The organism is Mesorhizobium sp. WSM4842 (genome assembly GCF_055901575.1).
In genome coordinates this window covers 3025917-3253567 of sequence record NZ_CM148372.1, presented here as the reverse complement: position 1 = coordinate 3253567, position 227651 = coordinate 3025917, and the positions used below count along the sequence as shown (strand labels likewise).

Annotated in this window: 208 protein-coding genes and 4 pseudogenes (2 of these 212 cut by a window edge); 111 read left to right on the top strand and 101 right to left on the bottom strand. The window is 62.3% G+C overall.

All coding sequences use genetic code 11. The annotated features are described in order from the left end of the window. Positions 1-200, bottom strand: partial view of a hypothetical protein gene (locus AC0NIE_RS15665; RefSeq protein ID WP_095496525.1) — the 5' portion only. Its footprint begins 106 nt before the window's first position; only the first 200 of its 306 coding nucleotides appear in the window; its start codon is at positions 198-200; its stop codon lies beyond the left edge, outside the window. Between the two features lie 138 nt (positions 201-338). Next, entirely contained in the window at positions 339-1142 is an 804-nt protein-coding gene (locus AC0NIE_RS15660; RefSeq protein WP_473613688.1) for a class I SAM-dependent methyltransferase, read from the bottom strand. Positions 1143-1364: 222 nt separating this feature from the next. Between AC0NIE_RS15660 and AC0NIE_RS15655 the strand changes: the two genes are divergently transcribed. Next, positions 1365-2285, top strand: coding sequence for a VOC family protein (locus tag AC0NIE_RS15655; protein ID WP_473487540.1), 921 nt, complete (start codon positions 1365-1367; stop codon positions 2283-2285). A 92-nt stretch (positions 2286-2377) separates the two neighbouring features. On the opposite strand, the gene AC0NIE_RS15650 is transcribed toward AC0NIE_RS15655, so the two are convergent. Further along, the gene (locus AC0NIE_RS15650; protein ID WP_473487539.1) at positions 2378-3430 is read right to left on the bottom strand and encodes an acyltransferase family protein; all 1053 of its coding nucleotides are present in this window, start codon (positions 3428-3430) and stop codon (positions 2378-2380) included. 359 nt (positions 3431-3789) lie between these two features. Between AC0NIE_RS15650 and AC0NIE_RS15645 the strand changes: the two genes are divergently transcribed. Continuing rightward, entirely contained in the window at positions 3790-3969 is a 180-nt protein-coding gene (locus tag AC0NIE_RS15645) for a hypothetical protein (protein WP_095496522.1), read from the top strand. After that, positions 3966-4367 (top strand): DCC1-like thiol-disulfide oxidoreductase family protein, encoded by a 402-nt coding sequence (locus AC0NIE_RS15640; protein ID WP_473487538.1) that lies wholly within the window; start codon positions 3966-3968, stop codon positions 4365-4367. The genes AC0NIE_RS15645 and AC0NIE_RS15640 overlap by 4 nt, the downstream gene beginning before the upstream one ends. A 190-nt stretch (positions 4368-4557) precedes the next feature. Here the strand turns inward: AC0NIE_RS15640 and AC0NIE_RS15635 are convergent, their stop codons facing one another. The 4 genes from AC0NIE_RS15635 to AC0NIE_RS15620 form a co-directional block, all read right to left on the bottom strand. Then, entirely contained in the window at positions 4558-6057 is a 1500-nt protein-coding gene (locus AC0NIE_RS15635; RefSeq protein ID WP_473613687.1) for a thiol-disulfide oxidoreductase, read from the bottom strand. A gap of 322 nt (positions 6058-6379) precedes the next feature. Continuing rightward, on the bottom strand, positions 6380-6622 hold the full coding sequence (locus tag AC0NIE_RS15630) for a hypothetical protein (RefSeq protein ID WP_473487536.1): 243 nt from the start codon (positions 6620-6622) through the stop codon (positions 6380-6382). A gap of 271 nt (positions 6623-6893) precedes the next feature. Continuing rightward, on the bottom strand, positions 6894-8144 hold the full coding sequence (locus tag AC0NIE_RS15625; protein WP_473487535.1) for an NAD(P)/FAD-dependent oxidoreductase: 1251 nt from the start codon (positions 8142-8144) through the stop codon (positions 6894-6896). Between the two features lies 1 nt (position 8145). After that, the gene (locus AC0NIE_RS15620; protein WP_473487534.1) at positions 8146-9534 is read right to left on the bottom strand and encodes an aminotransferase-like domain-containing protein; all 1389 of its coding nucleotides are present in this window, start codon (positions 9532-9534) and stop codon (positions 8146-8148) included. A gap of 311 nt (positions 9535-9845) precedes the next feature. Here AC0NIE_RS15620 and AC0NIE_RS15615 point away from each other — a divergent pair, with 311 nt between their 5' ends. The 4 genes from AC0NIE_RS15615 to AC0NIE_RS15600 are packed head-to-tail and all read left to right on the top strand — an operon-like array spanning position 9846 to position 14178. Beyond that, a complete protein-coding gene (locus tag AC0NIE_RS15615) occupies positions 9846-11009 on the top strand; it encodes an ABC transporter ATP-binding protein (protein ID WP_473487533.1) in 1164 nt (387 codons plus the stop codon). Between the two features lie 5 nt (positions 11010-11014). Continuing rightward, entirely contained in the window at positions 11015-12064 is a 1050-nt protein-coding gene (locus AC0NIE_RS15610; protein ID WP_473487532.1) for an ABC transporter substrate-binding protein, read from the top strand. A 6-nt stretch (positions 12065-12070) separates the two neighbouring features. Continuing rightward, entirely contained in the window at positions 12071-13351 is a 1281-nt protein-coding gene (locus AC0NIE_RS15605) for an ABC transporter permease (protein WP_473487531.1), read from the top strand. A gap of 2 nt (positions 13352-13353) precedes the next feature. Further along, entirely contained in the window at positions 13354-14178 is an 825-nt protein-coding gene (locus AC0NIE_RS15600) for an ABC transporter permease (RefSeq protein ID WP_473487530.1), read from the top strand. A gap of 46 nt (positions 14179-14224) precedes the next feature. On the opposite strand, the gene AC0NIE_RS15595 is transcribed toward AC0NIE_RS15600, so the two are convergent. Next, the gene (locus AC0NIE_RS15595) at positions 14225-14563 is read right to left on the bottom strand and encodes a winged helix-turn-helix transcriptional regulator (RefSeq protein WP_258123107.1); all 339 of its coding nucleotides are present in this window, start codon (positions 14561-14563) and stop codon (positions 14225-14227) included. A 15-nt stretch (positions 14564-14578) separates the two neighbouring features. On the opposite strand from AC0NIE_RS15595, the gene AC0NIE_RS15590 reads away from it, so the two are divergent. From AC0NIE_RS15590 to AC0NIE_RS15575, 4 genes are all read left to right on the top strand, one after another. Next, entirely contained in the window at positions 14579-15622 is a 1044-nt protein-coding gene (locus AC0NIE_RS15590) for an NAD(P)-dependent oxidoreductase (protein ID WP_473487529.1), read from the top strand. Then, positions 15549-16028, top strand: a complete 480-nt coding sequence (locus AC0NIE_RS15585) for a GFA family protein (RefSeq protein ID WP_473487528.1) — start codon at positions 15549-15551, stop codon at positions 16026-16028. Before AC0NIE_RS15590 ends, AC0NIE_RS15585 begins: the two co-directional genes overlap by 74 nt. Positions 16029-16367: 339 nt before the next feature. Further along, a complete protein-coding gene (ftsH, locus tag AC0NIE_RS15580) occupies positions 16368-18287 on the top strand; it encodes an ATP-dependent zinc metalloprotease FtsH (protein ID WP_473487527.1) in 1920 nt (639 codons plus the stop codon). A gap of 445 nt (positions 18288-18732) precedes the next feature. Beyond that, the gene (locus AC0NIE_RS15575; protein ID WP_473487526.1) at positions 18733-19725 is read left to right on the top strand and encodes a glycosyltransferase family 2 protein; all 993 of its coding nucleotides are present in this window, start codon (positions 18733-18735) and stop codon (positions 19723-19725) included. A 79-nt stretch (positions 19726-19804) separates the two neighbouring features. Here the strand turns inward: AC0NIE_RS15575 and AC0NIE_RS15570 are convergent, their stop codons facing one another. Next, positions 19805-21031 carry a glycosyltransferase family 2 protein gene (locus tag AC0NIE_RS15570; RefSeq protein ID WP_473487525.1) on the bottom strand — a complete coding sequence of 409 codons (1227 nt, stop codon included), beginning with the start codon at positions 21029-21031 and terminating at the stop codon, positions 19805-19807. Between the two features lie 279 nt (positions 21032-21310). On the opposite strand from AC0NIE_RS15570, the gene AC0NIE_RS15565 reads away from it, so the two are divergent. The 5 genes from AC0NIE_RS15565 to AC0NIE_RS15545 all read left to right on the top strand — a co-directional run bounded on the left by AC0NIE_RS15565 (position 21311) and on the right by AC0NIE_RS15545 (position 27272). Beyond that, positions 21311-22282 (top strand): polysaccharide deacetylase family protein, encoded by a 972-nt coding sequence (locus AC0NIE_RS15565; RefSeq protein WP_473487524.1) that lies wholly within the window; start codon positions 21311-21313, stop codon positions 22280-22282. Then, positions 22282-23127 (top strand): ABC transporter permease, encoded by an 846-nt coding sequence (locus AC0NIE_RS15560; protein ID WP_473487523.1) that lies wholly within the window; start codon positions 22282-22284, stop codon positions 23125-23127. The genes AC0NIE_RS15565 and AC0NIE_RS15560 overlap by 1 nt, the downstream gene beginning before the upstream one ends. A gap of 88 nt (positions 23128-23215) precedes the next feature. After that, positions 23216-24166, top strand: a complete 951-nt coding sequence (locus AC0NIE_RS15555) for a glycosyltransferase family 2 protein (RefSeq protein WP_473487522.1) — start codon at positions 23216-23218, stop codon at positions 24164-24166. A 236-nt stretch (positions 24167-24402) separates the two neighbouring features. Next, positions 24403-26031 carry a glycosyltransferase family 2 protein gene (locus AC0NIE_RS15550; RefSeq protein ID WP_473487521.1) on the top strand — a complete coding sequence of 543 codons (1629 nt, stop codon included), beginning with the start codon at positions 24403-24405 and terminating at the stop codon, positions 26029-26031. Between the two features lie 5 nt (positions 26032-26036). Further along, positions 26037-27272 carry an ABC transporter ATP-binding protein gene (locus AC0NIE_RS15545; protein WP_473487520.1) on the top strand — a complete coding sequence of 412 codons (1236 nt, stop codon included), beginning with the start codon at positions 26037-26039 and terminating at the stop codon, positions 27270-27272. A 228-nt stretch (positions 27273-27500) separates the two neighbouring features. Here AC0NIE_RS15545 and galE read toward each other — a convergent pair whose 3' ends face one another. From galE to AC0NIE_RS15530, 3 genes are all read right to left on the bottom strand, one after another. Then, entirely contained in the window at positions 27501-28475 is a 975-nt protein-coding gene (gene galE / locus AC0NIE_RS15540) for a UDP-glucose 4-epimerase GalE (protein WP_473487519.1), read from the bottom strand. Next, on the bottom strand, positions 28472-29446 hold the full coding sequence (locus AC0NIE_RS15535; RefSeq protein WP_473487518.1) for a UDP-glucuronic acid decarboxylase family protein: 975 nt from the start codon (positions 29444-29446) through the stop codon (positions 28472-28474). The genes galE and AC0NIE_RS15535 overlap by 4 nt, the downstream gene beginning before the upstream one ends. Positions 29447-29820: 374 nt before the next feature. After that, positions 29821-31023, bottom strand: a complete 1203-nt coding sequence (locus tag AC0NIE_RS15530) for an MFS transporter (protein ID WP_473487517.1) — start codon at positions 31021-31023, stop codon at positions 29821-29823. Positions 31024-31235: 212 nt separating this feature from the next. Here AC0NIE_RS15530 and AC0NIE_RS15525 point away from each other — a divergent pair, with 212 nt between their 5' ends. Then, complete coding sequence (locus AC0NIE_RS15525) at positions 31236-31658, top strand: VOC family protein (protein WP_473487516.1); 423 nt, start codon at positions 31236-31238, stop codon at positions 31656-31658. 43 nt (positions 31659-31701) lie between these two features. Here AC0NIE_RS15525 and AC0NIE_RS15520 read toward each other — a convergent pair whose 3' ends face one another. After that, a complete protein-coding gene (locus tag AC0NIE_RS15520) occupies positions 31702-32595 on the bottom strand; it encodes a LysR family transcriptional regulator (RefSeq protein WP_473487515.1) in 894 nt (297 codons plus the stop codon). A 97-nt stretch (positions 32596-32692) separates the two neighbouring features. Between AC0NIE_RS15520 and AC0NIE_RS15515 the strand changes: the two genes are divergently transcribed. Both AC0NIE_RS15515 and AC0NIE_RS15510 read left to right on the top strand, forming a co-directional pair. Beyond that, entirely contained in the window at positions 32693-33442 is a 750-nt protein-coding gene (locus AC0NIE_RS15515; protein WP_473487514.1) for an SDR family NAD(P)-dependent oxidoreductase, read from the top strand. A gap of 160 nt (positions 33443-33602) precedes the next feature. Continuing rightward, positions 33603-33986 carry a YybH family protein gene (locus AC0NIE_RS15510; protein ID WP_473487513.1) on the top strand — a complete coding sequence of 128 codons (384 nt, stop codon included), beginning with the start codon at positions 33603-33605 and terminating at the stop codon, positions 33984-33986. A gap of 106 nt (positions 33987-34092) precedes the next feature. Here AC0NIE_RS15510 and AC0NIE_RS15505 read toward each other — a convergent pair whose 3' ends face one another. After that, positions 34093-34554 carry an Lrp/AsnC family transcriptional regulator gene (locus tag AC0NIE_RS15505; protein WP_095496501.1) on the bottom strand — a complete coding sequence of 154 codons (462 nt, stop codon included), beginning with the start codon at positions 34552-34554 and terminating at the stop codon, positions 34093-34095. 159 nt (positions 34555-34713) lie between these two features. Here AC0NIE_RS15505 and AC0NIE_RS15500 point away from each other — a divergent pair, with 159 nt between their 5' ends. Beyond that, positions 34714-35721, top strand: a complete 1008-nt coding sequence (locus AC0NIE_RS15500) for an ornithine cyclodeaminase family protein (protein ID WP_473487512.1) — start codon at positions 34714-34716, stop codon at positions 35719-35721. 74 nt (positions 35722-35795) lie between these two features. On the opposite strand, the gene AC0NIE_RS15495 is transcribed toward AC0NIE_RS15500, so the two are convergent. Continuing rightward, entirely contained in the window at positions 35796-36728 is a 933-nt protein-coding gene (locus tag AC0NIE_RS15495; protein ID WP_473487511.1) for a dimethylarginine dimethylaminohydrolase family protein, read from the bottom strand. A gap of 22 nt (positions 36729-36750) precedes the next feature. Then, entirely contained in the window at positions 36751-38343 is a 1593-nt protein-coding gene (locus AC0NIE_RS15490; RefSeq protein ID WP_473487591.1) for a zinc-binding metallopeptidase family protein, read from the bottom strand. Positions 38344-38418: 75 nt separating this feature from the next. On the opposite strand from AC0NIE_RS15490, the gene AC0NIE_RS15485 reads away from it, so the two are divergent. From AC0NIE_RS15485 to AC0NIE_RS15460, 6 genes are all read left to right on the top strand, one after another. Beyond that, entirely contained in the window at positions 38419-39306 is an 888-nt protein-coding gene (locus AC0NIE_RS15485) for a LysR substrate-binding domain-containing protein (protein WP_473487510.1), read from the top strand. Between the two features lie 266 nt (positions 39307-39572). Then, entirely contained in the window at positions 39573-40667 is a 1095-nt protein-coding gene (locus tag AC0NIE_RS15480; RefSeq protein ID WP_123148115.1) for an ABC transporter ATP-binding protein, read from the top strand. Positions 40668-40758: 91 nt separating this feature from the next. Further along, positions 40759-41871: an ABC transporter substrate-binding protein gene (locus AC0NIE_RS15475; protein WP_473487590.1), complete on the top strand. Its 1113-nt coding sequence runs from the start codon at positions 40759-40761 to the stop codon at positions 41869-41871. Between the two features lie 24 nt (positions 41872-41895). Continuing rightward, positions 41896-42729, top strand: coding sequence for an ABC transporter permease (locus tag AC0NIE_RS15470; protein ID WP_473487509.1), 834 nt, complete (start codon positions 41896-41898; stop codon positions 42727-42729). After that, positions 42729-43535: an ABC transporter permease gene (locus AC0NIE_RS15465; protein WP_473487508.1), complete on the top strand. Its 807-nt coding sequence runs from the start codon at positions 42729-42731 to the stop codon at positions 43533-43535. The genes AC0NIE_RS15470 and AC0NIE_RS15465 overlap by 1 nt, the downstream gene beginning before the upstream one ends. Positions 43536-43744: 209 nt before the next feature. Further along, complete coding sequence (locus AC0NIE_RS15460) at positions 43745-43990, top strand: DUF982 domain-containing protein (protein ID WP_123148112.1); 246 nt, start codon at positions 43745-43747, stop codon at positions 43988-43990. A gap of 45 nt (positions 43991-44035) precedes the next feature. Here the strand turns inward: AC0NIE_RS15460 and AC0NIE_RS15455 are convergent, their stop codons facing one another. From AC0NIE_RS15455 to AC0NIE_RS15445, 3 genes are all read right to left on the bottom strand, one after another. Then, a complete protein-coding gene (locus AC0NIE_RS15455) occupies positions 44036-45100 on the bottom strand; it encodes a glycosyltransferase family 2 protein (protein WP_473487507.1) in 1065 nt (354 codons plus the stop codon). Between the two features lie 43 nt (positions 45101-45143). Further along, positions 45144-45440 carry a hypothetical protein gene (locus tag AC0NIE_RS15450; protein ID WP_473487506.1) on the bottom strand — a complete coding sequence of 99 codons (297 nt, stop codon included), beginning with the start codon at positions 45438-45440 and terminating at the stop codon, positions 45144-45146. A gap of 153 nt (positions 45441-45593) precedes the next feature. Continuing rightward, a complete protein-coding gene (locus AC0NIE_RS15445; protein ID WP_473487505.1) occupies positions 45594-46925 on the bottom strand; it encodes a dicarboxylate/amino acid:cation symporter in 1332 nt (443 codons plus the stop codon). Positions 46926-47162: 237 nt separating this feature from the next. On the opposite strand from AC0NIE_RS15445, the gene AC0NIE_RS15440 reads away from it, so the two are divergent. From AC0NIE_RS15440 to AC0NIE_RS15425, 4 genes are all read left to right on the top strand, one after another. Then, positions 47163-49022 (top strand): sensor histidine kinase, encoded by a 1860-nt coding sequence (locus AC0NIE_RS15440; RefSeq protein ID WP_473487504.1) that lies wholly within the window; start codon positions 47163-47165, stop codon positions 49020-49022. A gap of 14 nt (positions 49023-49036) precedes the next feature. Next, positions 49037-50392: a sigma-54-dependent transcriptional regulator gene (locus AC0NIE_RS15435; RefSeq protein WP_473487503.1), complete on the top strand. Its 1356-nt coding sequence runs from the start codon at positions 49037-49039 to the stop codon at positions 50390-50392. A gap of 179 nt (positions 50393-50571) precedes the next feature. Beyond that, a complete protein-coding gene (locus tag AC0NIE_RS15430) occupies positions 50572-51807 on the top strand; it encodes a tetratricopeptide repeat protein (protein ID WP_473487502.1) in 1236 nt (411 codons plus the stop codon). A gap of 222 nt (positions 51808-52029) precedes the next feature. Continuing rightward, positions 52030-52755 (top strand): 3-keto-5-aminohexanoate cleavage protein, encoded by a 726-nt coding sequence (locus AC0NIE_RS15425; RefSeq protein ID WP_473487501.1) that lies wholly within the window; start codon positions 52030-52032, stop codon positions 52753-52755. 55 nt (positions 52756-52810) lie between these two features. Here the strand turns inward: AC0NIE_RS15425 and AC0NIE_RS15420 are convergent, their stop codons facing one another. After that, the gene (locus AC0NIE_RS15420) at positions 52811-53641 is read right to left on the bottom strand and encodes an NAD(P)H-dependent oxidoreductase (RefSeq protein WP_473487500.1); all 831 of its coding nucleotides are present in this window, start codon (positions 53639-53641) and stop codon (positions 52811-52813) included. 90 nt (positions 53642-53731) lie between these two features. Here AC0NIE_RS15420 and AC0NIE_RS15415 point away from each other — a divergent pair, with 90 nt between their 5' ends. After that, a complete protein-coding gene (locus tag AC0NIE_RS15415) occupies positions 53732-54655 on the top strand; it encodes a LysR family transcriptional regulator (RefSeq protein WP_473487499.1) in 924 nt (307 codons plus the stop codon). 166 nt (positions 54656-54821) lie between these two features. On the opposite strand, the gene AC0NIE_RS15410 is transcribed toward AC0NIE_RS15415, so the two are convergent. Next, positions 54822-55823, bottom strand: coding sequence for an NADP-dependent oxidoreductase (locus AC0NIE_RS15410; protein ID WP_473487498.1), 1002 nt, complete (start codon positions 55821-55823; stop codon positions 54822-54824). 126 nt (positions 55824-55949) lie between these two features. Here AC0NIE_RS15410 and AC0NIE_RS15405 point away from each other — a divergent pair, with 126 nt between their 5' ends. Both AC0NIE_RS15405 and AC0NIE_RS15400 read left to right on the top strand, forming a co-directional pair. Then, positions 55950-56552 carry a TetR/AcrR family transcriptional regulator gene (locus AC0NIE_RS15405; protein WP_473487497.1) on the top strand — a complete coding sequence of 201 codons (603 nt, stop codon included), beginning with the start codon at positions 55950-55952 and terminating at the stop codon, positions 56550-56552. A 2-nt stretch (positions 56553-56554) separates the two neighbouring features. After that, entirely contained in the window at positions 56555-57415 is an 861-nt protein-coding gene (locus tag AC0NIE_RS15400; RefSeq protein WP_473487496.1) for an alpha/beta fold hydrolase, read from the top strand. A gap of 132 nt (positions 57416-57547) precedes the next feature. Here the strand turns inward: AC0NIE_RS15400 and AC0NIE_RS15395 are convergent, their stop codons facing one another. The 4 genes from AC0NIE_RS15395 to AC0NIE_RS15380 form a co-directional block, all read right to left on the bottom strand. After that, positions 57548-58606 (bottom strand): Gfo/Idh/MocA family protein, encoded by a 1059-nt coding sequence (locus AC0NIE_RS15395; RefSeq protein WP_473487495.1) that lies wholly within the window; start codon positions 58604-58606, stop codon positions 57548-57550. Between the two features lie 77 nt (positions 58607-58683). Continuing rightward, the gene (locus AC0NIE_RS15390; RefSeq protein ID WP_473487494.1) at positions 58684-59469 is read right to left on the bottom strand and encodes a ThuA domain-containing protein; all 786 of its coding nucleotides are present in this window, start codon (positions 59467-59469) and stop codon (positions 58684-58686) included. A gap of 492 nt (positions 59470-59961) precedes the next feature. After that, complete coding sequence (locus AC0NIE_RS15385) at positions 59962-61116, bottom strand: IS4 family transposase (protein ID WP_474047177.1); 1155 nt, start codon at positions 61114-61116, stop codon at positions 59962-59964. Between the two features lie 134 nt (positions 61117-61250). Further along, positions 61251-62768 carry a DUF2778 domain-containing protein gene (locus tag AC0NIE_RS15380; RefSeq protein WP_473485609.1) on the bottom strand — a complete coding sequence of 506 codons (1518 nt, stop codon included), beginning with the start codon at positions 62766-62768 and terminating at the stop codon, positions 61251-61253. A gap of 503 nt (positions 62769-63271) precedes the next feature. Here AC0NIE_RS15380 and AC0NIE_RS15375 point away from each other — a divergent pair. Beyond that, positions 63272-63700 carry a hypothetical protein gene (locus tag AC0NIE_RS15375; RefSeq protein WP_473485608.1) on the top strand — a complete coding sequence of 143 codons (429 nt, stop codon included), beginning with the start codon at positions 63272-63274 and terminating at the stop codon, positions 63698-63700. A gap of 62 nt (positions 63701-63762) precedes the next feature. On the opposite strand, the gene AC0NIE_RS15370 is transcribed toward AC0NIE_RS15375, so the two are convergent. After that, complete coding sequence (locus AC0NIE_RS15370) at positions 63763-65202, bottom strand: FAD-binding oxidoreductase (protein ID WP_473485607.1); 1440 nt, start codon at positions 65200-65202, stop codon at positions 63763-63765. Positions 65203-65489: 287 nt separating this feature from the next. On the opposite strand from AC0NIE_RS15370, the gene AC0NIE_RS15365 reads away from it, so the two are divergent. Further along, positions 65490-65753 (top strand): hypothetical protein, encoded by a 264-nt coding sequence (locus AC0NIE_RS15365; protein ID WP_077374179.1) that lies wholly within the window; start codon positions 65490-65492, stop codon positions 65751-65753. A 135-nt stretch (positions 65754-65888) separates the two neighbouring features. Here the strand turns inward: AC0NIE_RS15365 and AC0NIE_RS15360 are convergent, their stop codons facing one another. Genes AC0NIE_RS15360 through AC0NIE_RS15350 form a run of 3 tightly spaced genes read right to left on the bottom strand, consistent with a single transcriptional unit; the run spans position 65889 to position 68880 of the window. Beyond that, positions 65889-67106, bottom strand: a complete 1218-nt coding sequence (locus tag AC0NIE_RS15360) for an NAD(P)/FAD-dependent oxidoreductase (RefSeq protein ID WP_473485606.1) — start codon at positions 67104-67106, stop codon at positions 65889-65891. Next, positions 67103-67816: a methyltransferase domain-containing protein gene (locus AC0NIE_RS15355; protein WP_473485605.1), complete on the bottom strand. Its 714-nt coding sequence runs from the start codon at positions 67814-67816 to the stop codon at positions 67103-67105. The genes AC0NIE_RS15360 and AC0NIE_RS15355 overlap by 4 nt, the downstream gene beginning before the upstream one ends. Then, positions 67813-68880: a type III polyketide synthase gene (locus tag AC0NIE_RS15350; RefSeq protein WP_473485604.1), complete on the bottom strand. Its 1068-nt coding sequence runs from the start codon at positions 68878-68880 to the stop codon at positions 67813-67815. The genes AC0NIE_RS15355 and AC0NIE_RS15350 overlap by 4 nt, the downstream gene beginning before the upstream one ends. Before the next feature lie 936 nt (positions 68881-69816). Here AC0NIE_RS15350 and cueR point away from each other — a divergent pair. Both cueR and AC0NIE_RS15340 read left to right on the top strand, forming a co-directional pair. Further along, positions 69817-70215 (top strand): Cu(I)-responsive transcriptional regulator, encoded by a 399-nt coding sequence (gene cueR, locus AC0NIE_RS15345; protein ID WP_473485603.1) that lies wholly within the window; start codon positions 69817-69819, stop codon positions 70213-70215. Then, positions 70212-70760 carry a cytochrome c gene (locus AC0NIE_RS15340; RefSeq protein ID WP_473485602.1) on the top strand — a complete coding sequence of 183 codons (549 nt, stop codon included), beginning with the start codon at positions 70212-70214 and terminating at the stop codon, positions 70758-70760. The genes cueR and AC0NIE_RS15340 overlap by 4 nt, the downstream gene beginning before the upstream one ends. A gap of 219 nt (positions 70761-70979) precedes the next feature. Here the strand turns inward: AC0NIE_RS15340 and doeB are convergent, their stop codons facing one another. The 10 genes from doeB to ehuR all read right to left on the bottom strand — a co-directional run bounded on the left by doeB (position 70980) and on the right by ehuR (position 80798). Next, complete coding sequence (doeB, locus tag AC0NIE_RS15335) at positions 70980-71981, bottom strand: N(2)-acetyl-L-2,4-diaminobutanoate deacetylase DoeB (protein WP_473485601.1); 1002 nt, start codon at positions 71979-71981, stop codon at positions 70980-70982. 5 nt (positions 71982-71986) lie between these two features. After that, entirely contained in the window at positions 71987-73177 is a 1191-nt protein-coding gene (doeA, locus tag AC0NIE_RS15330; protein WP_473485600.1) for an ectoine hydrolase DoeA, read from the bottom strand. A gap of 38 nt (positions 73178-73215) precedes the next feature. Next, a complete protein-coding gene (eutC, locus tag AC0NIE_RS15325; protein WP_473485599.1) occupies positions 73216-74208 on the bottom strand; it encodes an ectoine utilization protein EutC in 993 nt (330 codons plus the stop codon). Further along, a complete protein-coding gene (gene eutB, locus AC0NIE_RS15320) occupies positions 74196-75203 on the bottom strand; it encodes a hydroxyectoine utilization dehydratase EutB (protein ID WP_473485622.1) in 1008 nt (335 codons plus the stop codon). The genes eutC and eutB overlap by 13 nt, the downstream gene beginning before the upstream one ends. Next, entirely contained in the window at positions 75203-75979 is a 777-nt protein-coding gene (gene eutA / locus AC0NIE_RS15315; RefSeq protein WP_473485598.1) for an ectoine utilization protein EutA, read from the bottom strand. The genes eutB and eutA overlap by 1 nt, the downstream gene beginning before the upstream one ends. Before the next feature lie 6 nt (positions 75980-75985). After that, entirely contained in the window at positions 75986-76645 is a 660-nt protein-coding gene (gene ehuD / locus AC0NIE_RS15310; protein WP_473485597.1) for an ectoine/hydroxyectoine ABC transporter permease subunit EhuD, read from the bottom strand. 16 nt (positions 76646-76661) lie between these two features. Further along, positions 76662-77321, bottom strand: a complete 660-nt coding sequence (gene ehuC, locus AC0NIE_RS15305) for an ectoine/hydroxyectoine ABC transporter permease subunit EhuC (RefSeq protein ID WP_473485596.1) — start codon at positions 77319-77321, stop codon at positions 76662-76664. Between the two features lie 238 nt (positions 77322-77559). Further along, a complete protein-coding gene (gene ehuB / locus AC0NIE_RS15300) occupies positions 77560-78411 on the bottom strand; it encodes an ectoine/hydroxyectoine ABC transporter substrate-binding protein EhuB (RefSeq protein WP_023797848.1) in 852 nt (283 codons plus the stop codon). A 92-nt stretch (positions 78412-78503) separates the two neighbouring features. Continuing rightward, entirely contained in the window at positions 78504-79289 is a 786-nt protein-coding gene (gene ehuA / locus AC0NIE_RS15295; RefSeq protein WP_095489141.1) for an ectoine/hydroxyectoine ABC transporter ATP-binding protein EhuA, read from the bottom strand. 123 nt (positions 79290-79412) lie between these two features. Next, entirely contained in the window at positions 79413-80798 is a 1386-nt protein-coding gene (ehuR, locus tag AC0NIE_RS15290) for a MocR-like ectoine utilization transcription factor EhuR (RefSeq protein ID WP_473485595.1), read from the bottom strand. Positions 80799-80881: 83 nt separating this feature from the next. On the opposite strand from ehuR, the gene AC0NIE_RS15285 reads away from it, so the two are divergent. The 4 genes from AC0NIE_RS15285 to AC0NIE_RS15270 all read left to right on the top strand — a co-directional run bounded on the left by AC0NIE_RS15285 (position 80882) and on the right by AC0NIE_RS15270 (position 85880). Continuing rightward, positions 80882-81373 carry an Lrp/AsnC family transcriptional regulator gene (locus tag AC0NIE_RS15285; protein ID WP_473485594.1) on the top strand — a complete coding sequence of 164 codons (492 nt, stop codon included), beginning with the start codon at positions 80882-80884 and terminating at the stop codon, positions 81371-81373. 331 nt (positions 81374-81704) lie between these two features. Then, positions 81705-83198: an NAD-dependent succinate-semialdehyde dehydrogenase gene (locus AC0NIE_RS15280; RefSeq protein WP_473485593.1), complete on the top strand. Its 1494-nt coding sequence runs from the start codon at positions 81705-81707 to the stop codon at positions 83196-83198. A gap of 183 nt (positions 83199-83381) precedes the next feature. Beyond that, positions 83382-84761, top strand: coding sequence for an aminotransferase (locus AC0NIE_RS15275; protein ID WP_473485592.1), 1380 nt, complete (start codon positions 83382-83384; stop codon positions 84759-84761). Positions 84762-84770: 9 nt separating this feature from the next. Continuing rightward, positions 84771-85880 (top strand): alcohol dehydrogenase family protein, encoded by a 1110-nt coding sequence (locus AC0NIE_RS15270; protein WP_473485591.1) that lies wholly within the window; start codon positions 84771-84773, stop codon positions 85878-85880. Positions 85881-85994: 114 nt separating this feature from the next. Here the strand turns inward: AC0NIE_RS15270 and AC0NIE_RS15265 are convergent, their stop codons facing one another. After that, the gene (locus AC0NIE_RS15265) at positions 85995-86258 is read right to left on the bottom strand and encodes a hypothetical protein (protein WP_473485590.1); all 264 of its coding nucleotides are present in this window, start codon (positions 86256-86258) and stop codon (positions 85995-85997) included. A 61-nt stretch (positions 86259-86319) separates the two neighbouring features. Beyond that, a complete protein-coding gene (locus AC0NIE_RS15260; protein WP_473485589.1) occupies positions 86320-86967 on the bottom strand; it encodes an MBL fold metallo-hydrolase in 648 nt (215 codons plus the stop codon). 111 nt (positions 86968-87078) lie between these two features. Between AC0NIE_RS15260 and AC0NIE_RS15255 the strand changes: the two are divergent. Then, positions 87079-87374, top strand: a pseudogene (locus AC0NIE_RS15255) (zinc-binding dehydrogenase); the annotation flags it as partial. 9 nt (positions 87375-87383) lie between these two features. Here AC0NIE_RS15255 and AC0NIE_RS15250 read toward each other — a convergent pair. Beyond that, a complete protein-coding gene (locus AC0NIE_RS15250; protein WP_473485588.1) occupies positions 87384-87992 on the bottom strand; it encodes a YkoF family thiamine/hydroxymethylpyrimidine-binding protein in 609 nt (202 codons plus the stop codon). Positions 87993-88196: 204 nt separating this feature from the next. Here AC0NIE_RS15250 and AC0NIE_RS15245 point away from each other — a divergent pair, with 204 nt between their 5' ends. Further along, the gene (locus tag AC0NIE_RS15245) at positions 88197-88439 is read left to right on the top strand and encodes a hypothetical protein (protein ID WP_473485587.1); all 243 of its coding nucleotides are present in this window, start codon (positions 88197-88199) and stop codon (positions 88437-88439) included. On the opposite strand, the gene AC0NIE_RS15240 is transcribed toward AC0NIE_RS15245, so the two are convergent. Continuing rightward, positions 88408-89790, bottom strand: a complete 1383-nt coding sequence (locus AC0NIE_RS15240) for an aspartate aminotransferase family protein (RefSeq protein WP_473485586.1) — start codon at positions 89788-89790, stop codon at positions 88408-88410. The two genes, AC0NIE_RS15245 and AC0NIE_RS15240, sit on opposite strands and share 32 nt — an antisense overlap. 144 nt (positions 89791-89934) lie before the next feature. Here AC0NIE_RS15240 and AC0NIE_RS15235 point away from each other — a divergent pair, with 144 nt between their 5' ends. The 4 genes from AC0NIE_RS15235 to AC0NIE_RS15220 all read left to right on the top strand — a co-directional run bounded on the left by AC0NIE_RS15235 (position 89935) and on the right by AC0NIE_RS15220 (position 92000). Then, positions 89935-90060, top strand: coding sequence for a hypothetical protein (locus tag AC0NIE_RS15235; protein ID WP_473485585.1), 126 nt, complete (start codon positions 89935-89937; stop codon positions 90058-90060). A gap of 2 nt (positions 90061-90062) precedes the next feature. Further along, positions 90063-91184, top strand: a complete 1122-nt coding sequence (locus tag AC0NIE_RS15230; RefSeq protein WP_473485584.1) for an NAD(P)/FAD-dependent oxidoreductase — start codon at positions 90063-90065, stop codon at positions 91182-91184. A gap of 116 nt (positions 91185-91300) precedes the next feature. Continuing rightward, complete coding sequence (locus AC0NIE_RS15225) at positions 91301-91525, top strand: hypothetical protein (RefSeq protein WP_473485583.1); 225 nt, start codon at positions 91301-91303, stop codon at positions 91523-91525. Between the two features lie 115 nt (positions 91526-91640). After that, positions 91641-92000: a YybH family protein gene (locus AC0NIE_RS15220; protein WP_473485582.1), complete on the top strand. Its 360-nt coding sequence runs from the start codon at positions 91641-91643 to the stop codon at positions 91998-92000. Between the two features lie 194 nt (positions 92001-92194). Here the strand turns inward: AC0NIE_RS15220 and AC0NIE_RS15215 are convergent, their stop codons facing one another. After that, the gene (locus AC0NIE_RS15215; RefSeq protein WP_473485581.1) at positions 92195-92632 is read right to left on the bottom strand and encodes a CBS domain-containing protein; all 438 of its coding nucleotides are present in this window, start codon (positions 92630-92632) and stop codon (positions 92195-92197) included. A 235-nt stretch (positions 92633-92867) separates the two neighbouring features. On the opposite strand from AC0NIE_RS15215, the gene AC0NIE_RS15210 reads away from it, so the two are divergent. Together AC0NIE_RS15210 and AC0NIE_RS15205 are read left to right on the top strand one after the other, a co-directional pair. Continuing rightward, on the top strand, positions 92868-93305 hold the full coding sequence (locus AC0NIE_RS15210; protein ID WP_473485580.1) for a hypothetical protein: 438 nt from the start codon (positions 92868-92870) through the stop codon (positions 93303-93305). Positions 93306-93392: 87 nt separating this feature from the next. Beyond that, the gene (locus AC0NIE_RS15205) at positions 93393-94583 is read left to right on the top strand and encodes an NADH-quinone oxidoreductase subunit D (protein ID WP_473485579.1); all 1191 of its coding nucleotides are present in this window, start codon (positions 93393-93395) and stop codon (positions 94581-94583) included. Between the two features lie 119 nt (positions 94584-94702). On the opposite strand, the gene AC0NIE_RS15200 is transcribed toward AC0NIE_RS15205, so the two are convergent. Next, positions 94703-95455 carry a metallophosphoesterase family protein gene (locus AC0NIE_RS15200; protein WP_473485578.1) on the bottom strand — a complete coding sequence of 251 codons (753 nt, stop codon included), beginning with the start codon at positions 95453-95455 and terminating at the stop codon, positions 94703-94705. Beyond that, complete coding sequence (locus AC0NIE_RS15195) at positions 95448-96260, bottom strand: nucleotidyltransferase family protein (protein WP_473485577.1); 813 nt, start codon at positions 96258-96260, stop codon at positions 95448-95450. Before AC0NIE_RS15195 ends, AC0NIE_RS15200 begins: the two co-directional genes overlap by 8 nt. A 205-nt stretch (positions 96261-96465) precedes the next feature. On the opposite strand from AC0NIE_RS15195, the gene AC0NIE_RS15190 reads away from it, so the two are divergent. Continuing rightward, positions 96466-96750, top strand: a complete 285-nt coding sequence (locus AC0NIE_RS15190; RefSeq protein ID WP_473485576.1) for an acylphosphatase — start codon at positions 96466-96468, stop codon at positions 96748-96750. Between the two features lie 236 nt (positions 96751-96986). Next, the gene (locus AC0NIE_RS15185; RefSeq protein WP_473485575.1) at positions 96987-98693 is read left to right on the top strand and encodes an HAD-IIB family hydrolase; all 1707 of its coding nucleotides are present in this window, start codon (positions 96987-96989) and stop codon (positions 98691-98693) included. A 197-nt stretch (positions 98694-98890) separates the two neighbouring features. Here AC0NIE_RS15185 and AC0NIE_RS15180 read toward each other — a convergent pair whose 3' ends face one another. Next, positions 98891-99325, bottom strand: a complete 435-nt coding sequence (locus AC0NIE_RS15180; protein WP_082982175.1) for a hypothetical protein — start codon at positions 99323-99325, stop codon at positions 98891-98893. 300 nt (positions 99326-99625) lie between these two features. Here AC0NIE_RS15180 and AC0NIE_RS15175 point away from each other — a divergent pair, with 300 nt between their 5' ends. Next, a complete protein-coding gene (locus tag AC0NIE_RS15175) occupies positions 99626-99811 on the top strand; it encodes a hypothetical protein (protein WP_473485574.1) in 186 nt (61 codons plus the stop codon). Between the two features lie 153 nt (positions 99812-99964). Here the strand turns inward: AC0NIE_RS15175 and AC0NIE_RS15170 are convergent, their stop codons facing one another. The 4 genes from AC0NIE_RS15170 to AC0NIE_RS15155 all read right to left on the bottom strand — a co-directional run bounded on the left by AC0NIE_RS15170 (position 99965) and on the right by AC0NIE_RS15155 (position 105108). Continuing rightward, positions 99965-100255, bottom strand: coding sequence for an FCD domain-containing protein (locus tag AC0NIE_RS15170; protein WP_473485573.1), 291 nt, complete (start codon positions 100253-100255; stop codon positions 99965-99967). Positions 100256-101409: 1154 nt separating this feature from the next. Then, complete coding sequence (locus AC0NIE_RS15165) at positions 101410-102441, bottom strand: hypothetical protein (protein ID WP_473485572.1); 1032 nt, start codon at positions 102439-102441, stop codon at positions 101410-101412. 1760 nt (positions 102442-104201) lie between these two features. Beyond that, the gene (locus tag AC0NIE_RS15160; protein ID WP_473485571.1) at positions 104202-104636 is read right to left on the bottom strand and encodes a hypothetical protein; all 435 of its coding nucleotides are present in this window, start codon (positions 104634-104636) and stop codon (positions 104202-104204) included. After that, the gene (locus AC0NIE_RS15155; RefSeq protein ID WP_473485570.1) at positions 104629-105108 is read right to left on the bottom strand and encodes an ABC transporter substrate-binding protein; all 480 of its coding nucleotides are present in this window, start codon (positions 105106-105108) and stop codon (positions 104629-104631) included. Before AC0NIE_RS15155 ends, AC0NIE_RS15160 begins: the two co-directional genes overlap by 8 nt. 354 nt (positions 105109-105462) lie before the next feature. Here AC0NIE_RS15155 and AC0NIE_RS15150 point away from each other — a divergent pair, with 354 nt between their 5' ends. The 3 genes from AC0NIE_RS15150 to AC0NIE_RS15140 all read left to right on the top strand — a co-directional run bounded on the left by AC0NIE_RS15150 (position 105463) and on the right by AC0NIE_RS15140 (position 107563). Continuing rightward, entirely contained in the window at positions 105463-105795 is a 333-nt protein-coding gene (locus tag AC0NIE_RS15150) for a hypothetical protein (protein WP_473485569.1), read from the top strand. Between the two features lie 184 nt (positions 105796-105979). Next, on the top strand, positions 105980-106897 hold the full coding sequence (locus AC0NIE_RS15145) for an aldo/keto reductase (protein ID WP_473485568.1): 918 nt from the start codon (positions 105980-105982) through the stop codon (positions 106895-106897). Further along, positions 106898-107563, top strand: coding sequence for a DUF6064 family protein (locus tag AC0NIE_RS15140; RefSeq protein WP_473485567.1), 666 nt, complete (start codon positions 106898-106900; stop codon positions 107561-107563). Between the two features lie 37 nt (positions 107564-107600). Here the strand turns inward: AC0NIE_RS15140 and AC0NIE_RS15135 are convergent, their stop codons facing one another. The 4 genes from AC0NIE_RS15135 to AC0NIE_RS15120 form a co-directional block, all read right to left on the bottom strand. Next, positions 107601-108242, bottom strand: a complete 642-nt coding sequence (locus tag AC0NIE_RS15135) for a ThuA domain-containing protein (protein WP_473485566.1) — start codon at positions 108240-108242, stop codon at positions 107601-107603. Positions 108243-108310: 68 nt separating this feature from the next. Next, the gene (locus AC0NIE_RS15130; RefSeq protein ID WP_473485565.1) at positions 108311-108952 is read right to left on the bottom strand and encodes a LysE family translocator; all 642 of its coding nucleotides are present in this window, start codon (positions 108950-108952) and stop codon (positions 108311-108313) included. A 24-nt stretch (positions 108953-108976) separates the two neighbouring features. Further along, on the bottom strand, positions 108977-109906 hold the full coding sequence (locus AC0NIE_RS15125; RefSeq protein ID WP_473485564.1) for a dihydrodipicolinate synthase family protein: 930 nt from the start codon (positions 109904-109906) through the stop codon (positions 108977-108979). Between the two features lie 11 nt (positions 109907-109917). Beyond that, a complete protein-coding gene (locus tag AC0NIE_RS15120; protein WP_473485563.1) occupies positions 109918-110550 on the bottom strand; it encodes a LysE family translocator in 633 nt (210 codons plus the stop codon). A 170-nt stretch (positions 110551-110720) separates the two neighbouring features. Between AC0NIE_RS15120 and pdxR the strand changes: the two genes are divergently transcribed. Continuing rightward, on the top strand, positions 110721-112214 hold the full coding sequence (gene pdxR, locus AC0NIE_RS15115; RefSeq protein WP_473485562.1) for a MocR-like pyridoxine biosynthesis transcription factor PdxR: 1494 nt from the start codon (positions 110721-110723) through the stop codon (positions 112212-112214). On the opposite strand, the pseudogene AC0NIE_RS15110 reads toward pdxR, so the two are convergent. Next, positions 112166-112336 (bottom strand): annotated as a pseudogene (locus AC0NIE_RS15110) (transposase domain-containing protein); the annotation flags it as partial. The gene pdxR and the pseudogene AC0NIE_RS15110 sit on opposite strands and share 49 nt — an antisense overlap. Between AC0NIE_RS15110 and AC0NIE_RS15105 the strand changes: the two are divergent. Both AC0NIE_RS15105 and AC0NIE_RS15100 read left to right on the top strand, forming a co-directional pair. Further along, positions 112337-112514, top strand: a pseudogene (locus AC0NIE_RS15105) (sugar-binding domain-containing protein); the annotation flags it as partial. Positions 112515-112893: 379 nt separating this feature from the next. Next, a complete protein-coding gene (locus AC0NIE_RS15100; protein ID WP_474047152.1) occupies positions 112894-114612 on the top strand; it encodes an adenylate/guanylate cyclase domain-containing protein in 1719 nt (572 codons plus the stop codon). A 316-nt stretch (positions 114613-114928) separates the two neighbouring features. On the opposite strand, the gene AC0NIE_RS15095 is transcribed toward AC0NIE_RS15100, so the two are convergent. Then, a complete protein-coding gene (locus AC0NIE_RS15095; protein WP_473485560.1) occupies positions 114929-116683 on the bottom strand; it encodes an adenylate/guanylate cyclase domain-containing protein in 1755 nt (584 codons plus the stop codon). Positions 116684-116972: 289 nt separating this feature from the next. After that, positions 116973-118208 carry an IS110 family transposase gene (locus AC0NIE_RS15090; RefSeq protein ID WP_473485621.1) on the bottom strand — a complete coding sequence of 412 codons (1236 nt, stop codon included), beginning with the start codon at positions 118206-118208 and terminating at the stop codon, positions 116973-116975. A 779-nt stretch (positions 118209-118987) separates the two neighbouring features. Between AC0NIE_RS15090 and AC0NIE_RS15085 the strand changes: the two genes are divergently transcribed. Continuing rightward, positions 118988-121150: an adenylate/guanylate cyclase domain-containing protein gene (locus AC0NIE_RS15085; RefSeq protein ID WP_473485559.1), complete on the top strand. Its 2163-nt coding sequence runs from the start codon at positions 118988-118990 to the stop codon at positions 121148-121150. A gap of 39 nt (positions 121151-121189) precedes the next feature. On the opposite strand, the gene AC0NIE_RS15080 is transcribed toward AC0NIE_RS15085, so the two are convergent. The 5 genes from AC0NIE_RS15080 to AC0NIE_RS15060 all read right to left on the bottom strand — a co-directional run bounded on the left by AC0NIE_RS15080 (position 121190) and on the right by AC0NIE_RS15060 (position 126738). Continuing rightward, positions 121190-121702 (bottom strand): YHS domain-containing (seleno)protein, encoded by a 513-nt coding sequence (locus AC0NIE_RS15080; RefSeq protein ID WP_473485558.1) that lies wholly within the window; start codon positions 121700-121702, stop codon positions 121190-121192. Between the two features lie 14 nt (positions 121703-121716). Next, positions 121717-122304: an ankyrin repeat domain-containing protein gene (locus tag AC0NIE_RS15075; RefSeq protein ID WP_473485557.1), complete on the bottom strand. Its 588-nt coding sequence runs from the start codon at positions 122302-122304 to the stop codon at positions 121717-121719. 406 nt (positions 122305-122710) lie between these two features. Continuing rightward, positions 122711-123046 (bottom strand): hypothetical protein, encoded by a 336-nt coding sequence (locus AC0NIE_RS15070; RefSeq protein WP_258123016.1) that lies wholly within the window; start codon positions 123044-123046, stop codon positions 122711-122713. 108 nt (positions 123047-123154) lie between these two features. Further along, entirely contained in the window at positions 123155-124327 is a 1173-nt protein-coding gene (locus AC0NIE_RS15065; RefSeq protein WP_473485556.1) for an acetate/propionate family kinase, read from the bottom strand. Beyond that, complete coding sequence (locus AC0NIE_RS15060) at positions 124327-126738, bottom strand: phosphoketolase family protein (protein WP_473485555.1); 2412 nt, start codon at positions 126736-126738, stop codon at positions 124327-124329. The genes AC0NIE_RS15065 and AC0NIE_RS15060 overlap by 1 nt, the downstream gene beginning before the upstream one ends. A 286-nt stretch (positions 126739-127024) precedes the next feature. Here AC0NIE_RS15060 and AC0NIE_RS15055 point away from each other — a divergent pair, with 286 nt between their 5' ends. Both AC0NIE_RS15055 and AC0NIE_RS15050 read left to right on the top strand, forming a co-directional pair. Next, entirely contained in the window at positions 127025-129016 is a 1992-nt protein-coding gene (locus AC0NIE_RS15055; protein WP_473485554.1) for a protein-L-isoaspartate(D-aspartate) O-methyltransferase, read from the top strand. A gap of 200 nt (positions 129017-129216) precedes the next feature. Continuing rightward, positions 129217-129423 (top strand): hypothetical protein, encoded by a 207-nt coding sequence (locus tag AC0NIE_RS15050; protein WP_027151394.1) that lies wholly within the window; start codon positions 129217-129219, stop codon positions 129421-129423. 21 nt (positions 129424-129444) lie between these two features. On the opposite strand, the gene AC0NIE_RS15045 is transcribed toward AC0NIE_RS15050, so the two are convergent. From AC0NIE_RS15045 to AC0NIE_RS15030, 4 genes are all read right to left on the bottom strand, one after another. Next, positions 129445-129942 (bottom strand): DUF1772 domain-containing protein, encoded by a 498-nt coding sequence (locus tag AC0NIE_RS15045; protein ID WP_473485553.1) that lies wholly within the window; start codon positions 129940-129942, stop codon positions 129445-129447. A 593-nt stretch (positions 129943-130535) separates the two neighbouring features. Then, a complete protein-coding gene (locus tag AC0NIE_RS15040; protein WP_473485552.1) occupies positions 130536-132104 on the bottom strand; it encodes a SpoVR family protein in 1569 nt (522 codons plus the stop codon). A 10-nt stretch (positions 132105-132114) separates the two neighbouring features. Then, positions 132115-133422, bottom strand: a complete 1308-nt coding sequence (locus tag AC0NIE_RS15035; protein ID WP_473485551.1) for a YeaH/YhbH family protein — start codon at positions 133420-133422, stop codon at positions 132115-132117. 19 nt (positions 133423-133441) lie between these two features. After that, entirely contained in the window at positions 133442-135391 is a 1950-nt protein-coding gene (locus AC0NIE_RS15030; RefSeq protein ID WP_473485620.1) for a PrkA family serine protein kinase, read from the bottom strand. A gap of 393 nt (positions 135392-135784) precedes the next feature. On the opposite strand from AC0NIE_RS15030, the gene AC0NIE_RS15025 reads away from it, so the two are divergent. Then, on the top strand, positions 135785-135964 hold the full coding sequence (locus AC0NIE_RS15025; RefSeq protein WP_473485550.1) for a hypothetical protein: 180 nt from the start codon (positions 135785-135787) through the stop codon (positions 135962-135964). A gap of 137 nt (positions 135965-136101) precedes the next feature. Here the strand turns inward: AC0NIE_RS15025 and AC0NIE_RS15020 are convergent, their stop codons facing one another. Next, entirely contained in the window at positions 136102-136539 is a 438-nt protein-coding gene (locus tag AC0NIE_RS15020; protein WP_473485549.1) for a DUF2267 domain-containing protein, read from the bottom strand. Between the two features lie 210 nt (positions 136540-136749). Between AC0NIE_RS15020 and coxB the strand changes: the two genes are divergently transcribed. From coxB to AC0NIE_RS14990, 6 genes and pseudogenes are all read left to right on the top strand, one after another. Further along, positions 136750-137727, top strand: coding sequence for a cytochrome c oxidase subunit II (gene coxB, locus AC0NIE_RS15015; RefSeq protein ID WP_473485548.1), 978 nt, complete (start codon positions 136750-136752; stop codon positions 137725-137727). Then, positions 137724-140240, top strand: a complete 2517-nt coding sequence (gene ctaD, locus AC0NIE_RS15010) for a cytochrome c oxidase subunit I (protein ID WP_473485547.1) — start codon at positions 137724-137726, stop codon at positions 140238-140240. Before coxB ends, ctaD begins: the two co-directional genes overlap by 4 nt. A gap of 7 nt (positions 140241-140247) precedes the next feature. Then, positions 140248-140628, top strand: a complete 381-nt coding sequence (locus AC0NIE_RS15005; RefSeq protein WP_192362765.1) for a hypothetical protein — start codon at positions 140248-140250, stop codon at positions 140626-140628. Continuing rightward, positions 140625-141248 (top strand): cytochrome c oxidase assembly protein, encoded by a 624-nt coding sequence (locus AC0NIE_RS15000; RefSeq protein ID WP_473485546.1) that lies wholly within the window; start codon positions 140625-140627, stop codon positions 141246-141248. Before AC0NIE_RS15005 ends, AC0NIE_RS15000 begins: the two co-directional genes overlap by 4 nt. Continuing rightward, positions 141248-142333: a c-type cytochrome gene (locus tag AC0NIE_RS14995; RefSeq protein ID WP_473485545.1), complete on the top strand. Its 1086-nt coding sequence runs from the start codon at positions 141248-141250 to the stop codon at positions 142331-142333. The genes AC0NIE_RS15000 and AC0NIE_RS14995 overlap by 1 nt, the downstream gene beginning before the upstream one ends. 35 nt (positions 142334-142368) lie before the next feature. Next, a pseudogene (locus tag AC0NIE_RS14990) lies at positions 142369-143714 on the top strand (PQQ-dependent sugar dehydrogenase). Positions 143715-143810: 96 nt separating this feature from the next. Here AC0NIE_RS14990 and AC0NIE_RS14985 read toward each other — a convergent pair. From AC0NIE_RS14985 to AC0NIE_RS14975, 3 genes are all read right to left on the bottom strand, one after another. After that, positions 143811-144941, bottom strand: a complete 1131-nt coding sequence (locus tag AC0NIE_RS14985; protein ID WP_473485544.1) for a GNAT family N-acetyltransferase — start codon at positions 144939-144941, stop codon at positions 143811-143813. Then, a complete protein-coding gene (locus tag AC0NIE_RS14980; protein ID WP_473485619.1) occupies positions 144938-145933 on the bottom strand; it encodes a sterol desaturase family protein in 996 nt (331 codons plus the stop codon). Before AC0NIE_RS14980 ends, AC0NIE_RS14985 begins: the two co-directional genes overlap by 4 nt. Positions 145934-146134: 201 nt before the next feature. After that, the gene (locus tag AC0NIE_RS14975) at positions 146135-148045 is read right to left on the bottom strand and encodes a heparinase II/III family protein (RefSeq protein WP_473485543.1); all 1911 of its coding nucleotides are present in this window, start codon (positions 148043-148045) and stop codon (positions 146135-146137) included. A gap of 126 nt (positions 148046-148171) precedes the next feature. On the opposite strand from AC0NIE_RS14975, the gene AC0NIE_RS14970 reads away from it, so the two are divergent. Together AC0NIE_RS14970 and asnB are read left to right on the top strand one after the other, a co-directional pair. Then, on the top strand, positions 148172-149404 hold the full coding sequence (locus AC0NIE_RS14970) for a glycoside hydrolase family 5 protein (RefSeq protein WP_473485542.1): 1233 nt from the start codon (positions 148172-148174) through the stop codon (positions 149402-149404). A 238-nt stretch (positions 149405-149642) separates the two neighbouring features. Next, a complete protein-coding gene (gene asnB / locus AC0NIE_RS14965; protein WP_473485541.1) occupies positions 149643-151532 on the top strand; it encodes an asparagine synthase (glutamine-hydrolyzing) in 1890 nt (629 codons plus the stop codon). A gap of 76 nt (positions 151533-151608) precedes the next feature. Here asnB and AC0NIE_RS14960 read toward each other — a convergent pair whose 3' ends face one another. Further along, positions 151609-152727 carry a glycosyltransferase family 4 protein gene (locus AC0NIE_RS14960; RefSeq protein ID WP_473485539.1) on the bottom strand — a complete coding sequence of 373 codons (1119 nt, stop codon included), beginning with the start codon at positions 152725-152727 and terminating at the stop codon, positions 151609-151611. A gap of 152 nt (positions 152728-152879) precedes the next feature. Here AC0NIE_RS14960 and AC0NIE_RS14955 point away from each other — a divergent pair, with 152 nt between their 5' ends. Beyond that, complete coding sequence (locus AC0NIE_RS14955) at positions 152880-154319, top strand: lipopolysaccharide biosynthesis protein (RefSeq protein WP_473485538.1); 1440 nt, start codon at positions 152880-152882, stop codon at positions 154317-154319. An 83-nt stretch (positions 154320-154402) separates the two neighbouring features. On the opposite strand, the gene AC0NIE_RS14950 is transcribed toward AC0NIE_RS14955, so the two are convergent. From AC0NIE_RS14950 to wecB, 3 genes are read right to left on the bottom strand one after another with little or no spacing between them, the layout of a single operon-like run. After that, a complete protein-coding gene (locus tag AC0NIE_RS14950) occupies positions 154403-155206 on the bottom strand; it encodes a WecB/TagA/CpsF family glycosyltransferase (protein WP_473485537.1) in 804 nt (267 codons plus the stop codon). Beyond that, the gene (gene wecC, locus AC0NIE_RS14945) at positions 155203-156540 is read right to left on the bottom strand and encodes a UDP-N-acetyl-D-mannosamine dehydrogenase (protein ID WP_473485536.1); all 1338 of its coding nucleotides are present in this window, start codon (positions 156538-156540) and stop codon (positions 155203-155205) included. The genes AC0NIE_RS14950 and wecC overlap by 4 nt, the downstream gene beginning before the upstream one ends. Continuing rightward, positions 156533-157687, bottom strand: a complete 1155-nt coding sequence (gene wecB, locus AC0NIE_RS14940; RefSeq protein WP_473485535.1) for a non-hydrolyzing UDP-N-acetylglucosamine 2-epimerase — start codon at positions 157685-157687, stop codon at positions 156533-156535. Before wecB ends, wecC begins: the two co-directional genes overlap by 8 nt. A gap of 263 nt (positions 157688-157950) precedes the next feature. On the opposite strand from wecB, the gene AC0NIE_RS14935 reads away from it, so the two are divergent. Then, positions 157951-159330, top strand: a complete 1380-nt coding sequence (locus AC0NIE_RS14935) for a glucosamine inositolphosphorylceramide transferase family protein (protein WP_473485534.1) — start codon at positions 157951-157953, stop codon at positions 159328-159330. An 18-nt stretch (positions 159331-159348) separates the two neighbouring features. Here the strand turns inward: AC0NIE_RS14935 and AC0NIE_RS14930 are convergent, their stop codons facing one another. Then, positions 159349-160662 (bottom strand): VpsF family polysaccharide biosynthesis protein, encoded by a 1314-nt coding sequence (locus AC0NIE_RS14930; RefSeq protein ID WP_473485533.1) that lies wholly within the window; start codon positions 160660-160662, stop codon positions 159349-159351. Between the two features lie 171 nt (positions 160663-160833). Between AC0NIE_RS14930 and AC0NIE_RS14925 the strand changes: the two genes are divergently transcribed. The 6 genes from AC0NIE_RS14925 (at position 160834) to AC0NIE_RS14900 (ending at position 168165) form a co-directional block, all read left to right on the top strand. Beyond that, the gene (locus AC0NIE_RS14925) at positions 160834-162399 is read left to right on the top strand and encodes a GumC family protein (protein WP_473485532.1); all 1566 of its coding nucleotides are present in this window, start codon (positions 160834-160836) and stop codon (positions 162397-162399) included. Positions 162400-162407: 8 nt separating this feature from the next. Continuing rightward, positions 162408-163514, top strand: coding sequence for a glycosyltransferase (locus tag AC0NIE_RS14920; RefSeq protein WP_473485531.1), 1107 nt, complete (start codon positions 162408-162410; stop codon positions 163512-163514). Between the two features lie 216 nt (positions 163515-163730). Continuing rightward, positions 163731-164939, top strand: coding sequence for a mannonate dehydratase (gene uxuA, locus AC0NIE_RS14915; protein ID WP_473485530.1), 1209 nt, complete (start codon positions 163731-163733; stop codon positions 164937-164939). Between the two features lie 181 nt (positions 164940-165120). Beyond that, complete coding sequence (locus AC0NIE_RS14910; protein WP_473485529.1) at positions 165121-166092, top strand: tripartite tricarboxylate transporter substrate-binding protein; 972 nt, start codon at positions 165121-165123, stop codon at positions 166090-166092. Between the two features lie 92 nt (positions 166093-166184). Continuing rightward, the gene (locus tag AC0NIE_RS14905; RefSeq protein WP_473485528.1) at positions 166185-166646 is read left to right on the top strand and encodes a tripartite tricarboxylate transporter TctB family protein; all 462 of its coding nucleotides are present in this window, start codon (positions 166185-166187) and stop codon (positions 166644-166646) included. A 10-nt stretch (positions 166647-166656) separates the two neighbouring features. Continuing rightward, positions 166657-168165, top strand: coding sequence for a tripartite tricarboxylate transporter permease (locus tag AC0NIE_RS14900; protein ID WP_473485527.1), 1509 nt, complete (start codon positions 166657-166659; stop codon positions 168163-168165). Between the two features lie 11 nt (positions 168166-168176). Here AC0NIE_RS14900 and AC0NIE_RS14895 read toward each other — a convergent pair whose 3' ends face one another. From AC0NIE_RS14895 to AC0NIE_RS14860, 8 genes are all read right to left on the bottom strand, one after another. Further along, positions 168177-169253, bottom strand: coding sequence for an ABC transporter ATP-binding protein (locus tag AC0NIE_RS14895; protein ID WP_473485526.1), 1077 nt, complete (start codon positions 169251-169253; stop codon positions 168177-168179). A 5-nt stretch (positions 169254-169258) separates the two neighbouring features. Beyond that, complete coding sequence (locus tag AC0NIE_RS14890) at positions 169259-170305, bottom strand: carbohydrate ABC transporter permease (RefSeq protein ID WP_473485525.1); 1047 nt, start codon at positions 170303-170305, stop codon at positions 169259-169261. After that, entirely contained in the window at positions 170302-171420 is a 1119-nt protein-coding gene (locus AC0NIE_RS14885; RefSeq protein WP_473485524.1) for a carbohydrate ABC transporter permease, read from the bottom strand. Before AC0NIE_RS14885 ends, AC0NIE_RS14890 begins: the two co-directional genes overlap by 4 nt. Positions 171421-171511: 91 nt before the next feature. Next, positions 171512-172984: an ABC transporter substrate-binding protein gene (locus AC0NIE_RS14880; RefSeq protein WP_473485523.1), complete on the bottom strand. Its 1473-nt coding sequence runs from the start codon at positions 172982-172984 to the stop codon at positions 171512-171514. 521 nt (positions 172985-173505) lie between these two features. Further along, a complete protein-coding gene (locus AC0NIE_RS14875) occupies positions 173506-174012 on the bottom strand; it encodes an SIS domain-containing protein (protein ID WP_473485522.1) in 507 nt (168 codons plus the stop codon). Beyond that, complete coding sequence (locus tag AC0NIE_RS14870) at positions 173997-174656, bottom strand: orotidine 5'-phosphate decarboxylase / HUMPS family protein (RefSeq protein WP_473485521.1); 660 nt, start codon at positions 174654-174656, stop codon at positions 173997-173999. The genes AC0NIE_RS14875 and AC0NIE_RS14870 overlap by 16 nt, the downstream gene beginning before the upstream one ends. Before the next feature lie 502 nt (positions 174657-175158). Then, complete coding sequence (locus AC0NIE_RS14865; protein ID WP_473485520.1) at positions 175159-175497, bottom strand: DUF3592 domain-containing protein; 339 nt, start codon at positions 175495-175497, stop codon at positions 175159-175161. Positions 175498-176179: 682 nt separating this feature from the next. Continuing rightward, entirely contained in the window at positions 176180-176584 is a 405-nt protein-coding gene (locus tag AC0NIE_RS14860) for a hypothetical protein (protein ID WP_473485623.1), read from the bottom strand. Between AC0NIE_RS14860 and AC0NIE_RS14855 the strand changes: the two genes are divergently transcribed. The 3 genes from AC0NIE_RS14855 to AC0NIE_RS14845 all read left to right on the top strand — a co-directional run bounded on the left by AC0NIE_RS14855 (position 176562) and on the right by AC0NIE_RS14845 (position 179836). Next, the gene (locus AC0NIE_RS14855; protein WP_473485519.1) at positions 176562-177203 is read left to right on the top strand and encodes a glucose-6-phosphate isomerase; all 642 of its coding nucleotides are present in this window, start codon (positions 176562-176564) and stop codon (positions 177201-177203) included. The genes AC0NIE_RS14860 and AC0NIE_RS14855 overlap by 23 nt on opposite strands. A 73-nt stretch (positions 177204-177276) precedes the next feature. Further along, positions 177277-178230, top strand: a complete 954-nt coding sequence (locus AC0NIE_RS14850) for a shikimate dehydrogenase family protein (RefSeq protein WP_473485518.1) — start codon at positions 177277-177279, stop codon at positions 178228-178230. Positions 178231-178312: 82 nt separating this feature from the next. Further along, the gene (locus AC0NIE_RS14845; protein WP_473485517.1) at positions 178313-179836 is read left to right on the top strand and encodes a xylulokinase; all 1524 of its coding nucleotides are present in this window, start codon (positions 178313-178315) and stop codon (positions 179834-179836) included. A gap of 87 nt (positions 179837-179923) precedes the next feature. Here AC0NIE_RS14845 and AC0NIE_RS14840 read toward each other — a convergent pair whose 3' ends face one another. Next, positions 179924-180517, bottom strand: a complete 594-nt coding sequence (locus AC0NIE_RS14840) for a DJ-1/PfpI family protein (protein ID WP_473485516.1) — start codon at positions 180515-180517, stop codon at positions 179924-179926. Positions 180518-180697: 180 nt separating this feature from the next. Beyond that, entirely contained in the window at positions 180698-181399 is a 702-nt protein-coding gene (locus AC0NIE_RS14835; protein ID WP_473485515.1) for a GntR family transcriptional regulator, read from the bottom strand. Between the two features lie 143 nt (positions 181400-181542). On the opposite strand from AC0NIE_RS14835, the gene AC0NIE_RS14830 reads away from it, so the two are divergent. The 3 genes from AC0NIE_RS14830 to AC0NIE_RS14820 are packed head-to-tail and all read left to right on the top strand — an operon-like array spanning position 181543 to position 185114. Continuing rightward, positions 181543-182769 carry an iron-containing alcohol dehydrogenase gene (locus AC0NIE_RS14830; protein ID WP_473485514.1) on the top strand — a complete coding sequence of 409 codons (1227 nt, stop codon included), beginning with the start codon at positions 181543-181545 and terminating at the stop codon, positions 182767-182769. A gap of 24 nt (positions 182770-182793) precedes the next feature. After that, a complete protein-coding gene (locus AC0NIE_RS14825) occupies positions 182794-184275 on the top strand; it encodes an NAD-dependent succinate-semialdehyde dehydrogenase (RefSeq protein ID WP_473485618.1) in 1482 nt (493 codons plus the stop codon). A 14-nt stretch (positions 184276-184289) separates the two neighbouring features. Further along, a complete protein-coding gene (locus AC0NIE_RS14820) occupies positions 184290-185114 on the top strand; it encodes an alpha/beta hydrolase (protein WP_473485513.1) in 825 nt (274 codons plus the stop codon). Positions 185115-185173: 59 nt separating this feature from the next. Here AC0NIE_RS14820 and AC0NIE_RS14815 read toward each other — a convergent pair whose 3' ends face one another. The 5 genes from AC0NIE_RS14815 to AC0NIE_RS14795 form a co-directional block, all read right to left on the bottom strand. After that, positions 185174-185983, bottom strand: a complete 810-nt coding sequence (locus AC0NIE_RS14815) for a formylmethanofuran dehydrogenase subunit C (protein WP_473485512.1) — start codon at positions 185981-185983, stop codon at positions 185174-185176. Continuing rightward, positions 185980-186888 carry a formylmethanofuran--tetrahydromethanopterin N-formyltransferase gene (gene fhcD, locus AC0NIE_RS14810; protein ID WP_473485511.1) on the bottom strand — a complete coding sequence of 303 codons (909 nt, stop codon included), beginning with the start codon at positions 186886-186888 and terminating at the stop codon, positions 185980-185982. The genes AC0NIE_RS14815 and fhcD overlap by 4 nt, the downstream gene beginning before the upstream one ends. Then, the gene (locus AC0NIE_RS14805; protein WP_473485510.1) at positions 186876-188507 is read right to left on the bottom strand and encodes a formylmethanofuran dehydrogenase subunit A; all 1632 of its coding nucleotides are present in this window, start codon (positions 188505-188507) and stop codon (positions 186876-186878) included. The genes fhcD and AC0NIE_RS14805 overlap by 13 nt, the downstream gene beginning before the upstream one ends. Then, entirely contained in the window at positions 188501-189607 is a 1107-nt protein-coding gene (locus AC0NIE_RS14800; protein WP_473485509.1) for a tungsten formylmethanofuran dehydrogenase, read from the bottom strand. Before AC0NIE_RS14800 ends, AC0NIE_RS14805 begins: the two co-directional genes overlap by 7 nt. A gap of 118 nt (positions 189608-189725) precedes the next feature. Then, entirely contained in the window at positions 189726-190106 is a 381-nt protein-coding gene (locus tag AC0NIE_RS14795) for a 4a-hydroxytetrahydrobiopterin dehydratase (RefSeq protein ID WP_123148513.1), read from the bottom strand. Positions 190107-190265: 159 nt separating this feature from the next. Here AC0NIE_RS14795 and AC0NIE_RS14790 point away from each other — a divergent pair, with 159 nt between their 5' ends. From AC0NIE_RS14790 to fae, 7 genes are all read left to right on the top strand, one after another. Next, positions 190266-191234, top strand: a complete 969-nt coding sequence (locus AC0NIE_RS14790; RefSeq protein WP_473485508.1) for a beta-ribofuranosylaminobenzene 5'-phosphate synthase family protein — start codon at positions 190266-190268, stop codon at positions 191232-191234. Between the two features lie 41 nt (positions 191235-191275). Then, a complete protein-coding gene (locus tag AC0NIE_RS14785) occupies positions 191276-192169 on the top strand; it encodes an NAD(P)-dependent methylenetetrahydromethanopterin dehydrogenase (protein WP_095496346.1) in 894 nt (297 codons plus the stop codon). A 13-nt stretch (positions 192170-192182) separates the two neighbouring features. Next, positions 192183-193277: an ATP-grasp domain-containing protein gene (locus AC0NIE_RS14780; protein WP_473485507.1), complete on the top strand. Its 1095-nt coding sequence runs from the start codon at positions 192183-192185 to the stop codon at positions 193275-193277. Further along, positions 193274-194230: a methenyltetrahydromethanopterin cyclohydrolase gene (gene mch, locus AC0NIE_RS14775; RefSeq protein ID WP_473485506.1), complete on the top strand. Its 957-nt coding sequence runs from the start codon at positions 193274-193276 to the stop codon at positions 194228-194230. The genes AC0NIE_RS14780 and mch overlap by 4 nt, the downstream gene beginning before the upstream one ends. An 86-nt stretch (positions 194231-194316) precedes the next feature. After that, complete coding sequence (locus tag AC0NIE_RS14770) at positions 194317-195273, top strand: ATP-grasp domain-containing protein (protein ID WP_473485505.1); 957 nt, start codon at positions 194317-194319, stop codon at positions 195271-195273. Further along, positions 195270-196154, top strand: coding sequence for a triphosphoribosyl-dephospho-CoA synthase (locus AC0NIE_RS14765; protein WP_473485504.1), 885 nt, complete (start codon positions 195270-195272; stop codon positions 196152-196154). The genes AC0NIE_RS14770 and AC0NIE_RS14765 overlap by 4 nt, the downstream gene beginning before the upstream one ends. 167 nt (positions 196155-196321) lie before the next feature. Further along, complete coding sequence (gene fae / locus AC0NIE_RS14760; RefSeq protein ID WP_123148516.1) at positions 196322-196828, top strand: formaldehyde-activating enzyme; 507 nt, start codon at positions 196322-196324, stop codon at positions 196826-196828. 252 nt (positions 196829-197080) lie between these two features. On the opposite strand, the gene AC0NIE_RS14755 is transcribed toward fae, so the two are convergent. Beyond that, positions 197081-197779, bottom strand: a complete 699-nt coding sequence (locus AC0NIE_RS14755) for a HisA/HisF-related TIM barrel protein (RefSeq protein ID WP_473485503.1) — start codon at positions 197777-197779, stop codon at positions 197081-197083. Positions 197780-197835: 56 nt separating this feature from the next. On the opposite strand from AC0NIE_RS14755, the gene AC0NIE_RS14750 reads away from it, so the two are divergent. Continuing rightward, positions 197836-198870: a hydantoinase/oxoprolinase family protein gene (locus AC0NIE_RS14750; RefSeq protein WP_473485502.1), complete on the top strand. Its 1035-nt coding sequence runs from the start codon at positions 197836-197838 to the stop codon at positions 198868-198870. A 14-nt stretch (positions 198871-198884) separates the two neighbouring features. Here AC0NIE_RS14750 and AC0NIE_RS14745 read toward each other — a convergent pair whose 3' ends face one another. Genes AC0NIE_RS14745 through AC0NIE_RS14730 form a run of 4 tightly spaced genes read right to left on the bottom strand, consistent with a single transcriptional unit; the run spans position 198885 to position 203262 of the window. Beyond that, a complete protein-coding gene (locus tag AC0NIE_RS14745) occupies positions 198885-199475 on the bottom strand; it encodes a DUF447 domain-containing protein (protein WP_473485501.1) in 591 nt (196 codons plus the stop codon). 3 nt (positions 199476-199478) lie between these two features. After that, positions 199479-200873 carry a DUF6513 domain-containing protein gene (locus tag AC0NIE_RS14740; protein WP_473485500.1) on the bottom strand — a complete coding sequence of 465 codons (1395 nt, stop codon included), beginning with the start codon at positions 200871-200873 and terminating at the stop codon, positions 199479-199481. After that, positions 200866-201417, bottom strand: coding sequence for a flavoprotein (locus AC0NIE_RS14735; protein WP_473485499.1), 552 nt, complete (start codon positions 201415-201417; stop codon positions 200866-200868). Before AC0NIE_RS14735 ends, AC0NIE_RS14740 begins: the two co-directional genes overlap by 8 nt. 3 nt (positions 201418-201420) lie before the next feature. Further along, complete coding sequence (locus tag AC0NIE_RS14730; RefSeq protein WP_473485498.1) at positions 201421-203262, bottom strand: (5-formylfuran-3-yl)methyl phosphate synthase; 1842 nt, start codon at positions 203260-203262, stop codon at positions 201421-201423. Between the two features lie 222 nt (positions 203263-203484). On the opposite strand from AC0NIE_RS14730, the gene AC0NIE_RS14725 reads away from it, so the two are divergent. The 6 genes from AC0NIE_RS14725 (at position 203485) to AC0NIE_RS14700 (ending at position 208669) form a co-directional block, all read left to right on the top strand. Next, the gene (locus tag AC0NIE_RS14725; RefSeq protein WP_473485497.1) at positions 203485-204735 is read left to right on the top strand and encodes an ABC transporter substrate-binding protein; all 1251 of its coding nucleotides are present in this window, start codon (positions 203485-203487) and stop codon (positions 204733-204735) included. Positions 204736-204801: 66 nt separating this feature from the next. Further along, positions 204802-205728 carry a YVTN family beta-propeller repeat protein gene (locus tag AC0NIE_RS14720; protein ID WP_473485617.1) on the top strand — a complete coding sequence of 309 codons (927 nt, stop codon included), beginning with the start codon at positions 204802-204804 and terminating at the stop codon, positions 205726-205728. A gap of 95 nt (positions 205729-205823) precedes the next feature. Then, positions 205824-206279: a cupredoxin domain-containing protein gene (locus tag AC0NIE_RS14715; RefSeq protein ID WP_473485496.1), complete on the top strand. Its 456-nt coding sequence runs from the start codon at positions 205824-205826 to the stop codon at positions 206277-206279. Between the two features lie 100 nt (positions 206280-206379). Then, complete coding sequence (locus AC0NIE_RS14710) at positions 206380-207168, top strand: ATP-binding cassette domain-containing protein (RefSeq protein WP_473485495.1); 789 nt, start codon at positions 206380-206382, stop codon at positions 207166-207168. Between the two features lie 41 nt (positions 207169-207209). After that, a complete protein-coding gene (locus AC0NIE_RS14705; RefSeq protein ID WP_292185303.1) occupies positions 207210-208040 on the top strand; it encodes an ABC transporter permease in 831 nt (276 codons plus the stop codon). Next, a complete protein-coding gene (locus AC0NIE_RS14700; protein ID WP_473485494.1) occupies positions 208040-208669 on the top strand; it encodes a hypothetical protein in 630 nt (209 codons plus the stop codon). Before AC0NIE_RS14705 ends, AC0NIE_RS14700 begins: the two co-directional genes overlap by 1 nt. A 27-nt stretch (positions 208670-208696) precedes the next feature. Here the strand turns inward: AC0NIE_RS14700 and AC0NIE_RS14695 are convergent, their stop codons facing one another. The 4 genes from AC0NIE_RS14695 to AC0NIE_RS14680 all read right to left on the bottom strand — a co-directional run bounded on the left by AC0NIE_RS14695 (position 208697) and on the right by AC0NIE_RS14680 (position 211979). Continuing rightward, entirely contained in the window at positions 208697-208897 is a 201-nt protein-coding gene (locus AC0NIE_RS14695; protein ID WP_095518885.1) for a hypothetical protein, read from the bottom strand. Positions 208898-209166: 269 nt separating this feature from the next. Continuing rightward, the gene (locus AC0NIE_RS14690) at positions 209167-209979 is read right to left on the bottom strand and encodes an oxidoreductase (protein WP_473485493.1); all 813 of its coding nucleotides are present in this window, start codon (positions 209977-209979) and stop codon (positions 209167-209169) included. A 69-nt stretch (positions 209980-210048) separates the two neighbouring features. After that, positions 210049-211353, bottom strand: a complete 1305-nt coding sequence (gene fabF / locus AC0NIE_RS14685; RefSeq protein ID WP_473485492.1) for a beta-ketoacyl-ACP synthase II — start codon at positions 211351-211353, stop codon at positions 210049-210051. A 47-nt stretch (positions 211354-211400) separates the two neighbouring features. Next, entirely contained in the window at positions 211401-211979 is a 579-nt protein-coding gene (locus AC0NIE_RS14680) for a TetR/AcrR family transcriptional regulator (protein ID WP_473485491.1), read from the bottom strand. Between the two features lie 124 nt (positions 211980-212103). Here AC0NIE_RS14680 and AC0NIE_RS14675 point away from each other — a divergent pair, with 124 nt between their 5' ends. The 5 genes from AC0NIE_RS14675 (at position 212104) to AC0NIE_RS14655 (ending at position 218441) form a co-directional block, all read left to right on the top strand. After that, positions 212104-212562, top strand: coding sequence for a nuclear transport factor 2 family protein (locus tag AC0NIE_RS14675; protein ID WP_473485490.1), 459 nt, complete (start codon positions 212104-212106; stop codon positions 212560-212562). A 445-nt stretch (positions 212563-213007) separates the two neighbouring features. Further along, positions 213008-213427 carry a hypothetical protein gene (locus AC0NIE_RS14670; protein WP_473485489.1) on the top strand — a complete coding sequence of 140 codons (420 nt, stop codon included), beginning with the start codon at positions 213008-213010 and terminating at the stop codon, positions 213425-213427. 79 nt (positions 213428-213506) lie between these two features. Continuing rightward, a complete protein-coding gene (locus AC0NIE_RS14665; RefSeq protein WP_473485616.1) occupies positions 213507-214571 on the top strand; it encodes an efflux RND transporter periplasmic adaptor subunit in 1065 nt (354 codons plus the stop codon). A 2-nt stretch (positions 214572-214573) separates the two neighbouring features. Further along, on the top strand, positions 214574-217684 hold the full coding sequence (locus tag AC0NIE_RS14660) for an efflux RND transporter permease subunit (protein ID WP_473485615.1): 3111 nt from the start codon (positions 214574-214576) through the stop codon (positions 217682-217684). A 142-nt stretch (positions 217685-217826) separates the two neighbouring features. Then, positions 217827-218441, top strand: coding sequence for a TetR/AcrR family transcriptional regulator (locus AC0NIE_RS14655; RefSeq protein WP_473485488.1), 615 nt, complete (start codon positions 217827-217829; stop codon positions 218439-218441). A 41-nt stretch (positions 218442-218482) separates the two neighbouring features. On the opposite strand, the gene AC0NIE_RS14650 is transcribed toward AC0NIE_RS14655, so the two are convergent. Beyond that, positions 218483-219439: a LysR family transcriptional regulator gene (locus tag AC0NIE_RS14650; RefSeq protein WP_473485487.1), complete on the bottom strand. Its 957-nt coding sequence runs from the start codon at positions 219437-219439 to the stop codon at positions 218483-218485. Between the two features lie 122 nt (positions 219440-219561). On the opposite strand from AC0NIE_RS14650, the gene AC0NIE_RS14645 reads away from it, so the two are divergent. From AC0NIE_RS14645 to rpe, 8 genes are all read left to right on the top strand, one after another. Then, entirely contained in the window at positions 219562-220608 is a 1047-nt protein-coding gene (locus AC0NIE_RS14645; protein WP_258122936.1) for a class 1 fructose-bisphosphatase, read from the top strand. Positions 220609-220613: 5 nt separating this feature from the next. Continuing rightward, complete coding sequence (locus AC0NIE_RS14640; RefSeq protein WP_473485486.1) at positions 220614-221486, top strand: phosphoribulokinase; 873 nt, start codon at positions 220614-220616, stop codon at positions 221484-221486. 10 nt (positions 221487-221496) lie between these two features. After that, complete coding sequence (gene tkt, locus AC0NIE_RS14635; protein ID WP_473485485.1) at positions 221497-223503, top strand: transketolase; 2007 nt, start codon at positions 221497-221499, stop codon at positions 223501-223503. A 14-nt stretch (positions 223504-223517) separates the two neighbouring features. Then, positions 223518-224597, top strand: a complete 1080-nt coding sequence (gene fba / locus AC0NIE_RS14630) for a class II fructose-bisphosphate aldolase (protein WP_287076246.1) — start codon at positions 223518-223520, stop codon at positions 224595-224597. A gap of 21 nt (positions 224598-224618) precedes the next feature. After that, a complete protein-coding gene (locus AC0NIE_RS14625) occupies positions 224619-226112 on the top strand; it encodes a ribulose-bisphosphate carboxylase large subunit (protein ID WP_095496323.1) in 1494 nt (497 codons plus the stop codon). Between the two features lie 18 nt (positions 226113-226130). Further along, complete coding sequence (locus AC0NIE_RS14620; protein WP_473485484.1) at positions 226131-226565, top strand: ribulose bisphosphate carboxylase small subunit; 435 nt, start codon at positions 226131-226133, stop codon at positions 226563-226565. 8 nt (positions 226566-226573) lie between these two features. After that, the gene (cbbX, locus tag AC0NIE_RS14615) at positions 226574-227512 is read left to right on the top strand and encodes a CbbX protein (RefSeq protein ID WP_473485483.1); all 939 of its coding nucleotides are present in this window, start codon (positions 226574-226576) and stop codon (positions 227510-227512) included. A gap of 62 nt (positions 227513-227574) precedes the next feature. Further along, positions 227575-227651, top strand: the 5' portion of a protein-coding gene (gene rpe / locus AC0NIE_RS14610; protein ID WP_473485482.1) for a ribulose-phosphate 3-epimerase. Its footprint extends 610 nt past the window's final position; the window shows 77 of its 687 coding nt (coding positions 1-77); its start codon is at positions 227575-227577; its stop codon lies off the right edge, out of view.

Sequence of the window (227651 nt, the reverse complement as noted above, 5' to 3'; positions counted from 1 at the left end):
TCGGGTTCGGCGTATTCAACCACGCGCCCTGGAGATGAGTCGGAAGCGCGCCAGCCCTCGCTGCCGAACTGGTCGGCTCGAGACCAGTAAGCAAGGTCGACTTCGGCCGGCCCCTGTTCGGAGGGCCGAACCGTGACAAGGATTCGACTGCCATCCCTTGGCGCGCTCGACATGTGACGCCACCGATCGGGCTCGTCCATCGTATCTCCTCCTGACGCCGGCATGACGACCTCGGCTGGACGAATAGTCGCTTCGTGTACAAGGCCGGTCAACCCGAACTTTACGCAGGACAGTCTATAATTGGCGACCTGTCCGTCTGGCGCGACGTGGGCTCGCGGTCAAACCTTGGCCTTGACTGCCCAGGCTCTCGTTTTCAGGGGAATGGACCCGTCCTCGCCGCGCGGCAGACTCTCGCGGAGCCTCTCCATCAATCTCTGGCGAGCTTCGGGTTCGAGACTCATGCAATAGCCGGGCGCCGGCCCCGCCCCCAGGGTGAAGGGGTGCCAGTAGTCTTCGAAGTCCTTGAACACAGCGGGCATCTCAATCCTGGTGGACTCGATGGAAACGAGGCCGGCCTTCTCCGCGAGATCGGTCAGTCCATCTCGTGTGCAAAATGGAAAACGCCTGTCTTCGGTGAGGTCGATGGCACCGGGGTCAAGCGCCGTCGCATCGGTCCAGAAGGCCCGCATGAATTCCACTCCGCCGCCAGGATAATCCCACACATAGAATCCAATCGTCGCTCCAGGGCGGGCCACTCGCCGCATCTCGGCGAGCGCCTTTTGCTTGTCGGGGACGAAGTTGAGAACAAGCGCCGACACGACCATGTCCTTGCTGCCCGATTCGACAGCCAAGGCCTGCGCATCGCCTGCGAGAAACTCGACACGCTTGTCCGGCACGTTTGCCCGCGCCTTGGCGAGAAAACCCTCCGACGGGTCTATGGACACCAGGCTCCTGGGATTGCAACGGGCCAGGATGGCTGCCGACAGCGCCCCGGTTCCGCAACCCACCTCCAGCCAGTCCAGACCCTCCGCCGGATCGAGCCAAGCCAGGAACGGTGGAGCGATCTGACGGCTCCATCGCCCCATATAGAGGTCGTAGCTATCCCCGGCCTGCCAGGCGTCGTGACGCGTTGCCTCAGCCATCGCAATCTCCTCCCGAGATAAATTCAGATCATTGGGTCGCCGCAAGAATACGCTCGCCTCTCGCGCAGGAACAGGGGCCTAGGAACGTGTAACCCGGGTCGTACGCACTCGGATGCCTCGACCAGTTCTCCGCCCACCAGAAGCGGATCAACCCGAACTTTGCGCAAGACAGCTTTATCGTTCGCGGTTAATCTTCTCAGGCTGCAATCCGGACGGTGTTCGATGAAAAGCGAAGATTTGCTCGCCAACGCCACCCGTCTCGGCCCGGTTCATCTGCGCGTCATCGATATTCCAGCTGCCTTGCCGCTCTGGCGTGACGTGGTCGGTCTCGCTGTCCTCGCCAATGATGGCGGGACGGCCGATCTCGGCGTCGACGGCAAATCTCTGATTGTGCTGCACACCGGAGCGACGACCGCCCTGCCGCCAAAGTCGCGCGGTCTTTTTCATGTTGCGGTACACGTGACGACGCGCAAGGAATTGGCCCGCGTCGCCGTCCGGCTTCGGGCGTCTGGCGTCAGGCACGGCGCCCAAGATCACCTGGTATCAGAATCCCTGTACGTCTCCGATCTTTCCGGCAACGGCATCGAGGTCTGTTTCGATACGCCCGACCGCTTCGCATCCAGCGCGGTGACGGCGGACGGCAGCGTCGCGCTTGTTGCCAGGGACGGCACCACGCATTCCGGCCTCGAGCCGCTGGACCTCGACCGGTTGCTGCTCGAGCTCGACAGTGCGGATGGTGTCGAAGCCCCGCTGGCGGCGGATGCCTTCATCGGCCACATCCATATGCGCGCACGCTCGCCCGAAACGCTGATGGCGTTCTATCTGGGCGTGCTTGGCTTCAAGCCGCACATCCAGTCCAGATCGTTCGGATTGTTTGACTGCGGGACCGACGAGCGCCGACACATGGTCGCATTCAACATCTGGGCCGGCACCGAACTGAAGGAACCTCCGCCCGGCTCGGCGGGCCTCGGGCATTTCACAGTCATACTTTCTTCCCAGCAGGATATGGCAGCGGTCGCGCAGCGGCTACGCCATGCCAACATCCCCGCTAGGCAGGCGGAGCGGGCGCTGGACGTCTTCGATCCGGAAGGAAATCGCCTGCGAATGGTGGCCGCAGGGACTGATTGGTCATCGGTCCGCTAAGCGGCTTCCAGCAACCCGAGCTTGCCGTCCGACAAGGATCTCCAATCCAGAAGGAAATCGCCTGCTGCTGACGTCACCGGACGTGTTCGTGCTCAGCCTGCCAGGAACGCGAGGCTCCGCCTCATCAGTTGGATGCTGAGCGACAGGTCTCCGCTTCCGATGAACCAGGGAGATAGTATCCGGGACGATCTCAGTCCGCGATAGAGCAGATAGGGAAATCCGAGCGACAGGGCGATCAGCGCCAACTCGGAAGACATTCCGAAGTCACGCAGCGTGAAATGAACGAACTGATGGACGAACATGATCACCAGCGAGGCCGCCCCGATTTCCGCCAACGGAGCGATGCGCAAGCTCGGCATCGCCATGAAGCGGATGAGGGCGAGGACAAAGGTCGAGATCGCCAGTGCAACGAGCAGGCCGAGAAGTGGCGGGCCGAAGATGGCGTTCTTCATGCTGAAGGTAAAGTCGGAACCCATCCGCGCCGCCGCGAGCGCGGCCCCGGCAACCGCCACCACAAACACCGCCGACCACAGCGCGCTCATGCCGCGTTCGCGCAGGAAATGTCCGAACCAGAATGCGCCGATGGCGAGCGGCACGTTCGTCAGAGCCAGCGGCGCGCGCACCTCCTGCCAATAGGCCTGGATTGAATAGGCGAGGCCGACGGATGCGCCGACGAAGATCAGCATGCCGGGATCGGTCGGTCCGCTAGTCCTGATCGCGACCTCGTTGTAGACAAGTTGCGTGGCGACGAGGCAGGTGACGAACCAGAACACGCCGAGTTCGCGCGTGAGGTGCCGTCCGCCCAGCAGTGCGTCGGTGATGAGTTCCCTGATCTGCCAGGGCGCCGGGGTGTCGCCGCGCAACAGGTCCACAACGAGCACGCTCGCCATGATCGCGCCGAGAAACGTCACATAGGGGATGAGCAGGCCCTGGGCGCGCTTCCGGAAAAGCGCCTTCCTGTCCGTGACGGCAAAAAGGTAGCCGGATATGATGAAGAAGAACGGCATGAAGAAGAGCGATGCCGCAAAGTAAACCGGGTGCGCCCATCGCCAGGTGCTGTGGTCGAGGACGTGGGCCATGACGACGAGGGTGATTCCCAAGCCCTTGGCGGTGTCCAGCCAGGTCTCGCGTATGGGCAGGTTCAACTTCAGCGTTTCCTGGATTCGGCCTACCGGCCGGCTCGGTCCTTCGGTTTCGATGGCGATTGTGCGTCGCATCATACCTTGTGGCAAGTGCGAATTGGCTCGGATGCTCCGGATTGCCGATAGTCCCATTCGGTCGGCGAGATTCAGCATTCCGCTTGATTTTCCGCCGATCCTCACGCATTGTTGCGCTGCACAATATCGGGGTAGTTCCGATGTGTCAGTTCAAGGCCTTTCGATAGGAAACGTTGACCGGCACCAGTTACCGTTTTTGCAAAAGGCAGCGGGCTGCTGAAATCGATCGCGCTTTGACGTCGGATCGGCCAGGTCCGATTTGAGGCAGCAAGGGATCACATACCAAGATGCTTCGCGACTTGTCCGCCTACAAGAAAATGATGATGCTCGGCATTATCGGGCTGCTGTTCGTCGCTGTCCTCGATGCCTTCAGCAACCTGCCGGTCGTTTCCGGCTGTGCGTTCTACGGCAATTGCGCGATCGCCGAAGCACCGATCGAGCTCAGTCTGGACCCGACAGAGCAATGAAGCCACCTGAGAAGACCGCGCTTATCGTCTATGACGGCGACTGCATCTTCTGCCAGAGCTATGTCCGCTTTGCCCGGCTGCGCGACGCGGTCGGTCCTGTCGAGTTGCTCGACGCGCGCTCCGGCGACCCGCGTGTTGTCGGGTTTCAGCGCCAGGGCTTCGACCTGAACGAGGGCATGCTCTTCGTTTTCGAGGACCGCGTCTATCACGGCGAGGAAGCCATCAATCTCCTGGCGATCCTCAGTTCCTCTTCTACGCTTTTCGGCTGGCTCAACCGCAGAATTCTCTCAAACAGGACGGCCGCGCGGCTGATCTATCCGGCGCTCAAGCTCGGACGACGGGCCACCCTGAGGCTTCGTGGCCGCTCGCTCATCCCTGCCGATCTTGACCGGCGCTAATTCATGTCGCGCAAAAGTGCGCAGCGGTTTTGCGATAACGACATGAACTTAAAGCGCGACGCGTGAGTCCTTACAAACGCGATGCGCTTTAGACATTTCCCGGCGAAATGGATGGCTGAAGCCGACTGCCCGGCGACATCTACCAGTTTCGTTCGTGAACATTCGAACAGCTCTCCTCCCAGCGCGGCGCTCAGTGGGTGCAGACCTTCGGCCGCGAGAAATCCACCAACTTGAAAGTAAGGAACTTTCGTTCGAGGAGATTGGGCATTTCGGCCGCGAAAGTCGACGCGTTGGCGCGCGCAATCGTCTCGTCATCCTTCACGTAAGTCACCCAAGCCTCGGGCTTCCGGCGCAGTTGTTTCTTCAGATCGAGGAGGACGTGGTAATTGCCTGCCCGCGACTGCCGGACGAGATGAGGCTCCGAGGAATCAATGATCTTCACCACCTCGTTCTGATAGTCGAACAGGTATGGTGGTTTGGGAAAGAGCAGATGGTTGGTCTGGCCGGCTTCCGTGTGCAGATTGCTGAACATGTTGATGGAACTCTCCGTCTTGAGCCCGACATAGGGTGACAGGCAGGAGAGGAAGAACAAGCCCGGCACCAAATAGATCCAGAGCGGCTGGCGTGGCGAGGAAACGATCCGGCAAGGCAGGTTCTGCAGAGCCACATAGGCTAGCACGACCATCGCCACGCCGCCCACTACCGCCCAAATGAGGATCCAGACAGAGTGTACCATCATGTCGAAGGACCGCCCGGGGAAAGTATAGGTGAGCAGAATGACGAGAGTGACCGCGAACAGCATCACGGCCGCGCCCGGCAGCAAGATGCCGATCCGGCCGAACGTTTCGCGCAGCGGATTGGTAAACTCCAGCGAGGTGCGATAGAGCGCCTCGCTAGCGGGCGTGGGGATGCTCAGCACATACAGCGCGAACACCAGGCTGGAAAAGTCCATGTACCAGGAATAAGCCGAGATCGGGATCACGTAATGGAAGACGAGTGCGAGGATGAACCCCACGGCGAAATAGCGCTTCCAGTAGAGAGACACGATCGCGATCGCCTCAATGACGAAGGTGGCGAAGATCGCAAGATACCGGCCAAAGAGATTGTCCTCGAGGCCGAACGGACGAGCCAGCGGAGCGTATAAGCCCACCGCGCAACTCACGGAAGGATCGAGGAAGTCGGTGTTGATCTTGTGGAAGATGCCGTAGAAATACATGATGGCGAGCAGCGACCGGGCGACGATCCGGATCTGTTGATAAAGGTCCATCCGGGCCAGGGCGGCGCCACGGCCGGCGGCCCGCAGATAGAGCACCCCTGCGCTGAGCAGGATAGCCCCGTTCATCACCGCCGTGATCGTCTTGTTATTCGAAGCGACCGGCATGCGCAGCGCGTATAGCACAAGCGATACCATCACGAGCCCGATCAAAAATTCGGTCCGCCGTGGGTACAGCAGGAGTAGCAAGCTGAACAGGACGACCGACCAGCTCAGAGCGGCAAAAAGCGGCCCCTTGTAGCCAAGCATCGAGTAGATATCACCGGCGATACTGAAGATCGCCGCCATTGCCCAGAAAGGGGTAAATGCGGTCAACCCGTCAAATGTGTCGTCCCGACCGCTGACGTTCGCGATTTTGCCGCGACCAATGTTCCATAACGGTATGGCGCCTGAGAACTGCTGCTGCCCTATAGACACTAGTTAGACCCCCTCAAAGATCCTTTTGGCGGTTCTTTCGACGTCCAACTGGGGACGGCTTGCCGCCTTCGGAACCGTTGCTCTATGTTGCACTGCAACATCAGCACGGGTTTAGATAAGAGTCAATTCGGTGTCGTCGGTAGCTCCTCCTACTGGGCATCAGCCATTGAGAAACTGCTAGCAGGCACGGTGTAGAGCGGGATGCGTTCAAATTGAACTGGCCATCCCGCTCTATCTATTGTTTAGCTGTATTTCTGCGACGCCAAAACTTAAAGCCACGCACGGAGCCCTTCGGATGCGACGCGCTTTAAGAGTTCGCCGACTATCGCTGTCTTGCCGTTTTGGGAAATTCCACTACGTCCGCCGGCGGGCGCTTGTACTGGGCTGCGGCAATTGCATCGATCAGAATATCCAGAGCCGCGCGAGCAGCACTGCTCGTCTCGTCATCGCCGCGCAAATAGTGGCAGGCTCGTTCAAGATGGAGGTGGGCGGCGGCAAAGTCGCTAGTCATGGATTCTCCTTTTGCCCGCCGTCCGACAAGGATGACCCATTTCGATTTACCCAAAGGCGAATATCCACAGCTGGATTTGAATCAACTTTGGCCGGTTAACCAGATCTTCAGCATCGCGAGGCGACCTTGCTGCTGCGGACATGTGTTGAGTTCCGCCTCAGGCAACAGACCCGCTCCGGAGACCGGGGCGGGTTTTTGCTTGAATGGTGCTTCGGGTCGAAGCCGGCATCCGCAATTTGGCGCAGGCAGGCGTCGGTTGGGGAACAGAAGAGGATGCCGAACGCCTATCCAATGCTTACGCTGCGCTGCTGCGGCCGACGTACCTTCATGCACCGAAGCGGTCCACTGCAAAGGGTGCGAGGCGGTCAGGATCGCCGCGTCCGGCAATCAGGTCGGCAACCAAGCGGGCCGTGATCGGCGCCAGCGTGAGGCCGAGATGACCGTGACCGAAGGCATGGATCACCCTGGGGCTGCCACGCGACAGACCGATGACCGGCCGGGAATCGGGCAGCGACGGCCGGAACCCGAGCCATTCGGATGAATGCCGGCCGAGTTGGGGAAAGAACTGCCTGACGCCGCGATCGAGCAAAGCCAGCCGGCGCGGATTTGCCGGTGATGCAAGCCCGCCGAGCTCGACGGTTCCGGCGACACGCAGCCGGCCGGTCATCGGCGTCATGTAAAAGCCGAGATCGACAGGACAGACCGGACGACTGAGCAGAGGCGCTTCGGTCGGGAATTCGAGATGATAGCCGCGTTCGGTCTCGAGCGGGACGCTGTCGCCGGCCTGCATCGCCAACGCCCGCGATTGCGCGCCCGCGGCGATCACCACCGTGTTCGCCTTGATGCAAAGGCCGGAACCGCCGAGCCTGACACCGTCCGCCTCGACCCGCAGCCCGGTTATTGCAGCCTGCGCCACCGACACGCCGCGGGCGGTCGCTGCATCGAGCACCCGCCGCATCAGCGTCTTCGGATCGGTGACGTTCATCGAGTCCGGGAAGTACAGGCCGCAGGCCCCGGTCGGGGGCAGGCCGGGCTCCAGCGCGGCCACCTCTCCCGGCGTCAGAACCTCCTGATGCACACCAAACCCGGCGCGCAGCGCCCTGCCCCCAGCGGCCTTGGCGAAATCGCTCTTGCGGCGATACAGGTAGAGACAGCCGTTGCGGCGCATCAGGTCGGCCATATCGGCCTCTTTCACCATCTCCTCCCAGGCCGGCAGGGCCCCAGTCAGAAGCCCGGCGAGCGCCATCGCGTTGGCGCGGGTGGCCGCCGGAAGCGACTGCCGCACGAAGCGGACCAGCCAGGGCGCCAGCTGGAAAAACGCTGTCCAGCGCAATGCAAAAGGGCTGTCCGGATCGAGGAGCAGTTTTGGCAATTGGCGCAGCACGGCCGGGTTGCCGACCGGCATGCAGGCATATTCGGCGAGCGTTCCGGCGTTGCCGAACGAGGCGCCGGAGCCAGGCTCGTTGGGGTCGATGAGCAGCACCTCGCGCCCCTCGGCCGCGAGCCGGAGTGCCGTTGCCAAACCGACAATGCCGGCGCCGACTATGGCGACTTCCACGGTTTCCGGTGCAGCCATCCTAGACGAAGCCAGGCAGTTGCAGATGCCCGGCCGCGAGCAGTTCGGCCATGGTGTTCAGGGCCGTGCGCAGGTCGTCGAGCGAGCGCGCGGCGCCGACATTGATGCGCACCCCGTGCTGCACCGGCTCGCGCCCAACCGCGAAGGCGTCGCCGGGAAGAACGGCAACGCCACGTTCCAGGCAGGTGCGAGCGAAACCCGCGCCCCGCCACGGCTCCGGGAGGCGCAGCCAGGCATGGGTCGAGGTGGCGTGGCTCTGGACATCGTAGCGGCCGAGGATTTCGATGAGGATGGCCTGGCGCTGACGAAGCTCCTGCTTCTGGGCTTCGATGATGCGCGCCGCCGAGCCCTCTTCTATCAGCCGCGCGCCGATCAGCGCCGTCAGAGGGCTGATGCTCCAGCAGTTGATGCGTAAAGCCGCGGCGACCTGGCCGGCTATGGCGCGTGGCGCGATCACAAAACCGAGGCGCAGCCCTGGGGCAAGACATTTCGACAAGGCGCCGATGTGAACCGTCAATTCGGGCTCGAGGCTGGCAAGCGACGGCGGCGGATTGTCTGCCAACGGCCGGTAGACGTCATCCTCGATGATGAGCACATTATGGCGACGGGCCACAGCCACCAGTTCGTGCCGGCGTTCCTCGCCCAATGTGATGGTGGTCGGGTTGTGCAGGGTCGGCACCAGGAAAACCGCGCGCGGGCGCAGCTGCGCGCAGGCCGACTCGAACGCGTCGGCCCGCATGCCGCCACGGTCCATGGCGACGCCTCTGAGATCGAGCCCATGCACCCGGCACAGTGCATTGATGCCCTGATAAGTCACTTCGTCGGCGAGCACGACCTCGCCCTGCCTGGTCACCGCGCCAAGCACGCAATCCAGCCCATGCTGGGCGCCCGCCGCCAGCACCACCCGGCCGGGATCGCCGTCGCCCGCCGCCGGCCGCATCCACTCGGCGATTGCCTCCCTCGCCCACAGCGGCCCCTCGGGCGGATGATAGTCCTGAAGCGTGACGTAGTGCCGGTCCTTGGACAGGCGCGGCAGCAGCAGCGCCAGCGCGTCGAGATAGGCCGAGGTCGCAGGTCTGTTCACGGAAAGATCAATGACGCCGGTGTCTTCGCTCGGCGCCGACACGAAACCTGGTCCTTCGCCGCCGTTGCGGGCGGCGACCGTGGTGCCGCGTCCGGGCCGCGCTTCGAGCAGGCCGCGCTGCTGCAGTGTCGACAGCGCGCGCGTCACCGTGGTGACGTTGATGCCCAGTGCGCGGGCAATCTCGCGCTGCGGCGGCAACCGGTCTCCAACGGCAAGCGTGCCGGCTGTAATCCGTTCGGCAATAGCGTCAGCAAGGCGCCGGTAGACCGGGCCTTCATCCGAGGCGAGTTGCAGGTCCTGAAGCATGCGGGTTGGCGGTTTCGGTGTGTTGACACTCTGGCTACCGGCGCATCTAGCATAAGACAATGCTCCGGACAATAGCACTTGTCCGGTACATGTTTTCAAAATCCGGCTGAAAAAACTCACACAATTCCGAAGAAAGCCGCTTGACGGGCAAACTTGTCTGCACCTATGCTGCTTTAGCGATTGATTGTGTGAGCATACAAGTTTGGTTGCCGCCCTTGCGCGGCCAGCGTCATGCGAGACCGACACATGCACGGCAACTACCACCTCGTTTCGACAAGCGGCCATTGCCGCAGCTCAACGGATTTCCGTTCGTGATCGCCGAAGCGACAGTCTTGCCAGCCGACAGCGCCGCCGCGGCACCGGACGCCCGCCGGCAGGGATTTGTCGAATTCGTCGATGTCGAAAAATCCTATGACGGCCGGACTTTCGCGGTGACACGGCTAAACCTCAGTGTGGCGCGCGGCGAGTTCCTCACCCTTCTCGGCCCCTCCGGTTCGGGCAAAACGACGACGCTCAACATGCTTGCAGGTTTCGAACGGCCGACCAGCGGCGTCATTACGCTTGAAGGCCAGTCGGTCGACAGGCTGCCGCCCTACGAACGCAACATCGGCATGGTGTTCCAGAACTACGCGCTGTTTCCGCACATGAGCGTTGAGGAGAACGTCGCCTTCCCACTCTCGGTCCGCAAGATCACCAAGGCGGACGTTGCATCCCGCGTCGGCCGCGCACTCGACATGGTGCGGCTGCGGCAGTTCGGCGACCGGCGGCCGGCACAGCTTTCCGGCGGCCAGCAGCAGCGTGTCGCGCTTGCCCGCGCGCTGGTGTTCGAGCCGAGCCTAGTGCTGATGGACGAGCCGCTCGGCGCGCTCGACAAGAAGCTGCGCGAGCATATGCAGCTCGAGATCAAGCAACTGCACACCATGCTCGGCGTCACCATCGTCTACGTGACGCACGACCAGAGCGAGGCGCTGACCATGTCGGACCGCGTTGCCGTGTTCAACAATGGCGGGATTGCCCAGCTCGGTTCGCCTGATGATCTCTACAACACGCCGGAGAGCTCGTTCGTCGCGAGCTTCATCGGCGAGAACAACACGCTGGAAGGCAAGGTCGAGCGCATCTCCGGCAAGGAGTGCCGCGTCGCGCTGGACGGTGGCGGTTCGGTAACCGCGCTGGCCATCGGCGTTGCGGAGGGTGCGGCCTGCCATGTCGCCATCCGCCCGGAGCGGCTGAAGCTCGCGCCCGCTTCGAACGGAGCAAATGCGCTAGCCGCCACGGTCGATGGCCGCATCTATCTCGGCGACCACCAGCGTCTTCTGGCCAGGCTTGAAAACGGACAGGTGCTGACCGTCAAGGTCGGCCCCGAAGCGACCATGGGTAGCGGGGAACCGGTCACGGTTTCCTGCACGCCCAACGACTGCCGTGCCTTTCCGGCCGATGCCGGAACGGGCGGTTCCATCTCGAAAACAGGGGAATAAGAACAATGAAAATCACAAAAACCCGGCTGTTCGCCTTCGCGGCAGCCACAGCATTCATCATGTCAGGACACGCTGCCTTCGCCGAAGAGCTTTCGATCATGGCCAGCGGCGGCGCCTGGCAGGATGCCCAGCGCAAGGCGTGGTTCGAGCCGTTCAGCAAGGAGACCGGGATCAAGATCGTCGAGCAGGAATATCTTGGCGATCTCGGCAAGGTAAAAGCGATGGTCGACACCGGTAACGTGCCGATCGATCTGGTGACGGTCGAGACCGCGACCGTGCTGCAGGGTTGCGACGCCGGCATTCTCGAGCGGCTCGACTATTCCAAGATCGCCCCCCGCGAAAAGTTCATCGAAGGTTCGGCACTCGACTGCGGCGTCGGCCTTGATGCCTATGGCGACGTGCTTGCCTATGATCCCAACGTGCTGAAGGAGGCGCCGACTTCGGTCCTCGACATCTTCGACACGACCAAGTTTCCGGGCAAGCGCGCGATGCGCAAGTTTCCGGCGCAGAACCTCGAATGGGCGCTGATGGCCGACGGCGTTGCGCCGGCCGATGTCTACGAGGTGCTGGCAACCCCCGAAGGCGTCGATCGTGCCTTCAAGAAGCTCGACACCATCAAGCAGGATATCGTCTGGTGGGATGCCGGCGCGCAGCCGCCGCAGCTCCTCGCATCCAAGGAAGTGGTGATGACCACCGCGTGGAATGGCCGTATCCAGAACGCCATCGACAAGGACGGGGCGCCGTTCAAGATCGTCTGGAACAACCAGATCCTCGAATATGACATGATTGCCATTCCGAAGGGCGCCAAGAGCCCGGACCTGGCCTACAAGTATCTTGCCTATATCAGCCAGCCGGAAATCAACGCCAAGCTCGCCAGCTACATCACCTACGGGCCGGTGCGCATCGATGCGGCTTCCTTCGTCGCGCCGGACGCCCTGCCGAAATTGCCGAACGCACCTGACCACATGACCGCTTACCTGGTCGCCGATACCGAATTCTGGGGCGACTATGGCGAGGATCTGGTCAAGCGCTTCAACGCCTGGCTCGCGCAGTAGGGGAAAATGTCGGCGCTTGAGCCCACGAAACTGGACCGGCCGCGGGCAAGCCGCGACTGGTCGGCCGCCGATTCCAGCACAGCAAGGTCGGTCGCGGTGGCGCTTCGCCGCGCCGATCTCGGCGACCGTCTGCGGTCGCTGGCGCTGGCGGCACCTTTGCTTGTGCTGCTGGCGCTGAGCTTCGGCATCCCGATCGTCCTGCTTCTGTCGCGCGCTGTTTATGATCCGACGATTGCCGACGCTTTGCCGCAGACCAGCCAGGCATTGGCCCGCTGGAACGGCACGGGACTGCCCGACGACGCTGCGTTCCTGGCCCTTGCCGCCGATCTCCGGAGCAATCAGGCCAAGGGCACCGCCTACGAACTCGCCAAGAGCCTGAACGCCCGTCTACCAGGTGCACGCAGCCAGGTGCTCAAGACGGTGCGTCAACTCGAGGCCGCCGACAGGCCGCCGCTCGAGGTGATGAAAGCGGTGCCGTTCTGGTCGGCCCCGGGCACATGGCCGGTCATCGAGAGCGGCACCCATAGCGTGACGTCGTTCTACCTGCTGAGCGCGCTTGATCTGCGCTGGAATGCCGATGGCGGCATCGAAAGGGTGCCGCCCGAACAGGCCATCTTCCTGCAGGTGTTCATGCGCACATTCTTCGTCGCCGCAGCGGTGACGCTGGCAACGCTGATACTGGGCTTCCCCCTCGCCTATCTCATCGCCTCCGTGCCCAAGGGCCTCGCCGCCATTCTCATCGTTGCGGTGCTGCTGCCGTTCTGGACGTCGATCCTGGTGCGAACCGCGGCCTGGACAGTGCTCCTGCAGAAATTCGGCCTGGTCAACGATCTGCTGCTGTGGCTCGGCGTTGCCGACGACCGGCTCGACCTGATGTACAGCCGCATCGGACTGATCATCGCCATGACCCACATCCAGCTGCCGTTCACGCTGCTGCCGATCTACAGCGTCATGCGCACCATCCAGCCTTCGCAGATGAAGGCTGCCTATTCGCTCGGCGCAAAACCTTTTACCGCGTTTCGCCGCGTCTACCTTCCACAGGTCTTTCCGGGCGTGATGGCTGGCTGCCTGCTCACCTTCATCCTCTGCCTTGGCTATTACATCACGCCGGCACTGATCGGCGGCGCCAGCGACCAACTGATCAGCAATTTTATCGCCAACTACGTCAATGTCGAACTGAACTGGGAGATGGCGGCGGCGCTCAGCTTCATCCTGCTCGTCTTCACCCTGGCGCTGTTCGGCATCTTCGCCCGCATCCTCGGCCTCGACCGTCTCAAGCTGGTGTAGCCATGTTGCTGTCTCCCTACCCGACGACAGGCGAGAGAATCCGCATCACCCTGCTCTGGCTGTGGTGCGGCATGGTGATCCTGTTCCTCCTCGTGCCGATCCTCATTCCCGTTCCCTTGTCGTTCAACAGCGGCGCCTTCTTCATCTTTCCGCTGGAGGGAATTTCGACGCGCTGGTACGAGGTCGTGCTTGGAACCCAGCGCTGGCAAGCAGCAATCGGCAACAGCCTGATCGTTGCGTTCGGGACGACGCTGATCGCAACGATACTCGGCACATTGACGGCTATTGCGCTTTCCGACGAAAAGTTTCCCGGCCGCCGCATCGTCATGCCGCTGCTGCTGTCGCCACTGATCGTGCCGGTGGTGATCACCGCCGTCGGCTCATATCTGTTCTATGCACGCGTCGGCCTTGCCAGCACCTATGCCGGCATCATCCTGGCGCACACCGCGCTCGCCAGTCCCTTCGTCGTCGTCACGGTGGGAGCGAGCCTCACCGGCTTCGACCGTAATCTGATGCGCGCCGCCGCCATCTCCGGAGCAAAGCCCATCACATCGTTCTTCAGGGTGATGCTGCCGCTGATCCTGCCCGGCGTGCTGTCAGGGGCGGCCTTTGCGTTCGTCACCTCGTTCGACGAGGTCGTCGTGGTGCAGTTCCTGGCCAGCGCCAATCAGCGCACCATGCCGCTCGAAATGTTCATCGGCCTGCGCGAGAAGCTGAGCCCGGCAATCACCGCTGCCGCGACGCTGATGATGGCACTGTCGATCATACTGCTCGTCGTTGCCAATCTTCTGGCCCGCCGTGGCAAGCAGCGACCGCGCATTGACTAGGAATGTCGTGCGGCGGTCGGCCAAAGCCCCCATAGGCCTGCCCGCGTCAGGCCGCTTTACGGTGCGATTTCCATGTCTCGTGGTGCTTGCCCCACGCCGACATGACTGTCACCGCATCGTTCAGGCTAAAGCCGAGCGGCGTGATCGAGTATTCCACGCGAGGCGGCACCTCGTCATAGGCGCGCCGGCTGATCAGCCCGTCGGCTTCCATCTGCCGCAATTGTTGCGTGAGCACCTTTTCGCTGACGCCAGGCAACAAGCGGCGCAGTTCGGCAAAGCGGTATGGCCGCAGGTGCAGTTCCCATAGCAGCGAGGTTTTCCACTTTCCGCCGATGGCCTGCAGCGCGGCAGCAAAACCGCAGCTGTCTGGTTCCTTGCGCCTCATTTGGCAGCTCCTGTCATGATGGCGATAGCTTACCTCAAGGTGCGTACTTCTCAACGCAGCAAGAATTTATATCTTCGGATCGAGCGCGCCAAACACAAAACGGACCCTCGTCGCGAGGGCCATCAGTCTATCGGAGAAGTTACTATGGCATCGAATGTCTGCGTGCTCGGCGCGGGCCGAATGGGCTCGTCCATTGCTCGAACGCTGCTCGACCGCGGCTATCCAACATGGGTCTGGAATCGAACCGTGGCAAAGTGCGACTCATTGGCGGCCCTTGGTGCGAAGGTCGCCCCCTCGGTGGAGGATGGAATCCGAGCGGCCGACGTCGTGATCATCAATGTTCTCGACTATGCCGCCAGCGACGCTTTGCTGAAGCGGGAGGGCATCGCTTCGGCATTGGCCAGCAAAGCCGTCGTACAACTCACCTCCGGCTCACCGCGTCTGGCACGGGAAGAAGCGCGCTGGGTGGAGGCACATGGTGCCGGCTATCTCGACGGGGCGATCATGGCCACTCCGGATTTTATCGGCAAACCCGAGACCGCACTGCTTTATTCGGGTTCCCGCGACGTTTATGAGAAGCACAAGCCCCTGCTGTTCGCACTCGGCGGCGGCACGAGCCATGTCGGGGAACTGCCGGGTCAAGCCTCTGCGCTTGATACCGCTCTGCTCACGCAGATGTGGGGCGGGCTCTTCGGAGCACTCCAGGGCATGGCTGTCGCCGAGGCCGAAGGTCTCGACCTAGCGACGTTCAGGAACCATCTTTCCGGATTCAAGCCTGTTGTCGATGCCGCTCTGTTCGACCTGGTGGATAGAACGAATGCACGCCGTTTTGCCGGCGACGACGCGACGCTGGCGTCATTGGGCGCCCACTACAGCGCCTTCCAGCACCTGCTTGAAGCATGCGAGGAGCGAGGCCTCGACGCGGCGATGCCGCGCGCCATGGACATGATTTTTCGCCAGGCGCGTTCGCTCGGGCGCATGGAAGATGATTTTGCGTCTCTCGCGCCGCTGTTTCGAAATGGCTCGTCGCGCCAGAGCCGGGAGCCAGCGAATGCATAGCGGCAAGACGAAACGAACCGCGACCTGCTCATGCCGGGGCGTGGAACTTGTCCTCGCCGGAGAGCCGCGACGCGTCTATGCGTGCAGTTGCATGGAGTGCCAGCGCTGCACCGGAACGGCGTTCTCATACCGGGCCATCTACGCCGGTTCCGCCCTCGTCGGCCAGAAAGGCGAGACCAGGTCCTGGCGCAGAACCGGCTCGTCGGGACAATGGCTGGAGCAGACATTCTGCACCACATGCGGGTCGGTCGTCTTCATGCGGGCAGAAGGGCTGAAGGATGCGCTGTCGGTATCGGTCGGCTGCCTGGAGGACCCGGAATTCCCACCCCCGATAATGCTCCATTGGCCTCACAGAAAGCATAGATGGCTTTGCTTGGAGGGCCTGCCAGAAGCAGCCGCCTCTTGAGGGCGGATCACCAAGCGCGATGCCTGGCTTGCAGCAGGCTCGGCATTGTGAGTCCGGCAACGTCTCCTTCGGCAATCGATTTCCGTTCAAGAAGGTCCCGATTGGGCGGATAGCTGTCGCGGGCGACTGCGAATCCCAAGGCTCCCTCGCAGCACTCCTTGCAACACTTTGCGCTCCCCGACGTTCTCCCAAGGCACGCTCCGAAGCCGATTGTCGCGGCTCCATTGGCAAATCCAATTGCTGGAGCGAGGGAGCCATCCCGGCTTCGCCGGCTGGCCACGGCACCGTGTGCCGTGGCAGTTCGGCAACCTGCATCGATGTGACGCTGGAGGAGACGCCATGGACATGGGCAACAGGAAGACGCAGTTTAATATCTGGTACTGGATCGTCGCCTTCGTCGGGCTGATGATCTTCCAATATGTCTACACTGCCACGCAGCACGTCGCTCAGATTCCCTACAGCCAGTTTGAGACCCTGCTGCGCGACGGCAAGATCGCCGACGTGCAGGTTTCCGATCGCTTCATCCAGGGCCGCTTCAAGCAGCCGCAGGACGGGAAGCCTCTATTCATTACAACGCGGGTCGAGCCGAATCTCGCGCGGCAGCTGCAGGAACACGGCGTCACTGTCACTGGCCAGATCGAAAGCACATTCCTGAGCGACCTGCTCTCCTGGGTCGTCCCGATCCTCGTCTTCTTCGGCTTGTGGATGCTGCTGATGAGACGCATGGGCGGCGGCATGAGCGGGTTGATGCAAATCGGCAGGAGCAAGGCCAGGGTCTACGTCGAGGCCAATACCGGCGTGAGGTTCGATGACGTGGCGGGCGTCGATGAGGCCAAGGCCGAGCTTCAGGAGATCGTGGATTTTCTGAAGAGCCCGCAGGAATATGGCCGTCTTGGAGGGCGCATGCCCAAGGGCGTACTGCTGGTCGGACCGCCAGGCACCGGCAAGACCCTGCTCGCGAAGGCCGTTGCAGGCGAGGCAAAAGTTCCGTTCTTCTCGATCTCAGGCTCTGAATTCGTCGAGATGTTCGTGGGCGTCGGCGCCGCCCGTGTGCGCGACCTGTTCGAGCAGGCATGCGCCAGAGCCCCGGCAATTATTTTCATCGACGAGCTCGACGCGCTGGGCCGCGCCAGGGGTGCGGGCCCGATGATGGGCGGCCACGACGAGAAGGAGCAGACACTCAATCAGCTCCTGGTCGAGCTCGACGGTTTCGATCCGAAGATCGGCGTCGTGCTGCTCGCCGCGACGAACCGCCCGGAAATCCTCGACCCGGCACTTCTTCGCGCCGGCCGTTTCGATCGGCAGGTGCTGGTTGATCGGCCGGACAAGCAAGGCCGCGTCCAGATACTCCAGGTCCACATGAAGAAGGCGAAGCTGGCAGCGGATGTCGAGGCCGAGAAAGTTGCCGCGCTGACGCCGGGCTTTACCGGCGCCGATCTCGCCAATCTGGTCAACGAGGCGACCCTGCTTGCCACGCGCCGGAAGGCAGATGTCGTCACGATGGACGATTTCAACAATGCGGTGGAGCGCATCGTGGCGGGGCTCGAGAAGCGCAACCGGCTGTTGAACCCCAGGGAACGTGAGGTCGTCGCCTATCACGAAATGGGCCATGCTCTGGTAGCCATGGCGCTGCCCGGCGTCGACCCGGTGCACAAGGTATCGATCATCCCACGCGGCGTCGGCGCGTTGGGCTACACGATCCAGCGGCCGACCGAGGACCGATTCCTCATGACTCGCGAGGAACTGGAGAACAAGGTGGCGGTGCTGCTCGGCGGCAGAGCGGCCGAGCAGATCGTGTTCGGGCATCTGTCGACGGGGGCCGCCGATGACCTGGCCAAAGTGACCGATATCGCCCGCGCCATGGTTACGCGTTATGGCATGTCGGAAAGGCTCGGCCATGTGGCGCTGGAAAAGGACCAGCGCTCCTTCCTGAGCCCCAACCCACTCGCCGGCGGTCCGCGCGAGCACGATTACGGCGCGGCCACCGCCGAAGCCATCGACGCGGAAGTTCGCAGCATCGTCGACACAGCTTTCGCGCGAACCGTCGGCCTGCTCACTGAGCGACGGGATCTGCTGGAAAAGACGGCGCGCAAGCTGCTCGAAATCGAGACGCTCAGCGAGGCTGAACTCGCGTCGCTCGTCGGAAACGTCTCGGCACCGGATCGTGCGACAACGGAGGCATCCGATCCGCAATCGGGGAAGCGACCGGTACGACGAGGCAAGGCTGCGGCTACAAACGTCTCGCGCCCCGCCGAGTGATGCCCTTCCTCGTCCCGACGGCAGATCGCTGGCATCGCCAATCTCGACGCGGCCTCCCCAGGTGACCCGTTCCCAGTGGCATAGTGTCGCTGCCAATCACTGAGATAGTCGCCCAGGGCCTGGCAATCATCAACAACGAAGACCGGCACGGCCCCGCGCACGCGCCAAGCCGGCGTTGCGGGCGGCCGCAATCCGCGTCGCGCGGCGCCGGTTGACCGGCTTGTTCAGTAAAGGCTAATGAGGCAGCGTTACGCGACCGATCGTTGTGTCTGTTTTTCAGATTTGGCGTTGCTTTCGTCGCGGTCCGAATCCGCCAGCTACGGTAGGCCAGGCTGAATGACCGACCTCATTTGCCTCGAATTCGCCCCTATCATTGAAGAGCGGTGCTGATTGCAATGCTGGCGCCATCCGTTTACCAACTCCTGCAGACAAAACGAAGGCTCGTATGATCCAGGACAATGCCAGGGTCGGCGTCGTGGTGCCGATGTTCAATGCCGAGCGAACCATTCGCGCCACCTTGACCAGCATCTGCCAGCAGGACCATCAGGCGCTGGATATTATCGTGGTGGACGACGGGTCGACGGACCAGTCCGCCTCGATTGTGGCCTCCTGTGCTGAGAGAGACCGGCGTATACGCCTAATGAGGCAGTCGAACGCCGGTGTTGCGCAGGCCCGCAACAGCGGTGCGGCCTCTACCGATGCAGAGTTTCTGGCGTTTGTCGACGCGGATGATCTCTGGGCCCCATCCAAGATCGCACTGCAACTGCGCGCCCTGCAGGAAGGCGGCTCTTCTGCGGGCCTGGCATATTGCTGGTTTGCCCAAATCGACGAGGACGGCCGGGTATTCTCACTATACCGACCCGATGCCGATGGCCGCGTTCTGCAACGGATGTGCAGAATGAATTTTGTCGGCAACGGAAGTTCGATGCTGATGCGTCGCTCCGCATTCGAGCAGGCGGGACAATTCGATCCTTCCCTGAGGGCCAGGAATGCACAAGGCTGCGAGGACCTTCTCATGTGCCTCAGGATAGCGGAAAGTTACGAATTCCGTGTCGTGCCTCAGCACCTGGTGGGCTATCGGATGACGAACGTCAACATGTCGAGCGATGTCATGCAGATGCTTCGTTCATGTGAAATCGTCCTTGCCGAGTATCGCGAAAAATATCCGCAGTTCGGCAGCGATCTCGATGCGCATCTCGTCGACATGATTCATTGGCTTGCCATCAGAGCCTTGGTCGGCGGGCGGCTGTTCGCAGCCGGCGACCTGCTGAGGAGATACTTCGTCCTGGAACCGCGCACGGCAATTTCCCGCCTGCCCAACATGATCGACATGTACTGCCGGGCCAGGCTGGTTCCTCGCTGGATGAAGGTTGGAGTGAAACGGATGCGAAACAAAAACGCCGAGTTTCGGCGCCTTTATGAAGAGACTATCTGGTGAATGTGAGCGTATTCCTGTTCGCGCGCTTGCAGCGGCTCTTCCGCCACGGGGGTCTGGGTGCACCTCGTGATCTGAGACCTTAAGCGCCGTCTTCGACGAGAGCGGACGGATCAATACTCCTCGGACCTGACTCGCGAAGCTGGCGCGGCGTCGGCGTCTTGAGGGCCACCTGGACTCGCCTTCGAAGCCACTCCGGAGGAAATGGCTGGCAGATGAAAGTCGGATCGGCGTCGAAAAAACGCTCGGAGGTACAGATGGAATGCGGTGAGGTCGGAACCATGCGCTGTTTAACGGCAAGTATTCTTGGCACAAGGCGACACAGCCGCCGCCACAGGTCTTGTGCGGACGGCTTTGCGAAGACATGAAACAGCGCGGCCGGATCGATCCGTGTTGCGTGGACAAGCGGAGCGATGGCCGCGCCTGGCGACGTGCGGGCGGCTTCGCTGCCATAATACGCTGAAGCCACGCCATCGGACCAACGAAACAAGAAAGACGCTAGCTTGGGATGTCGCGTGCGGACTGTTTCAAGGACGATCCGGTGCGATGTCAGCATGACGACATACCTGGTCGACATAGAAGATAGTGATCGCCGGTAACCAATCAGATACTCGGGAACGACATCATAATCGCAGATCGCGGCAATGTTGAGCTGCATCTGCAAGTCTTCGGCTCCTTGGGCGCCTGCGGCTCTGAGCGACGGGTCGTATCCCCCGGTTGCCGTAAGAACTGACCGCCTGATTAGTGGTGAACTTGCATTGCCGATAAAATTCTCAACCAGCAGCCAGTTGTGGACGTCCCCGCGGGCGAGAGTTGGCGGGGAGCATTCGATCACCCAATCATCATCATCGATGACCCGATACCATGCGTAGACAAGGCCGAGAGACGGCCGCGACTGAAAGAGGCTGTGCTGCTTTTCCAGCTTTGTCGGGTGCCACACATCATCCGCATCAAGTGGCGCTATAAATTCACCCTTCGCCGCATGAATTGCCAGGTTTCTGGCGACAGCAACCCCTTGGTTCTGCTGTCTCAGAAGAGAAATACGCGGATCACTGGTTGCAAATGCCTCGACGATCTCAGCGGTCCGGTCGGTCGACCCGTCATCGACCACTATGATCTCTAGCTGTTTGAAAGTTTGCGAGGCGGCCGACTGAAGGGTGTGTCGGATGGTCTTTTCCGCATTGTAGGCAGGAATGATGACGGAAACTGCGGGTTGCATATCGAAAAAAGCCTGCTTTTGATGAAGGATGAAAGAAAGACGGGGCGCCACCGGCCTAAATACTAGCATGCTCGAGCGGGATAGTATCAAGCCGCGCCTCTCCCTATGGCTACTTCAATGTCTGAGAATTCGCCCGGTATTCGCACTTACGGCGGCGACATGTGCTAATATGCTGGTTTCAATCCGCCGAAACTCGTGGATGCCTTCATGCTTCCTTTCATTTCGCTCACATCCGTGCCCGTGGCCCCGTGGTCATATTGCCATCAGCTATATGCTTGAACACTCACATGTATCGCGTTTCTGCCGATCGGGATGGCATCCACGATCGGACATGAGCGTGGTTTTTACGGTTCTTGCGGCGGGAGACCGATGGTGATTCCGCGCGTTCTCCTGCAGCTTGGTCGGCTGGTGCGGCGTCGACGCCTGCGCCGTGCTCCCATCATACTGATGTACCATCGCGTTGCAGATATCGCCGTCGATCCGTGGAGCCTAGCTGTCCATCCGGCGAGGTTCGACGAACAAATCGAAGCGCTGACGCGGAGCCGGCAGGTGGTGCATTTGCATGAGCTGTTTGATGTCATCGCACGGGGAAAGCCAGGCAAACCGCTTGCGGTTGTCACGTTTGACGACGGCTATCACGACGTCTACAGCAACGCTCGCCCGATCCTGCAGCGTCACGACTGCCCGATGACGCTGTTTGTTGCGACGGGAGCAATCGGAAGCGGCAGAGAATTCTGGTGGGATGCGCTCACGCGCATCTGTCTTGAGACCGCTGAACTGCCTGACCAACTCGACATCACGATCGAGGGAGGCAGGCATCAATGGCTTATCCCGAAGATGGTGGAAAAGGCCGGCCGTGACAAAGTCTACCGGGAGGTGTGGTCGGCGCTCCGAACGCTGCCGTATGAGCGACAGAACGCACACGTCGAAGACATTGCGAAATGGGCGGGCGTTGGTCTCGACGCCAGGCCAGAGCACTGTATTATGACTCCCGCGGAGGTTGGTGACATCAGTGACGACCTGATCACGATCGGCGGTCATACTGTCAGTCATCCCACGCTTCCGGCCCATTCCTTCGCGACCCAGCTTCGCGAGATCGTCGACGGCCGTTCGGCCTGTGAGCAAATGACCGGAAAACGCGCCCTCTCTTTTGCATATCCATTCGGAGACCATGACGCTCTGTCGGTAACTGCCGTCAGGGAAGCGGGATTTGAGTTCGCATGCACGACGCGCGCCGGGTGCGTTGCGCCCGAGGCAGACGTGCTGCGTTTACCTCGATTGTATGTCGGCAACTGGTCAGGGGACGAATTCTTGCGAAAAATCGAGGATCATCTGCTCTGATGAACGCACAGCAGACTACTATTATCACGCCTCGACGCGGCTGGTTTGACCTCGATTTCTGGCACCTGTGGCGCTATCGCGATCTGCTGCTCCTGTTCGCGATGCGCGACATCAAAGTCCGCTACAAGCAGACCTTGCTTGGTCCGGCTTGGCTGATCCTGCAGCCCCTGGCGCTTACCGCAGCCTTGACCACCGTCATCAGCGGTATCGCGGGCATTTCAACCGGTGGCCATCCCGCGCCAATCTTTTATCTGACAGCGCTGGTGCTGTGGTCGTATTTTTCCCAAGTCGTCTCCACCGCGAGCCAGGTCTTCATTGCGAACGGTCATCTTTTCAGCAAGATCTACTTCCCGCGACTCGTCGTTCCCGTGTCGTCGCTGCTGTCGAACAGTGTGGCCCTGGCGATCCAGCTTGGCGTCGCATTGGCTTTCTTGCTCTGGTACCAGCTGACAGGAAAAGTGGACGGGTTGTCGTGGCGCCTCGCGTTCTTTCCGCTGGTGATCATCCAGATCGCGGCATTCTCGTTGGCTGTTGGGCTTTGTCTAGGAGCGTCAACCGCGAAGTACCGCGATACAGCTCATATGACTCCGTTCTTGATTCAGATCTGGCTGTTCGTGACGCCGATCATCTTTCCTTTTTCGGCTATTCCCGAGCAGTACCGGACGCTGACCGGATTTCTGAATCCGCTCGCTGTCATAATTGATGAAGGGCGCTGGTGCTTCTTCGGCACTTCGGCAGTCGGTGCGCCACAAATCGCTGCAGCGCTTGTCATGACCTCGGTCGTGCTGTTCATCGGCGTCGTGATATTTCAACGCGTCGAACGAACGGCCATGGACATGCTGTGAAGAGAAATGACAACCCTTGCGGCCCCGTAGAGAGTGAAGGTCGCCTTTCGTCGGCCGCCGCGCATTCTGCACAATGGGCACGACGCCGATGCCATTGATCTCCGTCATCACGCCTTTCCTCAATGTCGAGCGGTTTCTTCCGGCTGCGATCGAAAGCGTGCGCGCGCAAACCTTCACCGACTGGGAAATGCTTCTCATTGACGACGGATCATTCGACGGGAGCGTTGCAATTGCGGTGGCTGCAGCAACCGGCGATCCGCGAATCCGTTTCATTCGATCGAACGGCCAGCGTCGCGGCGCCGCCGCGGCGCGCAATGCCGGAATTGCGGCCGCGTCGGGCATGTTCTTCACGTTCCTGGATGGCGACGATATATTTGAGCCGGAAAAATTTGAGACGGAACTTGCAATCTTTGATGCGCATCCTCGCGCTAAGGTCCTTTACGGACCGACCCTGTGGTGGTTCCCCGATGAGCCGCACAGGAACTGGACCGACTCGATGCCACACCAATCGGGCCGTCTGCACATGCCGCCCGACCTGCTCGACCAGGTCATCGTGCGCCAGCGGGCTCATGTGCCGTGCATCTGCTCGATCATGGTTCACCACGAAGCTTTGGTAGCGGTGGGCGGCTTCGATGAGGCGTTCGAGCTCTACGAAGACCAGACCCTTCTAGTGAAGCTGCTGTTGCGCTATCCGGTATTCGTGACATCCACGCCCACCGGCCGATACAGGCAGCACCTCGATTCAACATCGGCCAAGGCGACTGCTTCCGGCATCTACGATCGACTGCGCCCGCATGCTGCTCGCATTGGTTTCCTCGAATGGGTTGAGATGCATGCGTCGACCTCGGGATTGATGACGCCGGAGTTGCAGCGAGCGCTCCGCTTCGCATTTGCGCGCTATCCGGCCCAGCGTCGGCCCCTGACACTTCGCGATAGGTTTGACCTCGCCATCGAAGCCGGACGCCGGTTCGCTCGGCGGCTGACGCCACACCGCATCCTGTCGAAGGTGTTCAGGGTGCTGACGAGAGCACGGAAGTAGTGGGCGGGACCGGTGGCGCGGATTGGATCGCGACCGAGCCTGAGATGTCTGATATCAACAATACCGTTTTACGTGAATGACAAGTCGCATCGCCTCGCTGGGGGCGACGTGCTAAAACTGACGAGTGTCCTTTCTGTGCCAAAATTCTGTTTGTTATGCCTAAGGTCGCGTTCGATTTCTGGCAACGAACACCAGCCGTTGCCTCTCTGCGAAGCTAAGGAGAATTTGGCTGTTTCATGATCGCAGTCGTCATAACAACTTACAACCATACTCGCTTTCTTGAGGAAGCCATTCAGAGCTGTCTTCGTCAAAGCCGGCCGATGGATGAAATTATTGTCGTCGACGACGGATCCACCGACAATCCAGCATCGGTTGTCGAGCGTCATCCAGGCGTGCGCCTGATCAGGCAGGACAATTGCGGGCTCGCGGCCGCCCGAAACACCGGACTGGCGGCTTCCAGATCCGATTACATCACCTTTCTGGACGCGGATGATCGTCTCCTTCCGAATGCCATTGAGACGGGCGTGCGAATGCTGGTTGCGCATCCAGATGCGGTTCTCGCTTACGGAGCTCATCGCTTCATCAATGGAAGCGGTGCGATCGAGTCAGACAAGCATCACGTCGCGCTTATTGAAGATCCTTATCTTCAGTTACTGCGGACGGGAAACTTCATTGCGATGCACGCGACCGTGGTTTATCGGCGGGAGAGGCTCGCGGCCATGGGCGGGTTCGACGTTTCAATGCGGTCCTGCGAAGACTATGAGCTATTCTTGCGAATCGCCCGGCGCGGTTCGATCGTAACGCACGACGATGTCGTCGCCGAGTATCGCATGCACGGCGACAACATGTCGAAGAATCGATCGATGATGCTCGCTGCAGCATTGTCGGTGCTTGACAAGCAGTTGGCAGGCCCGGTTGACGACGATGTGCGTCTTGCAGTCCGCGATGGTAGGCGGTTCTGGAAGACCTACTATACCGGAGAGTTGACTACAGAGGCCTTGCGCGCGATCCGCGCCGAACCCGCCAAAGCGATTCGCATGCTGCGGCAGGCTTTGCAGATGTCGCCGCCGATCACGCTGCAAACGGCGGCATTTAGGATAAAGCGCAAGGTCGGCAGGCATGTGCGACGGCTGCTCGGAGCTTCCGGCGCCGATTGGCGGGCTCCGCGCGTCGGTTCGGTGCGGTTTGGGGATTTCGCACGCACGATGCCGATGAGCCACTCATTTGGATATGATCGCGGCAAGCCAATAGATCGGTATTATATCGAGAATTTCCTACAATTGAATGCGGCCGACATACATGGCCGTGTGCTGGAAATCGGCGACAACAGCTACACGATGCATTTTGGCGGTGCTCATGTCGTCAAGAGCGACGTGCTGCATGTTGATCCCGATGATCCAAACGCGACCATCATAGGCGACCTGTCGCAGCCCGGAGTGCTGCCGTCAAACGCCTTCGACTGCATCATCCTCACGCAGACACTTCATCTGATCTTCGACATGTCGGCTGCGGTCGCTGCACTGGCCCAAGCACTCAAGCCCGGGGGCGTGCTGCTGCTAACTGTTCCTGGCATCACCCCGGTCGATCGCGGCGAGTGGGGCAGCACGTGGTTCTGGTCATTGACGCAGGCGGCGTTGGCGAAGTTGCTTGCGAAATCCTTCAGCACGGCGAATATGGCGCTCGAAACCCACGGCAACGTCTTTGCGGCAGTTTGTTTTCTCCAGGGACTCGCCAAGGAAGAAGTTTCTGACCAGAAGCTCGACGTCCGGGATACCGCATATCCTATCGTTGTCACGGCGCGCGTCGTGAAGGACGGGCTGACCGCGGATCAACCCGGCAGTCGAACCGCAAATGTTACGGCTTGAGATCGATGACAGAATTGCCAGCCGTTGAGGTCCGAGGACTTTCCAAGCGCTACCGGCGCGGCGCGATCGGCGTGCGCTCATTGCGTGAGGAGGTCGAACAACTGGTCGCGCGTTTGCGCTCGCGGGAAGCTGAAGCTTCCCTCAACGAATTCTTCGCCATCAAGAACATCACTTTTTCCGTTCCGACTGGCACCGTGTGCGGTATCATCGGACGCAACGGCTCGGGAAAGACAACGCTGCTCAAGGTTTTGACCTCGATCACGGCTCCGGATGAGGGCGAGGCAGTGATGCGAGGCCGGATCGGAAGCTTGCTGGAGGTGGGGGCCGGATTCCATCCGGATCTCGACGGGATCGAGAACATCTACCTCAACGGTGCGATCCTCGGCATGAGTAAGGCCGAGATCACGCGTAAGCTAGACCGGATCATCAAATTTGCCGATATCGGCAGCTTTCTCGAAACGCCGGTCAAGCGTTATTCGTCCGGCATGTATGTTCGGCTTGCCTTCGCGATCGCTGCTCATCTGGAGCCGGAGATTCTCGTCGTCGACGAGGTGCTTGCTGTCGGCGATGCTGAATTTCAAAGGAAATGTCTCGGCACGATGAAGAACGTCGCGGGTGAAGGTCGGACCGTGCTGTTCGTGAGCCACAACATGGCCATGGTTCGGCAGCATTGCACAAAAGCGATTTATCTGGACCGCGGCCTTCTGAAGGATTTTGGCGAGGCATCATCGATCATCGATGCGTACCTGTCGAACACCGCCCCGAGCAGCAACGGATCCGAGCGCGTTGGCGATGATGACCTCTGGATGCAAGTGGCTATTGTGCATCCGGGTACGCGCGAGCGCTGCAGCCAGCTCAAGTTTGGCGGCGATTACGATTTTGTGCTGAAGCTGGGCGCGAGGAAATCGTTTCACCGAAGCGTGGTTCATATCCAGATTTTTGATCAGGAAGGCAACTTGATCTCTGTGCTCGAAAGCCTCGCGGAAGGCGTTGGTCAATTTGACATCGTTGGGCAGGCCAAGGTCGTATTCAGCGTGCGATCGTTGGGATTGTTGCCTGGCACCTATAGCGCTGGAGCGGCTCTCTATGCGTGGGGAGAGGATGACCCGGACCTCGCAAGCGAGAACTTGCTAACGTTCGACGTTGTTGCAGCAACGGTCAATGACTCCTATTGGCCATATCTGAAAGAGCACGGGATTGTGCGACTGTCGCATTCTGCCCAGTTGCTTAAGGTGGATTGAAGGCGCGTGGAGAGACGTCGTGGCGAATAAATCTTCGATGTAGTTCAATCCGTCGACCGCGCGACCGCAACGCTGGAATCGCGCGCGCCCTGCAAAGACTGAAGGACAATCCGGGGTTGCGGGAACGCCTCGGTCAGGCATCGCGAAAACGGATAGGGGAAAATTTCTCGCTCGCCGCAGTCGCCGCTCTCGATTGCTTGCGGTAGGTGTCTTCCGCAAAAAAGATCGTCACAACCGGCGGCGATACCAGGCCAGCGCCGTTTCGACGATCCGGTCGATTCCGGATTGCTCAGGCATCCAGCCGAGTTCCCGGGTCGCCTTGCCGGCCGCGGCTACAAGCGCAGGCGGGTCACCTGCCCTGCGCGGACCGTAGGCCACAGGAAGGCGCGTTCCCGAAACCCGGCTCACCGCATCGACCAACTCGTTCACCGTCGTTCCGGTTCCGGTGCCGAGATTGTAGACGTGGACTCCCGGATCGCGCAGAAGCTTCTCCCCTGCCAGAACATGCGCACGGGCGAGATCGGTGACGTGGACATAGTCCCGCACCGCGGTTCCGTCCCTTGTGTCGAAGTCGGTGCCATTAATGGTAAAAATCCGGCCCGATCTAACCGCCGCCTCGATAGCGAGCGGAATGACATGCGTTTCCGGTTCATGCCGCTCACCGACCTCGCCGTCCGGATCACATCCGGCCGCGTTGAAATACCGGAGCACAACCGCGTTGAGGCCATGGGCATCCGAAAGATTGTCCACCATGCGTTCTACGATGAATTTCGACCATCCATAGGGATTGATGGGCGACTGCGGATGCGTTTCGTCAATCGGAGAACGAATCGGAACGCCGTAAGACGCGCAGGTGCTCGACAAGATCAGCTTGTCGACGCCGATCTTCAGCATTTCCTCGAGCAAGACCAGCGTCCCAAAACTGTTATTTCGGTAGTAGAGTTCCGGGCGCTCGACGGACTCGCCGACATAGGCGTAAGCGGCGAAATGCGCCACCAAATCCGGCCGATACTGGTGCAGCGCTGCTGCCACCGCTGCGACATCGCAAATATCGCCCTCGACAAGCGCTCCCCATTTGACCGCGTCGCGCCAGCCGCGCGAGAGGTTGTCATACGCAATGACCGACCAACCGGATTCGGCGAATGCCTTGCAACAGTGTGAGCCGATATAGCCCGCCCCGCCAGTGACCAAGACTGTTTTCATTCGGCTGCAGCGGACCGAGCATATCCCGATGAGACCAAGTCTTCGAAATAGGCAATGGTCGTGGCGAGGCCATCGCGCAATGCAATTCTTGGCTTCCAGTTGAGATCGCGCAAGGCACACCCGATATCAGGCTGTCGCTGCCTTGGGTCATCGACGGGCAAAGGTAAAAACCTGATCTTGGATCGGCTTCCGGTAAGTTCGATCACGAGATTGGCAAGTTCGAGCATCGTGAATTCGACCGGGTTGCCGAGATTGATTGGACCGGTAACATCGTCGGCCGTGTGCATCAGGCGAACCAGACCATCGATGAGATCATTGACGTAGCAAAATGAGCGTGTCTGCTGGCCGGTGCCGTACACAGTTATCGGCTTGTTTCGCAATGCCTGCATGATGAAGTTGGAAATGACGCGGCCGTCGTCCGGACGCATCCTCGGACCGTAAGTGTTGAAGATGCGCGCTACCTTGATTCGCAGACTGTGCTGCCGCCAATAGTCGAAAAACAGGGTTTCGGCACACCGCTTGCCTTCGTCGTAACAGGAACGGGGACCTATCGGATTTACCCTGCCCCAATAGTCCTCGGTCTGCGGGTGAATCTCGGGATCGCCGTAGACTTCAGACGTGGACGCCTGAAGGATCTTTGCGCGAACCCGCTTGGCGAGCCCCAGCATATTGATCGCCCCATGGACGTTGGTCTTTGTCGTCTGGACCGGATCGAACTGATAGTGAACCGGGCTTGCCGGGCAAGCAAGGTTGTATATTTCATCAACTTCTATGTAGAGCGGAAATGTCACGTCGTGGCGAATGATCTCAAAGGATCTGTTGTCGAGCAAATGCGAGACGTTTCTCCGACTTCCTGTGAAGAAATTGTCGACGCATACAACCTCGTGGCCTTCAGCAAGCAACCGCTCGCATAAGAACGATCCCAGAAAACCTGCGCCCCCCGTCACCAAGACTCGCTTTGCCTGCTGCATTTTAGGGATCCTCACGCCAGTTCTTCACGCAATCGAATGCGCAAAGCCCTGAGGCGAGGATAGGAAAAAAATGCTGCGCAGCAAACACAAAATGTTAACGCACTTGAAATGGTCGCGTGAGGTGTGCGCAAAAATACGCGAAAAAACCGTTCATTCGCCCGTTTTGACGGTTTTCGTCCGAACGTCGGCTTGCCGGCAATCGGCATTTGGACGTGAACGCGCTGCGCCGCAGCATGATCGATTGCTAATTAAGGGAGATCCTGCACAGTCTTGACCCGGCTCCTATCACCGCCGATGAACGCCTCGCGATTGGGGGTCAAAAGCTGACATAGGCGATGTCCACTTTCGACCCCCTGCATCCTCTCTCCGCCGTGCTACGCCGGTTGCAACTCCCTGCGCGGCAGCCGCGGGAAGGCGATCGCCACCGCCACCGCGCCGAGCCCGACCAGGGCCGAGCCGATGAACAGCCAGGAATAGCTGGCATAGGCATCGAACACCATGCCGCCGGCGAGCGGGCCGAAGGCCATGCCGATGCTGGACAACATGGTCACAGCACCAAACACCGTGCCGAGGATGCGCTGGCCGAAATATTCGCGCGCCAGCACCGCATAGAGCGGCATCACGCCGCCATAGGTGGCGCCGAAGATGACGGCCAGCGTGTAGAATTGACCAAGCTCACTGACGGCGAGATAAGCAGCGATGACCACGGACTGTATCGCCAGACCGGTAATCAGCACCGGCTTGACCCCGAGCCGGTCGGCAAGCACGCCGTATAAAAGCCTGCCGCCCAGCCCCGCCAGGCCCTCGATGCTGTAGATGCTGACCGCCGCCATCGGCGCTATGCCGCACAGCATCGCATAGCTCACCATGTGGAAGATTGGCCCGGAATGCGCCGCACAGCAGGCAAAGAAGGTCAGTGCCAGCACGATGAATTGCGGCGAGCGCAGCGCCTGCGGAACCGACATGCCGGTATCGTCGGCGGCAAGAGCGGAGGCGGCGCCGTCAGCGGCAGGCTTGGGCGGCTGACGCACCAGCAATGCGGCCGGCACCAGCAGCGCCCACGCCGCGACGCCGATGACGAACATGGCGGTGCGCCAGTCATAGGCCGAGATCAGCCAGCGCGCGAAGGGCGAGATCGTCATGGGTGCCACGCCCATGCCGGCCGATACCAGCGAAACGGCAAGGCTGCGGTTCTTGTCGAACCAGGCCGTGGTCAGCGCGATCATCGGCGCAAAGAAGGCGCTTGCCGCGAGGCCGACGAGCACGCCATAGGTGATCTGGAAGACAAACAGCGAGCCGGTGCGGCTGGCCAGTACCAACGCCAGCCCGAGCAGCACCGCACCTGTCATCACCACGATGCGAGAGCCGTAGCGGTCGTAAATGGCGCCCCAGGCGAAGCCGCCGAGGCCCATTACCAGGAAGTTCAGCGTCATCGCGCTCGATATGCCGGCGCGCGACCAATCTGTGTCGAGCGCCATCGGTTCGAGGAAGATCGCGAGCGAGAACATCGCCCCGAGGGCGACACAGGTCATCAGGGCGCCAGCCGCGACGATGACCCAACGATAGGAAATGCGCATATTTTTCTCCCGAGATCGTTTGGACACGGCGCGACTTCTTTCGAGCTTCGTCACACCGCTTGCGTCCGAAGGACGATGGCGACATTTCGAATCCTACAATCCGGTTGCATTTTTTATCCAGTCAGGAAATCGCGCCACTCGATTGCTCCATTGCATTGACCGTGCACCGCCCTGAGCTAGATTTCCAACCTGGCGATCAGGAGCTAACAGGCATGGAACTTCATCGCGGCCGTCTCATCGACCACGTCCAGCTGGTGGTCAGGGATCTCAAGGCCAGCCGCCGCTTCTACGAGGCGGTTTTCAACGTGCTCGATGTTCCCATCGGCGGCAGCGCCGAGGATTATTTCTGGGCCGACGAGCTGTTCGTCTCCAGCATCGACAGCCGGGCGGCCAGCGGACAACTGACGGGGCGCCACCACCTTGCCTTCCAGGCAAGGGACCGCGCGATGGTCGACGCCTTTTACAAGGCCGGGTTCGACGCCGGCGGCACGGACAATGGCGCACCGGGCGAGCGGCAGCATTACCATCCCGGTTACTATGCCGCCTTCCTGCTCGATCCCGACGGCAACAACATCGAGGCCGTCTTTCACGGGCCGGCCAACCGCAGCGTCGCCTCGGTGAAGATTGCGTTCTGATGACCGGGTGACGGATCGACGACGGACGCTGTCCCGACCTATCCTATCGTGTCAGCGCCGCCATCTGGTTCGCCAGGAAGTCGACGAACAGCCGCGCGCGGACCGGTAGCTGGCGCCCGTACGCATGGACGATGTGCACCGGCATGGTCGGCATAGCGACCTTGGGCAGGATGCGGACCAGCCGGCCGGTGTCGAGATCGTCCTGTACGGCAAACTGCATCAGATGCGCGATGCCGGCTCCGGCAAGCGCCGCTTGCCGGATGGCGCCGCCGTCATCGGTATCGAGCCGCCCGTTCGGCACGATTGTCGTGCCGTCGGCGAAGGTGACCGGATAAGGCCGGCCGGCCATCTGGTAGCGAACGAAATCGTGGCCTTGCAACGCCTCGATCGTGGCCGGCCGTCCGCGCCGTTCGACATAGGCCGGCGACGCCACCAGCACGATCGGCAGATTGGCGATCTTGCGCGCGATGAGCCCGGTGTCCGATAGCGCCCCCATGCGCACCGCGACGTCATATCCTTCGCGGATCAGGTCGGCGTGGCGGTCGGTAACGTTGAGTTCCAGTTTCACCTCGCTGTGCTGAGCCAGGAACGCTTGTGCCCAAGAGGCGATCAGGCCGCGCCCGAGTTCGACGGATGCCGTGACGCGCAGCAGGCCGCGCGCCGTATCGGCCATCTGGACGATGTCCTCGGCATCATCGAGCGCTCTGAGCAAAGGCGCGATCCGCTCGTAATAGGCGAGGCCTTCGCTGGTCAGGCCCAGCCGGCGCGTCGAGCGCTGGATCAGCCTGACGCCCAGCCGGCGCTCGAGCCGCGCCACGCTCTTCGACACCGCCGAGGGGCTGGAGCCGACCAGCCGGCTGGCGGCATGGAACGAGCCCGCATCGACCGTGCGCACGAAGGCGACGAGACCGGCGGTCTTTTCGAGGATGGTGGTCATTCAAGAATTCCAGGCACGAAAGAACCGATCGAGGCGATCCTAATACGCTATCCGATCACTATTAAATACCGCCCATCATCAGCAAAGGAGAAATTTGATGAGCAACCTGAACGGCAAGGTCGCCATCGTCACCGGCGCCTCCAAGGGTATCGGCGCCGGCATCGCCAAGGGCCTTGCAGCGGCCGGTGCCGCCGTCGTCGTCAACTATGCCTCGTCGCGGGAAGGCGCCGACCGCGTCGTTGCCGCGATCAAGGACGCAGGCGGCCGAGCCGTCGCCGTCCACGGTGATGTGTCGCAAGCGGCTGACGTGCACCGCCTGTTCGAGGCGGCCAAATCGTCGTTCGGCGCGGTGGACATACTGGTCAACAATGCCGGCGTGTTCGCGTTCGAACCGCTGGAAGCCGTGACCGAGGCCGAGTTCCACCGCGAGTTCGACACCAATGTACTGGGCACCATCCTGGCCATCCGGGAAGCGGTGAACCATTTCGGCACCAGAGGCGGCAGCGTGATCAACATCAGCTCGGTCGCCAGCCTCAACCCGCAGCCGAACTCGCTGGTCTACGCCGCCACCAAGGGCGCGGTGGATTCGATCACGCTGTCCATGTCGCGGGAGCTCGGCGCCCGCAACATCCGCGTCAACGCCATCGCCCCGGGCGGCGTCGACACCGAAGGCCTGAAGCGGATAGGCATCGTCGGCAGCGAGTTCGAGAAGCAGGTCATCGCCATGACCCCGCTCGGCCGCTTCGGACAGCCCGACGACATCGCCCGCATCGCAGTGTTCCTCGCCTCCGACGAGGCATCGTGGCTGACCGGCGAGCGCATCACCGCCTCGGGCGGTTGGCGGTAGGGATAGAGGGCGCGGACCGCCGTTTCACGGACCATGCCCAACGCAGCGCAACGTCGATAAAACACTGCAATCGATGACGGGAGCGATTTAAGACCTATGTTGCGTCGAGGGAGGAGCGCCGTGCGGTATCGATGACAGCGAGAAGCCGGGGAGATAACGGATGACGGACGACGAAAGAGCAATCCGAAAGCTGGTCGAGACGTGGATGGATGCGAGCAAGCGTGGAGACACCGCGACCGTCCTCAGCTTGATGACGGACGACGCGATCTTCATGGTTCCCGGCCGGGAGCCCTTCGACAAGGAGATCTTCGCGGCGGCCGCGGAGGAGATGGCCGGCGTTCATGTCGACGGCACGAACGAGATCGTTGAACTACAGCTTCTCGGCGACTGGGCCTTCATGCGCGGTCGTATCGATATGACCGCGACGCCGCCGAACGGGAAGCCGGTGCGTCGATCGGGATATACGCTGACGCTCCTGCGCAAGGAGGCTGATGGTGCGTGGCGGCTGGCGCGCGATGCAAACCTGCTGACCCAGCAAAGCTAGAGCCGGTCTCCGGCATCTCTGCACCGGAAGGCACGCCAGGGGGAGCGATAAGATGGCAAAGATGCGATACAGATCGCCCTGAGCAGCGTTCCCCTCGTCCACCTGATCACACCGGCAAGAGAGCGTTCGGCTTGACATCGGCGATGGAGGCGAAAGTGTGCGTTTCGCGCACGCCGGGCAGTGGCAGGATGACCCGCTGCAGGAAATCCTGGAACACCGCCATATCGGCGATCCGCGCCTTGACCAGATAATCGAAACCGCCAACCACCATGTGGCACTCCAGAACCTCCGGAGCTTTCGCCACGGCTTCGGCGAAGCGGTCAAAGACGTGCGGCGCCGTGTGATCAAGCCGGACCTCGATGAACACCAGCGTTCCCCGGCCGACCTTGCGCGGATCGAGCATGGCCCGGACCGCGGTGATGAACCCGTCGCGGAACAGGCGCTTCACCCGCTGGCTGGTTCCGGTCGGCGACAGCCCGACACGCCCGGCAAGATCAAGCGTCGTCCGGCGCCCGTCCTCCTGCAGCAGCCGGAGCAGGCTGCGGTCTATCTGGTCGAGGTCGCCCATTTCACAATCCACGCCATTTCAGGGATTTGTGTGCCGATTTCACGCAGAGTGGTCAAAATCAACGTATTTCATCACATGAAACTTCGCAATAGCCTGCGCTTCCCTCACCCGCTCAAAGCAAATGTGGTGAGCCGATTTCGACGAACACAGGGGTGCAGGATGACCAAGGAAGCGTTCAGCCCAGCCGGCAAGAGTGCGGCGGAAATCAGCAAGGGAGTGACCGAGATCCTGGTGCTGAGCGAAGCCGACGTGATGACGTGCATCGACCTCAGCCAGCTTCTCGATGTTCTGGAAGACGGCTTCAAGGCGCTGTCACAAGGCAAGGTCGTCAATCCACCCCGACCACAACTCGACATCCCCGGGGCCGGCTACAGCCTCGCCATGCCGGCCTGGATGGAGGGCATGAACCTGACCGTCAAGATCGTCAACGTCTTCGAAGGCAACCTGGCAATCGGCCTGCCCAGCCACCTCGCCACCATCAGCCTGTTCGATCCGCTGTCCGGCCTACCGGTCTGCATCATGGACGGCACCTTCATAACCGCGGTGCGAACCTCCGGCTCTGCCGTGCTGTCGGTGCGCGCGCTTGCGCGCCGGGATGCCAGGATAGCGACGGTGGTCGGCGCCGGCGTGCAGGCCAACCAGCACCTGCATCTGTTGCCGCTGGTGCGCGACTTTGCCGAAATCCGCGTCACCTCGAAGAGCTTCGACGATGCGGCAGCGCTTGCCCGGCTGCATCCGTCGGTGGTGGCGGTCGCCGACCTCGAGGCGGCGGTGCGCAGCTCCGATGTGGTGTGCCTGGCGACGCATTCCTACGAGCCGGTGATCAAGGCAGACTGGGTTCGGCCGGGCACGCATGTCTCGTCGGTCGGGGTGGCGCCGCCCGGCAGTGAAATGCCGATCGAGCTCATCGGCAAATCCAGTCTTTTTGTCGAGACCAAGGATGCATTCAAACCGACCCCGGTCGGTTCTTGCGAGCTTGCCGGCATCGACCCTGATTTCGGCACCGAGCTTGGCGCCATGCTGCTCGATCGCGCGCCGGGTCGCGTTTCGGATCGACAGATCACCACCTACAAGGCGATGGGCATTGCGATGGAAGACATGGTCGCCGCCGATCTCGCCTATCGTTGCGCCAGGCGTCTGCGCAAGGGAAAGCTCATCGTGCTGTAGCCGCGTGCCGCGAGCCAGGCGGGATCGACGTTGCTGACAATTGGCGCTTTCGCGGAAGCGGTCGGGTCGCCCCCTCAGGCCGGCTCGCGCTTCAGCGCCTGCGCCATGCAGTGGATGCCGCCGCCGGTCTTCGAGATCTCGCTCATGTCGACGGCCGCGACCTCGAAGCCGCGCGCCTTGAGCTGGCCGATCAGCGTCTGGCTGGATGTCGGCGCGATCACCCTGTCCTTGCCCAGCGACATGAAGTTGCAGCCGAGCGCCATCGTGTCCTGGAACGGCACGTCGATGATCTCGTGGCCCTTGCCCTTCAGCCAGTCGACGATGCCCGGCTCCGTGCAGGCGAGACAGACGGCGGTGAGTTTTTCGGCGATCGGCACCACCATCAGATCGATATGGACGTAATATTCGTCGATGAAGGCGATGCGGGTTTCCCAGCCCTCCTTGTCGAACCAGGCCTGGACCTGGCTCGCGCCCTCCTCCTGCGTGCGGGCGCCGCCGCAGCCGATCAGCACCACGCCGTCCTCGATGACGTTGAAGTCGCCGCCCTCGAAGGTACCTGCGGTGACCATGTCGTAGATCGGAATGCCGAGCTTCTCATAGGTGCGGATCGCCGCATAGTTCTCGCCGCGCCGCCACCACTGGGCCATGGCGGTGATGATGGCGCCATACGGCGTCATGACGCTGGAATCGCGGGAGTAGACCTGCATCGGCAATTCCGGCGTCGGCTCGTGCCAGTGGATGTTGACGCCGAAATGCTCGTAGGCGGCGACCAGGTCCTTGTGCTGCGCCTGCGCGATCTGGATGTTGCACGGCGCCTCGCGCAGATGCTTGCGCGACAGCGAGCTGGTCGAGAGGTGGCGCAGGAAATTCGGCGAGCCGAGCAGCACGTCGGTGAGGACGTCGGTCTCGTTGGCGAAGCCCCAGGCGGTCAGCGGCTTGGTGCCGCCGGCCGGATTGCGGCGCTGTAGTGAAAACGGCTCGGTGACGATGCGATCATGGACGGTCATGGGGTTCTCCTGGCTTGAATGATCACGCGGCTTGATTGCTTGGTATCCACCAGTCCCGTCCGCGCGGGGTGGTGACATATTCCGGCCAGCGGAAATGGATCGGCGGTTCGTAGTCGCAGAGCGGCGCCAGCCAATTGCTGCCACCAATGCCGCCGCCGGTGCGGCTGACGAATTCGTCCATCGCGGCATCGCGCGCGGCCTTGTCTTCGAGCAGGCGAAGTGCCGCCAGGGCGATCGTCTTCGCGGCGCAGGTAACCATCGGATCGATAGTGGCGGAAATGCCGCCCAGCGCGTTCATCGCCCAGGACGGATACGCCTGGCCGTTCTCGGACCGCAGCGCCGGCCGGGCGACATAGAACCGCGCCGTCGGCGCGTGCCACGACATGTCGGTGTAATCGTCGGAGGTCGAATTGAGCTGCGATGGCGGCAGGTCGCGGCGCAGCAACGCCTCCGCCTCCTCAGGCGCAATCAGCTGCTCCAACTCGGCGATAAACGGCCCATCGGTCGCCGCGCCGCCGGCATTGACCTGGATTTCGCGCGCGATCGTCTTGGCCGTCTCGTCCCAGCGCGGCGGCCCGACCGTCGACAGCGCCTCGTAGGCAATCATTGCCATGGCGTGGTTAGCCAGCCCCGGCCGCGACTTCGACACCCAGTGCCGCTCGTAGCGGCAGCCGCTCATTTTCGCGGCGGCTTCGGCATTGCGGTCGAGCACGGCGGTCACCTGCTCGGCCATCGCAAGCGTTGGCACGCGGATCATGTACTGGATCTCGGCCAGACCCGCCGGCAGATTGTCGGCGGTCGCCTGCCCTGCCGTCAGGACCGCTTCGCTGATCGACCAGCCGCCCTGATGCGGCAGCATGGAATCGCGCAGCGCCTTGGAGGCCATGTACATCATCATGAGCGCGTCGTTGGCGCCGGGCGCCCTCACCGCCGAATGCGCCTGCGGAATCGGCGCGCCATCGCTTGCGCGAACCCAATTTTCGGGTTCGTCGCACACAAAGCGGTAGATCATCGCGTAGGCCGCTCCGCAATGTGTGTCCCAGCGCGCCGTGTTGCAGAGCGGCAGCATGTAGAAGGGATGGAAGGAGATCATGCCGGCGAGGCCATCATAGTAGCCCTTTGCCGCATGGATCGGCTTCGATCCTCGCACTTTCTCCGCCGGCTCGCCGGTGAAACGCAGCGTGCCCGATATGCCGTGGCGCTGCATCGCCGCCTTGGCCGCCAGCAGACCGCCGAGGCTGCCAATGCCCAGCCCCGAATGCGGATCGGTGTGGCCGCCGGCCTCAGCGCCTAGACCCGGACGCGGTCGCTTGACGGTCGCCGCATCCTGGCAATTGCCGGGTACCGCGTCATACTCGGCATACATGCCGATGGTCGGCCCGGCGCCGTTGGTCCAGTGGGCGCAGAAGGCGGTGGGCATGCCGCCGGAGCCTTCCTCGACCGAAAAGCCCTCGTACTTCAGACGCTCGACATACCAGGCGGCCGACTGGTATTCGCGCCAGGCGGTCTCGCCGAAATCGAAGATCGTCCGCGTCCACGCCGACAGCGACGGCTGGATATCGTCGAGACAGGCAAGCGCGGTTGCTTGGGCCGAGGTGGTCACCGGTTCCTCCATGGGTGAAAGAAAGCAGTGAAGCGCCTCGCCAAAAAGTGATATGTTTTCCCGGCTCATGCAAATTCGGTTCACCTCTTGAGAATTCCATCGACGCAGGCGCTGCGCGCCCTCGACAGTTTTGCCCGCCACGGCAGCGTCTGGCGCGCCGCGGACGAACTGCATCTGACCCGCAGCGCCGTCAGCCATCAGCTTCGCCTGCTCGAACGCGATCTCGGCTTCGATCTGCTCGAGCGAATCGGCAAGGGCGTGGCGTTGACGCCGCGCGGCCAACGCTATGCCAGTGACGTGCGCAAGGCGCTGACGGTGCTGGGCGATGCGGTAACGGGCCATGCCGGCACCGGCGTCGGCGGCTCGTTCAGCGTCAGCTGCACGCCGGGCTTCGCCTCGCTGTTCCTGTGTACTCACATTGGCGAATTCCGGCAGATGTACCCCGATGTCGCGCTGCGTATCCTGACGCCGCGGCGGCTGGACGATGTCAGCAATGCCGAAGCCGACGCCTTCATCGCCTTCGGCGTCGGCAACTGGCCGAACCGCGCGGTCGAGCTGTTGTGCGAAATCTCGTTCACGCCGCTGTGCAGCCCGACCCTGCTCAACAAGATCGGCGGCTTTTCCAAGCCCGCCGACGTGCTGCGCGCCAATCTCCTGCATCTCGGCGACACCGAGGACTGGGCGCGCTGGCTGGCGCTGTCGAAGGTCGAGAATCCCGACATCGAGGGCGGCATCTTCTTTTCCGACATGAACCTGGTCTTTTCGGCGGCGATCGCCGGCCAAGGCATCGCCATGGGCGACGAGCTGACCAGCCGCCGGGCGCTGAGCGAAGGCCGGCTGGTCCGCCCGTTCGACATCGCGATCAGTTCGCCGCGCTCCTATTTTCTCGTTTCCGAACATGCCAAGGCGGCGCATCCGGTGCTGAATGTTTTCAGTGCATGGTTGCGGTCGAAGCTGTCGGAGAACCAGCGCTAATCTCCCCCCTTGAGGGGGAGATGGCCGCGAAGCGGCCAGAGGGGGTCGCTTCGGCTGGGCTCGGCCCGGTCTGCTTTCAAAGAAAGAGGAAGTCGCCACTCCACGCGAGACGACCCCCTCTGTCGCCTTTGGCGACATCTCCCCCTCGAGGGGGGGGAGATTGGCGCCATAGATGAATCAAATTTGCCGGTCAGGCGAAAACTATTCGGTTGCGGTGAGCCGCCGCGCTGCCTACGATTTCAATCAGCATTGAGGACAAAGGCAGGATGCAGCAACCCGGCCGTGCCGCAGAGATCAAGGCAATCGGGATCGGCAAGAGCTTCGGCTCGTTCCGTGCGCTGGACGACCTGACGCTCGATATCGGCCGCGGCGAGTTCCTGACCCTGCTCGGGCCGTCAGGTTCGGGCAAGACCACCTTCCTGATGATCCTTGCCGGTTTCGTGCAGCCGACCGACGGTCGCCTGTTCAGCGACGGCGTCGACATCACCGAGCGGCCGGCCGAGCAGCGCGCCGCCGGCATGGTTTTCCAGGGCTACGCCCTTTTCCCGCATATGAGCGTCGAGGCCAACATCGCCTTCCCGCTCAAGGTGCGCAAGAAATCGGCGGCCGACATCAAGCGACGCATCAGTGAGATGATCGAGCGCGTCGGGCTGAAGGGTCACGAGAAGAAACTGCCGTCGCAATTGTCCGGCGGCCAGCAGCAGCGCGTCGCGCTGGCGCGTGCCTTGGTGTTCGAGCCGGGCGTGCTTTTGCTCGACGAGCCGTTCTCGGCGCTCGACAAGGGCCTGCGCGGCCAGATGCAGGCCGAGATGAAGCGGCTGCACCAGGAAACCGGCACCACTTTCGTCTTCGTTACCCATGACCAGAGCGAGGCACTGGCGCTGTCGTCGCGCGTCGCCATCTTCAACCACGGCAAGTTGCTGCAGGTCGGCGCGCCTGACGAGGTCTACGACCGGCCGGCCAACCGCTTCGTCGCCGAGTTCCTCGGCGAGATCAACATGCTGCCGCTGAAGGACGTGCGCAATGCCGACAACGGCGCCACCGGCCTGTGCGAAGACCGCACCATCACGCTGCGCGGCAATGCAAGCGCCGTCGGCAGCAACGCCATCCTGGCGATCCGGCCCGAATACATGTCGATCGCGCCCGAAGCGACAGCCGGCGAGAACGGCATCGCCGCGACTGCGGTCGCCTCGACCTATCTCGGCGCTGCGACACGGCTCGATCTGACGACGCGCCAGGGTGCCAAGGTGACGGTCTCGGTGCCGAACGAGGTCGCCGCTTCGGCACTCAGCAAGGGCAATTCCGTATGGCTGACATGGCCGGCGGAAAAAGGTTTCCTCCTTCCGGACGGAGGACAATGACGATCGGCGTAGCGAAGCTGAAATTCGCCAGGCTGGCTTCGGGAACTATCAACGACAAAAAAGGGGAACTGACATGACCAGCAATTCAAAGATGAGCGAAACCAAGAAACACTCGATCGAGACGCTGTCCGCCAGGGCGGTGCGCGGCGAGATCTCGCGCCGGCAGTTCACGCAACTGGCCGCACTCGTGCTGGCCGGGACGCCGATGCTGCTGCGCTCAACCGGCGCCTTCGCGCAAGCCAAGGAACTGGTCCTGGTCAACTGGGGTGGTGACGCCATCACCGCCTATGACGCGGCCTATGGCCAGGCCTTCACCAAGGAGACCGGCATCACCGTCAAGATGGATGGCTCCGGCCCGACCGAGGGCGCGATCGCGGCGCAGTTCAAGAGCGGCGCCCCGACCTGGGACCTGGTCGACGTCGACCCGTTCTCGGCCATCACGCTCGGCGCGCAAGGCATGCTCGAACCGATCGACTATTCGATCGTCGACAAGAAGAAGATGCGCGAGGGCTTCGGCTGGGAGCACGCCGCCTCGACCTATTTCTTCTCCTATGTCATCGCCTATGATTCCGAAAAATTCGGCAGCCAGGCACCAACCGGCATGGCCGACTTCTTCGATGTGAGCAAATTCCCCGGCAAGCGCTCGCTCTACAAATGGGGCGTGTCGAGTTGGGAAGCGGCACTGCTCGCCGACGGCATCGCGCCGGCCTCGCTCTACCCGCTCGACCTCAAGCGCGCGCATGATAAGATCGCCGCCTTCAAGGAGAATGTCGTCGCCTATTGGGGCGGCGGCGCCGAAAGCCAGAGCGTGCTGCTCGACGGCGAGGCCTCGATGGCGATCGTCTGGTCGACCCGGGCGTCGCTGATCGAGCAGGATTCCGGCGGCAAGATCAAGTTCATCTGGGACCAGGGCCTGATCTCGCCCGGCGCGCTCGCCGTGCTCAAGGGCAATCCCGGCGGCAAGGACGCAGCGATGAAGTTCATCGCCAGCGCCCAGGATCCGGAAAAGCAGCTGATCATGTTCGACAAGCTCGGCCAGGGTCCGGCCAATCCGGCGACCGACGCGCTGATCCCCGCCGACAAGAAGCGCATCAATCCCGTCGACCCCGAGAACATGAAGAAGCAGATCGCGCTCGACATGGAATGGTACGCCAAGAACTACGGGGCCGCTCTCGACGAATACACGAAGATCATCTCCGCCTGATAGACCGGGATAACCGGGACCGAGATGAAAGCATATCTCTCCGACAGGATGGGCGCGGCGCTGTTGATGGCGCCGCTTCTCTTCTTCCTTGCCGCCGCCTATGCCTGGCCATTCTTCGGCGTTGTCAACTGGAGCTTCACCCTGCCCGAGCCGGGGCTCGGGCAGTATGGCACGCTGCTTAGCGACCCACTGGTGCAGTCGGTGTTTGTCCGCACGCTGCGCATCGCCGCAATCGTCACGATCGTTTCGGTTGCCGCCGCCTACGCCATCACCGTGGTGTGGGTGCGCGGCACGCCGGCGCAGCGCGTGATCGCCGAGTTCTGCATCCTGGTGCCGTTCTGGATCTCGGTGCTGACGCGCGCCTTCGGCTGGGTGGCGCTGCTTTCCAATCGCGGCCTGTTCAACACCTGGCTGCAGGCGATCGGCTTCATCTCAGAACCGCTGACGCTGGTGCGCAACGAGTTCGGCGTCATCGTCGGCATGACGCATTTCCTCATTCCCTTCGCCGTGTTTCCGCTGGCGTCTTCGATGCGTAGCCTCGACGACCGCGTGCTGCTGGCGGCGCGCGGCCTCGGCTCCAGCCGCATGCGTACCTTCTGGTCGGTGTTCGTGCCGATGACCCGCTCCGGCATTATCGGCTCGGCGCTCATCGTCTTCGTCTTTTCGCTCGGCTTCTTCGTGACGCCGGCGATCCTCGGCGGCGGCCGCAGCGTGATGATCGCCGAACTGATTTACCTCCGTATCTTCCAGAGCCCGGACTGGGGGCTGGGTGCCGCGATCAGCGTGGTGCTGGTGCTGTTCGTCGGCATGCTGATGGCGCTGCTGTTTCGCTATATCAGACCGAAGCAGATGATCTGATGCCGACCTATCGCCCCGGTCCCGTCTCGCTGATCCTCGCCGCCCTGGTTGCGCTGTTCTTGCTGCTGCCGCTGCTTGCCGTCATTCCGGTGTCGCTGACGCCGACCCGCATGCTGGCGATGCCGTCGGGCGAATTGTCGCTGCGCCACTACCGGGCGCTGATCGAGGATCCGCGCTGGATCAGCTCGATCCTGCTCTCGATCAGGATCGGCGTCGTCAGCAGCGCCTTTTCCACTGTGCTGGCGCTCTGTTTCAGCCTTGGCGTCTGGATGTTCCAGCCGCGCTTCACCGCCGCACTCGTCGGCTTCGTGCTGTTGCCGATGGTGGTGCCGCCGGTGGTTTCGGCAATCACGCTCTATTTCCTGCTGACCTCGATCTCGGGTGCCAGCTCGTTCTTCGGCTATGACACCTGGCTCGGTGTCGCCATGGCGCATGCGGTGATGACGGTGCCCTTCGCCACGGTGCTGATCCTGGTGTCGCTCAGTCAGCTCGACCGGCGCATCGACCTTGCCGCGCGCGGCCTCGGCGCCACCGTGTGGGAGCGCGCCACACGCATCATCATGCCCAACATCAAATTCGGCATCGTCACCGCCGCCCTGCTGTCCTTCGTGCTGTCATGGGAAGAGATCGGCGTCACCCTGTTCATCACCTCGGTCAACGCCATCACGCTACCCAGGCTGATGTGGATGGGCCTGCGCGACAACATCGACCCGGCGATTGCCGCACTCTCGGTGATCCTGATCATCATCACGGTGCTGGTGCTCGCGGCGCGCGGTGCTGTGGTCAGGCTGCGCCGGGCGCAGTAGTGGTAGGCAGACGCGTGCCTGCCCTACCCAGGGTCGGCATGCGTTCGTTGCTATGCTGGTGAGCGGCTCGTTGGCGACTCCGATTGGAACGGGAAGCCCGCCGACCCTCTGGCGGCGGAACGCCGCTTTCACGCCATAATGACAGCCGCAAATGAAACTTTGTACCACGGCGTGCGTTTTGGTGGGTTCAACTCACCAAAGGTTCCACCATGGATCAAGGATGGTTTTCCAAGCCGGTTGCGGTTTCGGTCGGCATCACGGGAACGATCCGACATATTTCCAACGCACAACAGGCCGTCGAATTGCTGACAGGCCAGTGGCGCGACGCCGGCAGCCTGCAACATGGCGCCGCGCTGCGCGCATGCCGCCGGGCCATGAACGGCGACGTTTCGACCGAAATCGCCAGGGATGCGTTTGTCGGCGCCGCGCGGGAGGCGCATGTTCTGGTCGAGTGAGCGGCCGAACAGAGCCGGATAGATGGCGGGCCATACTAAGGCAAGCTACCCCATGGCGTGGCGGATGGTCTTGGACAGACGGCTAAGAAATGCCGGTCTCGACGATGCGTCAAGCTTCCACGACAGCACCGCCGTCGCCATTTTCCGCGGCAACACCCCGACCGACAGGAACCAGGCGGCAAGGACAGCGCGCCGGCGCAGGGACGCCGTCATTTCGAGGCTGGCGACGGCGCCCGCCGCCCCGAGCGCCAGCCGGGAATCATTGGCCACGGGGTGCTGGCGCTTGTCTGCGCACAGCGACGCCAGCCGCTCTTCCAGATGGACCGGATCGTGGCGGACAGCCTCCGACGGCACAATCGTCAGGCCGATCCCGGAAGCCTGGTCCGACAGCGCCTGCATGCGGCGGAAATCGTGGGTTACCCTCCAGCGTGCCCGCTCGGCGAGCTTTTCACCGAAGACCGAATGGTTGGCGCCGTGGATCCGGTAGGCGCCGAGGCATTCGTCGATGGACTGGACGTGCCCGTACATGGGCGCCAGCGTCGCAAGATAGCCATCGGCGCCCTGGCGGAACTCCGGCTCGGGAATCGGCATGATCGATTCCAGGGTTGTTCGGTCAAAGGCCAACCCGCTGGTCACAGTCGTCTGATAGCGGCCCTTGTGCAGGAGTTTCGGCATGACGTCGCCGCTGTCGAAAGGCAGTTCGGGCGGCGGAAAGACATCCTTGATGCGTTGCCGCTCGTCGACGATATGCAACCTGGACTGCACTTGGGCGGTTGCCGCATCCCAGGTCTCGACGATCGTGGAAACGGCGGTTGGATAGAGATAGTCGTCGGCGTCGAGGAACAGAACGATCTTGCCCGAACTTGCCGCAAACCCGGTGTTGAACGCCGCCGCATGCCCGCCATTTTGCGCCCTCGGGCATGCGACGATGCTGTCCCCATATGATTTCATCACTGTCGTGGAATTGTCCTGCGATGCATCGTCGACGACGATGACTTCGACGTCCGCGTAGTCCTGCTCCAGGGCACTGTCGATGCTGCGTTTGAGAAAACGCGCGTAATTGTAGTTCGGGATGATAATGGATACCGGAATTCTCGGGACAGACTGCATCGCATTTGACCTCGCATCTTGCTTTGGTTTCGGCAAAACCCGCTCACGGACCTGCCCCCTCTTCAAGCGCGACGAGTTCCTGAGAGAAAGGCCTGCGCTTTCCAGCAGGAGACGGGTCACGTGTCTCTTTGCGACTTCGTATTGAGGCCGCCATGCCTTCGAGGGCTGCCGCCTTGGTCAAGGTTGTGGTCGGCGGCAGCAAAAGCTCCGACGGTTTTCGGCCGGTCGCAACCGAGCCCGACGGAAATGTCTCCCCTTCGGTCGCGATCAGGTCGGGATCGAGGTGGACGGGCGCCTTGGAGGCATGGCGGATACTGACCTTCAAATGCGGCTGGAACAAGCCCCGCACCAAGAACAAGACTCACAAGTCTGTTACATCTGAGGCAGCGCGCAGCGGCGTGGACTGTGGATAATCGCAGATGTTGGAGGTTGGCGGCGGCTATCCCGAAGCCGGCGGCAGCCGGCTTCGGGATATGACCGTGCAGCCTGAACGTCAGGCTGCCTGCAGCCCCGGCAGCGACAGGTCGGCTTCCTCCGGCAAGTCGCCGGCCATCGCGGCGGCAAACCTGGTCTGGTCGAGTTCCCCTTCCCAGCGCGCCACGACCACGGTCGCCACCGCATTACCGACGAAGTTGGTCAGTGCCCGGCACTCCGACATGAAGCGGTCGACGCCGAGGATCAGTGCCATGCCGGCGACAGGCACGGTGGGAACTACCGAAAGCGTCGCAGCCAGCGTGATGAAGCCCGCACCGGTGATGCCGGCGGCACCTTTGGAGCTCAGCATGGCGACGGCGAGCAGCAGGATCTGGTCGCCGAAGGTGAGCGGCGTGTCGGTCGCCTGCGCGATGAACAGAGCAGCCAGCGTCATATAGATGTTGGTGCCGTCGAGGTTGAAGGAATAGCCGGTCGGAATGACCAGCCCGACCACCGAGCGGTTGCAGCCGGCGCGCTCCATCTTGGCCATCAGGCCCGGCAGTGCCGCTTCCGAGGACGAGGTGCCGAGCACCAGCAGCAGTTCTTCCTTGATGTAGCGGATCAGCGCCAGGATCGAGAAGCCATTGTAGCGCGCAACCGCGCCAAGCACCACCAGCACGAACAGCAGTGCGGTCAGGTAGAACGTACCGATCAGCATGGCGAGATTGGCGATCGAGCCGATGCCGTATTTGCCGATGGTGAAGGCCATGGCGCCGAAGGCGCCGATCGGTGCGGCCTTCATCAGGATGGCGACGAGGCGGAAGATCGGCGTGGTCAATGCCTGCAGGAAATCGACGACCGGGCGGCCGCGGTCGCCAACCAGCGCAAGAGCGAGCCCGAACAGCACCGAAAAGAACAGCACCTGCAGGATGTCGCCTTTCGCGAAAGCGCCGGTGATCGTGTCGGGGATGATGTTCATCAGGAAGCCGACGATGCTGGTGTCGTGCGCCTTTTCGGCGTAGGTCGCCACCTGCGTGGCGTCGAGCGTGGCCGGATCGACATGCATGCCGGCGCCCGGCTGCACCACGTTCGACACGACAAGGCCGACGACAAGCGCCAGCGTCGAGAATGCCAGGAAGTAGATCATCGCCTTGCCGGCGACGCGGCCCACCTTCTGCAGGTCGGAAACGCCGGCGATGCCGGTCGCCACCGTCAAAAAGATCACCGGCGCGATCACCATCTTCACCAACTTGATGAAGGCGTCGCCGAACGGCTTCATCGCCTCACCGGTTTCGGGATAGAAGTGGCCGAGAAGCACGCCGGCGGCGATCGCCGCCAGCACCTGCACATAGAGATGCCGGTAGAAGGGAAGTTTGCCGCGCGGCTCGGCGGCAGCGAATGCTGTCTGCATGACGTCCTCCATTGTGCTCCGATCGAAAGCTCGACCTCCCGGAGCAATTGCGTTGACCCCCAGCAGCCTCGCGACCGCTGAAGTCGTGTCTGCAACTGCCGTGCCAGACTGCGCGGAAGAGAATTCCCTTTGATTTTATTGAGTATTCTCGAACTCGAGGTTTCGTTTCGCACATAGAACGTGCGGATATTCGCATGGCCGAATTGTGCTTTGTGCGAAATCATGCACAAATAGGCGATGCTGCAACGCCCTGCCGCTGCCTTGCCGTCGACGCCCGAGCAACTCGGCAGGCGAGCGCGCCATGCCTGGCTGCTGTTTGCGGCGATCGCCCTTGCGATCGCCACAGTCGCACTTTACGGCGCCGGCCTCTATGGCCGCACCGCCGAGGTCGCCACGCTGGCGGCACAGGGCCGCACCGACGCCAATCTGAAGGTCGCATTGCTGCGCGCCGTGCTGGAAAGCCCGCGCGCCCTGCCCCTGCTTTTGTCGGAAGACCAGCAGGTGCGAGACGCGCTGGCGCAGAAAAACGCCGCTGCAATCGATGTGCTGAATCGCAAGCTCGAAGGGCTGGTCTCCGGCACCAAGGCGTCGGTGCTCTACGTCATCGGCACCGACGGGCTGGCGATCGCCTCCAGCAACTGGCGCGAGCCGATCAGCTTCGTCGGCAACGACTACCGCTTCCGCGATTATTTCTCCGGGGCGATGCAATCCGGAACTGCCGAATATTTCGCGCTCGGCAATGTCAGCAAACGCCCCGGCCTCTACATCTCGCGACGCGTCGGCGATGCTGCCGCACCGCTCGGCGTCGTCGTCGTCAAGGCGGAGTTCGATCAGCTCGAGGCCGACTGGCACGAGGCGAACCGCCCGGCCTATGTCAGCGACGAGCATGGCGTCGTCCTGATCACCAGCGTGCCGTCCTGGCGCTTCATGACGACGGCGCGGCTTGCCGGGCCTGATCTTGCCGCCATCCAGGACAGCCAGCAGTTCGGCGATGCACCGCTGATGCCGTTGCCGATCACGCGCCCGCAGGCGCTTAGCCCGGACATGTCGATCGTCCACGCGGTGACACCTGGCGGCAGCGACGCGGAATATCTCAGGCTTTCAACGCCGATCCCTTCGACCCCCTGGCGGCTCGACTATCTCGTCCCGGCTGAAGCGCCGATCGCCGCCGCGGTGCGTGAAATGCGGCTCCTTGCGCTCGGCGTCATTGTTCCGTTGCTCGGCCTTGCTGCGTATCTGTTGTGGCGCCGGCAGTCGGGACAAATGCGGATCGCCGCCGAACAGGCGGCGCGCACCGAGCTCGAACGCCGCGTCGTCGAGCGGACCGAGGATCTGAGCCGCGCTCGTGACCGGCTGCAGGCCGAGATATCAGATCACCGCAGCACCGAAGCCAAGCTGCAGGTGGTGCAGCAGGATCTGGTGCAGGCCAACCGCCTCGCCATCCTCGGCCAGGTCGCCGCCGGCGTCGCCCATGAGATCAACCAGCCGGTCGCCACCATCCGCGCCTATGCCGACAACGCCCGCGTCTTCCTCGACCGCAAGCAGACTTCGCCGGTCGAGGAAAATCTCGGCGCCATCGCAGCACTTACCGAACGCATCGGCACCATCACCGAAGAATTGAAAGCCTTCGCCCGCAAGGGCCGCACCGCCGCCGAACCGGTGGAATTGCGCGACGTCATCGAGGGCGCCGTCGTGCTGTTGAAAAGCCGCTTTGCCGGCCGGCTCGACGCACTGGCCATCGACCTGCCGCCGCCTTCGCTCAAGGTCATGGGCAACCGGGTCCGACTTGAACAGGTGCTGATCAACCTCTTCCAGAACGCGCTTGAAGCACTGGAAGGCCGCGACGACGCCAAGGTGCAGGTATCGGTAGAAGACACGACCGATGGGGTCACGGTCGGCGTGTCCGACAACGGACCTGGCATTCCGCCAGGGATTCTCAGATCGCTGTTCACGCCGTTCAACACATCGAAGGAAAAAGGCCTCGGTCTTGGCCTCGTCATCTCGAAAGACATCGTCGCCGATTACGGCGGACGCATCGAGGTTTCGAGCGACGACAGCGGCACCCGCTTCACCATCCATCTTGCAAAAGCAGCGTAATGGCCAAAGCAGAAATGACGAACGAAGACGCCGCACCGGTCATCCTGATCGATGATGACAGCGATCTCTTGAGGGCCACCGCGCAGACGCTTGAACTTGCCGGCTTTTCGGTATCGGCTTTTTCGGTGGCGGCCGAGGCGCTGGCCAAGCTCGACACCGGTTTTGCCGGCGTGATGGTGTCGGATATCCGCATGCCTCAGATAGACGGCCTGCAGCTTTTCGACCGCGTCCTGCGGCTGGATGCGGACATTCCGGTCATCCTCGTCACCGGGCATGGCGACATCGCCATGGCGGTCAAGGCGATCAAGGACGGCGCCTACGACTTCATCACAAAGCCATTCGCCGCCGACCGGCTGGTGCAGAGCGTGCGCCGCGCCGCGGAAAAGCGCCGCCTGGTGATGGAAAACCGCGCCTTGCGCGAAGCGGCCGGAGAGGCGCAGGACGGGCTGCCGCTGATCGGCCAGACGCCGGCGATGGAAAGGCTGCGCCGGACGCTGCGGCAGATCGCCGACACCGATGTCGATGTGCTGGTGACCGGCGAGACCGGTTCCGGTAAGGAGGTGGTGGCGAGCCTTCTGCATCGCTGGAGCCGCCGCGCCAAGGGCAATTTCGTCGCGCTGAATTGCGGCACGCTGCCGGAGACGGTCATCGAGAGCGAATTGTTCGGCCATGAGGCGGGCGCCTTCACCGGCGCGCAGAAGAAGCGGATCGGCCGCATCGAGCATGCCAGCGGCGGCACGCTGTTCCTCGACGAGATCGAAAGCATGCCGGTCTCGACACAGGTGCAGATGCTGCGCGTGCTGGAAATGCGCGAGGTCACTCCGCTCGGCACCAATGAAACGCGGCCCGTCGACCTGCGCGTCGTCGCCGCCGCCAAGGTCGATCTCGGCGACCCGCACCAGCGCAGCACGTTCCGCGAGGATCTCTACTACCGGCTCAACGTGGTGACGATCTCCATCCCGCCGCTGCGCGAGCGCCGCGACGACGTCGCCCTGCTGTTCTTCTACTTCGCCGAACGCGCCGCCGCCCGCTTCAGGCGTCCGGTGCCGGCGGTGCCGGCCGCGGTGCACCGCCATCTGAGCGACCATGACTGGCCCGGCAATGTGCGCGAACTTGCGCATTTCGCAGAGCGGTTTGTGCTTGGATTGGAAGAAGACGCCGGAGCGCCATCCCCTGCCCCACCCCAGCCGGATGCCGCCATGAAGCTGCCGGAGCGGCTGGAGCGCTACGAGGCCGACATCATCCGCGAGGCGCTTGGCCGCAACGAGGGCGACGTCAGGCGCACGATCGAAGCGCTGGGGATTCCGCGCAAGACCTTCTACGACAAGCTCCAGCGCCACGGCATCGTGCGCAGCGAGTTTTCCAGGTAGTGGGCCGATCGCTTGTGCTGCCCTCGGGCGGCCAGATCACCCCGCCTGTTCGGCGCTGACGGACCCTGAAATTGACGACATCGTCTTTCTCGGCACCCTGACGAATGTGGATCAGGCAGGGCGGTGAGGCGGCCACGCCAGCCGCCACTCGATGACCGGTTCACGGGCGCAACCAGTGATTGCTCTCTGAAATCGGTTGGTTAGAATGCGGCCACGCGTCGCTTGCGGCGGCGCCGAGGGCTTCGTTTGGTGGGGTGGTGAAATTGATTCGAGTGTGGCTCAAGCCTTCATGGTGGGCGCTGGCCGCCGCGATCGTCCTGACGGTTTCGACCTTCCCGGCGTTCGCGGCCAGCAGCGATTGCGTCAGCGATGACGAAGTCGAACCGGCGATGCGGATCGCCGCCTGCACGCGCATGATCGAGGATACGACGGAGCCGGCCGACGACCGACAAATCGCGTATGGTAAGCGTGGCAACGCTCTGGTGGAACTTGGTGACTACGACCGCGCCATGGCCGATTTTGATCAGGCGATCAGCCTCGATCCGAACCAGGCCAGAGCCTACAATGGTCGAGGCTGGATCTGGTTCAGCAGGGGCGACTATGACCGCGCTATCGCAGACTACAACACGGCGATCGAACTCGAACCGAAAAAGGCGGCGATCTATGCCAATCGAGGACTCGTCTGGAAAAGCAAGGGCGACCTCGACCGTGCTATGGCCGATTTTGATCAGGCGATCCGTCTCGATCCGAAGCTCGACAGTGCCTACATCGGTAGAGGCATAGCGGGGGCCGGCAAGGGGGACTTTGAACGGGCCATCGCCGACTATAGTCAAGCGATTGCCCTCGATCCCAAGAATACGCTCGCATATTCTAACCGAGGCCTCTCTTGGGCCGCCAAGGGTAACGAGGCGCTTGCGATAGCCGATTGCTCGCACGCAATCAGGCTCAGCCCGAACGTCGGCCACACCTATGGAGACCGGGGGCTCGTGGAGTTGCTTTTCGGCTCGCTTGCGAAAGCACAGGCCGACATCGAAAAAGCTGCGGCGCTCGAGCCTGGAAATGCCTACGTCGCGATTTGGAGACACATCCTGGAGCGCAGCAGCCGCGATGACGGCCATTTGCGTGAAGCAGCCAAGACGCTCGACATGACGAACTGGCCGGCACCGGTGGTAGATATGTTTCTTGGTGAACAAACCCCCGCCGAGATACTGGCAGCGGCTGGCGGAGCGAGCATGACCACGAAAATCGTACAGCGCTGTGAGGCGAATTTTTTCGTCGCCGAGTTCAACCGACTACAAGGGAACGACGAAGGCGCATTGCCGCTTTACCGGCGCGCGGCCAGCGAATGCCCTCAGGACCACATCGAGCGCCATCTCGCCGCCGCCAGGTTACGTGCGCTGGACATTACGCCGTGACAGAAGAATGAGTCGCAGCCGAGATTTGGGATCGGAAAGATAGACGCATCTCCTGCAAGGCGCGCCGGCGCATTGAGGTCCGGGCCGTGGTGCTTGCCCCCGGCACATTCTGTCACATGGTTCAGGCTTCGCCGCCCATCTGTCAGGATGATCGCGCGACCAATTACAGTCTTCGCGGCCCTGCGCTAGACTGGTTGCAACCGCAACCGGGCCGCCACCTCCATGATTGTCCAGACCTGCATCAATGGCGCGCGCAGCGCCGACTTCCACCCGCAGCTTCCGCTCGATCCCGAAGCCATGGCGCGTGACGGCGCGGCCTGCGTGGCCGCCGGTGCGGCCGAGCTGCATGTCCATGCACGCGGCCTCGATGGTCGCGAAAGCCTTGCGCCCGAGGCGATTGACCGGACCGTGCTGGCGCTGCGCCGCGCCTGCCCGGGAACGCTGATCGGCGTGTCGACCGGCGCCTGGATCGAGAACGACGACGAGCGGACGCTTGCCGCGATCGCCGGCTGGAGCGAGCTGCCTGACTATGCCTCGGTTAATCTGAGCGAGAAAGCCGCGCCCGAGGTCATGCAAAGCCTGCGGCAGCGCGGCATCGGCATCGAGGCCGGGCTCGCCTCCGTCACTGACGGCGAGCGCCTGGTCCGGCTCGACCATGGCAGCCAGGTGCTGCGCATCCTGATCGAGATCTCCGAGCAGGAGTTGGACGCGGCGCTGGAGGTAAGCGATGGTATCGCCGCGGTGCTCGATCGCACCGGGATGCGTCGCGCCATCCTGCTGCACGGCGCCGACGCCACGGTGTGGCCGTTCGTGCACAGGGCGGCGGAGCGCAACTGGTCGACGCGTGTCGGGCTGGAAGACGGCAAGGCGCTTCCGGACGGCACTACGGCATCAGGCAATGCCGCGCTGACGGCTGCTGCCGTGGCGATCTTCCGGGCCGGCCGCTGATTCATCCCACAGGTTTCAGGCTCCTTGCTGCTCCTGAGCTTTTCAGGATGCTGCGTCAGGCCACGTCCCGCAAGGTCGAACGTGGCGTCATCGACTTGGCGCCGGCGCGATCCTCGTGAAGCGCGAAACCCGCGGCGCCCGGATCGCCCAGTTCGGGGCGGAGCTGCATGCTCGGGATGTGATAATCACCGCCATTCTGCTGCCGATAGGGAATCGGCCGGATTGTCTCGAGCGTCCGCATCCTTTCGCGCAGGCGCTCTGCGACAGGCTCGAAATCGGCCTCCCCGAAACGATCCACTCTGTAGACCACGAACGGCGGAAGCACGTCGTAGCCCGGATAGTAGAGAATCCCATGATTGATCGGGAACAGCAGGTCGTCGATCGGGCCGTTGACGCCGCGGGCTGAATAATGCTCCTCCCAGCCGCCGGTGGTCACGATCAGCATCGCGCGCTTGCCGGCGAGCGTTCCCTCACCAAAGCGGTCACCCCACCGCTTGTCGCTATGCTCGCCGACGCCATAGGCAAAGCCGTAGGCATACACCCGGTCGACCCAGCCCTTGAGGATCGCCGGCATGGCGTACCACCAGAGCGGGAACTGGAGGATCAGCGTGTCGGCCCACAGCAGCTTCTCGATCTCCGCTTTGACGTCATCGGTCAGAGTGTTGGTCGCAAAAGCTTTTTTGGAGGCCCCAGCCGGCAGGAAGCGCTCTTCGGGCGGCCACGACGGAAAGTCGGCACGGTCCACCTCGGATTTCCAGCCATCAGCATAGAGGTCCGATATCAGCACCTCGTGGCCCTGGGCCTCGAGTTCCCTGATGGCGACGTCACGCAGTGCGCCGTTGAGCGAACGCGGTTCAGGATGAGCAAAAACAAGCAGGACTTTCATGGGGCAACTCCGAAGGACAATGAACGCTGAAGGTAGCCAGCCCTGGGGTGATCCGCTATATCCAGGCAATGCATAAGATTATGCCGAATAATGGATAGATCTGATGTGACCCTCGAGCGCATGCGCACCTTCGTTCGCGTCGCCGAGCGCGGCAGCCTGTCAGCGGTGGCGCGCGAACTCGGAGTTGGGCAGTCGACGGTCACACGGCATCTGCGCGAGCTCGAGGAGGCCGTCGGCGTGGCCTTGCTCAGCAGGACCACCCGGCGTGTCACGATGACCGATGAAGGCAGCCGTTACTATGCCGACGCCGTCCAAATCCTGCGCCTCGTTGAGCAGGCCGGCGATGAAGCGCAAGGCACCCGCGGCGCGTCGGCCGGCACGATCCGGATATCCTGCACGGCAGCGCTCGGGGTCTTGCACGTCAGCCGGCTGATCTTCGCCTTTCAGGACCGCTATCCTGACATCGGGATCGATCTCAGCCTCACCGACGAGCGCATCAACCTAGTGCGGGAGGGCGTCGACATCGCGCTTCGCCTCGGTCCGCTCACCGACAGCTCGATGAAACTGCGAGCGCTCGGCCAGTCCCGGCGTCTGCTGGTGGCGGCGCCGGCCTATCTGGCGGCGCGGGGCAGACCGGCTGTCCCGCAGGACCTGCCTGGCCATGAAGGCATCCGGATGTCGAACATCGCAGGAAGCGACACGCTCGCCCTGCAGGGGCCGGGCGGCGAACGCCATGCGGTACCCTTTAACGGCCGATTTCGGGTCGACCATGGGCTTGCCGCGCGCGAAGCCCTCGTCGCCGGGCGCGGTATCGCACCTGCCCATCACTGGCTTGTCGACGATCTCCTCGCCGCCGGTCGGCTGGAAGTGATCCTGCCAGACTACACCCCGCCTCCCATACCGCTGAGCATGCTGATTGTCCCGGAGCGCGCGGGCATTGCCCGGGTTCGGCTGCTGGTCGATTTTCTTGCCGAGCGGATCGGCGGCATTCCGGGGATCGAAAAGCCGCGCTAGTCGGCGTGCCCTCGGTCGGCCACGGCACCGGCAACGCCCAACCCCAGACCGACCACAGCCGCGCCTTCCTGAGCAAGATCCTGCGGCTGCGGCGTTAGAGCTCCAACTCACCCGGTTGCTGCGCCGATGGCCGAGATGGTGGATAGTCGCCTGAAGCATTGCGACGCTATTTGACCTTGATGACAACCTTGCCCTTGGCGCGGCCCTGCTCGATGTAGGCCAAGGCCTCATTGGTCAACTCAAACGGAAAGACGCGATCTATGACCGGGCGGATAACGCCCGACTCGATGAGAGACGTGATCTTGGTCAACTGCGCCCCATTGGCCGTCATGAACAGGAACGAGTATCGGACACCTGCGCGTTTGGCCCGCCTCCTGATGCCGGCGCTCAAAAAGCGCATGACCAAGTTCAGCACCATGCTCAGAGCCTTCTCCCCGGCAAACTCCGGATCGGGCGGACCGGAGATCGAAACGGCGACGCCGCCTGATTTCAACACACGCAGGGACTTTTCGAGGGTCTTGTTGTCCTGGCTGTTCAGGACGACGTCGTAGCCCGAGAGGACTTTCTCGAAGTCATCCTTCTTGTAGTCGATGATGACATCGGCGCCCAGATTCCTGACCATATCCATGTTGGACGCGCTCGTTGTCGTGGCGACCGTCGCGCCGAGGTGCTTTGCCAACTGAATGGCGAATGTTCCCACTCCGCCGGAACCAGCCTGAACGAAGACCTTCTGTCCTTTCTTCAGCTTCGCTCTTTCAATCAGCGCCTGCCAGGCGGTCAGCCCCACCAGGGGAATGGACGCAGCCTCTTCCATACTGAGGTTCTTCGGCTTCAGGGCCACGTCCGCATCATTTATGGCGATGTATTCAGCGAAAGTCCCGACTCGACCGTCGCGCGGTCGCGCGTAGACCTCGTCGCCCGGTTTGAACTGTCGGACCTTCGAGCCGACGCGAATGACCGTTCCAGCCACGTCATGGCCTGCAACGAAGGGCGGGCGATAGGGCAGGATGAGTTTGAATTCTCCGTCCCTGATCTTTGAGTCCAGCAGATTGAGACTGGCGGCATGGATCTGCACCAGCACGTCATTCTCCCCTACTTCCGGCTCCGGAACTTCTCCAAGCCGCAGGGGAGCATTCTTTGCGTATCGATCGACGATGAAGGCCTTCATTGTAGCTTTCCCAAATTGAGGAGACCCGGAGCGCCCGATCGACATCTCCGATGCGCCGCGCTATTGCATTACGATCACTTAATGATAATATGATCGTAATGCAATAGCTGATTGAAGGAGAAAAACATGCGCTACGAGAAGGGCAGGAAGGAAGCATCGCGGCAGCGGATCATGGATGTGGCGACCGACCGGTTTCGCTCCGACGGCATCGCTGCATCAGGTCTCGCAGGCATCATGGGCGAGGCGGGACTGACCAATGGAGCTTTCTATCCCCATTTTCCGTCCAAGGCGGCGCTTGTGCGTGAGAGTTTGGCGGCCGCCCTGGAGGTTCAGGCGACCCAGATCCAGGAACTGTTGGCCGCTGGCGGCGCGTCACTGGCCATCGACGCGTATCTGTCGACGGAACACCGAGACAATCCAGGCAAAGGTTGCGCTTCAGCCGCGCTGTTGCCCGAAATTGCGCGTGAGCCGGCAGAGACGCGCCAAGTCTACGCCGAACACCTGCTCAAGCTGGTACGCCAGGTGGCGGCCGAACTTACGCCCGACGCCCGCGACCCCGAAGGTGTCGCGTTCGGCGTCTTTGCGACCCTGATCGGCACGCTTGAGCTGTCCCGCGCGGTGAACGGAACCGAACTGTCCGACCGCATTCTTGAGGCTGGCGCGATAGCGGCGAAGGCGCTGCTCCAGCTCCGCGAGAACGACAAGCCAGAAGAAGGGAAACCATCATGAACGTGCATCATCTGTCGCGACCTGCGGCGATCATCAAATACAGGGACGTGCCGACGAAAACGGTTGACGTCGGCGGTACGAAATTCGCCTACCGGGAACTTGGGCCCACAACCGGGGTACCGGTGATCTTTCTTACCCATCTGAGTGCGGTTCTCGACAATTGGGATCCCCGGGTCGTCGATGGTATTGCCGCAAAACGGCGAGTTATCACCTTCGATAACCGTGGTGTTGGTGCATCAGGCGGGTCCACTCCCAACACGGTGGAGGCGATGGCCCGCGACGCGATCGCCTTCATCCGGGCCCTCGGTTTCGAGCAGGTCGACCCGCTCGGCCTGTCTCTTGGCGGCTTCATCGCCCAGGCGATTGTTCAGCTGGAGCCTGATCTGGTTCGCAAGATCATACTCGCGGGAACCGGCCCGGCCGGTGGTGTCGGCATCGACAAGGTGACGTTCGTCACCATCTTCGACATGATCCGCGCCGCGCTGACCATCAAGGACCCAAAGAACTACCTCTTCTTCACCCGAAGCCCCAACGGCAAGAAGGCGGCGCGCGAGTTTCTGCAGCGATTAAAGGAACGGACCAATGACCGCGACAAGCCCATCGCGCTCGGCGCCTTCAACCAGCAGCTCAAGGCGGTCCGTGCCTTTGGCCAGGAGCGCCCTGCCGACCTGTCGCGTATCCGGCACCCGGTCCTCGTGGTGAATGGCGATCACGACAGAATGGTGCCCACCAGCAATTCCGTCGACATGGCACGGCGCTTTCCCAATGCCGAGCTGGTCCTGTACGAGGACGGCGGGCATACGGCCATTTTTCAGTATCACGACGCCTTCGTGAAAAAGGCCCTGGACTTCCTCGAGGCCTAACGGCGCTTGGTCCGATCCATCGGGTGACGACTAGCTGTCGTCTGCAACGCAAGGTTGAAGGTCTGTAGCGGACGAAGACTCCGCAGGACCTGGGTTCCTCACCCCCACCTCGCCGGGGCGAGGAACCCAAGCTTATTGTGTATCCGCATGGGCCCTGAGCTCTGCCCGCTTCTCGTCGGAGACGACGGCGAGGTCGAGCACCTTCTGCAATTCAGCCGCGTGGCGGAACGACGGCTCAGGCGGAACGCCCGTGCGCACCGCATCGACAAAGCGCTGGTAGTTGGTCGGCACCGTTCCGGCATCGAGAACCTGCCATTTGGCGTTCTCAATGTCCTCGCCCATGCACGCTTTCAACTCCGAGTTTTTCAGATTGTGCACGACCTCGATGCCGCCCTTGTCGCCATAGATGCGCAGCCGCAATTCGTTGAGATGACCGGTTGCCCAGCGGCTGGCATGGACGACGCCGAAGGCGCCGTTGCTGAAATCCAGCGCCATGGTGAAACTGTCGTTGGCGTCGAGCTCGTACTCGCCGATCCGGTTGCCGGGCGCCTTGTCGAACGACCTGAGGCGGCAGAACACATGGTCGACGTCGAGCGCCGCGCCATAGCTGGCAAAATCGAGGATGTGGATGCCGACATCGCCCAGCACGCCATTGGAGCCGTGGCCGCGCGACAGCCGCCAAAGCCATTTCGGATCGGTGCGCCAGTCGCCCCAGAATTTGGAAACCAGCCAGCTCTGCAGATAGGACGCTTCGACATGCCTGATCTGGCCGATCTCGCCGGCCAGCACCATGGTGCGCGCCTTCTGCAGCGGGGCGACGTTGCGATACGTCAAGTTGACCATGTTGATGATGCCGGCTTGCTCGGCGGCATCGGCCATTTCACTGGCCCTCTGGTAATTTTCGGCCAGCGGTTTTTCGCACAGCACCGGCTTGCCCGCCGCGATCAGCATCATGGTGGTCGGATGGTGGATGCGATCCGGCGTCACGTTCGCCACCGCGTCGAACTTGTCCCATGCGAGCGCGTTTTCCAGCGACGCGAACCGGTTGGGGATACCGTAGCTGTCCGAAAACTTGTCGACACGCGCGCGGTCGAGATCGACGGCGCCGACCAGCTCGACGCCTTCGATCTTGCTGAACTGCCTGGCGTGCTCTTCCGCCATCCAGCCGGTGCCGAGTATCAGGAGACGCATGATTCTTATCCTTAGGATGAGGCTTTATCTTGTTGTTCGACCGTAGATTTTCCGAACCGAAGCTTCGGAATAGGCGCCTAGCGAAAACCGGCTTCGCCCGCGGCATGAAGTCTTCCGCCGCGCTCGACGATCGGCTCCAGCGCCTTCTCCACCGGCACATTCGGCGCATCGAGGATGGCCGGGTTTGAGCCGAGCGGGTTGTGCGCCCATTTCACCGCGTTGCGCAGCACCTTGTGGACGGTGGCGTCGTGATAGGTCGGATAGGTCTCGTGGCCTGGCCTGAAATAGAAGATCTTGCCGGCGCCCCGACGATAGGTCAGCCCCGACCGGAACACTTCGCCGCCCTGGAACCAGGAGATGAAAACCGTTTCCAGCGGCTCCGGCACGGCGAACTGCTCGCCATACATCTCCTCGTTCTCGAGCTCGAAATACTCGCCGATCCCGGCAGCGATCGGGTGGTTGGGGCTCGTCACCCAGAGCCGCTCGCGCTCGCCGGCTTCGCGCCATTTCAGCGTGCAGGGCGTACCCATCAGCGTCTTGAATATCTTCGAGAAATGGCCGGAGTGAAGGACGATCAGCCCCATGCCTTCCCAGACGCGGCGCGCCACGCGCTCGACGACTTCGTCGGCGACGGCGCCATGGTCCTTGTGTCCCCACCACACGAGCACATCGGTTTGCGCCAGACGGTCGGCCGGCAGGCCATGCTCCGGCTGTTCGAGCGTCGCCCACGATACGGAAATTTCCGGGTCAAGCTTCAGCGCGTCGGCGATCGTCGAGTGCATGCCATCGGGGTAGATCCCCGCGACCACCTCATTGGTCCGCTCGTGGATATTCTCGCCCCAAACGACAGCGCGTATAGTCATGACATCCTCTTGATTGGTTGAAGCCGCCGCCTCGGTCCGGTCAGTCATAGTGTCCTCGGCCGCGAATGAAAACGCTTTCGAGGCCGATAATCCGTTGGAAAGCGTTCTGCTGGCACGCGGCGCAGACTAGAATCCGTTCTGTAGCGATCCTTCCCACCCCCTTCTGTCCTGCCGGACATCCCCCCAAAAGGCCCCAAAGGGGGAGATCGGATGCCACTTCGGCTTTCGACAACCTCCAACGGTGCAGATGGGCGGTAAGGACAAAGCTGCCGATCTCCCCCCTTGCCGGGGGAGATGTCCGGCAGAACAGAGGGGGGTGCTGTCCCATAGGCGCTAACTTAGGGCATGAGCGTTATCCTTGCTGCGGCGGATTGGCTTTTTCGTCGCCTCGGTGGATCGCAGACGTGGCGGATGATTTCGGCAAAGCGCGCCACGATTTTTCCCGGCCGCATCACGATCAGTATGGCGTTGAGGATTGCAGGACGCAGGAGACTATGCAGCCTCCAAAGGGACAGCGATTGCGCTGTGGGTGGTTTCATCTTCACAGGGGGGAGAGTCGAGAACGTCGGTGACGGCCTCGTCGATCATCAGCGCCAGGATCAGATGGGCTGTCAGCCAGCTTCGAGCGAGCCGCTCATCGCGTGCGGGAAGCTTATGGATACCCATTCCACTCTTGAGCCGCTTGAAGGCGAGTTCGACTTGCCAGCGCAGCCGATAGGTTTGCAGAACCTCGTCGGCCGCCAATTCATCGGCTGGGATCGACGTCAGCAGCATGACGAAGCCTGCTGCGGTGAGGGTCATCGGGTGCAGCCTCTTGCTGCCACGTCGCTGATGCCCTCGCCTTGCCGCCTTCTGTGCTTTTTGCGTGGCCTCCTCATCCTTGCGCTTGACGATGAGCCTCGCCGGCAAGAGCGGCTTGCCTCGGCTCTTGCTTGTGCGGCCTGAATGCTCCAGGAGCACGCTCATCTCGCAAACTTCACCGGGCTGCAAGGGCTCAAAGATGGCGTTCCAGTCGACCCGTTGCCCTTCGGGCGTGGTCAGCCGAACACTGTTCCAGCCCGTGCGCACGATGAAGTCGCCGCCCGCCGCCACCACCTTTTCAAGGGACGGGGTACGAGCGTAGGCGCGATCGCCGACAACGATGTCGCCTTGGCGAAGCGGAACACGAAAGAAGCCTTCACCGCCGCGAGCGTCGCTAATCTCCAGATGCGTGAACCGCGCAAGCGCAGGTTCGTAGGTGGCGTGCAGCCGCCAGTCCGTGCCGGCACTGCCGGGGTGCGAGATCGAACTGCCATCGACGACGCGCAGCCGACGCCCCGTCGCCGCGGTACTTTTGACACAAGCGTTTTCCAGCAAGGCGCCTGCGATGCAGCCAAGCCAATCGGCCGCTCCACGCAAGCGCTTCAAAAGAGCAACATCGGAAAGGCTCGCAACGTCGTTCATCCCGGCCCAGGCGGCCGCCGAGCGCAGGCTCATCCCGCCGGGGCCATAGGCCAAGGCCAGACGCAGCAATGTCGCTGCGTCCGCAACATTGCGACGACGTACCAGCGCTCCCGTCGCTCGCGCCGTCGTGTCAAGATCAACACATTGCGACAGTCTCGAGATCAGAGCCTGCCAATCGCTTTCAATCGAATCATTCCTCTGCATCTGGCCTAGGAATCACATCTCGATTCCACCAGTCTACCCCTAAGGTTAGCGCCTATGGGGTGCTGTCCCTTTTGCGCCCCGCGAACGACCTACGCGCCCCGTCCCTGCCGACGCGATCTGCATCAGCGGCTTGATCAGCCGCGCACGACGAGACGCTTGATCTTGCCCTTCTTGAAGGCGGCGAGGAAGCGGGCGTAGTCTTTGAAGGCGACGCAGCCGCTCGATTCCGCGCGGCCGCCGCGCAGCAGGTAGGTGTGGGCAAGAAAGCCGTCGCGGCCATATTTGTTTTTGCCGTCGATAGGAGTGAGGCGCAGGGCCTCCACCCCATGGAAGCGCGATTCGCGCAGCCTCAAATCGTAGGTGTGGGGCGGCGTCGGGCCGGCATTCTTCCGGTTGGCATAGCGCGGCTGGTCGGCCATCGAGCCCCGTCCCGAATGCGCCTCGAGCCGTGAGCCGTCCGGCATATAGACGGTTTTCGCCGAGATGTCGTAGACGGCGACGCCGCTGCCCACGCCGGGCCTGCTGAACAGGTTGCGGAAGGCCCCGCCGCCCGCCGGGCTGTCGGGCTTAGCATAGGCCAGCATGTCTGCGGCTTTCGACCGCTTGGCCGGCTTGCCCGGGCTGCTTTGCATGCCCGGGCTGCCCTGCATGCCCTGGCTGCCTTGCATGCCCGGGCTGCCTTGCATGCTTGGCACAGCCGCTGACGACGAATTCCTCGGCGACAACGCTGGCGCCCGGGGTATCTCGACGTGCGGAGCGGTGGCGGCCTGCACCCTGTTGGCTTTGGATGGCTGAGATTGGGCCTTGGCGGCCTTCGATGCCTGGACCTTGGGCGCTTTGGCCTTGGGTGCGTCGACCTTGGGTGCGTCGACCCCGGGCGCCTCGTCTGACTGATCGATTTCCGCATGCGGGCGAAAGGTCGGCAAGGGAACGCTGTCGGACATCTCGTCCTGCGGCGGCAGCGAGGCCATCTGCACCTCGCCCTCTTGCGACGCAGCAGGGTCAGCCGTCGTCACTTGCGGCAGCACATCGATCATCTGTTCCGGCAATGCACTCGCTAGCGCCAGTGCCAGACGGGAGGATCGTTCGATTTCCGCAACCTCGGGCCCGAAGCGCACGGACGCGGCACCGTGCTGATCAGGCACCGGCTCCGCAAAGCGCGCTGCCGTTGGCAGACTGGCGACCGCAAACGGTGCGGCCCCGCCGGAGGCGCGGGCAAAGGCGGCAGCAAGCTTTTGCGGCGACAGCGCGGCTTTCGCCACCACGCTGTCGAAGCGCGCTTGCGGCGAGATTTCTGCGACAAGCGGCGCAGTATCCGGCTGCGCTAACGGCTTGAGACGCGCCGCTTTGCCTTCATGCACGAAGTTCGCGGCGGCCTGCGCGCAACCGGCATCACACCGATCGAGCAGCGACGCCTGGCGCTGCCGGCTTGCCAGTGACGGCGCCCACGAATTGGCCCATGAACTGGCAAGCGTGCGCTGGGGATCGGCGAGCGCGATGGTGCGCGGCGCGAGCAGGCTTGGCGGAAGACTGTTGGAGGCGGCGGTGAGCGAGGTTCCCACCGAATGGAGGCCGGCCACGGTCGCCACCGACCACAGAGCGATCGCAACGCCAACAATGGGAATCGCGGCCCAGCGCAGGCCGGGCCTCATCGAAGTAACTCCAGTATCAGGATTGTCACCCCGGTTTTTCAAACGCACAAACACCATACAACCAACCTCAATCGGCCTCGCGGCATGCGGGGCTCGCAGCCGTCACAATCACAGTCGCCTAGTGCCCCCAGCACGCTTCGCGTCTGTTGCCGATTGATTCAAAAGATGGACAAACTTGGTTAACCAATCCCTCTACCGATCGCCGATTGGGCGAAGGTCGATATCAAAAAAAGCTCCCTCTACGAGTATGAAAACGGCGGAAATGCCCGCCGTATCAGGCTTTGCTGCCCGTTTTTGCCGGCCGAGTCAAGAAACCGAAAGGATTAGACCTTGCCTGGCCGGGCGCCAGCTGAAGGCCGTTTCGGGATAAAAAGCGTCGCATCACCCGTGATCGTCTGCGCGCAGGCTGCGCTGCCGGGGCCGCCTTGCATACAGGTAAATTCGCTTGTGCTAATATACTGCGGTCATGCACGTTTGTGCGCGACCAACAAAGGGAGGATGCGATGGAAACCATGACTCGCAGGTCTGCAATTGCGCTCGGCGTCACGGCCGCCGCGGTTACGCCTCTATTCGCTTTGGCGAGATCCGCAACGGCCAAGGAGTACGGCCCGAATGAGGGCAAGGAGATTGCGCCCGGCGTCAGACTGGTGGAGGTCGGCACCGGCAACTCCGACATTCCCGCCTACAAGAGCATCTCGATTGTCGACATAGTCTTTCAGCCCGGAGCCGTCGCTCCTGAAATGGTCATGGACAACGACATGGTCTGCACGATCGCTGCCGGCGAATTCACGATCAAGAAAGCGGACAAGGAATTCAAACTTAGGGAAGGCGACATGTACACTTGCGCCAAGGGCAAGACCGACGGTGCCACGAACACAAGTGCCGTGGTCGGCGTGCATCGCGTTGCGATCTTGATACCTGCCAGCGCATGACCCGAAAAATGAGGCCCGCGTCCTCCGTCGGAGGCGCGGGCCTTGTCATTGCGTGCGCACGCCTATGCGGCGCGCAGGCTTTCCGCCGGGCGCAAATTCTGGTTCATGCGGAACAGGTTCAGCGGGTCATAACGCTGCTTGATTTCCAGAAGCCGCCGATAGTTGCCGCCATAGGCTGCTTCGACCCGGTCGACCTCGTCCTCGGGCATGAAGTTCACATAGGCCGTGCCGGCGGCATAGGGCCTGGCCGCCTCGTAAACACCGCGCGCCCAGTCGATGCAGGCGCGGTCCATTTCCGGTTCGCGCCAGCGGGCGTGAACATTCATGACGAAATGCGCGCTGCGTTGCGGAAACGCTGTTGCATCCGCTGTCACGCGGCCCGCGGCACCGCCGATATGAGCGAAGAATATCTCGCATTCAGGCCCCGGAAGCCGGGGTATCGCGGCCGTGACGATCTCGATCGCGCTGTCGGAAAGCTCGGTGAAGTCATGGCTCTTCCAATAGTTGCGGGCGCCGGGCGTCAGCAACGGATCGAATGCCTGCTCCCAGCCGGTGAACGGGTTGGGGCCGACGACATCGGCAATCGGTGTGCCGATGGCGCGAAGCCTTTGCGTCGCTTTCTCGCCCTCCTGAAGGTCGCCGCAATAGCACATGGCCAGGACCAGCACCTCCTTGCCATGCCATTCGGCCGGCAGGAACGGCAGCGGCGGCGCCTGCCGCATGACCACCCAGCAGGTCAGCTCATTGGGCGCTGCTTCGAGCGCGGCGCGGTATTCCCCCAACACGTTTTCGGCATCGGCGAAGGGATGAACGACAAGCCCCGACAGCACCTGCGGACCGACTTGGTGGAGCTTGAACTCGAAAGCCGTGACGACGCCGAAATTGCCGCCGCCACCGCGCAGCGCCCAGAACAGGTCCGGATTTTCGGTCTGGCTGGCGCGCAGCAGCTTGCCGTCGGCGGTAACCACATCGGCGCAGAGAAGATTGTCGATGGTCAGGCCGAATTTCCGCGTGATCCAGCCGAAGCCGCCGCCCAGCGTCAGGCCTGAAATGCCGGTGGTCGAGTTGATGCCGATCGGCACCGCCAATCCGAAGGCCTGTGTTTCCGCGTCGACATCGGCGAGCGTCGCCCCAGGTTCCACCCATGCCCGCCGCGTCGCCGGATCGACCCGCACCGATCTCATCGGCGACAGATCGATCATCAGGCCGCCATCGCAGACAGCGCTGCCGGCGATGTTGTGGCCACCGCCGCGAACCGCGACGAGCAGCCTGTTTTCCCTGGCAAAATTGACGGCGGCGATAACGTCGGCGGCGCCGGCGCAGCGCACGATCAGCCCGGGCCGCCGGTCGATCATGGCATTCCAGATGCTGCGTGCGTCGTCATAAGCGGCGTCGCCCTCCCCCAGCACAGTGCCGCGCAATTGTGCCGAAAGCGCGTCCAGGGCAGCGGCATCGACCGTCGTCTTGCCGCGATCAAGCGTGGTGAGGCTCATGCTATCCATGGCTTTCCTCCCGATTGTTTTTGAGCCGTTTTTCCCTCCACCCGTTTCGAAGTGTGCCCTTATATTAGAAGCCGCACAAGTTCCCAGTCGCTTGCTGAGCGGTATTGCGCAACCCGCCTACTGGTTAGCTCTCATTGAGACTAGGGCCCGGGTAAAAGCCCCGCCGGCAGGCCAAGCCGAGATGGGTGCTGGATCGCCGTAAGGCGGTCTCCGTCGGTTCGATCGAGGAACTACGCAGCGGTCCACGGAGTTAGGCGTATGAGCAACCAATGCAGAGGAGAGCTCTGATGGCACCGCGCAGAAAACCCGACGATCCGTCCGAAGGCCCGACCATCGAACAGCAGGATTGGGACGCGATCAAAGGCAGTAAAATTCTACCGGACAGCGTGCCGGGAAACGGCGACATCCGTTACGACCTCGAGAAGGAGGCTGAATTGCCCGAGGAAGACGACGACAACCCGTACCAGGAAAGTGACGAGGCGCTGCCGGACGACGAGGAGGAACGCGCCATCTCACGCAACCCCTCGAAGCAAGATATCGACGAGCCGTGAACAGCAGCATTCAATAGCGGCTAATATCTCGACACGGTGATTTTGACAGGGTCGGGGCCAACTGCCCGAAGTGAAGTGACGGAGCTTAGCGCTTGTTGAGGAATACCTTGGTTCGCCCATGATGCGCCGCACTTGTTAGACAAAGCCGGGAACCGGCTTTGTCTTGCCGCTTAGTTGCGCGCCCAAAGTCAGTGCCTGCGGGAAATTCCGGACAGTCGCCGCCATCAAGGTGGCGCTACCGGGACGAAGGGCAATGCCGGCAAGTGCTGCAGCGGCGTAGACCCGCGTTGAAAACAGGCTTTTCCAGGCCGCCTGATAGCGTCTGCCGGCAGCCTGCCGCCCTGCGCTTCCGCTTGGCGCGGATGCGAGTTCCGAAGCCAGCAGCCAGCCGGACTGAAGCGCCATCGAGATGCCCTCGGCGATGATAGGATGAGACTCTCCGGCTGCATTGCCGACGCGGAAGATGTCCCGTTCGTAGCAGGAGCGAATTCCCGGCCGGATCGGTCCTGCGGCAAGCCATGCACCGTCGGCGTGAGCTGACTCCAGGGCATCCCTGACACCCCGGCACGATTCCATCAGATGACGGGAGACCGCATCGGCGGCCGACAAATGGCTCTGGTGGTTGGGTTGTTTGCGCAACCGTGCGAGCATATCGCGCCGAATGCAGCACGAGATCGACAGTCGGCCATGATCTGCCGAAACCATGCCACCATAACCGCCGGGGAATACCAGCAGAGGCATCAAATCAGGCGCCAGGGACGACCCGATGAAATGCGCCTTGAAGCCGAGCAGGTCCGAAGGGCGGTTGGTCTTCCCGAGCTGACTGGGCAGCGGTCCTGGCTCCCAGGAGCCGTGTGCGGCGACAATCACCGGCGCACGCAGCATCGTCGTTTCGTTTCCGGCTTGAATTCGCACCATTTGCATCTCGCCATCCCGATCGATGGCGACGGCTCGACAAGGCTGAAAGATTTCGACGCCCGCCGATCGCGCCGCCTGCAGAAGCAGATAGTCGAGAATGTCCCGGCCAAGCGCCCGGCCGAAACCATCTTTTTTCTCGCGGGGCCCATCTTTTGCAGGTGGCATTGGCGCCTCGGCGCAGGTCTCGCCGGAAAAGAAGCCGACGCGGCGGATTTCGGGGCCGGCATTGGCACGCCAGGCATCGCCGATTTCCAGCTGGTCCAGAAGCGCAAGATTGCTTGCCGATATATATTCGCCGCAGACCTTGTGGCGCGGGAACACGCTCTTTTCCACAATAGCCACGGCCCATCCGCGCCGGGCCAGCGTCAGCGCGACGGACGTGCCCGCCGGGCCGGCGCCTATGATGATCGCGTCATGGGTCGACAATCGCGTCATAGGTCATGACCGGCGCTGGCGCCGACGAAAATGTGGGAAAAAACGCCGGCGCGCCGTTCCTCGACCGGTTTGCCGTTTGCTGCGAGCCAGAGACCGGAAAGCTCGTTGCCGCGAAAGCCGGCACGCACACTTTGAGCCGCGTCGTTTCGTGTGACATCATTGGCGCCGATTGCCGGCAGAAAACGGGTCGCGGCCAACGCCAGTTTCGTCCGCGACGGCTCTGTCGCCAACAGCAGCGGGGCCTTCGGCGCCATCAGCGAAAACAGACGCACGAGCTCGGCATCGTCGAAATGATGCAGAAACAGATTGACGGTGATCGCGTCGAACCGCGTGCCCTCGTTCTTTCCTGCCCAGTCGAAGACATCGGCGGTGACGCCTTCGAGCGTCCATCCCAGCCCGTCGAAATCACCGCGCAATTGCGCGGTGATGAGGTCGATGCGGTCGAGCATTACCAGTTCGACCCCGGGCCATTGGCCGGCCATGCGCCGCGCTACCGCCAGCATGAAGGAGCCATCGCCGGCGCCGATCTCCAGAATCCGGCGTGGCGGCCTTGGCACAAATTTCTGGAGCAGCGACGCCATGATCTTCGCCTGAAACATCAGCACGTTGATGCGACGGAGGTCGCGGCGCGCGGCCAGCGCTCGCGGATCGTCGCCCGCAAGTCCGTCGAGGATTTCCGGCGCAAGCTGGCGGTGCTCCAGGCCGCTCATGACACCGTGCGGAAAAGCATGGTTTCGGCCGTCAGCCCGGGTCCGAACGACATGCCGCAGCCGAGCAGGCCTGGTGGCGACTTCAACATCTCTCTCATCACGAACATGACGGTCGCGGACGACATGTTTCCATATCGGCGCAACACCTCGCGCGACGGCTCAAGCGCGGTGGGTGCAAGGTTCAGGGCCCGTTCGACGGCGTCGAGAACCGAACGTCCACCCGGGTGCACGGCCCAGAGGTCGATCGCCTCGGTCGGCCGGTCGCCGAGGATGGCGTCCTGGTTGCTCCGCAACGCTTCATGGATCGCTGCCGGGACCTGGCCGGAAAGAACCATTTCGAAACCGTGGTCGCGAATGCTCCAGCTCATCAGGTCCCGCCGCTCGTCCGCCACGATACAGTAAAAGCTTTCGAGCTCGATGCCGTGCGGCTCGGCGGTGACGAGCGCAGCCGCACAGCCGTCGCCCCAGAGGCAGAACGACAGCAGCTTTTCCAGCTCGCTGGTTTCGCGCAGATGCATCGTGCAGAGTTCGACATTGACCAGGAGGATCCTGGCGTGCGGGTCCGAGCGGACGATATGGCGGGCAAGCTTGAGGCCGTTGATCGCCGCGTAGCAGCCCATGAAACCAATCATCGTGCGTTCGACCCTTTCCGGCAGGCCGCATCGCGCAACCAGCTCCAGGTCGATGCCCGGCGCTGTAAAACCGGTGCAGGTTGTGACGATGAGGTGGGTGATGCGGGAAGCGCCGCCACGAAGCTCCAATCCGTCGACGCCTTTTTGCGCCAGAACAGGTGCGGCTTCTCCGAACATTGCCATTCTCTCGGCCGTTCCAGGAAAGGCGCCCCGGATGAACCTCCCGGCCAGATCTGCTGATGGTCCTTCGGGGTCGCCGGCAGGAGCAAAGCAGGAATAGCGGTGCTCGATGCCGGCAAGGTCAGCCATGCGTTTGAAAATTCTTCGGCGATCGGCCGCAAGCATGGAGGCCGCGAAACGCAGATAGAATTGATGAACCTCGTGCTCCGGCACCGCTGTCGCGATCCGGTTGATATACGCTTTGGCCGGCATATTCTGTCTCCTCGGCGTTGTGCACGGTATATTTTGGGGCCACCGCCGGAGGTTGTTTGGTCATCAGCACCAGATGTGGACATCAGGTTTTGAGTGTTATTCGATGAACGTTTCAGAGAACTGATTTCATCCCGAGGTTCAGCATGTGCTGTTTGCCAGGCTATGCTTCGGTTCGCCGGCACTAGGAACATAGGCAACATCACCGAGGCGTCCACCGAAGAGCCCGCGCTTCGGGCCGAGACGCCATTGCGTCCGGCCCTCGCTGGGCGCGGTCTTTTTGCTGATCGATGGAACATTAGCGAATACTAACAGTTGTAAGGTGACAGCGAATATCTCCAGGATATTGGCTGCTGGGGCCTGTACCCCGGTCGGCCCGCGCTCCTCCAGAGGCGCGGGCTTCCCCGATCCTAAGAACAATTGCCGGCTTGAAGCCCACAAGAACGCCGTTCGCCGCAAATTATGGCCAGCTGCCATAAGGCTCGCGGGAAAGACAAGGAGAGCTGTCATGAACAATATCATCTGGCTGGTCGGGGCCGTCGTTATCGTAATAGCGATACTCAGCTTCCTTGGTCTTCGTTAATAGTCGCCTTTAGCGAAAATCCGACGCCCGAGTAGGCAGTTACTTGGGTCGACTCTGGACCCACATGGGGTCTGCAGGCGCAGCAGCTATCCGCGCTAACGACCCGCTCCTTCACGGGCGAAGTTCCCTTCCCGATCCATACCCTCCAAGACCCAGCGCTCTCATCTGACGCCGCGTCTCCTGCCTTGAGCGGGTGACGTCCGCATCCGCTCGACTTTGCGTCGTTTCGCATGGTCCCAATCTACCGCTCGAGCCCTTTCCCGGCTGAGAGGGGCTGTGGCGCGTGAAAATCACCACAGCGGTTGACCATCCAGCAGATGGAAGGTCTATTTTCCATGCAAACGGAGATTTTCATCATGAACATTGGCATCGCATCCGAAAAATCCGGCCTGCCGTCCAAGACGATACGCTACTACGAGGACATCGGGCTTTTGCGCCCGGCCCGGACAGACAATGGGTATCGTGACTATTCGGTAGCCGACATCCACCGCCTCCGGTTTCTGCAGCGCTCGCGCAGCCTGGGTTTTTCGGTCGACGAATGCCGCCAGTTGCTGTCGCTCTATCAAGACAAGGACCGCGAGAGCGCCGACGTCAAATCTATCGCAGAAGCCAAGCTGCGGGAGATCGACAGGAAGCTCGCCGAACTCGTGGGATTGCGCAGCCTGCTTCATCATTTGGTCGAGCACTGTCAAGGCGACGAGAGGCCGGACTGCCCGATCATCGACGAATTGGCGGGAGAGGGCATGGTTCAGTGAAGTGGACCGCCGTGGTGATGCTGTCGCTTGCCTGCGCCTCCGCGGTGGTGGCCGCGGCCGGACCTGACCCAATCGTCGCGACGCGCCAGTCCTCGATGAAGGAGATGGCCGCTGCCGCAAAGACGATCGCCGGGATGTTCGATGGCAAGCTGGCCTATGACGCTGCGGCGTTCAAGGCGGCGACCGAGACCATCCGCGCCCGCACCGGCCCTGCCCTCATTGCGGAATTTCCCAGCGCGACATTGGGTGCGCCTTCGGGCGCCAGGTTGGAAATCGACCAGGCCCGTTCGGAATTCGAGGCGCTGGCCCGTCACATCGGGACGCTGGCCAGCACGCTGGCCGCCAAGGCCGAGCGGGCGCCCGCCAGCATCACCGACGACATGAGGATGGGTTCCGGCCCGGCAATGGGCGGCGGCAGCCTGCTGGGCAAGCGGCCGGCAGCGGCAGAAGCCGATCCTGCCATTGCTCCCGCCGAGCACCTCCTGCATCTTATCCTGCAGGATTGCTCAAGCTGTCATTCGAAGTTCCGGCAGAAGGTCCTGTGAAGCGATCAACTGCCGATGTCGGCGCTGCCCCTCACCTGCCTGCCGGCATCCTCTCCCCGTAAACGGGGAGAGGGGACGCTCTCGTCGATGATTTCGCCAATCCGCAGCGTTGCAGAAAGAGCGCCAAGGCTGCGGCCAGCGGGCTTCTCCCCGTAAACGGGGAGAAGGTGCCGGCAGGCGGATGAGGGGCAGCGCAAACCTGAAGCGATTGCCTTAGCTTCAATCGACGAGCACAGCGACCACGGCGGTGCAGTCACCCGCCTTGACCAGTCCGGGAAAATGCCGCGCGGCCAATAGACCCGACATCGTCGCCCTGATCTCCTGAGGTGCGGCACCTGTGCGGCCGATGGAGTGGATGCGCGCCAGGACCTGGCCCTCTTCGACGGGCTCGCCGAGATCGATCATCGTTTCGATCATCCCGTCGTCCTCGGCGAACGAGAAGCAATCGCCCGACGGCATGTCCAGCCAGCGGGTCGGCTGCATCTCGACTGCACCGGCGACAATGCCGGCATGGCGCAGCACATTGAGCACGCCGCGACGCGCGATCCGCACCGTTTCGGCGCGGGAGGTGCCGCCGCCGCCAAGCTCGGTGGTGATGAACAGCTTGCCCATCTCTTCGGCGGCAGTGTCGAACATGCCGACCGCGTCGATTTCCAGCATCTTCATCGACCACGGCGCCGAGAACGCCTCGACCGCGGCGAAGCCTTTCGCCTCCAACACCTTGTCGGGCCGGATATGGGCGGCGCAGAACGGCACGAAGTCGAGCGTCTTGCCGCCGGAGTGGAAATCGAGCGCGATGTCGGTGCGCGGCAGCAGTTCGCGCTGGAAGTAATCGGCGATCTTCTCGGTCACCGTGCCGTCGGGCCGGCCGGGAAAGCTGCGGTTCAGGTTGCCCTTGTCGATCGGCGAGGTGCGGGTGCCGGCGCGGAACGCCGGGTAGTTCATCGCCGGCACGATGATCACCGTGCCGCTGACTTGCTTCGGATCGAGCGTGCGGGCGAGATCGTAAAGCGCCAGCGGCCCCTCATATTCGTCGCCATGATTGCCGCCGGTGAGCAACGCGCTCGGCCCGTTGCCGTTGCGGATCACGCAGATCGGGATCATCACCGATCCCCAGGCGGAATCGTCACGGCTGTAAGGCAGCCGCAGGAAACCGTGCTGCACGCCGTCGCGGTCGAAATCGACGGTCGGCGTAATCGGTGATGGGCGAAGGCTGGACATCGGGCTCAATTCTTCACCACAAGCTTGCGCGGCACATTGGCCAGGCACTCGACGCCGGTCTCGGTGATCAAAATGGATTCGGTGATTTCGAGCCCCATCGTCTCCAGCCACAGGCCGGTCATGAAATGGAAGGTCATGCCGGGCTTCAGCTCGGTGCGGTCGCCGGGGCGCAGGCTCATCGTGCGTTCGCCCCAGTCCGGCGGATAGGAAAGCCCGATCGGATAGCCGGTGCGATTGTCCTTGACGATGCCGTATTTCTTCAGCACGGCGAAGAAGGCATTGGCGATGTCCTCGCAGCTGTTGCCAGGCTTTGCCGCGGCCAACCCCGCTTCCATGCCTTCCAGCGTCGCCTTTTCGGCATCGAGGAATTCCTGCATGGGTTTGCCAAGGAACACCGTCCGGGAAAGAGGACAGTGATAACGGTTGTAGCAGCCGGCGATCTCAAAGAAGGTGCCCTCGCCCGATTTCATCGGCCTGTCGTCCCAGGTCAAATGCGGCGCCGACGCATCGGCGCCCGACGGCAGCAGCGGCACGATCGCCGGATAGTCGCCCCCAATCTTTCCGTCTGGCCCGTCGACGCCGCGGGTGCCGGCATCATAGATCTCGGCGACCAGATCGCATTTGCGCATGCCGACTTCGATCTTGTCGACGATGCGCTGGTGCATCGCTTCGACGATGCGGGCGGCCTTGCGCATATAGTCGATCTCGGCCGGGCTCTTCACCGCGCGCTGCCAATTGACGAGTGCCGTGGCGTCGACGAAGCGGGCATTGGGCAGATGTTTCTGCAGCGAAGCGAAGGCAGCGGCCGAGAACCAGTAATTGTCCATCTCGACACCGATGGCGAGCTTGCCCCAGCCGCGATCGGCCAGCACCTGCGGGAGAAAATCCATCGGGTGGCGTTCGGTCGACTGCACATAGTGGTCGGCATAGCCGACGATGTTGTCGTGCGCGAGATAGGCGGTGCGCTTGGCGCCGTTCGCGTCCTGGCCGCGCCCGTACCACACCGGTTCGCCCGACGGCGGCACGATGACAGCCTGGTGCACATAGAACGACCAGCCATCATAGCCGGTCAGCCAGGCCATATTGGACGGATCGCTGACAACAAGCAGATCGACGCCCTTGGCCTCCATGGCCTTCCGTGTCTTGGCGAGGCGGTCCGCATATTCGCCGCGCGAGAATTTCAAATTAGGCTGCATTGTTCTTGGTCCTCGTTTGTTGGGCCTTGCGGCCAGCATCAGCTTTCGAAAATCGTACCGGTGTTGGCCGCCCGGGCACGGTCGCGGGCGAGCGTGGCGATCGCCGTGTCCTGCACGCCGGTGCCGGTCAGGTCGGCGATGGTGATGTCGCTGGCCGAGCGCCGGCCATGTCTTTCGCCGGCGATGATCTGGCCGAGTTCGGTAATCTCGGCATCGGCCGCCATCACGCCCGTCGCGATGGCATGATGCAGTTCGCCCAGCAGCCGCGTCTGTTTCGCGCTGTCGGCGACGTAGAGATCGGCCATGCGCAGGATCGCCGGCGCGATCTCGTTCTTGTGCTCGGCGTCCGAGCCCATAGCGGTGATGTGCTGGCCAGCGGAGATGAAGCCGGCCTTGATCAGCGGCTCGGTCGACGGCGTCGTGGTGACGATGATGTCGGCGCCGGCCGCCGCCGATGCCGCATCGGGGTCCGCACGCACGACGATGCCCAGCTTTTCGCCCAATGTGTCCGCCGCGGCTTCGGCCTTGGCGGCGTCCCTGGCCCAGATGCGGGCCTCGGCGATCGGCCGCACCAGCATAAGCGCCTCGAGCTGCAGCCCCGCCTGGACGCCGGCGCCGAAGATCGCGGCGATCGAGGAGTCCGATCGCGAAAGGTGTTTAGCCGCGACCGCTCCGGCGGCGGCGGTACGGATGTCGGTCAAATAGCCGTTGTCGAGCAGCAGAGCGTCGACCAGCCCTGTTTTTGACGACAGCAGCACCATCATGCCGTTGACGCTTGGCAGGCCGAGCTTCGGATTGTCGAAGAAGCCGGGACTGATCTTGATCGCAAAACCGTCGATCCCAGGCACATAGGCGGTCTTGACGTCGACCTCGCCGCGATGCTCGGGAATGTCGAGCCGCAGGATCGGCGGCATCGCCACCGGCAAGATAGCGAGCGCTCGGAACGCATTTTCGACGCAGGCGACGGCATCGAGATCGAGCTTCACGATCCCGCGCAGTTCGGCTTCGGTGAGTATCGTCATCCGGCCCATGCGGCGCTCTCCTCAATGGCTTCGCCACAGATGATTTTCCTGTGCAGCGTCATGTCGATGTTGCGGCCCGACAGAATGAGCACTGTGGTGCCGCTCGCCCTGACCTTGCCGGCAAGCACGGCGGCGATGCAAACCGCGCCGGCGCCTTCGACGATCTCGCGCTCCTGTTCATAGGCATGGCGGATGCCGGCGGCGATCTCGTCCTCGCTGAGCAGGATTACGTCGTCGAGCAGGTCGCGGCACATCGAGAAGGTCAGCCGGTTGTCGAGGCCGACGCCGCCGCCGAGCGAATCCGCCAGCGTTGGCAGTTCCTCGACCAAAACTGGATGTCCGGCGTCGAGGCTCGCCTTCATTGCCGCACCCCGCGCCATCGAAACGCCGAGGACCTTCGTGCCGGGGCTGACGCCCTTCACGGCAGCGGCGACACCAGCCGCCAGCCCGCCGCCTGACAGAGGCACCAGCACGAGGGCGGCGTCCGCAACCTGCTCGATGAGCTCCAGCCCAAGCGTGCCTTGCCCGGCGATGATATCAGGATGGTCGAAGGGCGGCAGCATGACCAGTCCCTCTTCCGCGACCAGCCGGTCGACCTCCTGCTGCGCATCGTCCTGGCTGTTGCCGACGATACGGATCTCGGCGCCAAGCCGGCCGATTTCGTCGAGCTTATTCTGCGGCACCAGTCGCGACATGCAGATCGTCGCACGCATGCCTTCGAGCTTTGCCGCATGAGCCAGCGCCCGGCCGTGATTGCCGGTCGAGGCGGCGACCACGCCGCGCGCCTTCTCCTCGGCGTTCAGCGAAGCAATGGCGTTCGAGGCGCCACGCAACTTGAAGCTGCCGGTGGTCTGCCGATGTTCGAGCTTGAGATAAACGGGCGTGCCCAAGTGCCCGGAAAGACTCGGGGAAAGCATAGTCGGCGTGCGCTCGACCTTGCCTGCGACGCGCTCGCGCGCGGCGCGGATGTCGGAGAGGGTGATAGGCGCAAGTGTCATTGGCATCATTGTCCCAACGGCAGCGTCATCAGACGGCCGAATTCGGCGCGCGGCTCGTCGTCGCCGCAAAGCCGCAGGCAGTTCCAGGCCGTTGCCTGGTTGCTGGTCACGACCGGACGGCCGATCGCCTCTTCCATGCCGACCATGGCAAGTGCGGCCCGCAGCGCCGTGCAGGAGACGAACAGCGCGTCCGCCTGCGCATCGGTCGCCTCGCGCGCCAGATCGACCAGCGCCGCCGGCGCAATCCGCGCCATCTCGCGGTCGTCGTCGAAGCCGAGACAGGTGAAGCTGGCGATCTCGAAACCGTGCGCTGCAAAATAGACGGACATCGGCCGGCTGGTCTCGACCGTGTAGGGAGTAAGAATGCTGATCGTCCTGGCGCCCAGCGCCTTCAAGCCACGCACCCCTGCCATCGGCGGTGTGACCACGGGCACGCCGGGCTTGGCCGCCTGCATCGCCGCCTCGATCTCGGCATCGCCGATGACCACGGAGGCCGAGGTGCAGGAATAGCAGATCGCGTCGAGCGGCTCATCGGGCAGGATGAGCGCGGCGCCCGCCGTCAGCGACGGCTGCATCCTGCGCAAATTCTCCGGCGTCGTCGGATTGGCGTAGGGAATGCGCGCGACATAGACGCCGATCCGCTCGCTTGCCACCATGCGGCGAAAATCCGGTTCGGTCGTATGGTCGGTGGCAAGGATGATCAATCCGATGCGCTTTTCCAGCGGACGCGCGTTGAGCGCCGGCCGTGTCGGCGTCAATCTGATTTCGGGCAAGTGTTTCATGAAAGACTATCTCTCGATCTTGCCGTAGCGGCGTTCCAGCCAGCGCAGCAGTACGACCGAGAATAGGCTGATAACGAGGAAGAAGGCGCCGACCAAGGTCATCGGCTCGACATAGCGGTAATAGGTGTTGGCGACGCTCTTGGCCTGGTTCATCAGTTCCAGCACGGTGATCGCCGACAGCAGCGGCGTCTCCTTGAACATCGCGATGAAGTAGTTGGCAAGCGCCGGGATCATCGGCGGAATCGCCTGCGGCATGATGATGTGGGTCCAGGTCTGCCTCGCGTTCAGATTGCAGGCCTTGGCGGCTTCCCACTGGCCGCGCGGCACATTGTCGATGCCGGCGCGATAGACTTCGGCCGTGTAGGTGCCGTAATGCAGGCCGAGGCCGATGACGCCCGCCACCAGCGGCGGCAGCAGGATACCGAAGTCCGGCAGCACGTAGAAGATGAAGTAGAGCTGCACCAGCAGCGGCGTGCCGCGAATGAACTCGGCGAGGAAGCCGACGGTGCGCGACAAGCCCTTGTTCGGTGAGCGCCGCGCCAGGGCGATGGCCAGCCCCACGATCGCGGCCAGGACCGAGCCGAGCAGTGTCGCCAGGATGGTGATCTTCACGCCCTGGATCAGCGTCGGCATGATCTCCCAGACGAAATTCCAATCCCACTCCATTATGAGGCCCGATCCATCAGACGCGCACCCCATCGAGGCCGCGCGCCATGCGGCGTTCCAGCGAACGCACACCCCAGGATATGATCAGCGCAAGGGCGAAATAGATGACGAGAATGGTGGTGAACGGCACCAGCGTATTGCCGGTCTGCGAGCGCACCACCTGCGCCTGGAAGGTCAGGTCGGTGAGCGAGATCAGCGAAACGACGGCGGTGGCCTTGAGCAATTCGATGGCGTTGTTGCCGAAGGTCGGCAGCATGACCAGCAGCGCCTGCGGCAGGATGACATGGCGCATGGCTTGCCAGCGGCCGAGATTGAGCGCGGTGCAGGCCTCGTACTGTTCGCGGCCGATCGACTGGATGGCGCCGCGCACCACCTCCGCCCCATAGGCGCCGACATTGAGGCCAAGCGCCAGCACGCCAGCCTGCAGCGGCGTCAGCGAAATGCCGATGAAGGGCAGCACGAAATAGGCCCAGAACAGCTGCACGAAGATCGAGGTGCCGCGGAAGAATTCGATATAGGCGGTGGCCAGCGCCCGAATCGCGAAAAACCGCGACAGCCGCCCCAGCCCGGCGAGAAAGGCCATGATCAGGGCAAGCACCGACCCCATCAGCGTCAGCTCGATGGTAACAAGCGCTCCCTGCAATATCAGGCCGAAATAGCCGGACCATTGGGTCATGAAGTCAAGAGTTTCCAAAGTTTACAGTTGTGCGAGGCGGTAGTCCTGGCCCCTTCTCTCCGTCCACGGGGAGAAGATGCCGGCAGGCAGATGAGGGGCAGAGCCAATCCGGCAGAACTGGCGCAGCCCCTCATCCGGCCTTGTTTGTGCATGTCGTTATCCCAAAACCGCTGCGCACTTTTGGGCGACATGCATTCGGGCCACCTTCTCCCCGTGAACGGGGAGAAGGAAAAAGGCCCTACTTCGCCGAGCAGAGCTTGTCGCGGCTCGTCGACATCGCTGCTGCTGCCGAGAAGCCGTAGGGCTCGATGATCTTGGCGAATTCGCCGGACTCCTTCAGCTTGGCCAGTTCGACGTCATAGGCGTCGCGCAACGCCTCGTCGCCCTTCTTGAAGGCCGCGCCGTCGCAATAGACCGGTGCGCCGACCACCGGGGCGACGACTTCGAGGTTCGGATCGTTGGCCTTCTTGACCAGATCGTTGATCGACAGCACCGGCAGCGAATAGGCGTCGATGCGGCCGTCCTGCAGCATCTTCAAGCCGCTCTGGCCGTCCGGCACGACGATGACGCGATCACGCGGCACGCCGGCAGTGAGCGCCAGCTTCTCCTCGGTGCCGCCGCCCGGCGCCCCGATCGTCGCGGTGGCATCCTTGGCGACATCCTCATAGCTCTTGAAGCCCTTCGGGTTGCCCTTCTTGACCAGCATCGCCTCGGCGTCGCACAGCACCGGCTCCGAATAAGCGACCGCCGCGCAGCGCTCCGGTTTCATGAACAGGCCGGCGGTGACGACGTCGAAACGGCCCGCCTGCAGGCCGGGGATCATGGCGCCATATTCCGAGATCGAGGCGACGATGTCGTTGACGCCGAGGCGCTTGAAGATTTCACGCGCCACGTCGGGCGCCGCACCCGAAACCTTGCCGTCGGCCGCTACCGCCGTATAGGGCGGTTCATTGGCGATGGCGACGCGGGCGAAGCCCTGTGCCTTGAGCTCTTCGAGCTTGCTGTCGTCGGCCGATCCCGCGGTCGAGGCGGCCAGAATCGCGGTCAGTGCAACACCGGCCACGCCGGCCAGAATGCCAAGTTTCTTCATTGTTCCCAACTCCTTGCTTCTCTTCTTGGTTCGCTTTGGTCGAGACGGCTTCGCCGCCCCTTGAGGACGGCGTTGCCGCCTTGGCATGGCAGTCAGACGCGATGTCCGGCCGCGATGATCTTCTTCAGGAAGCCTTGCGTGCGCTCCTGCTTGGGATTGCGGAAAATCTCGTCGGGCTTGCCTTCTTCGACAATCTTGCCGCGGTCGAAGAACAAAACCCGGTCGGCGAAATCATGGGCAAAACCCATTTCGTGGGTGACGAGCAGCATGGTCATGTCGGTCTCGGAGCAGAGCCGCCACAAAACATTCAGCACCTCCTCGACCAGTTCCGGATCGAGCGCCGATGTCACCTCGTCGAACAGCATGATCCTGGGCTGCAGCGCCAGTGCCCGGGCGATCGCCACACGCTGCTTCTGCCCGCCGGAAAGCTGCGCCGGCATCGCTTTGGCCTTGTCGGCCATGCCGACCATGTCGAGCAGTTCCATCGCCCGTTTTTCGGCGGCGGCGCGCGGCATGCCCTTGGTCAAGATCGGCGCCAGCGTGACGTTGTCGATGACGCTCTTGTGCGGAAACAAGTTGAACAGCTGGAAGACCATGCCGATCTTCTGGCGCATTCTTGCCAGATGCCGTTCGTCGGCGGCCAGCAACTGGCCGTTGCGCTCCATGTGGTAAAGCTGCTCGCCGTCGATCTGGATGTGGCCGCTGTCGATCCGCTCCAGCGTCATCAGGATGCGCAGGATCGTCGTCTTGCCCGAGCCGGACGGGCCGATCAGCGCCAGCTTCTCGCGCGGCATGACCTGCATCGACAGGCCGTCCAGCACCTTGAAGGTGCCGAAGCTTTTCGAAATGCCGTCGATCTTGATGATGGGCGCGGACAATGAATTCCCCGTGCTGGAGAAGCTTGGTGCCTTCAACGATGCGGAACGCGCCAAATCATGTCAATCAGAAAATAATCTCATGACAATGTTTCTGGCTCCGCACAATTTCGCGGCAATGTCTGCCTAGATCGCCAGCAGGAGATGCTCCGGATCGCCGAGCAGAAGTTTGGTCACAACGCTCAGGCCGGCGCGCAGTTCCCCTTCGGTAGTCGAGCCCAGCGAGATCCGAACCGCTGGCTGCCAGGGCGCCGCCGAGATACGGAACGATGTGCCTGGTGCGATCGCCACGCCCTGCAGGCGGGCCTGCGCGACGAAGCTTTCCTCGGCGCGGTCGCCGGGCAGCTGCAGCCACAGATGCAATCCGTCGCGATGGACACGATAGTCGACCCCGGCAAGCGCCTGGGCGGCGATCTCCTGCCGTCGCCGCAGCGCTAAACGTTGCCAGCGGACGAGCTCCATCGCCGTGCCGTCGGCCACCCATTTTGTCGCGATCTCGGCCACCAGCGGCGTCGCCATCCAGTTGGAGACGAGATGGCGGTTGGCGACGGCGGCGGCATAGCGGTCGGGTGCCGCGAGATAGCCGATGCGCAGGCCCGGCACCACGATCTTGGTGAAGGAGGTGACGTAGAGCGTGCGCTCGGGTGCGAAGGCGGCGATCGGCGGCGGACGGCCCTCGACCAGCGGGCCGAGCACGTCGTTCTCGATGATGGCGATGTCATGCCGGCGCGCCACCACAGCGATCTGCTCGCGCCGCGCGACATCCATAAGCGTTGCGGTCGGGTTAATCACCGAGGGCTGCACGAACACGGCGCGGATGTCGGAAAGCCGGCACGCCTCGTCCAGCGCCTCCGGGATCAAGCCGTTGTCGTCGATCGGCAGGCCCTCGAGGTTGAAGCCGAGATAGCGCGCCAGCGGGATCAGCGTGTGGTGGCCGATCGCCTCGGTGGCGACGGTCGAACCGGGCGGCGCCACGCTCATCAGCGCCACCGTCATGCCGGCCGTGGCGCCGTTGGTCAGGCTGACATTCTGCGCGGACACGTCGAGACCGCAGTGCCGCAGCCATTCGACCGCCACCGCGCGGTGGCGTGGGAACACCATGTTCGGTCTGAACGACAGCGCCGAACTCGACGGCAGGTTTTCGGCAAGCCAGCCCAGCGCCTGCTTCAGCCGCTCCAGATGCATCGGCTCGCAGACCGGCTTCAGGATCGAGAGGTCGATGACCTCGCCAAGGCGTTCCGGCAGATAGGGCGGCTCCGGCTCGCGGCGCTGCGTCTGCACGAAGCTGCCGCGGCCGATCTCGCCGGAGACCAGGCCCCGGCGGATCAGTTCCTCATAGGCGCGGCTGACTGTCTGCACCGAAAGCTCCAATTCGTCGGCCAGCCGGCGATGCGTCGGCAGCCGCGCGCCATTGGCCAGCCGCCCATCATGGATGGCGCGCGCGAACTGGTCGGCGAGCGATTGATAGGCCGGCCGCCGGATGAGCGCGGGATCTGGACGCCACAATGTCATGACATATTAGAGATCGAAATCAGTGCAATTGACAATCGAAATAATGCGCCGTCATGGTGTCGGGGACAAAAAAGTGGACGCTCATGGCCGCACCGAAACTCGATCAGATCGACCTGAAAATCCTCGACGCGGTCCAGCGCGACGGGCGCATCACCAAGCTGGCGCTCGCCGAAAAGGTTGGCCTGTCGCCGACGCCGTGCTGGATGCGGCTGCGCAAGCTGGAAAAGGCCGGCATCGTCTCCGGCTATCACGCCAAGGTTGCGATGCGCGCCGTCGCGCCGGTCGCAACAGTCCTGATGGAGGTGACGCTGGCCAGCCACCGCCAGGCCGATTTCGACCGTTTCGAGCGCGTCATCCGCGACGTCCCCGAAATCGTCGCCTGCTGGTCGGTGGGCGGCGGCGTCGACTATCTGCTGAAAGTGATGGCGCGCGACATCGACGCCTACCAACGGTTGGTCGACGCCCTGCTCGAACGCGAGATCGGCATCGACCGCTATTTCACCTACATCGTCACCAAGACGGTGAAGGAGGAGATTGTCTTGTCGGTGGCCGACCTGCTGCCGGCACAGTCGTGAGGTCTGAGCAAATCACAAAGAGCCCCCTCATCCGGCCGCTTCGCGGCCACCTTCTCCCCGGCGGGGAGAAGAGGCTGGCGCCGGCGCTGGCGATCTCCTCTCCCCTCGGGGAGAGGTCGGATTGCCCCGAATTGCCCTTTGCAATTCGGTTGGCAATCCGGGTGAGGGGGCACTTCCCCAATGCGATAGCCCAGCCTAAAGCTGGACAGATTGTCTGTCCGAGCAGATGAATAGAGACGATCTCTCTACGCGCGGGCGCAGAAACAGCCTCTCTGTCTGGGCCGCGCGACTAGTCTTCCCGTTATCCACTCCGAACCGGGAGACCTCGAACATGTCCGCGCATTTTGCCCGCCCACAACGCCACGAAGCGCTTGACCGTCTCGCCGACCGCCGGCTGCTGCGCGAACTCGCCTATGTCGACGGCCACTGGACGGCGAGTGAGGCCGCCGAGAGTTTTGAGGTGACCGACCCTGCTACAGGCGCCACCGTTGCCTGGGTTGCCGCGCTCGATAGCAGGCAGACAACCAAGGCGATCGACGCGGCATCCCGCGCCTTTCCCGCCTGGCGCGCAGCGCTCCCGCAGGAACGCGCAAGAATCCTGCGAAAATGGTTCGACCTGATCATCGCCGCCAAGGATGATCTGGCGCTGCTGATGACGCTCGAACAGGGCAAGCCGCTTAGGGAAGCGCTTGGCGAGATCGACTACGGCGCCTCCTTCGTCGAGTGGTATGCCGAGGAGGCAAAACGCCTCAACGCCGAAAGCGTCACCAGCCATTTGCCGAACGCCGAAATGATGGTGCGGCGCGAACCGCTTGGCGTCGTCGGCGTCGTCACGCCATGGAATTTTCCCGCGGCCATGCTGACCCGCAAGGCCGCGGCCGCCCTTGCCGCCGGCTGCACGATCGTGGCGCATCCTTCCTCGGAAACGCCGCTGTCGGCGCTGGCGCTGGCCGAACTCGGCGAACGCGCCGGCCTGCCGGCTGGCGTCTTCAACGTTCTCACCGGCAAGGCTTCGACCATCGTTGGGCGGATGTGCGAAGACGCTCGCGTCCGGGCCATGAGCTTCACCGGCTCGACCGAGATCGGCAGGCTTATCGCCGCGCAAAGTGCGCCGACGATGAAGCGGCTGGTGATGGAGCTTGGCGGCCATGCGCCGCTGATCGTCTTTGCCGACGCCGATCTCGACAAGGCTGTGACCATCGCCATCGATGCCAAATTCGCCACTTCCGGCCAGGATTGCCTCGCGGCCAACCGCATCTATGTCCAGCGCCCGATTTATGATCGTTTCTGCGCCTCCTTCGCCAGACGCATCGAGACGCTGCGGACAGGCAATGGCCTGGCTGATGACACTGATATTGGGCCGTTGATGCACGAGCGCGGCGTCAAGAAGGTCGAGGAACAGGTCGCCGATGCGCTCGCCCATGGCGCACGCTGCCTCACGGGTGGCAAACGCGATTCTGCAGGACCGCTGTTCTATCGGCCGACCCTGCTCGCCGATGTCACCGACGACGCGCTGATCATGCGCGAGGAAACTTTTGGTCCGGTCGCCGCCGTGACGCCCTTCGACAGCGAAGACGAGGTCATCGCCCGCGCCAACGCCTCCGAATACGGGCTCGTCGCCTATGTCGTCACCGAGAACGGCGGCCGCCAATTGCGCGTGGGCCGTACGCTCGATTACGGTATGGTCGCCATCAACCGCGTCAAGATCACCGGCGCGCCGATCCCGTTCGGCGGCGTCAAACAGTCCGGCATCGGCCGCGAGGGCTCGCGCCACGGGCTCGAAGCCTTTACCGATCTTAGATATCTCTGCCTGGATGTGGCGTAAGGTGTATCGACATTCAGGTGATGCCGGTCTGCAAATGGCGGCGTCCTGCGCTTCCGGTGCTCACGTACGAAAAAGTACGCTCCGCTCCGGTTCTCGGAAGCCACCATTTTCGACTCGGCCTGACCTGAATCTCGACACACCTTAGGCCGCGTCGGGACCATCTTTCTCTAAGGAGTCAAAAAAATGCTCGACCAGTCCAACGAACTCGCCGCCTGGGACCGCGACCACTTCTTCCATCCCTCGACCCATATGGGCACGCATGCACGGGGTGAATCGCCGACCCGCGTCATCGCCGGCGGTGAAGGCGTCACCATCTGGGACAACAACGGGCGCAAGAGCATCGATGCCTTCGCCGGCCTCTATTGCGTCAATGTCGGCTATGGCCGCCAGAAGATATCAGACGCCATCGCCGCGCAAGCCAGGAACCTGGCCTACTACCACGCCTATGTCGGCCACGGCACCGAGGCGTCGATCACGCTTTCCAAGATGATCATCGACCGGGCGCCGCAAGGCATGTCGAGGGTCTATTTCGGCCTCTCCGGCTCCGACGCCAACGAAACCAACATCAAGCTGATCTGGTACTACAACAACGTGCTCGGCCGTCCCGAGAAGAAGAAGATCATCTCGCGCTGGCGCGGCTATCACGGCTCCGGCGTCATGACGGGGTCGCTGACTGGGCTCGACCTGTTCCACAACGCCTTCGACCTGCCGCGCGCGCCGATCCTGCACACCGAGGCGCCCTACTATTTCCGCCGCGCCGACCGCTCGCTGAGCGAGGAACAGTTTTCCCAACACTGCGCCGACAAGCTGGAGGAGATGATCCTGGCCGAGGGCCCGGACACGGTCGCCGCCTTCATCGGTGAGCCGATCCTCGGCACCGGCGGCATCGTGCCGCCGCCTGCTCTCTACTGGGAAAAGATCCAGGCGGTGCTGAAGAAATATGATGTGCTGCTGGTCGCCGACGAAGTCGTTACCGGCTTCGGCCGGCTGGGCACCATGTTCGGCTCCGACCATTACGGCATCAGGCCCGACCTGATCACCATCGCCAAGGGCCTGACCTCGGCCTATGCGCCGCTGTCGGGCGTCATCGTCTCGGACAAGGTCTGGCAGGTGCTGGTGCAGGGTTCCGACAAGCTCGGCAGCATAGGCCATGGCTGGACCTATTCGGCGCATCCGATCTGCGTTGCCGCCGGCGTCGCCAATCTGGAACTGATCGACGAGATGGACCTGGTGACCAACGCCGGCGAGACCGGCGCCTATTTCCGCGCCGAGCTGGCGAAAGCCGTCGGCGGCCACAAGAATGTCGGCGAGGTGCGCGGTGACGGAATGCTGGCGGCTATCGAATTCGTCGCCGACCGGGACGATCGCGTGTTCTTCGATGCCTCGCAAAAAATCGGGCCGCAGGTCGCGACCGCCCTTGCCGAGCGCGGCGTCATCGGCCGCGCCATGCCGCAGGGCGACATTCTCGGCTTTGCGCCGCCGCTGTGCCTCACCCGCGAAGAGGCTGACATCGTCGTCTCCAAGACGGCGGATGCGGTGAAGAGCGTGTTTGCGAACCTCTGAAGAACCGACATGAATGCCATAACCAAACCCCTCCCCGCCACCATGGCCGCCGTGCTTCTGACCGGTCACGGCGGACCGGAAAAGCTTGTCTATCGCACCGACGTGAAAGTGCCCTCGCCCGCCCCGGGCGAGGTGCTGGTCAAGGTCACCGCTTGCGGCATGAACAACACCGATGTCTGGGTGCGACAGGGCGCCTACGGCACGGAGGAAGATGCTGCCGCCGTGTCGACCTGGCGGCGTCAGGGCAACACGCTGACTTTCCCGCGCATCCAGGGCACCGACACCGTCGGCAACATCGTTGCCGTCGGCGATGGTGTTTCTTCGGCCCGCATCGGCGAGCGGGTGATGGTCGATTTTTCCATCTACAACCGCGACGATGATTCACTCGCCGACATCGACTATATGGGCCACGGCCGCGACGGCGGCTATGCCGAGTACCAGGCCGTGCCGGCCGAAAATGCCCATGTCGTCGCTACCGACCTGACTGACGTCGAACTCGCCACTTTCTGCTGCGCTTACCTTACCGGCGAACAGATGCTGGAACGCGCCGCATTGAAGGCCGGCGAGCGCGTGCTGGTCACCGGCGCGTCGGGCGGCGTCGGCTCCGGCATCGTGCAATTGGCGCGGGCGCGCTGCGCCATTCCCTATGCCGTCGTCGGCAAGGGCAAGGAACAGGCGGTGCTCGACATCGGCGCCGAGGCAGTGATCACCCGTGGCGTCGCCGATCTGCCTGCTGCCGTGAACGACGCGACCGACGGCCAGCCGATCGACATGGTTGCCGACCTCGTCGGCGGTGCGATCTTCAATGACCTCTTGCGCATCCTTCGGCCCGAAGGCCGCTACACCACCGCCGGCGCGATTGCCGGCCCGGTCGTGCAGCTCGATCTGCGCACCATGTATCTCAAGCAGTTGCAGCTGCATGGTTCGAGCCAAGGCACGCGGCACGATTTCCGCCGCATCGTCCGCTACATCGAGGACAAGAAAATCCGGCCGCTGGTCGGCGGTGTCTACAGGCTCTCCGATTTCCACCGCGCCCAAGCGGATTTCATCGCCAAGGACTTTGTCGGCAAGCTGGTGGTCGTTCCGGATGCCGTTTCGGATCTCGCAGCAACCCGTTGACAGCCAAGATTATCGCTCTCGCTTAGTTCTGCGATCGACGTCTGACGCCGAACGGTTCGTCCGCTACGGGCAGCCGTCGTCGTGCAGTTGGCAATGGGTAGTGTGGCAGGGATATTACCCCTCGGCCGCGAATACGTAGCTGTTGCCATCCTTGGACAGCGTGCCGACGTTCGGCATCAACCAGTGAGTACCCGAAATGGTGAGCTTGTCGGCGACTGCGCGATCGAAGATCTTCCTTCGCGTTTCGACAGCCATTTGCGGATCCTGGTCGATAGCAAGCTGCCACTCGGGATTTGTTGAAATGTGGGGCGCAAGATTGACCACGTCAGCACTGATCAGGAACTGTTTGCCGCCCGAGGTAAGCAGATGGGCGACCATTCCCGGGCTATGACCGGGCGCCTGAACGGCGTGCACGCCAGGCAGGAGTTCTGGTTCTCCCTCAAAGGTCCTGACGTTTTTCCACGTAGCCACCGTAGCCTGGATGCGCTGGGCGAGGCCCTTGCGCGTCGGTCCGAGATCGATCGAATCGACTCCCGGGCGGCGTCCACCATTTCAATTCCGCGGCGGGCACCACGATGTCGGCATCCGGGAAGACCTGCGCATTGCTCTCATTGTTCATGAGGCCATAAATGTGGTCGCCGTGGAGATGGGAGATCAGGATCGTCTTGACTGCCTTGGGGTCAAGGCCCGCCGCGGCCATGCTCTCGAGTAGCCGGCCATTCCCCTCACCATAAATCGGATGACCGCCTGTACCCGAGTAGATCAGGACCACTTGATCGCGCAGCTTGAGCGCCATGACGATAAACCGCAGGGGCGCCTGATTGTCGGGAAAACCGGCACCACGCAACGCCGCCTTGACCTGTTCGACGCTGACATTCCTGACCATACCCTCCCGCAGCGGAACGTCACGCATGCCATCAATCAGACAGAAGACTTCAATGTCGCCAACCTTGTATTTTCGGAAAGATTGAGCGACGGCCTGTTGAGCGCAGGCCGCGTCGACAAACGTGATCGGCTTGTCGAGTCCAAACGCAGCATGAGCACCGGCTGCGCCAAGTGTCAGGTCGCGACGCGAGATATCGAACATCCTTCCCCGCTGACTGAATGATCGAGCATATCAACGGCGGTCGGCACTGTACAAGGTCGGCTGGGGTCGTGAGCCGCAAGTTAAACTGAGACACCACCCGACCGCGCGAACCTTCGCCCCGAAGGCCGCTACACGGCGGCCGGCGCGATTGCCGGCCCGGTCGTGCAGCTCGATCTGCGCACATGTGTCCCAAGCAGTTGCAGCTGCACGGGTCCAGCCGGGGCACGCGACACGATTTCCCCGTATCGTCCGCTACATCAAGGAGAAGAAGATCCGGCCGCCGGTCGGCGGTGTCTACAAGCTCTCCGATTTCCACCGCGCCCAGGCGGATTTCATCGCCAAGGACTTTTGTCGGCAAGCTGGTAGTCGTTCCGGATGCCGTTTCGGATTTCGCTGCAACCCGTTGACAACCAACACTAACAAGCGCTCGGGCTGTTCGCCGACACGGTAAAATCGAGCGCGACATGGCCTTGCGGCGCGCCGAAGCGAAGGAAGGCTTCCGATAGCGTCGCGAACACCGGTCCGGTGTCGCCTCTCAGCTTGGTGCAGAAATTCTTCGACCTGTCGAAGACGCCCGAAATCTTGAGAAAGTCGATGCAGCCGTAGATCTCGTCCATGTGATGGCCCTCGCCGAGCGGATAGAGCGAGAACTGCGCGGCGACCTCTTGGCCGAGCTTTTTCGCACCGTCGACATGCGACCGCGCCGCGCCGATGCGCTCGGCCAGGGACAGCTCGTGACCGCTGCCGGAAATCGGTGTGCAGATCGAATCGTCGGGCTCGCCCGGGCAGCCGCGCGACACCGTCGCCGACAACACGCAATGCACGCCACTTGCCGCCGCCGATGCGAACAGATCGCGCATGGCCGGGAAAAGCTGGTCGGGCGGGCCAACGATCAGCGTCGAGATGTCGTCGGTATCGATGCGGAAATTCGGCCGATAGGAATCCATCGCCGAAAGTGCTTTGAGGATGACGCCGACGAAATCGTCGCACATCGGATACAGGGAAATCTGTGCACCTGAAAACATCGTCGCCTCGCTCCGCTGGCATTACCCAGATCAGCTTGAGGACCGAAGGCTTGGCACCTTCCATCTCAGCCCCGGCAATACGGAGCGCCCCTGTCGATTGGGTGGACGTAGCACCGGCGCGGTGGATGTTCAAGTACGATCCGGGGGCAATTGCCGATCGTGGCGCCGCCGGCAAAGCTGCCGATTCCCCCTGCGGAAGATTGGATGCCGCAGCAAGGCTCAAAGCGTACCTGGCTTTCAACGCTCAATACGCGGCGGCTTTCACGAGGCGTTTTTCGTGATGGCTTTGTTTATCTGCAAGACCATTCTGATTTGGCTGCACGACTGCAACAAGGATTCCTGATCCTCCCCTGCGGCGTTATAAGTTTTTCGCAGTTTTCTTATAACGCCGATTGCGTCGCTCGAGATCATGCCGTTACGCGCGCGCCAATTGCCGGATCTGCTTGACCGCGGCTTCGAGCGATCTTTCGAACGCGTCGATCATCTCATCGACCTGTGGCTCGGTGATGATCAGCGGCGGGCAGAAAGCCAGCGCGTCGCCCATGTTGCGGGATATCACGCCGTTCTGCTGCATGAAACCGTTGACGAGCCCGCCCAGCGCGCCGGCCGTCTCCCACGGCGTCTTGTTCGCCTTGTCGCCGACCAGTTCGACCGCCGCGATCAGGCCGACTCCGCGCACCTCGCCGACGAGCGGGTGCGATTCGAGCCTGCGCAGCCGCTTCTGCATATGCGCGCCGACCCTGCGCGCATTGCCGACAAGGTCGCGCTCCTCGATCAGCTTCAGGTTCTCGAACGCGACTGCCGCCGCAACGGGATGGCCGCCGCCGGTGAAGCCGTGGCCGAAGGTGCCGATGCGATTGCTTTCGTCGGCAATCGGCTCGAAAACCTTTTCGTTGATCAGCAAGGCCGAGATTGGCAGGTAGGACGAAGAAATCTGCTTCGACAGCACCATGATATCAGGCCTGATGCCGAAGGTCTGCGAGCCGAACATCTCGCCGGTTCGGCCAAAACCGCAGATGACCTCGTCGGCGACGAGCAGGATGTCGTATTTCGACAGGACCGCCTGGATCTTCTCCCAATAGCAGGCCGGCGGCACGATGACGCCGCCGGCGCCCATGATCGGCTCGCCGAAGAAGGCGGCGATGGTTTCCGGGCCCTCGGCCAGGATCAGCTTTTCCAAGTCGTCGGCAAGCCGGCTCGAAAACTGCTCTTCGCTTTCATTTGGCAACCCATCGCGCCAATGGTGCGGCGTCGCCGTATGCAGCACATTGGCAATCGGCAGGTCGAAGGAAGTGTGGTTGTTGGGCAGGCCGGTCAGGCTTGCAGCGGCAATGGTGACGCCGTGATAGCCACGATTGCGGCTGATGATCTTCTTGCGTGCGGGCTGGCCGATCGCATTCGACCGGTACCAGATCATCTTCATGGCCGTATCGTTGGCCTCGGAGCCGGAATTGGTGAAATACGCCTTGCTCATCGGCACTGGCGCCATCTGCACCAGCTTCTCGGCGAGATCGATCAGCGGCGAATGCGATTTGGAGCCGAAGTCGTGATAGTAAGGCAGCTTGGACATCTGGCGCACCGCCGCATCGACCAGCCGCTTTTCCGAAAAGCCGACCGCGACGCTCCAAAGCCCGGCCATCGCCTCGATATAGCGGTTGCCGGCGAGATCCTCGACATAGATGCCGTCGCCCTTCTCGATGACGAGTGGCCCTGCTTCCTCATGCTTGCGGGCATTGGTGTAGCCGTGCAAGTGGTAGCTGATGTCGCGGGCTTCGGGAGAATTCGGTCGAGCGTCCATGATAGCTCCTGTCCTGCATGCCGGGACGTGCGCCCTGCCGCCGTTCGGCGCGCGCATCGGCCTCTGAATTAATGCTGTTTGGTGCATCCGTTTCTTGTAAGGGTGTCAAGCCATTTCGGAAGGGCTGGCGGATGGACGGAAGACATGCAGAATTTCAGGTTCGAGGCTGCGGAACGCGAGAACCTGCGCCAAGCCGGCGGTGCGCGTCGCCAAGACTTGATCCCCGAACGGGTCACCAGCAGGCACAACAACAAGGCTGAGGTGGCCTGATCGTGGACCATGTCGACTGCATCGTCGCCGGCGCCGGCGTCATTGGCCTTGCGATCGCGCGAGAGATGGCGCGGCGTGGCATGGATACCCTGATCCTCGAGGCCGAGAACGCCATCGGCACCGGGACCAGTTCGCGCAATTCCGAGGTCATCCATGCCGGCATCTACTATCCGGCCGAATCCCTGAAGGCCCGGCTCTGCGTGCCAGGCCGGGAAAAGCTCTACCGTTATTGCCAGGAGCGGGCGGTGCCGCATGCGCGCTGCGGCAAGCTCATCGTCGCCACGGATGCCGAACAGGAGCCGGTGCTCGCTTCCATCCTGGCCAACGCCTCTGCTTGCGGCGCGGGCGATTTGACGCCCTTGACCGCAGCAGAGGCGCGCAGGCTGGAGCCCAAGCTGCGGTGCACGGCGGCCCTTTTGTCTCCCGCCACCGGCATCGTCGACAGCCATGCCCTGATGCTTGCGCTGCTGGGCGACGCGGAGGAGCACGGGGCGGCGCTCAGCCTCAACACCCGCGTCGTCTGCGGCCGCATCGAGGGCGGGCGCATCGCGCTCGACACGGCCGACAGCACAAACGGCGAGCGCTTTGAAATCGCCACCACGCGCTTCATCAACGCCGCCGGGCTTGGCGCCACAGCACTTGCCGGCGCGCTTGACGGGCTCGACCGGCAATTCGTGCCAGATCTTCGCTATGCCAAGGGCAATTATTTTTCGGTCGCCGGCCGGGCGCCATTCTCGCGGCTGGTCTATCCCGTGCCCGAACCCGGCGGGCTCGGCGTCCATCTGACGCTCGACCTCGACGGCGTCGCCCGCTTCGGACCTGACGTCGAATGGACGGATCAACTCGACTATCGCGTCGATCCAACGCGTGGCGAGCGCTTCTACGACGAGATCCGCAAATACTGGCCGGACCTGGCCGATGGCAGCCTGCAGCCGGCCTATAGCGGCATCCGGCCGAAGCTCTCCGGTCCCGGCGAAGCCAATGCCGACTTCGTCATCCAGGATGCGGCGGTGCATGGTGTGGAGGGCCTGGTCAATCTGTTCGGCATCGAGAGTCCCGGCCTTACGTCAAGCCTGGCGATCGCCGACCATGTCGCGCAGCGCCTCGCGCCGAAAGTCAGCTAGCCGAGGGCGACCCGCGCGAGCGTGCCCGCTGCCAAAAGCATAATCCAAAATGCCCGTAAGCCATCCGTAAGCCGGGGTCGCGGAACCTTGGTCCGTCGATCACCGGGACCATCGATATGAAGAACCGTTTCGAAGCCATGCCGAACCCAAGCTGCCGGTTCGAGATCTGGGACAATGAGACCGGCGAGCCCGTCGTCCATCACGACCGGCTGCTCACCTTCGCCTCGGCGAAGTCGGCGGCAAGGATCGCCGACTTCCTCAACGACAGCCGCAGCACCGGCGCCGCGCAAGCGCCGCCGAATGGCGCTGTTGCAGACTGTTATACCGGCCGGGGAGGATGATCGCCAAGCTGCGCTACCTCGCGATCGGCCATGGCGGCGCTTCGACAGCTCGTCTTGCAACGAAACTTGACCGAGGATCGAACGCTTTGGTACCGAGCGTCGGAGGAGTCTCGCAATGACCGATGAAACAGGCCGCGAACCGGCGCGTGATCCCCAGGATTTGGAGCGCCTGCTGATCTCCCGGCAGTGGGCCGGAGACATCGACGGCATGGCCGCGCTTTTTGAGCCGCATGCCGTCGTCGACAGCGGTGAAGGCCGACTGACGCGTGGCCGCGAAGCGATCCGGGCACTCTTCGCCGACATCACCGCAACGGGCCGAAAATTTGCTGCCGGAAATCAGTCCCCGGCTGTTATCAGCGGAGACTTGGCACTCACGTCAACCCGTCTTCCCGATGGCACCGTAACCGCCGAGGTCGCCCGCCGCCAAGACGACGGAACTTGGCTATGGGTCATCGATCGATTCTCGGTTGCGTAAAGCATTTTGCAGCCAAGTGAAATCCACTTGGCGTCGCAGAAATGCGGCTAAAACAAATAGATAGAGCGGGATGCTCAGTTCGATTTGAACGCATCCCGCACTAGCTAGCGTCGGCCCAGCGCATGTCTGGAGTTCGAAGTTCCTGCCTTCGATGCCGTCGATGGAGCAGGAACTTCAAACTCAATGATGATGCATCAATGCGCCGTCTGCGAATGGTCGCCGCCCGGCTGCGAAATGCCGCCCAGCGCTTCGCCGGCCCAGGCCGGCTCGCCATTCGTGGCGAGATCGCCGAGCGAGACAATGCCAACCAACCGCCGGTCGCGGCTGATCACCGGCATTCGTCGCAGTTTGAGATCGCGCATATTCTGAAGGACATCACCGACTTCCTGGTCGTCAAAGCAGCACTGTACCTCCGCGCTCATCACGTCCCTGATCTTGGCGTCAGGACCTCTGCCCTCCGCGATGCCGCGAACGGCAATGTCGCGGTCTGTGATCATGCCGACCAGCCGGTCATTCTCACCGACGGGCAGAACACCGGCGTCAAGATCGGCCATGGCTCGTGCGGCATCCCGCAGGGACTGGTCCGGACTGGCGACCTGAACATTCCGTGTCATGCACTCGCTGATTCTCATAGCTTTCTCCTCGAGGTGCAGCGCCCCGCCGATCCTGTGATGAAGGTGTGATCAGGGGACAATGAACGCCTTTAGAAATTGTTCCATTTTTCGACCACGCGCAGCGGGCAGGCGCGACGGGATAGCTCTGCGACGGGCCTTATCCGTGACGGACCGGGAACCATAATCCGGCACGATGGTTGTGTGGTCACCAAGTGATCCTCCCCGAGCAAAACGGAAAACGGAAGGAACGATCATGCGCATATTGACGACAATTGCCGCCCTTTCGGGATTGGCCCTGGCGCAGCCTATCCACGCGCAGTCCACCGGCCCGCAGCTTCCCCAAATCGCGCCCCCGGCCCCGGAAGCCCTGCCCGATCCAAGCTTGCCTAACCAAACGCCTGACCAGGCCCTGCCTGACCAAGCCCTGCCGGATCAAGGTTTCACCGACCAGAATTTTACTGGCATTGCGATTGTCGCCCTCGAGGATTTGCCGCCGGAACTCAAGACACAAGCCGAGGCCGTGATCACCCAGACCAGCGTTGAAGATCTGCTTACCCTGCAGAGCTCGATCGATGCGTCGCCGCAGGCAGCAACGGCGCTGGCGGCGAGCGGACTGGATTCCTCGCAGGTTGTTGCCGCCAACGTCGATGGCGACGGCATGCTGACGCTGATCATCCAGACAACAACATGATCGGCGGGGACCTGATCGGCGGTCCGGGCGTGACGGACCGAAGCACGCCGCTTCGGCCATGAAGACCCAGTACAGCGGAGCACCGTGATGGTCGAAGCCGCAGTTCGCAACTTCACCCTCAACTTCGGGCCGCAGCATCCCTCAGCTCACGGCGTCCTGCGGCTGGTGCTGGAACTGGACGGCGAGATCGTCGACCGCGCCGATCCCCATATCGGCCTGCTCCACCGCGGCACGGAAAAACTCATCGAGTACAAGAACTATCTGCAGGCCCTGCCCTATTTCGACCGGCTCGACTATGTCGCGCCGATGAACCAGGAGCATGCGTTCTGCCTCGCCGCCGAGAAGCTGCTCGAAATATCAGTCCCGAGGCGCGGACAACTTATCCGTGTGCTCTTTTGCGAAATCGGCCGGCTCTTGTCGCATCTCCTCAACGTCACGACACAGGCGATGGATATCGGCGCGCTGACCCCGCCGCTCTGGGGTTTCGCCGAGCGCGAGAAGCTGATGGTGTTCTACGAGCGCGCCTCCGGCGCCCGCATGCATGCGAATTATTTCAGGGTCGGCGGCGTGCACCAGGACCTGCCTGAGAAGCTCCTGGACGACATCTGGAATTTCTGCGATCCGTTCCTCAAGGTCTGCGACAATCTCGATGAATTGCTCACCGGCAACCGCATCTTCAAGCAGCGCAATGTCGATGTCGGCGTGATCGGCCCCGATGACGCCTGGGCCTGGGGCTTCTCCGGCCCCATGCTGCGCGGGTCGGGCGCAGCATGGGATTTGCGCAAGGCGCAGCCATATGAATGCTACCCCGAGATGGACTTCGACATTCCCATTGGCAAGCATGGCGACTGCTATGACCGCTACCTCGTCCGCATGGAGGAAATGCGCCAGTCGGTGCGGATCATGAAGCAATGCCTGGAAAAATTGCGATCGCCCGAAGGCCAAGGGCCAGTGGCAATTCCAAACCACAAAATCACGCCACCGCCGCGGGCGACGATGAAACGCTCGATGGAAGCGACCATCCACCATTTCAAACTCTACACGGAGGGTATTCGCGTGCCCGCTGGAGAAGTCTATGCCGCCGTGGAGGCGCCGAAGGGCGAGTTCGGCGTCTACCTGGTTTCGAACGGCAGCAATACTCCCTATCGATGCAAGATCCGCGCGCCGTCCTTTGCCCATCTGCAGGCGATGGATTTTCTGTCGCGCGGGCACATGATCGCCGATGTCGCCGCGATCATCGGGTCGCTCGATATCGTGTTCGGCGAGATCGATCGCTAGCGCATTTTGCAGCCAAGTGGAATCTCTTGGCGTCGCAGAAATGCGGCTAAAGCAAACAGATAGAGCGGCATGCCTGGTTCAACTTAAACGTGTCCCGCTCTAACCACGCGCGGGGTGTTTCAGATTTCGAGCAGGGCGTAGGGACGGCCGGTCGGCTTCGCCACGTGCATGGCGACGTTGTATACCGGGGCACCACCGGGCGTGCGACCTTCATAGACGCCGCGATGCGCGTGGCCATGCACGACGGCGCTGACCTTGAACCGATCGATCGTCTCAGCCAGCCGCGACGAGCCGAGGAACGGAAAAATCTCCAGCGGCTCGCCAACGACCGTCTCGACCACCGGAGCGTAGTGCAGGACGACGAGCGTACGGTTGGTGCGAACCTGCCGCATCGCGTTTTCGAGCCGCATCGACTCGCTGACGCTTTCGGCGACCATCGCCTTGATCGCCGGCTCGCCGAACGAGCCGAGCATGCGTGATCCAAAACCGCCGATGAAACCCTTCACGCCGACAAAGCCGACCTCCTTGATTTCCGTTGTCTGGCCGTCGAGAAGATGGACGCCTGCCTGCCGAAGGATGTGGGCGACGTCCTCGACCGCGCCGGATTCATAGTCATGGTTGCCGAGCACGGCGACGACCGGGATGGAGCAGGCGCGCAAATCCTCTGCAAGGATTTCGGCCTCTCGGGGCTTGCCGAGATTGGTGAGGTCGCCAGTGAGCACGAGGACGTCCGCTTCGCGCGAGACCTCGCCGAAGAGATCACGGCAGGAGGCCTGGCCGTCTTCCCGCACATGCAGGTCGCCGACGGCCGCAATCTTGACTGTGCGGTTTCTCTCGGTCCTTGCCGTGGCAGTTCCGCCCTTCTCAGCCATCGCGAAATTCTCCTGTTCCGCCGACGCCGGCAAAGCCCCATTCCTTGACGTCGATTTCGTAGTCGGTCGGCGAAAGCAGTCGTCCGCGGCAGATCTTCATCCGGGGGGTAGGCAACTCCCTCTGCTTGGCGAGACGGTCAAGCAATTCGTCGAGCAGCCAGGCGGGAACATGATCGCGCTCGCTCGGATAGATCCATCGGAAATTCAGAAGCTGCATCAACAGCACCTCCCAGTGAACTTCGAGGTAGGAAAGCAGCCTATGCCAGTCGATCTGATCCTGCGCCTTGAGGATGGTATGAGCGATGTCGGCGCCGTCGTGGCGGCGTCTGTCCTGGATGAAGCATTTGGACCAGATAAGCTCGGTCGGACCTACGATCCGCACCTGACTGCCCAGCAGCTCGAATTGTCGTGCATGCTCCAGCCACTGGTCGCCGACCGGCATGGTGCCATTGGCAGAAGCGAATATGACGTCAAAAAAATGCGTGCCTTTGAAAACCTTTCCAAGCCATCGGTCGTCCACGATCTCGACCGCATAGCCGGCCTGCTTGAAATGCGCGAGAATGCGGGCGTAGTCGCCGGCCTTGCAAAAAATGTCGAGGTCCTTCGTCTGGCGCGTGACGCCTGTGTAGGCGCTCACCGCATAGGTGCCGGCAACAAGAAAGGGGATATCCGTCGCGGCGAGTTCGCGGATCGCCTCGGTGTAGAAGACCTCTGCTTCGGCGTGGCGAAGCGTCGGCGCCGCTTTTGCATTGATCGTCGGAACGGATGCCGGGATGGCGCCTTCCGGTGTAGAATCATTGGTCATGAAACCGTGGCTCCAAAACCCCAGCAAATCTGCAACTGTCCGTCCTTAACAAAGCCGCCGCCGCATGGTTCCGTTGTCGATATCATGCAGCCGGACACCTCCATCGGACGGCCAGGCCGCCAAATCCGTTAAAAATGCGATGGCGGAGCCTTTTTCGCCGCCGAGGAGTTGAAGGTATGAGAAAACCACCAGCACGGAGGTGACCATGGAGGACGAGCGCAAGGCGGTACGTGTCAGGCTCAGTGGAAGGGTGCAAGGCGTCTCTTTTCGCGTGTGGACACGGACCGAGGCCGAGAGGCTCGGTCTGTCCGGATGGGTTCGCAATGAGGATGACGGATCGGTAACGGCACTGATCGTCGGGGCCGAAGGCGCGGTTTCGACGATGATGAACCGGTTCTGGAAAGGGCCGACCGGAGCCTCGGTGTCCCGCGTGACATCCCAAGATGTCGACCCCGGCCCGGAGCCGAACGGATTCAGGATCATCGGCTAGCAAGCGGATATCGGCTTTGGGAAAACCCGATTGCTCACCAAAAAGCCAGGCCTACGCGACTCTTGCCTTGCGCCGTCGGGAACAATCGACAGCCAGCGCCGTTGGAACCGATGCGGGCGGGCATGACAAACAATGACGGGATTCGGCCTATGGAAGTCACCCGAGCAGATGGCTTTCCGTTCAGTTTCGGCGAGAAAGCATCTCGGGTCGGCTTTCGGACTGCCGACGACAGTTCGATGTATGCTCTTGCACTAGCCACTGACTACGACGGCACACTCGCGGAAAACGGGATCGTTTCCGATACGACGCGTACTGCGCTCGAGCGGTTGAAGGAAACCGGCCGCAAGTTGATAATGGTGACCGGTCGCGAGCTTGCCGACCTCGAAAGCGTTTTCCCGGAGCTTGGCATTTTCGACAAGGTCGTCGCCGAAAACGGCGCGCTCGTCTACACGCCGGCTTCGAAGGAGGAGCGCATCCTGGCGCCTGCCCCGCCGGCGGAATTCGTCGACAGGCTGATGATGCTCAAGATCGCGCCCCTGTCGATGGGACGTTCCGTCGTCGCCACCAGGGAACCTAACGAGACCATCGTGCTGGAAGTGATCAAGGAGCTTGGCCTGGAGCTGGAGATCATCTTCAACAAGGGCGCCGTCATGGTGCTGCCAAGCGGGGTCAATAAGGCGACCGGTCTTGCGGCTGCCCTTGAGGATATGGAGTTGTCCGCCCACAATGTCGTCGGCATCGGTGATGCGGAGAACGACCATGCCTTTCTGCGCGCCGTCGGTTTCGGAGTTGCAGTTGCCAATGCACTGCCGAAGGTAAGGGAGACGGCGGGCCACGTGACGAATGGTGCCCGCGGCGCGGGCGTGAGGGAGTTGATCGAGGGCCTGATCTCGCATGACGCCGCCTTGCTGGACACAGCACGGCAACGCATCGAAATTGGCGCGGACGACGGATCGGGCACAGTGATGCACCTTTCACCGCGCGGCGGCAGTGTCCTGCTGACCGGCACGTCGGGGATCGGAAAATCCACCCTCGCCACCGCACTGACCGAACGATTCGTCGAGCAAGGCTTTCAGTTTTGCGTGCTCGACCCGGAGGGCGACTACGAGGACCTGCAGGACGTGCTGGTGGTTGGCGACGCCAAAAGCCCGCCGAGCTCGCGCGAAATCTTCGACCTCTTGTCCAAGCCGTCCAACAATGTCGCCGTCAACATGCTCGGGATCAAGACTGCGGAGCGGCCAAACGCCTTCGCCAAGCTGCTGCCGGAGCTTGCCGCGCTTCGCGCCCGCACCGGACGCCCGCACTGGCTGATCATCGACGAGGCACACCACCTGTTGCCGCACGCGCGCGATGGCACATCCTTTGCGCTTCCAAAAAGCCTTTCGGCGACCATTCTGGTCACAGTACATCCCGATCTGGTTTCGCGGGATGTGCTGGCAGGTGTCGACACGGTGCTGGCTCTTGGCCCGGAAGCCGACAAGGTTGTTGAAAGCTTCTGTGCCGCAATTGGCGAGCGCGTACCGCACGGCGTCGTGCCGCCACCGGAAAACAAGGTCTTGTATTGGAACCGGTCGACAGCCGATCCCGCAAGACCGATCTCAATCGAGCGTCCCCGGCAGGAACGCAAGCGCCATATTCGGAAGTATGCCGAGGGCGATCTTGGCGACAACAGTTTCTATTTCCGCGGCGCGGACGGCAAGCTCAACCTGAAAGCGCAAAATCTCATGATGTTCCTCCATATCGCCGAGGGGATCGACGACCGCACCTGGGAGCATCACTTGCGCGCGGGCGACTATTCGGCCTGGTTCCGCGACCAGGTCAAGGACCAGGGACTTGCGGAGGAAGCGGCTGTCATCGAGGATGATGATAGTCTCGATCCGCATAGAAGCCGCGCCGCCATCGCGGAAGCGGTCCATCGCCGCTACACCGCGCCCGCCGACTGAAATCCGCCCATGCCCTGTGGTATCGAGGCCGATTGTGTCGAGCTTCGCCGATGGCGGATCGCCGCCGAACGGCATATCCGCACATCAACGACCACTGATGCGAGGCGTGGAAATCGCTTCGCCGCCTCCATCAACTGAACATGCCGGCCCCTAGCGTGAATGCCGGTAGCTTCAATGCCCGTAGCGTCAATGCTGCGTCAATGCATGAATGTTCCTCGCAGCCAGGCGAAGAAGCCGAACCTCTCGGACATTGCCGCACGGACGCGGGAGGCAGCCCATCGCGCTCGTATCGTGGCGCCGACATGGCAATGGCAGACGATTTCGTGCAACTGCCAGTCGGTCAGTTCGAAGAAGCGCCTGGCTTCACCGTAGGTGTCGTCTCTCAAGCCTTGTGCGCGAAAGATCGGGTCCTCGAAGGCAACCGTGAGAGGCGAGTCGTTATAACGCATCTTTTCGCGTATCTCAGGGGACTTGTATTCGGTGCCCGTCAACGCTTCGAGACGCCGATCGGGATTTTTCTCCAGCAGTTTCGCCCAACGTTCGAGACGCTGGCTTCGGGTCGCTACTAGGTCTGTTGCTTCAGCGTGAACGTCGGCAACGGTATGCAGTTGGTCAAGTGTTTGGTGCTTCACGGCCGCCTCCTATTCAACAGGTGAGTTCGTCCCACCCTGAAATGCAAATTATGGCGCTACACGACGCCGACAAGGCCCTCATGCGCGTACCATTCGATCACTTTTCTGACGGCGCCGTCCTGCCACGAGTGCCTGACGCCTGCGGGATCATCGGAGGTTGCCATCGGAACCATAGGCACACGTGGTCGTTCTGCGTGCACCAGCCCGTAGAGCGAAATCGGTCGAAACGGGTGGCGTTAGAATCCCGGCCGACGTCGGTGACCCGCCAAGGCAGAGTGCAGCGAGGAAGGAAATCGCACCATGGCCATTCTTCCCACTCCCGAACCAACCCCCACTCCGGCGCCCACGCCACCGCCGCTTCCTGAACCGAAGCCGGTGCGTGAGCCGGACCCGGACAGACTTCCCGACGAAGCTCCCGTCCCCAATCCGGATGAAAATGATGCGCCGCTGAAAATCGGTCCTAAAAGATCCGATCCCGGCATTTGACGGAGCGGATTGGTGTGAAGCGATCGGCGGGACGCTCGCTCTAGATCGCCCAATTCTTCATGGAGGCCGGTGTCGGCGCATTGCGCGGCCATCGAGCGCGTGGCGCTCGGGCGGCGTGGAATGATGATGGAATGATGCTCACCGTCGCAGGCATCAGATCGAGCGCTGCGGCGAAGCGAACTCGGAGGCCTGCCTTAGATGCTGGCGCAGCAGCGCCTCGGCCCATTCGATCTCGCCCGCTTCGACAGCATCGAGGATGGCCAGATGTTCCCGGTATGACTGCTCGATGCGTTCCGCCGGCAGTTCCTCGAAACCTGCCGATTCCTGCAACCGGCGCAGATTGTTCTGCTGGCGCACCGCATCCGCCAGGAACCGGTTGCCGGAACAGGCCGCAAGCCCTTCGTGAAAGGATGCGTTGATCCGGAGAACGGCAGGCTCATCCACGGCCAGAACTGGGATTTGCAAGGATCGGGATTTGCTTGCCGCCGTTCTTGCGTGCGCGCGAGCCACGCATACGACGGTGATCGCATCGTGCGATGTGGCTGCCGGGACCACCGAGTTCGATGGCACCTGGCTTCTTGATGGTGAATGGTCATCGAGAGACAATCCATGAGAGCGGTCCCGACTATGACCGTCCGGTCAATTCGCGTCCCGTGCGAGGCCACCAGCACGTACCCGCGTCCTTGATACACCGGATTCATCCCCTAGTTACCTCCCGTGGGCGCCTTAGTCGCGAGTTTGCCTGGGGGCGGCGGCGGTTGCGCCGTCCTGACTGCATGCCGCGGAAAGACGGTTCGACCGACGCACTTTATGGAGGTGGTCGTGCGTCAATCCCCTGAATCCAGCTGGGCATATGTCGCATTCGTTTGCTCGATCGCGGTAGCTTGCGCAGGAGCTGCCGCCGGCGGCGAGCGCGGCGGAGGCAATAGCGGTGGCAACCATGGTGGCGGAGACAATAGCGCTGGCAGCCATCACGGTGAAGGCCGCAAAGGCGGCGCGCACAAAGGACCTGGCGGCTCCAGCAGTAGGTCACCGGTGGACGACGATGGGACCAGCACCGCTGCAACGGCAGCAGTTGCGGCAACTACGGCCGCCACTGCCGTCAGTGTCGCCCGGTCCGCAGGAGCCGGACGGTCGCTCGACCTCCCGGCCAGCCTCCAGCCTCCCAGCGACATCAACAGTCCATCGACGGTTAGTCCAATCAAAGCGCTGCCGGGCGTCCCGGATGAAATCGTTCGCGCCTGCCATGATGCAATCGAGTCGGCCGCCGCCCCGTTTGGCGCGACCAGTGTGCGCGTCAGCAGCGCAGGTTCCATACGTCGGTTGAGCCCGGATACGATCTCGGCTCCCGTTGAGGTCAGCATCGACTATGGACGGCAAGGCAAGGTGGAGACGCGCCAGGCGCCGATCAAATGCGAATTGAACGCTACAGGCAGCGTGATCGGGCTGACATAGCGTATCGCGCAGAACTCCTCGCCGACGAGAGCAGGATGAATTCGAACGGGTGAATCATCCGCGGCGTCGTGAGAGGGTGCGACTGCAATGCCTCCCAAAGGCCCTGGGCCTTCGATAGGAGGACCGCACAGTCGTTTTGGAAATCACTCCAACGTCGCTTGTCTTGGCCTGAGGGGATAGGGAAGTATGAGAGAACGCACCCGGGCAATCCGCGCCGGGGCGCGAATCTTGCTGCGTGCAGTCTTCTGGCTGACAGCCTTCAACCCGCCGGCAGCGGCTGCCGCGCGGCCAGCGCGCGGCTTCAGCGGCGGCTCAATCTGGGCGCTGCGACGCTCAGCCCTGAGCCTGTCATTGTCCGCGCGCGCGGCGGCCAGGTCGCGGGCAAGAGAAACAGTGACTTCACGTTGCTTGTCCAGAGCCTCCTTCAGCCTGGCGACCCCTACCAAAAGTGCTCGGGCGGCGTCGCGTTCGAGGCGAGCTTTATCGAGGTCCTCATGGGTCGAGACTGCCGCAGCGCGTTCTCGTGCCAGAGCCTGCGCCGTCTCGGTTGCAGTCTGCTCCACTCGTTTTCTCGCTGTGACTGCTCTGGCTCGTTCCTGCTCAGCCGCGTCGCGCTCGAGGCGAGTTTTTTTCAGCTCCTCTCGCGTCGAGACTGCTGCAGCGCGTTCTAACGCCAAAGCCTGCGCTGTCTCGGTTGCAGTCTGCTCGGCACGCTTTCTCGCTGAGACTGCTCTGGCTCGTTCCTGTTCAGCCGCGTCGCGCTCGAGGCGAGCTTTTTTCAGCTCCTCATGAATCGACGCTGCTGCAGCGCGTTCTCGAGCCAGCGCGCCCTCCGTCTCGGCTGCGGTCTGCTCCACTCGTTCTCTCGCTGTGACTGCACCGGTCCGTCCCTGCTCAGCCGCGTAAGCGCGCTCCATGAGCGCGGCATTGGACCGTTTCACTTCGGCGAGGTCGCCATGAAGGTCCTCTGATTTCCGGCGTTCGTCGTCGAGCATTCCGCTCGCTTGCGCCAGCGAAGCCTTGGCCTTGGCGCGATCCTCGGCGGCCTCGGCCTGAAGCTGTTCAATTTGCGCCTGCGCTCGCGATAGATCGCGCGCCACCCATCCGGCTCGCTGACGCTCCAGATGAGCAGCGGGCATCTCCGTAAAGACATAGTTGGTGGCCTCGCGCAGCATCGTGCGGGTATCTCCCGCAATGCGCCGCAATGCGTCAACTGTGCGGGCTGCCGCGAGCTCGTTGCGCAATTGCTCCTGGCGTACGCTATCGGCGGCTGCCATGCTTGTCCTCAGCGCGTCGATCTCCTTGCGCGACTCGAGCAGCGCTCGCTGCAGAGCGGCGCTCCTGGCGCGCTCGCCTTCCGCCGCCTGGTGCTCCTGGCCGGCCAATTCCCTCGCTGCGGCTGCCTGAGCAGCAGCTGCTCCGACTTGCGCCCGGGCAGCCGTGAGATCCGGGCTGAGCAATTCGACACTCGTGCGCTCGTCTCCCTGGGCTGGCCCACGCACATCTAATGCAGCACTCGCCGGAAGCTCGATGGGTCGCGAAAGGTCCGGATTGGCGTTGCCCTGGACCCGCGAAATGGCGGGGGCGCTTTCGACCCAGTTTTGTCTCGTCATCGCATAGCTAAGCGGCACGGCCAGACAGATTGCGGCGACGCCAAAGCGGGGTACAAGACCGATCGGCCTACGAACGCGAGGAGGTGAGGCCGTCGCTGTGGTGAGGTCGGGATCCTCCGCGAGGGCGAGTTGCGTCGGCATACGGCTCAGAGCCCTCAATACTGGACTAGTTAGGGCGGCAAGATAAGCCGCCACCTGCCTCTGAACATAGCCAGCGATTTCCCTGATCGATGTCGCAAGTCGGACGGATTGCGCTATGTTCGTCGCGGAAGCGAAAGCGTTGGTCTGGGCCACAGACGAGCTCTCGCAAGCTTCGGAGATCACGTCGAAATACTCGATTCGCACCCCGAACCGAAGGCAATCGGCATCCTGATGCCGAATATCCAGGTTTACGGTGTCTGAGGGCGTGGCAACCTGAGAAGAACAAGCAGGCTCGGTTGCAAGGTCGACCGGGCTTTCCCAATCCCAAGATGCCTCATCGGGGGGATCAGATTCGCCTTGGCTCACATCTGATTTGAGGCGACGCCGTTGCACCGCGATAAGGATACGCCGGAGCACAAGATAGAGGCCCACCGAGGCAAATGTTGCTATCCCGCCCAGGATGGCGAGATCTGCGTCGTTTGCGTAAATTTCGGCAAGAGGATTTGACATTGCCGTGCCTGTGCGGTCTTGGGTGTATTCTCAAGTTCGTGAAGCGGTGTTTGCCCCCTCGTCTTGGTGCTGGCTAAAGCCTTTGATCGCTTTCGAAGCTGTCACTTGCTTCGAGCAGTGTCCCTCCGACACTTGCTCCGAGATCCCTCCAGTGCTCGAATTGTTGTTGCATGACGGAGCGCCTGTCGCGCGCTGATAGACATGCCGGCGCAGATGACTTTTGTTTGAATCGAAACCTGAAGATGCCGTGGCCGCCGATTATCGCCCGCCAAGGGCACACAGGCTCTGAAAGCCGACTTGCACCTCTGCATCTCAACGTCCCGAAAGTTCTCCCACGGTGCGTACCATTCCGCCATTTCCGGTTCTGGACGGTCCGCCTGAGCTTTAAGCTAGTCACAAAGCTAGGTCACGGACCTCCACGGTCAACCGTCACCTCATACTAAACGTCAATAGCACTTCGGCCATGCCCAACGGCCATTGCTGCTCGGATCGCTGTCGAACGACCGCTCCTGGCGCACACGCGCCGTCGGAGAGCAGTTTAGGTCTCCTTCCTGCCCTGAGCGGCTTTACGGCCCCGGAACCAAGCGTCAGGTTTCACCACCAGGTAGCTCAAACGAATGATCGGAGGCAACACGCCTCCGATCCTTCGAGCGACAGACAATCGCCAGCTCCTATTCGCTTTTCCAGACACCCCATACGCGGGGGTTTGCCGCCGGCCATACCGAACAGCCCTTCACCTTCGGCGACACCGCGTCGACGGATGGCTCGTAATAGAGGCCAAGGATCGGCACATGCTTTGCCATGAGGGCATGGAGCTGCTTGAACAGCGCCTTGCGTTGAGCGGGGTCGGTCGTGGCCATCGACTTCGCGTAGAGGTCGAGCGCCTCCTTGCTGTCCCACTGCGCAGTCGGATCGGTCGCCTTGTCGCCGAGGATGACGCCATCCATCAGCGATGGATCGAGACGAGCCGAATAGCCGAAGGACTGGATCTGGAATTTGCCGGCAAGGTAATTATCGAGTTGTGCCGCCCAATCCAGCACTTCGAGCTGGGCATTGAAGCCCGCGGCCGTCAGCATCGCCTGCAGCAGCACGGCGTTCTCATACATGTCCTGGTAACGCGTGTTGGTCTGGATCTTGATCGGCTCGCCCTTGTAGCCGGCCCTCGTCCAGCAGTGCCTTGGCTTTGACCGGGTCGTATTCCGGCCATTTGAGGAATTCGTCGTCGAAGAACGAGCTCGCCTGGGCGACGGCCGAGGGATCTCCCGTGGCGACACCGTTGGTGCGGGCGACGGCGATCTGGTTGATGTCGGTGGCATGCGCCAGCGCCTCGCGCATCTTGGCGTGCGACAGCAGCGGATCCTTGGTCTGCAGCAGGATCGCCGTCCACGACAGGCCTTGCGTCGACAGCACCGTCATGCCCCGCGACTTGGCTTCCTCGACACGCGATAATTCAAGATCGGGAAGGACGTCGAGCTCGCCGGCAAACAGCGCGGTCTCCGCTGCCGCCGTGTCGGGAATGACCATGAAGCGCACCTCGTCGACATAGGCCTCACGGCTCGCCTCGTTTAGGTCGCGCACGATAGCGGCGCGTGCGCATGGCCCATCTGGGCTTCGATCGCGGCGACGATCGCATCGGCGCCGTCAGCTCAACGTCGGTCGGGCGGCACGACAAACGACATCGTGATGCCGTGCAGGTTGACTCGATTGTCTGCTTGCCTAACTAGGATCTCGGGGCTCAGCGCAAATCACCACAGTCGGTGTATGATATCTTCCCGCATCCGAACGCTTGACCTTGTTGTTGTTGTCTTGGCCGGCAGTTCCATCGTGTCGTCTTGCGTCGCCCCTGACGACACGTCGAACCTCCCAAAGGAAGACGCCACAACGGCGGCAGCCCGCAAAGAGATGGTCGGTCTCAGCGAGGCGGACGTTCGAATGTGCGCCGGCTTTCCGACTGCCACCGCCGATGCGGGCGGAAGCCAGATCTGGACCTATCAGCGCACCGTTCAACGCGGCAACCTCAACGTCGTGATTCCAACTCTGGCCCTGGGTGCGATCCCGACGGTTGGAGGATCGCTCAATGTCGATCCCGGCGGCTATTGCAACACGCAAATCCGAATGGTCGATGGCCGTGTTGCCGAGGTTGCCTACGCCGGCGACAACAACACGCCGAACCACCGCGATGCGCTCTGCGTCAGCACGGTAGACGGCTGCGTGGTATATGCCCGCCAGCGCCATCAAGTCAGAACAGGAGCCATTTCCAGGTAATCGGGCTGGCTGGCGCAACCCAGGCCTGCACCGTTCGTTCCCATTTCAGGCAGACGTTCTATATTCCGAACAGTCGCCAGAGACCGACCGCACTCCCCGCCGATCAGCCATGCGAAGGCGGTCGCCCGGAACCGTTCTTGTGTTCGGGAGTACAGGGGGGTCGGAAGGACAGGGATGGCAGACGATGATCATCACCCGCAGGACATTCGTGAAGGCTGCCGCCGCTTTCGGAGCGGCTCTGGTGTTGCCGGGAACCGCGCCCGGCGCGCCGCCTGCGCCGGTGATGCGCGCTGTCCCCTCCTCGGGAGAAATGCTTCCCGCTGTCGGCCTGGGCACCTGGATCACCTTCAATGTCGGCGACGATCCGGTGCTGCGCGACGAGTGCGCCGAGGTGATCGCGGCCTTCTTCGAGGCAGGCGGCCGCATGATCGATTCCTCGCCCATGTACGGCTCTTCGCAGCCCGTGATCGGCTATGGCCTCGAGAAGCTCGGCCGGCCCGAAGCGCTGTTTTCCGCCGACAAGGTCTGGACCTCCTCCGCCGCCGACGGACTCGCGCAGATCGAACAATCGCGCCGCTTCTGGGGTGTGCCGCGCTTCGACCTCGTTCAGGTCCATAACCTCGTCGCCTGGCAGACGCATCTCGAAACCCTGTTCGCCATGAAGGCGGACGAGCGGATCCGCTATGTCGGCATCACGACGTCCGAAGGACGGCGGCACGACCTGTTCGAACAAATCATGCGCGCGCATCCGCTCGACTTCGTGCAGCTCACCTATAACGTCGTCGACCGCGAAGCGGAGGAACGGCTCCTGCCGCTGGCGGCCGAGCGCGGGATGGCCGTTATCGTCAACCGGCCGTTTCGCCAGGGCGCGCTGACGCGCCAGCTCCAAGGCGAGACGCTGCCGGCTTGGGCGGCCGAGATCGGTGCCGGGACCTGGGCGCAGTTCATTTTGAAGTTCATTCTTTCGCATCCCTCCGTCACGGTCGCCATCCCCGCCACCACCCGCGTCGACCATGTGCGCGAGAACGTGATGGCGGCGGCCGGTCCCCTCCCCGACGCATCTATGCGTGATCGCATGGCGGCCTACGTCCGGGACCTCTAGATGTCGGTGTGGTGGACCTACCGTCTGGAAGATTTCCTGCTCTTCTCGCCACGCGTCTACTGGCGCATGTTCGGGTTGGCCAATGCCGCGTTCTGGCCGCTGCATCTCCTGACGCTCGCCGCCGGCCTCGCCATCGTCCTGCTCGTGCTGCGGCGGCCGCCTGGCCATGGTCTCTGGATTGCGCTCGTCCTCGCCGCGCTCTTTGCCTTCGTCGGCTGGTCCTTCCTGTGGAGCCGCTATGCCGCGATCAACTGGGCGATCGCCTATGTCGCGCCGGCCTTCGGCCTGCAGGCGCTGCTGCTGGCGATCGGCGGTGCCGCACGCGGCGGCCTCGCCTTCGACCGGCGGGACATCGCAGGGCGGCTCGGGCTGCTGATCGCGGTCGTTGGCCTCGTCGTTTATCCCCTCCTGCCGCCGCTCTTCGGGCGGCCATGGTCGAGCGCCGAGGTCTTCGGCATCGCGCCGGACCCGACGGCGATCGTAGCGCTCGGCGTCCTGCTTGCAGCGAGCGGCGGGCTTGTGCCGCTGCTGTTTGCGATCCCGCTGCTGTGGCTGCTGCTCAGCGGCCTGACGCTTCATGCCATGGGCGATCCACAAGCCTGGCTGCCGCTTCTGGCAGCGGCCATCACTGTCGCTGCCTTGGCCCTGCGCCGCATTGCTCGGTGATGCGGCGGCGCGTTCGGCATTTGCCTCGTCGGCGCTCTCAGCGCGCCGCCCACACCAGGCCACGACGAAATATTGTTCGCATCTGCGCCACCTCGAACTCCTTGGCGATATGGCCGAGCGCCGAATAGAACACTCTTCCCTTGCCGTGCCGGCGCTTCCAGACGACCGGCATGACCACGCCTTCTATCCAGGAGGCGTGCTCGCCGGAGAAGGTGGTGGTCGCCAGCACCTCGTTCGATGGGTCCACATGCATGTAGTACTGTTCGGAGCGGTACGAGAAATCGTCGATGCCGTTCATGATCGGATCGTCGCGCTTGGTGATGTCAACCCGGTAGTCGATGATGTTGCCCGGGTGGGCCACCCACTGGCCGCCGCACATGAACTGGTATTCCGTGGCTTCACGAAAGGCATCGCACATGCCGCCGTGATAGCCGCCCAGGCCGACACCGCCCTCGACCGCCTTTGTCAGGTTGAGCTCCTCGTTCTTCGCAAGCTTGGCCATCGTGTAGATTGGGACGATCAGACTCAAATCGGCGATCGCGGGGTCGGCGAATATCTCGGTCGTGGTTTCGACGCGCACGCCAAACCCTTCTTCTTCGAGCATCGCCTTGACGACGCGCGCACCTTCTTCCGGCTCGTGTCCATCCCAGCCGCCCCATACGATCAACGCTTGCCGCATGTTCTTCTCCGTCAGTTGGTTGTATCGCCAAACGAGCCTTCGGCGGCAAGTGCGGCCGGCCGAACCGGTCAAGCAACCGGGCGCTTTGCTAGCAGCAGCCCACATCCAAGCACGATCATAGCGCCGCCCGAGCCTTCACGAAGCCGGCGAATGAGATGCGGACGGGACGCCGCGCCATCGCGAAGTCTTCCGGCTGCAAACGCCACGACAATATCGGCGAGCGTGTTAAGAGCAACCGAGACGGCGCCGAGGATCACGAACTGCAGGGCAACGTGATCCGACGATGTAACGACAAACTGGGGAATGAAGGCGAGGAAGAATGCGGCCGTCTTCGGGTTCATCGCTTCCACAAGAACGCCATCCCTGAAGGCCCGCATCGCGCCGACGGGCGGCTCTGAATGACCCAGCGACTTGTAGCCGAGCCTGGCATGGCGAATGGTTCGGTATCCCATCCAGACCAGATAGAGCGCGCCGACCACCTTGAGTGCCGTGAACAATTCGGCGCTTGCCAGCACGATCGCCGAGACGCCAAGACTGCCGGCTAAGACATGAAACAGCCCGCCGAGACCATTGCCAAGGCTCGAAGCGATTCCTTCAGAGCGGCCGCCGGAAAGAGTTCGGGCGGCGACATAGAAAATCCCCGGACCCGGAGTAATCGCCAGAAGGAATGCCGTGAACAGGTAGACGGTGAAGGCGTTGGAATTCAGCATGGAAATGTCCTGATGAAAGACTGTCTATCGAAGTTCAATACAAACTTTGGAACCAGTGGAGAAAACCGCATCGAGATGGTCGAGAGCGGCGGCGACGCGCTGCCGTGCCTGGTCCCTCAGTGGGAGGACGGGGCGTGGCGGATCGACGTCGCAGAGGTTCAGAAGCTTGGCGACGACGTACATCACCCTAAAACTGCCGAATTCCTGGAACAGCGCCCAAAGCGGTCCGAAGGCGGCGTCAAATCGCTCGACGGTGGCGGCGTCCCCGGATTGCGCCGCTCGCGTCAGGGCCAGAGCCTGTGACGGCAGAAGTCCTGCGACGACGGAATACCAGGCGTCGCTCCCGGCGAGCAGCGCAGGCGCCCCGCCCCAGTCGCCGCTGTAGCCGATCTTGAATGCCGACCCGGTCGCAGACCGGAGGGAGGCGAGTTCGGAAGCGACGTCACCACCGGACGGCAAAGGCATCTTCACGGCTTCGATGTTCGCCACCTTCGACAAGCGGGAAATGAGGTCCAGGCTGAAAGTGAACCTGGTCGTGGCGGGATTGTTGTAGATGCAAAGCGGGAGCTGCCCCGCATCGGCGACTGCGGCGAAGTGTTCGAAGACCTCGTCGTCAAAGAGCGGTGTATAGGAAACCGGAGCGAGCAGCAGGCCGTCGGCGCCCGCAGCCTTCGCGTCACGGGCAAGCTCCACCGCATCGCTGGTCCGGATCGCTCCGACGCCGACCATAACCGGGATTTTGCCGCCGACCGTGTCCATCGCCGTTTCGACCGCGCGTCGACGCTCTTCTCGCGTGAGGAAAGCGTAGGCTCCGGTACTGCCGAGCAGTCCGATAGAGTCCGCTCTCGCCTCCTCGATGTGCTTCAGAAGGCGCGCGAGGGCGGCGGTATCGAGCCTGCCGGAAGCGTCCGCCGGGGTGATCGGGAATGCCGAAAGGCCTTGGAAGATAGACATGAAAGAACCTTTCAGATGCGGCTCAGGAGAAGCTTCAGCCCGGCAAATCCGAAGAATACGGCCAGCGTGCCTTCGATCCAGTGCCGCGCCCGCCGATACAGGCGGATCATGGGAGCGGTCGAAAAGACGATCGCGTAGCCGCAGAAGATGGTGACGCTCAGGACCGCGCAGCCTGCGAGGATCACGAGTACCGTATACGGCGACGACCCAGAGCCGAGCCCCAGCGTCATCAGTGCGATCCATGCCAGGATAGATTTCGGATTGGTGAGATGCATTAGCAGTCCGCGCTTGTAGAGAGTGGCCGCCGTCGCCTTCCGTTCGTTAGTCGGGCGAAGCTGATCCTTGTCTGAAGAAAGCGCAGCCTTGCCCGCTTTGAAGGCGAGATAGAGAAGATATAGGCCTCCGAGCACCTGCAGGACCACGAGTGCCTGCGCGTATCGACTGAGGATCGCCGAGACACCTGTCGCCGCCATCAGGCCCCAAAAGATCGAGCCGCTGACTACGCCAGACGCGATTGCCAGCGCGGCCCTGCGGCCGTCGTTCATGGCGACGGCCATGATGCGCATATTGCTCGGGCCGGGACTACCGGCAGCGATGACGTAGGCGGTAAAGACGATGATGAATTGGTGGACGTCGGCCAGCATTTTACTTCTTCGGAAGGTGCAAACTGGCTCATCAATACCCGTCCAACTGGCCCTGACCTAGAACCACTTTTAGATAAAAGGTGCTGGTCCAGTTGCCCTCAGGCCTTTGCCTGACTGAGTTTTCCCGGCAATGTCTGGATCAACGAAACGTCTTCATTTTGGTAATCACGATGGTCCAGTTGCCACCCCGCAGGCAGAATTCGTCATCGGGACTGGGCGCGCGCGGGATCTATGAGAACCTGCGGGAACAGATCGTGGCGGAGGTATACGGCCGCGGAGACGTCCTTCCGTCGGCTCGTGCACTGGCGGTCGAGCTTGGCGTCTCACGAACGACTGTGACGTCCGCTTACGAACAGCTCGCCGCCGAGGGGTTCGTGGTCATTCGACATGGCGCTCGGCCACGGGTGGCCATCAAGATCGCGCACAGCGAGCCGGGAGAAGTCCTTCATACAGCCGCAGAGCCACACAGCCTCTCCGCTTTCGGGGAAAGGCTTCGATCCCGAGCCATTCCGATGCGGGTTCCGTCGGAGAGGCTCGTCGCCGACTTCCGCTACGGCGACATGTCGGCCTTTGACTTCCCGACCCTTGCCTGGCGGAAGGCCATGAACGATGCTGCGCTGGGACGGCCGCCCAAGTTATCCTATGGCGAGCCCTGTGGCTTGATCCGCCTGCGTACCGCCCTGCAGGGTTATCTATGGCGAGCGCGGAGCATCAGGTGCGAGGTGGGCGAGATTGTCATCGTCAACGGCTCTCAGCAGGGACTGGATCTCTGCGCCCGGCTCCTTCTCGATGAGGGCGACGGGTTCGCCATCGAAGAGCCGTGCTATCCGATGGCACGGAGCGTCTTCGAGATGACAGGGGCCATCGCTGCCCCGGTGGAGGTTGACGCCGAAGGCATCAGAGCGGACTTGTTGGCGGATGTTGGCGCGCGGCTGGCTTACGTCACGCCTTCACATCAGTTTCCCTTGGGAAGCGTAATGTCCATGGGGCGACGCCAGCAACTGCTAAGATGGGCGCAAGAGAAGAGGGCCTACATCGTCGAGGACGACTACGACAGCGAATATCGATTCGACATGAACCCCATACCGCCGCTTCGCGCGCTTGGAGGCGCGTCGAACGTCATCTATATTGGTACGGTTTCGAAGACACTGTCGCCGACGCTCCGGATCGGCTACCTCGTCATCCCGCGAGAGTTGCAGGAGGTTTTTGCCCAGGCCAAGCGCCTGACGGACAGGCATGCCCCCATCCTCGAACAGGAGGCGCTTGCGACCCTGGTGGAATCCGGCGTCTACGAAAGCCACGTGCGCAAGGCCCGTCGTCAAAATGCCCGCCGACGTGCAGCGCTCCTCGACGCTCTGCACGCTGAATTCCGGGATGTCGTTCGGGTCGAAGGCGCGGAGGCCGGTCTGCACGTCGTCGTCTGGTTCCGCGACATGCCGCCCTCTATGGCGACATCATTCATCGAGAGAGCCGCCTCGCTCGGAGTCGGCATCTACTCCATATCACCTCATTATTTCGATCAGACATTGGATCGGAGGTGCCTCGGCCTGGTGATGGGATACGCAAGTCTTACCGAAAGCCAAATCCACAGAGGACTAAAGCTCCTTCGACGCGCTTACGAGGATGCAATAAGCTGCTGCGACGTGAGCGTTGCGGTCAGGTAGGCCAGTGGATCGACACCATTAAGCTTGCAGGTTTCGACGAGCGCGGCGATGGTGGCCCAGTTTTTTGCTCCAGTGTCGTGCCCCGCAAACAGCGCGTTTTTCCGGTTGAGGGCTATTGGCCGGGCCGCTATCCCGATGCCGACGGCAAGCCTGTCGACCACACTCTCAACCGGCCAGGTGCTTTCGCCGGAGCTCGACGACTACCGCAATATTCCCTGCCGCATCATCGCCTCAGGCGGGACGCACAAACGTGCCATTCTTGTAGCTGTGGCGCGGGCCGGGTTGGCGACGGTCGTCGTAATGCTGACAGCGCAAAAGCCATACTTGAGCGCCGCTAGTGGTAGAAATCTGGCGCTTGGTACCCGATACGGATTCCCTGTTCCGACCCTAAGCGGAAGCTCGTTCGCCCCCAGCTGAATTCACGCCCATGACCCATTCCGGTCATCGCCTCGTTCCACCTGAAGGTCGCGAAAGGGTGCGAACCCGGGCTTCACACAAACGCCCATCGTCTCAGCGTTTAAAGGTTTGGCGATCTCCTCGAGACGTTCGCAGGGCGCGTTTCCTGATGCGGCCGGCTTTGCAATGCGCTACACTCCCAGACCGCCGCGTCCGCGACGACGGCACCGCCTGCTGGGGTGATGATACCGACGATTGGTCGCCCCCTGAAGGAGCTTCGCCCATGAAGCGCAGAATGGCCGCCCTGATGGTAGGCGATATCGTCGGCTATTCCGAAATGATGGAGCGAGCCGAGGAGCAAACCGCGGAACGCTTGGCTAGCTGTCAGGCCCTCATTTCGGAAAAGGTCGATCTGCTCGACGGCCGGGTTTTCAAGACGACGGGTGACGGGGCCCTCGCCGAATTTCCGAGCGCCGTAAACGCCGTGCGCAGTGCATTCGAGATCCGCAGCGCGCTTGCAGGCGCGCAAGAGCCCGACACCGAACCTTTCCGGATGCGGTTCGGTCTCCATATCGCGGATGTCGTGGTGCAGGGCGATGATCTGGTCGGAGACGGCGTCAACCTCGCGGCGCGCATACAGGCGGCAGCCGAACCAGACTCGATCTATGTTAGCGGTGCGCTCTTCGATCATGTCCGCCGCAATTCTGCGTTCATATTCGACGATATGGGGGAGCGGGCGTTCAAGAACATTACGGAATCGGTGCACCTCTATCGGGTCCGCGGCGAGATCGGAGCGCATCGGCTGCAGTCGGCGCCGACGCAACTGGTCATCACGACGGAACGGCGGCCGGCATCGGTCGCGGTGCTCCCTTTCCGGGTTTCGGGCGACGACGAGAACCAGCGCTATCTCGCTGAGGGCCTCACCGAGGAGCTTATTGTCGAACTGGGGCGGTTTCGGCGTCTTTCGGTCAGTTCGCGGAGTGCGAGCTTCGCGGTTGCGGACTCCCACCCGGATCCGGTGAGGGTCGGCGAGGCTCTGGGCGTTCGATATGTGCTTGAGGGACAGGTGCGCAAGATCGGAGAGCGGGTTTCGATCAGCCTCACGCTGTCGGAAACCGACCAGGGGACGGTGGTCTGGAGCGACAAGATCCAGCGTCCGTTCGAGGAAATTCTCGCTTTGGTTGATGGAACCGTCGCGAGGATCGCCGCGACGGTATCCGGACGGATGGAGGACGCAGCCATGGTGGCGGCGCGCCGAAAGCCGCCAGAAAACATGACCGCCTTCGACTGCCTCTTGCGCGGGCTCGATCATCACCGCCTGGGCGGCGTCACCGACGACAATGCTCGCCAGGCCGTCGGCTGGCTTTCAAAGGCGATCGAGGCCGATCCGCACTACGCGGCCGCCTATGCGTGGAGGGTCTGCGCAGCGTCAGGGCTGCCGGGTTTCGACCCCGAGCAAGGTCGACGGGACATTTGCCGCGCGCTCGAGCTTGACCCCTGCGATGCCGAGGCAAACCGGATCATGGGCGCGTTTGAACTTATGGGTGGCAACTTCGACGAGGCCCTGGCGCACAGCCGCAGAGCAATGGAATTGAACCCGACGGATGCCTACATCAAGGCAAGATGCGCCGCGGTCTTTACCTGTGTGGGCGAAGCAGAGCGTTCATTGTCCTTGCTCGACGAAGCCGAGATGCTCGACCCGTTCCTTCCTGTGTGGTGCGTCGAGGAACGGGGTGTGGCTCTTTATGCGCTGGGCCGCTATGCTGAGGCTATTGAATCCCTCCGCAAACTCACGTTTCAGACCACTCGATCGCGCCTCTATCGGGCGGCCGCGCTCGTGGCGCTCGATCGATCCGACGAAGCCGGCCGGATGGTCAGGGAAGCTGTCGGCAGCGAGGCAGCTCTAACGGCCTCCAACTTCACCAGCCGCGAGTGTTACCGCGATCCTGAGAAGGCTCGGGAGCTTGGCCGCTTGCTAAGGGAAGCAGGTTTGCCGCCATAAGATCGGTGGCGACGGTCTGCCGCTAACGACAACCCGTTCAGCACACACACTGTCGAAGTCTGCAACGGGTCGACTCCGGTCGTTGCGATCGAAAAGGGAATGGCCGCTCATGACGCGACCAAGCCGGTCGGCGCATCAGCTCGATTTCGTGCAGCCAAGGAGCGTTCTACGTCGCAATCGGGTGGGAATATCGCCCCTCTTGTGGCCCACCGGAAGGAGCAGGAAGCGCCATTTTCCAGACGTTCCCGGCGCTCCTCCGAAGCGGACCCTCGCGTTTCGGCCGGAGTTGAATCAAAGGACGCAAGCCGCTCGGGAGTCAATCTGGCAGACCGGCCCGGCGGAGCACCTCTACCACCCGGTCCCGCCTTTCCCGCTCCTTGTATCGCTGCGAGAGGATAACTTGCTCGATGCCGAATTCAGGAAACCTCTCCTTGAGTTCAGATATCGTGCAAGCGGCATCATCTTCTCGCTGCTGAAACCCGTATATGGTTGCCAGGTTTGTATAGGAATAAGGGTCGTCCGGCTCCTGCTGGAGATATGATTCCGCCGCCTCCTGTGCCGCAACAATATCGCCGATCCAGAGGTTGGCCAACGCGAAATTATAAGTGTACCAGGTAGGGTAGTGCGGGCTGAGCCGCATGGCGGTCTTGAGGGCGGCCAGCGCTCTTTTGCTTTCCCCTCCGTAGATGCACACAAGACCAAGAAAGGCTGCGGCCCAGGAGTCGCTCGGCGCGAGATCAATTGCTTTTTGGCAGAGCCCGATCGCTTCATCATGCTGGTCGCGCAAGAAGGCGATGCCTCCTTTCAACATGTATGCGCTCCCAATATCGGGATCGATCACAAGGGCTTTCTCGACCTGCTGCTCGGCGAGTTGCAGGCGTTGCTCCTTGTCCACGGACGTGTCGGACCGTGCTTCCCACCAATAGGATAGTCCGAGTTGGACCATAGCCCCCGTATAGTTTGGATCGATTCCGATCGCTTCTTTCAAAACCCGCTGCGCCTCCCGATTATCTATCGGATTGAAACGGAGGAACAAATCGCGCCCGAGCGCCATTTTCTCCCAGGCACGCAAGTTTTTCGTCTGCCCTTCCCAAAGACGTGCTAATTCTCCATAGGTTAGCTTGACCTGCATTGCGAGCGCGATGCTTCGGGTAATCTCGTCCTGCACCGCGAATATGTCGTCGAGATTTCCGTCGAAATTCTCAGCCCAAACGTGCCCCCCTGAAAGCCCGTCGATCAACTGCGCCGTCACGCGCACTCGGTTTCCGGCGACGCGAACACTTCCCTCCAAGATAAATCTTACGCCCAGTTCCAACGCGACATCCTCTAGGCGAACCGCTCGACCCTTGTAAACGAAGCTGGAGTTCCGCGAGATGACAAAGAACTCGCTGATCCGCGACAGGGCGGTAATGATGTCCTCTGAAATGCTGTCGGCAAAGAATTCCTGGTCGCGAACGCTGCTCATGTTTGTGAACGGCAGCACTGCGATTGACAGCTTGGTTGGCAGTCTCGGCTTGTCTCCTGACACCGCCGGGCTTGAAGTCAACAGCCAAGCTCCGTCCGGGTGGATACGGTAGACTTGAATGTCGCCCGGGATGTTCTTGAGGGCCTTCATCCCAAGGCTCTCGAATTTCAGGTCCAGCTTTGACTTCACATTCTGATAGACGACTTCCGAAATGCACACGCCTCCCGCATCGGCCAATTGCTCAAGACGGGCAGCCACGTTGACGCCATCGCCGAAGACATCGCCCTCATCAACGAGGATATCCCCAAGGTTGATCCCGATACGATATTCAATCCGACGTTCAGTCGACACTCTCGTTTCTTGTTCAATGATCGCCCGCTGGATCTCCACAGCGCATTCGACAGCATTGACCACGCTCGAAAACTCGGCGAGAAACCCGTCGCCGGTTGCCTTGAAAACCCGACCGTCATGATCGAGGATCCTGGGATCGATAAGCTCCTTGCGGTAAGATTTATGCCGCGCAATCGTGCCGCTTTCGTCTGCTGCCACCAAGCGGCTATAGCCGACCATGTCGGCGGCCACGATCGCGGCAAGGCGGCGTTGCAAGTGTCGTCTCCTTCGAGGACAGAAACCGTCGGATGGTAGACTGAATACTTCCGCTGCGTAAGCCTCCGAATGACCGTTCAAGGTCACTGTTTGCTCGTTTATCGGCGTTCGGTCGAGGGCGGTCGACTCAAGCCGTAGCCCGAACGGCGGCTCTGGAGAAGCGCCAGGAAGGTCAGGAAGTGGCGCATTGGCTCGTTTCTGAGCGCGAAACGAACGAACGGCATACAAACGAAAAGCCGTCGTCGAGCCGCTGCGCGATTTGGGGGCTCCGCGCCTCGACGACGACAATTCAGGCAGAGGTCTGAGGAGCGCGATTGGTGTCAAACAGTTCTCCGGTTTCCAACATCGCACAAGCAATCCCGATCAAGCGGCCGCCAACCGACCGAAGCGCTCTCGCATGGGAATGGCCTCGTTTCCTTAATTCCGCGTACCGATTTCGGCTGTGAACATCGCGCATGACGGCAACCCTCGCCCAATGATAGACGGCCGTGCGCAGTCGGTGTGGGCACGCTTGGCGCATGACGACCATGTACTGTTTGCCGCTGCGCCGCGTCACCGGGACCACGCCGGCCAATGCCCGAAGCGCCTGCACATCCCGGCGCGCGATCGCGTCATGCCCCTCCGATAGAAGCGCGGCGAGCACAATCGGTCCGACTCCTGGCATCGATCGCAGGATCTCCGGATCGCTGCACGGCTCGCCAGCGCTCCCGTTGGTTGGTGACAGTTCGGCGACCGCCGAACACAGCCGTTCGAGCTGCTTCATGGCGTTCTTCATCTGCTCCATTACCAGCCGAAGGCGCGCCAGGATGAGCTGACAATGGGCAACGCATGCTTCGGCGATGCCGGCGGCGACAACGATCGGGGTGCGACGGAGTTGTGCCAGCAAAGTCTCCGCCGTCCACTTCTTCACCTTGCTCTGTTTAAGTTGCTTCGCCACCGTCGCTGCCCTGACCGTTCGCGCTTTCGCAGGGGTCGGGATCAACTCCCACAGGTCAAGAACCCATGCTCTTGACCAATCCTCCGCCAACTCGAGCACCTGCGGGTAATAGCGCCAAAGCTGATGACGGAAGCGATTGGCAAGCCGATTGCGTTCGGCAGACAGGTCCTCGGTCATGCGCGACCACTCCCGCAGTTCGATGACGGTCGGGTGCATCGGCGCAAGAAAGCGGTAAAGCTTGCGATCCGTTCTTAAGGTGTCGGCTAGAACGAAAGGCATCGAGCCGGTCGTCCTTGGCGCCCGCCATGGTGAAGCGGTCCCGCAAACGATCCAGCTGCTTGGATTGATAGCATGGGCGAGGAAGCCAGCATCCATCAGGCCTTCGACGACAGGCCCATGCGGGACCTCTATCCCGATGGCGACACGGCCCGGCTCATGACCCGTCGTAGTTCTGATCCAATTGGCTAATTCGGCCAGTCCCTCGCCGCTATGTGGAAACGGGCGGTGGCCGAGTTTTCTTCCGTCGGCATCCAAAGCGTAAGCGTAGTGCGTCGCCGATGCCCAGTCGACGCCTACGAATGCGGACATGTCTTCCATCATCACCTTCTCCTGCTCAAACGGGCAGCTGCGATGCTCGCCGGCCCTGTTCTGGCGCTCGAAGGCGCAACTCCCCACGGGGCGTCGATCGCAGCCAATCCATCGGGGCACTCGTCCCCTCTAGGCGCTCAAAGCGCTGGATCACCAGGTGGCTCCCGACGAATCGGCCCGCGGGTTGAGTCTACCCCGTGAGGAGCCTCGTGATTGGAACAGGGATCACCCGCCCGAAGGCGGAGCCGAAGGGGCGGCGCCGATCCGCGGATGCGGATCCGTGTCGATCCTGCACGGAGCGCGGCCCTGGCCGAGCGGAGGAAGGACGGGGAGACCGATTTTCTCCTTGCAGGGGAGAGGGGGCAGCGCCTCCTTTCCCCACCGACGAAGGGAAAGTAGCTCGATGCGCCACCGCGTGATCTACTAGGAAAACTGAAGAGACTTCAGATGAACATGGATTTGATCGTGGATACGCGCCGTCTCGTCATTACCGATGGCTATGACCGCTTGGGGGCCGACGGCCGACCGGCAGTTTCTGGCGTCCAAAAAAGCGATAGCGGACATTCGATCCGGTAGGTCCGAGGTCCCTGACTGACCGGACCCTAAGCCGACCTTCTCACACAGAGATCGAAAAGGCAGCGCTGACCACTACGTCCGCTAGTATCAACCTACAAACCGCGTCAATCTTTCAGCTCAATCTTCGGCGCACTCGCGTTTGCCAATGGCTCGGCGTAACCTTGCGTGGTTAGCCGTGTGGTCGCTCTCACGAAGGACTAGGTATGGAGCGTCGGCTCGCCGCCGTCCTAATCGCGGACGTCGTGGGCTATGGCCGCCTGAGCCAAGCCGACGAGGAAGGCACGCGTGCCCGCTTCCAAGCCGATCTGCGCGAGGTCTTCGAGCCGAGAATCGCCGCACACCATGGCCGGCTGGTCAAGACCATGGGCGACGGGCTGCTGGTGGAGTTCCACAGCGTGGTCGATGCGGTGCGCTGCGCGGTTGAGGTCCAGCGCGCCAAGTCCGAGCGCGACGTCGGCGTTGCGGCCGACCGTCGGCTTGCGTTTCGCATCGGCATCAATCTTGGCGACGTGATCGTAGAGGGCGACGACATCCACGGCGAGGGCGTGATCATTGCCGACCGATTGCAGACGATCGCCGATCCCAGCGGCGTGATGATCTCTGGCACCGCCTTCGATCAGGCCATTCACAAGGCCGATGTGGGCTTTGCCTATCTCGGTGAGCAACACCTCAAGAACATCGCCGATCCGGTGCGCGTCTATCGCGTCCTACTCGATGCTGGGGCAGCGGGAAGAGTTGTCGGCACAACGCGCAAGGCGGGCGCTCGGCTCCTGATCTTGGCAGTGGCTGGAGCGGTGTTGACCGCCGCCGTCGCGATGCTCGTGGTCTGGCAGATGTCTATGCCGCCTGAGCGGCCGTCCGTCGCCGTCCTGCCGTTTGCAAACCTGAGCAGCGACTCCGAACAGGAATACTTCGCCGACGGGATCACTGACGATCTCATCACCGACCTCGCCAAGCTGTCGGGACTGGTCGTCATCGCTCGCAATTCTGTCTTCACCTATAAGGGCCGGCCGGTCGTCGTGCAGGACATAGCGCGCGACCTCGGTGTCCGCTATGTGGTGGAAGGCAGCGTCCGGCGAAGCGGCGACCGGATCCATGTCAATGCTAAGCTCATCGATACGGCGACCGGCGACCATCTGGTGGCCGAGGAGTTCGACCGCAGCGCCTCGGATGTCTTCGCCGTGGAGGACGAAGTAGTCCGCCATATCGTCGAGGCTCTCGGGGTGCAGCCGACGGCGTCGGAGCAAGGTCAGTTGGCGCGGCCGCCGACCGCGAACCTCGAAGCCTATGACTACTATCTCCGCGGCGAGCAGGCGGAGAGAACCGGCCTGCTGCGGGAAGCGTTGCAGCTCTACGCGAAAGCGACCACGCTCGATCCCTCCTTCGCCGAGGCGCATGCGGCGGATGCGCGCACCGCGGTCTATGTCTGGCGCCTCGACTATGACAACGTTCTGCCAGGCCCCGTGGCTAGGAGACGGGCGTATGAGAAGGCCGGAAGCGCGCTGGAGCTGAACCCGGAATCCTCGCGGCCCTATGCCATCCTCGCCATTCTTCAGGTCGTGGATCGCCGATACGAGGAGGCACTCGCTTCCGCCGGGCGGGCCGTGGCGCTGGGGCCCAGCGACGCCGAGGCCCATGCGGCGCTGAGCCTCGTCCTCACTTTCGCCGGCCGCCACGCCGAGGCTGTCGCTGCAATCGAGACCGCGCAGCGGCTCAACCCCAGCCTCTCGACGAGCGAACGGCTGGTCGCGGGACTGGCGTTGCTATTGCATGGGGATTACGCCCGGGCGATTGAAACGCTGAAGCGCGCCCGCGCCGAGGCGCCGCGCCTCATCGATATTCATGCCTTACTCGCCGCGGCCTACGCTCGCGCCGGTCGTTTGAGCGAGGCCCGCGACGCGGCGGGGGAAGCCCGCCGTACCGTCCCCGTCGTTTCCGTCGAGACCTGGCGCGTTCTCTATGCCCATTTTCGCAATGGTCAGGACCTCGAGCGCGTCCTCGAAGCCATGCGCGACGCCGGCCTTCCCGAATGGCCCTTCGACTTCCGCGGCGAGGGTCGCGACAGGCTGAGTGGGGCGGATATCTCCCGCCTGGCCTTCGGGCGGACATGGCAGGGACAGACAGGCGCGGGCGATCCGGCTCTCCTGCAACTTGGCCGCGATGGCAAGACGGCTTTCCGGACCCCGACACAGATCGCAACCGGGACCGCCTTCGTCGATCGGGACATGCTGTGCGAGCAGAGCGAGAACGTGTTACTCGGGCGGCCCCGCTGCGGCCCGGTTTATCGGCGAACCCATGACCCGGGCAAACCCGAATACACCTATGTCAACGCGTTCACGCTCTTCCATTTTTCGCCCGTCGAGTAGGTCCGCTGCCCGTCTCGACGTGGCACCTCGATCTGCGCATCACTGGAACCCGTCCTGCTCCAGCTGGGTCTCGACGGCGGGCCAATTCGCCTCGGCCTTTGCCAAGAGGTCGCTCGGGCGGGCCTTGAACTCGGCCATGAATTCCTTGCTGTAAGCCAGGTACAGCTTACCGCCGATGATCGCCCACGCTTCCGGATCGATATTGATCGTGGCACCATTGGAGGCCACTTCCCCGGTGCAGTAGCCCCCGTATTGTGGCGCATACTTGGTAGGTTCACCGATGAAGAGCTCACGGTGCTTGCTGCTGGCGAACTGCCACGGCGTCCCCAGCCAGTCGTAGGAGAACTCCTCGGAGCCCTTCATCGCCCGGCCTTCGGTGAAGTAGGCAACCGGGTCGTAGCCCATGATCGCGACACCGCCGAAATAGCCGGTATTGACCTGGTCGGCGGCGAGGGCAGGAACGCAACTGACCATCAAGGCGATCGAGAATGTCGCTCCAAATGCTGATCCTCGAGTCGGGGTCACGCCGTACTTTTGGATTGCTTCGCACATATTCCGTCCTCCGTTCAGTCACTCATCTCGATGCACAACGAGGCGCCTATCACCTCGGCGGGCGGGCAGGCCGCGCCGTGGCGCTTGAGCACCCGTATAATGTCTCTATGACCCTTGAAGCCGGCGCGCGTCACCGGCGTGTACCTGTGAAGACTCTCCGGCCGGTTGACATCGGCGCCGCGGGCGATCAGCAGCTCAAGCATGGCGACGCGGTTCTCTTCTACGGCGACCATCAGCGGTGTCACGCCCGCCTTGTTGGCAGCATCTTCGAGAACAGCGCCCTTGCCCAACAGCAGTTCTGCGATCCGCACGCTGCCCGAATACGCCGCCGCATGGAGCGGCGTGAAGCCCCCGGCGTTGCGCGCCATCACGTCGGCGCGTTTGCTGAGCAGCAGCGCCGCGACCGCCGGGTGATCGCTCAACGACGCAGCGATCAGCGGCGTGGCTTGGTCGCGATCACGGCTGTCGACCTCGGCTCCGCTCGCCAGCAGGCGCTCGACTCTGGCCGTGTCGCCGGCCTTCACGGCGTCAAACAAGGACTCACCCGCGACGACACTCGCCGACGCGAGTAAGACAGCCACCACAAACAGGATTCGAAACATGGCTGCGCCCTCGAAAGGCTAAATAGTTTACACCTCGGGCCTGCTTAGTGAAAGCGGCGATCGATTGGTTCTGGGTCAGCGCTCAAACATCAAAGTCCGTCGTCGGCAAGGCAGGCTTAATGACTGATATTAGGCCGAGACGTGACCTTGTCGGCATGGTGTGCGTAGGCCCGGAAATGGCGCTACCTGCTCGTTCCGGTCGACGAGACGAATGGCAACATTCCACCCTGAGCGGCCCTACGGCTCCGGTACCAAGTGTCAGATTTTGACCACTAGGCTGGGCATCGCAAGGTGGTGATCTGTCCCTAGAGCGCTTTGCGTTTTGGTGGACCCAAAACCGCGCTCTAACTCCTTACTTTACGCATTTTGTCGGACGCCAAACGAAGATGTTTGGCTGCAAAATGCTCTAGAACCACCGCCGTTCAGGCTCGGAACTCTTTGCAATCACAATTCCCAAGAGAACACCGAGCACGCCGCCAAGCATCATCGCCGAAGAAATTGTGCCTGGGTTCTGCTGGACAGTTTCAGTCACGGTGTGCGCCTGGCTACGCAATTGCCGGGCTGCGCGCGAGGCCCGTTCGGCGGCGCTGTCGTACCAGCCCTGTGCCTCCTCGGCGCGGTCGGAAAGGGTCCGATTTATCTTGGTGATTTCGCGGCGAAGCTCAGCGATCTGCTTCTTCATCGCCTCCTGGGCTTCGTTTGCCGCCTTTGAGGCGCCTGCCATACTGGTGGTTTCGGCCATTGGATTTCTCCCTTTGGTGATCAGATCTCCCTTAGGTAATCAGACAGGGGAAACGGTCGCGGACGCGCAGGGTTCCTTGCCCTGGCAAACCGCGCGATGATTGCGTTATCAAGCATTCCCTTGTGCGCGCGCGTGGCGGGCAATGATGCTCTCCTCGTCGGTCGCGACGACGCGTATTTCGACCTTGCTGTCCGGCCGGCTTATGATCTCGGCATGAGAGGCATTGGATGGCTCGTCAATCGCCACGCCAAGCCAATGAAGCCTTTCGCATATTGCCTTGCGGACCAGCGCCGAGCGCTCGCCAATGCCGGCGGTGAACACGAGGCATTCGAGGCCGCCCAACGTGTTGGCGAGCGCGGCAGCTTCCCTTGCGGCCCGGAAAGCAAAAAGGTCTACCGCTTCGCGGGCGTGGCGATCGTCGCTCGCTTCCAACGCGCGCATGTCGCCCGAGATGCCGGATATTCCGAGCAGCCCGGATTCCTCATAGAGCATGTGCTGCAGAGCCTCCCCCGCGATGCCTCTCTCCAGCACGAAGTACAAAAGCACGCCCGGATCGATGGCGCCGCAACGCGTGCCCATGACCAGGCCGTCGAGGGCGGAAAAGCCCATCGTCGTATCGACGCTTCTCCCGTCGCGCATGGCGCACAGGCTCGCTCCATTGCCGAGATGGGCGACGATCGTGCGCTTCGCTGCAAGAGCGGGCGATATCTCCTTGAGCCGCCCGGCGATATATTCGTAGGAAAGACCGTGAAACCCGTAGCGGCGGATCCCATCCGCATCGTATTTGCGCGGCAGTGCGAAGCGGCTCACGATCGGATCGATCGTCTGATGGAAGGCTGTGTCGAAGCATCCGACCTGCGGCAGATCCGGCCGCAGCGCGGCAAGTGTCCGGATCGGCGCGAGACTGCGAGGCTGGTGCAGCGGAGCAAGCGGCGTCAGCCTGTCCAAGCCCTCGATCACGGCAGGCGTCAGACGGACGGGTTCGACAAACTCGCGCCCGCCATGCACGATCCGGTGGCCGGCGGCGATTAGTTTCCTGCCGCCAAGTTCGCTCTCGATCCAATCGAGCAACGCGTCGATGCCCGCGTTGCGCGCGTCTCCGGCAATCGGCCGATCACACTGCACTGTTCCATCGGCCGCCTCCGCGCTGAGCCTCGGCGCATCGCCCAGATCCAGCTTGCCACGCGAGACAAGTTGCAATTTCGCGGAGGGTTCAAGGTCGTATAGTCCGAACTTGATGCTGGAGGAGCCGGCGTTCAGTGCAAGAATTGCGTGTCGCATCAATTGCCAGCCTTCGTCGCGCTGTTCTCCGGCCAGTTCCACTCCTGAACCTCGGGCATGTCTTCGCCATGCTCGCGGACATAGGCCCTATGTTCCACAAGCTTCGCTTGAAGTTCGGCAGCAAGGCCTTTCGCACGTGCGGCGAGCCCAGGTACGTGTTTGATCGCGGCGAGCGCCAGGTGAAAACGGTCAAGTTCATTGAGTACGACCATGTCGAACGGCGTCGTGGTGGTGCCTTCTTCGCGAAAACCATGCACATGCATGTTGTCATGGTTGGCGCGTCGGTAGGTCAGGCGGTGGATGAGGTAGGGATAGCCGTGATAGGCGAAGATGACTGGCTTGGTTTTCGTGAACAGTGCGTCGAAATCCTCATCGGCGAGACCATGCGGATGCTTTGAATTCGACTGCAGCGTCATCAGGTCGACCACGTTGACGACGCGAACCTTCAGGTCCGGAAGCGCCGAACGCAAAATGTCGGTGGCAGCGAGCGTCTCCAGTGTCGGCACGTCGCCGGCGCAGCCCATGACCACATCCGGATCCTCGCCCTTGGCAACCGTCCCGGCCCATTCCCAGATCCCCGCCCCCGCCCCGCAGTGCGCTTCTGCGTCTTCGACGGACAGCCATTGCGGCGCTGGCTGCTTGCCGGCGGTGATCACGTTGATGCGGTTGTAGGTTTTCAGGCAATGCTCGGTGATCCAGAGCAGCGTGTTGACATCCGGCGGGAAATAGAGCCTGACCGTATCGGCCTTCTTGTTGGCGACGAAATCGGCAAAGCCCGGATCCTGGTGGCTGAAGCCGTTGTGATCCTGCCGCCAGACATGGGAGGTCAGCAGGTAATTGAGTGAGGCGATCGGTTTGCGCCAGGCAAGCTCGCGGGATGTCTTCAGCCATTTGGCATGCTGGTTGACCATGGAATCGACGATGTGGATGAACGCCTCGTAGCATGAGAACAGGCCATGGCGGCCGGTCAGCAGGTAGCCCTCCAGCCAACCCTGGCAAAGATGCTCGCTGAGCACTTCCATGACGCGGCCGTCACGGGAGAGGTGGACGTCATAGGGCTCGATCCGCTCCATCCAGACCCGGTTCGTGACCTCGAAGACGTCGTCAAGGCGGTTGGAGGATGTCTCATCCGGCCCCATCAGCCGGAAATTCCTGGCATCCGCATTCAGGCGCATGACGTCGCGGAGATAGCTTCCGAGAATCCGCGTCGCCTCGGCCTTGGCGCCACCCGGACGCGGCACATCGAGCGCCAGGCTTCTCCAATCGGGAAGCACGAGGTCGCGCTTCAGCAATCCGCCATTGGCATAGGGGGTTGAGCCCATGCGCTTGGGCCCGGTTGGCGCAAGCGCCGCCAGCTCTGGAAGCAGACGCCCGCTGTTGTCGAACAGCTTTTCCGGTTCGTAGTTCCGCATCCAGTCTTCGAGGATCTTGCGGTGTCCTTCGTTGCCGCGAGCGTTCGACACCGGCACTTGATGCGAGCGCCAGAAATCCTCGACTTTCTTGCCGTCGACCTCCTTCGGTCCCGTCCACCCCTTCGGGCTGCGCAGCACGATCATCGGCCACAGCGGGCGCTCTCCCTGCCAGCCCGAAGCACGGGCTCGCTTTTGGATGAAACGGATTCTGTCCAGCGCGGTGTCCAGCTTCGTTGCCATCATCCGATGCATGGGAACTGGCTCGTGACCTTCGACGAAAAATGGTTCGTAGCCATAGCCGGCGAACAGGCTTCGCAATTCCACGTCATCCATGCGGGCAAGGATCGCCGGGTTGGCGATCTTGTAGCCGTTGAGATGCAGGATCGGCAGCACGGCGCCGTCGGATGCCGGGTTGAGGAACTTGTTGGAGTGCCAAGCCGCCGCGAGCGGACCGGTCTCCGCTTCGCCGTCGCCAACGACGCAGGCGACCACCAGATCAGGATTGTCGAAGGCCGCGCCGAAAGCATGGACCAGCGCATATCCCAGTTCTCCGCCTTCATGGATCGAGCCGGGCGTTTCCGGAGCAGCGTGGCTTGGCACCCCGCCAGGGAAGGAGAATTGCCGGAAGAGTTTTCTCAGGCCGTCTTCGCCCTGGCCGATTTCGGGATAGATCTCGCTGTAGGTGCCCTCGAGCCACGCGTTCGCGACCATCGCCGGGCCGCCATGACCTGGGCCGCAGATAAACAGAATTTCGAGACCGCGTTCACGGATGACGCGGTTCAGGTGGACATAGATGAAATTGAGACCAGGTGTCGTGCCCCAATGGCCGAGCAGCCGCGGCTTGACGTGTTCGGCCTTCAGCGGCTCGCGCAGCAGCGGATTGTCGAGCAGATAGATCTGGCCAACCGAAATGTAGTTCGCGGCGCGCCAATAGCGGTCCATGAGATTGACCTTATCAAGGCCTGTTGTGGTCGCAGTTTTCTGAGCCTCGTCGTTCATGGAAAAGTCTCCAGAATGCGTTCGCCCGTCGATATCTGGAGTGAGATCGCCCCGGAGAAAGGATTTTCACGGAAATAAGTTCGGCTAGGGCCGCCATTTGCGCCCGCCAATCGCTCTTTTGCAGGAACCTGGAAGCTCGCCAACGGTTAAGGAGACGAGCCGCCGAAATGAGATCAAGCGCTGCCGAGCCGAGCGCACGCAGATCGAGGGATTGTCGCCGGGGAGCCGTTAGGCACGATTGGGGACAATCAGTGCGGAGGACCGCCAGCCCGCAAAGGAGCAAAAGATGCTCGATCTTTCCGATGCACGCAACCGAATGGTCGAGGTCCATCTCAGCCGCCGTGGCATCCATGACCGCGAGGTGCTGGAAGCTATGCGCGAAGTTCCGCGCGAGGCTTTCGTCGCTCCCGGCTTTGAAGAATTCGCCTACGAGGATGGGCCGCTGCCGATTGCCGAGGGTCAGACGATATCGCAGCCCTACATCGTCGCCTTGATGATCGAGATGGCAGAGATCGGATCGGGCGACCATGTCCTGGAGGTTGGCACCGGCTCAGGGTACGCGGCTGCCGTGATGAGCCGGATCGTCGAACACGTTTACACGATCGAACGCCACGCCGGGTTGGCGGAAACGGCGAAACAGCGGTTCGAAGAGCTTGGCTATGACAATATCGAAGTCCGCACCGGCGATGGTACTAAAGGCTGGCCGGACGCAGCGCCCTTCGACGCCATTCTGGTCGCCGCCGGCGGACCCGGTGCGCCGCTTGCCCTTCAGGAACAGCTCGACGTCGGTGGCAGGCTCGTCATCCCGGTCGGCGACGAACCGCATGATCAGCGCCTTCTCAAGGTCACCCGAACCGGCGCTGCAACGTACAGCGAGGAGGATTTCGGCGGCGTGCGGTTTGTCCCGCTCATCGGCGAGCAGGGCTGGCCCGAGAGCGGCAACCGTATCGCGGATCGTCCGTCCGGACGCGCGCGCACGCGCAGCCTGCCGGATATGATCGCGGCGGCGGCCGAACCGCTGCCGGGCTTCGACGATCCGGCATTCGGCGAATTGTTCGACCGGTTTGGCGACCGGCGCGTCGTCCTGCTCGGTGAAGCGAGCCACGGCACGTCGGAGTTCTACCGGGCCCGCGCGGCGATCACCCGCAGGCTCATCGAGAAGCACGGCTTCACCATCGTCGCAGTCGAGGCCGACTGGCCCGATGCAGCGGCGATCGACCGCTACGTCCGCCATCGGCCGCCACGGGCCAACGCCGATCCGCCGTTCCAGCGGTTTCCCACCTGGATGTGGCGCAATACGGACGTCGCGGCGTTCGTCGACTGGACGCGACAACACAATGAGCGGATCAGGATATCGTCCCGACTGGCGGGGTTCTATGGCCTCGATATCTACAATATGAGCGGATCGATCGCCGCGGTTCTGCAATATCTCGACAGGGTCGATCCGCAGGCAGCCAAGATCGCACGTGAACGCTATGGCTGCCTGACGCCTTGGCAACATGAACCATCCACCTACGGCCGTGTCGCGCTCACCTCCGGCTACGAGAAATGCGAGCAGGCCGTGCTTGAACAGTGCCGCGAACTGCTTGCCAGGCAGCTCGACTATGCGCAGCAGGACGGCGTCGATTTTCTGGATGCCACCCAGAATGCCCGGCTGATCGCTTCCGCGGAACGCTACTACCGGATCATGTACTATGGCGGCGCGCAGTCGTGGAACCTGCGCGACACCCATATGTTCGAGACACTCGAGCATCTGCTGGAAGCTCGCGGGCCTAACGCCAAAGCGGTCGTGTGGGCGCATAATTCCCATATCGGAGATGCCCGCTATACCGAAATGGGGATTGTCAGGGACGAAGTGAACATCGGCCAGCTCTGCCGCCAACGCTTCGGCGACGAGGCAGCCTTGATCGGGCTCAGTACGCATTCCGGGACAGTGGCCGCGGCCTACGACTGGGACAGCGAGATGGAAATCAAGCGGGTGCGGCCTTCCCATAGCGATAGCTACGAACGGCTTTGCCATGATTGCGGCGTCTCGCGTTTCCTGCTCGACATCAAGCGCGACGACGATCTTCGCGATCGGCTTCTGGAGCGTCGGCTGGAGCGCTTCATCGGCGTGATCTATCGGCCGGAAACCGAACTGCGCAGCCATTACGCGGATGCCTCACTTTCCCAGCAGTTTGACGCGTTCGTCTGGTTTGACGAAACCGTCGCGGTGACGCCGCTTGGGCCGGAGCATGTGGGAACGGGCGTTCCCGACACCTATCCGTTCGGGCTCTAATGCATGTCGCGCAAAAGTGTGCAGCGGTTTTGCGGTAACGACATGCATAAACAACAACCTAAAGCGCGTCGCGTGAGGCCGGTCAAATGCGACGCGCTTTAGCCGCCTCTCGGACAAGGCCGCGTCAAGGTGAGTTTCGGCGGAACATTCATCGCGCCCTGCTGTTTCTAGAACAGGACCCTTTTCGAAGGAGTTGTGCCATGAGCGGAACCAAACATCCAAAGTGGAAAAAGCCGAGCGATGCCGATCTGAGGAACAATCCCGGTATCGGGACCTCGAAGGGCACGATCAAGGAAGGCGACGAACTCGTACTCGAAGGCGAAAACACGATCGAGGGCGACGTCGAGAACGACACCAACGCCCTTGGCGGGATCAATCCAAGGCAAAAGATGCGGACGAACAAGTAGCGTCGCTGCGCATCCCGCGCGCTATTCACTCCCAGCAAAAAATGTCGCGGCGACAGCAATCGAGATCAGGCTCAGCATCGCCAGTCCTGCCCTGGCGACGTGCGAGGCTTCCCAAACATCGCGCAAGTCTTTCCAGTCGCCGCTTTGCTTCCGACGGAGCATTGAAAAAAACGTCGCGGCTGGTTTCGACACAGCGACATCCTGCACCCAGAAATTGTTGACCGGATGCGTTACCAGCCAATAGGTCGCATGCTCCGCCACCAAGAAGACAAGGGCCGCCAAGGTCCACCGGAATCGAGCGCCTGGATAAGGCGTGAGGTAAAGCAGGATGGCGAGTGCAATGATGCCGCCGATCTCGGCAAACCCGCCGATCGTGAAGCCGGGATAGTAGATCGCCTGCACAGATTTGTAGGTGGCCTCCTTGAGGCGCAACTTGCCGGGTAACTCCAACGCGTGCGCGAGCGAGAGCGCCATTGTGATTGCGACCAGAAGAAGGGTGACAATCATGAACGCGCGCATGCTGTTCCTCCCTGAACCGTCCTGGTAATATGCGGCGTACATAGCGTGCTCGCCGACACGGTAAAGGCGACGAAGGTGAAGGCGCGGCCCCATTTCCAACGCCGCTGGCATTGAACCGCGCCGAATTTGTCATTCGGCCGGCGGGTCCGTGCCATTCGGCCTTCACCAAAATGGCCACGTCCGTGACGGCAGGGAACCATCGTTAGGCACGATGGTTGTCATCCCAGGTGATCCTCCTCAAGGAAACGGACATGACCGATCCTGATCCTGATCCGAACAATCCCGTGCCGATACCGGATAATCCCAATCCCGAGCCTGCCCGGCCGCCAGCTCCGCCGGAAACTCCGCCGAATGAGCCTCCGGGCGTTCCTCCGCCTTCGCCTGATCCCGTTCCCAGCCCGGAAAGGCAGCCCGTCGAAATTCCTCCCGATACACCACCCGAGATTCCCACGGAACCGACCTTCCCCGGTCCTACGGCCAGAGCATCGGACCCACAGCAAGCCTGATCACGAGAGGCTGGGCTGACGCATGGCGAGACGGCCTCGCAGCGATCGGCTGTAGAACGACGCCGTCGCCGGCCATCCCGGTTTTGGTCATTCCCCGATTTGGCTGGTCGAACGTTCGTTGAGCGTCCCGCCCGTTTGCGCATCGATCGCCGCCAGGCTGACCTCATAGCCCCACAGGCGACGGATATGGCGCAGTGTGGCGTCGCGACTGGCCTCCTCCAGCACGATGCCGTCCTTCACCTTGTGCTCCAGTCGCAACTGTCGGTCGCCGAGCAGATCGACATCCACCACCTGGATATCCGGCCGGCTCGCGCCGATGTCGTAGCTTTGGGCGAGCCCGGCGCGTATTTTTTCGTAGCCACGCTCATTGTGTATCGACGCAACTTCGTAATGCGGTTCGCTGGCGGCATCGGCGAGGATAAAGAACCGCCACTTCCGCATCAGAGCGGGGCTCAGATACTGGCGGATGAAAGATTCGTCGCGATGGTTCGCCCATGCGTAGAGCAGGGTTTCGCGCCAATTGCCGTTGCCGGCGATATCGGGGAACCAGTCACGATCCTCGGCGGTCGGCTCAGTCGATATGCGCTGGATGTCCTGCATCATGTCGAGGCCCAGGGCATAGGGATTGATGCCGGAAAAACGCGGGTCGTCGAAGCCCGGCTGAAAGATCACGTTCGAATGGTTGCGCAGGATTTCCAGCATCGCGCCTTCGCTGATCAGACCGCGATCGAACAGCATGTTCATGAGTGTGTAGTGCACAAACGTGGCGCAACCTTCGTTCATCACCTGCGTTTGCCGCTGCGGATAGAAGTATTGCGCGATGACGCGGACGATCCTGATGATTTCACGTTGCCAAGGCTCCAGGACCAGGCTGTTTTTTTCCAGGAAGTAGAGCAGGTTTTCCTCGGGCAGGTTGAGCGTTTTCTTCCGCTCCGCCATGCCGAGGTCCGTTTCGCTGGCCTTGGTCCCGTCCTTCGAACGCGGGAGCGTACGCCACAGGTCATTGTAGGAACGCTCTTCGTACTCCAGGCGCTCGCGAACGCCTTCACGCTGCCGCTCCGACGACAGCTTCGGCGGCCGATGGTATCTGAACACGCCCTGTTCCATCAGCGCGTGGGCCGAGTCGAGGATCGCCTCCACCGCGGCCACACCGTGCCGCTCCTCGCAACGGGCAATGTAACCCTTGGCGAAATCGAGATAGCTCAGGATCGCGCTGGCGTCCGTCCACTGCCGGAACAGATGATTGTTCTTGAAGAAATGATTATGGCCAAGCGCTGCATGAGCTGTCACCAGGGCCTGCAGGGCCATGGTGTTTTCCTCCATCAGGTAGACGATGCAAGGATTGGAATTGATGACCAGTTCATAGGCGAGCCCCCGCCCGCCTTTGCGATAGAGCAATTCCTGGTAGAGGAAATGCTTGCCGAAAGACCAGTGGCGATACATCAGCGGCATGCCGACCGAGGAATAGGCGTCGAGCATCTGCTGGGACGAGATGATCTCCATCTGCACCGGATAGACGTCGAGGTGAAGCTCTTCGATCGCGATCGCCTCGATTGCTTCGTAGGCGCGCGACAGTGTCTTGAAATCCCAGTCGGACCCTGAAAAGAGCAAACCGGATTTGCTGGTTTGGCTGGATTTGCTGGCCTGGTTCGCCATCAGTTCCCCCTCAAGCACTTTTCTGGAAGGCCGGCTGCCTGGCAAAGAGCTGGCGAAAGACCGGATAGATGTCGGCTGCGTTGGCGATACGGCTCATCTGGAAATTCGGCCATCTCTGGTTGACAGCGCTGTAGGCGCGCCAGAGCGAGGTCCCATTGTCGGTGCTGCCGAAAATATGGCTCTCGCGTTCGTCGATGATCTCGACATAGGCGAAATACTGGCACAGGCGCATGATCTGGCCGTCCATGAGACCGATGCAGCGCTCGGAATCGGTTACGAAATTGTCGCCGTCCGATGCCTGGGCGGCATAGATGTTCCACTCGTTGGAGGGATAGCGTTGCGCGATGATGCGATGCATCTCCTCGAGTGCCGTGGAAACGACCGTACCGCCGCTTTGGGTATTGTAGAAGAAGGTCTCCTCGTCCACCTCCTGCGCCTCGTGCGTATGGCGGATGAAGACGATTTCGGTGCGGTCGTAGCGCCGTTTCAGGAAGAGGTGCAACAGCACGAAGAAGCGCTTGGCCAGATCCTTCTCGCGTTCGCCCATCGAGCCGGATACGTCCATGAGACAGAACATGACCGCATTGGCATTCGGCACAGGCTGGGCGTCGAAACGGTTGAAGCGGATGTCGACGGGGTCGACATAGGCGATCCGCTTGCGGCGGCGCTCAAGTCGCTCAAGCTCTTCCCGCAACGCTGTAATGCGCTGGTGTGCCGCCGCGCTCTGGGGCTCTGCCTCCAGGATTGCGAGTTCCTTCTCAATCGCATCAAGTTCCTCGCGCCTAGGACGCCTGAGCGCAATCCGGCGACCATGGCTGTGTCGCATCGTGCGCCCGACATTGATATTGGTCGGGGAACCGGTCGCGGCGAATCCGGCCCGGCGCGGCTTAAAGGCAAGTATCTCCTTGAGGTTGAGCTTGACCATGTCGGGAAGTTCGAGATCCTCGAAAAAGAGGTCGAGCACCTCCTCGCGTGAGAGCACGAAACGAAAATCGTCTTCCGAGACCGTTTTCCCCGGAGACGAGCCGCCGCCGCCCTGGCCGGGCTTGGGAACCCGGTCGCCCGGGGCGAAATGCTTGTTGCCCGGCAGGATGTGCTGCCGCCTGCCGCTGTCCTTCGCATCGCTGAAGCTCGGCTCTGCTGTGCCCCTCGCCGGCATGGAGACGGCGTGCTCGCTATCGACATCGGCGATCTTGCCGATACGGATCCGATCCCGGATGCTTCGCTTCAGCTCTTCGCGCGCACGCTTCAGGAAGCGCTGGCGGTTGCCGAGGCTCTTGTCCTTCGGGTTCAGTCGGCGATCGACAAAGATCGGCATGAAACCATCCCGGCCGGACTCAGCCCGCCTTGTTCACCCGCATGTACCAGTCCACCAGCCGGCGGACCTGACGTTCGGTGTAACCGCGTCCGACCATCCGATGCACGAACTCGGTATGCCGCTTCTCCGTTACGCTGTCCTGCTTGGAGCCGAAGCTGATCACCGGGAGCAGATCCTCGACTTGGCCGAACATCCGCTTCTCGATGACTTCGCGCAGCTTTTCATAGCTTGTCCATGACGGGTTGCGGCCATGGTTCCTCGCCCGGGCGCGCAACGTGAACTTCACGACCTCGTTGCGGAAGTCCTTGGGATTGGCAATGCCGGCCGGCTTTTCGACTTGCGACAATTCGTTGTCCAGCACCTCGCGGTTGAGGATCTGGCCTGTATCGGGGTCTTTGTAGTCCTGATCCTCGATCCAGGCATCGGCGTAGGCGATGTAGCGGTCGAACAGATTCTGGCCGTATTCGCTGTAGGATTCCAGATAGGCCTTCTGAATCTCGTGTCCGATGAACTCGGCATAACGCGTCGCCAGTTCCGATTTTATGAAGTCGAGATAGGCGGCTTCCGTTTCCTTCGGGAACTGCTCGCGCTTGATAGCCTCCTCCAGAATGTACATCAGATGCACAGGATCGGCGGCCACTTCCTTGGTGTCGTAGTTGAATGTCTGCGACAGGATCTTGAAAGCAAAGCGTGTGCTGACGCCGGTCATGCCCTCGTCGACTCCAGCGGCATCGCGGTATTCCTGAACCGACTTCGCCTTGGGATCTATGTCCTTGAGGTTCTCGCCGTCATAAACGCGCATCTTCGTGTAAAGCGGCGAATTGTCGTGCTCGGCCAGACGGGTCGAGACCGTGAACCGGCTGAGAATGTCCAGCACCTCCGGTGCACAGGGACTGGAAGCCAACTCGCTTTCGCGCAGCAGCTTTTCGTAGATCTGCCTTTCTTCGGTGACCTGCAGGCAGTACGGCACCTTGACCACCAGGATACGGTCGAGGAACGCCTCGTTGTTCTTGTTGTTCTTGAACTGCAGCCATTCCGACTCGTTGGAATGGGCTACGACGATGCCCTGATAAGGGAAAGATCCGAAGTTTTCCGTACCGTTGTAGCTGCCTTCCTGGGTAGCGGTCAGCAACGGATGGAGGACCTTGATCGGCGCCTTGAACATCTCGACGAACTCAAGCAACCCTTGCGTGGTCCGGTTCAGGCCGCCGCTGTAGGAATAGGCGTCCGGATCGGATTGGCTGAAATGCTCGAGTTGTCGTATGTCGACCTTGCCGACCAGGGCCGAAACGTCCTGGTTGTTCTCATCGCCCGGCTCGGTCTTGGCGATGCCGATCTGGCGCAGCCGCGAAGGCATCAGCTTCACGACGCTGAACTTGGAGATGTCGCCGGACAGTTCATCGAGACGCTTGGCCGCCCACGGCGAGATCAGGCCGTTCAGCCGGCGCCGCGCGATGCCGTATTTGTCCTCCAAAAGGTCGCCCATGCGGTCAGGATTGAAAAGCCCGAGCGGCGATTCGAAAACCGGGCTGATCTGGCCGCCCACCTTCAGCGTATAGATTGGACGCTGCTCCATCAGCTTCTTCAGCCGTTCGGCGAGCGAGGACTTACCGCCGCCGACAGGGCCAAGCAGGTAGAGGATCTGCTTGCGTTCCTCGAGCCCTTGAGAGGCATAGCGGAAATAGCCGGCTATGCGCTCGATCGTGTCCTCCATGCCATAAAACTCGGAGAAGGTGGGATAAATCTTGATTGTCCTGTTGGCGAAAATGCGGCCGAGCCGCTCATCCATGCTGGTGTCGACCAGGGTGGGCTCGCCGATCGCCTCGACCATCCGTTCGGGCGCCGAGGCATACATCGATTTATCCTCGCGGCAGGCAAGGAGATATTGCTGGATGCTTATCTCCTCCTGCGCCACATTCGTGTAAATCTCCGAAAACAGATCGAAGACGTCGGACTGATTCTCACGCATGGTATCCTCGCCCCGGCCGGTCTGGTTGCTGTCGCCCTTCATTCAACTGTCGGAAAGCCTTTGTGGTTCCCTATCATCACGTAGTGCGTCTGCGACCGGATGTTAGGGGTCCAGACAGATATAGTGAACGCCTGGAAGCCAGCCAGCGAATGGCTCGCACAATGGAACGTTTCCGAGGGATGTCCATTCTTCCATCAGCGCTTGCCGAGTGCAACAGCCCGCTGTGAACAAGCTGTTTTTCTGGAGGAATGAACCATGCCGCCTGCGCCCAGCAGTTGAATTGGCGGCGCACGGGTCATTCGGTGAAGGTATCGACGCCGCGCTGTCCACCCCTGCACCGGGAGGGAGCAACGGTTTCGCTCCTTCTCGGTAATGAGGGAAAGGAGATGTTCCATGTTCGAGAACAGTATGTGGTTGATCGTCGTTGCTGGCGGCCCGCTACTGCTGGCAATCCTGATCGCCTACGCCCTCCTCACGTGGCGCCATCGGGGGCCTGCAGAGCGCAGAGAAAGCGATCGGGCCACTGAGCGACTGTATCGCGAGGAGAAAGACCGGCCGGGCGGAGGCAGCTGAGAACCGTATCGGCAGCCCGACTTTATCTTGCTGCCGCCAATGCATGTCACGCAAAAGTGTGCAGCGGTTTTGCGACAACGACATGCATGAAAAAAACCTAAAGCGCGTCGCATGAGGCCGGTCGAACGCGACGCGCTTTAGACTCCAACACTTTCGGGCCAAAGCGCCCGGATCTGCTTCGGCAACGCGTCCCGCACCTTGGCCGACTGGCCGAGGTCGACATGCCTGGCGAGTACCTTGAAAACGGATCTCGTCGCATCCTCGGGATTCACGGGTCGAGTGGATTTCATCTCCTCGGCCACCCGCTGCAGGAATTCCTCCAATGAACGGCTGGTGGCCGGCAGATCACGCGGCCTATACCGATCATAGTAGGCTCCGCGCACGAGAAGCGGCAGTTCCGCTCCCAAATTGGCAGCCAGTTCGATCTGCAGCCAATCCCGCAAGGTGCGTAAAACGGCTCCCAGCATGTGCCAGGCAACGCGCCTATCGGGCCCGTGGTCGGCCATGATCTCGTCCAGCCAGATGTTTGTCGTCTGCAGGGTTTTGTCAAAAACTTCCAAGCCGGTTGCGCTCATCGTCGCCTCCTTTGGCATGGGCGATCCCAACACCCGCCCCCAACATTCTCCCCAACACTCGCTATGACGGGCAAACGGGGATCGAGCGCAATTGTTTCGTCACGCGTTGAAAAATTGCCCAAAGAGCAGCGGCGAATGCAGCTTGGTTCGAAAGCTCAGTTGCCCGGAACCTTCCGCCCCTCTCGCCGGTTTACGGCGGAGGGGTTGGAAATGGGTCAATATTTCAGCCTGTCCGCTGCGTCATTATTGCTCGCGAGCGGCTATGCCGGCGCTCGGTCGGTACTTGAGCCCGCGGGAGCGGAAGCGCAGCAGATAGCCCTATTGTTCTGGGTAATGCTAAGCGGCGGCGCCGTCATCTGGCTGGGCGTGGTCGGCCTGCTTCTTCATTCAGCCCTATTCAATCGCCGCAGGCTGGCCGAAAAGTCTGCCAGCAGCATCATCCTTTGGGGCGGCGTGGTTTTCCCATCGGTCACGCTTTGTGCCCTGCTCGCCTATGCACTGTGGCTGATGCCTGGCCTTCGGCCCTTCGCGCAGGCGAGCTCCGCCGCCCTGCGGATTGAAGTCACCGGCAGGCAGTTCTGGTGGGAAGTTGTCTACCGCCCATCTCAGCGGCCGCCGGTCGCTTCCGCCAACGAGATCAGGCTGCCGGTGGGCGAGCGGGTCGAATTGACCCTGAAAAGTGCCGATGTGATCCATTCCTTCTGGATCCCACCGCTCGGCGGCAAGATGGACATGATCCCCGGCCGCACCAACAGGCTTTCGCTCATGGCCACGAAACCCGGTATCTTCCGCGGGCCCTGTACGGAATATTGCGGCACGTCTCACGCGCTGATGGCGTTCTCGGCCGTGGCGATGGAGCCCGAAGCATTCCGGTCCTGGCTCGCCGCCCAGGCAATTTCCGCGGAAGGCGCCGGCGCGAGCGGCGGCGCGCTGTTCCTGCGCCATGGCTGCGGGTCCTGCCATTTCGTCGCGGGCACCGATGCGCGCGGCCTGATCGGCCCGGATCTTTCGCATCTCGGTTCCCGCGTTACCGTCGGAGCCGGCATCCTGCCCAACACCGAAGACGCCGTCGCCCGCTTCATCGCCCGGCCCGACCTGATCAAGCCCGGCTCCAGGATGCCGGCCTTCGACATGTTGCCGCCGGACGACATTCGCGCCATAGCCGCCTGGCTGAGAGGCCTGCAATGAGCGCTGCGATCAAGGAGCGTTCGCGGGAGGAATACAAGGCGCAGGAAGATCGGCTGCGCGCCGTCTGGGCCAATCCGGCCGGCTGGCGCTACTGGACCTCGGTGAACAATTTCCAGATCGGCCTCTGGTACGGCTCGGCCGCCTTCGCCTTCATGCTGTTCGCCGGCGCGCTCGCGCTGCTGATGCGGCTGCAGCTCGCCGTGCCCGACAACGACTTCCTGTCGGCCGACTTCTTCAACCAGGCGTTCACCCTGCATGGCACGGTGATGATGTTCCTGTTCGCGGTGCCGATCTTCGAGGCGGTCGCGATCTTCCTGCTGCCGCCGATGCTGGGCGCGCGCGAGATGCCGTTCCCGCGCCTCGGGGCGTTCAGTTTTTGGAGCTTTCTCCTCGGCGGTATCTTCGTCTGCGGCTCGATCTTCTTCAATGCGGCGCCGTCGGCAGGCTGGTTCATGTATCCGCCGCTCGCCACCAACAAGCAGCTCTCCGGCATCGGCGCCGATATCTGGCTGCTCGGCCTTTCCTTCATCGAAGTCGCCTCGATCGCGGCCGCCGTCGAACTCATCGTCGGCATCATGAAATGCCGCGCGCCGGGCATGCGCATCAACCTGATGCCGCTCTTCGCCTGGTACCTGCTGATCGTTGCCGGAATGATCCTGTTCGCCTTCCCGCCGCTAATCGCCGGCGACCTCCTTTTCGAGATGGAACGGATGTTCGATTGGCCGTTCTTCGACGCAGCGCGCGGGGGCGACCCGCTGCTGTGGCAGCATCTGTTCTGGATATTCGGCCATCCGGAAGTCTACATCATCTTCCTGCCGGCGATCGCGCTGATGGCGATGATCGTGCCGACTTTTTCCCAGCGTCCGATCGTCGGTTATTCCTGGATCGTGCTCGCGGCAGTGGGGACGGGGTTCCTCTCCTTCGGCCTGTGGGTGCACCATATGTTTGCCACAGGCCTGCCGCAGATCTCGCTGGCCTTCTTCTCGGCAGCCTCCGAGGCGGTGGCGATCCCGACGGGCGTGCAGATCTTCGTCTTCATCGCCACCATGCTGGCCGGCCGGGTGATCTTCTCGACCCCGATGCTGTTCGGCACCGGAGGATTGGCCATCTTCGTCATCGGTGGCCTGACGGGCGTCATGGTGGCGCTCGCACCTTTCGACTGGCAGGCGCACGACACGTATTTTGTCGTCGCGCACCTCCATTATGTGCTGATCGGCGGCATGCTTTTCCCGGTCGTGGCCGGGCTCTATTACTACTATCCGCTGATCGACGCGAAGAAGCTCTCCGCCCGTCTCGGGCGGCTCGCCTTCTGGCTGATGTTCTGCGGCTTCAACATCGCCTTCTTTCCGATGCATCTGAGCGGGCTGCGCGGCATGCCCCGGCGCGTCTTCACCTATCCGGCCGAAATCGGCTTGGACTGGCTGAACCTGATCTCGACGGCCGGAGCCTTCATCTTCGCCGCCGGCGTGCTGGTGGTCGTCTTCGACGTGCTCAGGCCGAAGCACAGGGAGCCGCGCGGCGAATTCAACCCATGGAACGCCGGCACGCTGGAATGGATCTCCGAGCCGGAGGAGAACTGGGGCGTCCGCTCGATACCCATCGTGCGCAGCCGCTACCCCCTCTGGGACCAGAAGGATCTTGCGCGCAAGGTCAATGGCGGCCGCTATTACCTGCCCGACGCGGAAGAGGGATGGCGCGAAGGCCTGGTCACCTCCGTGCTCGACGCCGAGCCCATCCAGGTGCTGCGGGTCGGCGGCACGTCCCATGTCACGATCGTCTCGGCCCTCTCGCTCGGGGCCGCCTTCATCGCGCTTACCTTCCACTGGTGGATCGCGACGGCGCTGGCCGCAATCACCTGCTTTTGCGCCGTCATCTACTGGCTCTGGACGGGCACCGGAGAAATCCCAGAGAAGCCGGAAAAGGATGTCGGTCTGGGGCTCAGCCTGCCGCTTTATGCCTCCGGCCCCGATTCGGTCGGCTGGTGGGCGATGTTCATCACCATAGTGGGCGACGGCACGGCCTTCGCCAGCCTCGTCTTCGGCTATTTCTTCTACTGGACGATCCATATCGACTTCACCGCGGGGATTGCCGGGCCTGACGCAGCCTGGTCGCTGGCGGCTGCCATCCTGTTCGCTGCAGCGTGGGGATTGATGGTGGCGGCCCGCATGTTCAACAGGCGCGGCGCCACGGCCGCTGTGCGCGGCTTGCTGGTGCTGTCCCTGCTGACGACCGTTGCCGCATCCGCCGCAGGCTTGGCCGCGCCGTGGTCTCCCGGCATGGACCCGACGCGCCACGTCTATCCCGCAATCGTGTGGATCCTCGTGATCTGGGTGCTCGCCCATGCGGCGCTCGGCACGGTCATGCAGGCCTACTGCCTAGCACGCTCGCTGGCCGGCCGACTGACGCCGAGGCATGACATAGATCTAAGCAATGTGGTGCTCTACTGGCATTTCCTGCTAATTACCGCCGTCATCACCTTCGCCACTATTGGCCTCTTTCCGGCAGCGATGTGAGGCGGCGATGCGGCTCATTCCGAGAGAGATCGAAACGCTCTGGACGCTGTTTACCGCGCCCGTGGTGTGGGTTGCGCATTTCCTCGTTTGCTACATAGGCGCGGCGATCTATTGCGCTAAGCCCGAGCTTGTCGGGCTGAGTTTCAGCGCTGTGCGCGCGGGCATCGCCGCCGCCACTGTGATCGCCCTTTCACTCATCGCGCTGTCCGCATGGCTCGCTTGGCGGCAATGGGGCTTCGGCACCGACGATCCGCCGCATGACGATCCGACGAGGCGGGACCGGACCCTGTTCCAGGGTTTTGCGACGCTGCTGCTCTCGGGTCTCAGCTTCATCGCCGTGATCTTCACCGCGATGCCCGCGTTGTTCCTGACGGAGTGTATCCGGTGAGACGCGCATGCCTCATCCTCGGTCTCTTTGTCCTTGCCCTGGTCTGGCTCGGACCGCTGCTCGACGCCTGGCAGGATTCGTTTTCGGCGCACATGCTGGCGCATATGGGAGTGGTGGCGATCGCTGCGCCGCTGATGGCGATCGGGATCCCGCTCTGCCCGACACCAGATGCAAGCCGGGCGTTCACCCTCGCCCTTCCCGCCTCCCTCGTCGAACTCATCGTCGTCTGGTCCTGGCACGCGCCGGCCTTGCGGACGCTGGCCCAAAGCTCGCTGTTTGCGACCGCCTTCGAGCAGGCCACGTTCCTGGCCGCCGGGCTGTTCCTGTGGCTGGCCTGCCTGCCGCGCCGCGGCTCGGATACCGCAGGCAATGCCGCCGGCGCTTTCGCCCTGCTTCTCACGTCCATCCATATGACCTTGCTTGGCGCGCTGCTGGCGCTGACCCCGAGGCCGCTTTATGGGACGGGCGAGGTAAGCTGCTTCGGCGTCGCCCTTTCCGCCCAGCAGGATCAGGAGCTTGGCGGCGTAATCATGCTTCTGCTCGGCGCCGCGGTCTACCTGACTGGCGGCGTGATGCTTTTCGCGCGCATGCTCGCCGCCCCGCCGCGGAAGGCGATCTGATGCATATCAGCTGGAAGAAGCTCGCCATCGCGCTTGCCATTCTGCCCTTCGTCGTGGTGCTGGCGGCCTGGATCGGCTTTTTCAATGTCGGTGCCTCAAGCGGCCACTGGAAGATCACGGAATGGTTTCTCCATTTCGCCATGCGATCGGCTGTGCGCACCTATGCCTTGGCGGTCGATGTCCCGGAAACTCTGCCGCGCCATGCCATACAGCCGGCCGCCGGACATTTCGCGCGCGGCTGCGCCATCTGTCACGGTGCGCCGGGCGAACCGCGATCTTCTGTCGTCATGAGGATGCTGCCGCAGCCGCCTGACCTTGCCAGGACCGTCGGCGATTGGTCCGACGCGGAGCTTTTCCGCATCGTCAAGCACGGCGTGCGTTTCACCGGCATGCCGGCCTGGCCGACGCAGGAACGCGACGACGAGGTCTGGGCGATGGTCGCCTTCCTACGCGAACTGCCGTCGATGGACGAGGCCATCTATCGTGATCTCGCCTACGGAGAAAGGCTTGCGCCTCCTGCAGGCGCTGCCGGAGCCCTAAGGCAGGCGCTCGCGGATTGCGCCCGCTGCCACGGTGCGGACGGGCTCGGGCGCGCTCCCGCGATACCCGTTCTCGCCGGGCAGAGCGAGGCCTATCTCCTTGAAAGCCTGCGTGCCTATGCCGAGGGAGGCCGGGCAAGCGGGTTGATGAGCCTGCCCGCAACTGAGGCAAAGCCTCAGTTCTGGCCGGACCTGGCAAAGCATTTCGCCGCCCTGCCGACGATACACCCCGGCGGCGGGGGCGATCCAGCACTTGTCCGGCACGGCAGGGAGATTGCCGAGAGGGGTGTCAAGGAGGCCGGCGTGCCTGCCTGTCTCGGCTGTCACGCGGGACACGACCGCAGCCCGCTCTATCCCTCCATTGCCGGCCAGCCGGAGCGCTATATCGAGGCGCAGCTTGGGCTGTTCAGGGCGGGAAAGCGTGGCGGAACGCGCTTCGGCCATCTCATGGCCAATGCCGCGAAGGGCCTGACAGACGACGACGTCCGTGCGCTTGCGGCCTACTTCTCCCTATCCGCCGCTCCGTCCGCAACCGGAACGCGATAAGCGCGTTTGCGTTCATTCGACCTTCCGAGGTGCTGGTGAAAAACTTGCTTACCGCCCTTCTCGTGCTGATCATTCTTCTTGTCGTCGCCGGCGGGGCCGTCTTCTTCCTATCCCGCGAAGAGGCGACAGTTCCGATCGCGGAGACCTATGGCACCAACCCGACCCTGCCGGAGCCCAATCCGACCTGGCTGCCGACCGTCCATGTCGCCAAGGCCACGCCGTGGCCGCAGGGCACGAAGCCGACGGCGGCCCAAGGATTTGCGGTCAACGAGTTTGCCGGCGGGCTCGACCATCCGCGCTGGCTGTACGTGCTGCCAAACGGCGACGTGCTGGTGGCCGAGAGCAATGCGCCGCCCAATCCGGACGAGGGCTTCAGCATACGCCGCTTCTTCGTAGATTTCTTCCAGAGTCAGGCCGGCGCGGGAACGCATAGCGCCAATCGCATTTCGCTGCTGCGCGATCAGGATGGCGACGGGGTGGCTGAAACCAAAACCGCCTTTCTCACCGGGCTGTTCTCGCCATTCGGCATGACCCTGCTCAACGGCAAGCTCTATGTCGCCAACGCCAACGCAATTGTGGCCTTTCCCTACCAAGAGGGCGCGACCGAGATCACCGCACCGGCGGAGAAGATCGTCGACCTGCCGGCGGGGAGGAACCACCACTGGACCAAGGACGTGACCGCCTCGCAGGACGGGACAAAGCTCTATGCGACGTCGGATCCAATTCCAATGTCGGCGAGAACGGCTTGGAGGAAGAGGAGAACCGGGCCGCCGTGCTGGAAATCGATCTCGCTTCGAAGCAGTCGCGTCTCTTCGCCTCCGGGCTGCGCAATCCGAACGGCCTGTCCTGGAATCCGGAAAGCGGCGAGCTCTGGGTCGCCGTCAATGAGCGTGACGAGATCGGCAGCGATCTCGTGCCGGACTACATGACTTCGGTGCGGGATGGCGGCTTCTACGGCTGGCCCTACAGCTATTTTGGCCAGCATGTCGACGATCGCGTCAAGCCGCAGCGGCCCGACCTCGTCGCCGAGGCGATCAAGCCGGAGTATGCGCTCGGGGCGCACACGGCTTCATTGGGACTGACCTTCAACACGGGCGACCTGTTCGGTCCTCAATACAGGAATGGCGCCTTCGTCGGCCAGCATGGCTCGTGGAACCGCAAGCCGCACAGCGGCTACAAGGTGATTTTCGTACCGTTTACCGGCGGCAGGCCCTCCGGTCCGCCTCAGGACATCCTCACCGGCTTCCTCAGCGAGGACAACAAGGCTTTTGGCCGTCCTGTGGGGGTAGCGATAGACCGGCGCGGCGCCCTGCTGGTGGCGGATGATGTCGGCAACAAGGTCTGGCGGGTCGTTCCATCTCAGACGCAATCGGCACTTTGAACGGTTCATGCTGCCGGCGACCCGATGAGGGAAGCGATAGGACACCGCTTGCCATGCCTGTCGGACACGGGTGTTCCGGCGCCGATCAAGCCGAAATCAAGATGTCGGCACCAGTCCGCGCCCGCGTACATGCCGGACCCTCTGACGCATACGATCGGCAAGAGAAGCGAGCGAGCCTTGCGCCGTGCGCGTCCCAAGAACGGATTGCAGGACAACGCCCTGCGTTGCGAATTTGTGCTTGAACGATTCTGCGCCACACAGGAAATCGACCGTGCCCAGGCCGTGATCGATCGACCACTGTATGTAGTCCATCATCAGGATCATGCCGGGCGACGCTTGGCTGAAATCCGGATCGAAAGTGGTCACGAACGCCATCATGGTGTGGTGCTGGACGAAGTTGATGGAGACCGCGACCATCGCGCCATCGCATTCAAGTACGAAAATGCGCAGCACACCGGCGCGCGCCAGCGCCTCGACGAGTGCGGCGAGCACTGGCGCTCCCTCTTCGAAAAGTTGGGATTCACGCTTGCGCTCCGCCAGCCATCTGCGCTTCAGGGCGGAGAGCCGGTCCAGTACCGGCTGCAGTGGCTCGTCGGACGCAAGCAGGCGAAATTTTATCCCCCCCGCTTCTTCCAACGTCTTGACGCCGCGCCGATAGTTCTGCCGTGCCTTTTTCGACTGCTCCGCGAACCACGCGGCTCCGCTCGCCCACTGTCCAGCGACGCGATAGCTGACTTCCTCCCTGTGATTGGGGCGAAGCCTGATCCCGCCGGAGGTATCCGGAGTGAAAATTTTTCGGACCGCCGCACCCGGCAAGAGATGATTGAGAAAGGCAATATCGAAGCCACCGACGTCACAGATCTGGGCCCATACGTCCTGCAGGGCCGACAACGAGCATTCCGGAGCAACGAGGATATCCCCGTAATCGGTATAGCTGCTGGCCGCCCATTCGAGAAACCGCAGGCCTTTGCGCTTGCCGATCGTCAGGGGAACGACGGCAACCAGCCTGTCACCGTTCCAGACCAGGCCGATCCGCAGCGCGCGCTGGTCACGGTCCGCTACGGTACTCCACCATGCCGAAATCCAGGCATGACTCTGAAAGATCAGCCCATCGGTGCGATGCCAAAGATGCATCCAATCGGCTTCGACCGCAGCCAGGCGATCCGCCGAACGGACAACTTCCAGGCGCTCTGCGCTCGAAGCGTCAATCGAAACAATGGTGTTCATGAAGGGGAACGATCCTGTGGCTGAGCGAAGACATCGGGACGCCTCTGGAACAGTCGGACGACATGCCCTCCCATCTTCTTGAGCGGCAGGATGTAAAGCCCAAAGAGCGACTGATAATCGCGCACATCGCGATCTATCAGGCCAAATTTGAGGTCTTCATCCGGATCCGGGACAAACTGCGTCCCGAAGAGGCGATCCCAGAACGAAAACAGCAGGCCAAAATTCTTGTCGTAGTGGCGAGGGTCGATGCTGTGGTGCACCTGGTGCCAGTGCGGACACAAGATGATGCTGTTCAGCGGGCCGAAGGAAATCTTGAAATGGGTATGGCGAACAAAGTCCATCATCAGGATGTTGCGGATGACATAGACGTTGATGCCGAAGATAGCGATCTCTACTGGATCGAGCGCGATCAGGCTCCAGATGCCGAAGCAGATCCCCGGGATGACGCCATCCCAGATACGGTTCATCAGGTCGTCCAGCGGATGAACCCGATCCTTGGTGATTCCCACCATCACCTCGGCCGAATGATGCACTTTGTGCAATTCCCACAGGAACGGGAAGTGGTGCTGGGCGACATGGTAGAGATAGTACGAAATATCGTAGGCGATCAGCATGGTTGCGGTGAAGATGACGATCGTCACCGGTCCGGCCGAGCCGTCGATGAGCGGCGGCTGGATATCAAAGAGCCAGCCGATTGCCTGGTGTGTCCCATAGCCCACGGCGGCAACGAAAGTGACGCCGGCAGGGATGAGCAGGAGAGGCATTATCGCCCGTTTCGTGACCCAAAATAGAACATCCGCTCGCGCCGACGGGTGCAGGATGACTTCCGCCGGGAAAGCGAAATCGAAAAAGTCCCTGAGGGATTTATGCTCGACAGTTCGCCAGTAAGCGATCACCGCGCTCCCCAGTGCCGTGGACAAAAGCAGGCCGAGCGTCAGCAGATTGACGTTCGAAAGCTTTTCCACAATCACTCTGGCGAATTCAGAAAACATCGGTGCAGTGGCTCCTGGGCCGTAAGATGGCGATCCGGCGAACTGCACAGCAAGAAACTTGCCAAATCCACTGCATGTTGCCTGCAACCAGATGGCTATTGCGGCTGCTACGAGCAGCTAGCAGGTCAACCGTAACAAAACGCTAAATGTCCGAGCGCAAATAATAATCACACCGGATGGCCTACTCCGCTGCGGCGGCGGTCACGATCTTTGCGGCGGGGGGATTGCCGCGAGGTGGATTTCAATCCCGACTTCGCCCACTTCGCCGCGCCAGGCGATGCGTTCGGCTGGCTGCCTGGCGCCAAAACGCGGTGAAACCCAGCCGCCCTGCCCCGGTGCGTCGCCGCCGGCGCGGATGTCGACCGCGGCGTCTGGAAAGCGAATGGCCATCAGCGGCTCATCGCCGCGCAGCACCATAACCGTGTTTGCGTCCCGGTTGGCGCCGAGGCCGGCTGCGAGTTGAAAGACGACCTCGGCCACGCGCCTGCCGCCGAGCAGTTGGTCGGTCACGACGATTCCGTCGGCCTGGTGCATCACGGTGCGCTGATGCACGACGCCGAAGCGGCTTCTATACCCGTCATGCCGGGCGCGTAGCTTCCACTGCGTTCCCGGCTCGCTCTCCACCAATGCCGCAACCGCCTTGTGCGACCAGTTGAACTCCCCGGCAATGATGCTTTGGCTTTTGCCCTCGATATTCAGTGTGTTGTGCGCCGGTGTCGAGCGGAACCAGTCGCGCCAGACGCCCCCCGAACCGTAGAGCCAGGTGCCGGGGTCGACCAGCACCGGCTCGCCATCGATGCACAAGGTGAGCGACAGCGCGTCGGCATGGCCGTGAGCTGCTATCGAGAGATAGCCGAGCGGGCCGTGGTCGAAGGTCAGATCGATGCTGCGGCCGTTCATCCCACCGCGCCAGACGGAGAGCCCGCCTTGCGTGAACGTTTGCAGCCCATGCGATACCGGTGCCGGTTCCGGCGGCGCGCCAAAGAAAAGCGCACGAAAATCGTCTGGCGCCGCCGCGTTGCCCGGCATCCGTAGAAAGCCATGGATGGCGGCGGCGACGGATCCCACATAGTCCGCGTCGTCCCCGAGCGTCAGCACGCGACCTTCATCGTTGTCGCCAAAACCGGTGGCTGGTGAGAGCCAGGCGACGAAATTGGCAAATGCGGCCAGACGCGCTTCGACGGGTGAGGGAAACGGCGTTCCAGCCTGGCGTGCCGCAGCGGCGCACAGCAAGATGAGTTCGGCGGTGAAGGCCGCATATGTCGGGGTCTGCTCGGCACCGGCACCATCGGCGAGAATCTGCTTGCGCGCCTCAGCCAGGAGGGCGCCGCGTGCGGCGTCGAAATCGGTCCCCAACGCCAGGCCGATCAAATACTCGCCAGCCAGTTCTGCGACGAGATGGTTGTTGGCGGAGGAAAATCGAGAAGGGAACCGCGGCAGCCAATAGGCGCTTGCCGCTAGTATTTCACCCACTTGCTGCCGTGTCGCCGCGCCCAGTCGGTCGCCGACGAGGTCCATGGTGACAATCAGGCTGATGGCTCGCAGCGCTACTTCGATGCCGGAGGCCCAGCCAACCCCTCGAAACGGCGGATTGGCTGAATGCCAGCTGTCGATCGCCGCCTCTATGGCCATCCTGGACCGGTCGTCGCCGGCGAGAAGCAGGTGGGCGGCCAGCGGCGGCAGCTGCTGCAGCCGGTTGATCTCCCAAACGTATTTTACATCGCCGCGGCCGCCGCCATGACGAAAATCGATATCGAAAGTATGTGTCTCGGGACCCGGCCAAAGCCTGCCGGTCACCGGATCAAGGCGCCAAAGCTCGGCAGGAAACAGCCGATCGCAGTCGCGCCGTGGCCATGTCAGCCCAAGTGCGGAAAACTGGCCCCCAAGCGTATTTTGCACCGCTGCCGCTATGGCTTGCCGTTGAGCCGGTGTCGCAGCCAGCGCAGCATCGCGCAATCCACGCAGCACCGGGTGCAACTGGGGCGAAGCATAGCGCTCCCAGCCATCGTCGCGGCGGCGCGAAGCGATCCTTCGACGCTGCTCGCCCAGCCGGTGCAGCACCTCAGCCGGCTCCATGCTGCGCAACCGGTTGATGTACCAGCCGATTCTCATACGCGCTCCGCCAAGGTTTCGATTCCTATATACCATGCTGTCGAAAAGCCTTGCGACGGCAATCCTCCTTTTCCAATCCTGCGGTTAATATCTCCGACCATGATACGGCGAGTGATGATGAGAAGGATGGCGTGTGTTGCAGCGTGGGTGCTCGGCATGGCGATAGCCGCCAACGCTGCGCCGATCCCGCTCCAGCGCGGCGTTGGCGTGCATGAATGGCTCAACTGGTCGTCGGTAGACGACGATGGATCCTACCGTTGGCCTCCCTATCGCAGCGAGGAGGAGTGGCGCGCTGGACATAGGCCGCTCGCCGATTGGCCCGGCGGCGACGCGTTTGCGCGCATTCGATCGATGGGCTTCGACTTCGTCCGGCTGAGCGTCGACCCCGGCCCTCTGCTTGCCAGCGAGGGCGCCAAACGGCAGCAGGCGCTGGACATACTTGCCGCCGCGGTCGAGCGGGTCACGTCGGCCGGCCTCAAGGTGGTTTTCGACCTGCACGGCGTCACCCAGGTTCCGGCCTACAGCATGGAGACGATCTATGACGGTGCCGACAGCGAGGGCGTTGCCAGCTATCGCGAAATGGTTGCGGCGGTCGCCACCATGCTGGTCAAGGTTGGCACCGACAAGGTAGCCCTCGAGCCTTATAACGAGCCGGCGTATTACCCTTGTGATTCAAGCGGGAGCAATGACTGGCAGCGGATCATGGCAGACACGGTCCGCGATATTCGCGCAGTCAGCAGCGAACTCACCATCGTCGCAACAGGCGCCTGTGGCGGCAGCATCGCCGGACTGGTCAATCTCACCCCGGGGTTCGACGATGCGAACCTCTACTACAGCTTCCACATGTATGAGCCGCACAGTTTCACGCACCAGCGGCCCGACGGGACAGGTGCCTTCGCCTCGGGCCTGCCCTGGCCGGCCGACAGCAGCACGCCCGAAAAGGTGACCGAAACCCTCAAGGCGCAGATGGACGCGGCCGGCTTGAGCCCGGTCGAGCAGGTGATGAACATGGTCGCGGCGCGTGAAGCAATCGCCCGATATTTCGAGCACAATTGGGGCCCGAGCCAACTTGAAGCGAGCTTCCGTCAGGCGGTCGACTGGGCCGAGGCGCAGGGCATCCCAAGCCGGCGGCTCTTCATGGGCGAATTCGGCGCAATCCTCATGTCTTCGGACGGCCGAATGGGCGCGTTCGACGCTGACCGTCTGCGCTATCTCACGGCGGTGCGCCAGCTGGCGGAACGCTTCGCGATACCATGGTCTGTCTGGGAATTCTCTAATCCCTATGGAATGACCGTCATCCGGCCCGAAGGACCTGCGGTCCCGGACCAGGAGATGTTGCGGGCACTGGGCCTGCCATAGTGCCATTACCCTCTGCGGGTGGGCAGCCGGGCGGCAACGCCACCTGTCCCCGCCACATTGGATCGAGATCGGTCTGCCTTCGTCTTCAATAAGGCCGGCAGAGTCTGATCGAACCGATCAACCTCTGCCTTGAATCACCTTGGCGGCTTTTCCTCGCGATCCGGTTTCGTCGGCAACCAAGTGTTTAATACATTCGTCGTAAATAGCGGCGCCAATACGCGCGCCCAGGGAAGAGTTAATGTGTGGAATTGCCGGCTGGATCGGGCCGAGGGTCGAGAATCCACAAGATCGGGCCGCCAGAATGTCCAGCACACTGCGGCATCGTGGTCCCGATGCCGCAGGCACCGAGTTCTTGGACTTGAACACCGGCGGGAACCAATTGGCATTGGTGCATCGCCGGCTGGCGATTATTGACTTAAACGCCGATTCAAATCAGCCGATGCATATCGACGACGGCCGTCTCAGAATTATTTTCAACGGCGAAATATACAACTATGTCGAGTTGCGCCAGGAACTGATCGACCTCGGTCATCGTTTTCGAACGCGCTCCGATACCGAGGTGCTGCTCAGAGCTTATGATCAGTGGCACTTATCCATGTTTGACCGATTGAGCGGCATGTTCGCTTTTGCGCTCTGGGATGCTCAGAGGCACGAATTGATCCTCGGCCGGGATCCCTTCGGCAAAAAGCCCCTTTACCTCATGCAAAGCAAAAAATTGCTGTCCTTTGCCTCAGAGATCAACGCGTTGTTGTCATCGCAGCCAAATGCGCAGCAGCTCGATCTGGACGCTGTGCACGAGTATTTGCGCTGGCGTTACGTGCCTGGACCGCGCACGCTTTTTAAACAGATCCGCAAACTCAACCCCGGAAGCTATGCTGTTTGGTCGCAAGGGACAGTGACGGAAACGCGCTATTATACGCCTCCAGATCAAACGGATCTGACCGAAGAGATCGACGACGAAACCGCCAAGCGACGATTGCTGGAACTGCTCGACCATTCCGTCGAAATCAGAATGCGCAGCGATGCGCCCTTTGGCGCCTTTCTCTCCGGAGGCCTCGACTCGTCAGCAATCGTCGCCCTGATGACCAAGCACAGCGACAAGCCCATTCGTACATTTTCGGTCGGTTTCAGCGAACCGGCTTATAGCGAACTCCCATTCGCCCGACGCGTCGCCGATCATTTCAAGACTGATCATTGCGAACTGGTCATTGAAGCGGACGACCTGATCGACCACCTGCCCAAGTTGATCCGCCATCTGGGGGCGCCGGTTTCACAAAGTTCGGACATTCCAATTTACCTGATGTCGGAGCGAGCCTCGCAGGACGTCAAGATGGTGCTCACAGGGGAAGGGGCAGACGAGATCCTCGGCGGGTATCCCAAACATCGCGCAGAGTCGCTGGCTGGAATCTACCGGTCGCTCGTTCCAGCCTTGCTCCACGACAACCTCCTCGCCCCTTTGATACGCGCCATGCCTGGCGCATCGGCCAAGTTCGATACATTTGCCCGAAGCGCGGGCGAAAGGGACTTTGCCACCCGGATGATCTCCTGGTTTGGAGCCATGACGGCGCGGCAACACGGTCGCCTCACCGGTGCGCCGGCCAATCGCCGCAATCAGCGTAACAACCTCCCGTTCTCCTCAAGCGCGAAGGCATCCCAACTTCGCCGGGCGCTGTTTTTCGATCAGACATCGTGGTTGCCCGACAATCTCTTGGAACGAGGCGACCGGATGATGATGGCCGGTTCAATCGAAGGAAGAATGCCGTTCCTCGATCGCGATCTGGTTGCGTTCGTCAGCAAATTGCCGGATCGCTACAAGGTGGGTTGGCGGATGGGTAAGCTGATCTTGCGCAACAGCATGGCCAACATGCTTCCTGAGGAAATTCTCAACCGCCGCAAGATCGGGTTCAAGGTGCCCGTCGCCGAATGGTTCCGCGGGTCGATGAGGAACTACGTGCACGACCATCTTTGCTCCTCTCATTCCGTCATTCGCAGCTATTTGAGCGCGAAATACCTTGATCAAATCGTCTCGGAGCACACCAAGGGCGCTGCAGACCACGAAAAGCTGATATGGGCGCTGTTGAATTTGGAGATATTCCATCGCGAATTCGAGCTTGGAGCGCCGCAGTGACGCCACTGGGATGGGATGTCGCGCTCGACCCACAGCTGCTCGTCGCAACCTCAGCGTCCGCGTTTACAGGACAGCGTCAGCGCTTGACCGATTGAGCCTTTAACGCGACCGACCTCCAGACGTCGCAGATCGCGCCGACGAACGGTGCGAGCTCAAGCCGTTCCCGATGCACGGCCATCGCGGCAGCACCAAGCCTGGCTCTCAATGTCGGATTCTCGACCAGCCGTGTCAGCGCCTCGGTCAACGCCGCAACATCGCCAGGCGGCACCAGCAACCCGGATTGCTCGGTGATGATGATGTCCTCCACGGCGCCGACAGGCGTCGTCACTACCGCGAGGCCTGCGGCCATGCCTTCGATGACCGAGACGGGCAGGTTTTCGGCAAAGGAGGGCAGCACCAGAATGTCCGCCGAAGCGATCAGCGATGCGACCTCGTCGGGGCCGACCCAGCCAGGAAGGGTAACGCGCTCGGCAAGGCCCTGTTCGGCCGTTCTCATCCGTGCCGCCTCGACGTCGCCATCGCCGGCGATCGTGGCGCGCCAATTTTTCATCGGCTCCATGCGGTGCAGCGCATCCAGCAATTGCGGCACGCCCTTGCGGTCGCCGATGCGGCCAAGGAACAGGATATGGACATGGTCGCCGCCACCGACATGGGCCAAGGAGGGAACCGCCGTGGCGTTGGGAACGATGACAATATTTCCGGCCGCCCTCGGTGCCCGGCTGACGACGAAGTCGCGCCAAAGCCCGCCTAAGACGATCACCCGACCGGCACGCTCGAACAGAGCTTCGATGCGGCGGCTCATGAAACTGCGATCGTCTTTCCAGAACGTCTCGTACTCCGCCCCGTGCAGATGCAAGACATAAGGTATCGACAGCAGCCGCGCGCAGGCGGCAATCACCATCTTGCGATAGGTGCTGCCGGAGACCGATATATTGATGTGGATGACATCGGCGCGCTTGGCCAAACGCGCCGTGAGCATCCGCAAGCAAAAGTCCAACATATAGAAGATCGAAAATCCGACATGCCCAGGGCCGCGGCTGGCAAGGAAGCGCACATCGATGTCGGCGATCTCCTGCCGCTCGAACTCCTGCTTCAGCGCCCCCATGATGCGGTCGATGCCTCCCTGCCCCGAAACGCCCGAAGGCGTCGCGACAAGCACATGGACTTTTCGATTGTGAACCAGACGCTGCAACATGAGCCCATTTCAGAACGACAAGGCAAAGGTTTCAAATAGGTCTACGACGAATCCGTTAGTTCAAACTGAATCTGTTCACCCTTTGCCGTCATCGCGCTGGATTTTCCGCCGGTCGACGGTTAATCGAAGATGAATTTCCCGGGGACAACCCTTTGCTGCTCCGCTCCACGCTCATCTATGCCCCGGCGATCCTGCTGACGCGGATTTCCGCGCTGCTCCTGCTGGTCATCGTGACGCGGTTGATCGATCAGACCGAGTATGGCCTGCTGACCCTGGTGGTGACCGTCGGCGAAATGACCGACATTGCCGTCACCAACTGGCTGCGCATCGCTTTGCTCAGGCTTGGCGGCAAAGGCGACGTCAGCCGCGGCAGCCTGATGCTGGCCGGGCGGGTGTTGCTTGCCAGCACCGCACTGGCGCTGATTATATCCGTGGTCGCCTCCGCAGTGATCGTGCCGGAGCGCTGGGTCGGGTTCGCGATCGCCGTCTGCAGCTACCTGATCGCCGGCTCCATCGGCCGCTTCGCGCTGACGGTGCTGCAGATGCAGCAGCGTCATTCGGTCTATTCGATGCTCGAGTTCCTGCGCGCCGTGCTGCAACTCGCGCTGCCGATCGGCGCCATCGTCATGTTTCAAGACTCCTTTCTGACGGTATCGCTCGGCTCGAGCCTCGGCGTTTTAATCGCCGGTATCGTGGCGGGCCTAATGGCATCCCGACGCGTCGTTGCCGGTCCGCCACGCTTCACCCAAAAGGAGTTCTTCGTCCTCGGTGTGCCCCTGGTCATCATGGCGCTGGTAGGCTTCGGCCTGCACAGCGCCGAGCGTGTGTTCCTCAAGATCTACTACGATGCCGGCGCAGTGGCGATCTTCGCGGCCGCCTACGCACTGGCCCGCCAGCCCGTCGACATGGTCGCCAACTCCATCAACATGGGCGCCTTTCCCGAGGTGGTCAGCCGGTTCGACGACGACGGGCCTGCGGCGTCGGGCCGGCTGCTGTCGCAATTGATGGCCTTGATGATCCGCCTTTGCCTGCCGGTTGCGGCAATGCTGGTCGCACTCAGCAGCGATATCACGCAACTCCTGCTGCCCTCCGAATATCACGGTCGTTTCGGCCTGCTCTTTCCGATCATCGCCTTCAGCGTGCTGTGTGCCAATCTCGCAAGCTTCGTCTATGGCACCGTGGTGCATGCGCACAAGCGTCCGTGGCTGCTGATCATCGCCAATTCCTTCGGCTCGGTGGCGACAATCGCACTGTCCGTGCTGTTGATCCCTCCAATGGCGGAGGTCGGCGCTGCTTTAGCGCTGGCGGGCGGATCGCTGGCAGGCCTTTTAGCCTGCATCATCATCAGCGAACGGCTCACGCCGGTGCCGGTGCCATGGCGCGACATCGGCGTTTCGGTCGCCATCTCGCTCAGCACGGGGCTGGCCGCCAGCCTTGCCAGCGCTCTGCTCGGTGATATGCCGGCCATCTTCTCGCTCGTCGCCGGCGGCACCGCTGGCGCAGTGGTTTTCTTCGGGCTGACCTGGCTGTTCTACCCTGCCGCCGCGATGCAATTCGTAGCCAAGCTGAGGGCGCGGCTACGGCTCGCATAGACCCGCGATGGCATTTTGAATTTGCCGTTCGGACCGATGCTGTAGCCCCAGGCGGTCGCCCTGTTTGCTGGGGAAATCGCTACTTAAAGATCGACCTTTCGGCGTCCCCGACGGTCCCTTAGCTCCCGGCACAGCAGCGCTGCGTAGGCAGTGTTGGTGTCATAGTAGCGGCGCCACAAGCGTCGCGGCTCCTGTGCCACGCGAAACAACCACTCCAGACCGGCCGCCTGAACCACTCTTGGCGCCCGGGCAACCTTGCCGCCATAGACGTCGAAACTGCCGCCCACGCCCATGACGAAACTCGGGGTGAGTTCGTCACGATAGCGCTTGAGAAAGCGCTCCTTGCGCGGCGTCGGCATCGCCACCAACAGGCAGTCGGCGCCCGAGGCGTTGATCGCCTCGACGATGCCGGCCTCGTCTTCCGGTTTGAAATAGCCATTGCGCATGCCGGCGACGACGAGGCCCGGATGATCCCTGGCAAGTCTCATTCTAACGGCATCGAGAACGGATTGTTCGGCGCCCAGGAGGAAGGGCCTGAAGCCACGATTCGCGCAGAGGCTCAACAGATTGATCATGATGTCGACACCCGCTACCCGCTCCGGCAGCGCGACACCGCAAAGACGCGCGCCCCAAAGCACGCCGATGCCGTCGACGTTAATCACATCCGCCGTCGCAACATCTTCCCGCAGCTCGGTATTGTTGCGCATGTTCACAAGCTTGGCGACATTCACCACCACATGATGCAGCGGCCGCCGCAGGGTCATCGCCTCATCGGCGATGGCCAGCGTCTCGGCCATGGTCAGCGCATGGATCGGCGCGCCAAGGAACTTCCGACGCCGCGATGCCAACAGGCGATGCTGCGCCCATGCTGGGTCGTGCGCGGTCATGCGGCCTCCTCTGCATTTTCAGGAAGTGCCAGGTGTTCGATCGTCGATTTCTTGCCTTCGATGCGGGCGTCGGGCTTGCGTGCTTTGCGCCAGGTCCACAAACCCCTTGTGTCGATGAGCTTCTTGTCCTTGAGCGCTTCGGGATCAACCAGATTAAACTGCCGATGGTCGACCAGCAGGACGACGATGTCGCACCGGTCGATGGCGGAAAGCGCATCGGTGAAGACGATGCCCTTGCCCTCGAGCTCATGCGGCAGCCTGTGTGCGTTGGGTTCAGCCGCAATGATCTTCAGGTTGGGAATATCTGACAAAAGCTTCACCACCTCGACGGCCGGGCTCTCGCGCATATCGTCGATATTGGGTTTGAAGCTGAGGCCAAGACAAGCGATCGTCTGCTTGCGGGACGGGTCGAGCAAGGCTTGTATATCCCTGACCACCGACAAGGGACGCTCGGAATTGATCCGGCGCGCCGAAGCCATCAGCCGCGTGCTGTTAGGCGCGGCGTCGATGATAAAATATGGGTCGACCGCAATGCAGTGGCCGCCAACGCCCGGGCTCGGCTGGAGGATGTTCACGCGGGGATGCCGGTTAGCGAGATCGATCACCTCCCATACGTTGAGCGACAGATCCTGGCACACCGCCGCAAGCTCGTTGGCAAAGGCGATATTGACGTCGCGGAACGCGTTCTCGGTCAGCTTCACCAGTTCCGCGCTTTCGGCCTGGGTCGTGAACAGGTCGCCGGCAACAAAGGTTGAATAGAGTGCCGCGGTGCGTTCCGACGACTTGCGCGACAGTCCGCCGATCGAGCGATCATTGTTGATCAGTTCGGTAAGGACCTTTCCCGGCAACACGCGCTCAGGCGAATAGGCGACCAGGACATCGGCCTGTTCGCCATGCACAACAGGAAATTTGAGGTCGGGCCGCAACTCGGCAAGCAGTCCCGTCATGATACGCGTCGTGCCGACCGGCGATGTCGATTCCAGCACCACAAGGTCTCCCCGCTTCAGCACCGAGGCGATGCTTCGTGCCGCCGCGAGCACATAGCTCACGTCAGGCTTGTGATCCTCGGTCATCGGGGTCGGCACTGCGATGATAAAGGCGTCCGCCGGCTGCGGCGTACTGAAAGCCCTAAGCTTGCCGTTGGCTACAACCTTCTGGATCAAACCATCGAGGTCCGGCTCGACGATGTGGATTTCGCCGCGATTGACCTTCTCGACCACCGCTTCGTTGACGTCGACGCCAATGACGTCGAGCCCGCGACTGGCGAAGATGGCACAGGTCGGCAGGCCGATATAGCCCATGCCGATAACGGAAACGGTCTTGATCTCAGCCATGATGCAGCAGTTCCTCAACGATCCGGTTACCGGCCCGGCCATCGCCATACGGGTTGTGTCGTTCCGCCATGCCGCGATAGGCGGCCTGATCGTCGAGCAGGCTGTTGGCATTCAACAGGATTTTTTGGATATCGGTGCCGACGAGACGGGCGGTGCCCGCCGCGATCCCCTCGGGCCGCTCGGTATTCTCACGCATCACCAGCACCGGCTTGCCGAGCGAAGGCGCCTCCTCCTGCACGCCGCCGCTGTCGGTCAGCACCAGATAGCTCTGCTTCTGCAGAAACAGGAACGGCAGATAATCCTGCGGGTCGACGAGATGGATGTTCGACACGCCGCCCAGTTCTGCGTTGACCACCGAACGCACATTGGGGTTGGGATGGACCGGATAGACGATCTGCACGTCGTCGCGCATCGCCAGCCCCTTTAGCGCCGTACAGATACGATGGATGCCGCCGTCGAAATTCTCACGACGATGTCCGGTGACGAGGATCATTTTCTTGGCGGGATCGAGGAACGGGAAGCGGGCGGCGAGTTTTGCGCTCATCAGATTGTCGGCGTCGATCGCGCCGGAAAAATGCAACAGCGTGTCGATCACCGTATTGCCGGTCACGAAGATGCTGTTCGCAGCCTTTCCTTCGGCGATGAGATTGTCGCGCGCCTGGACGGTCGGTGCGAAATGCCAGGTCGCGATGTCGCCGGCAATCTTGCGGTTCAGTTCTTCTGGAAAGGGAGAGTTGATGTCGTGGCTGCGCAATCCTGCCTCGATGTGGGCGACCGGGATGCGCTTGTAGAAGGCAGCCAAAGCCGCAGTCATCGCCGTGGTCGTGTCGCCCTGCACGAGGACGATATCGGGCTTTGCCTTGTCGAGCACTTCGGCCATGCCCAGCAGCACGCGCGAGGTCACGTCGAACAATGTTTGGCCGGGTTCCATGATGTTGAGGTCGTGATGCACCGGCAGGCCGGTCAGTTCAATGACCTGGTCGACCATCTCGCGATGCTGGCCGGTGATGCATGTCTCGGTAACGAAACCTGGATGGGCAAGCGCGGCACGCACCACCGGAAAGCATTTGAGCGCCTCTGGCCTCGTGCCGAACACGATCAGCAATTTTTGCCTGGATGGCAGTTTCGGATGTGAAAAGACGTTCATTGCTGATCCTGGTCGCCAGGGGGCGTCGCGACCTGCTGATTATTCGCCACAAGAGCTGTAATAGCGGCAGAAGCCGCCTTCGTGACCTTAAATCTTAATATATGATTAACAGCCAAGCCCACGATCTCCCCAGTAACTCTTATGAAAGCCTAAACCGGTAGGTAACCTGGCACAGTAGTCTTGAAAAAGAACATATTCGATTGAGTAATATTTTAATTATCGGCCACACTGCCGGATCTCGGCGCTGGGAAAATGAGCTTCTGGTGCGGTTGAACGCAGCGGGTCACGTGGTTTCGAGCAGCCGCGCGGCGACGCCTGCGCCGCTCGCACGCGGCCTGGATATTGTGCTGGCGATCGAGAGCCGGCGCTTCGGTCCCTCATTGGCAAGCCGCTCCGAGCCGTTGCCGTCTGGCGGTTCTGGTCCAGCCGACCTCGTAATCGATCTCACCGGCACTGCCGCACGACGTGGCACGCCGGTTCTGACGCTCGAATTTTGCGGTCACAGCACCTTCCCCGCTGGGGTGGCCGAGATGCTGGCGAGCGGGCGATTGCCGGAACTTGCCGCTCGCCTCGATGGTGTCACAGTCGCCCGGGGGCGACCGATGCTCAGCGATCGGCTCTGGCTATCTCGCAGCTGCAACGACCTGCTCGCCGGGGCCATCTCGCTGGTTGCGCAAAGCGTCGCCCGTTTTTCCGCGGGCGAAGTTGTGCCAGTTGCCGATGGCCCGGCGCCGATCCTCAGGAACGGCGGTTTTGTCCGGCATTATCTGCCCATTTTCTGCAAGGGGTTGGTCGATCGCGCCGTGCAAAAACTCAGACTTGGACGGCGCCCCTTCTATTGGCAGGTTGCCTATCGGCTGATCGACGGGCCAGGTGTCGCCGAAACCGGGCAACTCGACGGTACGCCGTTCACCGTCCTCGCGGACGATGGCCAGCGATTCTATGCCGATCCATTCGTCCTCGAGCGGGATGGCCGCCACTATCTGTTTGTCGAGGAATTTCCCTACGCTATCGGTCGCGGCGTGATTTCTGTCGCCGAACTGGGTGACGACGGCACCTTCGGTGTGCCGAGGGTGGTGCTGGAGGAAATGCACCACCTGTCGTATCCGCAGGTGTTCGCTCAGGCCGGCGAGATTTTCATGATTCCTGAAAGTGCGGCGGCGCGCGAGCTTGTGCTCTACCGCGCCGCGCAGTTTCCCGATCGCTGGGTACGCGATACCGTGCTGATGACGGACAAGGATTTCAATGACGCCACGCTGCTCGAATCGGATGGGCGCTTCTGGCTGTTGGGGACGGAGCGGTTCGGTTACGGCAGCGCGTCGGATACGATGACGGTCTATTCCTCACCCTCGCTGCGCGGGCCGTGGGTTGCGCATGCGCTCAATCCCATCGCCGTCGATCACTCGGCCGCTCGGCCCGGCGGCGCCTTTATTCGCCAGGGTGACGCCGTAGTTCTGCCGGTGCAAAACGGGTCGAGAGCCTATGGCGGCGGTCTCGGGTTGATGCGCCTGGACCGGCTTGACGATTTCGACGTCCGTTTTGCGCCGCCCCGCCCGATCGGCCCGGGGCCGGCATGGCTCCGCACGGGCATTCACACGCTTAATCGCGCAGGCAATGTCGAGGTTGTGGATAGCGCCGGCTGACGCGTCCGGAGGTTGCGCTTAGTCGAGCCGATCCAGTTTCGGCTCGGATGCAACCGCGGCCGAAGAAATGCCCTTCGGCTGCTTTCTATACGGCGCGTTTCTATAGGCAAGCAGCAGCACCACGATGATCGCGATCTCCGGCGATTTTGACGAGAGCGCGTTGTTCGACAGCGCAGCAAGCAGGAACGTCATGGTGCCGATCCATGCCGGCAGCGGCGCCGCGCGCAGCAGCCGAAAAAGGAACCAGAATACCAGCACGATGAAGAGCACGGCTATGGGCAAGCCGAAGAGCATGATGATGACCACCGGCGCGCTCTCGATGTAGGGCAGATGCAGCTTCTCGTTGACGATCGCCAGCAGGTCGTCGACGTTCATGCCGAACAGGATGTCTTTCCAGCTAACGAGCCCGAACACCTGGTAGATCGTCACACGCGCCATGAAATTTTCGTCAAAGATCGTGTTGCCGAATCGATTCAGCAGCCCGCCCGAAAACAGTATGGCCACCAGCACTGCGCCGCCCGCCAGGGCGAACAGCAGCACGACGGACTTGGCCTGCCGCTGATGTTTGAGAGTCAGGCGCGGCCAAGGCACGAACATCAGCAGAATGAGGGTTTCTGCGGCAGCGAGCATCAGCGCGGCGCGAGCGCCTGAGGCAGCACAACCGACGAGCAATACGAAGATCGCCAGTACCCGCACCCATATGCGCCAGCGCGTCAGCGGCACGAATCCGATGGCTGTGGCGCAGAGCGCGCCCAGTGCCAGCGGGTGCGCCGACAGGCCGATTGGCCTGAACTGCAGTTCGTTGAGACCATAAGGCAGAAATCGATGTTGAGTCACCGCTTCGATCGTGCCCATCACCGCGCTGACGATCACCATTCCAAGCACGATGTCGCCCAACGCCCGCCGCACTTCCGCGTTCAAGGCCAGCATCAACAGGCCTGCGGCGCCCGCCACCAGATAGGTATCGATGATGAACCCGGAGGAGCCCGCACGGCCGGTGACGAACAGATACGGCACCAGCGCGAAAATCAGCGCGGAATAGAGCAGCAAAGCCTTGAATATTCCAATTTCGTCGCCCTGCAGCAGAAACGGTCGGCTGAAAAGAACGAAAGGAAGCAGCAGAAAGATAGCATAGGTGCCGAAATGCAGTTTCTCGTAGAATGATCCACCGTCGGCCGTATAGTCGACGACCATGTTCATGATCTGCGGTGACACCGTGAAGCGGAGCAGGAACGCGAACGCAGCGCATAGGAAAAACAGAAGCGACAGCGCGTTCTGACGGCGCGCCTGGCTGGACAACAATCGTTCCGATGCGGCAGCGGGATAGCTCATGGCCCATCCAAGTGGAGGTACTCAAACCGCATTCTGGCCAACGAAATCCATGCAAGGGACCGCCGAACAGACGCGGTGCGTGACTCGGCAAAATATGCCAACTTGGAAAATGACATGTTAACGATCTTTCTGTAGTGCTGGCCCGCAAAGCGAATAACCAGAGTTAGCACCATGTCCGCCGCTTCCGGCACAACCCCTCCCTCTGCCGCGGATTCCGATATCAGCGCACTCGAGCGGATCGCCAATGCGCGGCGCGCCAGCAGGGCAAGGCTGCAACAGGATGCCCCAGTCATGGCACGCACCCCCGCCCCTGTCACTCCGCACACGCCCGAGCCTGTCCCGACGGTGACGCTCGACAAGATCGGCGATTTCCTTGAGCTCGATTTTCGACGCCTGTTTGTCTGGCTGCGTACTGGGCTCGTTGTGGCATTGATGCTGGCAGTGGCCGGCGGCGTCATCGGCGCCGCCTATGGGTTGCTGAGCAAACAGCGTTATACCGTTACGACGGAAATCCTCATCAATCCCGCCAATTTGCAGGTTGTGGAAAACGATCTCTACTCGCAACCGGGGCAGGTCGACAGCCAACTGCTCAACGCGCGCAGCAAGCAGCGCATCTTGACCTCGGGCAACGTGCTTGCACGTGTAGTGGACGAACTCGGTCTGGCCAACGATCCGGAGTTTTTAGACCCGGACCAGAGCGCCGCCACGTCTGGTGCTGCAGCGAGTGGAGGCAAGTCCGATCCGAAGCTTATCGCCCAGAAAAGCCTGGCGGAGCGGGTCAGCGTCGCTGCAGACGAAACCTCGTTTGTCACAACCCTCGCGGTATCGGCAGAAACCACCGGCAAGGCGATCCTGATCTCGCAAGCCATAGTGAAGGTTTTCCAGGAAGAACTGGCCAAGGCCGAAGCTGCTGGTGCCAGCCGTGCCGCCGCTGCTCTCGAGAGCCGGCTCGGCCAACTCAAGCGCGACGTGCAGGCGGCCGAAGAGAAGGTCGAGAGCTACAGGCGCAGCCACAATTTGTCCTCCAGCAATGGCCAGCTTGTCAGTTCGCAGACGATGACGCAGCTCAATAGCGAAATTGGACAGGCGCAATCGCGCGTCATCGCCGCGCAGGCAAGTTACGATGCCTTGGTTGCCTCCGGTGTCAATGGAGCCAATCCTGACCCCGCGGTTTCGGCAGCGCTCGCAGCACTGCGCGACAAGGCAAATAGCTTGCGGCAGCAAATCGATTCACAGTCGATGACCTTTGGTCCGCGCCACCCGACGATTGTCCGGCTGAGGACAGAATTCGAAACCGTCGGTTCTCAACTCAGGGCGGAGTTCTCCCGCACGGTCGGCACGGCAAAAGCCAATCTGGATAAGGCCAACGCCTCATTGGCTTCTCTCAGCGCCAAAATGAACGATCTGAAGAGCAATGTTTTCACCGACAGCGAGTCCCAGGTCGCCCTGCGTGAGCTTGAACGCGATGCCACGTCGAGGAGGACGGTCTATGAAAGCTTCCTGGCTCGCGCGCGCCAAATCACCGAGCGCGAGCAGATCGACACCACGAATGTACAGGTGATTTCCACCGCAGTGCCGCCAAAGGGGCGCTCGTGGCCGCCCCGCACCCCGCTGACGGCAGGCCTGGGAGCGTTCGCTGGCTTTGCTCTAGGCATGCTGCTCGCCCTTGCCATGGGAATAGTGCGCGACGTGCGCCAACCGCCGAACCGATCAGGCATCGACGTCAGCCGAGCCTGAATCCAGGCATGGCGAAGCGCATTGTCTTTCACATCGCCAGTCTCAGGGGCGGCGGCGCCGAGCGTGTCTTCGTCCTCATGGCGAATGAATTGGCATCGCGTGGCCACGATGTCACACTTTTTACCTGGAACGCGGAAGGACCTAACGCCGCGCTGCGCTCCCCTGCCGTGCACCTGGTCGATTTCGACCTTCCCATCCGAGGCGAGGGTTACGGCAAGTGGGCGACGCTGAAAGGCATCGTGCGAAGCGCACGTTTGTTCAACCGCCTTGGTCCGCATGCGGTCTATAGCGCCCCGGAATTTGCCAATCTGGTCGTGGCGCTGGCGCTTCTCCTGGCGCGAAGCCGAGCGCGGTTCTTTCCAAGCTTCCACGCAGCGGCCTCACTGCCTTCCAGCAGCCTTGGCGCGAGAATAGCGGTCTGGCTTTCCGCTCTGGTTGCAGCGCGTGCAACCAAAGCCATCGCCGTCTCAGTGGGTGTCGGCCGCGACATTGCGGCCCGCGGCTTTCCTCAATCCAAGGTTGTCGTCATCAACAACCCGCTGCCGCCGGCTGCGGCGCTCCAGCAAGATTCCTATGCATGGCAGGCAACGCTGGAGACCATGGGTGGTGGCCCGGTCATCGCCACCGCCGGGCGCCTGGTGCCGGTCAAGGATCATCGGACCTTGCTGCGGGCTTTCGCTATCCTGCGCGCCGGCCGCCGCGCTCGGCTTGTCATCTTCGGCGAAGGTCCGCTGGCTGCCGAGCTGCGCGCCTATGTCCAGGAATCCGGTATTGGCGCCGATGTGCTCTTTGCTGGCTACGTCAACGACCCCGCGGCCTGCTATGCCGCAGCCGATCTGTTCGTCCTTTCCTCGACGAGCGAGGGGTTTGGCAATGTGTTGGTCGAGGCCATGGCTGCTGGTGTCCCGGTAGTCTCCACAGATGCGCCACATGGCCCGCGCGAGATTCTCGGTGACGGGCGTTTTGGCGCCTTGGTGCCGGTCGGCGATGCCGCGGCCCTGGCAAAGGCTATGGCTGATATGCTGGATCACCCCACTTCTGCCGCCATCCTGAAAAACAGGGCAGCGGATTTCGAAGGTGAGAAGATCGGCGATCTGTACGAAGCGCTGCTCTAGCCAGGGAATTTCGCGCTGCGTTCGTTGAGGCAGCGCTATCGCCATTTGCGTCGATGGATCAGCATCAGTGCATCGCCGTTGACCGGCCGAGCAGGATGGGTGTCAGATACATTGGAATCTGATAGCAGCCGATGAAGGGGAGCAGCGGGTCGGTCACCGCGGCAGGAAGCGCGGGCGTAGGACCGCATGGCGATTCGTTTTTAACGGAGTGTTCGAATGAGACATGTGTGGCGTTGGTTCGGCCCGGTCGACAAGGTGACGATCGCGGATGCGCGTCAAGCCGGGGCGCAAGGCATCGTCTCGGCGCTTCACCACGTTCCTCACGGCGCCGTCTGGCTGCCCGCCGAAATCGAAAGACGTCAGCGCGAAGTCGCGTCTTTGCCGGATGGAAGCGCAAGCGATCTGAACTGGGAGATTGTCGAGAGCCTGCCGGTTTCCGAAGCGATCAAGACGCAGGTCGGCGAGTGGCGCAGCCATATTGCCAACTACATTACATCGCTGGAAAACTTGGCGCGGGCCGGCATTTCGGTCATCTGCTACAATTTCATGCCCGTGCTGGATTGGACGCGCACCGATCTTGCCTGGCGCCTGCCGCATGGCGGCACCACCATGCGCTTCGATCTGATCGCCTTCGCCGCATTCGACATCCATATCCTGAAACGCCAAGGGGCGCTCGGCGATTACACACCGGAGATCCTCTCCGAGGCGGAGCGGCGATACGCGCAGATGGATGACGGTGCGCGGAAGATCCTGGCGAGAAGCGTCAATTCCGGTCTGCCAGGTTCGACCGAAGACACGTCTCTCGACGGTCTCGCGGCTCAACTGTCAAGTTATGACCGCATCGACGCAACAACCCTGCGCCGGCATTTCGTCGAATTCCTGGCGGAGGTCGTGCCTACGGCCGAACGCCTCGGCCTGCGTCTCTGCTGCCATCCCGATGATCCGCCGTTTCCGCTGCTGGGCCTGCCGCGCGTCATGTCGACCGAGGCCGACTACAGGTACATTCTGGACGCAGTCGACAGCCCGGCCAACGGCGCGACACTGTGCACGGGATCGCTCGGCGCAAGACCGGATAATGATCTGCCCGGCATGATCGAGCGGATGGGACCAAAAATCCACTTCGCGCATCTGCGCAATGTGCGCAAGGAAGCGGCCGGCACCCCCTGCTCTTTCCACGAGGACGAGCATCTTGCCGGCGACACCGACATGGTGGCGGTGGTGGCGGCGCTGATCCACGAGGAAGCGCGGCGCAAGAAGGAAGGACGCCAGGACGCCGTCATCCCGATGCGCCCCGACCATGGCCAGGATATCCTCGATGACCTGACGCGTGGGGCCCAGCCCGGCTATCCGGCCATCGGTCGGCTCAAGGGATTGGCCGAACTTCGCGGCGTCGAACATGCCATTCGAAAGTCGACAAGAGCTTAATTCGCCGCGGGTCGGCCTCGCCCCCGGCCCATTTTGCGCGGACGGTTGTACATAATCGCAGTTTGCGGTTTCAGTCTGATTGCAATCCGCTAACATGCGCTAGTTATTGGTCCATCCACAGCCGGTATTGAGAGAAACTCTAGGCAGCGGTTGGGAATTCATATCCTGGGAGGAAATCACGATGAGAAAGTTCGCCGCCGCTCTGGCCGCAGCGGTCACGCTGTATTCGTTCGCCGCGGGCGCGCAAACCTATCCCGAACGCACCATCACCGTCGTGGTGCCGTTTTCGGCCGGCGGCCCGACCGACACGGTCACGCGCCTCGTCGCGGAAGCCATGTCGAAGGATCTCGGCCAGCAGATCATCGTCGAGAATGTCGGCGGCGCCGGCGGCACGCTGGGCGCCGGTCGCGTCGCGCAAGCCGATCCCGACGGCTATACTCTGCTCCTCCATCACATCGGCATGGCGACAAGCGCGACGCTATACAGAAAGCTCGCATACGACACGCTGAACAGCTTCGAATATGTCGGCCTCGTCACCGAGGTGCCGATGACCATCGTCGGCCGCAAGGACCTCGAGCCGACCGATCTGAAGGGGCTGGTCGACTACGCCAAGGCCAACAAGGATACCGTCACCGTCGCCAATGCCGGCATAGGCGCGGCCTCGCATCTGTGCGGCATGCTGTTCATGAGCGCCATCGGCACCCCTCTGGTCACCGTGCCCTACAAGGGCACCGGGCCGGCCATGACCGATCTTCTCGGCGGTCAGGTCGACATCATGTGCGATCAGACGACCAATACCACCAAACAGATCCAGGGCGGCACGATCAAGGCTTACGCCGTCACCTCGCCTGAACGCCTCGATGTTCTGCCGGACGTCCCGACAACGACGGAAGCGGGTCTCCCGGAGGTGCAGGTCGGCATCTGGCACGGCCTCTACGCGCCCAAGGGGACGCCGGCCGAGGTCACCGAGCGCCTGTCGAAGTCGCTTCAGGTCGCGCTGAAGGACCAGAATGTCGCCGCCCGCTTCGCCGAGCTCGGCACCAAGCCGTCGTCCGAAGCAGACGCGACTCCGGCCGCGCTAAAGGCCAAGCTGGAAGGCGAGATCGCGCGCTGGAAGCCGATCATCGAAGCCGCCGGCCAGTACGCCGACTGAGGTTTTGAACGGGCGCCACCAGCGCCCGTTTCGCTTAGGCCCTGTTTTCGCATTGCACCGGCGCGCCCGCGGCACGGGCCTGGGAGGACGTCATGAAACCTTTCACGATCGACACGACCAACGGCATATGCGCCGCGCTGTTCATCTTTCTCGGTGGATTTTTCGCGCTGCAGTCGCTCGACCTCGAAATCGGCACCGCCTTCCGGATGGGACCGGGCTATTTCCCCCTGGTGCTGGCAATCGTCCTGATCCTGCTTGGCGTCGTCATCCTCATCGAAGCGGTGCGCTTCGAGAGCGAGCCGATCGGCCATGTAGCCTGGCGCGGCATGCTGTTCATCCTCCCTGCCCCGATCTTCTTCGGCCTGACCGTGCGCGGCCTCGGCTTCCTCCCCTCGATCTTCCTGACGGCGCTGATCGCATCCTTTGCCAGCGGCCGCATGAGGCCGCTGACCGCGCTCGTGCTCTCCGCCGGCCTGACGCTGTTTGCGTTCCTCGTCTTCAGCTATGCGCTCGGCCTGCCGTTCCGGCGCTTCGGCCCGTGGTTGGCAATGTGAGGCGATGAACATGGAACTCCTCGACAACCTCGGGCTCGGCTTTTCGACGGCAACAACGCTGGTAAACCTCGGTTTCTGCCTGATCGGCGTCCTTCTCGGCACGCTGATCGGCGTCCTGCCCGGCATCGGCGCCACCGCGACCATCGCCATGCTGTTGCCGATCACCTTCCAGATTGGCGACCCGGTTTCCTCCCTGATCATGCTCGCCGGCATCTATTACGGCGCGCAGTATGGCGGCTCCACCACCGCCATCCTCATCAACATGCCCGGCGAATCCTCGTCAGCCGTCACGGCAATCGACGGCTACCAGATGGCCAAGAACGGCCGCGCCGGGGCGGCACTCGCGATCGCGGCGATAGGCTCGTTCTTCGCCGGCACGGTGTCGACCTTCCTCGTCGCCATCTTTGCCCCGCCGCTGACGGCGATCGCGCTGCAATTCGGTGCTGCCGAGTATTTTTCGCTGATGATCGTCGGCCTTGTCTCGTCCGTCGCGCTCGCCCACGGCTCGATTGTCAAGGCGCTGGCGATGGTCGTGCTCGGCCTGCTGCTCGGCATTGTCGGCACCGACATCTACACCGGCACGCCGCGCTTCACGCTTGGCATCAGCGAATATGCCGACGGGCTGAATTTCGTCGCGGTGGCGGTCGGCGTCTTCGGCGTCGCCGAGATACTGCGCAACCTCGAAAACGAGCACGAGCGCTCCGTGATGATCCGAAGTGTCTCCGGCCTGATGCCGACCCGCGAGGACTTTCGCCGCATGGCGGCGCCCATCGTGCGCGGAACCATCATCGGTTCGGCGCTCGGCATCCTGCCTGGAGGCGGCGCGATCCTTGCTGCCTTTGCCTCCTACACGGTCGAAAAACGCATATCGAAAAACCCCGGGGAATTCGGCAAGGGCGCCGTCGAAGGCGTCGCCGGACCGGAATCGGCCAACAATGCCGGTGCGCAGACCTCCTTCATTCCGATGCTGACGCTCGGCATTCCGGCCAACCCGGTAATGGCGCTGATGATCGGCGCGATGATCATCCAGGGTATAGTGCCCGGGCCCAATGTCGCGATCGAACAGCCGGCGCTGTTTTGGGGCATCATAGCCTCGATGTGGATCGGCAATCTGATGCTGATCATCTTGAACCTGCCGCTGATCGGGCTTTGGGTAAAACTCCTGACGATCCCCTATTACGTGCTCTTCCCGATCATTATGGCGTTCTGCTCGATCGGCGTTTACAGCGTCAACACCAACATCTACGACCTTTACGCCGTCGCCTTCTTCGGCTTGCTCGGCTACCTCCTGACCAAGCTGCGCTGCGAACCCGCGCCGCTGCTGCTCGGCTTCGTGCTCGGCCCGCTCCTCGAGGAAAACCTGCGCCGCGCCATGATTCTCGCGCGCGGCGACCCGAGCACCTTCGTGACGAGACCGATCAGCGCCGGCCTGCTTTTCATCGCGTTCGCTGTCCTCGTCATCGTTTTCCTGCCGGCGGTCAAGAAGAAGCGCGAAGAGGTATTTGTGGAGGAGAATTGAATTAGCGAGAGTCACGCGGCCGCCTGTCGACCGGCGCGGCCGCCGATGCGGGCCCCGGTTTCCGAATCGAACAGAAAGACGGCGGTGTCCTGGAAGGTGATGCCGATCGGCTCATCCATATCGTAATGCGCCGATTTGTCGGCCTTCACGGTTACGGTGGCCCCACCGAACTGGCAGGTGATCAAGGTATGGTCGCCGATCAGTTCCACAGCGTAGACCCGCGCCGCGATCTTGCCCTCCGATGGGCCGGTGACCCGGCAATCCTCGGGCCGGAGGCCGGCAGTGACCTTTTTCCGGCTTTCGGCGACGCTGGTCGTAAATCGCCCTTCCGCGCAGGCGAAGGTCCCCTCGAGCAGCTCGCCCTGGAGAAAATTCATCGGCGGCGAGCCGATGAAGCCGGCGACGAACAGGTTCGCCGGATCGTCGTAGATCTGTCGGGGCGTCGCGATCTGCTGCACGACGCCGCGGTTCATGATGGCAACACGGTGAGCCAGGGTCATGGCCTCGATCTGGTCGTGGGTGACGTAGATCGTCGTCACGCCCAGATCGGCCTGCAGGCGTTTCAGCTCCGAGCGCATGTGGCCGCGCAGCTTGGCGTCTAGATTGGAGAGCGGCTCGTCCATCAGGAAGACGCTCGGCCGCCGCACCATGGCGCGGGCGAGCGCGATGCGCTGCCGCTGACCGCCGGAAAGCTGCCGCGGATAGCGGTCGAGGAACTCCTCAAGGTGGACCTTGACGGCGGCGCTGCGGACGGAGGCGTCGCGTTCGGCGCGCGGCACGCCCCGCAGCTTCAGCGGATATGCGATGTTCTCCGCTACCGTCATGTGCGGATAGAGCGCGTAGGACTGGAATACCATCGCCACGTCGCGATATTTGGGCAGCACGTGGGTGACGTCGCGGTCGCCGATGAGGACGCGGCCGGAACTCACCGATTCAAGCCCGGCGACCATGCGCAGCGCCGTCGTCTTGCCGCAGCCCGAAGGGCCGAGCAGCACCAGGAACTCGCCGTCCTCGATCTCCAGGTCGAGCCCTTTGACCACCTCGACCGCGCCGAAGGACTTGTAGATATCGGACAGCGTGACCCGCATATCGACTAGCCCTTCACTGCGCCGACCAGCAGCCCGCGCGCGATGTGCTTCTGCAGGATGCTGGAGATGACGATCACGGGGGCGATCATCACGGTGATCAACACCGACATGTTCCACCATTGCGGCCCGCGCGTCGTGTTCTGCGCCGATACCAGCACCGGCATCGTCTGCGCATCGACATTGGAAAGGAACAGGGCCAGCAGATACTCGTTCCAGGCAAGGATCAGCACCAGCAGGAAGGTCGCGACCAGGCCGGACCGCACCAGCGGCAGCGCGATGGTGAAGAACACGCGGAACTTGGAGGCTCCGTCTATCTGTGCGCTCTCCTCAAGGTCGAGCGGGATGCCGGCGAAGAAATCACGCGTCAGCCACACGACGATCGGCAGGTTGATGGCGGTGTAGGTGGCGATCAGCGCCACCTGTGTGTCAAGCAGGCGCATCTGCTGGAACATCACATAGATCGGCAACACGGCGACGATCGGCGGCATGATACGGTTCGAGATGATCCAGAACTCGATGTCGTTGTTGCCGACCGCAAGCTTCGTGCGTCCAACGAGCGTGAACAGCGCAATGATGAAGAGAGCGGCCGCCACGACAATGGCGATCTCCCACCGCACGCCGAAAGTGGCCACCGCCACGATGATTGCGGTGAGCAGGATCAGGAAGATTCCAACGGCGGCGAGCTTCACCTGAAAGCGGATACGCACGAGAGCGTAGGCCGCCAGCGAACCGATCAGGACGGCGAGCACCGTGCTGCCGAACGCGACAACGACCGAATTCATGTAAGGGCGCAGCGTGTAATTCTGCACGAGCATGAAATGCCATGCCTGCAGCGAGGGGGCAAAGTCGACGAACGGGAGATAGAACGGCCCATTGTCGACCTCGCCAGGCCCCTTGAAGGAGGTGATCAACACCCAGTAGAGAGGAACCACCACAACCAGCGCCCACAGGAACAGCAGCGCATAGGTCACGACCCTGGCGACCGGCGCCTGGCTGTCGATCGAAGCCGGCTCGAACAGCCGGCGCGCCAGTGAGCGCGGCTCGGCGCTCATGCTTCGAACCGGCGCGCCGGCCGGACCACGAAGTTGAAGAACGAGACGCATACGATGGTCGAGATGAAGAGCAGCATGTAGCCGATAGCGGCCGAGCCGCCGAGATCCTGGGTGCGCCAGGAAATGAAGGAATGGAGCGTCATCGATTCCGTCGCTAGACCGGGGCCGCCGCCGGTGAGCACGTTCGGCAGGTCGATGATCTTGAAAGCCTCGATCAGCCGGATCAGCACGACGGTAGCGGCAATCGGCGCGATCGCCGGCCAGGTAATGTCGCGAAAAATCTGAAAGCCGTTGGCGCCGTCGAGCCGCGCCGCCTCGACCTGATCGCGCGGCTGGTTCTCAATGGCCGCCAGCAGCACGATGAACATGAACGGCGTCCACTGCCAGGTGTCGCCGACCAATACCATCAGCCGTGCCGACCAGGCCTCCGTGGCCCACGACCACTCGCTGATGCCGAAAGCGCGCACGAGCGGGGCGAAGGGCCCCTTCTGCATGTCGGCGAGCATGCGAAATGTGTAGGCGATGCCGACCGGGGTCACCATCAGCGGGATGAAGAAGAGGACACGAAAGAAATTCCGGCCGCGGATAGGCTGCCCGCACAGGAGCGCAAGGCCCAGCCCCAGTGCGAACTGCACGGATACGCCGACGAACACGTAGAGAAGCGTGTTGACGACAGTCCCTGGCACACCGCCAGGCGCCATGGTGGCCAGCGCAAGTACCGCCAGGCCCATAGCCATTGCCGTCGCGAGAAGGCGACCAACCGTGCCGACGATGGTCGGCCTGCCACGCCGGAGATAGCGGGCGAGAAGAAACAGCAGCCCTGCCGCGATCAATACCAGCACCGCGGATTGGACAAAGCCGAACGTGCCGAACTTGCCGAGCAGGTGATACTGCTGCGAGCCGACCAGCAGCTTGCGGAAGTTCAAAAGTCCGATGAATTTCAGCGTGAATCCGCCCGACGCGAGCGCAAAGCGCGAAAGCGCGAGATAGGCCGAGATGATGAGCGGAAAAATCGCGAAGCAGAGAAGCACGATGACGGCTGGCAGCACCATGATCCGGCCCGAGTGACCGTCCAGCCATTCGGCCCAGCTACGGCGGTCGGCAGCTTCTGGCATCGTGTCGGTTGCGGTCATCATAACCCGGGAAAGTGTGGCAGGCACGAGACCCGGCGCGGACCGATGCCACGCCGGGTCGATTGCTTGATGCCTATTTGGCGCCGATAGTCGCCTTGTAAAGTTTGAGCTGCTCGTCTTTGCCAATCTCTTCGTTCAGCTCATTCCAGCCTTCCTCGACCGCAGCGACGGTCGCTTCCTTGTCGATTTCGCCGGCGAGGAAGCGCGAGACCGCCTCGTCGAGCACGACCTGCTGGTACTTCTGATTTTGCGGAATGCGCAGGTCGAGGATCATGTTCGGGCTGCTCATGCTGTCATTGATCGCGCCCAGGTAGACTTTGGCCTCCTCCTCGCTCATCCCGGCCTTCTTCCAAAGGTCGCTGTAGCCGAGCTGCGAGGTGCGATACGGGTTGAAGCCGGTGCCGCCGACGGTCACGTCGGCGTTCGACTGTGCCGGCTGCGTCATGAACGAGAAGTACGCGTAGGCGGCGTCCTTTACCTTCGGATCGGCCGCCGCGTTGATGCCGCCGCCCCAGCCGCCAAAGGCGGCGAACGGTGCATGGTTCACGCCGTCGATCGCGTGCGGGCAGTTTTCTGCCGTGCAGGCCTCAAGCTTGCCGGTATCCCAGTTCAGGACCTCCTTGGATCCGGGCATGATCGCCGCGCCCCATTTGCCCATCACCTTGGACTGCGCCGGATCGATCGAGATCGTGCCCACATCACCCCAGTCGAGGTTCAGCGCGCAGCGGCCGGAAGCGAAGAGCGGCCTTGTATCGCTGACGTCGAGGTTCAGTTCGTCCGGCGGGCCGTACTTGGTCGATTCAGACAGGAAGTCGAGCGCCTTGCGGAAGGCGTCGTTGTTGACGAGCGGCGTCATGTCCTTGGTGTTGAAGAAGGTGCCCTGGCTGGTTCCCTTGGACTGGGTCATCGAGCCGACCACATCGGTGACGAACCAATAGCTCTGCGCGTTGCGCTTCTTGGCGATGCACGAGCCGAAATCCGGCGTGCCGTCGCCGCTCATGTCCTTGCCATGCGTGGCCTTGGCGACTTCGAGATACTCGTCCCAGGTTTTCGGCACCGCCAGGCCGGCCGCTTCCAGCACGTCCTTGCGGTAGTACATCATATGGAAGTCGCCATCGAGCGTGATCATGTAGGTTTTGCCGCTGTACTTCTCGGAGAAGTCCCGGAAGAACGCGCCCACATCCTCCTGCTGGATGTCCTTGTCCGCCTCGACCCGCGGCGTCAGGTCCTCGAGGTAGCCGCCGGCAATGTAGTCGACCATCCATTGCGGGGCGAACACGCCGGCGTCGACCGAGTTGGTGCCGCTCGCCCAGTCGGTGAGAATCTTTTGATAGAGATCCGAGAAGGGCACCGCGATGACATTGATCTTGGCGCCGGTGAGCGCTTCGAACTCGGGCGCGCGCCTCTGCAGCGGTTCCTGAATCGCACCGGTCTGCGTAATGACGTTCACGGTAACTCCCGCAAACGGCTTGTCCTGGGCAAAGGCAGGCGCGCCAACCAGCGCGGCAAAAGCCGAAAAGCCGGCCAGAAAGACCCCAATTCTCATCAGACTTCCTCCCGTGTTGACCGGGACTTGTTCCTGCGAAAACCAAGCCGCCGGTATCTCCCGTCGGCTGCCGTCGCCAGAGCACGGCACCAACGCTCCTCAAGCACAATATCGGCATCGCGCAGCGAGTCCAGTGCCTTGCCGCTAGGGAAGCTGAGGTGCCCAGCGGGGCTTCCGCGCTACGCCCAAAAGCATGCCTCGGGCGTGACCCTGGGCTGCGCAGCGGCTTTGAGCGCGCCGACGGGAGACCGCTAGTTGCTCTGCGCAGGGGATTTGGTTTTTTGACTGACCGTCGCGCTGCCGGCCGGCCTGCAGCCACTATCTCTGACGCTGGAGATTAGCCACACGCTACTACACTTTCGTCATCCTAGGGCGAAGCGAAGGGAAGTTTCGGGCTAATCTCCAAGTTTCCGTTCCACTGAACGAAATGATTGACGTTCGCTGCCGATCGCCGATCTGTCAAAATCACTGTGTCGAGAACTAGATCTTGCGTGAGGTGCACACCACCGTCGGCATGGGCGTCACTGCAGGTTGGTGTGGCGCTGCAACATCAGCTTGTGCGCTTCGGGTATCTGCTGCGCCAGGCCGAGCACAATGCTGTCGAGCAGGATGAGGCAGGACTGCTCGAACAGGCTGCCGCCAAACTGTTTCGATTCCCCGACAGGGACATGCAGCGTCACATCGGCAATGCCGGCCAGGGTCCCGGCCGGCTTGTGCGTCAGCGTAACGACCTTGGCGCCCTCCGCCTTGGCGATGCGGGCAAAGCCTGTGCTGACCGGCGTCTCTCCAGAGCCGGAGATGATCAGCAGCGCATCGCCCTTGCGGATCGACGGCGCCGATACCTCACCGACGAAATGCACCGCCCGGCCAAGATGCATGAAGCGCATCGCGCCCATCTGCGCGACAAGGCCGGAGCGTCCCTGCCCGGAAAAGAACCATCGCTGGTCGGGATCATCGAACGCCTGCACCAGCCTTGCAAACGCGTCGGCGTCGACCCGGCCAAGAAGGTCGGTTATCTCCCGTGCCACGGCCAGCCATGGCCTGGATTGGGCAATCTGTCGCGAATCCATCGTGCTATCTCTTTCGGGTTTGCGGATTCTGTAATGGCGCTGCCAACCACCAGGATTTCAGGCTCGACTGCGATCACCGCTTCCAGCGTGTCGGGGCCGATCCCGCCGGCGAGCGAAACCAGAAAGCCGCGATCGTGCATCTTTCTCACGGCGTCGATATGTGAGGTGGAGGTGTTGCCCGCCAGCCGCGCATCGGTTGGCGAGTGGACCGCGATGTAGCCGAAGCTTTCGGGGAAGACAGCATTCAAGGGAAGCAATTCTGCCCTGCCCGCCTCGGTGATGGTATCGACGATGACCGTCGCGCCGAAGGCGGCGGCACGTCTTCCCACCGTCTCATGCGTGGCGGACGAAGCACACGACAGCACCGTCATGAATGCGGCACCGGCGCCGAATACCATATCAGCCTCAAGCTGGCCGCCGTCGACGGTTTTGGTATCGGCCAGCACCATGACTTCAGGGCAGAGCTCGCGCGCCGTGGCGATGGCGGAAAGGCCAAGGCGTTTCAGCAACGGCGTGCCGATCTCGATAATGTCGGCGAACGCCTTCATCTGCGGGAGCAGGGCCAGGTGTTCAGGCTTGTCGAAGGCGACTTGGAGGAGCAAGGCGGTTCTCTCGGATTGCTTAATGCAGCGGGTGCGGCATGATGCAGCGGGTGCGGCATGACTACAACGGCCAACCTACCGTCGTGTGCTTCGCAGTCGAAATCTGCCATAATCCAGCAACCTCCAGGCTGGTCCGCATAGGGAGAGCAAATCGTACCCCACGTAGGCGCCTATATTAGCCCAATCTAATAGTGCTCCAAGGCGCCCATTCCCGAAAGAGCCAGCAAAGTCTCTCAATTTCCCTCCAATTCCAACATCAAACTACCCCTGGGTGACGAAACCGCCGCTATACTTTGCTGCAGCCCGGGATCGGAAAACACCCGCACCGACTTCCACTCGAACCGTGGCAGCACCCGGCTCGATAAGAGAGGGCTAAAAAATCATCTTGAAATTTAGAGAGAAATTATCAACTTGAAATCCTTTCTCTGGAGAACTCCCGATAGTAACTCCAGAATTAACCGAGTAATTTTCCATTTTCCGTCACCTGTTTTTCTGGAGTGACCTATGAGTACAGGACGCACAAATTAGGGTCGCTAGGATCCACTTTTATATTGATATTGTCTCCGACATATTTGTCTGTGTTATCCTTATCAAAGAAGTTTTCTGCTACGCTTACGTACTCAAGCCCTTTAAATTCGTAGATTACCTTATACCTGTAAGTAGTTGGGTCAGCAGAAAGAAATAACCTTTCAACCACTGCAGCCTCGACGATGGGCCAATGTTCAGCTCGTCGCGCAAGTTTATTTTGTTGCCAAGTGCCCAATAGAAGCCAAAATAAAGCAAACAACACAAAGCCGATGAAAATGTAACTGAACCAGCTTGGCCAATCTGAAACCACCATCTATTAAAATCCATCTATAATTGACAACTTTGGTGATGCATAAAACGAATAATAAATTCGCAATGATTCTCTATTACAATCACAGCAACTAATTGAAATAATACGAACTATATTACTGATCATCAATAACGTATCCGCCACCTATGCTACTTCGTACCCCATGCCTGCAGTAACCGATCCGTTTCCTTGGAATTACGGTGACAGTGTACCATTTTCTTCTTCCGCCCGCCGCGTTTCCATATTTCATGTTTTTCCGGTTTGCTCTGCACCTGGCCCGGAAGTGCTTCGCTGTCTCCCGGACCGCCTAGGCGCCGGCATCGGCGACGCTTACTGCAAGTCGTGCCATGCGCTCGATCTACACACAGCCACAGCCGGCAAACATGGGAAAAGGTGCACTGTCACCGTAATTCCCAAGAGCGGTCCCTCCAATGCCACCAGCAATACCAGGTCCTGCACCCATAATTTCCTCCATCAACGATTTGCATTGGGTTTAGTTTACTTTATATATGATCTGCGAGCAAGATAGTATCCAACAATCATGCAAATTCCTACGGAGACCAATATTGCGATATTGTTTTCAATCAACCCGACACTAAGTAGTACTATTGCTGTCATTACTACAAAAAGCAAATACGCTATCGATAATTTCATAATCATCTTTACCAAGTTTTAAAAGTGAACTTCATCCGCCACTCGGGCAGAGCTCGCGCGCCGTGGCGATGGCTGAGAGGCCAAGGCGTTTCAGCAATGGCGTGCCGATCTCGACAATGTCGGCAAATTCCTTCATCTGCGGGAGCAGGGCCAGATGTTCAGGCTTGTCGAAGGCGACTTGGAGGAGCAAGGCGGTTCTCTCGGATTGCTTAATGCAACGGGTGCGGCATGCCGCCCAACCTGCTGTCATGTGCTTCGTGGTCGAAATCTGCCATAATCCAGCAACCTCCAGGCTGGTCCTGCATAGGCAGAGCAAATCGTACCCTGCAAAGCAAGTGTGGTTCTTGTCGAAAGCAGGAGGTGCGGGCCAGATCAGCGCCGATGCCACCTGCAATGCGATATGAGGTAGTCCTTTGACGAGATTGTTTGAGCCCATTGGATGCAAGGTCGACCTGTCGACTGGTGCGATGGCAAATGCAACCGGCAGCTACCAGAAGCGCTTTCGCGATCTGGACGGGCTCTATGCTGACGCCGCGGCGTTCGAAGCCATGCGCGCGACATGGGGCGAGCGCATCGTCTACGAGGTCTCCGAGTTCCGGCCGACCGAGCAGTCGGGCGACCTGATTTTCGGCGTCACGCGCATGGCGCCCGGCAAAGTCGGCGACGAGTATTTCATGACGCGCGGTCATATCCACAACCAGGCCGACCGGCCCGAGATCTACTACGGCCAGAAAGGCCGCGGCCTCATGCTGATGGAATCGCCGGAGGGCGAGGTTCGCATCGTGCCGATCGACGCGCAGACCGTCTGTTATGTTCCGCCGTTCTGGATCCACCGCTCGATCAATATCGGACACGACGAGTTGGTGATGCTGTTCTGCTACCCCGCCGATTCAGGGCAGGACTACGAGATCATCGCGAGATCGGGAGGCATGCGCTCGCGTGTGGTCGCCGGCGATGGAGGCTGGAGGCAAGTAGACAACCCGGATTGGCGACCGCGCGACGCAAAGCTGATCTCCGCCCTCTACGGTCAACAATCCCGCACGGTGCCGGCATGAAGGCTCCCTTCGAGATCGCTGCTTCACGTCGCGGTGCTGCACTGCGCGCGGAGAAAATCCGGGAGAGTGGCGAATGAGCCGCTACCGGCCGGCTACCCAGCCGACATTCTATTTTATCGGCGTGACGACGACGAGCAGCTCGATCATGCGGGTTTTCCCGGCATGGGCGCGCCACCTCCGGCTGAAGGATGCGGTTCTTAGGGGCATCGACTTTCCACTCCATGCCGATCCGGAGGCCTACCGTGAGGTCGTCTCCTTCATAAGATCCGACCCGCTGTCGCTTGGCGCCCTCGTCACCACGCACAAGATCGATCTTTTCAACGCAGCGCGCGACCTGTTCGACGTGATCGACCCGCACGCCCGCCTGATGCACGAGACCAGCTGCCTGTCGAAGCGGGGCGGCAAGCTGATCTGTCATGCCAAGGATCCGATCTCTTCCGGCCTTGCGATAGACGGCTTCATTCCGGCGGGATATTTTGCGGACACCGGCGCGGAAGTCCTGTCGATAGGCGCCGGCGGATCGACGATAGCAATCACCTGGCACCTGATGCGCAAGCAGCGTGGCGCCGATTTGCCTTCGCGCATCATTGTCACCGACCGTTCGCAGCCGCGTCTCGGTGAAATCGAGCGCATCCACAAAGACATGATGTCGACGGTCGAGATCGAATATGTCCTGGCAGACCGGCCCGAGATCAATGATGAGGCGTTGGCGGCGCTGAAACCATGCTCGCTGGTGATCAACGCGACCGGACTTGGCAAGGATGCCTCAGGCTCGCCGATCACCGAAGACGCCATATTCCCCAAGCGCGGCATTGCCTGGGATCTCAATTATCGCGGCGACCTGATCTTCCTCGACCAGGCCAGGCGGCAGCAGGCCCGACAGCAGTTGCAGATCGAGGACGGTTGGACATATTTCCTGCACGGCTGGACGCAGGTGATCGCAGAGGTCTTCGACATCGCGATCCCGGTGTCGGGGCCGGACTTCGACAAGATTTCGCGCATCGCCATCGAAGCGGCGAAAGGCTGATGCCGTGGGACTCGTCACGCCGCGCTCGCTCTGACCAATAGACAGAGGGTCTCATGCTTGCCCATCTCAGGACTCTCCCGAAATGAGCGGCGAGCTTTTCCTCGCCATCGATGTCGGCACCGGCAGCGTCCGCGCCGCACTGATCGATGTCACCGGCAAGATCCTCGAGCTTGCGTCGCGAGAGCACGACCAGATCGTGCCGGAATTCGGCTGGGCCGAACAGCGGCCGGTCGACTGGTGGGAGGGTGCGCGAGCGAGCGTCAAGACGGTGCTGGACCGTGTCGAAGGCGCCCGCGAAAACATCTCCGCCATCTGCGTCTGCGGGCAGATGCACGGGCTGGTCCTGCTCGACGCGCACGGAACGCTGACGCGCGACACAGCACCGCTCTGGAACGACAAGCGCACCATCGATCACGTACGTCGCTTCGAGGAAGCGAACGAGCCGGACAGCTATCTGCCCGAAAGCGGCAACACGCCGACCCCGGCATGGCCGGGTTTCAAACTGCAATGGGTCCGAGACAACGATCCCGCCGCATACGCCCGCAGCGCAGTCGCCATCATGCCGAAGGATTACATCAACTACCGGCTGACCGGCGAGATTGCTATGGATACTGGCGACGCGTCCTGCAGCTTCCTCATGAACCCGGAGCGGCTCCACTGGTCGCCGGTGATGATCGAGCGCATGGGTCTTGACGCCGCCAAACTGCCGCCGATCCGCAACCCGCTGGATGTCGTCGGCCACGTCTCCAAACAGGCGGCGCGCGACACCGGCCTGCGCTCTGGAACCCCAGTGCTGGTCGGTGGCGCCGACTATCCCGTGGCACTGCTCGGCTCAGGCGCTTGTCGGCCGGGAATGGGTTCCGACAGCACCGGCACGGGCGCCATCATCACTGTTATCGCGGAGAAGCCGCTGCTTGACCCGGAAATCTCGAACGTTGCGACGATCGAAGGCAATTGGGCGCAGTTCGTGCTGCTGGAGACTGGCGGCGACGGCATGCGCTGGGCCCGCCGCGCCTTTCACGGCAACGCGCTGTCCTACGACGAGATCGTCGCCCGCGCCGCAGAGGCACCAGCCGGTTGCGACGCATTGCTCTTCATGCCCTTTCTCACCGGCGAGCGCCTGGGGCGCCATCGCAACGCCCGCGCACAGTTCTTCGGATTGGGCGCCGCGCATGGCATGGAGCATCTGCACCGCTCAATCCTGGAAGGCATCGCCTTTGCCATGACGCGTCACATCCGCATCATGGCAAAGGCGTCAAACAAGCCGCTGGAGCGCGTTATCGCCGCGGGTGGCGGGGCGCGCGCCGAGCTCTGGCTGAAGATCAAGGCAAGTGCCTTCAACATTCCGATCCTGGTTCCGCGGGAGCCCGAATGCGGCATTATCGGCTGTGCCGCGATGGCCGCGACGGCGACAGGCCGCTTCTCGCGCGTCGAACAGGCGGCCGAGCGCTTCGTGAGCTACTGCGCCGAAATCCTGCCGGACCCCAGATGGGCCGAGACCTACAGGCGCACCCAACCCGTTTTCGACAAACTCTACCATCACAGCCAGGCGCTCTACGACGACATCGACACGCTGGCGGCGGCGACGCGGCCGACGCAGCCGTGATGCAGCTCAGACCTGCCGAGCCCTGCCTGTAGCGACAGACCTGGCAATCACGACGCATCCCCTCTGGAATGCGTCGGACGATTAACTTTAGCTGTGGCGGATTTCCGTTCCCAGCACCTTCAGGCACTCGCGGATGAACGCGGCAAGCGCGGTCCAGCCCTTTGCCGAGACCATCGTTCCGTCGACATAGGCCTCAGTCGGAGTCAGGTCGATATAGGTTCCGCCGGCCAGCGTCACTTCCGGCTCGCAGGCAGCTAGCGCACCGACTTTCTTGCCACGCACGACGCCGTCGACCGCGATCAGGATCTGGACGCCATGGCAGATCGTAAAGATCGGCTTCTCGTTTTCGTGGAAATGGCGGACGATCGCCTGCACGCGCTTATCCGCGCGGATGTACTCGGGGCCACGACCGCCCGCGCAATAGACGGCATGATACTGGTCGAGCTGTCTTTCCGCCTCCGAAAAGGTCTTGTTCAGCAAAGCATAGTGGCCGGGTTTTTCGGTGTAGGTCTGGTCACCCTCGAAATCGTGAAGCGACGTCTTGATCAGGTCTCCAGCGTTCTTGTCAGGACAGACAACGTGGACGATGTGGCCGACGGCCTCCATTGCCTGCTGATAGACGAAGATCTCGTATTCTTCGGTAAACTCACCGGTCAACATCAGTATTTTCTTGCCTGGCATGGTCGGTTCCTCGTTTTGTGAATGGAAGGGTTTTGTGAATGGAAGGCGGGCGGGCATTGCGCTCGCCCGGCGGCGCGGGTCTCAGAAAAGGGAATCCGCCCCGGGCGTTTGCTTGCGTTGATCAACGGTGCATTCAGCTTGACGGCGCCGCTCCCGACGGTGACGAACATCGTGCCAGCCTCAATCGAACGCCGGCAACAAACGATCACGAGAATGCTCGATATGACGGCGCATCGCCTGTTCCGCCGCAGCGGGATCGGATGCAGCGAAGGCGGCCAGGATGGCCTCATGCTCGTCGAGCGCTTCCTCGGTAACGCGCGCATGGAACATCAGGCGGAAGATGTGGAAGTGCGTATGCTGGAACGCGAGAGTCTGGCGCACGAGATCATTGTTTGCAAATTCCATGATCCTGTCGTGGAAAATGGCGTCCTGCCGCGCAAAGTTGGAGTAGCGCAGGCGTTCATCCTTGCCTTCGCGGCGCGCCATGCCCCCTGCGGACTCCCGAAGCACCGCAAGTTTCGTCTCATCCATCAATGCGGCTGCTTTGGCCGCCCCATGCGGCTCGAGCAGCAGGCGAAGCTCATAGAGTTCGTCAAATCGGCGCCTGGTTATCTGCGGCGCGGCGCGGTAGCCGATCAAATGTGTCTTCAGCACAAGGCCTTCGCCTTCGAGGCGGCCAAGCGCTTCACGGATTGGCGTATGGGATACTTCGAGTTCCTTGACCAGACTGTCGACGGTGATCCGTGAGCCAGGCGCGATCTTCAGCGACATGAGTTGCGCGAAGATCGCTTCATACACGTCCTCCACCAAGCTGTTGGATCGCTGGATGCGTCCGCTCGCGGGGCCGACTTCTCGGGCATTGCTTACGTTCGTGACCTGCATCTTTGCCTCTTGACAGGATCACTGGCTAACACGATGCTTCGTTCAATACAATCCTATATCCTATACGATTTAATAGAGGATATTTTTTGGAGCCTCAACGAGCTTTCGCTTTCCACTCCCCACATCATCGAGAGACGCTGAACATGAGCCTTTTCGCTGCCATAAGGCTGCCGCGTGAAATCCTCTTCGGGAAGGGCCAGCGCCAAGTCATTGCAACCGTTGCGGCCAGGCTGGGCCGTCGCGCTCTTGTCTGTACGGACGAGCGCTTTGCCGCAACCGTCGCCTTCGCAGAGATCAGGGCGGCGCTCGAGGGCGCATCGATCGATGTGCTGGTGCACGACCGTGTGCTGCCCGATGTGCCACGAGACACGGTTGCCGTATGCGTCGAGGTGGCGCGACAGTTCGCGCCGGACATGGTGATCGGCATCGGCGGCGGCAGTTGTCTCGACATGGCCAAATGCGCCGCGTTGCTCATCAGTCACGGCGGCCAGCTCCAGGACTACTACGGCGAGTTCAAGGTGCCTGGTCCGACGCTGCCGTTGATCGCGGTGCCAACGACAGCCGGCACCGGCTCGGAAGTGACCCCTGTCGCGGTGATTTCCGATCCGGATCGCACCTTGAAGGTAGGCATCTCCAGCCCGCATCTGATCGCGGCAGCCGCCATCTGCGACCCGGAACTGACGATGACATGTCCCGCGGGACTGACGGCGATTGCGGGCGCAGACGCGCTGACACATGCGATCGAGGCTTTTACCGCCGTCAGGCGCGGCACTGACCCCAGCCTGCCGCAGAGCCATGTCTTCATCGGCAAGAGCGCGCTGACCGATCATTTTGCGCTGCTCGCGATCAAGCTGCTTGGCCGCAGTCTCGAGAAGGCATACCGGGACCCCGCCGACGAGGACGCTCGCGCCGATGTGATGATGGGCGCGCTTGCAGCCGGCTGTGCGTTCGGTACGGCCGGAACTGCGGGGGCGCACGCGGTGCAATATCCGGTCGGCGCCCTTACCCACACCGCTCACGGGCTGGGTGTTGCCACCATGTTGCCGTATGTCATGAAGTACAACCGGACCGCCGCGGCCGCCGAGATGACCGAGATCGGCCTTGCCCTTGGTCTCGACGGGAGGGACCGGAGTACCGGTGAGATGGCCGACGCGGCGATCGACGAGATCGGCCGGCTGTTTGGAGCGATCGGGATCACGCCTACGCTGGCCAAGCTCGGGCTCCCCGCCGACAAGCTCGATTGGACGGCCGAACAGGCGCTCAGCATTGACCGTCTCATCAAGAACAATCCGCGTCCATTCGATCTGGCAGCCATGCGAGGCCTGATCCAGGCTGCCTATGATGGCGACCTCGCCGCCTGTGTCATGTGAGCAATCGAGGAGCAGGCCGTGAACATATCTCATCAGGTGCTCGGGGACGATCAGGACACTGCCGACTTCCATACATTCTCCCACGGCTTGTATATCGGCGGCCAATGGAGGCAATCCGCCGACGGCACGGTAATCCAGGTCGTGGACCCTTCCACGGAAGCGGTGATCGCCGCGGTTCCCGATGCGACGATCGAAGATGCCGCAGCCGCCGTGGAGGCTGCGGCCAGGGCCGCCGATGGCTGGCGCACAACGGCACCCCGCAAGCGTTCCGAAATCCTCAGAAATTGCTTCGAGCTGATGACGCAACGTTCCGAGACGCTGGCAACCCTGATCTCGCTGGAAAACGGCAAGGCACTCCGGGACGCGCGTGGCGAGATCGCCTATGCTGCGGAATTCTTTCGCTGGAATGCCGAGGAAGCCGTTCGCATAACCGGTGAATTCGGGATGGCGCCTTCCGGCACGAACCGGATCGTGGTCGACTACGAGCCCATCGGCATCTGCGTCCTTGTCACACCCTGGAACTTCCCTGCCGCCATGGCGACGCGCAAGATCGCGCCCGCCTTGGCTGCCGGATGTACGGTAATTTTGAAGCCAGCCAGCGAGACCCCGCTGACGGCCTACGCGCTTGCCGCGCTCTACCAGGAAGCAGGCGTTCCGCCAGGTGTGGTGAACGTTCTGACAACCTCCAATCCCGGCCCTGTGACGGCTGCGATGCTGGCCGATCCGCGGGTGCGGAAACTCTCCTTTACCGGCTCGACTTGTGTCGGGCGCGTTCTGCTGGCCGAGGCCGCAAAGCACGTTGTTTCGTGTTCGATGGAGCTTGGCGGCAACGCGCCATTCCTTGTCTTCGATGACGCGGACCTCGACGCGGCGGTCGATGGGGCGATGGTGGCGAAGATGCGCAACGCCGGCGAGGCCTGCACGGCTGCAAACCGCATCTATGTCCAGTCTGGCGTTTACGATGAGTTTTGCGAAAGCCTCGCCAGGCGCATGTCGGCACTCAAGATCGGCGCCGGCCCGGACGCGGCCACGGAGTGCGGGCCGATGATCACCAGGAAGGCCGTCGACAAGATCGACCGTCTGGTCAACGATGCTGTCGCCCGTGGCGCGCGGGTGCTGTGCGGGGGCAAGGCAGGCTCGGGAACCGGATACTACTATCCGCCGACCGTGCTCTGCGACGTCCCGGCCGAGGCGGAGATGGCGCACGAGGAAATTTTTGGGCCGGTGGCGCCGATCTCGAAGTTCGAAACGGAAGCCGAAATCATCGCCCGCGCCAACGACACCGAATACGGTCTTGCCGCCTACATCTACACGCGCGATCTTGCGCGTGGAATGCGGGTGGCATCCAGGATCGAAGCCGGGATGATCGCTCTCAACCGCGGCTTGATGTCCGATCCGGCAGCACCGTTCGGCGGGGTAAAGCAGAGCGGCCTCGGCCGCGAGGGCGGCCAGCATCACGGCATTGCCGAGTTCATGGAGGCGAAATACCTCGCCATCAGCATCTGAGCGGAGGAGGAAGAGTGCAAAGCGATCCGTTCCGCATTCGCGACCATGTCGCCGATTTCGATCAAATCGTCCAGGACATCGTTCACCGCAGCGAGGCCGTCCGCGCAACCATCCCGATGACTGCCGACGTCGCCTACGGGCCGGATCAGACCGAAACCATCGACCTGTTCTTTCCCCCGGGCAAAAGAAGCGGCCTGCCGGTGCACATGTTTATCCATGGCGGCTACTGGAGAATGTTCTCCAAGCGCGACTATTCATACGTCGCGGCGACGATTACCCAGGCCGGCGCGATTGCCGTCATCGTCGACTATGCTCTGATGCCCAAGGTGAGAATGGCGACGATCGTCGACCAGGTTCGCCGCGCCAAGCAGTGGGTTCTGGCCCATATCGCCGACCATGGCGGAAACCCGGCAGACCTGACCGTCAGCGGTCATTCGGCCGGGGCACATCTTTCAACGTTTCTGTTCAACAGCGACCATACCCCCTCGAACGTGCGGGCCGCCCTTCTGCTTGGCGGGCTCTACGATTTGAAACCGCTCCAGAACTCCTTTCTCGCCAACGAGATTGCAATCACCGATGAGGAAGTCGCCAGGTTCACACCGCTTGCCTATCGGCATGATCCTCAAACCAGGGCGATGGTTCTGGTCGGAGCCAACGAGACGCCGCCTTTCCATCAGCAAGCAGATCGATTCAAAGAGCACCTGCTGCAGCAGGGTTCGCCGGTAACGTCGCTTGTTCTCACGAACCGCAACCACATGGACAGTGTCAGAGATCTCGGCGTGCCTGAGAGCCAGGCGGGTGATTGCCTGACGAAGCTGATTGCCAACGAGCGCCGCTAACCCTCCCTGCAGACATGCCGGCCATGGCGGCCTAACCGCAATGCCGTCTGCAGCACGCCTCAGCGAGGGAAAAGAACCTCACCCATTCCAAGTACTGCGTTGTCACCGCCATATTTCTGCGGTGCGATGCCCAGAAGCGGCCGTTTCAAAATACCCTCGGCGATCAGATGGCGATCGATGACTGCGGCGAAAACGCTCTCTGGCGCACCGCATTCGACGAAACTCGGCGACAGGCTTTTCGGCGCGCGATCGAGCAGGATCGAACCGCGACGCATCAAATAGCCGGGCATCTCGCCGCTGCCGCCGGCCACCACCAGCGTGCCGGCGATCATGCGGCTGCCGGCATTGTCGCCTGAGCCTTTCAGCACCGCGATCAGGCCGCGCCGCATCCGGTCGGCTGCAAAAGCGCCCGCTTTGCCCCTGACGATCAGCACACCGCCATTCATGCCGGCCAGTTCCCCGGCGAGCGGCGCACCAAGGTGATCACCGGCGTTGCCTGTTATTTCAAGCCTGCCGCCGCGCATGCCGGAGCCGGCGTGCGGACCTGCATTGCCTTCGATCGTGAGCGTGCCGCCGCGCATGGCGCGCCCGGCCTGGGCGCCGGCATTACCGACGACGCGAACCGAACCGCCCCGCATGCCTTCCGCCACGCGGTCGAGGCGCGTGCTTCCACCTTCGAGCACGATGTCCAGCGGATCGTTTCCGGCGACGCGAAAGATATCGCCGACCTTCGATCCATGCTTCGACATGCCGATCTGGATTTTTTCGATATCGCGCCTTTCGATCCCGGCAAGCCGCTCCGGCGTCAGCGGCGACAGGTCAAGGCGCTCGGGCGGCTCGGCGACAAGGGTGAAGGTCAGCGCTTTCACGGCAGCATATCCTTCAGCGAATAGATGAACTTGCCGAGCTTGCCGCCGTAATTGCCGGCGCTTATGCGAACCGCGCCTCGCTTCGGCCCGAGCTCGATGACGGTCTTGATGCCGGCCTTCATCGCGGCGGCAACGGCATCGTTGGTCTCGCCATCGATGACGATTTCCAGGACAGCGTTGATGTCGGAACCGAGCTCACTCCTGACAACACCGCGCAATGTCGGCGCGTAGGCTTCGTTGGCCGAGGCGATCATGCCCTTGTATTTGCCACCGATCTTGGAACCCGAACGGGCGATGCCGCCCGGAAACGGCACGATCGCGCCCGGCACCAGGCCTATCGCCGCAACCGCGGCCTCGGCGGCAACCAAGGCCTTGGCGCTGCTTTCAGCCATGACGAAGAAATTGCCGCCGCCGACGGCAGCCTTCGTCAGCCCGGTCGTCGCTTCGCACAGGAATTCGCCATCCATGACGGGAACGCGCCAAAAATGCCTGCCGCCGATTTTCTTGGAGATCTGCCAGCCGTCACCAAAATAACGCAGCGCCGAACCGAGCTTCAACTCGGCGCTGCCCTCCAGTCCGGCGAAGCAGGCGGAACCCGGCGAGGTCAAGACACACTGGCCGACGCGATTGAGCAGTTGTTTCTGCAACTCGTCTGTTCCCATCGCAAAGATCATCACGCGGCAGCCGGGCCGGCCATCCGGTGTGGCCGATGGCGGCAGTTCGATATCGATTGCCGCTTCGCAGCCGCAGCCGATCACCGAGGTGGCAAAGCCGGTCATCGTGATCGCCGCCTGGCGGGCCCATTTCCGGTTCGGCGCGGTGATGATGATGGCGGTCGCACGCATGCCGAAGGCCTCGGCAAAGGTATCGTCGATCACTATGCCATTTACGCTCACGTTCGGCATGCAACCTCGCCGAATGGCTGTTCGCGCGCGATCGCGGAATCCGGGAAATTGAACCAGTCCAGCGACAGGCCGTAGCGCTGCTGGTGATAATCCTCCAGGCGCCGCACCATCGCCTTGTCCGGCGACGGATTGAGCCTGAGCGCCTTGCCCCAGCGGTAATGGGTGATCTCTCCGTCCTGCACGACGAGATCGCCATCCTTGAAGACGTACGCCGCCTGCCTCAGCATTTTCGCGATATTCCCGTCCCTGCGGTAGACAGCGATATCGGCTATGGCGCCGGCGCCGAGATGGCCCCGGTCTGTCAGCCCGAGCAGCTTGGCTGGGGCCGCGCGCGTCATGACGGCAATTTCCTCGAACGTGTATTCGCGGTCGACTGCGGCCAGGGTGGAGAGCGCCATGGCGGATTTTGGAAGTCCGGCAATCATTTCGGTGCGCGCTTCCCGGCTCATCAGCAGCTCGAACAGGGCCGGATAGGCGGTAAAGGGCGCGCCGTTGGGATGATCGGTGGTGAAGAAGACACGCCAGGGATCGTCGATCAGGAGAAAAAGCTCGAGCCCGATCGCCCACTGCATCGCGCCATAGAAATCCTTGCCATAGCTATAAGGCACGATGCCGCCGCCATTGCCGTCGCCGTCATGAATGACGGATTTCTTCGGCTGCGCACTGCCACGCGCCGAAAACTGCCGCATGACGTCGGAGGAGACGGTGACCGTCTGGCCGAACATCACTTGGCCGATATCGATGGTGACTTCCGGCGTCGCGTTGACCAGTTCGGCAAGACGCGCCGCGGCCGACGAAAACCTGCGCTTGCCTTCCGTGCCATAGCCGTAGAACTGGAGATGGGCGAGGTGCAGCGGCAATCCTTCCGCCGCCGCGATCGTCGCGGCCGCCGTGTCCGCCGATCCGGGGCTGCCCAGATTGTTGCAATGGACATGCAGAGGATGCGGGACGCCAAGGCTGTCGACGGCCGCCTGTAGCGTCTTGACGATCTTGCGCGAGCTGACGCCATAGGAAGGCACGACATCGTCCAGCGAGAAGGTGCGGACGTTTTCCTTGAAGGCGGCCGCCGCACCGGCGTTGATCACCTTGACCCCAAGCGCCCGCGTCGAGGCGACCGTCCATGCAACATAGTCCTCGATCATTTGAGAGGAGGCGTCGTCGCGGACCATCGACAGCAGGAAATCGTCGTTGCCGAGAATGGCGAGCGTCGCCTTGTCGATGATCGGGATGTCGGCCAGTTCGAGATGGGTGTGAAGTGCGGCTCCCGGCGACATCGCCGGTTCGACGACCGTGGTGAAACCCATCTTGGCGTAGAGGCAGCCGGTCTGGAATGTCGACCAGCCGGCGTTGGAGAGCGGCGTCGTCGCCGGCCGCGCCTGGTGCGCGGCATGCTGCTCGGGCAGGAGCAGCCGTGCCGTATTCACGTTGCCGCCACCGATATGGGAATGGATGTCAATGGCGCCCGCCATCACGATGCAGCCGGCAGCGTCGATGGTCCGGTCGGCAGCGCCACCCGCCGGCGCCGCAACGATCTTGTCGTCCCTGATCCAGAGGTCGCCCTTGCCGACACGGCAGTTGACGGGATCGATGATGTCGCCGCCGGCAATTTTCGTCAGCATGGCAACGCGGCCTCGGCGGAGACATGACTGGCGACCAGGCGGATAACAGTCGCAGCGGAGGGCAGTTCGGACGCCGCTCGCGCATCGATCGACCGCAGCGAACCGGTGCGGCTGGAATAGACCACCGCCTCGTGATCGACGCCCGCTTCGCCAATGGCGATGGTGACCGCAGCACCCGCGATCGGCTCCTGCGTTTTCGCCAGCGCAATCAGCGCCATGCGGTTCTTTTTCTTCTGCGGCTGGACAATTGAGGAAGATATCCGCAGGTGCAGGTCGGCTTCGCCGGCAGCGATCATGCGCGCGACATCGTAACGCCAGGGATCGAATTCCGGGACGCCGCGCGCAAAGCCGGTGCGCAACGGAAAACCCGTCATCCAGGTCGAGGCGAGCGCGCTACCCCATCCGTTTTCGCTTGCCGGCAGATGAAGGCCGGATGCGCGTGATTTGCGGTTGAGATCAGTGATCAGTCCTTGCAGCATCTCAAGCGCCAGCCCCTCGGTTGCGTCGCCTGAAAACAGGAAGACGGGAAAATGCGCAGCCTCCAGGGCTTTGGCGAAATCGTCGAAATTCGACACCGGCTGCGATGTTTGACGCCCCCTGCACTGCGTCCTCAGCGCCGCCAGTGTCGCGCCGAGGCTTGCCTCGCCGCAGGACAGGAGCGTCGCCGTCCGCCCGTTGTTCAGCGGCGGCGCCGACGCCCCGTTCGACCCGACCAGAAAGATCTCGCGTTGATTCTTGCCTGAGAGATCGGGGGCCGAGAAATCGGGAACCGTGGCTGAGAGCTCGCCGACAAATTCATGATGGATTTGCGGGAGTTCGCCGACAATCACCACGACATCGGCGCGCCGGCGCGTCTCGCCGGGCGCAACGGTCATCGCGCCTTTGTCGGTAAAGAGCGCGGTCTCCCGGGAAACTGCCGCGCCATCGGCATGATCGTATGCCGCGCCAACCCGCTCAGCCAGCGCGATCGCCGCCCTGGTGCCGTGTATATCCGTATCCAGGCTGAAAACCGGGCACCGGCTTGACCCCAACAGCGCGGCGGCATGTGCAGCCGCGCGCTCGACCAGCGTTTCCCGGTTGCCGATCCAAGCAACCGCCATTCACTACGCCACTTTCTGGTGCCGGCCCGATCCTAGACGAAACTGGAATGGCCGTGAACCCCGCCTGTCAGCAGATTAGCGAATGTTTTCTTAAGCCATCAACAAATTCCGACCGCGCTTAATCATATTTGATGTAGGCGAAGCGCTGATCGGTCGGCGGAGTGCCTTCCAGCGCGCCGCCTTCCCTGGCCGGCTGCCACTGGACGACATCCTCGATCTTTTTGGCCAGCGCGAAGTCTTTGTCGGTGATGCCCTTCGCTGCGTGGTTCATCAGGCGCACTTCGACCCAGGCGTAGGAAGCCGTGATGTCGGGATGGTGCCACGCTGCCTCGGCGAGATGGCCGACCGTGTTGATGACCATCAGTGTCGATTTCCAGCTATGGGTCTTGTATTTGCGCCGGATCCAGCCGTTCTCGTAATACCATTTCGGCAGCTCCTTCTCGAGCCGGTCGGCAATCTCGGCTTCCGAATAGACCTTTTCCTTAGGCGTCTCGTTCATCTCGACCTCCGCGACTTGCCCGGTCCGTTTTGCGCCGGGGCCAAAAGAAGATAAAACGAATGCATTCTCTCCGGCTTGCCCCTTCGACGAAAACAGCTATCATGGCGACGGGCACCTAAACTTCCATGATGCGTCTATGATGCACCCATCGGGGGGTAGATGTCGAATTCTGTTACCATACGAGTGCCCGCCCGCCTGCACCTTGGCTTCCTCGATCTCAATGGCGATACCGGACGTCGCTTTGGCAGCGTAGGGTTACCCCTGAGTGAACCCGAAACCGTCGTCACCCTGTCGCGGTCCAGCGAGACCATCGTCGAAGGCACCGAGAGCCGGCGCGCCGGCGAACATTTGTCGACGCTCTGCAGGCATCTCGGCATTCGCGGCCAGCACCGTCTGGTGATCGAACAGTCGATCCCGAGCCATGCCGGCCTGGGCTCCGGCACGCAGATCGCCCTTGCCGTCGCCTCGGCGCTGCGCACGCTCCACAAATTGCCTCTCGATATCGGCGGCGATGCAACCCTGCTCGACCGGGGCGGCCGATCCGGCATCGGCATCGCCAGTTTCGAAAGCGGTGGTGTCATTGTCGATGCTGGCAAGGACGACAGTGGCAGGCCGCCGCCGGTCGTGACGCGACTGCCGTTTCCGGAAGAGTGGCGCGCCATCCTGATCCTCGACCATGCCGGCCATGGACTGCATGGCGATGCCGAGATCGCGGCGTTTCGTTCGCTGCCGCCGTTCCCGGCGTCCGGCAGCGGCGAGATCTGCCGGCGGGTGCTGATGGGCATCATGCCGGCTCTGGTCGAGCACGACCTTCCAGCCTTCGGCGCCGCCGTCACCGCGATCCAGATGCTGATCGGCACCCATTTCGCACCGGCGCAAGGCGGCGTGTTCACCTCGAAGCGGGTCGAGAGGGTGGCCCACGGTCTCAATGAAGCAGGCGCTGTCGGCATCGGCCAGAGTTCGTGGGGACCGACAGGGTTTGCCTTCGCCCCATCGCAGGACGCTGCAGTCAGCTTCGTCAGCGCGGTTCAGCAGACAGTTGAAGACGGCATCGAAATCAGGATCGTCAAGGGCCGGAATTCCGGCGCGAAGATCAGTTCGACCAAACTTGATCTCGTCGGCAGCTGACGGCCCGGCAACGCGATCAGGTTCAAGAGGAAAGGCGAGAAATGGCCCGCAAACACATCCTGCACATGCTGACGCCGTTGAAGCATATGAGCCCGTTCGACGTGAACATGGCTCTCGATGCAGGTTTCGACGCCGTCGTCCCCTATGTCGATGTAAGCCTGGGAGAGGTGACAGGCCTCGTGCAGGACGCGATCTTCTCGCGCCCGCCCGATGCGGGCGTCGATACCGGCATTTTTATCGCCGGCAAGGATGCCTCGCTGGCGCTCGACATGTTCGACGCAGCGCGAAAGGCGATGGTGCCGCCTTTCCAGGTTTCGGTATTCGCCGATCCGGCCGGCTCGTTCACCACGGCCGCGGCGATGGTGGCCAAGGTCGAAAAAGCGCTGGAGAAGAAATTCGAGCGCGGGCTGAGGGACACGAGGATCGCTGTTTTCGGCGCCACCGGCGTCGTCGGCTTCTGCACTGCCGTCATCGCAGCCAGGGAAGGCGCCCGGGTCACGCTTGTTGGTCATGACGGCATCGAAAGGGTCGAGCAGATCGCGGCCGAGATCAAAAGCCGTTTCAACATCGCCGTGGATGCGGCCGACGGGTCGAGCGACGCCCGCAAGACGAAGCTGGTCGAGGCGAGCGAGGTGATCCTGGCGTGCGCCAAGGCCGGCGTCCAGGTGGTCTCAAAAGCCCAGCTGAAAGGCGACGGCCTGCTCATTGCCGCCGACGTCAACGCGGTCCCGCCGGCCGGCATCGAAGGCGTGGCCGTCAATGCCAATAGCGATCCGCTCGAAGCGGCAAAAGCTGTCGGCATTGGTCCGCTTGCCATCGGCAACGTGAAATACAAGGTCGAATTCGGCCTCTTCAAAAGAATGATCGAAGCCGAAAAAACCATCACGCTCGATTTCCAGGAAGCATTTTCCCTTGCACGCGAAATCGCCAAATAACGCCGGATCTCTATTGATCGCGGCGATTTCAGGCCGGGCGCTGGCTGCCGCTGCGCGCCGCGCCGGCTATCGTCCGCTGGTCGCCGATTTCTTTTGCGACACGGACACGGTCGCGCTTGCCGAACGCGCGACGATGCTGCCGGGCGACCTGCAACGCGGCATCGACGGCGAGCGCATCATGGAGACGCTTCAGCAATTGGCAGGAGACGACCAGCCGGTCGCCATCGTCCTGGGTTCTGGCTTCGAGCGGATGACGGAGACCGTCGATGAGATTGCGCGCCATTTTCCGCTCGCCGGTAATGGCGGCGGCGCGATCCGCAGGATCAAGGACCCGCAATTGCTGGCCGCCGATTGCGCCGAACTCGGCATTCCGCATCCGCAATTCCGATGGGACCGGCCGCCCGATCCGGAGAACTGGGTGGTCAAGACCGCGGGCGGCGCCGGCGGCACGCATATCAGACGGGCCGCCGGAGAAACCGTCGCCACCGGCCGCTATTTCCAGCGTTTCGTTGCCGGCCGCAGCATCTCGGCCCTGTTCGTCGGCGACGGCCAAACCGCTGATATCGTCGGCTTCAGCCAACAATGGGCGTCGCCTGCCCCGGCAGCGCCCTATCGCTATGGCGGCGCCGTGCGGTTGAGACGCTTCGATCGCAGGCAGGCGGCGATGATCCGCGGCTGGCTTTCAGGTCTGGCGGGCCGCGCCGGCCTGGTTGGATTGTGCAGCGCCGATCTCATTCGCGGACCGGATGGCTACAAGCTCATCGAGATCAACCCGAGGCCAGGCGCCACCCTCGACATTTTCGACGAATCCGACGCCCCACTGATCGAAGCGCATCTGCGCGCCGCGGCAGGCAAGGCTTACCGTCTGCCGCGCTTCGTCGATTCGATGGCGTCGATGGTGACCTATGCCGCGGCGCCGATCGCCCGGTTTCCATCGTTTGCCTGGCCTGAATGGACTGCCGACCATCAGTCGCCCGGCACCCGTCTGATTACTGGCGATCCTGTCTGCACCATCTTCGCGCGCGGTCCGAGCGCCGATCTGACCAGGCGGCTCATCAAGGGACAAGCCCGCCGATTGCAACACCAATGGGAAGGAGACCGGACATGAAAGACGGTTCGGCATTCCTGAACGACAATGCGCAGCGCATCATAGACGGCATGATCGGCAACGCCGAACGCCTGCGTATCGCCGTTGCCAGGGGGCCATTGGGCGAGTGCCTGATCGATGCCGGCGCCAAGGCCGCCGGCGGCGTCGAGGCCGGCCTGCACATGGCGGAAGCCGCGATGGGCGGGCTCGGCAGCGTTTCGGTCTGCATGGACCGCGCGTCGCGGAAATGGCCGCTCACCGTCGAAGTGCGGTCTTCGCAGCCGGTGCTTGCCTGCCTGGGCAGCCAGTATGCGGGCTGGAACCTGTCGAGCCAAGGCTATTTCGCCATGGGATCGGGACCGGCGCGGGCGCTCGCCCGCGTCGAACCGCTGTTCGAAACACTTTCCTATCGCGACACTGCATCATCCGCGGTGCTTATCCTGGAGACCGCCGAACCGCCGCCCCAGGCGATCGTTGAGAAGGTCGGCAAGGCAACCGGATTGCCAACCGAAAAGCTCACCTTCCTCTATGCGCCGACACAAAGCCTTGCGGGCAGCGTGCAGATCGTCGCGCGCGCGCTCGAGGTTGCCTTGCACAAGAGCAACGATCTCAAGTTTCTGCTTGAGAATATCGTCGATGGAATCGGTACCGCCCCTATCCCCGCCCCCCATCCGGATTTCCTGACCGCCATGGGCAGAACCAACGACGCCATCATCTATGGCGGCAGCGTCCAGCTCTTCGTCAAAGGCTCGTCGAAAGACGCCAGCGAGCTGGCGGAGCGACTGCCGAGCCGCGCCTCGCGGGACCACGGCCACCCCTTCGCCGAGGTCTTCAAGCGGTTCAACGGTGATTTCTATGCCATTGATCCGCTGCTGTTCAGCCCGGCCGAAGTGATCGTCACGGCGATCGAGACCGGCGATACGTTTCGCGCCGGCGAGCGTGATCTGCGGATGCTCGAACGGAGCCTCGGTTAGGCCATGGCGCTGCAATGGATTAGTCTGTCATCCGCCTGCCGGGCCGCCCGCTCGCGCCTTCGGTATACCGGTATCCGAGGCGCGACATGATCCCCCGTATCCTGATCGTCAGCGACGTCTCGGACACCCGCGCCAAGGGCCTGGCGGCAAGGCTGGACCGGCGGGGCGCCGTGGTCGCAACCGTGCCGCTGGCGGCAATCGCGTTCGACACCGGCAGCCCGAGCGGACTGTCGATCCCCGGCTTCGATGGCGCGCTGCCCGACGCCGTGCTGGTCCGTTCGATCGCCGCTGGATCGTTCGAAGCGGTCACCCGGCGCCTCGGCGTGCTGCACGCATTCGGCAAGCTTTCCATTCCGGTGTGGAATTCAGCACAGGCGATAGAACGCTGCGTCGACAAGTCGATGACGACCTTCCTCCTGAAGCATGCCGGCCTGCCGACGCCGCCGACATTCGCGGTCGAAGGACGTGCCATGGCCGAAGCGATTGCCGAACGCGAACTGCCGTTCACGCCGCTGGTGATAAAACCGCTTTTCGGCGCACAGGGCCGAGGCATCCGGCTGATCGAAACACTGTCCGATCTCCCCGCCGAGGACGAGGTAAACAGCGTCTACTATCTTCAGCATTACGTGCCGCGCCCCGGCCCTCCTTTCCGCGATTTTCGCGTTTTCGTCTGCGCCGGCGAGGTCCTGGCGATGATGAGCCGCCGTGGCGACGACTGGATCACCAACGTCAATCGCGGGGCAGTGCCAGAGCTGGTTTCGGGGCAGGTTTCGCTGCACGGCGAAACCGAATTGGCGACGCTGGCACGGGCCGCCGCCGCCGCTATCGGCGCCGATTTCGCCGGCGTCGATATCGTGCCGTCGGCCGACGGCACGATGTTCGTGCTTGAGGTCAACAGCATGCCCGCCTGGTCCGGGCTTCAATCGGTCGTCGCGGTGAACATCGCCGATGCGATTGCAGACGCCCTGCTGAAATTCCTGGCCGATCGTACCGAGGCGGCGGCAGCGCGACCCTACCGCCTCACTGCGCCGGCGAATTCGTGACCGACGGCATGGCGCTTTCGCGAGAACGTCTCCGGGCTGCCTACAAGGACGCCTGCCGGATGGAGATCGAGGCGCTGAAACCGGGCAATGTCCATCTGTTCGCCGACGGGCACGGCATGTCCGCCGCCCAGTTCATGACAAGCGCAGAGGTCTCGTCCGCGCCGCTGACCGATCCGCGACTGCCGGTCGGACAGCGCATGCTGGAAGCAGTCCGCGCGACACGTCTGGCAGTCGCGACCAATACCAATCTCGGTATCATTCTTCTGGCAGGGCCTCTGCTATGCGCCGCCGAAATGGCGGGCGCCCAACTGCACGACAGTCGACTGCACGACAATCGACTCCACGACAATCTCGACGCGGTGCTGCGCGCGATGAGCATGGACGACACCAGGGCGGTGTTCGAGGCGATCGTCGCGGCCGCGCCGGGCGGGCTCGGAGAGGCCGCGAACGATGTGCGGCAGGAGCCGAAGGTTCATCTGCTCGAAGCCATGCGGGAGGCGGCCGACCGCGACATGATCGCCCGCCAGTATGTTACCGGTTTCGGCGACGTATTCGGCGTCGGGCTTGCGGCTCTGGAAGCGGCGTTGGCACGCGGCGAAGGCGGCATGTGGCCGACGGTATTCGCCTATATGGCGTTTCTCGCCGGCTTCCCCGACAGTCATGTGGTGCGCAACCATGGAACTGACGTCGCAGATCAGACGCGGCAAGAAGCCCTTGCCGTTCAGGCGGCGCTGCATGCCGACGATGACGAGACGTCACGCATTCGTCTGCTGATGGCGCTCGACCGCCGGCTGAAAGCGGACAACGTCAACCCCGGCACTTCGGCCGACCTGACCGTGGCTACTCTTTTAGTCCACACCCTCGGCGTTCAGCTTGCATAATCGCAACGTTGGTGGTTGACTTTCAGGAGCGGAAGCTGGGCTTCCGCGGCTATCCAGCCAACCGGTCCGGATGTCCGGGCGCTGCCAACAAGGATAGCTGTCCATCGAGCGCTCGCTCGGTTTGCGGCGTCTTTGGACACCATAACTGTGTCTTGGAGGAAATTGGCATGGCAAAAATCTCGAAAGTAATGGTCGGTGAATCGCTGGTAGGAGACGGCAACGAAGTGGCGCATGTTGACCTGCTCATCGGCCCACGCGGGAGCGCAGTCGAAACAGCATTTTGCAACGCGCTTACCAACAACAAGGACGGTTTTACCTCCCTTTTGGCGGTGATCGCGCCCAATCTTCAGTGCAAGCCCAACACCGTGATGTTCAACAAGGTCACGATCAAGGGCGCTAAACAGGCCGTGCAGATGTTCGGCCCGGCCCAGCATGCGGTTGCAAAGGCCGTGCAGGACAGCGTCGCCGAGGGGGTCATTCCTGCCAGTGAGGCGGACGATCTGTTCATCTGCGTCGGCGTTTTCATCCACTGGGACGCGGCGGACGACGCCAAGATCCAGAAGTACAATTACGAAGCGACAAAGGAAGCCATCCAACGCGCGGTCGCGGGAACACCGACCGCCGCCGAAGCCACGGATAAGCGGGACCAGGTGAAGCATCCGTTCGCGGCTTAGACAAGAGACAGCCCCGCACAGGCAAAACCCTCCGCTGAGCCGGATGGTCTGTTGCGCCGCCTGAAAAAACTTCTGGGCCTTTAGAGCATCGGACCCCAAAAACCTGCCCTCGGAATTGACCCGAGGGTTGGGAACCGGTTTTGGGAAATCCGATGCTCCAGCAAAGAGATAGAGCGGCGAGACGATCGACTTGAGAGTTCGCCGCTCTAATCCAAGGCAGTTTCCGAGGCCGAAGTTCGAGATCACGCGATGTCAGGTGCCAAGCGTTGCGAGGTGCCCCGGGGTGAGCGTGCCGTCATGCAGCGAGGTCGCGACCAGCGCCGCGGCGATACCGAGTGACGAAAGGGCGCGAATGTCAGCCTCGTTGCGCACCCCGCCGGCCGCGATGACGGATCGGCGTCCAGCCTTCGCCTTGATCGCCTCGAGCCGCGTGAAATCGGGACCGGAGGCGGAGCCGACCTTGGCCAATGTCATGACGATCACCTTTTGCGGCCAAAGCTCCGGCTCTTCGAGAAATGCTGCCGGTCCGCGAAATCCGTCGTCGAAGAAATCCAGCGACAGGATAAGCTCCGGATGATCGCAAAAACGCCGCAACAGCGCGTCGTCCTGCTGCGATTCGGATCCCAGGACCGGACAAAGCCAGGGTTCGGCAAGTGCTGCCGAAAGTGTTTTCTCGTCGGCGATGCCGGCATCGACCCAAAGCTCCGGCGGCTCCGCCATCGCCTTCAGCCGGGCAAGCGCGCCGCTGTTTGGGGTTCCGCCTTCGATGCCATCCAGATCGGCGATATAGAAGGCCGGAAAAGGATAAAGCCGGCGCAGGCCTTCGGCGACCGCGACGGCATCGGAACTTTGACTGAGCGGCGTAACGATCGGCCTGTAGCGATCGCGTTTTCCTTGCTGGGCGCGGACCACCTCGCCGCCTTTCAGGTCAAGAACCGGAATGATACGCAACGCTCTTTTTCTCGCCGACCAACTGCCCCTGACCAACTGTGATGAAAGCTTGAACCGTGGAAAAAAGAAAGAGCATCGTTGCCGGCTTCGATATTGGCGGCGCGCATCTGAAGGTGACGCGTGCGCAAGACGGCCGCATCGTCGAGGCAGTAACGATCGCCACGCCGCTCTGGCAAGGGCTCCATACCCTGACCTCGGCATTCGAGGAAACGGCTCCGATCTATGCGGGCGCCGACCTCAACGCATTCACCATGACCGGCGAACTGGTGGATGTCTTTCCGTCCCGCGATGCCGGCGTCGCGGCTCTTCTGAATGAGATTGCAACCCGTGTCCCAGGCGAAAAGTTGATCTATGCCGGGCCGTCCGGCCTTGTCGGGGTCGAGCAGGCAGCGCGGCTGAGCAGCGATGTCGCCTCCGCCAACTGGCACGCCACGGCGTCGCTGGTGGCGAAACTCGCCGGCGATGCCCTGTTCGTCGACATGGGCTCCACCACCACCGACATCATCGCCATTAGGAATGGCGCCGTCGCCAACGACGGCTACACCGATGCCGGACGGCTTCTGAGCGGCGAACTGGTCTATACAGGCTTCACCAGGACGTTCCTGTTCGGCGTCGCCTCGTCGGCCCCCGTCCGCGGCAGGCTGACACCGCTGATGAACGAGTATTTCGCCTCGATCGCCGATGCGCACCGTATCCTCGGGGTGCTCGACGAGAAGGACGACAGGCACGCGTCCGCCGACGGCAAGGAAAAGACCGTCGATGGTTCGATAGCGCGGCTGGCGCGCATGATCGGGCGCGACGCCGCCGAGCTGACACCGCCGGAATGGCGTGAAGTCGCACGCTGGTTCAGCGAACGGCAATTGCGCAAGATCCATGACGCAGCATGCCTGGTTGCCGGGCCCCTGGCGCGGGATGTGCCGATCGTTGGCGCCGGAACCGGCCGCTGGCAGATCAGGCGACTGGCCGAACGCATGGAACGCCGCTTCGTCGATTTTGCCGAGATCATCCCCGCAGATGACGCCATTCGCGGCGAAGCGAGCAGCGTGGCGCCTGCGTCCGCGGTGGCGCTGTTGGCGGGATCTCCATCATAGGCGCTCTACCTGGTTCAGCCCCGCGCCTCCTCGCCGGGAGACCCCTTGACCGACAGGTGATCGCCGACACGCTGCATCAGCCAGTCCCAGGCTTCCTTTTCGCCCTCGCCCGCGGTCTTTTCGATGGCGATTGAAAGGTAGGCGATTTCCGCCTCGATCTTGTCGCGCGGCAGCATGCCGAGCCGGCTGACCAGGATGGCCAATTCCAGCACCGCCGCCTTGGCGCGGTTGAAGCCGGTGAACGGCGCATGCGTCTCCTCCTGCACCACGCGGCAGAAATGGCGAGGTCGCATAGCATCGCCGTCGACACTTTCGACTTCGAGGACCGAATGCGCGAGCGCCGCCTCGAGCCGCGGCACCGGAGATCCATCGACGGCAACGGTTGGCCAATGCTTGCGCCCGGTCAGGCAGCCGGCAAAGATACGCACGTCATCGGTGTAATTGGCGATGGCGAACGGCACTTCGGCGAGATTGTCGAGCGTGATCGACGGCCGGAACGGCGCGATGACCCAGCCGTCCTTCTCGGCGATGATGCCGATCGGGGCGATGTGGACATCGCCGGCCTTGTTGACGGTGGTGATGATCGATTCGCGAATGTAGGGCATGGTTTAGCGCTCTTTCTTCGCGCGGAGCGTGTGACCTGCTTCCGCAAGGCGGGTGCGGTCGGTTTCGGGAGCCGGCGCGGCAACGCCCCATGCGAGCGGCTCGTCCTGCACATAGCGCTTGCCGAGGCGCCACGCGATCTCGGCTTTCATCAGTTCCGCGCCGAGATAGAACGCGTGTGCGCCATCCGCCTCAACGCCAAGCCCGGCAAAGAGTTCGAATGCATCCGTGGCAACCGCATGCCCTTTGCCGTTGAAAACATGGATGCCGTCCTCGGCGGTCATGATGCGGAAGTTGGCGTCGCGCACCTCCGCCGCGAGTGCTGCGATATCCTCGGTCGAGGCCGTAAACGGCTTGCGGTCGTGAACCTGCAGGAGCCCTGGATGGTAACTCCGCGGCAGCGCACCGTCGTTCTTCGCCGCGAACAGGATGCGGCGGGCAATATCGTGCTCCTCGATCGTTCGCAGCGTGTGCGGGCTGACATGCACGGCAAGCACGTTTCTGATCTGAAGTTCCGAGCAGAGCCCGGCCAGAACGGCGGTGACGCCGGAACTGTCGGCGTCGGTCAACTCGGTGAGGTTGCCGGTGCCCATCAGCAATTCGACCTCGGGCCAGCGGCGGCGCGCCTCGATGAAGCGCGCAAGTGACGCCGCAAAGCCGAAATGGATCGGGTCGAGCACGGGGTCGGCGATGAAGGCGACGCCGGCCCTTTGCGCCGCTTCGATGGCCCGTCCGAGCGAATCCAGGTCGCCGGGGGTGGATGGGATCAACACTGGTACAGCCTTGTAATCGAAGGCCAATGGCAGCGTGTTCTCATCGAGGCTGAGAAGATAGCCCGCACCGGCGCGTGCGCCGATCGACAGTTCGTCCGTGCTGGCCGAATCGACACTGACCAGAAATCCCTGTGCCTTCAGCTCGATCACGGCCTCTTCAAGCAATGGAAACGGCGTTTCCGGCAGGCAGCCGAGATCGATGACGTCGGCGCCGGCTGCGGTCAGCGTCTGCGCCCTCGCCACCAGCGCCTCGACCGACAGCATCGGCGCATCGACGATTTCGGCGAAGATGCGCATGTCATGACGCGAAAGATCAGGCGGCTCGCCCGCCCGGCCGAGAAAGGCCGGCAGATCGGCGATCTCGTCGGGACCGCGGACGAAGGGCACGCCGAAATGGTTCGACAGATGCTCGATGTCGCCGCGATAGCGGCCGGGCAGGATGACGCGGTCGGCGCCGCCTGTCAGGCTGAGCCGCCGCTTGATGATATCTTCGCTCATCAGCGCCGCGACCTTGACGCCGATGTCGATGATCTCCCAGGCAAATTCGGTTTCGCCCAGCCCGGCCAGCAGCCTTTCCAGCCGGACCTTGGCCAGATGGCCGGTAAGAAAGACCAGCCGCTCAGCCATGGCTTGCGAGTTCGGCGTGGCGCCGTCTGACCGAGGCTTCGAGATCGGCAAGCGACTCGACCACCTGGGTCCGCTCGAAGCTCTTCAGCTGGTTGGTGTTCTCCAGGTCGATCCTGCGTGGATAGACCTTGACCAGCCCATGCGGCGCCATGGTTTCGAGTTCCGGCGCGGTGTCGCAAGCAAAGACGATCGCCGGCACCCGGCATTTTCCCGCCTGGGCAAAGACGTTGGTGGCGAGCGTGTCGGAAATGCCGTGCACGCATTTGGCGACCGTGTTGGAACTGGCCGGCGCCACCACCACCGTGTGATAGACACCGTGATAGAATTCGCCGACCGGGATCGCGCTCGCCGTCTTGTCGTGCAGCACGCGCGTCGTCTCCGGAAAATCGAGCTTGAGCTTGTACATGCGCAGCACTTCGTTGGCGGCTTTCGACACAAAGACATCGCAATGCTCGAGCTGGTGAATGAGTGCGAAGCTCTCCGTAAAAAAATGACCGGAACCGGTCAAAACCCATGCCCAGCGCGGCGTATGCAACTCCGCCATCGCCTACCCTGCTTTTCTTGCCGGCCGGATCGGAGCCGCGATCGCGATGCCGGGCAGATTGCCCGACGCGAACAGCGCCCCGGCTTCGGCTGCATCTTTCGGACCGGCGAGATGGAAATCGACACCGTCGGGCAGCATGGCGGCGAAGCCGGCGTCGACGATGCCTCTGACTGCCAGGCTGTCGATCGTGTCGCTGCCGAGGAAGGCGCCGGTCTGCTTGATCAGCAGCAGCGCATTCGCGCCGAGCTTGCCGGCAAGCCAGGCGGCAAGGGAATCGGAGGTAACATCCCAGGACGCCGGAATGTCCGGCGCCGCCAGCGCCAATGACGACGGCAGCCACACCGGCACCTTCCCCGCGTCCAGGGCTCGCAGCATTTCTTCCAGCGACCGTGCCGGCGCCAGCCTGTCGTCACGGTCGAGGATGACCTGGCCGAACTGCTCCATGGCGAGGATCGCCATGGCGTGGGCGGCGGTGTCGGAAAAGTCCGTGCGGAACTGCATCTCGCGCACCTGGTCGGCAAAGAGGCCGCCGCCGGGCACGATGACGATCGGCAGCTTGGAACCCGCCAGCGCCGCGATCCAGCTTTCCATTTCCGCCGCATGGACCGTGCTGCCGCCAAGCTTGACGACGGCTGGCTTGACGGCGGCTCGCCTGACGACCTCAGGCCTTTCCTGTCGCGGCTGGGAAGCAGCGCTTTGCTCTTTTCGGCCGGCAGGGCCGGGGGCGACGCCGCGGCCCGCCGCTTGCCGCTTGCGTTCGATCTCGACGCCGACGCCGCCTGGGCCGAGTTCGAGTTTTTCCACCCTTACCGTGACGCGCACGACACGCGGGTTCTCCAGAATGTACGTCGCCACCTGCTCGGCCAACGCCTCGCTCAGCTGGACATGGCCCCGCGCGACGATGGTGCGAATGCCGTCCATGATGATGTCGTAGGAGAACACATGGCGCATGTCTTCGGGATGGTCGGTGACTTGCAGCACGTCGGCGGTCACGTCGAAACGCACCTTCTGTGTATGGCCGTGCTCGAAGCTGTAAGCGCCGATCTGGACCGGCAGGACAAAGTCCCGCACGAAGATCTTGTCGGTGCCCAGTGTCGGGTCGGTGCCCGGCGAATAGCCCCTCGCCGCCAGCAGGCGGTAGTCGACGCTCGACGCGCCGCCGGCCCGGGATGCTTCCGGGACCAGCTCGCGGATCTGCGAAACCGCCTCGGCACTGATCGAACCCACGCGGCCGGAGTGGCCGCACAGCGCCCCGCGAAAGCCGAGAAAATCGGGAGCGAAGGGCAGCAGGCGCGGAACGTCTGGGGCTTCCAGCGATCCGCTCAGCCCAACTATGAGACCGAGCGATTTGGCTCGATCGATGAACCCCGGGATACGCTCGGGTGGCAGATGGTCGAGCAGCCGCCCGTTTGCCTTCTTCGCAGTGTCGACCATGGCGCCGTGGAAGCGACGTTTGGCAAACTTCGGCAGAAGCTCGAAATCCGGCGCCAGATCGGCGAAAAGCACGGCGATCAGCTTCGTTCGCGCGGCGAGCGGTTCGAGCGCTGCCGCGCAGGCGGCGGCATTTGCCGACGGAAAAAAGCCTATCTTGACGTAATCGACACCGGTCGCAGCGATTTCTTCGGCCTTGGCGCGGATCGTCTCCGGTTCCATCGGCAGGTCGCCGCAGACCGCGCTGACCGGCGCCCGGCCGGCGATGAATGAAATCGTGCGGCGGATGGTTTGCGTGGATACCGCGCCCAGCGCTCCCGCCTTCGGCTCCTTCAGGTCGACGATGTCGACGCCGCCCGAAAGCGCGATCTCCGCCTCGTCGACGCCGGTGACACTGGCCAGCATTCTGGTCATTGGACTTTCTCCGGCATGAGGGACAGGACGCTCTCGGGCCCGAACACCGAAATCCGCTCGGTTGCCGTTCCGGCGAGCAGGCATGGCACTAAAGCAGACGCGAGACGTCCACTTTCAGGGTTTGATAAAGTTTGCGGGTCAGCTAAGCTCATCACGGGCACCTTGACTTCGCGCCGCTCCGACAACAATCGGACTTTAGCGCAAGATGGGTAATTTTTATCGATGACAAGCGCGGTGCCGGGCACTCTCGCGGCCTTTTTGTGCTTTTTTTCCCTGACCGTCAACGTTCCGCGCGCGCCAGCCCAGGAAGCGACGGGCAAGCAACCGGCAGCAACGGCAAAGCCGGAAAAAAAGCTGACCGAAATCAAGATAGGCTATTTGCGCGCTTATGCGCCGCAGCTGGCCTTGTCGGTGCTCGACGTCCCGCCGCGCGATGAAGGCGTTGCCGGCGGCAATGTGGCGATTGCCGACAACAACACGACCGGCAGCTTCCTCGGCCAGAAATTCAGCCTCGACGTGACCGAGGTAAAGCCGGACGCGGATGTCGTTGCGGCCTTCCAGGAAATGATCGCCAGAGGCGACCGCTATGTGGTCGCAGACGTCTCGGCCAGGCAATTGCTGTCGATCGCCGATCTTGCCCGCGACAACGGCGTTTTGATCTTCAATGCCGGCGCCACCGACGACAGTCTCCGCGAAGAGGAATGCCGCGCCAACATCTTCCACACCATCCCGACGCGCAGCATGCTGGCCGACGGGCTGGCGCAATATCTCATCTGGAAGCAATGGCGGCGCTGGGTGCTGATCTACGGCTCGCACGAGCGCGACCAGCTTTTTGCCGAGGCGCTGCGCCGGGCGGCGACGCGCTTCGGCGGCGAGATCGTCGGCGAAAAGCTGTTCGAGGATACCGGAACGGCACGGCGGACCGATTCCGGCGTCGTCCAGATCCAGCGGCAGATGCCTGTCTTCACCCAGGACCTGCCGGAGCACGATGTGTTGCTGGTCGCCGATGAAAGCGAGGTGTTCGGCACCTATGTTCCGTTCCGCACCTGGACTCCGCGGCCGGTCGCCGGCACCGCCGGCCTCACCCCGTCGGCCTGGCATCCGGCCAGCGAGCAATGGGGCGGCACCCAGATCCAGAACCGCTTCGCCAAGGCAAACGGCCGCCGCATGATGTCGAAGGACATGGCGGCGTGGACCGCGGTGCGCATTCTCGGCGAGGCGGCGACCCGCACGCAGGGCGCCGACCCGCGCAAGATGGCCGACTTCATCCGCTCAGACGATTTTTCGATCGCCGCCTTCAAGGGGCAGAAACTGACTTTCCGCAAGTGGAACCAGCAGTTGCGGCAGCCGATCTTCATCGGCGACAACAGGTCGGTCGTCTCGACATCGCCGCAGGAAGGTTTTTTGCACCAGGTGTCGGAGCTCGATACGCTCGGGGTCGATGAGCCGGAAACAAAATGCGTGCTTGAGTAGAACCAATTGGGAGGAATTTCGGTGCAGAGACGAGCTTGCGCACTCGCCATTCTCGCGACCGGCTTCATGGCCGGCCCGGCGTCGGCCTACATGGCTTATGTTTCCAACGAAAAGGACAACACGATGAGCGTCGTCGACACCGCGACGATGCAGGTGGTGAAGACCGTCAACGTCGGGCAGCGTCCGCGCGGCATCACCATCTCGCATGACGGCAAGCACATTTATCTCTGCGCCAGCGACGACGATTCGATCGAGGTGATCGACACGGCAACCCTGGAGATCGTCGATACCTTGCCCTCCGGGCCTGACCCGGAGCTCTTCGTGCTCTCGCCTGACGGCAAGACACTCTATGTCGCCAATGAGGACGACAATCTAGTCACCGTCATCGACATAGAGAGTAAGAAGGTGCTGTCTGAGATTCCGGTCGGCGTCGAACCGGAAGGCATGGGCGTCAGCCCGGACGGAAAGACCATGGTCAATACGTCGGAAACGACAAACATGGCGCATTTCATCGATACGACGACCCACGAGATCACCGACAACGTGCTGGTGGATACGCGTCCGCGCTTCGTCGAGTTCACCCCCGACGGCAAGCAGGCCTGGGTGAGTGCCGAGATCGGCGGCACTGTTTCGGTGATCGACAATCAAACGCGCGAAGTTGTCCAGAAGATCACCTTCGAGATATCAGGCCTGAGGGCCGAATCCATCCAGCCGGTCGGCGTGCGCATCACCGCCGACGGCAAGAAAGCCTATGTGGCGCTCGGACCGGCCAACCGCGTCGCGGTAATCAACACGCAGACATACGAGGTCGAGAAATACGTGCTGGTCGGCCAACGCGTCTGGCAGCTCGCCTTCACCCCGGACCAGAAAACCATCATCTCGACCAACGGCGTGTCGAACGACATCACCTTCATCGACGCGGAGACCGACGAGCCGGTGCAGTCGGTGACCGTCGGCGCGTTGCCGTGGGGCGTCGTCGTCTCGCCCAATTGAACCAGCCCAATTGAATCAACACAGCCAGAAAAACAGCAGAAGGGCAGGAAATCATGCGGAAATTTCGGGTAGTCGCATTCGCTGCATTGGTGGGTATGGCACTCACGCAGGGCCAGGTCTGGGCGCAGGACGGCGATGACGATGACGCAGCCGCCGGTGCGGCCACCAAAAACGATGCCAGCCCCGAAGCCGAGAAGGCAACCCGGGCCAGCAAGGACGTGCCGGAACTTATCCTCGGCACAAAGCAAGACCAGTTCACCGCCAACCAGAAGGATTTTCAGCTGATCGCCGGCCAGGGCTATCGCTGGAAGATCACCGCGGCGGGCGGGCTGGAGTACAAATTCCATACCGACCTGTTCCGCAATGTGTGGAACAACCAGATCGTCATCAACGACCTCGAGGTGCACATGAACGGCGCACCTGCATGGCTCGAATTCGACGCCGACGGCACCATCCAGGTACAGTTCACCACCGTGAGGCCCGGCATCTACACATGGTCGGTGCCCGACCTCGCCGACAGGGGCATGAAGGGCACGATCACGATCAAGTAGGATCACCGGAAAGCGAGACCTTCGCGATCGGGCCCGGTGCGCTAGACTCCTGGTGCGCCAGGTGCGCTAGATTATCGTCGACGACAAGGAGCCAGCCGGCGTGCAGCATGTGAGGACAAGCGGACCAGGAGATGAGGTGGCGGCGCTCGATGTCGCCGGCGTCAGCCATTCCTATGGTTCGAAGCGGGCGCTCAACGACGTCTCATTCTCGATCGCGCCGGCGACCTTCACCGTTCTTCTCGGCCTCAACGGCGCTGGCAAGACAACCCTGTTCTCGCTGATCAGCCATCTTTACGACACGCGCCGCGGGTCGATCCGCATCTTCGGCCATGACGTCAGCCGCGCTTCGGGCGAAGCGCTCAGGCGTGTCGGTATCGTGTTCCAGGCACGCACGCTCGACCTCGATCTCAGCGTCCACCAGAACCTCTCCTACCACGCCGCGCTGCATGGCATCGGAGGACGTGAGGCCCGGCAGCGCATTGCCGCGCTGCTCGATATGGTCGACATGCAGGACCGGCAGCATGACAAGGCACGCAGCCTTTCCGGCGGCCAGATGCGGCGCATCGAGATCGCCAGGGCGCTGCTCCACCGCCCGTCCCTGCTGCTGCTCGACGAGGCGACGGTCGGTCTCGACATCCAGTCGCGCGCCGGCATTCTCGCCACCATCCGCAAGCTCGTCGAAACCGAGGGCATCGGCGTGCTGTGGGCGACGCATCTGATCGATGAGGTTGAAGACGGCGACCATGTCGTCGTGCTGCGGCAGGGCGAACTGGTCGCCAACGGCAAGGTGGCCGACGTCGTCAGGACGAGCGGCGCCGGTTCGATCCGCGACGCCTTTTCGAGGCTCAGCCGCATCGAGGCCGCCGGCATCGCGGAGATATCGCCATGAGCGCTCCCGCAATCCCCGAAAAAGTCGCCGGCATCGTGCCGATGAAGTTCGAAAAATTCGGCCTGCGCCACTATCTCATTTGCCTCAAGGGCGTCGTCCTGCGGGAGTGCCTGCGCTTCCTGCACCAGCGCGAGCGCTTCATATCCTCGCTGGTTCGGCCGCTCATCTGGCTGTTCATTTTTGCCGCCGGATTCCGGCAGGTGCTCGGCGTGTCGATCATCCCGCCCTACAAGACCTATGTCCTCTACGAGGTCTACATCACGCCGGGTTTGTGCGGCATGATCCTGCTGTTCTCGGGCATGCAGTCTTCGTTGTCGATGGTTTATGACCGCGAGATGGGCAACATGCGCACCCTTTTGGTCAGCCCCTTCCCGCGCTGGTTCCTGCTGGTGTCGAAGATGCTCGCCGGCGTCTCCGTATCGATCGCGCAAGTCTACGCGTTCCTGATCGTTGCCTGGTTCTGGGGCGTCAAGGCGCCGCCGATCGGCTATCTCATGGTTCTGCCGGCGCTGTTCCTGTCGGGCATGATGCTTTGCGCGCTCGGCATGCTTTTGTCGTCGATGATCAAGCAGCTCGAAAATTTCGCCGGCATCATGAACTTCGTCATCTTTCCCGGCTATTTCGCTTCGCCGGCGCTCTATCCTTTGTGGCGCATCCAGGAGGCGAGCCCGCTGCTTTACAAAATCTGCCTCGCCAACCCGTTCACCTATGCCGTCGAACTGATCCGCTTCGCCTTCTACGGCCAGATTAACTGGCTGTCGCTGGGCGTCGTCGCCGGCTGCACGCTGCTGTTCCTTGCCGCCGCAATCATCGCCTATGACCCTTCGCGCGGCCTGATGACCCGCAAACAGGACACGGGAGGAAATGCCTGATGGCACGAATGAGCCTTGTTCGCAGCCTGGCTGTGGTTGCCATGCTCGCGCCGGGCGTGAACGCCATGGCGGCGAACACCGATCCGGACTGGCCTTGCATACAGCGCAAGGTGCCGCAACTCTCGCTCGGCCAGATCTGGAACGGGCCGGAGCTGCCGCCAGCGGCGAAGGACTTGTCGAAAGACCCCGGTATCTCCGCCCTGGTCGAGGAGGTGGCAGCCCGGCGGATACCGATTGCCGAAGCCCAAAAGAAGATCAAGGATTTCGCCGCCTCGCTGCCGGCCGAGCAGCTTGCGCCGAAGATGGCGATGCTGGTGCAGGGCATGTTCGATCACATGGACGCCGAGCGTTCTCACGTGATCTCAGGCATTTCCCGTTACGCTCACAAGCAGCTCGAAATGGCCGCCGCGTTGCGCAAGGAAGCGTCCGACGTCGATGCGTTGCGAGCAAAGCCCGATGCAGATCCAGACGAGATCGAACGGCGAACCGAACAGCTGAAATTCGCAACGCGAATTTTCAACGAACGCGTCCAATCACTGACTTACGTCTGTGACGTGCCGACGATCATCGAGCAGCGGCTTTATCAATTGTCCAAAGTCGTCTCGGAAACGCTCGCCGCGAAGAAGTAAAACCTCATTTGCTCTTCGCGGCGGATCTCACGATCCCCGGCCGGGCAGCACGCGCCAGCGCTGCACGAAATAACCGGGATGCGTCTCGATCCACTGGGCTACCAGCGGCTGCGCCTGCATGAAGGCGGTCCCGGGATTCATTGCCAGGCCGTCCACCATCTGTTCGCGTTGTTCACAGGTCTGCGGCACATCCGTCAGGCAGACCATCATAACCAGCGTGTAAAGCATTACCCCTTGTCCCCATCGAATCCCGAACCCCATGCCCGGGAGGTTTCAGTGATACCGACCAGTCTGCAGGGGTCGCACATACAGATCGCTTACGGGTGTGAAAGCACGTGCCCCCGCTCTTTCGCACTGCAACATAACATGTCGCTTATCTAACTCCAACGACCGCCGGGCGTTTTCCAGAGCAATCGCGTCAGGCTGCGCCGCGCCAACGTGGCGCCAATGTTTCCAGCCCCGATCATTCCGATCATCACGGGGTGTCGTCGATGTCGTCAGACCGGCAACCCGTTCTGCTTTCGCAGGCTTTTGTCGAATGCCGATGCGGGGACGAAACGGCGCAGGAAACTGACCTGGCGCGCCATTTTTCCCGCCGCATAGCGCCTCTTCGGAGCGCGATCGGTCGCAGCCGCCAAAACCGTCTTGGCTACCACTTCGGGCGAATCGCCTTTTTCCATTGCTTTCCGCACGACTGCGTTCATGCCAGCGCGCGCAGCGTCATAGATATCAAGCAACTGGTCCGGCTTGGCGAGATTATCCTCGAAGGACGTGCGGGTATAGGCGGGTTCGACCAAGGCAACGCGAATCCCGAACGGGCGCAGTTCATGGTCGAGCGATTCGGAATAGCCTTCGATGGCATGTTTGGTCGACGCATAAAGCGCGAAATAGGGAGCTGGAATGAACCCCTGCACCGAACTCAAATTGACAATTCTACCCTTGCCTTGACGGCGCATTATCGGCAGGACCGCGTTGGTCACGCGGAGCACGCCGAAGACGTTCACATCGAACAGTGCCTGAGCCTGGACCATTGAGGACTCTTCCGCGCCACCAAACAGACCCATACCGGCATTGTTGACGAGCAGGTCGATGCGCCCGGTCTCGGCCAGCACGTCATCGACCAGTTTCGCCACGGACGCGTCATCGGTCACGTCACTGGCCAGCATGGTTAGGCCGTCGGAGTTTTTGGCTGCGCGACGGCTGGTGCCGAACACGCGGAAACCGGCGCTTTGCAAAGCTATGGCCGTCGCGCGTCCGATGCCGGAAGACGCCCCCGTCACCAGGGCGACGCCAGGATTGGTCTTGTTCATGGAAATCATTTCTTTCTTTGGGTTGGACTGATTTTGGATTGGCATGGAAGAAGCACGAAAAGGTCGGAGTCAGTTATGAGCGCCTCTGGCGTTCGCACCGGCCAACTCGTCCGTCCAGCGCCTGAACAGCGCGCTGGCGTTGACGCCGCCAAAGCCGAAGCCGTTGGCGATCGCGTAGTCCATTGCCATCGGCCGGGCTTGGTTTGCGACGAAGTCGATGCCGTCACCGGCCGGATCCGGCGCGCTCAGATTGAGAGTTGGCGGCGCCACCTGATCCCTGAGCGCCAGCATGGCGAAGATGGCTCCAAGCCCGCCGGCGGCTCCGAGCAGGTGTCCGGTCGCCGATTTCGTTGCGCTGACGGCGATGGTGGAATCTGCGCCGAAGAGTGTTTTGATCGCCGCGATTTCCCCGAGATCACCGACCGGCGTGGAGGTCGCGTGCGCATTGAGGTGGCCAACCTCACGCGGCGAAATACCGGCTTGGGCAATTGCGATCTGCATGGCTCGGCGCGCCCCGTCGCCATCCTCGGGACCGGAGGTGACGTGATGCGCATCTGCCGTCGTGCCGTAGCCGACGAGCTCGGCGAGCGGTTTCGCGCCGCGCGCCAGCGCGTGGCTCAACGCCTCGATGACCAGCACGCCGGCTCCTTCGCCCATGACGAAGCCGTCCCGCGACACGTCGAAAGGCCGTGACGCCTGAGCCGGCGCCCAATTGAAGCCGGTTGAAAGAGAGCGTGCGGCAGCAAAACCACCGAGACTGACGATGTTCATGCAGGCTTCGGTTCCGCCGCACACGGCGATATCGGCCTCGTTGGCGCGGATGAGGCGGGCCGCATCGCCGATCGCCTGGATGCCGGCCGCGCACGCCGTCACCGGCGCGCCGAGTGGCCCCTTGAAGCCATGGCGGATCGAGATGTGGCCCGCCGCGAGGTTTACCAGGAAGGACGGCACCGTAAACGGCGACAGGCGGCGGACGCCGCGCTGGTCGACCGTGCGCACCGCCTCGGTTATGGCGGGGAACCCGCCGATGCCGGACGCGATGATCGTGGCCGTGCGCAGGCGATCCGCTTCAGAGACGGGCGCCCACCCTGCTTGCGCGAGGGCCTCTTGTGCAGCGGCGAGCCCGAAGAGGATGAACCGGTCTACCTTGCGCTGGTCTTTTGGCGCCAGAACGGCATCCGGATCGAAACCAGCATCCGGATCGTCTTCCAGCGAGGGAACCACCCCGCCGATCTTCGCCGGCAGCTCTCCCACCACATCGTCCGGAAGCCTGCGGATGCCGGAGCGACCGGCCAGGAGCCGCGACCACGACGCGTCGACATCGGCTGCAAGGGGCGTGACTGCTCCCATGCCTGTAACAACAATCCGTCGCATCTATTTTCCTATCAATTTGGGTGCGCCGCCAGCGCTGCGCACGCCGTTCAAGCGGCGGCTGCTTCGCGGACCTGTTCGGTCGCCGCGTCCAGAAAGGCCTGGGCGAGGTCCGGGTCGTTGACGACGCGCGATAGCGTCAGTGCACCGACCATCGTCGAGAGAATGGCCATGGCCTTTCTATCGGGCTCCTCACCATTGGCCTCGGCAATGAAACGGCCGAGGATTTCGAGATGCTCCTTGATCCCGGCTTCGAACGACGCTTTCACGTCGCTGCCCTGTCTGGCGGCATCCGAACCGAGCGCGACAATCGGGCAGCCGTCCATCTTTTCTCCGCGATGGTCCATACTGAGGTAGAATGCGATCACCGCGCCAAGCGGATCCTCGGATTTTGCCGCAGTCGCGGCCGACCACCGCAGCGTGGCGCTCTCCATCGCCCGCCTGGATGCCTGCGCCGCCAGATCGTCTTTGGATGCGAACTGCTTGTAAAACGCGCCTTGGGTCAGCCCGGCAGCCTGCATCAGGTCCTTTAGGCCGATGCCGTCAAAGCCGCGCTCCCGAAAAAGCCGGCTTGCCACATTGATCACTGTTTCGCGGTTTTCCGCCGCCTGAATGCGACTCACACGCATGTCGACCTCCTTGAATTAGCTTGCGTTCGACATCTATAGCAGGTATAGAGTTCGAACGCAATCCAATTTGGCTACGCGCCGGTCCCTTGGTCAAGCCATCGAACAAATTTGGAGGAGAGGTCAAATGCTATACAGTTATGTTGTCGAGAAATCGATCCGGCAGAGCTTCGACCACGTCAACAACCATCGCTGGGATGAGGCGGTGAAAGCACTCGTGCCGCATGTCCATCACCGCGTTTCCGGCTCCCACGCGCTTGGTGGTGAGCGCCACGACAAGCAAGCCGTGCGCCGCTGGTTTGAGCGCCTCGGCCGCGTCCTGCCCAATCTCCATCTCACGGTCAATCACGTCTGGGTGAAGGGCTGGCCGTGGCATACCACCGTGTTTGCCCAGTGGGACGGCACCGCAACGCTGCTCAACGGCGACGCCTCCTACGTCAACAGTGGTCTCCACGTGTTCACCCTGCGGTGGGGCAAGGTCTATGCCCTTGAGGAATTCTACGATTCACAAGCTGCGGCCCGCGGTCTTGCCGCCCAGGCCGCAACTGGCCTCGAAGAAGCTGCCGCCGAACCAATTGTAGGCTAGCAGAAGCGCAGTCAGCGGCCCGCAGCGTAACCGCGGGTACGCTACCCGTGGCCATGCCGGGCATCGCCCGCAGACGACCCCATCAGCGCGCTGCCGGCCGCCGCTTGCAGGAACCGTTCGACAGCCGCTCGTCGTTAACGGCCCGCGAGACCGCCGGCGGGTGGCGTTCTCCATCGCCCGCCTGGACGCCTGCGCCGCCAGATCGGATGCGAACTGGTTGAAAACGCGCCCTGGGTGAGTTCGGGCAGCCGCCATCAAAGTCCTTTAAGGCCGATGCCGTCCAAGCCGCGCTACCAAAAAAGCCGGCCTGCCGCATTGATCGCCGTTTCGCGGTTTTCTGCAAGCGACTCACACGCATCATCACTTTTTCTCTTTTTTTAGATTGCATTCGTAATCTATCTTCGATATAGAGTTCGAACGCAATCTAAAAAGAAGGAGATACGAGATGATCCGCAAAGCCCTGAGCGCCTCGGTTTTGGCCGCGCTGTTTCTTGCCGCCCCGGCATTTGCCGAGGAAGCCACCATAGGACGCCCGATCGAATCCGGCAGCCTGCATGAGGGACACCTCGACCTGGTCGTCTATTACGTCCCGGTCGACGGCGACCTCCTGGAGGTCACCGCCACCTTCGCGCCGAAGATCGGCGGCGATCCGCAGCGCGTCGTCATGGGCCTCGCCGACGGCGACACCGTCGCCTTTTCGATGCCGGGCTACCGCGGCCCGCTCTACGCGTTCGCGCGGTCCGGCGAGCAGGTGACGGTGTCGTCCGAGACCGACATGCGCGCCGATGCCAATGCACTGACCCGCCTTGCAGACGGCAGCCTGCGTGCTGCTGGCCGAGAACTCGCGTCCGTCGGGCCGATGTAAAGGTCAAACGCAATCTTTTTGAGAGGCGACGAACGTGAAAAAGAGACCCGCTGTTGTGCTGGGGGGCGTGCTGATCGCGATGTCAGGAGCGGCGGCATTCGCCACATTTGCCATTCCTACGCAGGGAGCCTCCGCCGTAGGCGACCCGAGGCAGGAACCGCCGATCGTCAGACTGGTGACGGCAGCGCCGGTGAAAGGATCCGAACGCGGGTTCACCGGTATTATCGGCGCGAGGGTGCAGAGCGATCTCGGCTTTCGGGTCCCCGGCAAGATCGTGGAGCGACTCGTGGATGTGGGTCAGGAGGTCAAAGCTGGTCAGCCACTGATGCGCATCGACGACACCGACCTTCGCCTCGCGCTCACGGCGAAGCGCAACGCCGTTGCCGCAGCGCGCGCAACAGTCGTTCAGACGGAACCGGATGAACGGCGATACGCCAGTTTGCTCAAGGATGGATGGGTCCCCCGACAGCGCTACGAGCAGGCGAAGGCCGCGGTGGATACGGCCGAGGCGCAACTCGCCGCCGCCGAAGCCGATGCACGGGTCGCCGAGAACGAAGCGATCTACGCGGTCCTGCTGGCGGACGCGGATGGAACGGTAGTCGAAACGCTTGGCGAGCCGGGGCAGGTCGTCTCCGCCGGCCAGAAAGTGGTCCGGATCGCCAAGGCCGGCTCCCGCGAAGCAGTGGTCGCGCTTCCCGAAACGATCCGGCCGGCGATTGGGTCGGCGGCCGAGGCCAGCGTGTATGGCGGCGATGGGCGTCGTTATACGGCACATCTCCGGCAATTATCGAACTCCGCCGATGCCCAGACCCGTACCTATGAGGCCCGTTATGTGCTCGACGGTGAGGCCGCGGCAGCACCGCTTGGCGCGACGGTAACCATTCGGCTTGCAAGCCAGGCACGCCAGCGGGAGGTCCAGGTGCCGCTGGGAGCCGTGCTCGATGACGGCGAGAAGACTGGCGTTTGGGTCCTGGACAACGCCACCTCGACCGTACAGTTTCAGCCCGTCAAGCTTGTTCGTGTGACCAGCGAAACCGCTGTGGTCTCCGGACTGAACTCCAGCGATCCGATTGTTTCGCTCGGCGCTCATCTCCTGCAGGAGGGCGCTCGCGTCAGGGCTGCGTCCGAAAGCGGGGGCAACTGATGATGAACCTAAATCTCTCCGCGATCGCCGTTCGCGAACGCGCCGTTACCCTGTTCTTCATCCTCCTGCTGGTGGCCGCCGGCGCCTACGCTTTCGTCATGCTCGGGCGGGCGGAAGACCCCAACTTCACCATCAAGACCCTGACGGTCACGACGGCATGGCCGGGCGCAACGGCGCGCGAGATGCAGGACCTCGTCGCCGAACCGTTGGAGAAGCGGCTTCAGGAGATGACCTGGTACGACCGGGTCGAAACGACCACACGGCCGGGTTACGCGTATATGACGGTCACGCTGAAGGACAGCACACCGCCATCTGTCGTGCAGGAGGAGTTCTACCAGGCTCGTAAGAAGCTCTGGGATGAAGCCCGCAACCTGCCGTCCGGCGTCTTCGGCCCCTTCGTCAACGACGAATATTCGGATGTAAGCTTCGCCCTTTACGCGCTGAAGGCGAAGGGCATGCCGATGCGTGAGTTGGCGAGACAGGCCGAGGCGATCCGCCAGGACCTCCTGCACGTGCCCGGCGTCAAGAAGATCAACATCCTTGGTGAACGTCCCGAACAGATATTCGTCGAATTTTCCTACGCCAAGCTGGCTACCCTCGGCGTGTCGGCACAGGACATCGTCGCCGCCTTGCAGCGGCAGAACACCCTCACGCCGGCAGGCTCGATCGACACCCAGGGGCCGCGGGTCTTCATCCGGGTCGACGGCGCTTATGACAGCGTTCAGGCGATCGCCGACACGCCGATTGCCGCTGCGGGGCGGACGCTAAAGCTCTCCGATATCGCCGAAGTCCGGCGCGGCTATGAAGATCCTCCTACCTACCTCATCCGACGTCAGGGTGAGCCCACCATCATGCTCGCGGCTGTCATGCAGGAGGGCTGGGATGGTCTCGCGCTCGGCAAGGCGCTGGAGGACAGGACAGCAGCTATCGCACAGACACTGCCACTTGGGATGACGCTCGACAAGGTCACTGACCAGGCCGTCAACATCACCTCTGCGGTCGACGAATTCATGATGAAGTTTGCGATGGCGCTCGGTGTGGTGCTCTTGGTGAGCCTGTTGAGCCTCGGCTGGCGCGTCGGCATCGTCGTGGCGGCTGCCGTCCCTCTGACGCTTGCCGTCGTGTTCCTCATCATGCTGGAGACCGGCCGGTTCTTCGACCGCATCACGCTCGGCGCCCTCATCCTGGCGCTCGGTCTTCTCGTGGACGACGCCATCATTGCCATCGAGGTGATGGTGGTGAAGATGGAAGAAGGCATGGACCGCACCAAGGCGGCGGCCTATGCGTGGAGCCACACTGCGGCGCCGATGCTGTCCGGAACGCTGGTGACGATCGCCGGCTTCCTGCCGGTGGGCTTCGCGCGCTCGACGGCCGGCGAATACGCCGGCAACATCTTTTGGGTCGTAGGGTTCGCCCTCATCGTCTCCTGGATCGTAGCGGTGGTCTTCACACCTTACCTCGGCGTCAAGATGCTGCCCGCGATCAAACCGGTCGAAGGCGGTCACCACGCGATCTACGACACACCCAATTATCGGCGCTTGCGGCGGCTCATCACCTTCGCCGTGCGCCACAAGTTCATAATCAGCGGTGTCGTGGGCATCGCCTTTGTGCTTTCCGTTGTCGGCATGGGCTCTCTCAAACAGCAGTTCTTCCCGACATCCGACCGCCCCGAAGTGCTGGTGGAGGTTCGCCTGCCTGAAGGCACCAGCATCGAGACGACGACCGCTACGGTCGAGAAGCTCGAAGGCTGGCTGGACGACCAAGCCGAGGCTAAGATCGTCACGAGCTATGTCGGTCAGGGCGCACCCCGCTTCTTTTTCGCAATGGCGCCGGAACTGCCTGATCCTGCCTTCGCCAAGATCGTCGTGCTGACCCAGGACGCCGAGGCGCGTGAGGTGTTGAAGCACCGCCTCCGCGAGGCGGTGGCAGAGGGGCTTGCACCCGAGGCCAATGTCCGCGTCACGCAACTCGTGTTCGGCCCCTACACGCCATTCCCGGTCGAGTTCCGGATTATCGGACCCGATCCCGTGCAACTCTACAGCATATCCGAGAAGGCGCTCGACATCATGCGGGGCGTCCCGGACGTGCGTCAGGCCAACCGCGATTGGGGCAATCGCACACCCGTGCTCCGCTTCGTCCCGGATCAGGATCGACTGAACCTGATCGGCCTGTCGCCGGCGGAGGTGGGCCAGCAACTCCAGTTCTTGCTCACCGGCATCCCCGTTACGCAGGTTCGCGAGGACATCCGCAACGTCCCCATCGTCGCACGCAGCGCCGGCGGCGAGCGGCTGGATCCGACACGTTTGGCGGATTTCTCACTGATGAGCCGGGACGGTCGCCCGATTCCGCTCGACCAGATCGGCCATTCGGAAATCCGTCTGGAAGAGCCGATCCTGAAGCGCCGCGATCGCACGCCTGTCATCACGATCCGCTCGGATGTCAACGAAGCGACTCAGCCTCCAGAGGTTTCCAAGGAGATCGTGAAGGCCCTTCAGCCGCTGATTGCATCCCTTCCGGCCAGCTATCGCATCGAATTGGGCGGATCGATCGAGGAGGCCGAAAAGGCCAACACCGCGCTGGCTAAAGTCTTTCCGGCAATGATAGCCGCCATGCTGATTGTTATCATGCTGCAGGTGCGATCCTTCTCGACGATGGCCATGGTGATGCTGACGGCGCCACTTGGCCTCGTCGGCGTCGTGCCGATGCTGCTCACCTTCAACCAGCCCTTCGGATTCAATGCCATTCTGGGCATGATAGGACTGGCCGGCATCCTGATGCGCAACACGCTGATCCTGACCGAACAGATCAAGGAGAACCGTGCTGCCGGCCTTGACGACTATCACGCCGTGATCGAGGCCACGGTGCAACGCACGAGGCCCGTGATCCTGACGGCACTCGCCGCCGTGCTGGCCTTCATCCCGCTCACGCACTCCGTCTTCTGGGGATCGATGGCCTATACGCTGATCGGCGGCACGGCGGTCGGCACGGTGCTGATCCTGCTCTTCCTTCCCGCGCTCTATGCCGCGTGGTTCGGCATCAGGCCGACTGCTGACGAGGTCCGTGAGGGCGCGGCGGAGGAACTGGAAATGCACACGGCAATTGCTGCTGAATAGGGCCCTGTTGTCGAGCAGGCGGATCAAGATTTCGCCGCTGGCTTTGCCTGAACATACGCAGGGCCAGTCGCACGACCTTACCGCTTGCAAATGATCGTTCAGGGCGAGCCCAGCAGATCCATCATCAGTTCTGGAGACACCCATGAATCATCCGGTCGGAACGCAAACGGATCCCGACGAGGTGCGCGCTCGCATCCTGGAGGTGGCGGAGGAGCATTTTCGCCGCATCGGCTACCATAAGACGTCGATAGCCGACATCGCCTCCGAACTCGGCATGAGCCGGGCGAACGTCTACCGTTTCTTTTCCTCCAGGGATGCAATCAACGAGTCCATCTGCAGGCTGGTCGTGAACGAGGTCGCGGACATCGCCGTTGCGATCGCACGCACCAACGCGCCGGCCTTGGAGAAACTCGACCGGCTCCTGACCGCCGTTCACCAGCACAACAAGACGAAATTGATCAAGGAAAGAAGCATGCACGACTTGATCGTCGCCGCCATGCACGAGAATCGGGCGGTCATTAAGGCGCATGTCGAGCAAATGCTGAAAATCCTTGAGGCGATCATTCGCGAGGGGACCGAGGCGGGCGAACTCAAGGTCGAGGACCCGGCAGAAGCGGCGCGTGCGGTCAACACCGCGTTCACGCCGTTCTTCCACCCGATTCTGATCGAGCACTGCGTTCAACACGGCGAAGACACCGAAGAGGGCCTGCGCGCGCAGATTCGCTTTATCCTGAAAGCTCTCGGCAAATCGGACTAGGCGTCCTGGTAGGTGGCTGCCAGCGGCATTCCGCCCTCAATTCAGGCGCGACCTCTAGTGTCCGGTCCTTCGTGCGGATAGAGCTTGCCGAACAGCGGCAGATACATCGCGCCCTTGCGCATCAGGAAATCGTGGAACGTCGCCATCGCCGGCGAGATCGCGTGATCGCTGCGCATCACCGAAAACCATTGCCGGCGGATCGGCATGCCGACGACGTCGAGGATGACCAGCCGGCCGGCTTCGGTTTCTGCAGCGATGGTGTGGGCAGAGATGAAGGCGATGCCGAGCCCGGCCATCACCGCCTGCTTGATCGTCTCGTTCGAGCCCATCTCGACGCCGAGGTCGTCGATGCGCCCGGGCACGTCGCTCAGGAATATCTCCAGCGAGATGCGTGTACCGGAGCCGGGCTCGCGGATGAGGAAATGCTCTTCGGCGATCCGCTCCTTGGATATCTCGCGCGCTGACGACAGCGGGTGGTCGGGCGGCGCGATGATGACCAGCGGGTGATCGCCGAACACCGAGGCACGCACCGGGACTTCCTTCGCCGGGCGCCCCATCAGCGCGATGTCGATGTCGTGGTTCTTCAGACTGTCGATCGTTTCGGCGCGGTTGCCGATGGCGAGCCGCATGTCGATGTCGGGATGTTCTTTCATGAAGCCGGCCATGAGCCGCGGCGCGAAATATTTGGCGGTGGAAACGACGCCGAGCCGCAAGCTGCCGATACGCACGCCCTTGATCGCATCCATCTTGTCTTCGAGCAGGCGAAGCCGCTCCTCGATGGCTTGCGCCGTCTCGACGAAGGCCAACCCTGCGGCAGTCGGACGCATGCCGTCCGACGTCCGGTCGAACAAGGCCAGTTGAAACTCCTCCTCGACCTGCCGCAACTGGATCGTCACCGCTGGAGGAGACAGGCCCAACACTTTGGCCGCGCTGACGATTTTTCCGTGGCTGACGATTGCCTGAACGGTCTTGAATTGCCTGAGCGTGAGATTCCTCATGCGTCATATTAAATTTTTTTTAGTGCGAAAGTAAAGTTATTGAATTTTACTTATCCCGCTTCGTTTGTTCTCATTCCCTATCCGGCCGATCCGAGGAGAGGCGGCTGGATCGGGAGGTTACGATGCCAGCGGCAACGCTCGACGCTTTTCTGAATTCCTATCTCGGCCCGCCGGACGAACTGCGCTCTGCGGTCGTAGCGACTGTCCGTCAGCTGACGCAGGCCGCCACCAAGATCCGCAACACCATCAATCAAGGGGTGCTCGGCACCGCCTTTGCCGGAACCCGCGGCGCCAATGCCGACGGCGACATCCAGAAGGATCTCGACATCTTCGCCGACGACATCTTCCTCGACGCCATGCGCCACGCTCCGGTCGCGCTCTACGCCTCCGAGGAACTGGAGCAGCCGGTCCTGCTCGACAGGCAGGCGCCTCTCGCCATCGCCATCGACCCGCTCGACGGCTCTTCCAACATCGACACCAACGTGTCGATCGGAACGATTTTCTCGCTCCTCCCTGCAACTGGCGCGCCGGACGAAAATCCGGCCGCCTCTTTTTTGCAGCCAGGGGTGAACCAGTTGGGCGCCGGTTTCTTCATTTATGGGCCGCAGCTGGCGCTGGTTCTGTCGCTCGGCAGCGGCACGCATGTCTTCGTTCTCTCGACCAGGCTCGGCACCTTCGTCCAGGCCTATGAAAGCCGGATCATCCCGCAGCGTACCCAGGAGTTCGCCATCAACGCCGCCAACTACCGGCATTGGGACGAGGCGGTGCGGCTCTACATCGACGACTGCCTCGAAGGCACCGAAGGCCCACGCGGAAAGGACTTCAACATGCGCTGGATCGCCTCTCTGGTCGCCGACTGCTATCGTATACTGATGCGCGGCGGTGTATTCCTGTATCCAGGCGACAAGCGCAAGGGTTACCGCCAGGGTCGGCTGCGCCTCGTCTACGAGGCCAACCCGATCGCCTTTCTCATCGAACAGGCCGCCGGCGCCGCTACCGACACGATCACCCGCATCCTCGAAATCGAACCCGAGAGCCTGCACCAGCGCGTGCCCATGGTGTTCGGATCGGCGCGGGAAGTCGCGCGCATCACCCGCTACCACATCGAGCCCAGCGCGATCGGCGAGCGTGCGCCGCTGTTCAGCCGCCGCGGCCTGTTCAGGGCCTGAGCACCATGTCGGCGAAGCACCCCATCATCACCATCACCGGGTCGTCGGGCGCAGGCACCACCTCGGTCAAGCGCATCTTCGAGCTGATCTTCCGGCGCGAGAACATCGACGCCGCCTTCATCGAGGGCGATGCCTTTCACCGCTACGACCGCGCCACGATGAAGACAAAGGTGGCCGAGGAGGAGAAGGCGGGCAATCCGAACTTCACCCACTTCCATGCCGAGGCCAACGAACTCGCAATCCTCGAAGAGGTTTTTGAGGAATATGGCCGCCGCGGAACCGGGAAGACCCGCACCTACATCCATGACGAGGACGAGGAGAAGCAGTACGGCACGCCGCCGGGACAATTTACCGAATGGCGCGAATTCCCGCCGAGCGACCTGCTGTTCTACGAGGGCCTGCATGGCTGCGTCGTCACCGACAAGATCAACCTGGCCCGGCACGCTGACCTCAGGATCGGCGTGGTGCCGGTCATCAATCTCGAATGGATCCAGAAGATCCATCGCGACCGCGCAACCCGCGGCTATTCCACCGAGGCGGTGATGGACGTGATCCTGCGCCGTATGCCGGACTATGTCCGCTACATCGTCCCGCAGTTCTCGCAGACCGCCATCAACTTCCAGCGCGTGCCGATCGTCGACACGTCCAACCCGTTCATCGCGCGCTGGATTCCGACGCCCGACGAATCGATGCTGGTCATCCGCTTCGCCAATCCCCGCGGCATCGATTTCCCCTACCTGCTTTCGATGATCCACGACTCCTTCATGTCGCGGCCGAATTCCATAGTGGTGCCAGGCAACAAGCTCGATCTTGCCATGCAGCTGATCCTGACGCCGCTCATCCTGCAATTGATCGAACGCAAGAACCGTGTGTCGTGAGGAGGACGCCATGAACAGCCAAGCAGCAGCCCTGAAGCCCGTCGCCGCCGTCTCGGAACGCGACATGGCGAACGCCATTCGCGCACTGGCGATGGACAGCGTCCAAAAGGCCAATTCCGGTCATCCGGGCATGCCGATGGGCATGGCCGATGTCGCGACGGTGCTGTTCAGCCGCTTCATCAATATCGATCCGTCGGCGCCCAACTGGCCCGATCGCGACCGCTTCGTGCTTTCGGCCGGGCACGGCTCGATGCTGCAATATGCGCTGCATTACCTGCTCGGCTACGAAGACATGCCGATCGAGGAATTGCAGCGGTTTCGCCAGCTGGGCAGCCGCACCGCCGGACATCCCGAATATGGCCATGCGCTTGGCATCGAGACGACGACCGGTCCGCTTGGACAAGGCATTTCGAACGCCGTCGGCATGGCGCTGGCGGAGCGCATGCTTGCCGCCCGCCACGGCGCCGATCTCGTCGACCATTTCACCTACGTGATCGCCGGCGACGGCTGCCTGCAGGAAGGCATCAGCCACGAGGCGATCGACCTTGCTGGCCATCTGAAGCTGTCCCGGCTGATCGTCTTCTGGGACGACAATGCGATCTCGATCGACGGACCGACCTCGCTGTCGACATCGATGGACCAGCCGGCACGGTTCAAAGCCGCCGGATGGCATGTCCAATCGGTGGACGGCCACGACACGGAAGCCGTTGCAGCGGCAATCGAAGCGGCGCAGCAGTCTGACCGGCCCTCGCTGATTGCCTGCCGCACGGTGATCGGCAAGGGCGCGCCCAATCTGGGCGGCTCGGAAAAGACGCATGGCGCGCCGCTGGGCGACGCGGAGATCGCCGCGACGCGTGAAAACATCGGCTGGGCCTACGCGCCGTTCGAGGTGCCGGACGACATCTTGTTCGCCTGGCGCGAAATTGCCGAGCGCGGGCAAGCAGCACGGCACGCCTGGGAGCAGCAGCTTGCCGCCTCGCCGCAGCGCGACACCTTCGAGAGCGCGGTCGCCGGCACCCTGCCCGACGCGGTCTTCGAAGCGCTCCACGCCTTCCGCAAGGAGCATGTCGAAAAGGCGACCAAGGTCGCAACGCGAAAAGCCTCCGAAATGGCGCTCGGCGCCATCAACGCCGCAACCGAGCTGACCGTCGGTGGCTCCGCCGACCTGACGCATTCGAACCTGACGATCACCAAGGGCATGGATCGCATAGCGCCTGGTGCCTATGCCGGCCGCTACATCCACTACGGCATCCGCGAGCATGGCATGGCCGCGGCCATGAACGGCATCGCGCTGCATGGCGGCTTCGTGCCTTATGGCGGCACCTTCCTGTGCTTCGCCGACTATGCGCGCGGCGCCATGCGGCTCTCGGCGCTGATGGGCCAGCGCGTCATCTATGTGATGACGCATGATTCCATCGGTCTCGGCGAGGACGGCCCGACCCACCAGCCCATCGAGCACCTGGCGATGCTGCGGGCGACGCCCAACCTCAACGTCTTCCGGCCGGCAGACATCATCGAAACGGCGGAGTGCTGGGAACTGGCGCTGAAGAGCAAGAATCGGCCGAGCGTGCTGGTGCTCTCGCGGCAGAACCTGCCGATGCTGCGCCAGGCATATAGCGACGAGAACCGGTCGAGCCAGGGCGCCTACGTCCTGCGCGAGCCAGCCGGGCACCGCGCCGTGACGCTGATCGCCACCGGCTCGGAGGTCGAGATCGCCGTTGCCGCCGCTGAACGGCTGGAGACCGAGCACGGCATCGCCGCCGCCGTCGTCTCGATGCCGTGCTGGGAGCTGTTCGAGGAACAGGATACCGACACCCGCAAGGCCGTCCTCGGCTCGGCGCCGCGCATTGCGGTCGAAGCCGCAGCACGGCTCGGCTGGGATCGCTGGACCGGCGACACCGGCGTGTTCGTCGGCATGGCCGGTTTCGGTGCCAGCGCCCCTGCCCCGGATCTCTACCGGCATTTCGACATCACGCCCGAAGCCGTCGCCGCAGCGGCGCTGAAGCTCATCATCTAGGAAGGACCCCAAAAATGGCCCGCATCACCCTTCGCCAGCTTCTCGACCATGCCGCCGAGCATGGCTACGGCGTTCCGGCATTCAACATCAACAACATGGAACAGGGCCTTGCCATCATGGAGGCAGCCAGGGCCTGCGACGCGCCAGTCATCATCCAGGCCTCGCGCGGCGCTCGCTCCTATGCCAACGACATCATGCTGGCCAAGATGATGGAGGCGTTGACCGAAATGCATCCGGCCATTCCGCTCTGCATCCATCAGGACCACGGCAACAACGAAGCCACCTGCCTTTCGGCGATCCGCCACGGCTTCACCTCGGTGATGATGGACGGGTCGCTGATGGCGGACGCCAAGACGCCGGCGAGCTACGACTACAACGTCGCCATCACCGAACGTGTCGCACGCATGGCGCATTGGGTCGGCGCTTCCGTCGAAGGCGAGCTCGGCGTGCTCGGCTCGCTGGAGACCGGCCAGGGCGAGGCCGAGGACGGCCACGGCGCCGAAGGCGCGCTTTCCCACGACCAGCTTTTGACTGATCCCGATCAGGCGGTCGACTTCGTCACCGCCACTCAGGTCGACGCGCTGGCGATCGCCTGCGGCACTTCGCACGGCGCCTACAAATTCAGCCGCAAGCCCGACGGCGGCATCCTGGCCATGCAGGTGATCGAGGCGATCCACGAAAAGCTGCCCAACACGCATCTGGTCATGCATGGCTCTTCCTCGGTGCCGCAGGAACTGCAGGACGTCATCAACCGATATGGCGGCGAGATGCCCCAGACCTTTGGCGTTCCGGTCGAGGAGATCGAGCGCGGCATCCGCTACGGCGTGCGCAAGGTCAACATCGACACCGATTGCCGCATGGCCATGGCCGGGCAGTTCCGCCGCGTCGCGACGGAGGATCCGCGCGAATTTGATCCGCGCAAATTCCTGAAACCCGCCATGGACGCCCTGCGCGATCTTTGCCGCGATCGCTTTGAACGCTTCGGCACGGCGGGCAACGCCTCGAAGATCAGGGTCATCGCCATGGACGAGATGGCGAAACGTTACGCCGCGGGAAAACTCGACCCGCAAATCGCAACCGCGAAAGCCGCCTGAGCGGCAAACAGGAGACCTGTCATGAACAAGATCGACATGCCGTCAGCAGGCACGCTCAAGGAAGGCAAGGAACGCTACAAGTCGGGCGTCATCCCCTACAAGAAGATGGGCTACTGGGAGCCGGACTACCGGCCCAAGGAGACCGACCTGATCGCCATGTTTCGGATCACGCCGCAGCCTGGCGTCGACCACGAGGAGGCGGCCGCCGCCATCGCCGGTGAATCCTCTACAGCAACATGGACCGTGGTGTGGACCGACAGACTGACCGCCTGCGAGCTCTACCGCGCCAAGGCGTTCAAATCCGAGCCGGTGCCGAACACAGGTCCCGGCACCAAGACCGAGCAGCAGTACTTCGCCTACATCGCCTACGACCTCGACCTGTTCGAGCCGGGCTCAATCGCCAACCTGACTGCATCGATCATCGGCAACGTGTTCGGCTTCAAGGCAGTCAAGGCCTTGCGGCTCGAGGACATGCGCATCCCGGTGGCTTACCTCAAAACCTTCCAGGGCCCGGCTACCGGCATCGTGGTGGAGCGCGAGCGGCTCGACAAGTTCGGCCGGCCGCTGCTCGGCGCGACGACGAAGCCAAAGCTTGGCCTGTCAGGCCGCAACTACGGCCGCGTCGTCTACGAGGCGCTGAAGGGTGGACTAGACTTCGTCAAGGACGACGAGAACATCAACTCGCAGCCCTTCATGCACTGGCGCGACCGGTTCCTCTACTGCATGGAGGCTGTGAACAAGGCGTCGGCCGCCACCGGTGAAGTCAAGGGCCATTATCTCAACGTCACCGCCGGCACGATGGAGGAGATGTACGAGCGCGCCGAATTCGCAAAACAGCTTGGCTCCTGCATCGTGATGATCGACCTCGTCATTGGCTACACGGCGATCCAGTCGATGGCCAAGTGGGCACGCCGCAACGACATGATCCTGCACCTGCACCGCGCCGGCAACTCGACTTATTCGCGCCAGAAGAACCACGGCATGAATTTTCGCGTCATCTGCAAATGGATGCGGATGGCCGGCGTCGATCACATCCATGCCGGCACGGTTGTCGGCAAGCTGGAAGGCGACCCGCTGATGATCAAGGGTTTTTATGACACGCTGCGCGAGGAGCGCACGCCGCAGAACCTCGAAACCGGGCTGTTCTTCGATCAGGACTGGGCCTCGCTCAACAAGGTGATGCCCGTCGCCTCGGGCGGCATCCATGCCGGCCAGATGCACCAGTTGATCCACTATCTCGGCGAGGACGTCGTCCTGCAGTTCGGCGGCGGCACGATTGGCCATCCGGATGGCATCCAGGCCGGCGCGACGGCCAATCGTGTCGCGTTGGAGGCGATGATCCTCGCCCGCAACGAGGGCCGCGACTATCTGCGCGAAGGGACCAAAATCCTCGAACAGGCGGCCAGATGGTGCACGCCGCTGAAGGCGGCCCTGGAGACCTGGAAGGACGTCACCTTCAACTACGAATCGACCGACACGGCCGACTTCGTGCCAACCGCAACGCCCAGCTTCTAGACGAAAGGAACCGTCGCCATGATGACCAATCCGGGAAACAAGGTCACGCAGGGACAGTTTTCGTTCCTCCCCGACCTGACCGATGAGCAGATTTCGGCGCAGATCAAATACGCGCTGAAAAACCACTGGGCGGTCAGCGTCGAGTACACGGACGATCCGCATCCGCGAAACACCTATTGGGAAATGTACGGCAACCCGATGTTCGACCTGAAGGACCCGGCGGGCATCCTGCTTGAAATCAATAGCTGCCGGAAAGCCATGCCCAACATGTATGTCCGGGTCACCGCCTTCGATTCGAGCAAGGGCTGGGAAGCGCCGCGCATGTCGTTCATCGTCAACCGGCCGCCCAACGAACCCGGGTTCCGGCTGCTGCGCCAGGAGCGCGACGGCCGCAGCCAGGGCTATTCGATCGTGCCTTATGCGACCGACAGGCCCGAAGGCGAGCGGAGCTAGCCGAAACCATGCTGGACGCGATAGCAAAGGGCACTGCCGCGCAGGACGAATCGGTTGATCTGCAGGCCGAGTTCGAGGCGTCCAACATCGACGAGGTGATGGACAAGCTCGACCGCGAACTCGTTGGCCTGAAGCCCATCAAGACCCGCATCCGCGAGATCGCGGCGCTGCTCCTGGTCGACCGGCTTCGCCGCAAGTTCGGCCTGACCTCGGGCGCGCCGACGCTGCACATGAACTTTACCGGAAATCCGGGCACCGGAAAGACCACCGTGGCGCTGAGGATGGCCGAAATCCTGCATCGTCTCGGCTATGTTCGCGAAGGCCACATGGTCGCGGTGACGCGAGACGATCTCGTCGGCCAGTATGTCGGCCACACCGCGCCCAAAACCCGCGAAGTAATCAAGCGCGCCATGGGCGGGGTGCTTTTCATCGACGAGGCCTACTATCTCTACAAGCCCGAGAACGAACGCGACTACGGCCAGGAATCGATCGAAATCCTGCTGCAATGCATGGAAAACAACCGTGACGATCTGGTTGTGATTCTTGCCGGCTATAAGAACAAGATGGACCGCTTCTTCGACAGTAATCCCGGCATGCGCTCGCGCATCGCCCACCACCTCGATTTTCCCGACTACGGCGTCTGCGAACTCAAATCGATCGCCGAGATCATGCTGGCGGAACAGAACTATCGTCTCAGCGAGGCGGCGGCCAAGGCGCTCGAAGAGTATCTCCCGATCCGCATGCGGCTGCCGCATTTCTCCAACGCCCGCTCAGTCCGCAATGGGCTCGATCGGGCGCGGCTTCGCCAGGCCAACCGGCTTTTCGCGTCGCGCGACCGGGTGTTGACGAAGACCGACCTTATCACCATTGAAGAATCCGATATTCGCGGCAGCCGCGTGTTTGCGGAAGGTAAGCTCGAAGGCGAGCCGGTGACGAAGGCGCGCTGACAAGATGACTCCGGTTGGTGTGCAGCGACCGGAAACGGAAGACGGAACGGGAGCCGACGACTATGGGTACCAAGACAATCATCGCGCCCTCGGTGCTTTCTGCGGACTTCTCGCGGCTCGGCGACGAGGTCGAAGCGGT

Coding starts and splice junctions, on each gene's coding strand:
- AC0NIE_RS14665 (WP_473485616.1), top strand. CDS start 213,507: ATGTCAGGAGCGGCGGCATTCGCCACATTTGCCATTCCTACGCAGGGA.
- AC0NIE_RS15025 (WP_473485550.1), top strand. CDS start 135,785: ATGTTCGAGAACAGTATGTGGTTGATCGTCGTTGCTGGCGGCCCGCTA.
- AC0NIE_RS14735 (WP_473485499.1), bottom strand. CDS start 201,417: ATGGCGGAGTTGCATACGCCGCGCTGGGCATGGGTTTTGACCGGTTCC.
- eutB (WP_473485622.1), bottom strand. CDS start 75,203: ATGCCAATGACACTTGCGCCTATCACCCTCTCCGACATCCGCGCCGCG.
- eutA (WP_473485598.1), bottom strand. CDS start 75,979: ATGAAACACTTGCCCGAAATCAGATTGACGCCGACACGGCCGGCGCTC.
- AC0NIE_RS15085 (WP_473485559.1), top strand. CDS start 118,988: ATGGAGCGTCGGCTCGCCGCCGTCCTAATCGCGGACGTCGTGGGCTAT.
- AC0NIE_RS14720 (WP_473485617.1), top strand. CDS start 204,802: ATGGCCGGCCCGGCGTCGGCCTACATGGCTTATGTTTCCAACGAAAAG.
- AC0NIE_RS15240 (WP_473485586.1), bottom strand. CDS start 89,790: ATGGACGCTCGACCGAATTCTCCCGAAGCCCGCGACATCAGCTACCAC.
- AC0NIE_RS15435 (WP_473487503.1), top strand. CDS start 49,037: ATGACGAACGAAGACGCCGCACCGGTCATCCTGATCGATGATGACAGC.
- AC0NIE_RS15550 (WP_473487521.1), top strand. CDS start 24,403: ATGATCGCAGTCGTCATAACAACTTACAACCATACTCGCTTTCTTGAG.
- AC0NIE_RS15185 (WP_473485575.1), top strand. CDS start 96,987: ATGTATGCTCTTGCACTAGCCACTGACTACGACGGCACACTCGCGGAA.
- AC0NIE_RS15385 (WP_474047177.1), bottom strand. CDS start 61,116: ATGCAGAGGAATGATTCGATTGAAAGCGATTGGCAGGCTCTGATCTCG.
- AC0NIE_RS14995 (WP_473485545.1), top strand. CDS start 141,248: ATGCATATCAGCTGGAAGAAGCTCGCCATCGCGCTTGCCATTCTGCCC.
- AC0NIE_RS15520 (WP_473487515.1), bottom strand. CDS start 32,595: ATGACCACCATCCTCGAAAAGACCGCCGGTCTCGTCGCCTTCGTGCGC.
- AC0NIE_RS15455 (WP_473487507.1), bottom strand. CDS start 45,100: ATGCAGTCTGTCCCGAGAATTCCGGTATCCATTATCATCCCGAACTAC.
- AC0NIE_RS15655 (WP_473487540.1), top strand. CDS start 1,365: ATGAAAAGCGAAGATTTGCTCGCCAACGCCACCCGTCTCGGCCCGGTT.
- AC0NIE_RS14690 (WP_473485493.1), bottom strand. CDS start 209,979: ATGAACAAGACCAATCCTGGCGTCGCCCTGGTGACGGGGGCGTCTTCC.
- AC0NIE_RS15220 (WP_473485582.1), top strand. CDS start 91,641: ATGACCGATGAAACAGGCCGCGAACCGGCGCGTGATCCCCAGGATTTG.
- AC0NIE_RS14700 (WP_473485494.1), top strand. CDS start 208,040: ATGGCACGAATGAGCCTTGTTCGCAGCCTGGCTGTGGTTGCCATGCTC.
- AC0NIE_RS15575 (WP_473487526.1), top strand. CDS start 18,733: ATGATCCAGGACAATGCCAGGGTCGGCGTCGTGGTGCCGATGTTCAAT.
- AC0NIE_RS14970 (WP_473485542.1), top strand. CDS start 148,172: ATGGCGTGTGTTGCAGCGTGGGTGCTCGGCATGGCGATAGCCGCCAAC.
- AC0NIE_RS15415 (WP_473487499.1), top strand. CDS start 53,732: ATGGATAGATCTGATGTGACCCTCGAGCGCATGCGCACCTTCGTTCGC.
- AC0NIE_RS15265 (WP_473485590.1), bottom strand. CDS start 86,258: ATGGTCGCCCATCTGCTTACCTCGGGCGGCAAACAGTTCCTGATCAGT.
- AC0NIE_RS15360 (WP_473485606.1), bottom strand. CDS start 67,106: ATGACGCGATTGTCGACCCATGACGCGATCATCATAGGCGCCGGCCCG.
- AC0NIE_RS15080 (WP_473485558.1), bottom strand. CDS start 121,702: ATGTGCGAAGCAATCCAAAAGTACGGCGTGACCCCGACTCGAGGATCA.
- AC0NIE_RS15055 (WP_473485554.1), top strand. CDS start 127,025: ATGCTCGATCTTTCCGATGCACGCAACCGAATGGTCGAGGTCCATCTC.
- fae (WP_123148516.1), top strand. CDS start 196,322: ATGGCAAAAATCTCGAAAGTAATGGTCGGTGAATCGCTGGTAGGAGAC.
- AC0NIE_RS15100 (WP_474047152.1), top strand. CDS start 112,894: ATGAAGCGCAGAATGGCCGCCCTGATGGTAGGCGATATCGTCGGCTAT.
- AC0NIE_RS14985 (WP_473485544.1), bottom strand. CDS start 144,941: ATGAACACCATTGTTTCGATTGACGCTTCGAGCGCAGAGCGCCTGGAA.
- AC0NIE_RS15070 (WP_258123016.1), bottom strand. CDS start 123,046: ATGGCCGAAACCACCAGTATGGCAGGCGCCTCAAAGGCGGCAAACGAA.
- tkt (WP_473485485.1), top strand. CDS start 221,497: ATGAACAGCCAAGCAGCAGCCCTGAAGCCCGTCGCCGCCGTCTCGGAA.
- doeB (WP_473485601.1), bottom strand. CDS start 71,981: ATGTCCAGCCTTCGCCCATCACCGATTACGCCGACCGTCGATTTCGAC.
- AC0NIE_RS14960 (WP_473485539.1), bottom strand. CDS start 152,727: ATGTTGCAGCGTCTGGTTCACAATCGAAAAGTCCATGTGCTTGTCGCG.
- AC0NIE_RS14740 (WP_473485500.1), bottom strand. CDS start 200,873: ATGGCTGAGCGGCTGGTCTTTCTTACCGGCCATCTGGCCAAGGTCCGG.
- AC0NIE_RS14655 (WP_473485488.1), top strand. CDS start 217,827: ATGAATCATCCGGTCGGAACGCAAACGGATCCCGACGAGGTGCGCGCT.
- AC0NIE_RS15620 (WP_473487534.1), bottom strand. CDS start 9,534: ATGCTTCAGGACCTGCAACTCGCCTCGGATGAAGGCCCGGTCTACCGG.
- cbbX (WP_473485483.1), top strand. CDS start 226,574: ATGCTGGACGCGATAGCAAAGGGCACTGCCGCGCAGGACGAATCGGTT.
- AC0NIE_RS14695 (WP_095518885.1), bottom strand. CDS start 208,897: ATGCTTTACACGCTGGTTATGATGGTCTGCCTGACGGATGTGCCGCAG.
- AC0NIE_RS15530 (WP_473487517.1), bottom strand. CDS start 31,023: ATGCGCATTTCCTATCGTTGGGTCATCGTCGCGGCTGGCGCCCTGATG.
- AC0NIE_RS15200 (WP_473485578.1), bottom strand. CDS start 95,455: ATGGCTGAGAAGGGCGGAACTGCCACGGCAAGGACCGAGAGAAACCGC.
- AC0NIE_RS14900 (WP_473485527.1), top strand. CDS start 166,657: ATGGAACTCCTCGACAACCTCGGGCTCGGCTTTTCGACGGCAACAACG.
- AC0NIE_RS14670 (WP_473485489.1), top strand. CDS start 213,008: ATGATCCGCAAAGCCCTGAGCGCCTCGGTTTTGGCCGCGCTGTTTCTT.
- AC0NIE_RS14850 (WP_473485518.1), top strand. CDS start 177,277: ATGAGCCGCTACCGGCCGGCTACCCAGCCGACATTCTATTTTATCGGC.
- AC0NIE_RS14640 (WP_473485486.1), top strand. CDS start 220,614: ATGTCGGCGAAGCACCCCATCATCACCATCACCGGGTCGTCGGGCGCA.
- AC0NIE_RS14925 (WP_473485532.1), top strand. CDS start 160,834: ATGTCCGCCGCTTCCGGCACAACCCCTCCCTCTGCCGCGGATTCCGAT.
- AC0NIE_RS15260 (WP_473485589.1), bottom strand. CDS start 86,967: ATGTTCGATATCTCGCGTCGCGACCTGACACTTGGCGCAGCCGGTGCT.
- ehuR (WP_473485595.1), bottom strand. CDS start 80,798: ATGACATTGTGGCGTCCAGATCCCGCGCTCATCCGGCGGCCGGCCTAT.
- AC0NIE_RS15285 (WP_473485594.1), top strand. CDS start 80,882: ATGGCCGCACCGAAACTCGATCAGATCGACCTGAAAATCCTCGACGCG.
- AC0NIE_RS14835 (WP_473485515.1), bottom strand. CDS start 181,399: ATGCAGGTCACGAACGTAAGCAATGCCCGAGAAGTCGGCCCCGCGAGC.
- AC0NIE_RS15125 (WP_473485564.1), bottom strand. CDS start 109,906: ATGTCTATCTTCCAAGGCCTTTCGGCATTCCCGATCACCCCGGCGGAC.
- AC0NIE_RS14800 (WP_473485509.1), bottom strand. CDS start 189,607: ATGGCGGTTGCTTGGATCGGCAACCGGGAAACGCTGGTCGAGCGCGCG.
- AC0NIE_RS15245 (WP_473485587.1), top strand. CDS start 88,197: ATGCCGCAGCAAGGCTCAAAGCGTACCTGGCTTTCAACGCTCAATACG.
- AC0NIE_RS15425 (WP_473487501.1), top strand. CDS start 52,030: ATGATTGTCCAGACCTGCATCAATGGCGCGCGCAGCGCCGACTTCCAC.
- AC0NIE_RS15505 (WP_095496501.1), bottom strand. CDS start 34,554: ATGGGCGACCTCGACCAGATAGACCGCAGCCTGCTCCGGCTGCTGCAG.
- AC0NIE_RS15395 (WP_473487495.1), bottom strand. CDS start 58,606: ATGCGTCTCCTGATACTCGGCACCGGCTGGATGGCGGAAGAGCACGCC.
- AC0NIE_RS15515 (WP_473487514.1), top strand. CDS start 32,693: ATGAGCAACCTGAACGGCAAGGTCGCCATCGTCACCGGCGCCTCCAAG.
- AC0NIE_RS14680 (WP_473485491.1), bottom strand. CDS start 211,979: ATGCGTGTGAGTCGCATTCAGGCGGCGGAAAACCGCGAAACAGTGATC.
- AC0NIE_RS15165 (WP_473485572.1), bottom strand. CDS start 102,441: ATGCTGCGCGAGGCCACCAACTATGTCTTTACGGAGATGCCCGCTGCT.
- AC0NIE_RS14980 (WP_473485619.1), bottom strand. CDS start 145,933: ATGTTTTCTGAATTCGCCAGAGTGATTGTGGAAAAGCTTTCGAACGTC.
- coxB (WP_473485548.1), top strand. CDS start 136,750: ATGGGTCAATATTTCAGCCTGTCCGCTGCGTCATTATTGCTCGCGAGC.
- AC0NIE_RS15525 (WP_473487516.1), top strand. CDS start 31,236: ATGGAACTTCATCGCGGCCGTCTCATCGACCACGTCCAGCTGGTGGTC.
- ehuC (WP_473485596.1), bottom strand. CDS start 77,321: ATGACCCAATGGTCCGGCTATTTCGGCCTGATATTGCAGGGAGCGCTT.
- AC0NIE_RS14645 (WP_258122936.1), top strand. CDS start 219,562: ATGCCAGCGGCAACGCTCGACGCTTTTCTGAATTCCTATCTCGGCCCG.
- AC0NIE_RS14805 (WP_473485510.1), bottom strand. CDS start 188,507: ATGCTGACGAAAATTGCCGGCGGCGACATCATCGATCCCGTCAACTGC.
- AC0NIE_RS14790 (WP_473485508.1), top strand. CDS start 190,266: ATGTCGAATTCTGTTACCATACGAGTGCCCGCCCGCCTGCACCTTGGC.
- AC0NIE_RS14705 (WP_292185303.1), top strand. CDS start 207,210: ATGAAGTTCGAAAAATTCGGCCTGCGCCACTATCTCATTTGCCTCAAG.
- AC0NIE_RS15375 (WP_473485608.1), top strand. CDS start 63,272: ATGGAAACCATGACTCGCAGGTCTGCAATTGCGCTCGGCGTCACGGCC.
- AC0NIE_RS15480 (WP_123148115.1), top strand. CDS start 39,573: ATGCAGCAACCCGGCCGTGCCGCAGAGATCAAGGCAATCGGGATCGGC.
- AC0NIE_RS15040 (WP_473485552.1), bottom strand. CDS start 132,104: ATGGCGAACCAGGCCAGCAAATCCAGCCAAACCAGCAAATCCGGTTTG.
- AC0NIE_RS15135 (WP_473485566.1), bottom strand. CDS start 108,242: ATGCGGCAAGCGTTGATCGTATGGGGCGGCTGGGATGGACACGAGCCG.
- AC0NIE_RS14840 (WP_473485516.1), bottom strand. CDS start 180,517: ATGCCAGGCAAGAAAATACTGATGTTGACCGGTGAGTTTACCGAAGAA.
- AC0NIE_RS14885 (WP_473485524.1), bottom strand. CDS start 171,420: ATGCCAGAAGCTGCCGACCGCCGTAGCTGGGCCGAATGGCTGGACGGT.
- AC0NIE_RS14930 (WP_473485533.1), bottom strand. CDS start 160,662: ATGAGCTATCCCGCTGCCGCATCGGAACGATTGTTGTCCAGCCAGGCG.
- AC0NIE_RS15420 (WP_473487500.1), bottom strand. CDS start 53,641: ATGAAAGTCCTGCTTGTTTTTGCTCATCCTGAACCGCGTTCGCTCAAC.
- AC0NIE_RS15250 (WP_473485588.1), bottom strand. CDS start 87,992: ATGTTTTCAGGTGCACAGATTTCCCTGTATCCGATGTGCGACGATTTC.
- AC0NIE_RS15445 (WP_473487505.1), bottom strand. CDS start 46,925: ATGCAGACAGCATTCGCTGCCGCCGAGCCGCGCGGCAAACTTCCCTTC.
- AC0NIE_RS15195 (WP_473485577.1), bottom strand. CDS start 96,260: ATGACCAATGATTCTACACCGGAAGGCGCCATCCCGGCATCCGTTCCG.
- AC0NIE_RS14895 (WP_473485526.1), bottom strand. CDS start 169,253: ATGCGGGTCACGCTGTCCGATATCTACAAGTCCTTCGGCGCGGTCGAG.
- AC0NIE_RS15120 (WP_473485563.1), bottom strand. CDS start 110,550: ATGCTGGCCGACGTCCACCAATTCATCATCGTCTTTACCGCCTACGTC.
- wecC (WP_473485536.1), bottom strand. CDS start 156,540: ATGGCTGAGATCAAGACCGTTTCCGTTATCGGCATGGGCTATATCGGC.
- AC0NIE_RS15555 (WP_473487522.1), top strand. CDS start 23,216: ATGCCATTGATCTCCGTCATCACGCCTTTCCTCAATGTCGAGCGGTTT.
- AC0NIE_RS15060 (WP_473485555.1), bottom strand. CDS start 126,738: ATGAACGACGAGGCTCAGAAAACTGCGACCACAACAGGCCTTGATAAG.
- AC0NIE_RS14770 (WP_473485505.1), top strand. CDS start 194,317: ATGATCCCCCGTATCCTGATCGTCAGCGACGTCTCGGACACCCGCGCC.
- AC0NIE_RS15495 (WP_473487511.1), bottom strand. CDS start 36,728: ATGACCGTCCATGATCGCATCGTCACCGAGCCGTTTTCACTACAGCGC.
- AC0NIE_RS15565 (WP_473487524.1), top strand. CDS start 21,311: ATGGTGATTCCGCGCGTTCTCCTGCAGCTTGGTCGGCTGGTGCGGCGT.
- AC0NIE_RS14745 (WP_473485501.1), bottom strand. CDS start 199,475: ATGCCCTACATTCGCGAATCGATCATCACCACCGTCAACAAGGCCGGC.
- AC0NIE_RS14950 (WP_473485537.1), bottom strand. CDS start 155,206: ATGACCGCGCACGACCCAGCATGGGCGCAGCATCGCCTGTTGGCATCG.
- AC0NIE_RS14865 (WP_473485520.1), bottom strand. CDS start 175,497: ATGGTGGTTTCAGATTGGCCAAGCTGGTTCAGTTACATTTTCATCGGC.
- AC0NIE_RS15640 (WP_473487538.1), top strand. CDS start 3,966: ATGAAGCCACCTGAGAAGACCGCGCTTATCGTCTATGACGGCGACTGC.
- AC0NIE_RS14920 (WP_473485531.1), top strand. CDS start 162,408: ATGGCGAAGCGCATTGTCTTTCACATCGCCAGTCTCAGGGGCGGCGGC.
- AC0NIE_RS14660 (WP_473485615.1), top strand. CDS start 214,574: ATGAACCTAAATCTCTCCGCGATCGCCGTTCGCGAACGCGCCGTTACC.
- pdxR (WP_473485562.1), top strand. CDS start 110,721: ATGGTCCAGTTGCCACCCCGCAGGCAGAATTCGTCATCGGGACTGGGC.
- AC0NIE_RS14725 (WP_473485497.1), top strand. CDS start 203,485: ATGACAAGCGCGGTGCCGGGCACTCTCGCGGCCTTTTTGTGCTTTTTT.
- AC0NIE_RS15625 (WP_473487535.1), bottom strand. CDS start 8,144: ATGGCTGCACCGGAAACCGTGGAAGTCGCCATAGTCGGCGCCGGCATT.
- AC0NIE_RS15490 (WP_473487591.1), bottom strand. CDS start 38,343: ATGGAGGAACCGGTGACCACCTCGGCCCAAGCAACCGCGCTTGCCTGT.
- AC0NIE_RS15410 (WP_473487498.1), bottom strand. CDS start 55,823: ATGAAGGCCTTCATCGTCGATCGATACGCAAAGAATGCTCCCCTGCGG.
- AC0NIE_RS15175 (WP_473485574.1), top strand. CDS start 99,626: ATGGCCATTCTTCCCACTCCCGAACCAACCCCCACTCCGGCGCCCACG.
- AC0NIE_RS15465 (WP_473487508.1), top strand. CDS start 42,729: ATGCCGACCTATCGCCCCGGTCCCGTCTCGCTGATCCTCGCCGCCCTG.
- AC0NIE_RS15535 (WP_473487518.1), bottom strand. CDS start 29,446: ATGCAGCAGGCAAAGCGAGTCTTGGTGACGGGGGGCGCAGGTTTTCTG.
- doeA (WP_473485600.1), bottom strand. CDS start 73,177: ATGCAGCCTAATTTGAAATTCTCGCGCGGCGAATATGCGGACCGCCTC.
- wecB (WP_473485535.1), bottom strand. CDS start 157,687: ATGAACGTCTTTTCACATCCGAAACTGCCATCCAGGCAAAAATTGCTG.
- uxuA (WP_473485530.1), top strand. CDS start 163,731: ATGAGACATGTGTGGCGTTGGTTCGGCCCGGTCGACAAGGTGACGATC.
- AC0NIE_RS15560 (WP_473487523.1), top strand. CDS start 22,282: ATGAACGCACAGCAGACTACTATTATCACGCCTCGACGCGGCTGGTTT.
- AC0NIE_RS15235 (WP_473485585.1), top strand. CDS start 89,935: ATGCAGAATTTCAGGTTCGAGGCTGCGGAACGCGAGAACCTGCGCCAA.
- AC0NIE_RS14675 (WP_473485490.1), top strand. CDS start 212,104: ATGCTATACAGTTATGTTGTCGAGAAATCGATCCGGCAGAGCTTCGAC.
- AC0NIE_RS14905 (WP_473485528.1), top strand. CDS start 166,185: ATGAAACCTTTCACGATCGACACGACCAACGGCATATGCGCCGCGCTG.
- AC0NIE_RS15645 (WP_095496522.1), top strand. CDS start 3,790: ATGCTTCGCGACTTGTCCGCCTACAAGAAAATGATGATGCTCGGCATT.
- AC0NIE_RS15160 (WP_473485571.1), bottom strand. CDS start 104,636: ATGTATGAGAACGCCGTGCTGCTGCAGGCGATGCTGACGGCCGCGGGC.
- AC0NIE_RS15390 (WP_473487494.1), bottom strand. CDS start 59,469: ATGACTATACGCGCTGTCGTTTGGGGCGAGAATATCCACGAGCGGACC.
- AC0NIE_RS14625 (WP_095496323.1), top strand. CDS start 224,619: ATGAACAAGATCGACATGCCGTCAGCAGGCACGCTCAAGGAAGGCAAG.
- AC0NIE_RS15510 (WP_473487513.1), top strand. CDS start 33,603: ATGACGGACGACGAAAGAGCAATCCGAAAGCTGGTCGAGACGTGGATG.
- galE (WP_473487519.1), bottom strand. CDS start 28,475: ATGAAAACAGTCTTGGTCACTGGCGGGGCGGGCTATATCGGCTCACAC.
- AC0NIE_RS15205 (WP_473485579.1), top strand. CDS start 93,393: ATGGTCGAAGCCGCAGTTCGCAACTTCACCCTCAACTTCGGGCCGCAG.
- AC0NIE_RS15035 (WP_473485551.1), bottom strand. CDS start 133,422: ATGCCGATCTTTGTCGATCGCCGACTGAACCCGAAGGACAAGAGCCTC.
- AC0NIE_RS15190 (WP_473485576.1), top strand. CDS start 96,466: ATGGAGGACGAGCGCAAGGCGGTACGTGTCAGGCTCAGTGGAAGGGTG.
- AC0NIE_RS15595 (WP_258123107.1), bottom strand. CDS start 14,563: ATGAGGCGCAAGGAACCAGACAGCTGCGGTTTTGCTGCCGCGCTGCAG.
- ehuD (WP_473485597.1), bottom strand. CDS start 76,645: ATGGAGTGGGATTGGAATTTCGTCTGGGAGATCATGCCGACGCTGATC.
- AC0NIE_RS15365 (WP_077374179.1), top strand. CDS start 65,490: ATGGCACCGCGCAGAAAACCCGACGATCCGTCCGAAGGCCCGACCATC.
- AC0NIE_RS15470 (WP_473487509.1), top strand. CDS start 41,896: ATGAAAGCATATCTCTCCGACAGGATGGGCGCGGCGCTGTTGATGGCG.
- AC0NIE_RS15075 (WP_473485557.1), bottom strand. CDS start 122,304: ATGTTTCGAATCCTGTTTGTGGTGGCTGTCTTACTCGCGTCGGCGAGT.
- AC0NIE_RS15350 (WP_473485604.1), bottom strand. CDS start 68,880: ATGCCGGCCAAAGCGTATATCAACCGGATCGCGACAGCGGTGCCGGAG.
- AC0NIE_RS15045 (WP_473485553.1), bottom strand. CDS start 129,942: ATGCGCGCGTTCATGATTGTCACCCTTCTTCTGGTCGCAATCACAATG.
- AC0NIE_RS14830 (WP_473485514.1), top strand. CDS start 181,543: ATGAGCCTTTTCGCTGCCATAAGGCTGCCGCGTGAAATCCTCTTCGGG.
- eutC (WP_473485599.1), bottom strand. CDS start 74,208: ATGGGCCGGATGACGATACTCACCGAAGCCGAACTGCGCGGGATCGTG.
- AC0NIE_RS14715 (WP_473485496.1), top strand. CDS start 205,824: ATGGCACTCACGCAGGGCCAGGTCTGGGCGCAGGACGGCGATGACGAT.
- asnB (WP_473485541.1), top strand. CDS start 149,643: ATGTGTGGAATTGCCGGCTGGATCGGGCCGAGGGTCGAGAATCCACAA.
- ctaD (WP_473485547.1), top strand. CDS start 137,724: ATGAGCGCTGCGATCAAGGAGCGTTCGCGGGAGGAATACAAGGCGCAG.
- AC0NIE_RS14860 (WP_473485623.1), bottom strand. CDS start 176,584: ATGGGCTCAAACAATCTCGTCAAAGGACTACCTCATATCGCATTGCAG.
- AC0NIE_RS15150 (WP_473485569.1), top strand. CDS start 105,463: ATGTGCGCCGGCTTTCCGACTGCCACCGCCGATGCGGGCGGAAGCCAG.
- AC0NIE_RS15405 (WP_473487497.1), top strand. CDS start 55,950: ATGCGCTACGAGAAGGGCAGGAAGGAAGCATCGCGGCAGCGGATCATG.
- AC0NIE_RS15270 (WP_473485591.1), top strand. CDS start 84,771: ATGAATGCCATAACCAAACCCCTCCCCGCCACCATGGCCGCCGTGCTT.
- AC0NIE_RS15600 (WP_473487530.1), top strand. CDS start 13,354: ATGTTGCTGTCTCCCTACCCGACGACAGGCGAGAGAATCCGCATCACC.
- AC0NIE_RS15130 (WP_473485565.1), bottom strand. CDS start 108,952: ATGCTGAATTCCAACGCCTTCACCGTCTACCTGTTCACGGCATTCCTT.
- AC0NIE_RS15370 (WP_473485607.1), bottom strand. CDS start 65,202: ATGGATAGCATGAGCCTCACCACGCTTGATCGCGGCAAGACGACGGTC.
- AC0NIE_RS15440 (WP_473487504.1), top strand. CDS start 47,163: ATGCTGCAACGCCCTGCCGCTGCCTTGCCGTCGACGCCCGAGCAACTC.
- AC0NIE_RS14785 (WP_095496346.1), top strand. CDS start 191,276: ATGGCCCGCAAACACATCCTGCACATGCTGACGCCGTTGAAGCATATG.
- AC0NIE_RS14890 (WP_473485525.1), bottom strand. CDS start 170,305: ATGAGCGCCGAGCCGCGCTCACTGGCGCGCCGGCTGTTCGAGCCGGCT.
- AC0NIE_RS15280 (WP_473485593.1), top strand. CDS start 81,705: ATGTCCGCGCATTTTGCCCGCCCACAACGCCACGAAGCGCTTGACCGT.
- AC0NIE_RS15605 (WP_473487531.1), top strand. CDS start 12,071: ATGTCGGCGCTTGAGCCCACGAAACTGGACCGGCCGCGGGCAAGCCGC.
- AC0NIE_RS15090 (WP_473485621.1), bottom strand. CDS start 118,208: ATGTCCGCATTCGTAGGCGTCGACTGGGCATCGGCGACGCACTACGCT.
- AC0NIE_RS15660 (WP_473613688.1), bottom strand. CDS start 1,142: ATGGCTGAGGCAACGCGTCACGACGCCTGGCAGGCCGGGGATAGCTAC.
- cueR (WP_473485603.1), top strand. CDS start 69,817: ATGAACATTGGCATCGCATCCGAAAAATCCGGCCTGCCGTCCAAGACG.
- AC0NIE_RS15355 (WP_473485605.1), bottom strand. CDS start 67,816: ATGAGCGGCCTGGAGCACCGCCAGCTTGCGCCGGAAATCCTCGACGGA.
- AC0NIE_RS14730 (WP_473485498.1), bottom strand. CDS start 203,262: ATGACCAGAATGCTGGCCAGTGTCACCGGCGTCGACGAGGCGGAGATC.
- AC0NIE_RS15610 (WP_473487532.1), top strand. CDS start 11,015: ATGAAAATCACAAAAACCCGGCTGTTCGCCTTCGCGGCAGCCACAGCA.
- fabF (WP_473485492.1), bottom strand. CDS start 211,353: ATGCGACGGATTGTTGTTACAGGCATGGGAGCAGTCACGCCCCTTGCA.
- ftsH (WP_473487527.1), top strand. CDS start 16,368: ATGGACATGGGCAACAGGAAGACGCAGTTTAATATCTGGTACTGGATC.
- AC0NIE_RS15545 (WP_473487520.1), top strand. CDS start 26,037: ATGACAGAATTGCCAGCCGTTGAGGTCCGAGGACTTTCCAAGCGCTAC.
- AC0NIE_RS15050 (WP_027151394.1), top strand. CDS start 129,217: ATGAGCGGAACCAAACATCCAAAGTGGAAAAAGCCGAGCGATGCCGAT.
- AC0NIE_RS14650 (WP_473485487.1), bottom strand. CDS start 219,439: ATGAGGAATCTCACGCTCAGGCAATTCAAGACCGTTCAGGCAATCGTC.
- AC0NIE_RS15210 (WP_473485580.1), top strand. CDS start 92,868: ATGCGCATATTGACGACAATTGCCGCCCTTTCGGGATTGGCCCTGGCG.
- AC0NIE_RS14845 (WP_473485517.1), top strand. CDS start 178,313: ATGAGCGGCGAGCTTTTCCTCGCCATCGATGTCGGCACCGGCAGCGTC.
- AC0NIE_RS15225 (WP_473485583.1), top strand. CDS start 91,301: ATGAAGAACCGTTTCGAAGCCATGCCGAACCCAAGCTGCCGGTTCGAG.
- AC0NIE_RS15275 (WP_473485592.1), top strand. CDS start 83,382: ATGCTCGACCAGTCCAACGAACTCGCCGCCTGGGACCGCGACCACTTC.
- fba (WP_287076246.1), top strand. CDS start 223,518: ATGGCCCGCATCACCCTTCGCCAGCTTCTCGACCATGCCGCCGAGCAT.
- ehuB (WP_023797848.1), bottom strand. CDS start 78,411: ATGAAGAAACTTGGCATTCTGGCCGGCGTGGCCGGTGTTGCACTGACC.
- AC0NIE_RS15590 (WP_473487529.1), top strand. CDS start 14,579: ATGATGGCGATAGCTTACCTCAAGGTGCGTACTTCTCAACGCAGCAAG.
- AC0NIE_RS14620 (WP_473485484.1), top strand. CDS start 226,131: ATGATGACCAATCCGGGAAACAAGGTCACGCAGGGACAGTTTTCGTTC.
- AC0NIE_RS15020 (WP_473485549.1), bottom strand. CDS start 136,539: ATGAGCGCAACCGGCTTGGAAGTTTTTGACAAAACCCTGCAGACGACA.
- AC0NIE_RS15585 (WP_473487528.1), top strand. CDS start 15,549: ATGATTTTGCGTCTCTCGCGCCGCTGTTTCGAAATGGCTCGTCGCGCC.
- AC0NIE_RS15475 (WP_473487590.1), top strand. CDS start 40,759: ATGAGCGAAACCAAGAAACACTCGATCGAGACGCTGTCCGCCAGGGCG.
- AC0NIE_RS15380 (WP_473485609.1), bottom strand. CDS start 62,768: ATGAGGCCCGGCCTGCGCTGGGCCGCGATTCCCATTGTTGGCGTTGCG.
- AC0NIE_RS15005 (WP_192362765.1), top strand. CDS start 140,248: ATGCGGCTCATTCCGAGAGAGATCGAAACGCTCTGGACGCTGTTTACC.
- AC0NIE_RS14910 (WP_473485529.1), top strand. CDS start 165,121: ATGAGAAAGTTCGCCGCCGCTCTGGCCGCAGCGGTCACGCTGTATTCG.
- AC0NIE_RS14975 (WP_473485543.1), bottom strand. CDS start 148,045: ATGAGAATCGGCTGGTACATCAACCGGTTGCGCAGCATGGAGCCGGCT.
- AC0NIE_RS15460 (WP_123148112.1), top strand. CDS start 43,745: ATGGATCAAGGATGGTTTTCCAAGCCGGTTGCGGTTTCGGTCGGCATC.
- AC0NIE_RS15140 (WP_473485567.1), top strand. CDS start 106,898: ATGTCGGTGTGGTGGACCTACCGTCTGGAAGATTTCCTGCTCTTCTCG.
- AC0NIE_RS15030 (WP_473485620.1), bottom strand. CDS start 135,391: ATGCGTGAGAATCAGTCCGACGTCTTCGATCTGTTTTCGGAGATTTAC.
- fhcD (WP_473485511.1), bottom strand. CDS start 186,888: ATGCCGAACGTGAGCGTAAATGGCATAGTGATCGACGATACCTTTGCC.
- mch (WP_473485506.1), top strand. CDS start 193,274: ATGAAAGACGGTTCGGCATTCCTGAACGACAATGCGCAGCGCATCATA.
- AC0NIE_RS15500 (WP_473487512.1), top strand. CDS start 34,714: ATGACCAAGGAAGCGTTCAGCCCAGCCGGCAAGAGTGCGGCGGAAATC.
- AC0NIE_RS15215 (WP_473485581.1), bottom strand. CDS start 92,632: ATGAGAATCAGCGAGTGCATGACACGGAATGTTCAGGTCGCCAGTCCG.
- AC0NIE_RS15065 (WP_473485556.1), bottom strand. CDS start 124,327: ATGCGACACGCAATTCTTGCACTGAACGCCGGCTCCTCCAGCATCAAG.
- AC0NIE_RS15145 (WP_473485568.1), top strand. CDS start 105,980: ATGATCATCACCCGCAGGACATTCGTGAAGGCTGCCGCCGCTTTCGGA.
- AC0NIE_RS14880 (WP_473485523.1), bottom strand. CDS start 172,984: ATGAGAATTGGGGTCTTTCTGGCCGGCTTTTCGGCTTTTGCCGCGCTG.
- AC0NIE_RS14795 (WP_123148513.1), bottom strand. CDS start 190,106: ATGAACGAGACGCCTAAGGAAAAGGTCTATTCGGAAGCCGAGATTGCC.